Origin of the sequence: Lentzea sp. NBC_00516 (assembly GCF_036346835.1) — a bacterium.
In the GTDB taxonomy this organism is placed as follows: Bacteria; Actinomycetota; Actinomycetes; order Mycobacteriales; family Pseudonocardiaceae; genus Lentzea; species Lentzea sokolovensis.
This window is the reverse complement of sequence record NZ_CP107840.1, coordinates 7,137,465-7,365,252: the sequence shown is the minus strand read 5'-3', so window position 1 is coordinate 7,365,252 and position 227,788 is coordinate 7,137,465. Positions and strand designations below refer to the sequence as shown.

General features: G+C 68.1%; 222 protein-coding genes, 3 tRNA genes, 2 pseudogenes and 1 riboswitch (1 of these 228 running past the window's edge). Of the genes and pseudogenes, 120 read left to right on the top strand and 107 right to left on the bottom strand.

From position 1 onward, the window contains the following. The first annotated feature begins 235 nt into the window (after positions 1-235). Both OG205_RS33660 and glyA read left to right on the top strand, forming a co-directional pair. Positions 236-1,339 (top strand): FAD-binding oxidoreductase, encoded by a 1,104-nt coding sequence (locus OG205_RS33660; RefSeq protein ID WP_319976539.1) that lies wholly within the window; start codon positions 236-238, stop codon positions 1,337-1,339. A gap of 6 nt (positions 1,340-1,345) precedes the next feature. Beyond that, a riboswitch (ZMP/ZTP riboswitch) is annotated at positions 1,346-1,430 on the top strand. A gap of 13 nt (positions 1,431-1,443) precedes the next feature. Further along, positions 1,444-2,661, top strand: coding sequence for a serine hydroxymethyltransferase (gene glyA, locus OG205_RS33655; protein ID WP_330271952.1), 1,218 nt, complete (start codon positions 1,444-1,446; stop codon positions 2,659-2,661). Here glyA and OG205_RS33650 read toward each other — a convergent pair. Continuing rightward, positions 2,644-3,219, bottom strand: a complete 576-nt coding sequence (locus tag OG205_RS33650) for a TetR/AcrR family transcriptional regulator (protein WP_330271951.1) — start codon at positions 3,217-3,219, stop codon at positions 2,644-2,646. The genes glyA and OG205_RS33650 overlap by 18 nt on opposite strands. Positions 3,220-3,302: 83 nt before the next feature. Between OG205_RS33650 and OG205_RS33645 the strand changes: the two genes are divergently transcribed. Then, positions 3,303-4,202, top strand: coding sequence for an SDR family oxidoreductase (locus tag OG205_RS33645; protein WP_330271950.1), 900 nt, complete (start codon positions 3,303-3,305; stop codon positions 4,200-4,202). On the opposite strand, the gene OG205_RS33640 is transcribed toward OG205_RS33645, so the two are convergent. The 9 genes from OG205_RS33640 to OG205_RS33600 all read right to left on the bottom strand — a co-directional run bounded on the left by OG205_RS33640 (position 4,184) and on the right by OG205_RS33600 (position 11,370). Continuing rightward, positions 4,184-4,687, bottom strand: a complete 504-nt coding sequence (locus tag OG205_RS33640; RefSeq protein WP_330271949.1) for a hypothetical protein — start codon at positions 4,685-4,687, stop codon at positions 4,184-4,186. The genes OG205_RS33645 and OG205_RS33640 overlap by 19 nt on opposite strands. Beyond that, entirely contained in the window at positions 4,684-5,112 is a 429-nt protein-coding gene (locus OG205_RS33635) for a heat shock protein transcriptional repressor HspR (RefSeq protein ID WP_406601791.1), read from the bottom strand. Before OG205_RS33635 ends, OG205_RS33640 begins: the two co-directional genes overlap by 4 nt. A gap of 5 nt (positions 5,113-5,117) precedes the next feature. Further along, on the bottom strand, positions 5,118-6,281 hold the full coding sequence (dnaJ, locus tag OG205_RS33630; protein ID WP_330271948.1) for a molecular chaperone DnaJ: 1,164 nt from the start codon (positions 6,279-6,281) through the stop codon (positions 5,118-5,120). Positions 6,282-6,298: 17 nt separating this feature from the next. Next, positions 6,299-6,919, bottom strand: coding sequence for a nucleotide exchange factor GrpE (gene grpE / locus OG205_RS33625; RefSeq protein ID WP_330271947.1), 621 nt, complete (start codon positions 6,917-6,919; stop codon positions 6,299-6,301). Next, positions 6,916-8,790, bottom strand: coding sequence for a molecular chaperone DnaK (dnaK, locus tag OG205_RS33620; protein ID WP_330271946.1), 1,875 nt, complete (start codon positions 8,788-8,790; stop codon positions 6,916-6,918). Before dnaK ends, grpE (OG205_RS33625) begins: the two co-directional genes overlap by 4 nt. A gap of 187 nt (positions 8,791-8,977) precedes the next feature. Next, positions 8,978-9,820, bottom strand: coding sequence for a DUF4097 family beta strand repeat-containing protein (locus OG205_RS33615; protein ID WP_330271945.1), 843 nt, complete (start codon positions 9,818-9,820; stop codon positions 8,978-8,980). Between the two features lie 80 nt (positions 9,821-9,900). Next, positions 9,901-10,455 carry a hypothetical protein gene (locus OG205_RS33610; protein WP_330271944.1) on the bottom strand — a complete coding sequence of 185 codons (555 nt, stop codon included), beginning with the start codon at positions 10,453-10,455 and terminating at the stop codon, positions 9,901-9,903. A gap of 4 nt (positions 10,456-10,459) precedes the next feature. Continuing rightward, positions 10,460-11,032, bottom strand: a complete 573-nt coding sequence (locus OG205_RS33605) for a TetR/AcrR family transcriptional regulator (protein WP_442916846.1) — start codon at positions 11,030-11,032, stop codon at positions 10,460-10,462. 14 nt (positions 11,033-11,046) lie between these two features. Continuing rightward, on the bottom strand, positions 11,047-11,370 hold the full coding sequence (locus tag OG205_RS33600; protein ID WP_330271943.1) for a DMT family transporter: 324 nt from the start codon (positions 11,368-11,370) through the stop codon (positions 11,047-11,049). A 144-nt stretch (positions 11,371-11,514) separates the two neighbouring features. Here OG205_RS33600 and OG205_RS33595 point away from each other — a divergent pair, with 144 nt between their 5' ends. After that, entirely contained in the window at positions 11,515-13,740 is a 2,226-nt protein-coding gene (locus OG205_RS33595) for a (Fe-S)-binding protein (RefSeq protein ID WP_330271942.1), read from the top strand. A 63-nt stretch (positions 13,741-13,803) separates the two neighbouring features. On the opposite strand, the gene OG205_RS33590 is transcribed toward OG205_RS33595, so the two are convergent. The 5 genes from OG205_RS33590 to OG205_RS33570 all read right to left on the bottom strand — a co-directional run bounded on the left by OG205_RS33590 (position 13,804) and on the right by OG205_RS33570 (position 17,600). Further along, positions 13,804-14,583 carry an SdrD B-like domain-containing protein gene (locus OG205_RS33590; protein ID WP_330271941.1) on the bottom strand — a complete coding sequence of 260 codons (780 nt, stop codon included), beginning with the start codon at positions 14,581-14,583 and terminating at the stop codon, positions 13,804-13,806. A gap of 67 nt (positions 14,584-14,650) precedes the next feature. Then, positions 14,651-15,031: a phage holin family protein gene (locus tag OG205_RS33585; protein WP_330271940.1), complete on the bottom strand. Its 381-nt coding sequence runs from the start codon at positions 15,029-15,031 to the stop codon at positions 14,651-14,653. Positions 15,032-15,063: 32 nt separating this feature from the next. Further along, complete coding sequence (locus OG205_RS33580) at positions 15,064-16,332, bottom strand: hypothetical protein (protein ID WP_330271939.1); 1,269 nt, start codon at positions 16,330-16,332, stop codon at positions 15,064-15,066. A 157-nt stretch (positions 16,333-16,489) separates the two neighbouring features. After that, positions 16,490-17,041, bottom strand: coding sequence for a MarR family winged helix-turn-helix transcriptional regulator (locus OG205_RS33575; RefSeq protein WP_330271938.1), 552 nt, complete (start codon positions 17,039-17,041; stop codon positions 16,490-16,492). 175 nt (positions 17,042-17,216) lie between these two features. After that, positions 17,217-17,600, bottom strand: coding sequence for an SdrD B-like domain-containing protein (locus tag OG205_RS33570; protein WP_330271937.1), 384 nt, complete (start codon positions 17,598-17,600; stop codon positions 17,217-17,219). Between the two features lie 189 nt (positions 17,601-17,789). On the opposite strand from OG205_RS33570, the gene OG205_RS33565 reads away from it, so the two are divergent. After that, complete coding sequence (locus tag OG205_RS33565; RefSeq protein ID WP_330271936.1) at positions 17,790-18,770, top strand: cation diffusion facilitator family transporter; 981 nt, start codon at positions 17,790-17,792, stop codon at positions 18,768-18,770. Here OG205_RS33565 and dcd read toward each other — a convergent pair. Then, positions 18,767-19,348 (bottom strand): dCTP deaminase, encoded by a 582-nt coding sequence (gene dcd, locus OG205_RS33560; RefSeq protein WP_330271935.1) that lies wholly within the window; start codon positions 19,346-19,348, stop codon positions 18,767-18,769. The genes OG205_RS33565 and dcd overlap by 4 nt on opposite strands. 94 nt (positions 19,349-19,442) lie before the next feature. Here dcd and OG205_RS33555 point away from each other — a divergent pair. Both OG205_RS33555 and OG205_RS33550 read left to right on the top strand, forming a co-directional pair. Then, positions 19,443-19,516 (top strand) — tRNA-Gly (locus OG205_RS33555). Positions 19,517-19,588: 72 nt separating this feature from the next. Beyond that, positions 19,589-20,020 carry a PH domain-containing protein gene (locus OG205_RS33550; protein WP_330271934.1) on the top strand — a complete coding sequence of 144 codons (432 nt, stop codon included), beginning with the start codon at positions 19,589-19,591 and terminating at the stop codon, positions 20,018-20,020. Here OG205_RS33550 and OG205_RS33545 read toward each other — a convergent pair. Further along, the gene (locus OG205_RS33545; protein WP_319976518.1) at positions 20,017-20,433 is read right to left on the bottom strand and encodes a hypothetical protein; all 417 of its coding nucleotides are present in this window, start codon (positions 20,431-20,433) and stop codon (positions 20,017-20,019) included. The two genes, OG205_RS33550 and OG205_RS33545, sit on opposite strands and share 4 nt — an antisense overlap. Positions 20,434-20,550: 117 nt before the next feature. Between OG205_RS33545 and OG205_RS33540 the strand changes: the two genes are divergently transcribed. Next, positions 20,551-20,913 (top strand): hypothetical protein, encoded by a 363-nt coding sequence (locus OG205_RS33540; protein WP_330271933.1) that lies wholly within the window; start codon positions 20,551-20,553, stop codon positions 20,911-20,913. On the opposite strand, the gene OG205_RS33535 is transcribed toward OG205_RS33540, so the two are convergent. After that, positions 20,873-22,381: a sodium:solute symporter family protein gene (locus OG205_RS33535; protein WP_330271932.1), complete on the bottom strand. Its 1,509-nt coding sequence runs from the start codon at positions 22,379-22,381 to the stop codon at positions 20,873-20,875. The genes OG205_RS33540 and OG205_RS33535 overlap by 41 nt on opposite strands. A 242-nt stretch (positions 22,382-22,623) precedes the next feature. Here OG205_RS33535 and OG205_RS33530 point away from each other — a divergent pair, with 242 nt between their 5' ends. Then, positions 22,624-23,262: a response regulator transcription factor gene (locus OG205_RS33530; protein WP_330271931.1), complete on the top strand. Its 639-nt coding sequence runs from the start codon at positions 22,624-22,626 to the stop codon at positions 23,260-23,262. Here OG205_RS33530 and OG205_RS33525 read toward each other — a convergent pair. Further along, positions 23,224-23,799, bottom strand: coding sequence for a TetR/AcrR family transcriptional regulator (locus OG205_RS33525; protein WP_330271930.1), 576 nt, complete (start codon positions 23,797-23,799; stop codon positions 23,224-23,226). The genes OG205_RS33530 and OG205_RS33525 overlap by 39 nt on opposite strands. Before the next feature lie 81 nt (positions 23,800-23,880). Here OG205_RS33525 and OG205_RS33520 point away from each other — a divergent pair, with 81 nt between their 5' ends. Together OG205_RS33520 and OG205_RS33515 are read left to right on the top strand one after the other, a co-directional pair. Beyond that, a complete protein-coding gene (locus OG205_RS33520; RefSeq protein WP_330271929.1) occupies positions 23,881-24,915 on the top strand; it encodes an FAD-dependent oxidoreductase in 1,035 nt (344 codons plus the stop codon). A 151-nt stretch (positions 24,916-25,066) separates the two neighbouring features. Beyond that, the gene (locus OG205_RS33515; protein WP_330271928.1) at positions 25,067-26,902 is read left to right on the top strand and encodes an acyl-CoA dehydrogenase; all 1,836 of its coding nucleotides are present in this window, start codon (positions 25,067-25,069) and stop codon (positions 26,900-26,902) included. A gap of 71 nt (positions 26,903-26,973) precedes the next feature. Here OG205_RS33515 and OG205_RS33510 read toward each other — a convergent pair. Beyond that, positions 26,974-28,002 (bottom strand): annotated as a pseudogene (locus OG205_RS33510) (Cmx/CmrA family chloramphenicol efflux MFS transporter); the annotation flags it as partial. Positions 28,003-28,175: 173 nt separating this feature from the next. Between OG205_RS33510 and OG205_RS33505 the strand changes: the two are divergent. Continuing rightward, entirely contained in the window at positions 28,176-28,622 is a 447-nt protein-coding gene (locus OG205_RS33505; protein ID WP_330271926.1) for a hypothetical protein, read from the top strand. Here OG205_RS33505 and OG205_RS33500 read toward each other — a convergent pair. The 4 genes from OG205_RS33500 to OG205_RS33485 all read right to left on the bottom strand — a co-directional run bounded on the left by OG205_RS33500 (position 28,612) and on the right by OG205_RS33485 (position 33,667). After that, positions 28,612-29,403, bottom strand: a complete 792-nt coding sequence (locus OG205_RS33500) for a DUF1206 domain-containing protein (protein ID WP_330271925.1) — start codon at positions 29,401-29,403, stop codon at positions 28,612-28,614. The genes OG205_RS33505 and OG205_RS33500 overlap by 11 nt on opposite strands. Before the next feature lie 46 nt (positions 29,404-29,449). Continuing rightward, the gene (locus tag OG205_RS33495) at positions 29,450-31,234 is read right to left on the bottom strand and encodes a VanW family protein (protein ID WP_442916845.1); all 1,785 of its coding nucleotides are present in this window, start codon (positions 31,232-31,234) and stop codon (positions 29,450-29,452) included. Positions 31,235-31,516: 282 nt separating this feature from the next. Continuing rightward, complete coding sequence (locus OG205_RS33490) at positions 31,517-31,810, bottom strand: GroES family chaperonin (RefSeq protein WP_084401587.1); 294 nt, start codon at positions 31,808-31,810, stop codon at positions 31,517-31,519. A 36-nt stretch (positions 31,811-31,846) separates the two neighbouring features. Further along, complete coding sequence (locus OG205_RS33485; protein ID WP_330271923.1) at positions 31,847-33,667, bottom strand: NHL domain-containing thioredoxin family protein; 1,821 nt, start codon at positions 33,665-33,667, stop codon at positions 31,847-31,849. Positions 33,668-33,757: 90 nt separating this feature from the next. Here OG205_RS33485 and OG205_RS33480 point away from each other — a divergent pair, with 90 nt between their 5' ends. From OG205_RS33480 to OG205_RS33470, 3 genes are read left to right on the top strand one after another with little or no spacing between them, the layout of a single operon-like run. Beyond that, positions 33,758-34,249, top strand: a complete 492-nt coding sequence (locus tag OG205_RS33480) for a helix-turn-helix domain-containing protein (protein WP_330271922.1) — start codon at positions 33,758-33,760, stop codon at positions 34,247-34,249. Positions 34,250-34,252: 3 nt separating this feature from the next. Beyond that, the gene (locus tag OG205_RS33475) at positions 34,253-34,573 is read left to right on the top strand and encodes a hypothetical protein (RefSeq protein WP_330271921.1); all 321 of its coding nucleotides are present in this window, start codon (positions 34,253-34,255) and stop codon (positions 34,571-34,573) included. After that, a complete protein-coding gene (locus OG205_RS33470; protein WP_330271920.1) occupies positions 34,534-34,824 on the top strand; it encodes a hypothetical protein in 291 nt (96 codons plus the stop codon). Before OG205_RS33475 ends, OG205_RS33470 begins: the two co-directional genes overlap by 40 nt. A gap of 32 nt (positions 34,825-34,856) precedes the next feature. Here the strand turns inward: OG205_RS33470 and OG205_RS33465 are convergent, their stop codons facing one another. From OG205_RS33465 to OG205_RS33450, 4 genes are read right to left on the bottom strand one after another with little or no spacing between them, the layout of a single operon-like run. Next, positions 34,857-35,279, bottom strand: a complete 423-nt coding sequence (locus OG205_RS33465) for a DUF4259 domain-containing protein (protein WP_330271919.1) — start codon at positions 35,277-35,279, stop codon at positions 34,857-34,859. A 9-nt stretch (positions 35,280-35,288) separates the two neighbouring features. Further along, positions 35,289-36,188 (bottom strand): pentapeptide repeat-containing protein, encoded by a 900-nt coding sequence (locus tag OG205_RS33460; RefSeq protein WP_330271918.1) that lies wholly within the window; start codon positions 36,186-36,188, stop codon positions 35,289-35,291. A 22-nt stretch (positions 36,189-36,210) separates the two neighbouring features. Beyond that, positions 36,211-36,774 carry a hypothetical protein gene (locus OG205_RS33455; RefSeq protein ID WP_330271917.1) on the bottom strand — a complete coding sequence of 188 codons (564 nt, stop codon included), beginning with the start codon at positions 36,772-36,774 and terminating at the stop codon, positions 36,211-36,213. Positions 36,775-36,795: 21 nt separating this feature from the next. Further along, a complete protein-coding gene (locus OG205_RS33450; RefSeq protein ID WP_330271916.1) occupies positions 36,796-37,311 on the bottom strand; it encodes a hypothetical protein in 516 nt (171 codons plus the stop codon). A gap of 140 nt (positions 37,312-37,451) precedes the next feature. On the opposite strand from OG205_RS33450, the gene OG205_RS33445 reads away from it, so the two are divergent. Next, on the top strand, positions 37,452-38,471 hold the full coding sequence (locus OG205_RS33445) for an NAD(P)-binding domain-containing protein (protein WP_330271915.1): 1,020 nt from the start codon (positions 37,452-37,454) through the stop codon (positions 38,469-38,471). Here OG205_RS33445 and OG205_RS33440 read toward each other — a convergent pair. Further along, positions 38,468-39,136, bottom strand: coding sequence for a dienelactone hydrolase family protein (locus OG205_RS33440; protein ID WP_330271914.1), 669 nt, complete (start codon positions 39,134-39,136; stop codon positions 38,468-38,470). The genes OG205_RS33445 and OG205_RS33440 overlap by 4 nt on opposite strands. Positions 39,137-39,163: 27 nt before the next feature. Next, complete coding sequence (locus tag OG205_RS33435) at positions 39,164-40,081, bottom strand: SDR family oxidoreductase (protein ID WP_330271913.1); 918 nt, start codon at positions 40,079-40,081, stop codon at positions 39,164-39,166. 97 nt (positions 40,082-40,178) lie between these two features. On the opposite strand from OG205_RS33435, the gene OG205_RS33430 reads away from it, so the two are divergent. Both OG205_RS33430 and OG205_RS33425 read left to right on the top strand, forming a co-directional pair. Then, on the top strand, positions 40,179-40,838 hold the full coding sequence (locus OG205_RS33430; RefSeq protein WP_330271912.1) for a TetR/AcrR family transcriptional regulator: 660 nt from the start codon (positions 40,179-40,181) through the stop codon (positions 40,836-40,838). 21 nt (positions 40,839-40,859) lie between these two features. After that, positions 40,860-41,633, top strand: a complete 774-nt coding sequence (locus tag OG205_RS33425; protein WP_330271911.1) for an HAD family hydrolase — start codon at positions 40,860-40,862, stop codon at positions 41,631-41,633. On the opposite strand, the gene OG205_RS33420 is transcribed toward OG205_RS33425, so the two are convergent. The 5 genes from OG205_RS33420 to OG205_RS33400 all read right to left on the bottom strand — a co-directional run bounded on the left by OG205_RS33420 (position 41,630) and on the right by OG205_RS33400 (position 45,989). After that, positions 41,630-41,974, bottom strand: coding sequence for an NTP pyrophosphohydrolase (locus tag OG205_RS33420; RefSeq protein WP_330271910.1), 345 nt, complete (start codon positions 41,972-41,974; stop codon positions 41,630-41,632). The two genes, OG205_RS33425 and OG205_RS33420, sit on opposite strands and share 4 nt — an antisense overlap. A gap of 14 nt (positions 41,975-41,988) precedes the next feature. Beyond that, on the bottom strand, positions 41,989-43,359 hold the full coding sequence (locus tag OG205_RS33415) for a S28 family serine protease (RefSeq protein WP_330271909.1): 1,371 nt from the start codon (positions 43,357-43,359) through the stop codon (positions 41,989-41,991). A 52-nt stretch (positions 43,360-43,411) separates the two neighbouring features. Continuing rightward, positions 43,412-44,263: an NAD(P)-dependent oxidoreductase gene (locus OG205_RS33410; RefSeq protein ID WP_330271908.1), complete on the bottom strand. Its 852-nt coding sequence runs from the start codon at positions 44,261-44,263 to the stop codon at positions 43,412-43,414. Positions 44,264-44,489: 226 nt separating this feature from the next. Continuing rightward, positions 44,490-44,636 carry a hypothetical protein gene (locus OG205_RS33405; RefSeq protein WP_169746017.1) on the bottom strand — a complete coding sequence of 49 codons (147 nt, stop codon included), beginning with the start codon at positions 44,634-44,636 and terminating at the stop codon, positions 44,490-44,492. Between the two features lie 159 nt (positions 44,637-44,795). Beyond that, the gene (locus tag OG205_RS33400; protein ID WP_030480083.1) at positions 44,796-45,989 is read right to left on the bottom strand and encodes an ATP-binding protein; all 1,194 of its coding nucleotides are present in this window, start codon (positions 45,987-45,989) and stop codon (positions 44,796-44,798) included. A gap of 154 nt (positions 45,990-46,143) precedes the next feature. Between OG205_RS33400 and OG205_RS33395 the strand changes: the two genes are divergently transcribed. Together OG205_RS33395 and OG205_RS33390 are read left to right on the top strand one after the other, a co-directional pair. Next, positions 46,144-46,758 carry an SIMPL domain-containing protein gene (locus OG205_RS33395; RefSeq protein WP_330271907.1) on the top strand — a complete coding sequence of 205 codons (615 nt, stop codon included), beginning with the start codon at positions 46,144-46,146 and terminating at the stop codon, positions 46,756-46,758. 103 nt (positions 46,759-46,861) lie between these two features. After that, positions 46,862-47,542 (top strand): S1 family peptidase, encoded by a 681-nt coding sequence (locus OG205_RS33390; RefSeq protein WP_330271906.1) that lies wholly within the window; start codon positions 46,862-46,864, stop codon positions 47,540-47,542. Here OG205_RS33390 and OG205_RS33385 read toward each other — a convergent pair. The 3 genes from OG205_RS33385 to OG205_RS33375 all read right to left on the bottom strand — a co-directional run bounded on the left by OG205_RS33385 (position 47,529) and on the right by OG205_RS33375 (position 50,031). After that, positions 47,529-47,789, bottom strand: a complete 261-nt coding sequence (locus OG205_RS33385; protein ID WP_330271905.1) for a hypothetical protein — start codon at positions 47,787-47,789, stop codon at positions 47,529-47,531. The genes OG205_RS33390 and OG205_RS33385 overlap by 14 nt on opposite strands. Positions 47,790-47,860: 71 nt before the next feature. After that, entirely contained in the window at positions 47,861-48,829 is a 969-nt protein-coding gene (locus OG205_RS33380; protein ID WP_330271904.1) for a serine hydrolase domain-containing protein, read from the bottom strand. Further along, positions 48,826-50,031: an acetyl-CoA C-acetyltransferase gene (locus tag OG205_RS33375; RefSeq protein WP_330271903.1), complete on the bottom strand. Its 1,206-nt coding sequence runs from the start codon at positions 50,029-50,031 to the stop codon at positions 48,826-48,828. Before OG205_RS33375 ends, OG205_RS33380 begins: the two co-directional genes overlap by 4 nt. 53 nt (positions 50,032-50,084) lie before the next feature. On the opposite strand from OG205_RS33375, the gene OG205_RS33370 reads away from it, so the two are divergent. Next, positions 50,085-51,320, top strand: a complete 1,236-nt coding sequence (locus OG205_RS33370; RefSeq protein ID WP_330271902.1) for a 3-oxoacyl-ACP reductase — start codon at positions 50,085-50,087, stop codon at positions 51,318-51,320. Then, positions 51,320-52,081 (top strand): MaoC family dehydratase, encoded by a 762-nt coding sequence (locus OG205_RS33365; RefSeq protein ID WP_442916611.1) that lies wholly within the window; start codon positions 51,320-51,322, stop codon positions 52,079-52,081. Before OG205_RS33370 ends, OG205_RS33365 begins: the two co-directional genes overlap by 1 nt. On the opposite strand, the gene OG205_RS33360 is transcribed toward OG205_RS33365, so the two are convergent. Beyond that, positions 52,070-52,708, bottom strand: coding sequence for a TetR/AcrR family transcriptional regulator (locus tag OG205_RS33360; RefSeq protein WP_330271900.1), 639 nt, complete (start codon positions 52,706-52,708; stop codon positions 52,070-52,072). The two genes, OG205_RS33365 and OG205_RS33360, sit on opposite strands and share 12 nt — an antisense overlap. A 98-nt stretch (positions 52,709-52,806) precedes the next feature. On the opposite strand from OG205_RS33360, the gene OG205_RS33355 reads away from it, so the two are divergent. From OG205_RS33355 to OG205_RS33340, 4 genes are all read left to right on the top strand, one after another. Then, positions 52,807-53,436 carry an SCP2 sterol-binding domain-containing protein gene (locus OG205_RS33355; protein ID WP_330271899.1) on the top strand — a complete coding sequence of 210 codons (630 nt, stop codon included), beginning with the start codon at positions 52,807-52,809 and terminating at the stop codon, positions 53,434-53,436. Between the two features lie 10 nt (positions 53,437-53,446). Beyond that, the gene (locus OG205_RS33350; RefSeq protein ID WP_330271898.1) at positions 53,447-54,661 is read left to right on the top strand and encodes an acyl-CoA dehydrogenase family protein; all 1,215 of its coding nucleotides are present in this window, start codon (positions 53,447-53,449) and stop codon (positions 54,659-54,661) included. A gap of 98 nt (positions 54,662-54,759) precedes the next feature. After that, a complete protein-coding gene (locus OG205_RS33345; protein WP_330271897.1) occupies positions 54,760-55,656 on the top strand; it encodes a hypothetical protein in 897 nt (298 codons plus the stop codon). A 71-nt stretch (positions 55,657-55,727) separates the two neighbouring features. Next, positions 55,728-56,456 carry a thermonuclease family protein gene (locus OG205_RS33340; RefSeq protein WP_330271896.1) on the top strand — a complete coding sequence of 243 codons (729 nt, stop codon included), beginning with the start codon at positions 55,728-55,730 and terminating at the stop codon, positions 56,454-56,456. A 162-nt stretch (positions 56,457-56,618) separates the two neighbouring features. Here OG205_RS33340 and OG205_RS33335 read toward each other — a convergent pair whose 3' ends face one another. The 3 genes from OG205_RS33335 to OG205_RS33325 form a co-directional block, all read right to left on the bottom strand. After that, a complete protein-coding gene (locus OG205_RS33335) occupies positions 56,619-56,945 on the bottom strand; it encodes a hypothetical protein (RefSeq protein WP_330271895.1) in 327 nt (108 codons plus the stop codon). 69 nt (positions 56,946-57,014) lie between these two features. Further along, positions 57,015-57,935, bottom strand: coding sequence for a helix-turn-helix domain-containing protein (locus OG205_RS33330; RefSeq protein ID WP_330271894.1), 921 nt, complete (start codon positions 57,933-57,935; stop codon positions 57,015-57,017). A gap of 43 nt (positions 57,936-57,978) precedes the next feature. Then, entirely contained in the window at positions 57,979-59,478 is a 1,500-nt protein-coding gene (locus OG205_RS33325) for a carboxylesterase/lipase family protein (protein WP_330271893.1), read from the bottom strand. A gap of 116 nt (positions 59,479-59,594) precedes the next feature. Between OG205_RS33325 and OG205_RS33320 the strand changes: the two genes are divergently transcribed. Next, positions 59,595-60,683 (top strand): hypothetical protein, encoded by a 1,089-nt coding sequence (locus OG205_RS33320; protein ID WP_330271892.1) that lies wholly within the window; start codon positions 59,595-59,597, stop codon positions 60,681-60,683. On the opposite strand, the gene OG205_RS33315 is transcribed toward OG205_RS33320, so the two are convergent. The 3 genes from OG205_RS33315 to pdhA are packed head-to-tail and all read right to left on the bottom strand — an operon-like array spanning position 60,677 to position 64,295. Continuing rightward, positions 60,677-62,062: a dihydrolipoamide acetyltransferase family protein gene (locus OG205_RS33315; protein ID WP_330271891.1), complete on the bottom strand. Its 1,386-nt coding sequence runs from the start codon at positions 62,060-62,062 to the stop codon at positions 60,677-60,679. The two genes, OG205_RS33320 and OG205_RS33315, sit on opposite strands and share 7 nt — an antisense overlap. A 14-nt stretch (positions 62,063-62,076) precedes the next feature. Further along, complete coding sequence (locus OG205_RS33310) at positions 62,077-63,099, bottom strand: alpha-ketoacid dehydrogenase subunit beta (RefSeq protein WP_330271890.1); 1,023 nt, start codon at positions 63,097-63,099, stop codon at positions 62,077-62,079. Then, the gene (pdhA, locus tag OG205_RS33305; RefSeq protein WP_319976474.1) at positions 63,099-64,295 is read right to left on the bottom strand and encodes a pyruvate dehydrogenase (acetyl-transferring) E1 component subunit alpha; all 1,197 of its coding nucleotides are present in this window, start codon (positions 64,293-64,295) and stop codon (positions 63,099-63,101) included. Before pdhA ends, OG205_RS33310 begins: the two co-directional genes overlap by 1 nt. 355 nt (positions 64,296-64,650) lie before the next feature. Between pdhA and OG205_RS33300 the strand changes: the two genes are divergently transcribed. Further along, positions 64,651-66,069, top strand: a complete 1,419-nt coding sequence (locus OG205_RS33300) for a M20/M25/M40 family metallo-hydrolase (RefSeq protein WP_330271889.1) — start codon at positions 64,651-64,653, stop codon at positions 66,067-66,069. Here OG205_RS33300 and OG205_RS33295 read toward each other — a convergent pair. Then, entirely contained in the window at positions 66,020-68,080 is a 2,061-nt protein-coding gene (locus tag OG205_RS33295; RefSeq protein ID WP_330271888.1) for a hypothetical protein, read from the bottom strand. The two genes, OG205_RS33300 and OG205_RS33295, sit on opposite strands and share 50 nt — an antisense overlap. 147 nt (positions 68,081-68,227) lie before the next feature. Between OG205_RS33295 and OG205_RS33290 the strand changes: the two genes are divergently transcribed. The 7 genes from OG205_RS33290 (at position 68,228) to OG205_RS33260 (ending at position 78,784) form a co-directional block, all read left to right on the top strand. Beyond that, complete coding sequence (locus OG205_RS33290; RefSeq protein ID WP_330271887.1) at positions 68,228-70,882, top strand: MGH1-like glycoside hydrolase domain-containing protein; 2,655 nt, start codon at positions 68,228-68,230, stop codon at positions 70,880-70,882. A 241-nt stretch (positions 70,883-71,123) separates the two neighbouring features. Beyond that, positions 71,124-71,942 carry a basic amino acid ABC transporter substrate-binding protein gene (locus OG205_RS33285; protein WP_330271886.1) on the top strand — a complete coding sequence of 273 codons (819 nt, stop codon included), beginning with the start codon at positions 71,124-71,126 and terminating at the stop codon, positions 71,940-71,942. A gap of 72 nt (positions 71,943-72,014) precedes the next feature. Then, complete coding sequence (locus tag OG205_RS33280; protein ID WP_330271885.1) at positions 72,015-72,812, top strand: amino acid ABC transporter permease; 798 nt, start codon at positions 72,015-72,017, stop codon at positions 72,810-72,812. Then, a complete protein-coding gene (locus tag OG205_RS33275) occupies positions 72,809-73,576 on the top strand; it encodes an amino acid ABC transporter ATP-binding protein (protein WP_330271884.1) in 768 nt (255 codons plus the stop codon). Before OG205_RS33280 ends, OG205_RS33275 begins: the two co-directional genes overlap by 4 nt. Before the next feature lie 9 nt (positions 73,577-73,585). Continuing rightward, positions 73,586-75,694 (top strand): hypothetical protein, encoded by a 2,109-nt coding sequence (locus OG205_RS33270; RefSeq protein WP_330271883.1) that lies wholly within the window; start codon positions 73,586-73,588, stop codon positions 75,692-75,694. Between the two features lie 61 nt (positions 75,695-75,755). Further along, a complete protein-coding gene (locus OG205_RS33265) occupies positions 75,756-77,873 on the top strand; it encodes an NEW3 domain-containing protein (protein ID WP_330271882.1) in 2,118 nt (705 codons plus the stop codon). An 11-nt stretch (positions 77,874-77,884) separates the two neighbouring features. Then, positions 77,885-78,784, top strand: coding sequence for an ROK family protein (locus tag OG205_RS33260; protein WP_330271881.1), 900 nt, complete (start codon positions 77,885-77,887; stop codon positions 78,782-78,784). Here the strand turns inward: OG205_RS33260 and OG205_RS33255 are convergent. After that, entirely contained in the window at positions 78,772-79,551 is a 780-nt protein-coding gene (locus OG205_RS33255) for a LamB/YcsF family protein (protein WP_330271880.1), read from the bottom strand. The genes OG205_RS33260 and OG205_RS33255 overlap by 13 nt on opposite strands. 97 nt (positions 79,552-79,648) lie before the next feature. Here OG205_RS33255 and OG205_RS33250 point away from each other — a divergent pair, with 97 nt between their 5' ends. The 5 genes from OG205_RS33250 (at position 79,649) to OG205_RS33230 (ending at position 84,511) form a co-directional block, all read left to right on the top strand. Then, a complete protein-coding gene (locus tag OG205_RS33250) occupies positions 79,649-80,335 on the top strand; it encodes a GntR family transcriptional regulator (protein WP_330271879.1) in 687 nt (228 codons plus the stop codon). A 105-nt stretch (positions 80,336-80,440) separates the two neighbouring features. Then, positions 80,441-80,707: a DUF3311 domain-containing protein gene (locus OG205_RS33245; RefSeq protein WP_330271878.1), complete on the top strand. Its 267-nt coding sequence runs from the start codon at positions 80,441-80,443 to the stop codon at positions 80,705-80,707. Next, the gene (gene mctP / locus OG205_RS33240; RefSeq protein ID WP_330271877.1) at positions 80,707-82,353 is read left to right on the top strand and encodes a monocarboxylate uptake permease MctP; all 1,647 of its coding nucleotides are present in this window, start codon (positions 80,707-80,709) and stop codon (positions 82,351-82,353) included. Before OG205_RS33245 ends, mctP begins: the two co-directional genes overlap by 1 nt. A gap of 71 nt (positions 82,354-82,424) precedes the next feature. After that, positions 82,425-83,672 (top strand): hypothetical protein, encoded by a 1,248-nt coding sequence (locus OG205_RS33235; protein WP_330271876.1) that lies wholly within the window; start codon positions 82,425-82,427, stop codon positions 83,670-83,672. Then, complete coding sequence (locus tag OG205_RS33230) at positions 83,669-84,511, top strand: septum formation family protein (protein ID WP_330271875.1); 843 nt, start codon at positions 83,669-83,671, stop codon at positions 84,509-84,511. The genes OG205_RS33235 and OG205_RS33230 overlap by 4 nt, the downstream gene beginning before the upstream one ends. A gap of 282 nt (positions 84,512-84,793) precedes the next feature. Here OG205_RS33230 and OG205_RS33225 read toward each other — a convergent pair whose 3' ends face one another. The 3 genes from OG205_RS33225 to OG205_RS33215 all read right to left on the bottom strand — a co-directional run bounded on the left by OG205_RS33225 (position 84,794) and on the right by OG205_RS33215 (position 87,888). Next, a complete protein-coding gene (locus OG205_RS33225) occupies positions 84,794-85,003 on the bottom strand; it encodes a hypothetical protein (protein ID WP_330271874.1) in 210 nt (69 codons plus the stop codon). Between the two features lie 75 nt (positions 85,004-85,078). After that, complete coding sequence (locus OG205_RS33220; protein ID WP_330271873.1) at positions 85,079-86,890, bottom strand: phosphoenolpyruvate carboxykinase (GTP); 1,812 nt, start codon at positions 86,888-86,890, stop codon at positions 85,079-85,081. Between the two features lie 311 nt (positions 86,891-87,201). Continuing rightward, positions 87,202-87,888, bottom strand: a complete 687-nt coding sequence (locus OG205_RS33215) for a DUF6802 family protein (protein ID WP_330271872.1) — start codon at positions 87,886-87,888, stop codon at positions 87,202-87,204. 126 nt (positions 87,889-88,014) lie between these two features. Between OG205_RS33215 and OG205_RS33210 the strand changes: the two genes are divergently transcribed. Further along, positions 88,015-88,617 carry a hypothetical protein gene (locus OG205_RS33210; RefSeq protein ID WP_330271871.1) on the top strand — a complete coding sequence of 201 codons (603 nt, stop codon included), beginning with the start codon at positions 88,015-88,017 and terminating at the stop codon, positions 88,615-88,617. On the opposite strand, the gene OG205_RS33205 is transcribed toward OG205_RS33210, so the two are convergent. From OG205_RS33205 to OG205_RS33195, 3 genes are read right to left on the bottom strand one after another with little or no spacing between them, the layout of a single operon-like run. Next, complete coding sequence (locus OG205_RS33205) at positions 88,614-90,434, bottom strand: dynamin family protein (protein WP_330271870.1); 1,821 nt, start codon at positions 90,432-90,434, stop codon at positions 88,614-88,616. The genes OG205_RS33210 and OG205_RS33205 overlap by 4 nt on opposite strands. Next, the gene (gene grpE / locus OG205_RS33200) at positions 90,431-90,796 is read right to left on the bottom strand and encodes a nucleotide exchange factor GrpE (protein ID WP_330271869.1); all 366 of its coding nucleotides are present in this window, start codon (positions 90,794-90,796) and stop codon (positions 90,431-90,433) included. Before grpE (OG205_RS33200) ends, OG205_RS33205 begins: the two co-directional genes overlap by 4 nt. Further along, positions 90,793-92,295, bottom strand: a complete 1,503-nt coding sequence (locus tag OG205_RS33195; RefSeq protein ID WP_330271868.1) for a dynamin family protein — start codon at positions 92,293-92,295, stop codon at positions 90,793-90,795. The genes grpE (OG205_RS33200) and OG205_RS33195 overlap by 4 nt, the downstream gene beginning before the upstream one ends. 54 nt (positions 92,296-92,349) lie before the next feature. Between OG205_RS33195 and OG205_RS33190 the strand changes: the two genes are divergently transcribed. Then, positions 92,350-92,799 carry a hypothetical protein gene (locus OG205_RS33190; RefSeq protein WP_330271867.1) on the top strand — a complete coding sequence of 150 codons (450 nt, stop codon included), beginning with the start codon at positions 92,350-92,352 and terminating at the stop codon, positions 92,797-92,799. On the opposite strand, the gene OG205_RS33185 is transcribed toward OG205_RS33190, so the two are convergent. Together OG205_RS33185 and OG205_RS33180 are read right to left on the bottom strand one after the other, a co-directional pair. After that, positions 92,784-93,152: a GntR family transcriptional regulator gene (locus OG205_RS33185; protein ID WP_330271866.1), complete on the bottom strand. Its 369-nt coding sequence runs from the start codon at positions 93,150-93,152 to the stop codon at positions 92,784-92,786. The genes OG205_RS33190 and OG205_RS33185 overlap by 16 nt on opposite strands. Continuing rightward, positions 93,149-93,814 (bottom strand): hypothetical protein, encoded by a 666-nt coding sequence (locus OG205_RS33180; RefSeq protein ID WP_330271865.1) that lies wholly within the window; start codon positions 93,812-93,814, stop codon positions 93,149-93,151. Before OG205_RS33180 ends, OG205_RS33185 begins: the two co-directional genes overlap by 4 nt. Positions 93,815-93,933: 119 nt before the next feature. Between OG205_RS33180 and OG205_RS33175 the strand changes: the two genes are divergently transcribed. Both OG205_RS33175 and OG205_RS33170 read left to right on the top strand, forming a co-directional pair. Continuing rightward, positions 93,934-95,109, top strand: a complete 1,176-nt coding sequence (locus tag OG205_RS33175; RefSeq protein WP_330271864.1) for a sensor histidine kinase — start codon at positions 93,934-93,936, stop codon at positions 95,107-95,109. A 9-nt stretch (positions 95,110-95,118) separates the two neighbouring features. Further along, entirely contained in the window at positions 95,119-95,775 is a 657-nt protein-coding gene (locus tag OG205_RS33170) for a response regulator transcription factor (protein WP_330271863.1), read from the top strand. Here OG205_RS33170 and OG205_RS33165 read toward each other — a convergent pair. From OG205_RS33165 to OG205_RS33155, 3 genes are read right to left on the bottom strand one after another with little or no spacing between them, the layout of a single operon-like run. Beyond that, a complete protein-coding gene (locus OG205_RS33165) occupies positions 95,772-96,692 on the bottom strand; it encodes an SDR family oxidoreductase (protein WP_330271862.1) in 921 nt (306 codons plus the stop codon). The genes OG205_RS33170 and OG205_RS33165 overlap by 4 nt on opposite strands. After that, entirely contained in the window at positions 96,676-97,149 is a 474-nt protein-coding gene (locus OG205_RS33160; RefSeq protein WP_330271861.1) for a pyridoxamine 5'-phosphate oxidase family protein, read from the bottom strand. The genes OG205_RS33165 and OG205_RS33160 overlap by 17 nt, the downstream gene beginning before the upstream one ends. Further along, positions 97,149-97,676, bottom strand: a complete 528-nt coding sequence (locus OG205_RS33155) for a TetR/AcrR family transcriptional regulator (RefSeq protein WP_330271860.1) — start codon at positions 97,674-97,676, stop codon at positions 97,149-97,151. Before OG205_RS33155 ends, OG205_RS33160 begins: the two co-directional genes overlap by 1 nt. 48 nt (positions 97,677-97,724) lie before the next feature. On the opposite strand from OG205_RS33155, the gene OG205_RS33150 reads away from it, so the two are divergent. Beyond that, positions 97,725-98,507 carry an HAD family hydrolase gene (locus OG205_RS33150; RefSeq protein ID WP_330271859.1) on the top strand — a complete coding sequence of 261 codons (783 nt, stop codon included), beginning with the start codon at positions 97,725-97,727 and terminating at the stop codon, positions 98,505-98,507. Here OG205_RS33150 and OG205_RS33145 read toward each other — a convergent pair. Next, entirely contained in the window at positions 98,504-99,370 is an 867-nt protein-coding gene (locus OG205_RS33145) for a LysR family transcriptional regulator (protein ID WP_330271858.1), read from the bottom strand. The genes OG205_RS33150 and OG205_RS33145 overlap by 4 nt on opposite strands. Before the next feature lie 74 nt (positions 99,371-99,444). Here OG205_RS33145 and OG205_RS33140 point away from each other — a divergent pair, with 74 nt between their 5' ends. Next, positions 99,445-99,801, top strand: a complete 357-nt coding sequence (locus tag OG205_RS33140) for a darcynin family protein (RefSeq protein WP_330271857.1) — start codon at positions 99,445-99,447, stop codon at positions 99,799-99,801. Positions 99,802-99,832: 31 nt separating this feature from the next. Here the strand turns inward: OG205_RS33140 and OG205_RS33135 are convergent, their stop codons facing one another. Then, entirely contained in the window at positions 99,833-100,267 is a 435-nt protein-coding gene (locus OG205_RS33135; RefSeq protein ID WP_330271856.1) for a PPOX class F420-dependent oxidoreductase, read from the bottom strand. 130 nt (positions 100,268-100,397) lie between these two features. Here OG205_RS33135 and OG205_RS33130 point away from each other — a divergent pair, with 130 nt between their 5' ends. The 3 genes from OG205_RS33130 to OG205_RS33120 all read left to right on the top strand — a co-directional run bounded on the left by OG205_RS33130 (position 100,398) and on the right by OG205_RS33120 (position 103,066). After that, positions 100,398-101,309 carry an ABC transporter ATP-binding protein gene (locus OG205_RS33130; RefSeq protein WP_330271855.1) on the top strand — a complete coding sequence of 304 codons (912 nt, stop codon included), beginning with the start codon at positions 100,398-100,400 and terminating at the stop codon, positions 101,307-101,309. Between the two features lie 5 nt (positions 101,310-101,314). Then, entirely contained in the window at positions 101,315-102,070 is a 756-nt protein-coding gene (locus OG205_RS33125) for a hypothetical protein (protein WP_330271854.1), read from the top strand. A gap of 93 nt (positions 102,071-102,163) precedes the next feature. Beyond that, a complete protein-coding gene (locus OG205_RS33120) occupies positions 102,164-103,066 on the top strand; it encodes an ABC transporter ATP-binding protein (RefSeq protein WP_330271853.1) in 903 nt (300 codons plus the stop codon). Here OG205_RS33120 and OG205_RS33115 read toward each other — a convergent pair. Beyond that, positions 103,032-104,210 (bottom strand): S8 family serine peptidase, encoded by a 1,179-nt coding sequence (locus tag OG205_RS33115; RefSeq protein WP_330271852.1) that lies wholly within the window; start codon positions 104,208-104,210, stop codon positions 103,032-103,034. The two genes, OG205_RS33120 and OG205_RS33115, sit on opposite strands and share 35 nt — an antisense overlap. Positions 104,211-104,446: 236 nt before the next feature. On the opposite strand from OG205_RS33115, the gene OG205_RS33110 reads away from it, so the two are divergent. The 5 genes from OG205_RS33110 to OG205_RS33090 all read left to right on the top strand — a co-directional run bounded on the left by OG205_RS33110 (position 104,447) and on the right by OG205_RS33090 (position 110,015). Next, positions 104,447-104,851, top strand: a complete 405-nt coding sequence (locus OG205_RS33110) for a hypothetical protein (protein WP_330271851.1) — start codon at positions 104,447-104,449, stop codon at positions 104,849-104,851. 68 nt (positions 104,852-104,919) lie between these two features. After that, positions 104,920-105,564: a tRNA (guanosine(46)-N7)-methyltransferase TrmB gene (gene trmB, locus OG205_RS33105; protein WP_330278282.1), complete on the top strand. Its 645-nt coding sequence runs from the start codon at positions 104,920-104,922 to the stop codon at positions 105,562-105,564. A gap of 132 nt (positions 105,565-105,696) precedes the next feature. After that, positions 105,697-106,803, top strand: coding sequence for a nitric oxide synthase oxygenase (locus OG205_RS33100; protein WP_330271850.1), 1,107 nt, complete (start codon positions 105,697-105,699; stop codon positions 106,801-106,803). Positions 106,804-107,103: 300 nt separating this feature from the next. Further along, a complete protein-coding gene (locus OG205_RS33095; RefSeq protein WP_330271849.1) occupies positions 107,104-108,267 on the top strand; it encodes a sensor histidine kinase in 1,164 nt (387 codons plus the stop codon). Between the two features lie 440 nt (positions 108,268-108,707). Continuing rightward, positions 108,708-110,015: an amidohydrolase family protein gene (locus tag OG205_RS33090; RefSeq protein ID WP_330271848.1), complete on the top strand. Its 1,308-nt coding sequence runs from the start codon at positions 108,708-108,710 to the stop codon at positions 110,013-110,015. Between the two features lie 493 nt (positions 110,016-110,508). Here the strand turns inward: OG205_RS33090 and OG205_RS33085 are convergent, their stop codons facing one another. Then, positions 110,509-111,189 carry an SDR family oxidoreductase gene (locus tag OG205_RS33085; RefSeq protein ID WP_330271847.1) on the bottom strand — a complete coding sequence of 227 codons (681 nt, stop codon included), beginning with the start codon at positions 111,187-111,189 and terminating at the stop codon, positions 110,509-110,511. A gap of 12 nt (positions 111,190-111,201) precedes the next feature. Here OG205_RS33085 and OG205_RS33080 point away from each other — a divergent pair, with 12 nt between their 5' ends. After that, entirely contained in the window at positions 111,202-112,377 is a 1,176-nt protein-coding gene (locus OG205_RS33080) for an MFS transporter (RefSeq protein ID WP_330271846.1), read from the top strand. Here OG205_RS33080 and OG205_RS33075 read toward each other — a convergent pair. The 5 genes from OG205_RS33075 to OG205_RS33055 form a co-directional block, all read right to left on the bottom strand. Next, a complete protein-coding gene (locus OG205_RS33075; RefSeq protein WP_330271845.1) occupies positions 112,350-112,799 on the bottom strand; it encodes a DUF3455 domain-containing protein in 450 nt (149 codons plus the stop codon). The two genes, OG205_RS33080 and OG205_RS33075, sit on opposite strands and share 28 nt — an antisense overlap. A gap of 139 nt (positions 112,800-112,938) precedes the next feature. Then, positions 112,939-113,478 (bottom strand): DUF3455 domain-containing protein, encoded by a 540-nt coding sequence (locus OG205_RS33070; protein WP_330271844.1) that lies wholly within the window; start codon positions 113,476-113,478, stop codon positions 112,939-112,941. A gap of 120 nt (positions 113,479-113,598) precedes the next feature. Continuing rightward, a complete protein-coding gene (locus tag OG205_RS33065) occupies positions 113,599-115,659 on the bottom strand; it encodes a PhoX family protein (protein ID WP_330278281.1) in 2,061 nt (686 codons plus the stop codon). Positions 115,660-115,818: 159 nt separating this feature from the next. After that, complete coding sequence (locus OG205_RS33060; RefSeq protein ID WP_330271843.1) at positions 115,819-117,834, bottom strand: PhoX family protein; 2,016 nt, start codon at positions 117,832-117,834, stop codon at positions 115,819-115,821. Between the two features lie 57 nt (positions 117,835-117,891). Continuing rightward, positions 117,892-119,058 carry an MFS transporter gene (locus OG205_RS33055; RefSeq protein ID WP_330271842.1) on the bottom strand — a complete coding sequence of 389 codons (1,167 nt, stop codon included), beginning with the start codon at positions 119,056-119,058 and terminating at the stop codon, positions 117,892-117,894. A gap of 67 nt (positions 119,059-119,125) precedes the next feature. On the opposite strand from OG205_RS33055, the gene OG205_RS33050 reads away from it, so the two are divergent. Beyond that, positions 119,126-119,755, top strand: coding sequence for an HAD family hydrolase (locus OG205_RS33050; protein ID WP_330271841.1), 630 nt, complete (start codon positions 119,126-119,128; stop codon positions 119,753-119,755). Here the strand turns inward: OG205_RS33050 and OG205_RS33045 are convergent. Beyond that, positions 119,704-120,285: a hypothetical protein gene (locus OG205_RS33045; protein ID WP_330271840.1), complete on the bottom strand. Its 582-nt coding sequence runs from the start codon at positions 120,283-120,285 to the stop codon at positions 119,704-119,706. The genes OG205_RS33050 and OG205_RS33045 overlap by 52 nt on opposite strands. Before the next feature lie 100 nt (positions 120,286-120,385). Here OG205_RS33045 and OG205_RS33040 point away from each other — a divergent pair, with 100 nt between their 5' ends. Genes OG205_RS33040 through OG205_RS33030 form a run of 3 tightly spaced genes read left to right on the top strand, consistent with a single transcriptional unit; the run spans position 120,386 to position 122,718 of the window. Continuing rightward, on the top strand, positions 120,386-121,279 hold the full coding sequence (locus OG205_RS33040) for a DNA-processing protein DprA (protein WP_330271839.1): 894 nt from the start codon (positions 120,386-120,388) through the stop codon (positions 121,277-121,279). A gap of 1 nt (position 121,280) precedes the next feature. Beyond that, the gene (locus tag OG205_RS33035; protein ID WP_330271838.1) at positions 121,281-121,970 is read left to right on the top strand and encodes a ComF family protein; all 690 of its coding nucleotides are present in this window, start codon (positions 121,281-121,283) and stop codon (positions 121,968-121,970) included. 13 nt (positions 121,971-121,983) lie between these two features. Beyond that, complete coding sequence (locus OG205_RS33030; protein ID WP_330271837.1) at positions 121,984-122,718, top strand: SDR family NAD(P)-dependent oxidoreductase; 735 nt, start codon at positions 121,984-121,986, stop codon at positions 122,716-122,718. Between the two features lie 43 nt (positions 122,719-122,761). On the opposite strand, the gene OG205_RS33025 is transcribed toward OG205_RS33030, so the two are convergent. Continuing rightward, complete coding sequence (locus OG205_RS33025) at positions 122,762-123,847, bottom strand: inositol-3-phosphate synthase (protein WP_330271836.1); 1,086 nt, start codon at positions 123,845-123,847, stop codon at positions 122,762-122,764. 31 nt (positions 123,848-123,878) lie between these two features. Further along, positions 123,879-124,415, bottom strand: coding sequence for a PadR family transcriptional regulator (locus OG205_RS33020; RefSeq protein ID WP_030480153.1), 537 nt, complete (start codon positions 124,413-124,415; stop codon positions 123,879-123,881). Positions 124,416-124,579: 164 nt separating this feature from the next. Here OG205_RS33020 and OG205_RS33015 point away from each other — a divergent pair, with 164 nt between their 5' ends. The 3 genes from OG205_RS33015 to OG205_RS33005 all read left to right on the top strand — a co-directional run bounded on the left by OG205_RS33015 (position 124,580) and on the right by OG205_RS33005 (position 129,570). Continuing rightward, the gene (locus tag OG205_RS33015; RefSeq protein ID WP_330271835.1) at positions 124,580-124,978 is read left to right on the top strand and encodes a DUF5318 domain-containing protein; all 399 of its coding nucleotides are present in this window, start codon (positions 124,580-124,582) and stop codon (positions 124,976-124,978) included. 527 nt (positions 124,979-125,505) lie between these two features. Next, positions 125,506-127,848, top strand: coding sequence for a transglycosylase domain-containing protein (locus OG205_RS33010; RefSeq protein WP_330271834.1), 2,343 nt, complete (start codon positions 125,506-125,508; stop codon positions 127,846-127,848). A gap of 108 nt (positions 127,849-127,956) precedes the next feature. Continuing rightward, positions 127,957-129,570, top strand: coding sequence for a glycosyltransferase family 87 protein (locus tag OG205_RS33005; RefSeq protein WP_330271833.1), 1,614 nt, complete (start codon positions 127,957-127,959; stop codon positions 129,568-129,570). On the opposite strand, the gene OG205_RS33000 is transcribed toward OG205_RS33005, so the two are convergent. From OG205_RS33000 to OG205_RS32990, 3 genes are read right to left on the bottom strand one after another with little or no spacing between them, the layout of a single operon-like run. Beyond that, positions 129,482-130,489 (bottom strand): GDSL-type esterase/lipase family protein, encoded by a 1,008-nt coding sequence (locus OG205_RS33000; protein WP_330271832.1) that lies wholly within the window; start codon positions 130,487-130,489, stop codon positions 129,482-129,484. The two genes, OG205_RS33005 and OG205_RS33000, sit on opposite strands and share 89 nt — an antisense overlap. Positions 130,490-130,508: 19 nt before the next feature. Continuing rightward, positions 130,509-131,885 carry a glycosyltransferase family 87 protein gene (locus tag OG205_RS32995; RefSeq protein WP_330271831.1) on the bottom strand — a complete coding sequence of 459 codons (1,377 nt, stop codon included), beginning with the start codon at positions 131,883-131,885 and terminating at the stop codon, positions 130,509-130,511. 23 nt (positions 131,886-131,908) lie between these two features. Then, positions 131,909-132,679: a deoxyribonuclease IV gene (locus tag OG205_RS32990; protein ID WP_319976412.1), complete on the bottom strand. Its 771-nt coding sequence runs from the start codon at positions 132,677-132,679 to the stop codon at positions 131,909-131,911. 131 nt (positions 132,680-132,810) lie between these two features. Between OG205_RS32990 and OG205_RS32985 the strand changes: the two genes are divergently transcribed. The 8 genes from OG205_RS32985 (at position 132,811) to OG205_RS32950 (ending at position 139,966) form a co-directional block, all read left to right on the top strand. Continuing rightward, positions 132,811-133,740: a hypothetical protein gene (locus OG205_RS32985; protein WP_330271830.1), complete on the top strand. Its 930-nt coding sequence runs from the start codon at positions 132,811-132,813 to the stop codon at positions 133,738-133,740. Between the two features lie 101 nt (positions 133,741-133,841). After that, positions 133,842-134,216, top strand: coding sequence for a 30S ribosomal protein S6 (gene rpsF / locus OG205_RS32980; RefSeq protein ID WP_330271829.1), 375 nt, complete (start codon positions 133,842-133,844; stop codon positions 134,214-134,216). Between the two features lie 29 nt (positions 134,217-134,245). Beyond that, entirely contained in the window at positions 134,246-134,755 is a 510-nt protein-coding gene (locus tag OG205_RS32975; RefSeq protein WP_319976409.1) for a single-stranded DNA-binding protein, read from the top strand. Between the two features lie 58 nt (positions 134,756-134,813). Then, on the top strand, positions 134,814-135,053 hold the full coding sequence (gene rpsR / locus OG205_RS32970) for a 30S ribosomal protein S18 (protein ID WP_030480165.1): 240 nt from the start codon (positions 134,814-134,816) through the stop codon (positions 135,051-135,053). Between the two features lie 17 nt (positions 135,054-135,070). Then, on the top strand, positions 135,071-135,523 hold the full coding sequence (gene rplI / locus OG205_RS32965; RefSeq protein WP_330271828.1) for a 50S ribosomal protein L9: 453 nt from the start codon (positions 135,071-135,073) through the stop codon (positions 135,521-135,523). Between the two features lie 533 nt (positions 135,524-136,056). After that, positions 136,057-138,084, top strand: a complete 2,028-nt coding sequence (gene dnaB, locus OG205_RS32960; protein ID WP_330278280.1) for a replicative DNA helicase — start codon at positions 136,057-136,059, stop codon at positions 138,082-138,084. Between the two features lie 46 nt (positions 138,085-138,130). Then, positions 138,131-139,006 (top strand): hypothetical protein, encoded by an 876-nt coding sequence (locus OG205_RS32955; protein WP_330271827.1) that lies wholly within the window; start codon positions 138,131-138,133, stop codon positions 139,004-139,006. A gap of 72 nt (positions 139,007-139,078) precedes the next feature. Continuing rightward, positions 139,079-139,966, top strand: a complete 888-nt coding sequence (locus OG205_RS32950) for a hypothetical protein (RefSeq protein WP_330271826.1) — start codon at positions 139,079-139,081, stop codon at positions 139,964-139,966. Positions 139,967-140,100: 134 nt separating this feature from the next. On the opposite strand, the gene OG205_RS32945 is transcribed toward OG205_RS32950, so the two are convergent. From OG205_RS32945 to OG205_RS32935, 3 genes are all read right to left on the bottom strand, one after another. Further along, positions 140,101-143,112, bottom strand: coding sequence for a beta strand repeat-containing protein (locus OG205_RS32945; RefSeq protein ID WP_330271825.1), 3,012 nt, complete (start codon positions 143,110-143,112; stop codon positions 140,101-140,103). A gap of 195 nt (positions 143,113-143,307) precedes the next feature. After that, positions 143,308-144,081 carry a hypothetical protein gene (locus OG205_RS32940; protein ID WP_330271824.1) on the bottom strand — a complete coding sequence of 258 codons (774 nt, stop codon included), beginning with the start codon at positions 144,079-144,081 and terminating at the stop codon, positions 143,308-143,310. A 162-nt stretch (positions 144,082-144,243) separates the two neighbouring features. Continuing rightward, positions 144,244-146,421 (bottom strand): hypothetical protein, encoded by a 2,178-nt coding sequence (locus OG205_RS32935; protein WP_330271823.1) that lies wholly within the window; start codon positions 146,419-146,421, stop codon positions 144,244-144,246. A 79-nt stretch (positions 146,422-146,500) separates the two neighbouring features. Here OG205_RS32935 and OG205_RS32930 point away from each other — a divergent pair, with 79 nt between their 5' ends. Beyond that, positions 146,501-147,652, top strand: coding sequence for an AI-2E family transporter (locus OG205_RS32930; RefSeq protein ID WP_330271822.1), 1,152 nt, complete (start codon positions 146,501-146,503; stop codon positions 147,650-147,652). Positions 147,653-147,896: 244 nt separating this feature from the next. On the opposite strand, the gene OG205_RS32925 is transcribed toward OG205_RS32930, so the two are convergent. After that, positions 147,897-149,099: a GGDEF domain-containing protein gene (locus tag OG205_RS32925; RefSeq protein ID WP_330271821.1), complete on the bottom strand. Its 1,203-nt coding sequence runs from the start codon at positions 149,097-149,099 to the stop codon at positions 147,897-147,899. A gap of 116 nt (positions 149,100-149,215) precedes the next feature. Between OG205_RS32925 and macS the strand changes: the two genes are divergently transcribed. The 12 genes from macS (at position 149,216) to OG205_RS32865 (ending at position 159,449) form a co-directional block, all read left to right on the top strand. Continuing rightward, positions 149,216-150,376 (top strand): MacS family sensor histidine kinase, encoded by a 1,161-nt coding sequence (gene macS / locus OG205_RS32920; RefSeq protein WP_330271820.1) that lies wholly within the window; start codon positions 149,216-149,218, stop codon positions 150,374-150,376. Then, the gene (locus OG205_RS32915; RefSeq protein WP_191297707.1) at positions 150,373-151,035 is read left to right on the top strand and encodes a response regulator; all 663 of its coding nucleotides are present in this window, start codon (positions 150,373-150,375) and stop codon (positions 151,033-151,035) included. Before macS ends, OG205_RS32915 begins: the two co-directional genes overlap by 4 nt. Further along, positions 151,032-151,568: a DUF1707 SHOCT-like domain-containing protein gene (locus tag OG205_RS32910; protein WP_442916610.1), complete on the top strand. Its 537-nt coding sequence runs from the start codon at positions 151,032-151,034 to the stop codon at positions 151,566-151,568. The genes OG205_RS32915 and OG205_RS32910 overlap by 4 nt, the downstream gene beginning before the upstream one ends. 36 nt (positions 151,569-151,604) lie before the next feature. After that, positions 151,605-153,059: an SDR family oxidoreductase gene (locus OG205_RS32905; RefSeq protein ID WP_330271818.1), complete on the top strand. Its 1,455-nt coding sequence runs from the start codon at positions 151,605-151,607 to the stop codon at positions 153,057-153,059. 36 nt (positions 153,060-153,095) lie between these two features. Then, positions 153,096-154,127 (top strand): L-threonine 3-dehydrogenase, encoded by a 1,032-nt coding sequence (tdh, locus tag OG205_RS32900; RefSeq protein ID WP_330271817.1) that lies wholly within the window; start codon positions 153,096-153,098, stop codon positions 154,125-154,127. Next, positions 154,127-155,305 carry a glycine C-acetyltransferase gene (locus tag OG205_RS32895; protein ID WP_330271816.1) on the top strand — a complete coding sequence of 393 codons (1,179 nt, stop codon included), beginning with the start codon at positions 154,127-154,129 and terminating at the stop codon, positions 155,303-155,305. The genes tdh and OG205_RS32895 overlap by 1 nt, the downstream gene beginning before the upstream one ends. Before the next feature lie 97 nt (positions 155,306-155,402). After that, on the top strand, positions 155,403-156,230 hold the full coding sequence (locus OG205_RS32890) for a helix-turn-helix domain-containing protein (protein WP_330271815.1): 828 nt from the start codon (positions 155,403-155,405) through the stop codon (positions 156,228-156,230). A gap of 4 nt (positions 156,231-156,234) precedes the next feature. Next, entirely contained in the window at positions 156,235-156,411 is a 177-nt protein-coding gene (locus OG205_RS32885; protein WP_330271814.1) for a DUF397 domain-containing protein, read from the top strand. 29 nt (positions 156,412-156,440) lie between these two features. Then, positions 156,441-156,914: an RNA polymerase sigma factor gene (locus OG205_RS32880; protein WP_330271813.1), complete on the top strand. Its 474-nt coding sequence runs from the start codon at positions 156,441-156,443 to the stop codon at positions 156,912-156,914. Continuing rightward, the gene (locus tag OG205_RS32875) at positions 156,899-157,912 is read left to right on the top strand and encodes a hypothetical protein (RefSeq protein ID WP_330271812.1); all 1,014 of its coding nucleotides are present in this window, start codon (positions 156,899-156,901) and stop codon (positions 157,910-157,912) included. Before OG205_RS32880 ends, OG205_RS32875 begins: the two co-directional genes overlap by 16 nt. Then, positions 157,909-158,748: a LysR family transcriptional regulator gene (locus OG205_RS32870; RefSeq protein ID WP_330271811.1), complete on the top strand. Its 840-nt coding sequence runs from the start codon at positions 157,909-157,911 to the stop codon at positions 158,746-158,748. Before OG205_RS32875 ends, OG205_RS32870 begins: the two co-directional genes overlap by 4 nt. A gap of 38 nt (positions 158,749-158,786) precedes the next feature. Then, entirely contained in the window at positions 158,787-159,449 is a 663-nt protein-coding gene (locus OG205_RS32865; protein WP_330271810.1) for a hypothetical protein, read from the top strand. Here OG205_RS32865 and OG205_RS32860 read toward each other — a convergent pair. After that, positions 159,446-159,844 carry a MarR family winged helix-turn-helix transcriptional regulator gene (locus OG205_RS32860; RefSeq protein WP_330278279.1) on the bottom strand — a complete coding sequence of 133 codons (399 nt, stop codon included), beginning with the start codon at positions 159,842-159,844 and terminating at the stop codon, positions 159,446-159,448. The two genes, OG205_RS32865 and OG205_RS32860, sit on opposite strands and share 4 nt — an antisense overlap. A gap of 100 nt (positions 159,845-159,944) precedes the next feature. Between OG205_RS32860 and OG205_RS32855 the strand changes: the two genes are divergently transcribed. Then, positions 159,945-160,370 (top strand): Rid family hydrolase, encoded by a 426-nt coding sequence (locus OG205_RS32855; protein ID WP_330271809.1) that lies wholly within the window; start codon positions 159,945-159,947, stop codon positions 160,368-160,370. Here the strand turns inward: OG205_RS32855 and ptsP are convergent. After that, positions 160,367-161,998, bottom strand: coding sequence for a phosphoenolpyruvate--protein phosphotransferase (ptsP, locus tag OG205_RS32850; protein ID WP_330271808.1), 1,632 nt, complete (start codon positions 161,996-161,998; stop codon positions 160,367-160,369). The genes OG205_RS32855 and ptsP overlap by 4 nt on opposite strands. A gap of 158 nt (positions 161,999-162,156) precedes the next feature. Between ptsP and OG205_RS32845 the strand changes: the two genes are divergently transcribed. After that, complete coding sequence (locus OG205_RS32845) at positions 162,157-163,197, top strand: right-handed parallel beta-helix repeat-containing protein (RefSeq protein WP_330271807.1); 1,041 nt, start codon at positions 162,157-162,159, stop codon at positions 163,195-163,197. Here OG205_RS32845 and OG205_RS32840 read toward each other — a convergent pair. Genes OG205_RS32840 through OG205_RS32820 form a run of 5 tightly spaced genes read right to left on the bottom strand, consistent with a single transcriptional unit; the run spans position 163,194 to position 168,273 of the window. Next, complete coding sequence (locus tag OG205_RS32840; RefSeq protein ID WP_330271806.1) at positions 163,194-164,057, bottom strand: ribokinase; 864 nt, start codon at positions 164,055-164,057, stop codon at positions 163,194-163,196. The two genes, OG205_RS32845 and OG205_RS32840, sit on opposite strands and share 4 nt — an antisense overlap. Beyond that, positions 164,054-164,971, bottom strand: coding sequence for a substrate-binding domain-containing protein (locus OG205_RS32835; protein ID WP_330271805.1), 918 nt, complete (start codon positions 164,969-164,971; stop codon positions 164,054-164,056). The genes OG205_RS32840 and OG205_RS32835 overlap by 4 nt, the downstream gene beginning before the upstream one ends. Positions 164,972-164,999: 28 nt before the next feature. Next, positions 165,000-165,905 carry an ABC transporter permease gene (locus OG205_RS32830; protein WP_330271804.1) on the bottom strand — a complete coding sequence of 302 codons (906 nt, stop codon included), beginning with the start codon at positions 165,903-165,905 and terminating at the stop codon, positions 165,000-165,002. After that, complete coding sequence (locus tag OG205_RS32825; RefSeq protein WP_330271803.1) at positions 165,902-167,311, bottom strand: sugar ABC transporter ATP-binding protein; 1,410 nt, start codon at positions 167,309-167,311, stop codon at positions 165,902-165,904. Before OG205_RS32825 ends, OG205_RS32830 begins: the two co-directional genes overlap by 4 nt. Continuing rightward, complete coding sequence (locus OG205_RS32820) at positions 167,308-168,273, bottom strand: LacI family DNA-binding transcriptional regulator (RefSeq protein ID WP_330278278.1); 966 nt, start codon at positions 168,271-168,273, stop codon at positions 167,308-167,310. The genes OG205_RS32825 and OG205_RS32820 overlap by 4 nt, the downstream gene beginning before the upstream one ends. A 112-nt stretch (positions 168,274-168,385) precedes the next feature. On the opposite strand from OG205_RS32820, the gene OG205_RS32815 reads away from it, so the two are divergent. Both OG205_RS32815 and OG205_RS32810 read left to right on the top strand, forming a co-directional pair. Beyond that, positions 168,386-170,452: a DUF2339 domain-containing protein gene (locus tag OG205_RS32815; RefSeq protein ID WP_330271802.1), complete on the top strand. Its 2,067-nt coding sequence runs from the start codon at positions 168,386-168,388 to the stop codon at positions 170,450-170,452. Positions 170,453-170,727: 275 nt separating this feature from the next. After that, positions 170,728-171,651 (top strand): YVTN family beta-propeller repeat protein, encoded by a 924-nt coding sequence (locus tag OG205_RS32810; RefSeq protein WP_330271801.1) that lies wholly within the window; start codon positions 170,728-170,730, stop codon positions 171,649-171,651. Here OG205_RS32810 and OG205_RS32805 read toward each other — a convergent pair. Continuing rightward, entirely contained in the window at positions 171,588-173,660 is a 2,073-nt protein-coding gene (locus OG205_RS32805) for an MMPL family transporter (RefSeq protein WP_330271800.1), read from the bottom strand. The two genes, OG205_RS32810 and OG205_RS32805, sit on opposite strands and share 64 nt — an antisense overlap. Before the next feature lie 157 nt (positions 173,661-173,817). Here OG205_RS32805 and OG205_RS32800 point away from each other — a divergent pair, with 157 nt between their 5' ends. Next, on the top strand, positions 173,818-174,537 hold the full coding sequence (locus tag OG205_RS32800) for a TetR/AcrR family transcriptional regulator (RefSeq protein ID WP_330271799.1): 720 nt from the start codon (positions 173,818-173,820) through the stop codon (positions 174,535-174,537). On the opposite strand, the gene OG205_RS32795 is transcribed toward OG205_RS32800, so the two are convergent. Beyond that, positions 174,530-175,390 carry an NmrA family NAD(P)-binding protein gene (locus OG205_RS32795; protein WP_330271798.1) on the bottom strand — a complete coding sequence of 287 codons (861 nt, stop codon included), beginning with the start codon at positions 175,388-175,390 and terminating at the stop codon, positions 174,530-174,532. The genes OG205_RS32800 and OG205_RS32795 overlap by 8 nt on opposite strands. 88 nt (positions 175,391-175,478) lie before the next feature. Here OG205_RS32795 and OG205_RS32790 point away from each other — a divergent pair, with 88 nt between their 5' ends. Next, entirely contained in the window at positions 175,479-176,093 is a 615-nt protein-coding gene (locus OG205_RS32790; RefSeq protein ID WP_330271797.1) for a TetR/AcrR family transcriptional regulator, read from the top strand. Positions 176,094-176,114: 21 nt separating this feature from the next. Here OG205_RS32790 and leuS read toward each other — a convergent pair whose 3' ends face one another. Beyond that, positions 176,115-178,892, bottom strand: a complete 2,778-nt coding sequence (gene leuS / locus OG205_RS32785; RefSeq protein ID WP_330271796.1) for a leucine--tRNA ligase — start codon at positions 178,890-178,892, stop codon at positions 176,115-176,117. Between the two features lie 250 nt (positions 178,893-179,142). On the opposite strand from leuS, the gene OG205_RS32780 reads away from it, so the two are divergent. Continuing rightward, entirely contained in the window at positions 179,143-179,547 is a 405-nt protein-coding gene (locus tag OG205_RS32780) for an SdpI family protein (protein WP_330271795.1), read from the top strand. A gap of 18 nt (positions 179,548-179,565) precedes the next feature. Here the strand turns inward: OG205_RS32780 and OG205_RS32775 are convergent, their stop codons facing one another. Further along, positions 179,566-180,144, bottom strand: coding sequence for a YqgE/AlgH family protein (locus tag OG205_RS32775; protein ID WP_330271794.1), 579 nt, complete (start codon positions 180,142-180,144; stop codon positions 179,566-179,568). Between the two features lie 237 nt (positions 180,145-180,381). Between OG205_RS32775 and OG205_RS32770 the strand changes: the two genes are divergently transcribed. Beyond that, positions 180,382-181,722, top strand: coding sequence for an MFS transporter (locus tag OG205_RS32770; protein WP_330271793.1), 1,341 nt, complete (start codon positions 180,382-180,384; stop codon positions 181,720-181,722). On the opposite strand, the gene OG205_RS32765 is transcribed toward OG205_RS32770, so the two are convergent. Beyond that, complete coding sequence (locus OG205_RS32765; RefSeq protein WP_330271792.1) at positions 181,651-181,905, bottom strand: LuxR C-terminal-related transcriptional regulator; 255 nt, start codon at positions 181,903-181,905, stop codon at positions 181,651-181,653. The genes OG205_RS32770 and OG205_RS32765 overlap by 72 nt on opposite strands. Before the next feature lie 95 nt (positions 181,906-182,000). Beyond that, complete coding sequence (locus OG205_RS32760; RefSeq protein WP_330271791.1) at positions 182,001-183,437, bottom strand: CCA tRNA nucleotidyltransferase; 1,437 nt, start codon at positions 183,435-183,437, stop codon at positions 182,001-182,003. A gap of 42 nt (positions 183,438-183,479) precedes the next feature. On the opposite strand from OG205_RS32760, the gene OG205_RS32755 reads away from it, so the two are divergent. From OG205_RS32755 to OG205_RS32715, 9 genes are all read left to right on the top strand, one after another. Then, the gene (locus OG205_RS32755; protein ID WP_319976369.1) at positions 183,480-183,995 is read left to right on the top strand and encodes an NUDIX hydrolase; all 516 of its coding nucleotides are present in this window, start codon (positions 183,480-183,482) and stop codon (positions 183,993-183,995) included. Continuing rightward, complete coding sequence (locus OG205_RS32750; protein ID WP_330271790.1) at positions 183,992-186,289, top strand: DUF6049 family protein; 2,298 nt, start codon at positions 183,992-183,994, stop codon at positions 186,287-186,289. The genes OG205_RS32755 and OG205_RS32750 overlap by 4 nt, the downstream gene beginning before the upstream one ends. Then, entirely contained in the window at positions 186,286-187,935 is a 1,650-nt protein-coding gene (gene murJ / locus OG205_RS32745) for a murein biosynthesis integral membrane protein MurJ (protein ID WP_330271789.1), read from the top strand. Before OG205_RS32750 ends, murJ begins: the two co-directional genes overlap by 4 nt. Positions 187,936-187,966: 31 nt before the next feature. After that, positions 187,967-189,490 carry a protein kinase family protein gene (locus OG205_RS32740; RefSeq protein WP_442916609.1) on the top strand — a complete coding sequence of 508 codons (1,524 nt, stop codon included), beginning with the start codon at positions 187,967-187,969 and terminating at the stop codon, positions 189,488-189,490. A gap of 67 nt (positions 189,491-189,557) precedes the next feature. Continuing rightward, the gene (gene sigM, locus OG205_RS32735; RefSeq protein ID WP_089927514.1) at positions 189,558-190,175 is read left to right on the top strand and encodes an RNA polymerase sigma factor SigM; all 618 of its coding nucleotides are present in this window, start codon (positions 189,558-189,560) and stop codon (positions 190,173-190,175) included. Further along, on the top strand, positions 190,172-190,912 hold the full coding sequence (locus OG205_RS32730; RefSeq protein ID WP_330271787.1) for a hypothetical protein: 741 nt from the start codon (positions 190,172-190,174) through the stop codon (positions 190,910-190,912). The genes sigM and OG205_RS32730 overlap by 4 nt, the downstream gene beginning before the upstream one ends. 77 nt (positions 190,913-190,989) lie before the next feature. Continuing rightward, positions 190,990-191,970, top strand: a complete 981-nt coding sequence (gene trxB, locus OG205_RS32725) for a thioredoxin-disulfide reductase (RefSeq protein WP_330271786.1) — start codon at positions 190,990-190,992, stop codon at positions 191,968-191,970. A 33-nt stretch (positions 191,971-192,003) separates the two neighbouring features. Beyond that, entirely contained in the window at positions 192,004-192,333 is a 330-nt protein-coding gene (gene trxA / locus OG205_RS32720) for a thioredoxin (RefSeq protein ID WP_330271785.1), read from the top strand. 221 nt (positions 192,334-192,554) lie between these two features. Continuing rightward, positions 192,555-193,694 (top strand): N-acetylmuramoyl-L-alanine amidase, encoded by a 1,140-nt coding sequence (locus OG205_RS32715; protein WP_330271784.1) that lies wholly within the window; start codon positions 192,555-192,557, stop codon positions 193,692-193,694. A gap of 69 nt (positions 193,695-193,763) precedes the next feature. On the opposite strand, the gene OG205_RS32710 is transcribed toward OG205_RS32715, so the two are convergent. Continuing rightward, positions 193,764-194,396 (bottom strand): GNAT family N-acetyltransferase, encoded by a 633-nt coding sequence (locus OG205_RS32710; protein ID WP_319964732.1) that lies wholly within the window; start codon positions 194,394-194,396, stop codon positions 193,764-193,766. A gap of 134 nt (positions 194,397-194,530) precedes the next feature. Between OG205_RS32710 and OG205_RS32705 the strand changes: the two genes are divergently transcribed. Both OG205_RS32705 and OG205_RS32700 read left to right on the top strand, forming a co-directional pair. Continuing rightward, positions 194,531-195,847, top strand: a complete 1,317-nt coding sequence (locus OG205_RS32705) for an aminotransferase-like domain-containing protein (protein WP_330271783.1) — start codon at positions 194,531-194,533, stop codon at positions 195,845-195,847. 20 nt (positions 195,848-195,867) lie between these two features. Next, the gene (locus tag OG205_RS32700) at positions 195,868-196,812 is read left to right on the top strand and encodes a D-alanine--D-alanine ligase family protein (protein ID WP_319976360.1); all 945 of its coding nucleotides are present in this window, start codon (positions 195,868-195,870) and stop codon (positions 196,810-196,812) included. 182 nt (positions 196,813-196,994) lie between these two features. On the opposite strand, the gene OG205_RS32695 is transcribed toward OG205_RS32700, so the two are convergent. The 3 genes from OG205_RS32695 to rsmG form a co-directional block, all read right to left on the bottom strand. Continuing rightward, on the bottom strand, positions 196,995-197,954 hold the full coding sequence (locus OG205_RS32695) for a ParB/RepB/Spo0J family partition protein (protein ID WP_330271782.1): 960 nt from the start codon (positions 197,952-197,954) through the stop codon (positions 196,995-196,997). Next, positions 197,951-198,826 (bottom strand): ParA family protein, encoded by an 876-nt coding sequence (locus OG205_RS32690; protein ID WP_319976939.1) that lies wholly within the window; start codon positions 198,824-198,826, stop codon positions 197,951-197,953. Before OG205_RS32690 ends, OG205_RS32695 begins: the two co-directional genes overlap by 4 nt. A 95-nt stretch (positions 198,827-198,921) precedes the next feature. After that, positions 198,922-199,569, bottom strand: a complete 648-nt coding sequence (rsmG, locus tag OG205_RS32685; RefSeq protein ID WP_330271781.1) for a 16S rRNA (guanine(527)-N(7))-methyltransferase RsmG — start codon at positions 199,567-199,569, stop codon at positions 198,922-198,924. Between the two features lie 164 nt (positions 199,570-199,733). On the opposite strand from rsmG, the gene OG205_RS32680 reads away from it, so the two are divergent. Continuing rightward, positions 199,734-200,216 carry a protein-tyrosine phosphatase family protein gene (locus tag OG205_RS32680; RefSeq protein WP_330271780.1) on the top strand — a complete coding sequence of 161 codons (483 nt, stop codon included), beginning with the start codon at positions 199,734-199,736 and terminating at the stop codon, positions 200,214-200,216. 1,176 nt (positions 200,217-201,392) lie between these two features. Here OG205_RS32680 and OG205_RS32675 read toward each other — a convergent pair. Genes OG205_RS32675 through rpmH form a run of 5 tightly spaced genes read right to left on the bottom strand, consistent with a single transcriptional unit; the run spans position 201,393 to position 203,792 of the window. After that, the gene (locus OG205_RS32675) at positions 201,393-201,956 is read right to left on the bottom strand and encodes a Jag family protein (protein WP_319976357.1); all 564 of its coding nucleotides are present in this window, start codon (positions 201,954-201,956) and stop codon (positions 201,393-201,395) included. 31 nt (positions 201,957-201,987) lie between these two features. Then, the gene (gene yidC, locus OG205_RS32670) at positions 201,988-203,022 is read right to left on the bottom strand and encodes a membrane protein insertase YidC (RefSeq protein WP_330271779.1); all 1,035 of its coding nucleotides are present in this window, start codon (positions 203,020-203,022) and stop codon (positions 201,988-201,990) included. A gap of 4 nt (positions 203,023-203,026) precedes the next feature. Continuing rightward, on the bottom strand, positions 203,027-203,284 hold the full coding sequence (gene yidD / locus OG205_RS32665; protein WP_030465621.1) for a membrane protein insertion efficiency factor YidD: 258 nt from the start codon (positions 203,282-203,284) through the stop codon (positions 203,027-203,029). Further along, positions 203,281-203,622, bottom strand: a complete 342-nt coding sequence (rnpA, locus tag OG205_RS32660; RefSeq protein ID WP_330271778.1) for a ribonuclease P protein component — start codon at positions 203,620-203,622, stop codon at positions 203,281-203,283. The genes yidD and rnpA overlap by 4 nt, the downstream gene beginning before the upstream one ends. A gap of 26 nt (positions 203,623-203,648) precedes the next feature. Beyond that, positions 203,649-203,792: a 50S ribosomal protein L34 gene (gene rpmH, locus OG205_RS32655; protein WP_030465619.1), complete on the bottom strand. Its 144-nt coding sequence runs from the start codon at positions 203,790-203,792 to the stop codon at positions 203,649-203,651. 348 nt (positions 203,793-204,140) lie between these two features. Here rpmH and dnaA point away from each other — a divergent pair, with 348 nt between their 5' ends. From dnaA to OG205_RS32600, 11 genes and pseudogenes are all read left to right on the top strand, one after another. After that, positions 204,141-205,727, top strand: a complete 1,587-nt coding sequence (dnaA, locus tag OG205_RS32650; RefSeq protein WP_330271777.1) for a chromosomal replication initiator protein DnaA — start codon at positions 204,141-204,143, stop codon at positions 205,725-205,727. 783 nt (positions 205,728-206,510) lie between these two features. Then, positions 206,511-207,635 carry a DNA polymerase III subunit beta gene (gene dnaN / locus OG205_RS32645; protein ID WP_319976353.1) on the top strand — a complete coding sequence of 375 codons (1,125 nt, stop codon included), beginning with the start codon at positions 206,511-206,513 and terminating at the stop codon, positions 207,633-207,635. Between the two features lie 43 nt (positions 207,636-207,678). Continuing rightward, entirely contained in the window at positions 207,679-208,593 is a 915-nt protein-coding gene (gene gnd, locus OG205_RS32640) for a phosphogluconate dehydrogenase (NAD(+)-dependent, decarboxylating) (RefSeq protein ID WP_330271776.1), read from the top strand. 3 nt (positions 208,594-208,596) lie between these two features. After that, on the top strand, positions 208,597-209,703 hold the full coding sequence (recF, locus tag OG205_RS32635; protein ID WP_093595087.1) for a DNA replication/repair protein RecF: 1,107 nt from the start codon (positions 208,597-208,599) through the stop codon (positions 209,701-209,703). A gap of 118 nt (positions 209,704-209,821) precedes the next feature. Further along, entirely contained in the window at positions 209,822-210,355 is a 534-nt protein-coding gene (locus OG205_RS32630; RefSeq protein ID WP_330271775.1) for a DUF721 domain-containing protein, read from the top strand. 227 nt (positions 210,356-210,582) lie between these two features. Beyond that, positions 210,583-212,553, top strand: a complete 1,971-nt coding sequence (gyrB, locus tag OG205_RS32625) for a DNA topoisomerase (ATP-hydrolyzing) subunit B (protein WP_330271774.1) — start codon at positions 210,583-210,585, stop codon at positions 212,551-212,553. Positions 212,554-212,602: 49 nt separating this feature from the next. Then, positions 212,603-215,146: a DNA gyrase subunit A gene (gene gyrA / locus OG205_RS32620; protein ID WP_330271773.1), complete on the top strand. Its 2,544-nt coding sequence runs from the start codon at positions 212,603-212,605 to the stop codon at positions 215,144-215,146. Between the two features lie 442 nt (positions 215,147-215,588). Next, entirely contained in the window at positions 215,589-216,203 is a 615-nt protein-coding gene (locus tag OG205_RS46830) for a DUF3566 domain-containing protein (protein WP_442916844.1), read from the top strand. Between the two features lie 74 nt (positions 216,204-216,277). Next, positions 216,278-216,351 (top strand) — tRNA-Ile (locus OG205_RS32610). A 135-nt stretch (positions 216,352-216,486) separates the two neighbouring features. Further along, positions 216,487-216,606 (top strand): annotated as a pseudogene (locus tag OG205_RS32605) (DLW-39 family protein); the annotation flags it as partial. A 40-nt stretch (positions 216,607-216,646) separates the two neighbouring features. Continuing rightward, positions 216,647-216,719, top strand: a tRNA-Ala gene (locus tag OG205_RS32600). Positions 216,720-216,939: 220 nt separating this feature from the next. Here OG205_RS32600 and OG205_RS32595 read toward each other — a convergent pair. Beyond that, positions 216,940-217,332, bottom strand: a complete 393-nt coding sequence (locus OG205_RS32595) for a DoxX family protein (protein ID WP_330271771.1) — start codon at positions 217,330-217,332, stop codon at positions 216,940-216,942. A 110-nt stretch (positions 217,333-217,442) separates the two neighbouring features. Here OG205_RS32595 and OG205_RS32590 point away from each other — a divergent pair, with 110 nt between their 5' ends. Then, positions 217,443-217,976 (top strand): DUF2020 domain-containing protein, encoded by a 534-nt coding sequence (locus OG205_RS32590; protein WP_330271770.1) that lies wholly within the window; start codon positions 217,443-217,445, stop codon positions 217,974-217,976. A 6-nt stretch (positions 217,977-217,982) separates the two neighbouring features. On the opposite strand, the gene OG205_RS32585 is transcribed toward OG205_RS32590, so the two are convergent. Further along, positions 217,983-218,552, bottom strand: coding sequence for a hypothetical protein (locus OG205_RS32585; RefSeq protein ID WP_330271769.1), 570 nt, complete (start codon positions 218,550-218,552; stop codon positions 217,983-217,985). Between the two features lie 95 nt (positions 218,553-218,647). Here OG205_RS32585 and OG205_RS32580 point away from each other — a divergent pair, with 95 nt between their 5' ends. Further along, positions 218,648-219,196 (top strand): peptidylprolyl isomerase, encoded by a 549-nt coding sequence (locus OG205_RS32580; RefSeq protein ID WP_330271768.1) that lies wholly within the window; start codon positions 218,648-218,650, stop codon positions 219,194-219,196. Then, positions 219,193-220,110 (top strand): rhomboid family intramembrane serine protease, encoded by a 918-nt coding sequence (locus OG205_RS32575; protein ID WP_330271767.1) that lies wholly within the window; start codon positions 219,193-219,195, stop codon positions 220,108-220,110. The genes OG205_RS32580 and OG205_RS32575 overlap by 4 nt, the downstream gene beginning before the upstream one ends. A gap of 7 nt (positions 220,111-220,117) precedes the next feature. Here OG205_RS32575 and OG205_RS32570 read toward each other — a convergent pair whose 3' ends face one another. Together OG205_RS32570 and crgA are read right to left on the bottom strand one after the other, a co-directional pair. Continuing rightward, positions 220,118-220,513: a PH domain-containing protein gene (locus OG205_RS32570; RefSeq protein ID WP_330271766.1), complete on the bottom strand. Its 396-nt coding sequence runs from the start codon at positions 220,511-220,513 to the stop codon at positions 220,118-220,120. 233 nt (positions 220,514-220,746) lie between these two features. After that, entirely contained in the window at positions 220,747-221,013 is a 267-nt protein-coding gene (gene crgA / locus OG205_RS32565) for a cell division protein CrgA (RefSeq protein ID WP_030465604.1), read from the bottom strand. 452 nt (positions 221,014-221,465) lie between these two features. Between crgA and OG205_RS32560 the strand changes: the two genes are divergently transcribed. Both OG205_RS32560 and OG205_RS32555 read left to right on the top strand, forming a co-directional pair. Then, positions 221,466-222,410, top strand: a complete 945-nt coding sequence (locus OG205_RS32560; protein WP_330271765.1) for a class E sortase — start codon at positions 221,466-221,468, stop codon at positions 222,408-222,410. Continuing rightward, on the top strand, positions 222,410-222,565 hold the full coding sequence (locus OG205_RS32555; RefSeq protein WP_330271764.1) for a hypothetical protein: 156 nt from the start codon (positions 222,410-222,412) through the stop codon (positions 222,563-222,565). The genes OG205_RS32560 and OG205_RS32555 overlap by 1 nt, the downstream gene beginning before the upstream one ends. Here the strand turns inward: OG205_RS32555 and OG205_RS32550 are convergent. After that, positions 222,552-223,007, bottom strand: a complete 456-nt coding sequence (locus tag OG205_RS32550; RefSeq protein WP_330271763.1) for a hypothetical protein — start codon at positions 223,005-223,007, stop codon at positions 222,552-222,554. The genes OG205_RS32555 and OG205_RS32550 overlap by 14 nt on opposite strands. Positions 223,008-223,112: 105 nt before the next feature. Continuing rightward, on the bottom strand, positions 223,113-224,456 hold the full coding sequence (locus tag OG205_RS32545) for an FAD-dependent oxidoreductase (protein WP_330271762.1): 1,344 nt from the start codon (positions 224,454-224,456) through the stop codon (positions 223,113-223,115). A 77-nt stretch (positions 224,457-224,533) separates the two neighbouring features. Between OG205_RS32545 and OG205_RS32540 the strand changes: the two genes are divergently transcribed. Then, the gene (locus OG205_RS32540; protein WP_330271761.1) at positions 224,534-225,175 is read left to right on the top strand and encodes an aminodeoxychorismate/anthranilate synthase component II; all 642 of its coding nucleotides are present in this window, start codon (positions 224,534-224,536) and stop codon (positions 225,173-225,175) included. Positions 225,176-225,225: 50 nt separating this feature from the next. On the opposite strand, the gene pknB is transcribed toward OG205_RS32540, so the two are convergent. Further along, positions 225,226-227,229: a Stk1 family PASTA domain-containing Ser/Thr kinase gene (pknB, locus tag OG205_RS32535; RefSeq protein ID WP_330271760.1), complete on the bottom strand. Its 2,004-nt coding sequence runs from the start codon at positions 227,227-227,229 to the stop codon at positions 225,226-225,228. 55 nt (positions 227,230-227,284) lie between these two features. After that, positions 227,285-227,788 carry the 3' portion of a serine/threonine-protein kinase gene (locus tag OG205_RS32530; RefSeq protein ID WP_330271759.1) on the bottom strand. 999 nt of this gene lie beyond the right edge of the window, so only the last 504 of its 1,503 coding nucleotides appear in the window; its start codon lies off the right edge, out of view; its stop codon occupies positions 227,285-227,287.

Genomic DNA, 227,788 nt, shown 5'->3' with positions numbered 1-227,788 from the left:
ACCTAGAGTGACCATGCTTCGCTCAAAGGTGGCATCAAGGAGTCAAACAGCCCGATCAGGGGTTACTGTCCACCCTGTCGGGGGACGGATGCTTGACGAGGACGAACAGCGCCTTGCCGGCGCCACTGAACGCCAATGAGAACGTGGAGACTGCGCGCGGACCATGACTGCGAACGCTGTGCTGAGCCCCATCCCTACCCCGCCCCACCGAGAACCCCCGCCTGGTGTCACCGCGATGGTGCGGATGATCCGGGAGAGCTTCGCGGTGGTGGAGCCGCACTCCGAAGAAGTGGCGAAGTTCTTCTACGGAATGCTCTTCTCGCTCTCGCCTGCCACACGCGAGATGTTCCCCGCGAACATGGAGGTGCAACGCAGCCGTCTGCTGCGCGCCCTCGTGCACGTGGTGCAGATGGTCGACCGCCCGGACGACCTCATTCCCTTCCTGCGTCAGCTGGGTCGTGACCACCGGAAGTTCGGTGTCATCAACGTCCACTACGAGGCGGTCGGGACGGCACTGCTGTCCGCGGTGAAGAAGTTCTCCGGCGCCGCCTGGACGCCCAAGGTCGAGATGGCGTGGGCCGAGGCCTACACCCTCATGGCCAGGGCGATGCAGGAGGCGGCCGACGCCGACAACGGGCCCGCGTACTGGCACGCGACGGTGCTGGAGCACCAGCGCGTGTCGTGGGACCTGGCCGTCGTCCGGCTGCAACCGGACCACCCCGTCAGCTACAAGGCCGGTCAGTACGTCAGCGTGGAGACGCCGCAGCGCAAGCGCCTGTGGCGGTACTACTCGCCGGCGAACGCACCGCGCGAGGACGGCGTCATCGAGTTCCACATCCGGTCCGTCGACGGCGGCTGGGTGTCCCGCTCGGTGGTCGGCCACACGCAGGCCGGCGACACCTGGCGGATCGGACCGCCGATGGGACGTCTGTCCGTCGACCGCACGGCCGGCTCGGACATCCTGATGGTGGCCGGTGGCACGGGCGTCGCGCCGATGCACGCGATCATCGACGAGATGGCGCAGTTCGGCGAGAACCCGCGCGTGCACCTGTTCTACGGCGGCCGCACCCGCGAGGACCTCTACGACCTGGACAACCTGCAACGCATCGCGACCACGAACCCGTGGCTCACGGTCGTGCCGGTGCTGGAGTCGGACCCCGGCGTCCGGGGTGTCGAGCAGGGCAGCCTCGCCGACGTGGTCACTCGCTACGGCGCGTGGGAAGAGCGCGACGTCCTGGTCTGCGGCAGCCCAGCCATGATCAGGTCGACGGTCTCCCGCATGCTCGTCGCCGGAACTCCTCTCGACCGGATCAAGTACGACCCGTTCACGCTGGACTAAACTCGGCACGTCGTAAGCGACTGGCGTGCCGAGGGTGGAACTGACCACCGGGAAGCGACGGCCGAGCGCACCGAACGCCTGGGTGCCCGGCACGGAGTGATGTCGTGCTGCGCGAAGTCGATCCCGAGATCGCCACTCTCATCCAGGCAGAGGAACGCCGTCAGGCGAGCAAGCTGCGCATGATCGCGTCCGAGAACGACGTGTCGGCCGCTGTGCTCGAGGCAACCGGCTCGGTGCTGACCAACAAGTACTCCGAGGGCTACCCCGGCAAGCGGTACTACGAGGGCCAGCAGGTCATCGACCAGGTCGAACAGCTCGCCATCGACCGGGCGAAAGCGCTGTTCGGCGTGGAGCACGCGAACGTCCAGCCGCTGTCCGGTGCTCCGGCGAACCTCGCCGTCTACCTGGCGTTCCTGCAGCCCGGTGACACCGTGATGGGCATGTCCCTGCCGATGGGCGGCCATCTCACGCACGGCTGGAGCGTGTCCGCGACCGGCAAGTGGTTCAACGCGGTCCAGTACGAGGTCCGCAAGGACACCGGTGTCGTGGACATGGACGAGGTCCGCGCGCTGGCCCAGGCCGAACGCCCGAAGGTGATCTTCTGCGGCGGCACGGCAATCCCGCGCACGATCGACTTCCCGGCGTTCGCGGAGATCGCCCGCGAGGTCGGCGCGATCCTGGTGGCCGACATCGCGCACATCGCCGGACTCGTCGCGGGCGGCGCGCACCCGTCGCCGGTCGGGCACGCGCCGGTGATCACGACGACCACGCACAAGACGTTGCGCGGCCCGCGTGGCGCCATGATCCTGTGCGACGCCGAGCACGCGAAGGCGATCGACCGGGCCGTGTTCCCGGGCCTGCAGGGCGGTCCGCACGACCACACGACGGCCGCGATCGCCGTGGCGCTGCACGAGGCGTCGCAGCCGGAGTTCCGCGAGTACGCGCACATGATCGTGAAGAACGCGCAGGCGCTCGCGGAGGCGTTGCTGGAACGCGGCTTCGACCTGGTCTCGGGCGGCACCGACAACCACCTGGTGCTGATCGACCTGACGTCCAAGCTGATCGGCGGCAAGCCGGCCGCGCGGGCCCTGGACCGGGCGGGCATCGAGCTGAACTACAACGCGGTCCCGTTCGACACCCGCAAGCCGTTCGACCCGTCCGGCATCCGGCTCGGCACCCCCGGCGTCACGACGCGCGGACTCAAGCCGGAGCAGATGCAGTTGATCGCGAACTGGATGGACCGCGCGATCGCCGCCCACGACAACGACCAGGCGCTGGACCGCATCGCCGCCGAGGTCGGGGAACTACTCGGCAGCCTCTAGAGAGGCGACGGCCTCACGCACCTCGCCGAGCGTCCGGCGGGCGACTTCCACGAAGTCCCCGCCGGTCTCCAGCCAGCGTTCGTAGCCGCGGTTGAACGCCAGCACGCCCAGCTCGGCGGCCACGGCGGCGTCGAGTTCCGGCACTCCGCGCTGCTTCAGCGCGTCCGTCATCGCGATGGCGAACCCGACCATCTTCAACGCGGACCGCTCGCGCAGCTCGTCGTTGCTCGCGATCACCTCCAGCCGCTGCGGCCCGTGCGCCCGGCGTTCGTCCGTGAACGTCACCGCCGTCGCCACCAGCGCCGCCTCGATCACCTCCAGCGGCCTCGCGTCAGCGGGCGCAGCGGCGATCGCGCCGGTCATCAGGTCCGCCAGCACGTCCTGGCCGCCGAACAGCACCTCGCGCTTGTCCCGGAAGTGCCGGAAGAACGTGCTCTTCGTGAGGCCCGCGCGCTCGGCGATCTGCGCAACGGCGGTGTTCTCGTACCCCTGCTCGCTGAACAGGTCGAGTGCGGCGCGCACCAACCGCTCCCGCGCGTCCGGCTCCCATCGACCCATGCCCCCATCCTAAGTGATGCGACTTAGTCCCATCACTCTGCTACGGTTGATGAGACCAAGTCCCATCACTTGAAGGAAGTGTCATGAAGGTCTTCGTCACGGGTGCCAGCGGCCACGTCGGCTCGGCACTGGTCCCAGAACTGCTGAACGCGGGCCACGAGGTCGTCGGCCTGGCCCGTTCGGACGCGTCCGCCGCCAAGCTCGAGGCCCAGGGCGCCGGCGTGCGGCGCGGCGATCTGGACGACCTCGACGGACTGCGCAAGGGCGCGGCCGAGGCGGACGCCGTGATCCACCTGGCGTTCAAGCACGAGGAGATGTACGCGGGCGACTACCAGGGCGCCTCCGACGCCGATCTCGCCGTCGTCCAGGCGTTCCTGGACGAGCTCGCCGGCACCGGCAAGGCGCTGATCGGCACCGCCGGCACGCTGGCGTACTCGGGCCTGGGCCGCACCGCCACCGAGGAGGAGCGGATCTCGAGCGAGGGCCCGCGCGGCGCCGCCCGCAACCTGATCATCGACGCCCAGGACGTCCGCGGCTCGGTCGTCGTGCTGCCCCCGACCGTCCACAGTGCACTGGACACGGCCGGCTTCATCCCGATCCTGGTCAGGACCGCCCGCGCCACGGGGATTTCCGGCTACCCCGGCGACGGCACGAACCGCTGGTCGGCCGGACACACGCTGGACGCGGCGAGGCTCTACCGGCTGGCCGCGGAGAAGGCCCCCGCGGGCTCGGTGCTGCACGCCGTCGCCGAGGAGGCCGTGACGATGCGGGAGATCGCCGAGGCCATCGGCAGGAAGCTGAACGTGCCCGTCGAGGCCATCCCCGCGGAACGCGCCCAGGAGCACTTCGGTCCGCTCGCGTTCATGGTCTCGCGGGACGCGCCGACGTCGAGTGCGCGCACGAAGGCGTTGCTGGGCTGGGAACCGAAGGAACCCGGCCTCCTGGAAGACCTGGAGGCCGGGTTCTACTTCGAGCGGAGCTGAGCTTCGAGCTTCAGGTGGGCTTCGGACAGGACACCGTCGGGGTCCGGTCCGGCCAGCGCGGATTCCTCAAGCACGGCAAGGGTTTCCGGCTGGTGCAACCAGATGGTCAACGGGCCAACGTCTGGACCTTCGCGCACGAGTCCCGCCAGTGCGATCGGCGTCGCGAGGAAGTAGTCCTGCACGGCCGAACGCTCCCGCGGATCGCCCTTCGCGTGAGTCTCGGCCGCAAGGCGCAGCCAGAAGAAGTCCGCTTCGAGCTCTCCGAGTGCGATCAGTTCCAGCACGCGCGGAAGCAGGTATCGCACGAAGGTCTCGTCGCCGATCGTGCCCGACTTCAGCCAGAACTTCTCGACCTGGCTGGAAGTCAGCTCGCGCAACGGCACGGTGGTGAACGGCGCGACACCGGCCGCGTCCACGCAGTGGTCGCAGAAGTCGACCACCCTGGGACGCGGCGTCGCGAAGACCTCGTAGACGCGCTCGATCACTTGCGCGGCTTGGGTTTCCACACGACCAGCGCGGTCTCCTGCCGGATCGGCACGAGGTCACGCCGGTAGGAGGCGTGTACGGCGGCGGCCGTGGAATCGGCCACCGCCAACGCCTGTGCGAGTTCCTGCTGGAGTTCGGCGACCCGCGACCGCAGAGCGTCGACCTGGTTCTCCAGGTCGATGATCCGCTTGATGCCCGCGAGGTTCACGCCCTCGTCCTGCGAGAGGCGCTGGACTTCGCGCAGCAACACGATGTCGCGCATGGAGTAGCGGCGGCCGCCGCCGTTCGTGCGGCCCGGCGAGACCAAACCCAGCCGGTCGTAGGACCGCAGGGTCTGGGCGTGCAGGCCCGACAGCTGGGCCGCCACCGAGATCACGAAGAACGGCGTGTCCTCATCGGTCCCTGGGGGGAACGGAAAACCCACCGAACTCACCGCCCTTCAAGGAGTGCGTTCAGATCGCCTCGAGGATCGTGGTCCTGCGTCACGTCGGCATACGCCTCAAGCGCCTTGCGGGCCTCGGACGACAGGTTGTTCGGCACCGCGACCTCCAGGGTGATCAGAAGATCCCCCGCGGTCCCGTCCCGCTTCGTGATCCCCTTGCCCCGTGCCCGAAGCACCCGCCCGGAGGCGGTGCCGGCAGGCACCTTCAAGGAGACCTTGCCGTCCAGCGTGGGCACGGTCAACGTCGATCCCAGAGCGAGCTCGGAGAACGTCATCGGCGCCGTCAGCGTCAGGTCGTTGCCCTGACGGCCGAACACGCTGTGCGGGTTGACGTGCACGCGCACGAACAGATCGCCGTTCGGACCGCCGTTGCGGCCGGGTTCGCCCTGTCCCGCAAGGCGGATCCGCTGGCCGTCGTCGACACCCGACGGGATCCGCACGGTCAGCGTGCGGGTGCGGGTGCTGACGCCGTCGCCACCGCACTCGGGGCACGGGTCGTCGATGATCCGGCCCGTGCCACGGCAGTCGCGGCACGGCTCGCTGAACGCGAACGCGCCCTGCGACCGCGTGACGAGCCCGGAGCCCGTGCAGGTCGCGCAGGTGTGCGGCGTGGTGCCCGGCTTGGCGCCGGAACCACCGCACGTCGTGCAGGCGGCGGGGGACGACAGGCGCAACGGCACCGTCGCCCCCTTGACCGCCTCGGTGAAGTCGATGCGGACGTCGGTCTCGACGTCCTCACCACGACGCGGACGCGTGGCCGACCCGGGAGTCGCGCCGCTACGCCGGTTGAACAGGCCGCCGAGCAGGTCGCCCAGGCCGCCGCCACCGGTGTTCTGCGCGGCACGGCCGAACAGGTCGTTCACGTCGAACCCGCCGGAGCCGAAGCCACCGGAGCCCGGGAAGCCGCCGCCGCCCGCGAACAGGCGGCGGGCCTCGTCGTACTGCTTGCGCTTGGCCGGGTCCGACAGCACGCCGTAGGCCTCGGAGACCGACTTGAAGCGGGCCTCGGCCTTGGCGTCACCGGGGTTCGCGTCGGGGTGCAGCTCGCGGGCGAGCTTGCGGTACGACTTCTTGATCTCGTCCGCTGTCGCCTCGGAGGAGACGCCCAGCTCGCGGTAGAAGTCCTTCTCGATCCAGTCCCTCTGACTCACCGGACGGCTCCTCCTCCCTAGGCTTCTTCGGACGACGCGGCGGGCTCGTGGTCGGTCACCGCGACGAGCGCGGGCCGGACGAGCTTGTCGCCGAAGGTGTAGCCACGACGCAGGACGGCGGTGACCGTCGGGCCGTCGACGTCCGGGGACGTGCTGTGCTGCACGGCCTCGTGCACCGACGGGTCGAACGCCTCACCGTCGTGCGCGAACGGCTCCAGGCCGGTCTTGGCGAGCGTGGACACGAGCTTGTCCGCGACCGCCTTGAACGCACCGGTCAGGTCGCCGTGCGCGGCGGCCCGTTCGATGTCGTCCAGCACCGAGAGCAGTTCGGAGGCGACGGACGCCTTCGCGTTGGTGATCACCGCTTCGCGGTCGCGTTCCACCCGCTTGCGGTAGTTCGCGTACTCGGCGGTGAGCCGCTGGAGGTCGGCGGTGCGCTCGTCGAGCTGGGTCTTCAGCTCGGCGGCCACCTCGTCCACGACCTCGGCGACCAGAGGTTCGGCCGGAGCAGTGCCCTCTTCCTCGGCGACGTGGGCCGGCGGCCGGACCTCACCCGTTTCGGGGTCGATCCGGTGCCGGTCGTTCACGACGACCTGAGGCTGCTCCTCGTCAGGGGCGGCATGCCTCGGTTCGGTCACTTCTTCTCGTCCTCGTCCACGATCTCGGCGTCGACGACGTCGTCGTCCTTCTTGGCACCGGCACCGGCGCCCGCACCGGCGGCACCCGGCGCGTCAGCACCAGGGGCCTCGGCACCGGGAGCACCCGGAGCGTTGGCGTAGATGGCCTGGCCGATGGCCTGGGACTCGGTCGCGAGCTTCTCGACCGCCGTCTTGATGGCGTTGATGTCGGTGCCCTTGAGCGCCTCGGTCGCCTCGGCGATCGCGGCGTTGACCTTGTCCTTGATCTCGGCAGGGAGCTTGTCGTCGTTCTCCTTGACGACCTTCTCCGTCTGGTAGACCAGCGTCTCGGCCTGGTTGCGGACCTCGGCCTCCTCGCGGCGGCGCTTGTCCTCCTCCGCGTGGGCCTCGGCGTCCTTGACCATGCGGTCGATGTCGTCCTTCGGCAGCGCGGAGCCACCGGTGATCGTCATCGACTGCTCCTTGCCGGTGCCCAGGTCCTTCGCCGACACGTGGACGATGCCGTTCGCGTCGATGTCGAAGGTGACCTCGATCTGCGGCACGCCACGGGGGGCGGGCGGCAGGCCGGTCAGCTCGAACATGCCGAGCTTCTTGTTGTGCGCCGCGATCTCGCGCTCGCCCTGGAAGACCTGGATCTGCACGGACGGCTGGCTGTCGTCGGCCGTCGTGAAGGTCTCGGAACGCTTCGTCGGGATCGTGGTGTTGCGCTCGATCAGCTTGGTCATGATGCCGCCCTTGGTCTCGATGCCAAGAGACAGCGGGGTGACGTCGAGCAGCAGGACGTCCTTGACCTCACCCTTGAGGACACCGGCCTGCAGGGCGGCGCCGACGGCGACGACCTCGTCCGGGTTCACGCCCTTGTTGGGCTCACGGCCGCCGGTCAGCTCCTTCACGAGCTCCGCGACGGCGGGCATGCGGGTGGAGCCACCGACGAGCACGACGTGGTCGATGTCGCCGACGGAGACGCCGGCGTCCTTGATCACGTTGTTGAACGGCGCGCGGGTGCGCTCGAGCAGGTCGTTCGTGATGCGCTGGAACTCGGCGCGAGACAGCGTCTCGTCGAGGAACAGCGGGTTCTTGTCGCCGTCGACCGTGATGTACGGCAGGTTGATCGAGGCGTTGTTGGAGCTCGACAGCTCGATCTTGGCCTTCTCCGCAGCCTCACGGATGCGCTGGAGGGCCATCTTGTCCTTGGTCAGGTCGATGCCGTTGGCCTGCTTGAAGCGCTCGACCAGCCAGTCGACGACGCGCTGGTCCCAGTCGTCGCCACCGAGGTGGTTGTCACCGGAGGTCGCACGGACCTCGACCACGCCGTCGCCGAGCTCGAGCAGCGAGACGTCGAACGTGCCGCCACCGAGGTCGAAGACCAGGATGGTCTGCTCCTTCTCGCCCTTGTCGAGGCCGTAGGCCAGAGCGGCCGACGTCGGCTCGTTGACGATGCGGAGCACGTTGAGACCCGCGATCTGGCCGGCCTCCTTGGTGGCCTGGCGCTGCGCGTCCTCGAAGTAGGCGGGGACGGTGATGACCGCGTCGGTGATCTCTTCGCCCAGGTACGCCTCGGCGTCGCGCTTGAGCTTCATCAGCACGCGCGCGCTGATCTCCTGCGAGGTGTACTTCTTGCCGTCGATCTCGTCGGTCTGCCAGGTCGTGCCGACGTGGCGCTTGACCGAGCGGATCGTGCGGTCGACGTTGGTGACGGCCTGGTTCTTCGCGGGCTGGCCCACGAGGACCTCGCCGTTCTTGGCGAAAGCGACGATGGACGGGGTCGTCCTGGAGCCCTCCGAGTTGGCGATGACCGTCGGCTCACCGCCTTCGAGGACTGCGACGACCGAGTTGGTCGTCCCGAGGTCGATGCCGACTGCACGCGCCATTGGAGTTCCTTCCGCTAGTACTTGTTGAGTGCTACTGGCTCAAGTTTGCCATCCGCTCAACGTTGAGCCTACCCGACTCAAGGTTTCTGACTGTCCCAACGGCTGACAAAGTCTGGTTGTTCCCTCACAACGCGACGAGGGCCACCCCTTGTGGAGTGGCCCTCATCACGTTCCCCCTGGCCGGCCCTCAGGCCGCGAGCACCTGAACGTCCCCCGAGCCCGCGTTGAGGTTGAGTTCGAGCGGCGCAACCGGATCGGTCGGAACGTGGATCGCGCGCTCACCGCTGCCCGAAGAACCGACGACCTTGAACGGGCCACCCGGCACCCGGACGGTGATGTCGCCGGACCCGGTGGTGGCCCGCACGGACTTCGCCGCCGACAACGTCAGCCTGATCCCCCCGGAGTCGGCGTTCGCGATCACCTCGTTCTCCATCGAGGTGCCGTCGATCTCCCCGGAACCGGTGCCGAGCAGCGCCTTGCCCTTGACCGCGTCCAGCAGGATCCGGCCTGATCCGATGTCCGCCGTGACGGCTCCACCGATCCTGGCACCCTCGAAATTTCCGGATCCGGTCTTCACCTTGACGTCCCCCACGATGTCGCGGGCGATGACCTTGCCGGAGCCGGTCCTGAAGTCGACGGAGGCCAGCCCCTCGACGGTCGCGTCACCCGAGCCGATGTCACCGACCACCGTGATGTCCGCTGAAGGGACCAGGACCTCGTAGTTGATCTCGCAGTCGTTGCCGCAACCGTCCAGCACCAGCGTGCTGCCCTCGATGCGGTGCGCGACACCCGAGGGCTTGTTGTCCTTCACGTGCTCGACCTTGCGGTGGATCTTCGTCTCGTTCAGCCCCTGCTGGTAGCGGATCGTCACGTCCCCGGAGTCCTGGTCGCTGCGCACCTTCACCGAGGTGAACTTCTCGCCGACGACGTGGTCGTCGGAGAACTCGTACTTCATGATGCGGATGCCACAGCCGGTCGACACCGCGAGCACCGCCCCCACCACCAACGCCACCAGCGCAGTCCTCATCATGAGCACAAAACTAGAGGTGATGGGGCTGCGCTACACGGCAGTCAGCCCCCGAAGGCGGGGTGGGGTTCTCCCTACCTAGCTCAGACCAGGTCTTCGAGCACCGCTCGCAACGCCGGAGCCGTGCGCGCCGGGTCGTTCAGGAACCTCGTCGACGCCAGCACGTGCGCGGGCGCGATCCGTTCCCAGAGCAGGCCCTCGACCGGCACCTCGGCGATGTGCAACTCCACGCTCTGCGCCCACCGGCCGATGCGCGACTCGATGCCGCGCAGCACGTCGCCGATCGGCAACGCCGCCGGGCTCTGCACCCGGTGCAGCTGCTCGATGCCCGGCTTCAGCGCGAGCACCACGGCCCGGCTGGCCGGCCGGGTCAGCAACGCCTCGGCGTCCTCGGGCGTCTCGGGCTCGGCGCCACGCCTGCAGGCGTCCAGCGCGTCGGCCCACCAGCCCGGCCACTCGGCGGTCACGGCGGCGCGATCGGTGCCCGGCGGCACCCGCACCGGCAACGACGGGTCCAGGCCCGGCACGTGCGGCTCGACGTCGACCGACAACGCCAGCGAGTCGCGCACGTACAGCGCGGCGAGCAGCCCCAGGCTCACCCCGTGGCTGATGCCGGACACCTCTCGCGCGAACCTCATGACCTCATTCTTCCCGCGGCGCGGCCGTGAATTCGTCGCGACCGCGGATCAAGAAGGACACGATTGGCTCCAGCTCGTCCTCGTTCGGCGCAACGTCGGCGATCAGGCCCTGCATCAGCAGCCCGTCGATGGCGGCGAGGAACGCCCGGAACGCGACGGGGTCCTCCGGCCGCACGACCTCCACGGCCAGGTCGAGCCACCTGCGCGCGGCGGGCTTCAGCTCGGGACGCCTGCCCGCCAGCAGGTACAGCTCGTACTCGGCGAGCGTGCGGCCGCGGTTCTCGTTCACGGCCTTCGCGAGGCTGCTCGCGATCTCACGGGCGGTGCCGCCGCTCGCGACGATCTTCAGCATGTCGTCGCACAGCGACTCGGCCGACCACACCAGCGTGGCGATCAACAGGTCGTCGAGCGTCGCGAAGTAGTAGGTGGGTGCCGTCGTCGGCACACCGGCTTCACGGGCGACGCTGCGATGCGTCACGCCGGCGACGCCCTCGCGTTCGATCACGCGCAGGGTGGCCTCGACGATGGCGCGGCGCTTCTTCTCGCCGCGCGCCTTTCGGCCGTCGACCTTCTGGATGTCTGCTAGCGCGGTCAGTGCGTCCTCCCGAGTTCGAGCGTCACCACGCCTCCGATGATCAGGACCAGGCCGATGACCATCGTGGGGTTGAGGGTTTCGCCGAGGAACTTCCAGCCGATGATCGCGACTGCTGCAACGCCGATAGCGGACCATACGGCGTAAGCGACGCCCACAGGCATACCCAACTTCAACGCGCGCGAAAGTGCGGTGAAGGCGATGGCGTACCCGACGACGACAACGACCGAAGGCCACAGTCTGCTGAATCCGTCGGACAGCTTCAACGACACGGTGGCGGCGATCTCCGCCGCGATCGCCCCGGCGAGATACACGTACAACACGGCGACCTCCGGCTGCTCAGGACAACTACCTGAACAAGTGTTCCACAAGTTTTTGATCAATTTCCGGATACTTGACCGGTACGTGAGGAGACACCGGCCACGTCCAAGTGGTTACTGATCAGTAACGTGGCCTAGAATCCCGCCATGACCCTCCAGCTGGTTCTCGGACTCGTCGCCGTGGCGGTGAGCGTCGTCGCCTGGGGCGTGTTCGTCGCCGCCGTGCTGAAGCAGATCAAGATCATCAGGCTCGGCCAGCCCGACGGCACCCGCTTCGGACCGTTCGTGCCGCGCATGAAGACGATGATCGTCGAGTTCGTCGCGCACACCAGAATGGCGAAGTTCCGTTCGGTCGCCCCGTGGCACTGGATGGTGATGTGGGGCTTCCTCATCGGGTCCGCGGTGCTGTTCGAGGCGTACGGCGAGGTGTTCGACCCGCACTTCCACTGGCCGATCATCGGCACGTGGTCGGTCTGGCTGCTGCTGGTCGAGCTGCTGGGCCTCGGCACCGTCGTCGGTGGTGTCGCCCTGGCGGTCATCCGCCAGCGCAACCACCCGCGCCGTGCCGACCGGCTCTCCCGCTTCCAGGGTTCGGACTTCAAGTCGGCGTACTTCGTCGAGGCCGTCGTGATCATCGAGGGCGTCGGCATCCTGCTGGTCAAGGCGTTCAAGCAGTCGAGCGGCCTGGAGGTCGCTCCGCTGTGGACGTCGTTCGTGACTCAGCCGCTCGCGCAGATCCTGCCGTCCGCGCCCATCTGGGTGTCGGTGATGGCGCTGGTCAAGCTGCTCAGCGGCATGATCTGGCTGATCGTGGTCGGCCGCAACCTCACGATGGGCGTTGCCTGGCACCGGTTCTCGGCGTTCTTCAACATCTACTTCAAGCGCGAGGACGACGGTGGCGTCGCCCTGGGCGCGCTGAAGCCGATGATGTCCGGCGGCAAGGTCCTGGACCTCGAGGAAGCCGACCCGGACAAGGACGTGTTCGGCGTCGGCAAGGTCGAGGACTTCACCTGGAAGGGCGTTCTCGACTTCTCCACCTGCACCGAGTGCGGCCGCTGCCAGTCGCAGTGCCCCGCCTGGAACACCGGCAAGCCGTTGTCCCCCAAGCTGGTCATCACGCAGCTGCGCGATCACATGTACGCGAAGGCGCCGTACCTGCTGGCCGGCGGCTCGCGGGACATGGCGGGCGACGAGGTCGGCCTCACCGAGGACAAGTACGAGGACTACAAGAAGCGCCTCGAGTCGATCGACGTGCTGGCGATGGCCGAGGCCGACCGCCCGCTGATCGGCGGCCCCGACGAGCTCGGCGTGATCGACCCCGAGGTCCTGTGGTCCTGCACGACCTGTGGCGCGTGCGTCGAGCAGTGCCCGGTGGACATCGAGCACGTCGACCACATCGTCGACATGCGCCGCTACCAGGTGCTGATCGAGTCGAACTTCCCGTCCGAGCTCGGCGGCATGTTCAAGAACCTGGAGAACAAGGGCAACCCGTGGGGCCAGAACTCCAAGGACCGCCTGGCGTGGACCGAGGGCCTCGAGTTCGAGGTGCCGGTGTTCGAGGGCGAACTGGGCGACGCGGAGTACCTGTTCTGGGTCGGCTGCGCCGGTGCGTACGAGGACCGTGCGAAGAAGACGACGCGCGCCGTCGCCGAACTGCTGCACACCGCTGGCGTGAAGTACACGGTGCTCGGCCCGGAGGAGACCTGCACCGGTGACCCGGCTCGCCGCGCCGGCAACGAGTTCCTGTTCCAGATGCTCGCGCAGCAGAACGTCGAGGTGCTCAACTCGGTGTTCGAGGACCGGCCCGCCGGTCAGCGCAAGATCGTCGTGACGTGTGCGCACTGCTTCAACACGCTGGCCAACGAGTACCCGCAGGTCGGCGGCACGTACGAGGTCGTGCACCACACGCAGCTGCTGAACAAGCTGGTGCGCGAACGTCGTCTGGTGCCGGTCGCGCCGGTCACCGAGGACGTCACGTACCACGACCCGTGCTACCTGGGCCGGCACAACAAGATCTACGAGGCGCCGCGTGAGCTGATCGGGGCGTCCGGCGCGACGCTGCGCGAGATGCCGCGGCACGAGGAACGCTCCATGTGCTGCGGTGCCGGTGGCGCCCGCATGTGGATGGAGGAGCGGATCGGCAAGCGCATCAACGTCGACCGCGTGGACGAGGCGTTGTCCACGGCGCCGTCGAAGATCGCGACCGGCTGCCCGTTCTGCCGCGTGATGTTGACCGACGGTGTGACCGCACGTCAGGCCGACGGCCAGGCCGGTGCGCACGTCGAGGTCGTGGACGTGGCGCAGATGCTGCTGGAGTCCGTGAAGCGCGGGCAGCCGACGCCGGAGTCGGCAGCCGAGGACGCGAACGTCTGAGTCAGGCAACAGAAACGGCCCCGGTCCACTGTGGACCGGGGCCGTTTCTGTTGTCAGGACTTGTCAGAACGCCCAGACCTTGATCTTCTCGACGTTGTTCTCCTGGTCGACGTCCGGCGGGCCGAAGGCGTCGGCGGTCGCGACGATCTCGCCGCGCTTGATCGGCGCGTCCACCCGTGCCTTCACCGTGTAGGTGACGGACTCGCCGATGTAGGTGTCGTTCTGGTAGTAGCTCGACAGGCCCACGCGCTGTCCTTCGATGTTCCACACGGGTGCGTTGGCGGACAACGGGGTCAGACCCGCCGGCAGCACGACGTTGCCGTACAGCGGCGTGGGCATGTTGCCCTTGTTCCGGTAGGTGATCTCGACGTCGACCTCGTCACCGACCTTCATGAAGCGGGGCGCGTCCACGCGGTCGACCGCCGCGTCGTGCCGTCCCTTCACAAATCCCGCGTCGTACGGACCGGCCTCGCCGCCCGACGTGAGGGTGAACTCTTCGGTCTTGAGCGTGTTCTGGCCGAAGTCCGAGTCGCCGCCGTTCTTGGTGAACGTCGTGTCCCAGCTCCGGCTGAACATGGTCACCACGTAGGTGCCCGCCGGGATGTTCTCGAACCGGTAGTCGCCGTTCGCGTCGGTGGTCGCCGCCTCGTACAGCCCCGGAATCAGGAACGTGTACCCGGTCTTCGGCGCCTCGCCCGGCTGCCGGATGCCGTCACCGTTGTCGTCGAACCACGCCGACCCGGTGATGACACCACCGGGCTCGTCGGCCATCGCCGGTTGAACGACGAAGGCCGACGCGGCCAGTGCGAGTCCGAGTGCGGAAAGTCTTGTCACAGCACGCATTTCAAATCCCCCAGGATGTGAAGTGAACTTCCACATCAAGGGACGTGCCCCGCACCTCGAGGTTGCGTCAGTCCTTGTCGGTGACCTTGTCGTAGACCACGTTCAGCACCCAGCCGGTCAGGGCGACGATGATCGCGCCCCAGAACGCGGGCCAGAAGCCGTCGACGCGGAACGGCAGGTCGAACTGCTCGGCCAGCCACCCGGTGAGCATGAACAGCAGCGCGTTCACCACGAGCCCGATCAGGCCGAGCGTCACCAGGTAGAACAGGCAGCCGAAGAACTTCACGAGCGGCTTCACGATCGCGTTGATCAAGCCGAAGATCACCGCGACGCCGATCAGCGTGAGGATTCTCGAACCGGTCGAGCCCTCGCCCAGGTCGATGCCCGGGAGGGCGGTCGACACCCAGACCGCCACGGCAGTCAGCAGCACTTGCACCAAGATGCCCATGCCGCAGACTAACCGTGACGGGTCCTAAGTGGTCAGGAGCGGCGGCGGCGCGCCATGAAGAACGCTCCCAGACCTGCCGCGAGCAGCAACGAGCCGAGCCCGAGGAAGCCGAGCGGCGAGGCGCCGGTCGACGCGAGGCCGGACTTGTTGCCCGCCTTGGCCACCGCCGGCGTGGTCGTGGTGGTCGGCGCGGCCGTGGTCTCCGTCGTGGTCGGCGTGGCGGTGCTCTTCTCAGCGACCTTGATCGGCGTGCTGACCACGTTGTTCTTGCGGTCGACGTCCGGCAGACGACCGAAGCTGAAGCGCGTCATGGCGTGCACCTCGGTGTACGTGACGTCGTTCAGCTCGATCTTGAGAGCCACCTCGATCTGCTTGCCGGGAAGGATCTTGTCGTTGACGGTGAAGTCCTCGTCGGTGCCCGGCCGCAGCGTGACGTTGTCGCTGTGGGACAAGAGCTTCGCGGAGAAGCTGCCCAGGACGAAGGTCGGCGCGACCGGCGCGTTGCCCTTGTTGGAGAGCGTCAGTTTCAGGTCGATCTGGTCGCCGAGGGTGTAGGTGTCCTTGACCGGCGTGATCGCGGAGGCGAGCGCCATGTCGGCCTTGGCCTCCACGTAACGCAGGTCGACCCGATGCGTGCGGTTGTCGAGCATCTGCTGGATCTTGCGCGAGCCGGTCAGCCAGTCGATGTCGTCGGCCGTCTTCGGCTCGGCCAGCGTCAAACCGTTCGCGGTGAGATCCGGTGCGGTGACCGTGAACTCGCCGTTCGGCAGGTCGAGTGAGTACGTGCCGTCCTCGCCCGCCTGGGTCTCGAGCTCGACCGCGCGGCCGCCGGACGCCTTGCCGCTGGCCTTGATTCCGCCCTGGTGACTCTTCTCGCCGGCCTGCTTCACGCCGTCGCCGTTGGTGTCGACGAAACTGGTGCCGGTGACGACGTGGCCGAGGAGGTTGAAGTCGGCGTCCGTCCTGCTCTCGGTCACGCTGTCGTAGCTGACCCTGTTGAAGCTGTACTCGAGTTCCCAGATGGCCACCGAGTACGTCGGCCCCTTGGGCAGCACCGCCCGGTAGCGGCCGTCCGCGCCGGTGCCGAAGTCGCCGACGGTCTCGTTGGTGTCCGTGTTGGTGACCCGCACGCCGACGCCGTTCGCACGGATGCTGTCGCCCGCGTCGAAGGTGCGGTTGGCGTTGCGGTCGAGGTAGACGAGCCCCTCCACCGTGATCGTCTCGTCCTGCGCGAAGGCGGGAGCGCCTGTCGCGGCCAGGACGAGGGCGGCCGTCAGCGTGACGGCGAAGACGTTCTTCACTGATCCCCCAGCGTTCGTTTGCTCCACTTAGGACATCGGAACGCCGGGGGTCAGCGTTGCATGACACCGGTCACTCGGACAGCGGGTAGCCACCCATCTCGCACCCCTCCCTCTCGCACCAGTTAGCACGATATCGGATAGTACGAGTTCGTAGCAATTACTCCTTGCCGTCGAGTGCGAGCCGCGTGCGACGGTGCGCGGGCCCCAGTTCGCCGGACAGCACCTCCATCACCTGGCGCAGCAGGTCGCGCAGGTGCTCCAGGTCGGCACCCGGAAGCGCGGTGAAGAGGTCGCGCTCCCGTTCGGCCTGGCCGGCGACGACCCGCAGGAAGATCTCGCGGCCGGCGTCGGTCAGCGTCGCGGGCAACGACCGGCGGTCGCTCGGGTCGAGCTCGCGGACGACGAGGCCGGCCTTCTCCAGCCGGTCGAGCCTGCTCGTGATCGTGGTGGCCGGACTCAGCGTGCCGTTCGCGAGCTGCTTGGGCGTGAGCCGATGTGGCGGCCCGATCCAGAAGAGCCGCGCGAGGATCTCGTAGTCGGCGCGGTTGAGCCCGTGCGGCGCGGCGATCTCCGTGGCGAGGAAGTCGAGGTACTTGCTGATCTGGTGCACCCGGTCGACCACGCCTTCGACCACCGGATCGATCGCCGGAACCACGGCCCTCCACGACTCGACCTCGGCATCGGTGTCGTCCGCACCACGCTCGCCCATCCTGCGATGGTAGTTGCGCCCGCATGCAGAACGGCCCGCGTCTCTCCCGGACGCGGGCCGTTCCGTCTTACCCCCTGGTGATCAGCGTCCCCCCGGAGCAGATCCCAGCCTTAAGACACCTCAGGACATCTGGATGTTGCCCTGCCCCCCGAATGTCACTCGAATGCAGTAACGATCAGGCGGCGCGGACGCCGAAGTTGACCGTGTACCCGTTGTCGTCCTCGACGGTGAGCCTCACCAACGACGGCGTGGTGCCCAGGAGTTCGGGGTCGGCGTAGCTGACCTCCCACTCACCGGCAGGGACGCGCTTGACGTGCCAGTGCCCGTAGGCGTCGGTCGGGAACGGGACCCTCTGGCCGGCCGGATCCTTGACCATGACGTCGACGTCCGCGATACCGGGCTCGTCGTCCTGCTGCACACCGTCGGCGTTGAGGTCGTGGAAAACGGCGCCACCGATGTAGCTCGTCGCGCCATCCGCGGCCTGCGCGGACGCGACACCGGCGAACGCGACCAGCGATGCCGTGACGGCGATGAACGCAGCACGAATCTTGGTACCCATTTACTTCCCCCAGGAACATTTCACGCAGCACGAAGCCGCGCATTCTTCAGCGGATTTCCCGGACGCTCCCCAGCATCCGTTCGCTATAGAAGTCGTTCGAGAGGCACCGCCGGTTGTCCCCGTGACACAACCGTGATCCCCGTCTGTCGCAGCAGGTGCGCGCCCGCCAGCCGTCCTAAGCTGATCGTCATGAGCGAGAAGCCGCAGGCCTCCGGCGAAAGCACCCTCACCGTCGTACTGGCCCTGCTGGTCAATCTGGCGATTGCAATCATGAAGGCCGTTGCGGGCGTTTTGACCGGTTCGGCCGCAATTCTCTCGGAAGCCGCCCACTCGGTGGCCGACACGTTCACCGAAGCACTCCTGTTGACCGCCCTGCGCCGCTCGGACCGACCAGCCGACCGCCGCCACCCGTTCGGCTACGGCAAGGAGCGCTACTTCTGGTCGCTGCTGGCCGCGGTCTCGATCTTCGCCTCCGGCGCGATGTTCGCGTTCTACGAAGGCTTCCGCACGGTCTTCGGCGAGCCGGAGGAACAGACCCGGCCCCTGGTCGGCTACATCGTGCTGGGCCTGGCGTTCGCGCTCGAGTCCGTCTCGTGGACGCAGGCGTTCCGGCAGGTCCGCTCCGAGTCCGCCGCACACGGCCGCGGCTTCTGGGACTTCCTGCGCGTGTCGGACGACCCGACCGTCAAGACCGTCTTCCTGGAGGACTCGGCCGCCCTCGTCGGTCTGCTGCTCGCGTTCGCGGGCCTCGGCCTGCACCAGCTGACCGGCTCGTCGGTGTGGGACGGCCTCGCGTCACTGGCGATCGGCGTGCTGCTGGCGTCGGTGGCCTACGTCCTGGCCCGCACCAACCGCGGCCTGCTGATCGGACGCCAGGCGGACCCGGTGATGGTGAAGGCGATCTGGCGCAGGCTGGGCGAAGTGCCCGAGGTGGACGCCGTCGTCGACCTGCTGACGATGCTCATCGGCACCGACCGCGTCCTGCTGTGCGCACGACTGGACTTCGACGACGCCCTGACCGCCCACCAGCTGGAAGACGCCTGCGTGCGCATCTCCGCGGAACTGCGCGCGGAGTTCCCGGACCTCGACGAGATCTTCCTGGAGCCGGTCCCGCGCACCGACCCCGAACTGCGCCGCCGCGTGCTGGAACGCTACGGGGACCTGAGCTAGCGGCGCGTGTCCGTGCGGCTGAAGTTCAGGTAGGCGCGGCTGGGCGTCGGCCCGCGCTGCCCCTGGTACCGGCTGCCGGCCTGCGCAGAGCCGTACGGGTGCTCCGCCGGGCTCGACAGCTTGAACAGGCAGAGCTGCCCGATCTTCATGCCGGGGTGCAGCGTGATGGGCAGGTTCGCGACGTTCGACAGCTCCAGCGTGATGTGCCCGGAGAAGCCGGGGTCGATGAACCCCGCCGTGGAGTGCGTCAGCAGCCCGAGCCGGCCGAGGCTGGACTTGCCCTCGAGCCGCCCCGCCAGATCGTCCGGCAGCGTCACCATCTCGTAGGTCGACCCGAGCACGAACTCGCCGGGGTGCAACACGAACTGCTCACCCTCGGGCGTCTCGACCAGGCTCGTCAGCTCGTCCTGCTGCTGCGAGGGGTCGATGTGCGTGTACCTGGTGTTGTTGAAGACCCGGAAGAACCGGTCCAGCCGCACGTCGATGCTCGACGGCTGAAGCATCTCGACGTCGAACGGGTCGAGAGCGAGACGGCCGGACTCGACCTCTTTGCGCAGATCCTGGTCACTCAGCAGCACCGGGACAGGCTAACCGAGTTGGCGTGGTTGGCGAGCCAGCACGGTGGGACGTCACGTTGCCGGTCTGTGTATGATCGGCGGCGAGCTTGATCCCGCGGGTGTAGTTCATTGGTAGAACGACAGCTTCCCAAGCTGTAGAGGCGGGTTCGATTCCCGTCACCCGCTCCACCGAAAGCCCTCCACGTGAGGGCTTTCTTCGTTTCCAGGTCAGCCAGGTCCGCACCGGGCTAGCTTCGGTCCATGGGGCCCACTACTTTCCGCAGGCAGTCGATTCGCGTCAGCGTCGTGATCATCTCGGTGGTCGTGTACTTCGTGCTGTATTTCCGGATATACGAGTCCGGGACCGGGCTGGCCAAGAACGTTCTCGTCGGGTTGCTCGTCGGCCTGCTGACGGCGACGGTGATCCAGACCTGGCGGCTGGCGGTGGTCGTGAGGTCGGACGGGCTCCTTGTGCGCAACTCGTGGCGCGACCAGTTCCTGCGGTGGGACGACATCCAGGGCATCGACCACGAGCGGGGCCGCATGCAGCGCGTGTCGATCTTGATGACCGACGGGCGGGTTGTGCCGTGCGACGCGATGCGCGGATGGGCCACCCGTGACGAGCCGCACGCGAAGGCGCTTGTGCAGGCGGTCACCGAACGCCTTGCGGCGCGGGAACAACAGGCCGGTTAGTCGACCGGCAGGCCCCACGGGCGGCGGTCCAGTTCCGCCCAGCCGCCGCCACGTGCGAGAGCCGCTCGCACGCCGGCCACGTGGTCGGCGAACGAGGCCAGGTCGCCGTGCAGCAGTTCAGCGCGTTCCACGTCCAACGGGTGCGTGTCGTCGTGCCACAGGTCGACGGCGAACGAGGCGACGAAGGACATCGACTGCAGCAGCTGCAGAAGCGCTGTGGAAGGCCGCATCGACTCGGCGAGGTAGGAGAGGCGGATCTCCTCGCAGACCGCGAGCAGCGAGCGGACCTGGCGGATGGCGTCGGCCGGTGTGCCGTCCCACGACGGGTCCGGCCACACGCGGTCGCTCAGCTCCAGCCAGAGCCGCCAGCCCGTGGCGAGTTCCGCGTCGTCTGCGGGAGACCACTTACCCATGCATCCACTGTGCATGGGTAAAGAGGAAGAGTCTCGTGACGATGACGCACGCCACGGCAACCAACGGGTCACACGTACGTCCTGTAGCGCATGACGCGTTCCTGGCAAGGACAGAGCGTGAAGAGCCTCGCTGTCGGGCTCGGTCTGGGTGTGGTCCTCACTGTGCTCGCCCTGCCCGCGCTCCAGTACGAGATCGCTGAGCACGCCAACCTGCTCACGCGGGTGCTCGCCTACGGCTTCCTGCTGGTGCCGGTCGCGGTCGTCACGGTGCTGAGGAGTCAGTACCCGGTGACGCAGACGACCGGGCTGGTCGCGGGTGCGACGGTGGTGCTGGCGTCCACGGCGCAGACCTACACCGGCACGCCCATGCCCTACGTGTGGCTCGCGGCGGCGACCCTGTTCGGGTGCGCCGCCGCGAGGATCATGCGGAACGAACGGCTTACGCCTTCACCTTCTCCGGTTCAGGCTCGTCCGAGTTGAGCGAGTCGAGCAGGATGTCGCGCTCGGTGGAGGGCTCCTTCTTCAGGAAGCCGATCGACAGGTAGAGCACGAGCGAGAGCATCAGCGGCCACGACACGAGCACGCCCTTGGTGACCCAGGCGGCCTTGTTCATCTGCTCGATGTACAGGAACGCCCACATGCCCAGGCCGCCGACCACCGAGGCGATCGCCGCCGTCGAACCGACCTTGCGGAACCACGGCAGCAGGCCGAGCATCAGCGGGATCGCGATCGGGCCCATCGTGGCGGCGACCAGGTCGACCACCACCTTGAGCACGAAGCCCTGGCCTCCCGAGGCGATCGCGATGATCATGCTGACGCCGATGAAGGTGAACGTCGTTATCCGGGCCAGCAGCAACTGGTTGTCCGCCGAGAACGTCTTCACCTTCTTCCACAGGTGGGGCAGCATGTCGCGGTTGATGACAGCGGCGATGACGTTCGCGTCCGACGACACCATGGCCATGGTGTGCGAGAAGAAGCCGGCCAGAACCAGGCCGATCATGCCCGCGGGCAGCATCTGCTTGCCCATCTCGATGTACGCGTTCTCCGCCTGCGCTCCTTCGAGGCCCGGCACGATCAGCGGCGCCGCCCACATCGGGAAGAACAGCACGAGCGGCCACACGAGCCACAGCGCGGACGAGAGCAGCGCCGAGCGCTTGGCCGCGAAGCCGGACGGCGCGGCCATGTAGCGCTGCGCCAGGTTCCACATGCCGCCGTTGTACTCCAGCGTCTTGATCAGGAAGAGCGCCATGAGGAACGTCGACGTGTACGGGCCCGCCAGCGGGTCGCTGTGGCTGTCCGGGAGCTTGTCCCAGATCGTGACGGGGAAGTCCCAGCCGAGGGTGCCGGCGACGGCGAACAGCATCGCGAAGCCCGCGGCCGCCTGGATGATGAACTGGCCGAAGTCGGTCAGCGCGTCGGCCCAGAGACCGCCGAGCACGGAGTAGATCATCGTGACGACGCCGATGATGATGATGCCCCAGGTGATCGGGACACCCGCGAAGCCGCGCAGCAGGATCGAGACGGCCGCCCACTTGGCGGCGATGTCGACGACCTTGAGCAACGCACCCGCGTAGGCCATGACCTGCTGGGTGGGCACGTTGTAGCGCTTGGCCAGGTATTCGAGCGGTGACTTGACGTCGTGCTTCGAGCGCAACCGGTTCCACCGGGGCGCGAACAGGAACGCACCGATGCCGACGCCGATGCCGATCGTCAGCGACCACCACACGTAGACGGTGAGTCCGAGCCGGTACGCCTCAGAGGCGAACGCGACGAACATGACCGCGCTGTAGCCGGACATGTGGTGCGAGATTCCGGACAACCACCACGGCATCTTGCCGCCTGCCGTGAAGAAGTCGGCGATGTTGTGGACCCGCCCGCGCGACCAGAGTCCGATCCCGACCATCACGAAGAAATAGCCGACAACCACGACCCAATCGAGGGTGCCCATGTGACCTCCAAGCGTGCACACACGTGTGCCCGCGAGAGCACCAGGCCTCATGGCGGCGGAACCTGGCACATCCGCACGGGATATGTGACGTAGGTCTTACGAGACTGTTGCGGGGGTACGGAAGACCTTCGGCCGTCTTGAATCACATTCGTGACCCTTGTTCATCTACATGAACCGACTATTCCGCGTCACACGTCCGAGGGAACTACGTCACTCCTCTGGAAGCACGAACGGAGGTGCTGATGCTCCCGCCCAGCCGGCCTGCCCCCGGCGTCGCGCTGATCGATCCGGTGCCGCTCTATCGCGAAGGCCTGTCCGCCCTGATCAGGCGGACCCCCGGCCTGCGCTGGCTCGGTTCGACCGGCGATCTGCACGCTGCCGTTCGCCTGCGCGAACGACTGCGTCCCGACGTGCTTCTCATCGACTCCGTGCTCGACCCGGTCGGCCACGTGGCCAGGCTGCTGGTCGAACGCGACCCAACCCTGTTGATCATCGGACTGGTCCGCGACGCGCACTCGCACGCGAACTACGTGACGACGGCGTTAGAGGCAGGTGTCCGCGGAGTCGTGCCGCGATCGGCCCAGCCGGAACAGATCGTCCGGGTGATCGCCGAGACCTTCCGTTCGCGCGGGTACGTGCACCCCGACCTGCGGCCGAAGGAACGGCCGACGCTGACCAAGCGCGAGTACGAGGTGCTCACGCTCATCGCGGACGGCCTGGAGAACCAGCAGGTCGCGAACGAGCTGATCTTGTCCGTGGAGACCGTGCGGACCCACGTGAAGGGCATCCTGCGCAAGCTCAGTGCGCGCGACCGGACGCACGCGGTGTCACTCGCCTACCGGTCAGGCCTGCTGATCGGCCGCCCAGCCGTGCTCGAGTAACCCGAACACCTCGTCGGCCGCCCGTTCGCGGTCGGGCCGATCGAAGATCACGTCCCGCGCCTCCAGGGCGAACCGGGCCAGTGCCGCGCACCTGACGTCGTCCGCCGGCGCACCTATCTCCTCCGCGATGGCCTCGGCCAGCGCGTCCTGGTGCCGCGTCCACATCCGGTGCCCGTACTCGCGCAACGCGGACGTCTCCAGCACCAGCCGCTGGAAGACCTCGAACTGCGGGTGGTCGGCGTGCCCTTTCGCCGCCTGCACGAAGTGGTCGCGCAACGCCATCGGGATCGACCGGCCCTCGCGGTTGCGCACAGCCGCGACCAGCGCCGACTCCTGCTGCGCGTCCTCGTCGAAGAGCAGCGCCTCTTTGCTGGGGAAGTGCTTGAACAACGTCGTCACCGACACGTCCGCGGTGTCGGCGATCTCCTTCACGCCCACGGCGTCGAACCCGCGCTCGATGAACAGCCTCGTCGCCGCGTCGGAGATCGACTGACGGGTCTGCTGCTTCTTCCGCTCGCGGCGGCCGAGCTCGCTCACCCACCGATCGTACCGCATGGGTTGAGTCGATTCAAAAGTGTAGTGGTTGCACTTTCGCAGTCGATACGCTTTCATGGAGTCATGACCTCACCACGCATCGCCATCGCAGGGGCCGGCATCGGCGGCCTCACCTGTGCACGCGTTCTCCAGCTGCACGGCTTCGAGAACGTCACAGTCTTCGAGCGGGAGAGCTCGCCGGAGGCCCGCCAGCAGGGCGGCACCATCGACCTGCACGCCGACAGCGGCCAGGAGGCCGTGCGCGCCGCCGGACTGTTCGAGCAGTGGCGCGCGCTCGCCCGTTTCGAAGGCCAGGAGCAGCGCAAGGTCGACCACGCCACGGCCGCGTTGATCGAGCACGAACCGGCGGAGGGCGACTTCCGGCCGGAGATCGACCGCGGCCAGTTGCGCCGGCTCCTGCTCGACTCGCTCGCGCCCGGAACCGTCACCTGGGGTCGAGGCATCGACTCGGCGAAACCGGGCGAGGTCACCTTCCTGGATGGCTCCACCACCACGTTCGACCTGGTCATCGGGGCGGACGGTGCCTGGTCGCGGGTCCGCCAGGCCTTGTCGCCGGCCGTGCCGCTGTACACCGGCGTGATGTTCGTCGAGACACGGCATGACAACGACGAACGGCTGCTCGACCTCACCGGTCAGGGCACGATGGTCGCCGACGGCGAAGGCCTGATGATCTGGTCGCAGCGCAACAGCGGCGATCACATCCGCGCGTACGCGTGCATGCGCGCGCGTGAAGATTGGAAGCCCTCCAACGCCGACCTGATGGAGCTCTACGCGGGCTGGCACCCGTCGCTGCTGGCGTTCCTCGAAGGCGAGCTGACCTACCGCCCGCTGTACTCACTCCCCGTGCCCCACACCTGGGAGCACACGCCCGGCGTGACGCTGCTCGGCGACGCCGCCCACCTGCAGCCACCACTGGGCGTCGGGGCGAACCTCGCCATGCAGGACGCGGCCGAACTGGCGCTCGCGATCGCCGCGGACGGTGTCCGAGACGGGGTGCGGGCCTACGAATCTGTCATGTTGCCCCGCTCGGTGAGCTTCGCCGAACGGACGAACCCTGCGCTGCTCGGAATGGTCCCCGAACGCCCGGTACGCGTCTGACCGGCCCTCATGCCCGATTCAGGTCACTCAGAGGACTGTCTACTTCGCCACCAGTGGGTGGTCGGCCTTGCCGGGGTTACTGTCGGGTAATACTCTGTTGTTACCGGTCAGTAGGCGACCCCGCCGCGACCCTGAGGAGTGAGCTGACGAGATGGGCCACTACAAGAGCAACGTCCGGGATCTCGAGTTCAACCTGTTCGAGGTCTTCAACGTGCAGGACCACCTCGGCACGGGGCCGTTCGAGCAGTCCGACGAGGACACGGCGCGCAGCGTGCTGGCCGAGGTGAAGAACCTCGCGGAGGGTGTCCTGGGGGACTCCTTCGTCGACGCCGACCGCAACCCGCCGGTGTTCGACCCGGCGACGCACTCGGCAACCCTGCCGGAGTCGCTGAAGAAGTCGTACCAGGCGGTGTGGGACGGCGAGTGGTACCGGCTGTTCCTGCCGAACGAGCTGGGCGGCTTCGGCACCCCGCCGTCGGTCACGTGGGCCGCGTCCGAGCTGCTGCTCGGGGCGAACCCGGCCGTCTACATGTACCTGGCGGGTCCGAGCTTCGCGACGGTCGTCTACAACAACGGCACCGAGCGCGACAAGCAGTGGGCTCAGCTGATGATCGACCGCGGCTGGGGCGCCACGATGGTGCTGACCGAGCCGGACGCCGGTTCCGACGTCGGCGCCGGCCGCACCAAGGCCTTCAAGCAGGAGGACGGCTCCTGGCACATCGAGGGCGTGAAGCGCTTCATCACGTCCGCCGACCAGGACCTGACCGAGAACATCATGCACATGGTGCTCGCGCGTCCCGAGGGCGAAGGCATCGAGGCGAGGCCCGGCACCAAGGGCCTGTCGCTCTTCCTCGTGCCGAAGTTCCACTTCGACGCGGAGTCCGGTGAGCTGGGCGAGCGCAACGGCGCCTTCGTCACCAACGTCGAGCACAAGATGGGCCTCAAGGCGTCCACCACGTGCGAGCTGACGTTCGGCCAGCACGGCGTGCCCGCCAAGGGCTGGCTGCTGGGCGAGGTGCACGACGGCATCGCGCAGATGTTCGACGTCATCGAGTACGCCCGCATGATGGTCGGCACCAAGGCCATCGCGACGCTGTCGACCGGTTACCTGAACGCGCTGTCCTACGCCAAGGAGCGCGTGCAGAGCGCCGACCTGACGCGCATGACGGACAAGACCGCTCCGCGCGTCACCATCACCAACCACCCGGACGTCCGCCGCAGCCTGATGCTGCAGAAGGCGTACGCCGAGGGCCTGCGCGCCGTGTACCTGTACACCGCGACGCAGCAGGACAAGGTGATGCTCGGCGGCGACGACGCGAAGCTGGCGGCGAAGGTCAACGACCTGCTGCTGCCGATCGTCAAGGGCGTCGGTTCCGAGCGCGCGTACGAGCAGCTGGCGCAGTCGCTGCAGACCCTGGGCGGTTCGGGCTTCCTGCAGGAGTACCCGATCGAGCAGTACATCCGCGACGCGAAGATCGACTCGCTGTACGAGGGCACCACGGCCATCCAGTCGCTGGACTTCTTCTTCCGGAAGATCATCCGTGACCAGGGCCAGGCGCTCGCGTTCATCAACGGCGAGATCCAGTCGTTCCTCGACAACGAGGGCGGCAACGGTCGCCTGAAGGAGGAGCGGGCGCTGCTCAAGCAGGGTCTCGAAGACCTGCAGGGCATGCTCGGCGCGCTGGTCGGGTTCTTGACCACCTCGCAGGAGGACGTCCGCAACCTCTACAAGGTCGGCCAGAACTCGGTCCGCCTGCTGATGACCGCGGGCGACGTCCTCGTCGGCTGGCTGCTGCTGCGCCAGGCGGAGGTCGCGCTGGAGAAGCTCGGTGGCACGCCGTCCGCCAAGGACAAGGCGTTCTACGAGGGCAAGATCGCGGTGGCGTCGTTCTTCGCGAAGACCGTGCTGCCGGAGCTCACCTCGCGCCGCAAGATCGCCGAGCAGACCGACAACGCGCTGATGGACATCGACGAGAGCGTTTTCTAAGCGCCTCAAGGACGACGGGTCCGCGCATCCCCTGCCCGGGGTGCGCGGACCCGTTTTTCATTGCCTCACAACAGAATCGGGCCGATGGCGGCGCCGACGTTGAACGCCGCGGTCGCGTAGGAACCGGCCATCGTGGGCGCCCCCGTCGCGTGGTGCAACACGCGAGCGATCAACGTGCTGCCGACCGCGAACGACAGCACGCCGAGCACGAAGACCAGTGCCAGCAACACGATCGGCTCCCTGCCGAGCACGTCGAGACTCACCCAGCCGGCGAGCGTCAACGGCCCGCCGAACGCCACGACAGGCCGTGGCGAGGTGTCGGCGAACCTGCCGCCGATCGTGACGCCGAGGAACGAGCCGGTGCCGAACAGCACCAGTGCGACCGGCACCCACCACTCGCTCAGCCCGGCGACGTCCGTCACCACCGGGGCGAGGAATGTGAAGTGGCCGAACGTCACCGCGTTCACGAGGACCGCGAGCGCGATGACCAACGCCAGTCGTGGCTTCAGGAGTTCGGCGAGTTCCGGGCGCAACGCAGGCGGCGCGACACGCTCCCGATGTGCCGGAATTCCTTGCAGGACACCGATAGCGGCTGGCACGCAGAGCACGGCGACCGCGAGGAACGTGGCGCGCCAACCGAACGCGGTGCCGAGCAACGCCCCTCCCGGCACACCGGCGATGGTGGCCACCGTTGTGCCGGACAGCAGCACGGCGAGCGCCCGTCCCCGTCGTTGCGGCGGTACGAGCGCGGCGGCCGTTGTCAGTGCCACGGCGAGAAAACCGGCGTTCGCGAGTGCGGCGAGCACCCTGGACACCAGCAACACCGCGAAACTCGTCGTGACGGCACCGGCCACGTGCGCGACCAGGAACACGACGACGAACCCGAACAGGCTCAGGCGCGGCGGCCAGGAGCGGGCGAGCACCGCCATCAACGGCGCGCCGACGGCCATGCCCGCGGCGAACGCGGAGGTGAGCAGGCCGGCGGTGCCGACGGAGACGTCGAAGTCGACGGCGATGGCGGGCAAGAGCCCGGAGAGCATGAACTCTGAGGTGCCCATGGCGAACACGGCCAGGGCAAGCAGGTACAGCGAGAAAGGCACGGAGGAGCTCCGAGGAATGAAGGGGTTTTCCGGGGCTGACGGCTAAACCGCAGACCCGGCCCTGGATGCCTCAGGACTCGACATGACCGGCACGCTAGCGCGATCACCTCACCGGACGCAGCTTGATTTCGTTGTCAGTTGACAGTCCCTCGTTCGGAATCAAAGATTGGCCGGTGTTCCTGTACCTGCTGATGGTGTGCGCGATCGCCGGCCTCGTGGCGCTCGCGACGATCGTCCTGCGACGCCTGAAGAACAGGCAGGTGCGCCAGGACGAGCTGTGGTTCGGGTACCGGCGGCACATGAACGAGCTGCGCGACGCGTCGCCAGGAGCAGAACTGGCGAGCGTCGCGCAGGTGTACCAACGAGCGGGGAGCGGCACCAAGGCCGTGATCGCGTGGCAGCGGACCGGCGTCGAGCAGGACTCCTGGTTCGAGGGAATGAACCCGGATCCCGGTGATCTCCTGCTGCTGCGGGGAAGTCCCGGCTGGGGACCGGACAACACCAGCCCCAACGTCTTCTACGTGGCGGCGGGACAGGTCCTGGCGTCGATGACCGTGGAGGCGCAGGCGGCCGCGGCCCGGCATGAGCACGGGCACACGGCCTCCGACGTCACTCCTTGAGGGCGCGAGCCGCCGCGAAGCAGTACACGCCGAACGCGGCGATGCCGATCGCCACGGCGGACAGCAGGAACGTGCCGTAAGGCTGTGCCGCCAACGTCTTCAGCGCCTTGTCCATGCCGCCGGACTGCTGGGGGTCCGCGTTGATGGCGGCGAGTCCGACGAGGACACCGATCACGCCGTACGCGGCGCCCTTGCCGATCCAGCCGATCCTGCCGACCGGCTCGATCCACTTCGGGGCCTTGCCCATGTCGAGGTCCTTCTCGAAGGACTTCTTGACACCCTTGTAGATGATCACGCCGGCGATCGAGAGGATGCCGATCGCCACGGCACCGACGAGGAACTGACCGCCGGGCCAGGAGAGCACCTGAGCCGTGAGTTCCTGCTGCTGCTGGTTCTGGTCGCCGCCGCTACCGGAGCCCGTCGCGTACTTGAAGGCACCCAGGGCGATACCGGTCGCCGTGACGGCGCGGGCCGCGGAGCCGATGCGCTTGGAGATGCGCTTCCGCTTCTTGCCGATGTAGGTGTACCCGACGAAGGCGAGAAGCAGCTGCCACAACGCGAAGCACACGAGTCCGATGCCGAGCGTCCACAGCAACCACGCGCCGCCCTGAGCGATGTCGCTCACCGCGCCTTTCGAGTCGGCCTGTTCGGAGTCACCGAACGCGACCTGGATCGCAAGCCACGCCACCAGGACGTGCACGACCCCGTACAGCACCATCCCCGCGCGTCCGAGCGTCTGGACGACGGGGTGTCTTCTCGCCTCTTGCGCAACAGTGGCCACGAAGGGGTGAATACCCCCGCGTGGCCACCGTGAACCTGAATGTTGCTCAGCCGCCGGGCGGCGGCTCACAGATGATCTTGAACTGCGGGTCGTAGCGGACCGTGCGCGATTCGTTGCGGGACTGGCCGTTGCGGCGGTCCGTGATCGTGCGGGTGTCCGTCACCGAGAAGCCGGGGGCACCGTTGCTCGGCGCGCAGCCGGCCTTGCTGACCTTCTTCTCCTGCGGCTGGGTGGGGTTGAAGTCGCCGCTGGTGGAGCCGGTGACGTCGTAGTTCTTGGTGCCCCAGAGCACGATCTTGATCGAGGAACCCGTCCAGATCGTCTGGATGGCGACGCCCGTGTCGTCCGGGTTCGTGAACGCGATGTCGATCAGGCTGTTGCCCGCGTTGTCCATGAACACGGTGGCCTCGCGGCCCTTCGGGTACCGCGTGATCCAGTAGCTGTGCTCCTTGTGGCCCGCGTCCTTCATGCCCGCGTAGTAGTACGCGTTGTAGAGCGTGGTCGCGAACTGCGAGATGCCGCCGCCGACCGCCATGCCGGGGATGCCGTTCTCGATGATGCCCGCCTCGACGTAGCCCTGCGCGGTACCGCGGGGGCCGGTGTACTTGTTGAGGCTGAACGTCTCCTTGGGCTTCACGATCGCGCCGTTGACCTTCTCGGCCACGACCCGGATGTTGACGCCCGAGGCGGCAGCGAAGCCACCGGTCTGGAACTCGCCGATGACCTCCTTGATGCCCATCTTGTTCGCCTGCTCGGTGGTGACCTTCGCGGGCGTGTGCTTGTACTCGAACTTGACCTCGCGCGCGTCCGTCTTCTTCAGCGTGTCGAAGTAGGGCTGGAGGTTCTTGTCCCAGTCGAGGTCGAGGCCGTCCACCGACGGCTTGACCGTCGGCTTGCCGCCCTCGAAGACGATCTCGGCGTCCTTGCCCTGCTTGACCGTGTCCTTGAGCTGCGGCGCGGTCACCTCGGCGAGCTTGTCCTTGTTGGGCGTGACGTTCAGCGCGCCGCCGTCACCGGGAGCGAAGGCCAGCGTGGCCCCGATCTGCTCCGGGGTGAGCGTCGCGTCCTTGCCCTCGCCCTTGATGACGACAGGGCCGGAGACCGCGGTGTTGACGAAGTCGTTGAGCGCCTTCTCGACGCCCTCCTTGGTCGTCTTGACCGGGGTGAAGTCCATCGGGACCTCGACCGGGTTCCCGGACGCCCAGTTCGAGACGACCGCGCCGGCCGCGTCCTCGGCCTTGAGCTTCTGGCCGTCGTGCGGGTCGACGGCGACGGGCTTGGCGCCCTCGAACTTGATGGTGCCCTCGATCGGGTCGTGGTCGAGCTTGGGGCGCAGGGCCTCGAGCGCGCCGGAGACCTTCGCGTCGTCCGCCTTCGTCGCGACACCGACCTCGCGGCTGGTGAAGAACGAGGTGACGCGCGTGACCGGGCTGAGCGGCTGGCTGCCCGCACGGTCGATCGTGCCGTTCCAGTCGAGCTCCAGACCCGCGGTCTTGGGGTCGAGCTCGGCGGTGACGTCGCCGGCCTTGAGCGCGACGGGCTTGTCGAGGCGCGGGCCGATCTCGTCGCGCAGCTTCTTCTCGGCGTCGGCGTGGCTCAGACCGCCGACGTCGACGCCCGCCACCGTCACGCCGCGCGGCACGTTGCCGCTGGAGACGAGAATGTCGAGGCCGTAGAGCAGGCCGAAGGCGCCGACCACGGCCGCGGCCACGATGACCGCCCGCTTCCGGTTGAACTTCGGCTGGGCCTCGTCCTCACCGGGCTCGATCATCACCGGCCCGTAGACACCGGAGTCCTCCGGCCGCGGTTCCGGCGGCAGCACCGGCCTCATGTACTCGGTGGCGTCCTCGCTGGCCGGGAACCCGACACCGGGCACGGCAGCGGTGACGGTCGGCTCGCTCGGATCCGGCTCCTCGGACGGCCACGCCTCGGTCGAGGCGTCCACCCGGACCGGAGTGATCTTGGTCGTCTGCTCGGAGGAGGTGCCGCCGGGACCCACCGGAGGCATCGCTCTCGTCTTGTCAGCGTCGTACGGCACAGCTCTCCCCGTCGCCCTGTCTGTCCTGAGGTGGCAAATGTGTGCAGCTATCAGGCGTCGATCACAACCGGCGGCTCATAGATACAGACCAGTACCGTGCTCGGTGAGCTCCGTCGCAACCGCGTGCAGATCGCGTTCCCTCATCACGAGATACGTGGTGCCGTGCACCTCGACCTCAAGCTGATCTTCCGGATTGAACATCACCCGGTCGCCGACCTTCACGTGGCGCACGCTGGTACCGACTCCGAACACATCACCCCACGCCAACCGCTTCGCCATCTGGGCCGTAGCGGGGATCACGATGCCTCCGCTGGAACGCCGCTCGCCGTCCTCCGGCGAGATGCGGACCATGACGCGGTCGTACAGCATCTGGATCTCGAGCTTGACATCAGGCACCCGCAGAGTCTACGTGGCTTGCGGACCCTCCTCGTCCATGCCGCCCATGAGCAACGGCAACCTGGTAGGTGCATCGGCAACCACTCGAACCGGCACCCCCCAGTCCTGCCTGGTCAGGCGACAGACCGGGTGTTCGTCGGCAGGATCGTCACTGCAACTGGCGGCCTGCGCTACGACGTGCAAAACGCCGTTCGTGACCTGATCGTTGATCCGCAACGCGCGTACCAGTTCCGTGCCGACGCCCGCGCCTTCCAGGATCAGCTCCGGCGGTGAGCTGGTGATCTCCAGACGGGTGGACGGTCCATACCTTTCGTCCAGTTTCGTCCCAGTCGGTGGGGTGAAGACGACCGCGAGCTCGAACGTGCCCGGCCCGATGTCGGTCGACGGCCGCTTCACCTCGTGGGCCGCGCCGTCGATCTTCGTCGCGGCCGCCGCGAACCGTTCGAGCCGATGCGCCGCACTCGCGACGACCACGAGCTCGTCGTCGATGATCAGCGCGTCGGACGGCTCGGCGATGTCCGTGGCGATCGTGGTGAGGGTGTTCGTCTCGGGGTCGAAGCGCCTGATGGCGTTGTTGTAGGTGTCGCTGATGGCGACCGAGTGGTCTTTCAGGACCGTGACGCCCAGCGGGTGCTGCAGGAGCGCCTCGTCCGCGTCGCCGTCCTTGTGGCCGAACGCGAACAGCCCCTTGCCGATGACCGTGTGCACCTCGCCGTTCTCGAGATAACGCAGCGCGCTCGTCTCGGAGTCGACCATCCACAACCGGTCACCGTCCGCCGCGAGCCCGGACGTCTGCGCGAAGAACGCTTGGTTCGCCGCGCCGTCGTTGATGCCCTCGACCGTCGTGCCGGCCAGCCTTTCGACGGTGTTCCGGGCGGGGTCGAAGAAGCTCAGCGTGTGGTTGCCGGCCATGGCGATGGCGACGCCGCCGTTCCACCAGGCAACGTCCCACGGGCTGGTCAGCTCGATCTTGTCGGCGGGCCCGTCCGTCTCGCCGTCACGCCACTGCTCGCCGGTGCCCGCGAGGGTCGTGACCTCGCCGGTTTCCAGGTTGAGGCCTCGGAGGAGGTGGTTGACCGTGTCCGCGATGACGACGTCGTAGCCGTGGGTGTTGGGGACCTCGGTGAGGCCCGCGGGTTCGGAGAAGGTGGGCGTCGTGCCGTCCTGGTGGCCGCGTTCGCCGGTGCCGATGCGGCGGATGACGGTCTCGCCGTCCGCCTCGAGCTCCACGATGCTGTGGTGGGCGGAGTCGCTGACGAGGATCGTGTTGCGCGGCGTGACGATGGCCTTCGCCGGGAACCGCAGCGTCGTGTTCTCCGGCTCCGGCGCCTGGTACGGACCTTCGCCGCGATGCAGCGTGCCCTTCTCGTCGTGCTCGACGATCAGCTCTTTGATGATGGTCCTGAGAGCTTCGACATGCCCTTCACCAGCGGCAACGTGCACCACGTAGCCCTCAGGGTCGACCAGCGTGAGCGTCGGCCACGCCTTGACCGCGTACTGCTGCCAGGTCGTGAGCTCCGGGTCGTCCAGGACCGGGTGGTGCACCTCGTACCGCTCGACGGCGGCCTTGAGCGCCTCGGGGTCGGCCTCGTGGACGAACTTCGGGGAGTGCACGCCGATGGTGACGAGGACGTCCTCGAACTCCTTCTCGAGGGGCCGCAGCTCGTCCAGGACGTGCAGGCAGTTGATGCAGCAGAAGGTCCAGAAGTCGAGCAGCACGATCTTGCCGCGCAGGTCCTTGAGGCTGATCTGCTCGCCGCCGGTGTTCAGCCAGCCCCGTCCTACCAGTTCAGGGGCACGGACACGGGCACGGCGCTTCACAGTCGTCACGGCGGTATCCAACACTGTGGACGGTGGGGGTGTTCCGACGTCCACATCGTGGGCGCTTTCGTTTTGTTCGTTTTGAGCTAGCATCGAGGCATGACGGCAGGCGCAGGCGAACGAACAGTGCTGCCTCCGGCACGACCGGAGAGCTTGTCCCCGTGGGTGGCCGCGCTGGCACGGTCAGGCAGCGAGACCGCCGCGCTCGTCGCACCGGACGGCACGCACCTCAAGCTTCCCGCGGAGATCTTCGAGGTGCTGCGTGAGGTCGTGTTCGCGATGTCGCAGGGTCTGGCGATCACAGTGGCCCCGCAACACACCGTGCTCACCACGAGCGAAGCCGCGCACCTGCTGGGAGTGTCCAGGCCGACCCTGGTACGTCTGCTCGAAGCAGGCGAGATTCCTTACGAGCAGCCGAACAGGCATCGCAGGGTCCGGCTGGCCGACCTCCTCGCCTACCAGGACCGCTCCCGCAGGGGACGTGCCGCAGGACTGGACGAGATGGTCCGTGACGGCGAGGACAGCGGCCTGTACGACCTCCCGTTGGACACGCCGTTCGAGCGGATTCCGACGAACGACGACCCCAGGTGATCAGTGCTTCCCGTCTTCATCGACACGTGCGTCCTTCTCAAGCCGTACCTGTGCGACACGCTGCTGACGATCAGCGAAAGCGGCGTCTACCGTCCGTTGTGGTCGAGGGACGTGCTGGCCGAGCTTGATCGCAACCTGCGCAAGCGGGGCGCGTCGGAGCAGCAGGTGGCTCACCGGCTCGACCAGATGCAACGACACTTCCCGGACGCCGAGGTGACCGGCTACCAGCACCTGGTCGAGTCGATGGACAACGACCCAAGGACCGACATGTTCTCGCGGCAGCCGTGTGGGGCGGCGCCGAACTGCTGGTCACCGAGAACCTGAAGGACTTTCCCGACGCCGCCGTCAAAAGCTTCGGCATCGAGGTGCTGCATCAGGACGAGTTCCTGCTCGACCAGCTTGATCTCGCACCTGAACTGGTGATCGCAGCACTTCGGCGACAGGTGTCCCGGTATCGGCGGGCGCCACGTTCCGTTGACGACCTGCTCGACATCCTCGCTAACGAAGGACATCGCTGCACCGGATTCACCGAGGCCTTCCGCAGCGCACAGTCGTTCGGCACCTGGAGAAGTTGAGCTCCTGACAGAACGCCCTGCCCCAGCGTCCATCAGATGAGAAGGACGGCTTTGAGGTCGGCGGCGCTCTGCCGCCACTGCGGGCCGTGCTCGGTGTCGTCCCACAGCTCCGGGAGCTCCGAATCCGCTGCCAGGATGCGGTCCAAGGCCTGAACGGCGAGGGGTCGCAGGTCAGGTGAGAAGACCGGCAACGGCTCGTCGGGGCCGTACGCCGTGGTGATCGGCGTTCCTCCAGGACACTGCGCGGCGATCAGCGCGGCCGAGGACAGAGCCTCGCACGCTTCATCGCTGTCGAGGTACTCGTCGGCCTCGATCGTGCGGGTCAGCGTGGTGCGGATGATGTTCTCGCGCTCGGTCTGCGGTGCCTTGTCGAGCGAGCCGGAGAAGTCCGCGGCGGTGTCGTTGTCGAAGTGTCCGATGTCCCAGGTGCCCATGGCGGCGATCTTGGCAGCCACCCCTGACAATTACGGGAGCTTCAGGCCCGGCTTCTCGCCGTCGTCGAACACCGGCACCGCCGTGATCACCGCTTCCGACAGGTCCACCTCACCGCCGCCGAACCGGGCCCCGCGGAACGACACCTCGCCGCTGTTGAACTCCGCACCCTCGAACCGCACGCGGCCGCCGGTGAACTGCGCGCCGTGGAACGTGACGCGCGCACCGCCGAAGGTCGCGCCGCCGAACCACACCTCGCCGCCGCTCACCTTCATGCCGTCGAACGACACCCAGCCGCCGGGGAAGCGCGCCAGGCTGAGCACCAGGTTGCCGCCGGTCATGTGGATTCCGGCGAAGTCCGCGGCGCGCAGGACTGCCCTGGTGAGGTGGAAGTCGTGGCCCTGCCAGCTCGTCGGGGCGTCGTCGCGGAGGTGGGCGGCGATGACGCTGGTGATCGAGAGGCGGACCTCGGTCTCCTCGTCGTGGTCCCATTCCGAGTCCAGCGACGGCTCGTACGGGATGCGCAGGTAGGCGCACAGGACGTCGATGCACGTCTGGCGTTGCGCGGTCCACTCGTCGGCCAGCGATGCCATCGCGTAGAGGCCGGCCAGGCGGACCGCGGGCTTGTCGTGGCCGATCTGGTTGCAGGCGGTGGCGAAGCGTTCGTTGAGGACCTTGGCGTGTTCGCGTTTCTCGGCGTACTCACCTACGCGTTGCTTGCGGTAGGCCACTACCAGCGCGACCACGCCGCCTACACCGGCAACGACCGACAGCGCGATCTTGATGATGTCGACTCGGGTGTTCACCGCGGTCGGCATGCTCAGCGCCAGCCACAGGAGGCTGGCGGCGACCGCGAAGACCGCCAGGCCGATCAGCACCACCGTGCCGATGTGCGTCCGGATCGACCAGAGTTCGCGATCAGCCTTCGCCACGGCGCGAGCCTAGTGGCGAGGGTCAGACGCTGGTGTCGTGTCCGATGTTTCCCTCGTAGACCACGTCGCCGAACGTGGCGGTGAAGTAGTCGTCGACGTAGCCCCGCCCGTCGTTCTCCCACTCGAACTTCACGCCGATGTCGATCTGCGGCAGCTCTCCGCCTGGCGGAACTTCGGCGCTGCTGCGGCAGGTCGCGGACTCCCTGGTGATGTCGCAGGTCCACCCGTCGCCGTCGCCGTTGATGACGATGGTGCGGGCGTCGCCGTTGTACTCGCTCGGCGTGATCTTGAACTGGATCATCGGCTTCGTCAGCGTCTCACCACCGGCGTTGCGGAACTTCACCACCACGTCGATCGGAAACTTCCGGTACCGGATTTGGCGTGGATACGTGGCCGCGTACCCCATCCCGTCGAGGCCCAGGTCGAACCAGTCCTGGGGCCCGGGTGCCGGTTTCTCCGTGGTGGTCGTCGGTTCCTCCACAGGAGCCGTTGTCGTGATGACCTCGGATGGCGGGTTCGGTGGTGGTGGTGGTGGCGAACAGGCCGCGACGAACAACAGCAGCAATACCCCCAGAAATCTTTCCATGCGTTCGACGGTAAACGAGGATCAGGTGCCCGCGTCGTAACGGAAGATCACGTTGGGCGCCACGTCTCCCCAGTGGACGACGACGCTGGTCTGGCCGGCCTTGGTGTGCCGCATCGTCAGTGTGAGCGGGGACCAGGTGCCACCCGGCGCGGTGGTGCCGGTGGCCGTGCAGCCGATGTCGCGGCCGCCCTCGCACGTCCATCCTTCGCCGCCGACGGTCAGGTCGCCCTCGCCGTCCATGTCCTCGACGACGAACCTGATCCGGGCGTCCGACTGCGGTGTGCTGCCGGTGTTGCGGGCTGTCAGGGTGAAGTCGATGGGCTGCACGCGGTAGACGAACCCCATCTGTTCCGGGGAGTTCTGCCATTCGCGGACGCCGTTGACGTCCGTCGTGATCTCGAACGGTTCCTGCCTGGGCGGCGTCGGCGGCATCGTGGACTCGCTCGTGGGCTCGGGGGACGGAGTGGGCTGAGGCGCGGCCTGGGAGGCGCAGGCGGCCAGCAGCAACATCAGGGCCGGCACCGCGATGAGCCTCATCGGACCAGCGTATCCGCGCGGCGGGTGTCCGGCAGGCGGGAAGGTTGGCCAGAACTCGCCGGTAGCGGTCATCATGGAGGCAGACCGCCCGTCTGAACCTTTTCGCCGTGCTTGGCGTAGAGGACGCCGGGAGGTGCGTGATGGTGGAGTACCTGGTGATCGGTGCAGGTCCGGCGGGCTTGCAGATGGGGCATTTTCTACACCGTGCAGGTCGCGACTACCTGATCGTCGAGGCGGGACCGGAGCCGGCGAGCTTCTTCCGGACGTTCCCGCGGCATCGTGTGCTCTCGACCGACGACAACTCGCTGTTCGAGGGCGTGCCGTTCGCGCGCTACAGCAAGCGGTCCTTCCCCAACGCGGACGACCTGGTGCGGTATCTGGAGGACTTCGCACGGCCGTTGAACGTCCGCTACAACACGCCGGTCAGCGACGCCGGGCAGTACAACGCGCGGCACGTCATCGTCGCCACCGGCAAGAAGCCTTACCTGCCAAGTGTTCCCGGCGTCGAGCACGCGGAGACGTACGCGACGGCCAGCACCGATCCGACCGAGTACGCGGGGAAGCGGGTGCTGATCATCGGACGTGGGCACAGCGCGTTCGAGACGGCGGACAACATCGCGTCCACCGCGCGGGTCACGCACACCGTCGGGCGGACGGTGCAGCGGGTCGTCAAGGAGGGCGACGAGTTCGTCGCGACGATCGACGGCACCGGTGAGCTGCGGTACGACAGGGTGATCGTGTGCACCGGGTTCCGCAGGGACACAACGCTCGACGCACCCGAGGCGCACGTGCTCACCGGCGACTCGATCAAGGCGATCCGGCACGCGGCCAGGGCGTTGCACCGGACGTTGGAGGCCGAGCACCACGGGGTGCCGTGGCCGCATCGCCGGTTGCGCAACCGGCCGGACGCGCTCGCCGCCACCATCGCGACGCGGGCCAGCGAGATTCCGGACGGGCTGGCGGATGTCGTTGTGACGCAAGGGCAGCACGCGTTGCTCTACGACGAGATGCCGACGGCCGAACGCAACGGGTTCGTCGTCACGAGCACGCAGGTGAGGCACTACCGGCGCAACGAGCTGATCGCGGTCGAACGCCGGTTGCACCGCAAGCCGCTGGAGAGGTTCTTCTCGCAGCAGCTCGCGGTGCCGTGCATCGCTTAGACGGGGAGCGTGCGCGTGAGGAATCGCGCGGCCACGTCCCAGGCGCGGTCGGCGGCGTCCTTGTCGTACCAGGGGCCGAGGTGGTTGAGGAACGCGTGGCCCGCGGCCTCCAGGTGGATCTCGGCGCCCTCGTGCGAGGGCACCGCGTCCGCGACCTTCTGGTAGCCGGTGATGAACGCGTCCTCGGTGCCGAAGATGAACTGGATCGGGCACGACACCTGGTCCAGCGTCCCGATCTGGTCCGGAACGCCCGAGCCGTAGAACGACACGGCGGTGTCCGGCTCGGCGGCGACGGCCGCGGCGTAGGCCAGGGTGCCGCCGAGGCAGAAGCCGAGCACGCCGACGCCGCCGGTGACCTCGGGCAGGCCGCGCAGGTACTCGACCGACGCCACGACGTCCTGCACGGCGAGCGGGAAGTCGAGGTTGCCGACGACCTCCATCGACTTCGCGATGCCGGCCTCGTCGTGCTCGCCCACCCAGCCCGGCTGGAAGCGGTGGAACAGCTCGGGCACGGCCACGACGTAGCCGAGCGCGGCGAGCTTCTCGGCGACGCCGCGCAGGTACCCGTCCAGGCCGAAGATCTCCTGGATCAGCACGATGCCGGGGCCGGAACCGGACTCCGGCACCCAAATCGGCAGCGGCATGTCGTCAACTCGATGGGTCATACATCGATCTTGCCCGAATTTCTCCGGTCACCGGCCCGCGACCTCCACCGACGTGCCGGTGAGGCGTTCGGCCTCGGTCCACAGACGCGCTGCCAGTGCCTTGTCCCTGGCAGCCCGCGGCACAGAGGCGGGCCTGGTCGGGCCGACGAGCGCCCAGCGCGGCCCGTAGTAGCCGCCGGCGACCACTGAGGGATCGGCCGCCGCGTGCAGGAGCGGCTCGGTGCCCTGCTCGACGCCCTGCGAGGGCAGGACCCGGTACCCCACCGACTCGAGGAGACCTGGCCTGCCACCGTTCAGGCGCGGGCCCGAGGTCATCAGGTTGGTGCGGGTGTAGCCGGGGTGTGCGCCGACCGAGAGCAGCGGCCAGTCGTTCTCGGTCGCGAGGTCCGCCAGGCGCACCGTCAGCAGCAGGTCGGCCAGCTTGGAGTGCGCGTAGGCCAGCGTGGGGCTGTACCGGCGGCGGGACTGCAGGTCGTCGAAGTCGATCCGCCCGCGGTACGCGGCACCGCTGCTCATCGTCACGACTCTCGGCACGGGCGCCGCCAGCAGCAACGGCAGCAGGCGGACGGTCAGGGCGAACGGGCCGAGGAAGTTGCTGGCGAGCTGGAGCTCGAAGCCGTCGACGGTCTCGGTCCGCGCGGGCACGTTCATCACGCCGGCGTTGTTGACCAGGACGTCCAACGGCTCACCCTCGGCGATCAGCTCCTCGGCGAACGTCCGCACCGATGCCTGGTCGGCCAGGTCGAGCCGCCGGACCTCCAGCCCGGCTCCTGGATGCGCGGCGAGGATCTCCGCCTCGGCTTGGCGGCCTTTGGTCTCGCTGCGCACCGCGAGGACGACGTGGGCCCCGGCTCCCGCCAGCCGTTTGGCCGCCTCCTTACCGGTGCCGCTGTTCGCGCCGGTGACGACGACGCGCTTTCCGTGCTGGTCAGGAACCTGGTACATCGTGACCCCTCATTAAGTACTGACGGTCTCTTATTTCACCAACATAACGGACCGTCGGTATCTTAGTAAAGTACCGCTGGTCTGTAATATGCGTGACATGAGCTTCCAGCGGGCGCGCACGGACGAGCAGCGCGGCGAACGGCGGCGGCAGATCCTCGCCGCCGCGGCCGCGATGCTCACCGAGATGCCGGTCGCCGAACTGACCCTCACCGCGCTCAGCCGCCGGGTCTGTCTGGCCAAGGCCAACGTCCTGCGCTACTTCGAGTCGCGGGAGGCCGTACTGCTGGCACTGCTGGAAGCGGAGATCGCGGACTGGATCGCGGAACTGGAGTCCGCGGCGTTCCCCGGCGGCACCGTCCGGGAACGCGGAGACCGGCTGGCAGATCTGCTGGCCACCTCGCTGGTGCGCCGCCCCGCGCTGTGCGACCTGGTCAGTGCCCAGTCCACCGTGCTGGAGCACAACATCTCCGCCGAGACCGCGCTCCAGCACAAGCGCGCCGTCCACAGGTACCTCGAGACGCTCGTCCGGTTCGCCGGAACGCACCTCCCCGAACTGGGCGACGAGGACGCCGCCGCCCTGATGCAGACGGTCATGCTGGTCGCGGTCGCCGCCTGGCCGGCCAGCCGCCCACCGCAGGCGGTCCTCGACGCCTACGCCGCCGATCCGGCCCTGGGCGTGATGTGCGTCGACTTCGCCGACGTCGTGCGCCGTGCCGTCGAGATGACGGCTTCCGGACTTCTCGCCCGCGGTCAGTAGTTCCTGCCCGATAATCGGCCGATGATCAGGTTGATCGCGACCGACCTCGACGGCACGCTGCTGCAACCCGGCGGGGTGCTGAGCGACCGCACCCGCGCCACGCTCCACGCCGTCGACGCGGACGTCGTGGTCGTCACGGCGCGGCCGCCTCGGTTCGTGCAGGACCTGGAGCTGACCGGCACGGCGATCTGCTCCAACGGCGCGATGATCTACGACCTGACGAACCGCGAGGTCACGCACGCGCAGACGGTGCCGCTGGACGTCGTGCGAAAGGTGTCGGAGGCATTGGCCGAGGTGATCCCGAACGTCGGCATCGCGGTCGAGACCGGGCTGGAAGTGTTGTCGGAGCCCGGTTTCCAGTGGTTCGGACCGAAGAATCCACACAGGACACTGGAGTTGCTCGCCCACGTCTTCGAGGAGGCGCACCAGGTCGTGCAGATGCTCGCCTGGGCGCCGGACGCCGAGGTCGACCACATGATGGAGATCGCCAGAGAGGCCGTCGGGCAGCACGTCACGGTCACGCACTCGGGCGGGCTCGGGTTGCTGGAGATCAGCCCGCCGGGCGTCTCGAAGGCCGCGACGCTCGAATCCCTGTGCAACACAAGGGGAATCGGCAAACACGAGGTCATCGCGTTCGGCGACATGCCCAACGACCTGTCGGTGCTGGGCTGGGCCGGCACGGCGTACGCGATGGGCAACGCGCACCCGCTGGTGAAGCAGGCCTGCACCAACCACGCGCCGCCGAACACCGAGGACGGCGTCGCACAGGTCCTCGAACAGCTCTTCCGGATCTAACGACGCGGCACCGAGGTGGGTCCCGCCACCCCGGCGCCCAGCGCCATCACCCGCTGCCGCAACGCGCGGTCAGCGGTCACCACCGTCACGACTCGTCCGGCACCTTCGTCCCGCACGACCTCGACGATCGTGTCGTCGCCCTCGCCCGGAGCGGAGACCACCCGGACGTCGTCGACGGAAGAAACGTTGCGCGCCTTGCCTTCCACGACCAGGACGACCTCCTCGTCGCGGCCGCGCAGGGCGTCGCGGAGACGTTCGGCCGCGCCCGCTCTGTCGCGCCACCACCCGTCCGGGACCGATCCCACGACGTTGGCTGCATCGACCACGAGCAACGGCTTCACGTCCTCAGAGTGCCTCAGCCCCGGCGTGCCCGCAGTGCGTCCAGCGAGTCCGGACCCTCGTCCACGGCAAGTGCCGCAACGGGAGCGGCGGAGACTCCGGCCCAGCGCAGCACGGCCGCCGTCGCGGCAGCGCGTTCCTTCTCCGGCAGCTTGGCGATGTTCGAGCCGTGGTTGCCACCAGGCACCGTGAACGACAGCGAGTCGCGCGTGCCCCGCCCGAGACGGAACGGTTCCGCGCTCCACGGGTCGTTCTGGCCGTTGACGAACAGCAGCCGCGAGCCCTGATAGCGCACCCACGAGTCCACGTCGCGCATCGCCGACCGGTCGAAACGCGGGAACCGGATGTCCGGCGACACCATCGAGCGCGGCACCGAGGAACCGGGGTGGCGCAACAGGTCGCGCACCGCCGACTCGTCGGCTTCCGGCCAGCCGAGCTGGGTGCCCGCCTGGTAGTAGTACGCCGTGTAGGGCGCGACGCCGGCGTCGTTGTAGAAGTCCCATCCGACGGTCTTGTCGATGAACGTCCAGAGGTCGTCCACCGAGGCGCCCGCGCCGGGAACCAGCGCGCACTGCTCCTGGGTGCCGTACTGCCAGAACGTGAACGGCGTGTCCAGCACCAGGATCTCCAGCGCCTTGTGCGCGCTGCCGAACTGCTTGTACGTGTAGCCCTTGGCTTCCAGCCGCGACACGATCTCGTCGCGGTGCTGCAGGACCTGCCGCTGCACGCCCTCAAGACGACGGTTGCACGTCGGGTCGTTGCCGACCTCGCGGATGAACTCGCCGTAGACGTCACGGTCGTTCACCACGTCGTTCGGCGCCACGTACGCGATGGTCGCGTCGACGTCGCGCGGGAAGAACCGGCGGTGGTAGATCGACGTCATGCCGCCCTTGCTGGCACCGGTGGAGAGCCAGCGAGCGCCGTAGATCTTCTTGAACGCGGCGACGATCCGGTGGTGGTCGCCTGCCGCCTGCCAGATGTTCAGGTCGTCCCAGTCGGCCGGCGCGGGCCGCGAGGGTGTGAAGAACCGCTGCTCGACGCTGATCTGGTTGCCGTCGACGAGCCGAGCGGGCTCGGACGGGCTGATCGTGCCGGACAGGTTGTAGCCGGAGGTGTGCAGCACCATCGGCTTCGACTCTGCCTTGTGCAGCAACGAGAAGCGCTGCTCGAACCTCGTGCCGCGTGGCCTGCGGTGGTCCGCGGGCTGCTGGATGCCGAGTACGAACGTCCGCGCGGCGCCGGACGTCCCCTCGCTGATGATCCGCACGCCGGGGATGGCGGCGATGCGGTCCTTGATGTCAGGGGCGGCGGACACGACCGCCGCGGTGGCCACGACCTGCGCGGATGCCAGGCCGAACGCCAGCAGGGAGCGTGCGAGTCTGTTCACCAGGCCAAGCTATTGAGCCCGCACACCCCGCCGGACCGGCCGATCGTCGGGCTTATTCGTAGCTGGCGAAATAAGACGCGGCCATGTCCTTGTCACCGTGACCGCCGTCGACGGCGCGGCTCAGCCGTTCGGCGGCCGCCTGAGCGACGTCGAGGCGCACGTTCGCCCGTTCCGCCGCCTCTTCGACGAGCCGCGCGTCCTTCAGCGCGTTCTCCACGGTGAACGCGGGCTCGAAGGAACGGGCGATGATCGCGCCGCCCTTCATCTGCAGGTACGGGGTGTCGATCGCGCCACCGGACACGGCCTCCAGGAACAGCTTCGGGTCGAGCCCGGACGCCTCGGCCAGCGACACGGCCTCGCCGACCGCCGCGGTCAGCGCGAGCACCCAGCTGTTCGCGACGAGCTTCAGCTTCGACGACGCACCGGCGTCGCCGACCCACATCGTGCGGGCGCCGATCACGTCGAACACCGGCTGCACGCGCTCACGCAGTTCCTCGGCACCGGACGCGAGCACGACGAGCTTGCCTTCGGCGGCGGGCTTCGTGCTGCCGAGCACGGGCGCGTCCACGAACTCCAGCCCCAGCGAACGAGCGAGTGCGATGTGGTCCTCGGTGGAGGCAATGCCGACCGTGGACGCCTGGATCCACACGGCGTCGTGCGGCAGGGACTCGGCAGCGGCCTGGATGGCCGCGGTGACCGCGGGGCCGTCGTTGAGCATCGTCAGCACGATCTCCGCGCCCTCGACGGCGGCTGCGGGGGTGTCGGCGACGGTGGCGCCCTGCGCGGCGAGCGGTTCGGCCTTGGCTCGCGTGCGGTTCCAGACCCGGACCTCATGTCCGGCCGCGGCGAGGTTGGCTGCGATGGGGGCACCCATGAGGCCGGTGCCGAGCACGGCGATCTTCATGTCCCCCAGCAAACAAGAAACCCCGCGGTGCTGCCAGGTCGGGGGTCCGACAGCACCGCGGGGTCAACAGTGACATCGGCGGACCGACGTGCGCTGTTACAACGCCATCATACTGTGGCGTGGATCACGTTTAACAGAATGAAACCCCTGGAGCGCGGGAGGTGCTCCAGGGGTTCCCGTTGGGGAGGCACTCGCGACGGGGCGCCGTGCGAGTGCCGGGTCTTGGTCAGCGGAGGGTGGTGACCTGAGCCTGGGCGATGGCCATCAGCTCGTGACGCATGGACGGGGTGGTCGCCATGTCGATCGCGCGAGCCACGGCCTTCCGGTTGCGCGCCTCGGCACGGCGGGCGCGGAGCTTCGCTGCGAAGTTCATCTCGGTCTGCACTTCCCTCTGTGAGGTCTGTTTGGCTGGTAACCCAAGTATGCACCTACGCGCGCATGAAAGCACGCGATTGTCCGGTGAGTTGGGGCACATGCCGATGAATCATCGGCTTACAACGTGAACAGCCGGACAACGCCGGGGTGCTCCGAGTCACTCCTCGCGACCGAGCAGGAACCTGCCGAAGTGCGGCACGGTGAAGGCGATCTGACCCCGTTCCGCGCTGTAGACCAGGCCTTTCTTGATGAGCGAGTCCCGCGCGGGCGAGAGCGACGAGGGCTTGCGCTTCAGGTGGTCGGCCACCTGGGCGGTGTTGACGCCCGCATCCTTTCCGTCGGTCAACTCGGCCATCGACCGGAGATACTCGCGTTCAGCGGGCGTCGCACGCTCGTATCGGGAGCCGAAGAAGCCCACGGCCAGCTCCGCGTCAGCCTCCGGAGCAGCCACGGAGACGTCCATCGCGGTGATCGGATCGGCCGGGGCGGCGTCCCAGGCGGCCTTGCCGTAGGCCTGGATGAAGTACGGGTAGCCGCCGGACGCGTCGAACAACGCGTCGAGCGCCTCGTCCGTGATGCCCGCGTCCTCCCGTTCGACCGGGGCCAGCACGGCGCGGTCGGCGTCCTCGCGACTGAGCCGGTCGATGCGGACGTAGCGGAAGAGGCGTTCCGAGTACGACTTGCTCGCGGACAGCACCGCCGGCAGGTGCGGCAGGCCCGCGCCCACGACCACCAGCGGCGCGCCGATCTGCGAAAGCTCGTGACACGCCGCGCACAACGCGCTGATGTCGTCCGGCTTGAGGTCCTGCATCTCGTCGATGAGCAGCGCGACGCCCGTGCCGACGTCCTGCGCGAGCTCGGCGACGTCGGTGAACAGCTCGACCAGGTCGATCTCGATGTCACCGGAGTCAGCCCGGCCGGACGCCGCCGGGACGTCGATGCCGGGCTGCCATCGGTCGCGCAGCTTGGCGCCGTCCGGCGCCGCCCTCAGCGCGAACGCCTTGAGAATCCCGAGGATCGCCTCGACCCGGTCCGGCGCGCGGTGCCGGACGGCGAGATCGCGGATCGCCCGGTGCAGCGCGGCCGACAACGGCCTGCGGAGGTCCGCGTCGGGCCTGGCCTCGACCTTGCCCGCACCCCAGCCGCGTTTGACGGCCATCGACCGCAGCTCGCCGAGCAGCACGGTCTTGCCGACGCCCCGCAGACCGGTCAGCACGAGACTGCGTTCGGGACGACCGCGGGCCACTCGTTCGAGCACCACCTCGAACGCGCCGACCTCTTTGTCCCGGCCGGCGAGCTCAGGAGGCCGCTGGCCTGCACCGGGGGCGAACGGATTGCGCACCGGGTCCATGGCTCGCACCGTATCCGCGTTTCTAGCGACGGCTCTAGAGACGCGCAGACGAACCTCGAAGTGGGGCCGGATGCCGCTGTATACGTTTATCTAGTGATAGAGCAATAGAGCTCAATAGTTGCGGATGAACCCCGGTGCCGGTTGGCTGCGTGACGTGGCTGAAGTCGTGACAAAGGGGACCGGCGAGGTCGAGCGGACCGCCGACCGCGCCCAGGTGGACGTGACGTTCGAGGCTCTCGGCGCCGAACGCTCCGAGGCGGTGAGCACGCTCAACCAGCGCATTTCCGGTATCGAGCCGCTGCTCACGGAGTTCGAGGTGCGGTCGCGGCAGCTGTCCGCGCACGACAACTGGGACAACAACCAGCGCGTCGGCAGCCGCGCGTCGCAGCAGTACGTGATCTGGGTGAAGGACCTGGACCGCCTCGACGGGCTGCTGGCCGAACTCGTGCAGGCGGAGCCGTCCTGGATCAACGGCCCGTCGTGGACGCTCGTCGACGACACCGAGGCCATCCGCGAGGCGCAACGAGAAGCCGTGGCGGACGCACTGCGTCGTGCCGAGGGCTACGCGTCGGCGCTGGGGCGGCGGCTCGGGCCGTTGCTGCGCATCGGTGACACGGAGGGCGGCGCGCACTACCAGCCGCGGATGATGAGCGGCGCCGCGTCGTTCGAGATGGCGGGGCCCGCCGGGATGGTCGACCAGCTGAACCTGAAGGCACAGCAGATCACCGTCTCGGCTTCGTGCACCGCCGCCTGGTCGTTGCTCGACTGACAAGCCGACAGGGCTGCTTCTGGGCATCGTCCTGAGGTCTGACGCGCGGATCGTGCTGCGGCGTGATCCGCGCTGACGACGTCAGTCCATAGCGTTCTGCTCCATGCGGAACTTGTTGATCGGCATGGTCGTCGGGGCGGCCGCCATGGCTTCCATCGCGCCGGCGCACGCGATCATCGGCGGGGAGACGGCGACCGGGAAGCACACGTGGATCGCCGATCTGGGGCACGACGACAACGGGCACGGCTGCGGTGGCGGCCTGATCGCCTCGCAGTGGGTCGTGACGGCCGAACACTGTCTGGGCACGGTCGCGGTCGGCACGCCGATCCGGATCGGTTCCCACGACCGACTGGAGGGCGGCACCGTCGTCGCCGTCGAGAGCGTGCACAAGGGCGACTACGGCGACATCGGCCTGGTCAAACTGAAGAACCCGGTGGCAGAGGCACCGCTGACCGTCGGACCGATGCCGGTGTCCGGGCCGATCCGGCTGCTGGGCTGGGGCATGGACGCGCAGTCGTCGCCGACGTCGCCGCGTGAGCTGAAGCAGCTCGACACCGAGGTGCTCGGCCAGTGCGGCGGGGACGACGAGATCTGCGTGAAGCAGTCCGGCGACGCCGCCGCGTGCCACGGTGACTCGGGAACGCCCGCGGTCGTCGACGGCAAGGTCGTCGCAGTGACGAGCCGTGGTCCTATCGGGCCGTGCGGCGGCGAAGGCTGGACCGTCTACACCGCCGTAGCGCCGCATCAGGCGTGGATCGACAGCACGATCACTAGTGCCCGTTGAGTGATTCCATCGTGTTGTGCACCGCAACGGCGTCGCGGTCGCCCGGACGGGCCTTGAGCCAGTTCTTGAGCCACTCGACGCGGCGTTTGGCGGCCGCTGCCAGCGTCAACGTGATGTAGGCGCGGCGCTCCCACTCGCGCGCCGATCGCATCGCGTCGGCGGCCGGCCTCCACTCGTCGCGAAGGGTGCCGACGAGTGCGCGCGCCAGCACCGGATCTTTCTCGGGATCGACCTGCAGGTCCGGCATTCCCCCACCCCCAGTGTCGCTGCGACGCGACACTGTGAGTGTGCATGAAGGACCGTCCGGTTCGGCAAGCCTTACTCGGCCGCGTACCGCCAGAAGTCGCGCATGATCGCGGTCGGGGTGGGACTCGTCATGGCCGTGCGGGTGAGCAGGATCGTGACCGCGTCCTGGGCAGGGACGACGTGCGCGGCCGTGCCGGAACCGCCGACCCAGCCGTAGCGGCCTGGCGAGTTCCACGGGTCGATCTCGGCGATGTCGACGCTGCCGCCGATGCCCCAGCCCTGGCCCTCCAGGAAGATGCGCGCGGCCTCGCGTTCCTGCTCGGACGTCGTGTCGGTCGCCAGTTGCGGCAGCAGGTCGCTGGTGAGCAGGAAGCGGTTGAAGGCCAGCAGGTCGTCCACAGTGGACTTGAGGCCGCCGCCGCCGGACGGGAAGACGTCGCTGACGAAGCCGGTGTTCGTCATGCCGAGCGGCTCGTAGAAACGGTCGGCCAGGTAGCCCGGGAGTGAACCCGTGACGCGGTCGGCCAGCACGCCGAGCACGTCGTATCCGGTGTTGTAGAGCCACCCTTCGCCGGGCTGGTGCAGCAACGGGACCTGGGCGAGACGCTTCAGCCACTCGTCCGGGGCCGGCAGGTCCGCGACGCCGTGCAGGTGTGCCTCTTCGAAGAGTTTGGCGGTGGCGGGCAACGAGAAGTCCGCCGTGAAGCCCCAGCCGGAGCGGGACGTCAGCAGGTGCCGGACGGTGATCGGCCCCGTCGCCGGGACGACGTCGGCGATCTCGCTGGCCGGCGTGCGGACGACCAGCGGGTTCGCCAGTTCCGGCAGCCAGTTCGCGATCGGGTCGTCGAGCCCGATCCTGCCGTCCCGCACCAGGAGCGCCGCCGCCGTGGCGACGATCGGCTTGCTGATCGAGGCGATCGGGAAGACCGCCTCGCGGGACTCGCCGACCGCAGCGAACTCGACGCTGCCGCCTCGGGCGATGACGGCGACCGAGACCGGAACGGTGTCGCGGTGGGACTCGAGCAGCGTCTGCAGCGTCACCGTTCCAAGATAGCCGTGATGCCCTGGCCGCCGGCGGCGCAAATGGACACGAACCCGCGACCGCTTCCCCTCTGGTGCAACAACTTCGCCAAGGTCGCGACAATTCGGCCACCGGTGGCGGCGAACGGGTGGCCTGCCGCGAGCGACGAGCCGTTGACGTTCAGTTTGGACCTGTCGATCTCGCCGAGTTCCTTCTCCCAGGCCTTCAGCGTGGCGAGCACCTGCGACGCGAACGCCTCGTGCACCTCGTAGAAGTCGAAGTCCTGCAGCGTGAGGCCCGCCTTGTCGAGCATGCGCGGTGCGGCGTGCACGGGTGCCATGAGCAGGCCCTCGTCGCCGTGCACGTAGTCGACGGCGGCGGTCTCGGCGAACGTCAGGTAGGCGAGGACCGGAAGCTTGCGTTCAGCGGCCCACTCCTCGGTGGCGAGCAGGACCGCGGAGGCACCGTCGGAGAGCGGGGTCGAGTTGCCGGCGGTCATCGTGTCGCCGAAGACCGGCTTGAGCTTGGCGAGCTTCTCGGCGCTGCTGTCCGGGCGGAGGTTCTGGTCGCGGGTCAGGCCCAGGTACGGGGTGACGAGGTCGTCGAAGAAGCCCTCGTCGTAGGCGCGGGCGAGGTTCTGGTGGCTGCGTGCGGTGAGTTCGTCCTGGTCCTCGCGCGTGATGCCGTACTCGGCGGCGGTGATGGCCGCGTGCTCGCCCATGGACATGCCGGTGCGCGGTTCGCCGTTGCGGGGCAGGTGCGGGACGACGTGGCCGGGGCGCAGCTTCGTCAGCAGGCTGACCTTGCGGGTGCGGTTGAACTCCAGCAGGAGCTTGCGGAAGTTCTCGTTCACGCCGATCGGCGCGTCGCTGGTGGTGTCGACGCCGCCCGCGATGCCCGCCTCGATCTGGCCGAGCGCGATCTTGTTCGCGACCGCGATGATCGCCTGCAGACCGGTGCCGCACGCCTGCTGGAGGTCGTAGGCGGGGGTCTCGGGACTGAGTTTGCTGCCGAGGACCGACTCGCGGACGAGGTTGAAGTCGCGCGAGTGCTTCAGCACGGCGCCCGCGACCACCTCACCGAGGCGTACGCCCTGCAGGCCGAAGCGGCTCACCAGGCCGTCCAGCACCGTCGTGAACATGTCCTGGTTCGACGCGGTGGCGTACGGGCCGTTCGAGCGGGCGAACGGGATGCGGTTGCCGCCGATGATCGCTACTCGCATGCCGCCATACTACCTACTAGCGGGTAGACTTACTAGCGAGTAGGTTGTGTGACGTGGACAGGTACCAGAAGTTCGCGACGTCGGGGCTGGGTCGCCAGCTCGTGCGCAGGCTCGGCCTGCCGAACCCGTATCCGCTCCGCCGTGACGCCGCTCTGGCGACACCCGTTCTGGTGGGTGGCGCTTCCCGGCTGTCTTTTCTGAAGCAGCTGGAAACAGGGGCGGCTCCCTACGGCGCGCTGGTGTTCGACGCATCCGAGATCTCGGCCGTCGCGGACCTGCGGCAGTTGCACGACTTCTTCCACTCGGCGATCACGCAGCTCGGGCCGTGCGGGCGGGTGATCGTGATCGGGCGGTCGCCGGACTCCGTGGCGCAACGCGCGCTCGAAGGGTTCGTGCGGTCGGTCGGCAAGGAGCTGCGCCGCGGCGGCACGGCCAACCTGGTCCACGTGGCGGACGGCGCCGAGGACGGGGTCGAGTCGACGCTGCGGTTCCTGCTGTCCGGGCGGTCCGCGTACGTGTCCGGGCAGGTCGTCCACGTGTCCGGGAACTCGCCGGCAGGCACGCTGGACGGCAAGGTCGCGCTGGTCACGGGTGCCTCCCGGGGCATCGGCGAGGCGATCGCCACGGCTCTGGGACGCGATGGCGCGCACGTGGTCTGCCTCGACGTGCCTGCGGCCGGCGACGAGCTGTCGAAGGTCGCGAACGCCGTCGGCGGGTCGGCGTTGCAGCTCGACATCACCGGCGATCCCGCGCGGCTGACCTCGTACCTGCTGGAACGGCACGGCGGCGTCGACGTCGTCGTGCACAACGCGGGCATCACCCGCGACAAGACGTTGGCGCGCATGGACTCCTCGCTGTGGGACTCGGTGCTGGAGGTCAACCTCGCCTGCCAGGAACGGATCAACGAGGCGCTGCTGGACGGCGACGTGCTGCGCGACGGCGGGCGGATCGTCGGGGTGTCGTCGATCGCCGGCATCGCGGGCAACGTCGGCCAGACCAACTACGCCACGTCGAAGGCCGGTGTGATCGGGATGGTCCAGACGCTCGCACCCGTGCTGGCCGCTCGCGGGGCCACGATCAACGCGGTGGCGCCCGGTTTCATCGAGACGAAGATGACCGCGGCGGTGCCGTTCGCGACGCGCGAGGTCGGGCGGCGGATGAACAGCCTGTCGCAGGGCGGGTTGCCGGCGGACGTCGCGGAGACCGTGGCGTGGTTCGCGTCGCCGGGTTCCGGTGGCGTGAACGGGAACGTCGTGCGGGTGTGCGGTCAGATGCTGCTGGGGGCCTGATGTTGCTGCGTGCCGCTCTGACGTCGTTCCGGCGCGGGGAAACCCTTGCCGCGGAACCGGTTTCAGCTTCTTTGGACGTGTCGCTGAAGCATCTGGCGGCGTACAACGCGGTGTGCGGGTTCGGGTTGCGTGACGCGTTGCCGCTGACGTACCCGCACGTGCTGGGCTTTCCGTCGCAGATGAAGCTGATGTCAGGCTCCGGGTTCCCGTTCCCGTTGCCCGGCCTCGTGCACATCGCGAACCGGATCACGCAGTCGCGTCCGCTGAAGCTGTGCGAACCGCTGGAGATCACGGTGTCCGCGCGCGATCTGCGGCCGCACCCGCAGGGCACCCAGGTCGACGTGGTGACGTCGGTTTCCGGTGTCTGGGAAGGGGTTTCGACCTACCTGCGGCGCACCGGCGGCTCGTCGGGACAGAGCGAGGAGCTGCAGCGTCCGGCCGGGTCGGCGGTGTGGCGGGTGCCCGCGGACATCGGGCGGCGTTACGGCGCGGCGTCCGGCGACCGCAACCCGATCCACCTGCATCCGTTGAGCGCCAGGCTGTTCGGCTTCAAGCGGGCCATCGCGCACGGGATGTGGACGAAGGCGCGGTGCCTGGCCGCGCTGGAGGGGCGGCTTCCCGAGGCCGTGACGGTGGACGTCCGGTTCAAGAAGCCGCTGCTCATCCCCGGTCGTGTCGAGTTCTCGGCGGCCGAGGGCGCGAACGGCTGGGAGTTCGCCGTGTGGGGCAAGGGGCCCCACCTGGTCGGTTCAGCGGCGTGACGGTGGATGCCAGACGTTGCCGTCGACGAGGTCGCCGAAGCCCATCCAGACGAGGTTCATGAGGCGGGCCGCGACGACGCCGGCGGGTTCCTCCGGGTGGTCGAGCCACCAGTCCGCGAGCGACTCGCCGGCCCCGACCAGCGCGGCGGCCAGCGACTCGGCCTCCAGCTTGGTCGCCGGTGCCTTCGTGGACTGGGTGAGCAGTGCCGCGACCAGTGAGACCGCGCGGCCGCGCATGTCCGTGAGCTCGATCGCGAACGGACCGCCCTGGGTGGACGCCTGCCGGTGCAGCACCTGCCAGCTCGCCCGGTTCTCGCCGACGAACCCGAAGAACGCCCGCAGGCCGCTCCACAACTGCACGTCGGGTTCCTGGTCGGGCTCGACGCCCGTCGCGATGGCCTCCATCATGCGGGTGGCCTCGCGCCGGATGCAGGTCGCGAACAGCTCCTCCTTCGAGCCGAGGTAGGCGTAGAGCATCGGCTTGGAGATGCCCGCGACCTCGGAGATCTCGTCCATCGACGCCGAGTGGAAGCCGAGTCGTGAGAACACGTCGACGGCGGCATCCATGATCTGCCGCTCACGCACGGCGCGTGGCAAGCGCTTGGCTCGACCTTCTGTGCGCATCATTACCCCTCGGTTCGGAGCGGCAAGATTATCCGATCGGGTTGCCGCTCTATCTACTGGTGAGTAGTCTTACTCGCGAGTAGGTACCAGGAGGTGTGTCCATGACGCTCGACCTCACCACCGAGGCGATCGCGAAGCTCAGCCCGGCCGAGCTGATCAGCACGTTGCAGCAGATCACGCCGGACGACCCGGCGCTGGCCGATGTGAACATCGACGTCATCGCCCGTGGCATCGACCCGAAGAAGCTCGGCAAGGACGACTTCGCCGCACTGCTGAACGCCCTGGGCGCGCTCGCCGACGGCGGCGCCGACCTCGACCTGTCGAAGATGGACCCGTCCAACTTCGCCCGCATCATCTCGCGCGCCTCGAAGGACCAGATCGAGGCCGTCGTCGCGGATCCCGCCCTGCGCGTGCGCGTGCTGGACGAGGTGTTCCGCCGCATGGAGGTCCACTTCCGCGCGGACCGGGCAGGCGCGACCAAGGCCGTCGTGCACTTCCACGTGCTGGAAGACGTCTACGAGGCCATCATCGAGAACGCGGAATGCACCATCAACAAGGGCGTGACGCGCGAGGCCCGTGCCATCGTGACGCTGACGCCCGCCGACTTCCTGAAGCTGGCGACCGGCAACGCGTCCGCGCCAGTGCTCTTCATGACGGGCAAGCTGAAGGTCAAGGGCGACCTGGGGTTCGCGGCCGGGTTCATGAGCCTGTTCAACATCCCGAAGGCTTAGGAGACTTTCTGTGGGTGGCTTCTCGCTCGAGCTGAACGAAGACCAGACGGACCTGCGCGACTGGGTGCACGGCTTCGCTCGCGACGTGATCAGGCCGGCGGCCTCCGAGTGGGACGAGCGCGAGGAGACACCGTGGCCGGTGATCCAGGAGGCGGCGAAGATCGGCCTCTACGGCTTCGAGTCCCTCGCGACCTGGTTCGCCGACCCGATCGGCCTGTCGCTGCCGATCGCGACCGAGGAACTCTTCTGGGGCGACGCCGGCATCGCCCTGGCCCTGATGGGCACCGGCCTCGCCGTGGCGGGCATCTTCGCGGGCGGTGAGCCCGAGCAGCTGGCCGAGTGGGTGCCGGAGTGCTTCGGCGACGAGTCGGACCCGAAGCTGGCCGCCTTCTGCGCCTCCGAACCCCAGGCGGGCTCCGACGTCGCCGGCTACCGGACCCGCGCGCGTTACGACGAGGCCACCGACGAGTGGGTGCTCAACGGCCAGAAGGCATGGGCCACCAACGGCGGCATCGCGAACGTGCACGTGGTCACCGCCGTCATCGATCCCGCGCTGGGTTCTCGTGGCCAGGCCGGTTTCATCATCCCGCCCGGCACACCCGGCCTGTCGTCCCCCGGCAAGATCAAGAAGCACGGCATGCGCGCCTCGCACACGGCCGACGTGTTCCTCGACGACGTGCGCGTTCCAGGCCGCTGCGTCCTGGGCGGCAGGGAACGACTGGAGGCGCGGCTCGCCCGTGCCCGCGAAGGCCTGAAGTCAGGCGGCCAGGCGGCGATGGCCACGTTCGAGACAACGCGTCCGACCGTGGGCGCGATGGCGGTCGGTGTCGCACGTGCCGCCTACGAGTACTCGCTGGACTACGCGAAGGACCGCGAGGCGTTCGGGCGCAAGATCATCGAGAACCAGTCGATCGCGTTCGACCTCGCGAACATGCGAATGGAGATCGACGCGTCACGACTGCTGGTGTGGCGGGCGGCGTGGATGGGGCGCAACAACGTGCCTTTCACCGCCGGCGAGGGATCGATGTCGAAGCTCAAGGCGTCCGAGGTGTCGGTGTGGGCGACCGAGCGGGCGATCCACATCCTCGGCGGGGCCGGGTACACGCGGGAGCACCCGGTGGAGCGGATGCATCGCGACGCCAAGATCTTCACCATCTTCGAAGGTACGAGCGAGATCCAGCGACTTGTGGTGTCCCGCATGATCTCGGGCATGCAGATCAAGTAGCAGATGGCGGGCGGCTTCCGAGTTGCCCGCCATCCCGGTAACACCCCGCCTACATCACTCGATCTTTGCTTCCGACGGCACGACGGAAGCGGTGGTGGATGAACGGGCGGATCGCCGAGTGGATGCGGGACGGCGGAGCGGTCGCGGTAACGTTGGCCGGCATCGCTCTTTACGTGGCGTTACGACTGCCGTCGGCGATCTTCTACGCGCGGCTGGGCACAACCCCCGAGGCAGCCGGAATCACCTACTTGACGCTGCTGACCGGATCGACGCTCGGCGCCGGTCTGACGATCGCGGTGTCCGGACTCATGGTTCTGCTCTTGGCGGCAGCCGCGGTGTACGTGGCGACCGCCGTCAAGGCAGTCGTCTTGGTCGGACACATCGTTGCGATGAGGCGTGTGGCTTCGAACAGGCTGCACGACGAGTATCTCGAGAGGGTCGTAGCGGCCATAGAGAGCCTGTGGAGTACCTACGGCAGCTACATCGAGCAGCGGTCCGGGGCCACACTCGACTTTCTCAAACAAGACTTGACCAGGCGTTTCGAACTCGGCCGCCTGGGCGTACGAACCCACAGCCAGCAGCAGGAACTGGATGAACGCCGCGCACGCTGGACGACACTCTTCTCCCTTCGGGATGCCATGGAAGCGCCCGGACACCTCAGCACCGAGTGGCTTGTCCTCAACGGCAAGAGAACGGCCATCATCGTCGCGTTTTTCGCCATCTTCGCCGGCCTTCCGCTGTTCGCATTCGCCCAGGCGAGGGAAGTCATGCAGGCCAGACAGGACCTCGGCAGCAAATTCGGCCTGTTCGCGTACAGCGCGCAGCCGGTGCGGATCGACATCGCCTCCAAGGAGGCACCGCCCACCTTCAGCCCTTACGTGGGGAAGGACCTGTTCCTGATCGGGCAGAACGCGCAACAGGTAGTCCTGTACTTCCCAGCGGAGCGCAGGACGCTCATGTTCCCGGCGAACGCGGTGCAGATCTCGACTCGCTGAGAGTGATTGAGGAGTAACACCACGTCCCACTGCGCCGATCAGCCCAGTAGGTCGGCGTTAGGGGGATCGTGGTGCTCCCGAATGTGTTCCTGATGGCCGCCGCGGTCCTGGCCGGGGCCGCGAGCAGTGCCTACGTCGTGACGGTCGTGGACCGTCCGCAACCGGTCGTCGTCAGCCATGTGGTGCGTGTCGTCGACGCGGAGACGGTCGAGGTGCGCGAAGGCGATCGCACGACGGCCGTGAAGCTCGTGAACGTTGCCGCGCCCGCTGCGGACGAGTGTCTGCACGCGGAGGCGCGGAATTTGCTCACCCAGCTGCTGCCCGAGGGCACACAGGTGACCGTGACGCGGGAAGGGCCGTTCGCTGCTCTGTCCACACAGGACGGGAAGCTGGTCAACGCGGCGTTGATCGGCGAGGGGCTCGCGGTGCCTACCGTCAACGGCATCCGGTTTCTCGGCCAGGCCAAGGAAGCGAACAACTCGGCCGTGGAGAAGCGGAAAGGGCTGCATTCGCCGGACGTGCCGTGCACGTTGCCCGGGCAGGTCAGGGCGATCACCGAGGCCGCGGCCGTGGTCGAGGCGCAGCCGCTCAAGGGCAGCAGGGCCGAGTTGACGGTGGCCGCGGACACGGCGAAGACCGCCATCGGGCTGGTGGATCAGCTGGCCAAGCCTGGCGGGCTGACGTGGGACGCGGTGGCGCCGGTGGACCAGACGGTGTTGCTGGCGAAGGTCACCAAGGTGGTGCCGACGTTGTACCGCAAGGAAGCCGAGCTGCGGAACGTCGTCAAGGGGTTGAAGTGATGGCCCGCCGTTCCCCTGAGCCGGCGGGCCACTCGCGCAAGCATCGGGGTTCGCGGTTATGGCTCGGTAAAAAGGCTGGTGGTCCTGGTGTTCTGAGGCATGAGGTTGTTGCCGCCGGTGTGGTTGATCGTGGCGGCGACGATCGCGTTCTGCGGACTCGCGTTAAAGGGGCAGCGTCAGGATCGCGCCCACGCGCTTGAGTTCGCGGCGGTGCACTGCCAGCAGCACCACGTCGGACGGGCGGCGGAAGTGCAGCACGACGAAGTTCGGGTGCGGTGGGTCCTGGTCGGCGATCTGCTCGACGCGGCCCTCGTCGTCGCTGAAGACGATCCGCTCGGCCCAGATCAGCTTGGTGGGGCCGAAGAACAGCTCGCCTTCGTGCCACTCGCCGTCCAGGAAGACGTCGCCGTCGCCGCGTGAGTTGTCTTCTCCGCTGGGCCCGAAGGTCTCCGCGAAGACTCCCCCGAGAATCTCGAAAAGCACAGACATGAACGAACCCCCTTCGTTGCTACGGGAACGAGCTGGGCGCCCAGCTGGTTCCCGCGCTGTCTCGGAGGTCTAGCCGAACGGCTGGCCGGCCTCGCGCAGCCAGGCGCGCTCACGCGAGTGGTCCGGCATGGCGGGCCAGCCGTTGATCCTCGCGATCAGGACCCAGTACCGCTCGGCACGCGGGTCCGCGAAGTCGGAGAGTTCGCGCAGCCGCTCGACGAGGCGTTCGTCGTTCGGCAGGTTCAGCGCTTCCGCCCAGTTGGAGTTCACGCGGTCCACGACCGTGCGCGCTTCAGCGGACTCCGGCGCGATACCGGCGTCGATGGCCTCGCGCGCCTGGGCGATCGCGAAGTTGAACGCCTCCATCTGCCCCTCGGCCGGCGGACCCATGTCCGCACCCGCCCTGCGCTGTTCCTCGTGCTGCTGGGACATCCGCTTGACCGACGCGCGGAAGTCCGGGTCCTGCACGAGCTTCGCGAGCTCGACCCACGCTTCCAACTGCTCGGTCGACGGGTCGTCCGGCAGTTCGACCCGCACGGAACGCATGTGCTGCTCGAACTGCGGGTCCAGCTCGTAGGGCCCGAACACCTCCTCGAAGAAGTCGTCGAGGATCCGCTGGCGCTCCTCGTCCGACATGCGTGCCAACTCGTTCATCAGTTCCATCTCCCCTCCCTTGGCGACGGCGCGCAGGACGGCACGGCGTAGCCGCAAAGTCCTCATTTGCGCGTCGATCGCATCCGCATGGGTGCGCGCCACGTCGGTCATCGAGACCTCGCGGGCGAGAATCCGCCCGACGGTCGGCAGATCCACACCCAGGTCGCGAAGGGTGCGGACGAGCTTGAGCTTGGCGACCGCCTCACCGTCGTACGTCCGGTAGCCGCCGACCGTTCTGGAGGTGGGCGGGATGAGGCCCTGGTCGGAGTAGAACCGGATCGTCCTGACGGTGAGGCCGGTCATCCTGGCCAGCTCGCCGATCTGGTAGCGCGTCACGGGGACAACTGTGCAGTCTCCAGTGACTGGAGAGTCAAACGGATCAACCGATCGAGTTCCAGAACGAGCAGTTGTGCCTGGTCAGGCCGTTGACCTGACCGATGTGGCCGAGCGAGTACTCCTGGACGTTGCCGGAACGGTAGGTCGCCCAGCCCGGGTTGCCGGTGCGGGCGAACGTCGTCCAGTCGCGGATCAGCGTCGAGGCGAGCCGCTGCTGGGCGGGGTCGAGGTCGAACATCGGGATGTCGAACAGGTAGGCGAGCTCGGCGGAGTGCAGGGCTCCGCCAGGGAAGGTCTCCGAGAAGAGGTCCTTGAAGTAGCCGAGCGGCGCGGTGCGGTCGGCGAACTCGTAGCCGTACGTCGGCGTGTAGCGGGAGAGCAGCCGGTCGTCGGCGAGCTGGTTGCAGGCCCACACGCCGTCGGTGAGAACGGTGCCGTACGCAAGACGCGCGGACTCGCCGACCGGGTACTCGGCGGCGATCTTGGCGGCCTTCTCCGCGCCGTACGCCTGCTGAAGCAAACCGTTGTAGTCGAACGGTTCCGGCACGGTCGCGGACGTCAGCCTGCCCTCGTCCCTGGTGTTGCCCCAGATCAACGGGACGCGGTTGAACCGGCCGGACCGCAGCGCGTCAACGGGGTTCACCGGCAGCACCCGGTTGCCGGTCACAACAGGGGTCGCGCCGCGGTCGATGGCGGTGAAAGCACTGGCGGGCAACGCACGCAGGCACGCGACGTCCGAGCAACCGAGCTGCGCGGACAACGCCACCGCGTCGGTCTGCGCCGCGGACTTCGAGATCCAGGGAGCACTGGCCGGCTTGCCGTGGATCACGCCGTTGGCACCCCACGTCGTGGAGCAGCCGCCGCTCTGCGCGATGGCCTTCTGGAACAGGCCGCGCGACAGCGGTGACGTGACGTGCGCGCACACGTCGAACGCGCCGCCCGACTCACCGAAAACCGTGACGTTGCGCGGATCCCCGCCGAACGCGGCGGCGTTGCGCTGCACCCACTTCAGCGCGGCCTGCTGGTCCTCGATGCCGTACGCGCCCGAGTCGGGCAGGCTCGGGTGCCCGAAGAAACCGAAGAAACCCAGGCGGTAGTTGATGGTCACGACCACCACGTCGCCCTGCACGGCCAGCCTGCTCGTGCCGAACCCCGCGCCGGACAGGTAGCTGTTGCCGCCGCCGTGGATCCACACCATGACCGGCTTGCGCCCGTGCCGCGAAGGCGTGGTGACGTTGAGGTAGAGGCAGTCCTCGTCGGTGCTCGGCGAACCGGCACCGGCCGACTGGGCACAGGCAGGGCCGGGTTGACCGGCGTCGCGCGGAGTCGTCCACGGCGTCACCGGCTGCGGTGAACGCCATCGCAGCTCACCGACGGGCGGTGCCGCGTAGGGAATTCCCTGGTACTGCTGGTGATCAGCGAGAACGGTGCCACGCACCGGTCCGGAGTCGGTCCGCACCAGGCCACTCTCACCGGCCTGCGCCACCCCGGTCAGGCCCAGCAGCAGACCCGCGCTGATCAGCAAAGACAGTCGCTTGCGCATTTTTCGTGTGCCCCCTCAGAAGAAGCTTTGACACACCTGCGTCGATCGAAGGGTCCGCCGATCGACATCCGTGGACCTTCCACATACCGAGCCGCCCATGAGGCACGATCACCTGCGTGGGGGCGATCATCTGGCAGTACGCGGCGGCGGGGGCGCTGGCCGTGGTGTGGCTGTTGTTGCTGGTCCGGCGCCTGGGCCTGCCCTCTCGCCGACAGCGGACCAGGCGCGACGCCCAGTCACCCGTCTGGTTGTCGATCGTCGGCTGGCTGCTGATCGCCGTGCTCGTGGCGGCGACGGCGGGCGGCGGACTGCTGTGGCTGCTGGGCTGGCCGACGATGCCGAAGCAGGCGGCGTTCAGCACGACCGAGATGCTCGACCTGTTGAAGATCGGGCTCGCGGTGGTCGCGGGGTTCGGCGGCGTGGTCGCGCTCGCGGTGAACTACCGCAAGCAACGCGTCACGAACGAACGTTTCAAGGTCGCCGCGGAACTGCTCAGCGGTGAGCAGGCCGGTCTGCGGATCGCGGGTGTCTCCGCCATGGCCGGTCTCGCCGACGACTGGGATGCCCAGCGGCAGATGTGCGTCGACGCGTTGATCGACCAACTGAGGCTGCAAGAGGGTGATCAGGGCGCCGAGGTGGCGAACAAGATCTTCCGTGCGCTGCGGGAACGACTCGGCACGCCGCGCGAGGCGGGTCCGTGGTCAGCGTTGAACTTCGACTTCACCGGCGTCCGGTTCGTCGACGCCGACTTCAGCGAGCGCACCTTCGCGGGTGCGGTGATCTTCGATGGCGCCGAGTTCACCGGTGATCACACCTCGTTCGAGCGGACCGCGTTCCACCGCACGACGCTGAGCTGTCACGGCACGACGTTCACGAACACCGAGGTGAACTTCCAGGACGCGTACTTCCGTTACACCGCAATGGAGTTCGTCGGCTGCACGTTCGACCGCGCGACCTTCAACATGCGGGGCATGGAGGCATCACGCCGCGCGATCGACTTCTACCGCAGCGACTTCATCAGCAGCAGCATCACCGGACGGGACACGACAGTTCGCCTGATCCGGGTCGAACTCTGCACACTCGCGGACAGCACCATCGACGTGCAGTCGTTCGAGCCCAGCTTCAAGGCCCTGCGGTTCAGCCGCAACACCGTCGTGGGTGGGGAGCCGGCAGGGCTCCCCACCACGTCGAACGGACCTCAGTAGGTCATCGCGATGCCCGGCTCGGCCAGCAGAGCGCCGACGTCGGCCAGGAACTGCGAACCCTGCTGACCGTCGACCACGCGGTGGTCGAACGACAGCGCGAGCTGGCAGATCTTGCGGATCTTGATCTCGCCGTCGACCACCCACGGCATGTCGCGGATCGCGCCGAGGGCGAGGATCGCGGACTCTCCGGGGTTGAGGATCGGCGTGCCGGTGTCGACGCCGAAGACGCCGACGTTGGTGATCGTGATGGTGCCGTTCATCATGTCGGCCGGCGACGTCTTGCCGTCACGGGCGACCGTGGCGAGCTCGTCGAGCGCCACCGCGAGTTCCTTCAACGACATGCGGTCGGCGTCGCGGACCTTCGGCACCACCAGGCCGCGCGGCGTTGCGGCCGCGATGCCCAGGTGGACGTAGTCCTTGTAGACGATCTCGTTCGCCGCCGCGTCCCACGTCGCGTTGACGTCCGGCGTGCGACGGGCCGCGAGGATGATCGCCTTGGCGCAGAACGCCAGCGGCGTCAGCTTCACGCCGCGGAACTCCGGCGCGTTCTTCAGGCGCGCGCGCAGTTCCATCATCGGCGTCACGTCGACCGTCAGGAACTCGGTGACGTGCGGCGCGGTGAACGCGCTGTCCACCATCGCCTGCGCGGTCGCCTTGCGGACGCCCTTGATCGGCACCCGGCGTTCGCGCGAGCCGTTGTCCACATAGGACGCTGCCGGAGCGGCGGCGGCGACCGGGGCTGCCACCGCGGTCTCGACGTCCTCCCGCGTGATCACGCCGTTCGGGCCGGAGCCCGTGAGCGCGTGCAGGTCGACGCCGAGGTCCTTGGCCAGCTTGCGCACCGGCGGCTTGGCCAGCGGCACGTACCCACCCGGCGCCTGCACGGGAGCGGCGACCACGACCGGAGCCGGGGGCGCCACAACAGGAGCAGGAGCGGGAGCGGGCGGAGCCACGACTGCCGCGGCCGGAGCAGCGGCGGGCGCGTCCTTGCGGGCCCGGCGCTTCGCGGTACCGGACTTCGGGCCGTAGCCGACGAGCGTCGCGATGCGCCCGCCCGGCATCTCCTCGCCGATCTTGCCGGACGAGGTGCCGTTCGCTTCCGCCACAACAGGAGCGGGAGCGGCCGCGCCACCGGGGTCGGTGTCGATCGTGATGATCGGGACGCCGACCTCGACGGTCTGACCGGGCTCCGCGAGGAGCTCGGTCACGACGCCCGCCCACGGGCAGGGCAGCTCGACGGCGGCCTTGGCCGTCTCGATCTCGACGATGATCTGGTTGACCGTGACGGTGTCACCCGGCTTCACGTGCCAGGTGAGGATGTCGGCCTCGGTCAGCCCCTCTGCCGTGTCGGGCAAGGGGAACTGCTTGAACTGCGGCATTTCCGGTTGTCCCCTTACCAGGCGAGAGAGCGGTCGACGGCGTGCAGCACCCGGTCGAGGTCGGGGAGGAACTCCTCCTCGAGCTTCGAGGGCGGGTACGGGGTGTCGAAACCGGTCACCCGCAGCACCGGTGCCTGCAAGGAGTAGAAGCACTCCTGCTGGACCTTGGCTGCAATCTCGCTGCTGATCGAGGACTCGGACGGCGCCTCGGACACGACGATCAGACGGCCGGTGCGGCGCACCGAGTCGTAGACCGGCGCGAGGTCCAGCGGCGACAGCGTGCGCAGGTCGATGACCTCCAGCGACGTGCCGTCCTCGGCGGCCGCGTTGGCGGCGTCGAGCGAGGTGCGGACCATCGGGCCGTACGCGACCAGCGTCGCGTCGGTGCCCTGACGCAGGACGCGCGACTCGAACAGCTTGCCGGGCTGGGCCGTGGTGTCGACCTCGCCCTTCTCGTAGTAACGACGCTTGGGCTCGAAGAACAGCACCGGGTCGTCGCTGTCGATCGCCTGCTGGATCATCCAGTACGCGTCGGCCGGGTTCGAGCACGAGACGACCTTGAGGCCGGCGGTGTGCGCGAAGTACGACTCGGGCGACTCCGAGTGGTGCTCGACCGCACCGATGCCGCCGCCGAACGGCACGCGGATCACGATGGGCAGCTTGATCTTGCCCTGGGTGCGGTAGTGCAGCTTCGCGACCTGCGACACGATCTGGTCGAAGCCCGGGAAGATGAAGCCGTCGAACTGGATCTCGCACACCGGGCGGTAGCCGCGGATCGCGAGGCCGACGGCGGTGCCGATGATGCCGGACTCCGCGAGCGGCGTGTCGAGAACGCGCTGCTCACCGAAGTCCTTCTGCAGGCCGTCGGTGATTCGGAAGACGCCGCCGAGCTTGCCGATGTCCTCGCCCATCATGATGACCTTGGGGTTGGCCTCCATGGCCGCCCGCAGGCCCATGTTCAGGGCTTTGGAGATCGTGAGCGTCTGCGGGCCGGCCGGCGCTGCGGCTGTGGAACGGTCCATGGTCGGAGCAGCCATCAGTGCTCACCTCCAGCAAAACCCGAGACGTAGTCGAGGAATTCGTCGCGCTGCGCGTCGAGGACGGGGCTGCCCTCCGCGTACACGTTGCTGAAGATCCGTTCAGCGGGCGGATCGGGCATGTTCGTGCAGAACTCCCGCAGTTCCTCGCCCAGCTTGTCGGCGTCGGCCTCGACGCTGTCGAAGAAGTCGTGGTCGGCCCACTGCTGGCGGACCAGGTAGACCTTCACGCGCTCGATCGGGTCCTTGAGCTTCCACATCTCCAGCTCGTCCGACAGGCGGTAGCGCGTCGGGTCGTCGGAGGTGGTGTGCGCGTCCATCCGGTAGGTGAACGCCTCGATCAGGATCGGGCCGTTGCCGTGGCGGCACTCGTCCAACGCCCACTTCGTCACGGCGAGCGTCGCGAGGACGTCGTTGCCGTCGACGCGGATGCCGGGGAAGCCGTAGCCGCGGGCGCGCTGGTACAGCGGCAGGCGCGACTGGCGCTCGGTGGGCTCGGAGATGGCCCACTGGTTGTTCTGGCAGAAGAAGACGAGCGGCGCGTCGTAGACCGCGGCCCACACGAAGCCCTCGTGCACGTCACCCTGGCTGGTCGCGCCGTCGCCGAAGAAGCACATGGTGGCTTCGCCTTCGTCGTCGCCGACCTTGCCGTCGAACTTCTGGCCCATCGCGTACCCGGCCGCGTTGAGGACCTGGTTGCCGATGACGATCGTGTACGGGTGGAAGCGCTTCTCGACGGGGTCCCAGGTGCCCTGGTCCGTGCCGCGGAAGATGCCGAGCAGCTCGGTCGGGTTGATCCCGCGCGTCCACGCGATGCCGTGCTCGCGGTAGCTCGGGAACGCCATGTCCGTCTGACGCATCGCGCGGCCGGCGCCGATCTGGGCCGCCTCCTGGCCGAGCAGCGGCACCCAGATGCCGAGCTGGCCCTTGCGCTGCAACGCGTTCGCCTCGCGGTCGACCCGGCGGATCAGGACCATGTCGCGGTACAGACCGCGCAGTTCCTCCGCCGAGATGTCGATGTCGAAGTCGGGGTGCTGGACCCGCTCACCCTCCGGGGTGAGGAGCTGCACCAGGTCGGCGCCGCCCTCGTCGGTCGCTCGCAAGCCTGCGATCACCTGCTCCGCTGTCGGTTTTGCGGCAGTGGCGGCCGGCGCTGCATCCGGCTCAGGGTGCGTCCATTGCTCAGGGGACGACATGCGCCTTCTCCTCTGTCTACTCCGACCGCCTGATCGCTCGTGACGACCTCGTGCGGCGACGTCGGCGGTCGCCGCCAACCCTGTGGGGCCGGAGGCAGCCGTCGACGGTGACGGTGGCTTACGACCACATCCTGACACGGCCTCACCCGAGTTGGTGAGACCCGTCCCACTTCGTAACACACGAGTCAACGTTCTGATCAGCGACAACAGTCGGAGGTTCGACCTTTTGTCCTCCGACTAGGCCGTCCGATTAACGGACACTGCTGTCCCGGTTACCGATCGTTAACTTAGCTGCGGGCCTCCAGGGAAGAGCCTAAGCACGCGAGCAGAGGCGGAGTCGTGACAGGATCGAGAGGTGGACCGCTCAGTTGTGACCAGCACCGTCAGGACGCTCTGGGACGACGACATCGTCCCGAGCCTGTCTCGGCTCGTCGCCGTGCCGGCGATCTCGCCCGCGTTCGATCCCGCCTGGGAAGAGCACGGCGAACTGGCCGCCGCGATCGAGCACGTGCGCCTCTGGATCGCCTCCCGGAACCTACCTGGAGCGACCCTCGAAGTCGTCCAACTGGCGGGACGCACGCCACTTCTCGTGGTCGACGTGCCCGCGTCCGGTAACTCTGGCGACGACACGGTGTTGCTCTACGGCCACCTCGACAAGCAGCCGCCGGTGGGCGGCTGGGGTGAAGGGCTCGGCCCGTGGACCCCGGTTCTGCGTGACGGACGTCTCTACGGCCGTGGCGCGGCCGATGACGGCTATTCCGGATATGCCGCGATTGCCGCGATCGAGGCCGTGCGCGCGGCAGGTGGCTCACACGCCCGTTGCGTCGTGCTGCTGGAGACCGGCGAGGAGTCGGGTTCGCCCGATCTGCCCGCTTACCTGGAGCACCTCACCTCGCAGCTGGGCCGAGTTTCACTGGTCGTGTGCCTGGACTCCGGCGGCTCCGACTACGACCGCATGTGGCTGACCACGTCGTTGCGCGGATTGGTGCAGGTCACGGCCACCGTCCGGGTGCTGGACGGCGGACTGCACTCCGGCATGGCGTCGGGCATCGTGCCGTCGTCGTTCCGCATCGCCCGTGTGTTGCTCGACCGGCTGGAGAACGCCGAGACCGGCGAGGTCCTCGTGCCGGAGATGCACGTCGAGATCCCGGCCGGGCGACTGGCCGAGGTCCGCGAGGCCGTCGAGGCCGCGCCGGGTGCGCTGTGGGGTGCGGTGCCGCGCGTCGGTGACCTGCGGCCGATGTCCGACGACGAGGTCGAGCTGGCGCTGAACTCCGGCTGGCGGCCGACCCTGTCCGTGACCGGCGCCGAGGGTCTGCCGTTGCCTGATGACGCCGGCAACGTGCTGCGCCCCTTCACCTCCCTGGTGCTGTCGTTCCGCCTGCCGCCCACGGCCGACGCCGCCGTCGCGCTGGAGGCGGTCAAGCAGCGGTTGACCACCGATGTGCCCTACGGCGCGACCGTGGAGCTCTCGCGCGTCGAGTACGCCGACGGCTGGAACGCTCCGGAGCTCGCGCCGTGGCTGTCCGCGGTGCTGGACGACGCCGGCAAGGACGTGTTCGGCGCGCCTTGGCGGACGGTGTCGCTCGGTGGGTCGATCCCGTTCATGGGGCTGCTGCACGAGGCCTACCCGGACGCGCAGTTCGTGGTGACCGGGGTAATCGGACCGGACTCGAACTGCCACGTGCCGGACGAGTGGCTGCACCTGGCGCACGCGGCTCGGGTCACCGAGGCCGTGGCCCTGGTGCTCGACGCGCAGTCGAAGCAGAGCTGAACTCCTCGAGCAGGGCCAGGCCTGTGGCCGGGTTGCTCCCCGCGTAGCGGCGCGCTCTCGCGAGTGCGTCGACCTGCGCGGGGACGACCTCGGTCAGGTCGTCGGCGAAGTAGTCGCGGACGACGGCGAGGAACGCGATCCGTGCCGCCGCCCTGTCCGCGAGATCTCCGATCGCGGTGTGCTCCAAGGTGTAGGAGGCCTGTACCCGTTCGTGCAGGACGTGCAGGTCCGGGTCCGGATCGGCGAGCACTCGCAGCAGTTTCGTCACGCCGTCGCGGTCGTCCAGCGCCGTCAGCGCGTCGCTCGTCGTCTTGCACACCCGGTCCAGTTCGTCGGCGACCAGCTTCTCGGCCACGGCCGCCAGCGACGTGCCCCGCACCTGCCGGACGATCGCGCGGGCCGAGCGGGTGAGCTGGCGGGCGAGTCCCCCGGAGAACGCGAAGGCGAGCGCCACGAACACCTCGGGCAGCCCGTCGACCGACCTGCTGATCAGGCCGCGGGCGAGCTGGAAGTCCAGGTAGTCGACCCTGACGACCTCGTCGAACGAGCTGTCGAAGACGCTGCGCAGCCCCATGCCCGCGAGCTCGAAGTCATGCTGGGCCTCGGTGGACACCGACATCAGGTAGTAGCAGCCGGGCACGTCGAACACGGCCTTGATCTCGTTGAGGAACCTGCGGGCGGGCTCGCCCGCACCGATGCGGTCGATCTCGTCGATGGCGATCACCACGCGCACCGGGTCCAGCGTGCGGGCCACGGCGCCGACGAACCCGCGGAAGTCGTCCACCACCTCGGGATACGTCGGCGGACGGCCGGTCAGGCTGGTCGCGCGCTTGTAGGCGAGCTCCGCACCGCGGAAGCCGAACTTCCCGCTGGTCTCACCGGTGAGGGTCTGGACGTACGCGATGTCGCGGAGACCGCGCTGCGCCGATCTCGCCAGCAGGCGCCGTTCGTCGGGCCGGACCCACCAGCGGCGCCGGAGGACCTGAGGAGCGGTCTCGCGGAGGTGGGCGAGCACCGCGTGGCAGGCCTGCGCGTAGAGGTGCAGCACGAACTCGCGCGGGACGTAGTCGACTGGTGCCGCGACCAGCACGGTCAGGTCAGCGGTCTGGCCCTGCCTGCGGTAGGCACCTCGGCAGAAGGCCCTCAGCAGGTTGGTCTTGCCGGAACCGCGCGGGCCGGCGAGCGCGAAGCTGCCGCCGTCGAGGGTGTCGACCAGTTCGGCCAACTCCCTGCCCGCCGGCACCGGCTGGTGACTGATCAGCGACCCGCCTCGGTGCAGGTTCCGCGCGTCGCCGAACGCGAGCTCGGTGCCGGGCACGATCCGAGTGCCGCCCAGCTCGGCGCGCAGTGCGGGCAGCACGCCGTCGTTCAGCATCGCCGACCGCCATTCTCCGAGCGCCTGCTCCGCCGCGGCGGTCCTGGCGGCGAGCATCGCCGGTGGCAACAGTGCGTTGAGGGCATCGGTCAGGTGGTCCACGCCCAAGAAGGCCAAGACCCCGAGCGGCACGGTGGCGAACAACGCGAACCAGGGGCCCACGGTCAGCGCGACGAGGTTAGCGCCGACCACGGCGAGGGTGATGCAGCCCAGCCCCAGGAATCCCCAGAACCACGCGACCGTCCTCCCGATCACGGTCAGGTACGACACCCCGAGCACCACCACGGCGATTCCGGCGGCGATCGCCGTGTTGCGGACAACGGGCAGCGCGGGGTTGCCGTTGACCCCGTGCTTGAACAACAGCGCCGCGAGCAGGCACTCGGTCACCGGAATCACGATGAGCAGCAGACACCGCCACAGGAACGGGTGCTTCACCGTGGCACGAGCCAGAGCGCGCGTGGATCCGACCCTGAGCTCGACGTAGCGGTCGTGGTGAGCACGCGCCGAAGCGACGATCCACGGCTTGGCCTCCCGCAGCACGGCCCGCAGCGCCTCGGGATCACCAGGCGGTTCCCCGTGCTCGCCCGGCCGCAGCGCCGCCTCAACGGCCTGCTCGAAGACCTCGTCCTCGGTCACCCCCGCATCGTGCGCTCGTTCGGACACGATCGAAATGGACCGAACAGGTCACATCCGGTGCCCGCTCCACCCGGCTTTTAGTGAGGAAAGACTCAGACAACACGTGGGCCCGACCGGCCGTCCTACCTGGTGTCCCACACTGGGGCGATGGGCGAACAGGCGGAACGGGCGCGTCTCGCGGAGTCGGACACACCGACTTCGCCGTGGCGGCTGTGGGGGCCGTACCTCTCGGGTCGCCAGTGGGGCACGGTCCGCGAGGACTACTCGCCCGCGGGTGACGCGTGGGCGTCGTTCCCGTTCGACCACGCCCGTGCGCGCGCCTACCGGTGGGGCGAGGACGGCATCGCCGGCATTTGCGACGTGCACGGGTTCATGAACTTCGCGATCGCCCTGTGGAACGGCAAGGACCCGATCCTCAAGGAGCGGTACTTCGGCCTCACCAACGACGAGGGCAACCACGGTGAGGACGTCAAGGAGCACTGGTGGGTGACCGACGGGACGCCCACCCACTCCTGGATGCAGGTGGTCTACCGGTATCCGCAGCGGGAGTTCCCCTACGGCCAGTTGCGGGAGATGGCGCGCAACGCAGGCCGGGAGAACCGCGAGCCTGAACTGAGCGACACCGGGGTGCTCGACGAGAACCGGTTCTTCGACGTCCAGGTCACCTACGCGAAGGCCGACACGGACGACATCTGCGTCGAGATCAGCGCGACGAACCACGGGCCTGAGGACGCGCCGCTGCACCTGTTGCCGCAGCTGTGGTTCCGCAACACGTGGGCGTGGGGGCGGGACCAACGGCCGTGTCAGCTCGTTGCGAGCACCACGACCGGACGCAAGGTCACGGCTGACCACGGCAACCTCGGCCGGTACACGCTGCACCTGGACGACTCGCCGTCGATGCTCATGACGGACAACGAGAGCAACGAGATGTCGCTCTTCGGGGCCGAGCGCAACCCGTCGCCGTGGGCCAAGGACGGCATCTGCAACTACGTGGTGCACGGGAGCACGTCCACGTGTCAGGTCGTGGGGCCGGACGACGCCGGTGCGGCGGGCACGAAGTTCGCGGCCTGGTACTCGTTCGACCCGGTGGAGCCGGGCGAGACGGTGACGATCCGCGTCCGGCTCGTCGGCGGCGACGGGCATGTGGACCCGTTCGGGCCGAGCTTCGAAGAGACCATGAGCGCCCGCAAGCTCGAGGCCGACGAGTTCCACGACGCCATCGCGCCGGACACGAGCCTCGAGGAGAAGCACGTGCTGCGGCGCGCGCTCGCGGGTCTCATGTGGACGAAGCAGCACTACCGGTTCCGCACGCGCGACTGGCTGGACGGCGACCCGACCAAGCCCGAGGCGCCGTCGAGCCGAAGAACGCCCGAGGCGCGCAACGTGCACTGGCGGCATCTCGACGTCGCCGACGTGATCTCGATGCCGGACGAGTGGGAGTACCCGTGGTTCGCGGCGTGGGACCTCGCGTTCCACACGATCCCGTTCACGCTGGTCGACCCCGCGTTCGCGAAGGAGCAGCTGCTGCTGTTCTGCCGTGAGTGGATGATGCACCCGAACGGCCAGATTCCCGCCTACGAGTGGGAGTTCGGCGACGTCAACCCACCGGTGCACGCGTGGGCCGCGTTGCAGGTCTACCGCGCGGACGGCAGCAGGGACCGCGGCTTCCTCGCCAAGATCTTCCACAAGCTGCTGCTCAACTTCTCCTGGTGGGTCAACCGCAAGGACGCCGACGGCAGCTACCTGTTCGAGGGCGGGTTCCTCGGCATGGACAACATCGGGCCGGTCAACCGGTCGGCGCCGATGCTGGGCGAGTGGCGGCTGGAGCAGTCCGACGCCACGTCGTGGATGGCCGCGTACAGCCTGCACCTCATGCAGATCGCGCTGGAGCTGGCGCGCGACGACGAGTCCTATGAGGACGTCGCGACGAAGTTCGTCGAGCACTTCCTGTCGATCGCGGAGGCGTTCACGCACTTCGGGTCGCACGGCGGCGGAATCTGGCACGACGAGGACGGCTTCTGCTACGACCGCGTCTCGCGGCGCCACCCGGACGGTCACGTCGAGTCCGAGCCGGTGCGCGTGCGGTCGATGGTCGGCCTGATCCCGTTGCTCGCGTCAGCCGTTCTCGAACCGTGGGTGCTCAGTGACCTGCACGGGTTCACCAGGCGGCTGGAGCACCTGCTCAAGCGCCGGCCGGAGCTGCGGCAGTTCATCACGTTCCACTACGAGCGCGGCGCGTTCGTGTCGTTGCTGGACGAGAGCAAGCTCAAGCGCGTGCTGCACCGGATGCTCGACGAGCAGGAGTTCCTGTCGCCGCACGGCATCCGAAGCCTGAGCGCCGCCCACCGCGAGGGCCTCGAGGTCAACGTCGCGGGCCAGGACCACCGCATGGGCTACGAGCCCGGCGAGTCGCACACGCCGATGTTCGGCGGCAACTCGAACTGGCGCGGCCCGGTCTGGCTGCCGACCAACGCGCTGCTGGTGGAGGCGCTCCGGACCGTCTGCGCGTTCCACGACGGCATGTTCCAGGTCGAGATGCCGACGCACTCCGGCCGCTGGGTGACCGCGGGCCAGGCCGCGGACGAGCTCTCCGACCGGCTCGTCGGGCTGTTCCTGCCCGACCACGACGGGCGCAGACCGTCGGACGGCAAGCGGATCGAGGCGTCCGAGTCACCCCTGTGGCGCAGGCACGTCACCTTCAGCGAGTACTTCGACGGGGACACGGGTGAGGGTCTCGGGGCCACGCACCAGACCGGCTGGACCGCGCTGGTGGCGGGTCTGCTGACCGAAAGAACACGCTGACCAGCACCGTCGTGATCAAATCCTGATCAAGGACACGCTCGCGGATGGTTATCATTCGTGCGCAATACGTGAAGACGTTGTGTGATCTGGGCCAAATCGCGCAAGATTCTGTGCCCAGAAGACCGATTTGACGCAAAAACATTGCAAGGCAGTGGCCTGTAACACCCACGTGCTGTCCACCGCGTCACCCGAGTGGCAGGATCCCGTTCACTCGTCCGCGACAGTTACGAGGAGTGACGCAGTGGCTCGTCGATCCAGGCACGTGCTCGCCCTGCTGCCCGCAGCGGCCCTAGCGCTGACCGCGCTCGCCGGTTGCGCGACGAGCACCAACAGCGGTGGCGGCACCACCGACGGTGGCATCAAGCTTGTCAAGGAAGGCAAGCTCGTCACCTGCACCCATCTGTCCTACAAGCCGTTCCAGTACACCGACGGCGACAAGACGGTCGGCTTCGACGTCGACCTCGTCGACCTGGTCGCCAAGGAACTGGGTGTCACGCAGGAGATCTTCGACACGCAGTTCGAGACGATCACCTCTGGCGCGAGCTTCAACGCGAACCAGTGCGACGTCGCCGCCGCGGGTATGACCATCAAGGAAGAGCGGAAGCAGTCGATCGACTTCTCCGACCCGTACTTCGACGCCACGCAGGCGCTGCTGGTCAAGAAGGACTCGCCGATCAAGACCCTGGCGGACCTCAAGGGCAAGAAGATCGGCGTCCAGCTGGACACCACCGGTGAGATCTACGCGAACGACAACAAGGCCGCCAACGGCTACGAGGTCATCCAGTTCGAGGACCTCCCGCTGATGGAGACGGCCGTGCGCACCGGCGCCGTCGACGCCGCGATCAACGACAACGGCGTGCTCTTCGACTACGCCAAGGAGTTCCCGGACACCTCGGTCTCCGCGGAGTTCAACACGAACGAGCAGTACGGCATCGGCCTGAAGAAGGGCAACACCGCGTTGCTCACCAAGGTCAACGAGGTCCTGAAGAAGGCCAAGGACAGCGGCGAGTACGACAAGATCTACGAGAAGTGGTTCGGCAAGAAGCCGGAGAAGAAGTAGCTCTCGAACGAACGGGGCGGCAGCTGATGCCGCCCCGTTCGCGTCCGAACCACATCCGCTAGGAGTCAGACCATGGCGCTGTCCAAGCGCAAGCGGGCCGAATACTTCCGGTACTCGCAATACACGCTGCTCGTAGTCATCGCCCTGGTGATCGCGTTCCTCGCCGACTGGGAACAGATCCGCACGGCGTTCTTCAACTTCAAGACGATGCGGGAGATGTTCCCGAACGTCATCGTCATCGCGTTGAAGAACACCATCATCTACACGGTGCTCGGATTCGCGTTCGGCCTCGCGCTGGGCCTGGTCCTCGCGCTGATGAAGCTCTCGTCGATCGCGCCGTACCGCTGGATCGCGACCATCTACATCGAGTTCTTCCGCGGCATTCCCGCGCTGCTGGTGTTCATCGGTCTGGCGTTCGGCGTGCCGCTCGCGTTCCAGATCCAGTTCGACATCTACTCCACGACCATGCTGGCGCTCGGCATCGTCGGTGCCGCCTACATGGCCGAGACGATCCGCGCCGGCATCCAGGCCGTGCCGAAGGGTCAGGTCGAGGCGGCGCGTTCGCTGGGCATGTCGCAGGGCCGCGCGATGATCACCATCGTGATCCCGCAGGCCTTCCGGATCATCCTGCCGCCGCTGACCAACGAGCTGATCCTGCTGACCAAGGACTCCTCGCTGATCTACATCATCGGACTGGCCCGCGACCAGTACGAACTGACGAAGTTCGGGCGGGAGACGCTGAGCCGCAGCCCGTCGCTCACCCCGATCCTCGTCGTCGGTCTCTGCTACCTGATCATCACGTTGCCGCTCGGGTACCTCTCGCGGTACCTGGAGCGCCGCTCCGGCGGAAAGAAGGTGTCCGTCCTGTGAGCGAGATTTCCGTTGAGATCACCGGGCTGAAGAAGTCGTTCGGCTCGTTGGACGTGCTCAAGGGCATCGATGTCACGGTCAACCGCGGTGACGTGGTCTGCATCGTCGGCCCGTCCGGTTCGGGCAAGTCGACGTTGCTCCGCTGCGTGAACCTGCTCGAGGAGCCGAACGACGGCAAGATCGTCGTCAACGGCGTCGAGCTGACCGACCAGGACGTCGACATCGACCTGGCGCGCACGAAGATCGGCATGGTCTTCCAGTCGTTCAACCTGTTCTCGCACCTGAACGTTCTGGCCAACCTCACCGTTGCTCAGCGCAAGGTGCTCAAGCGCGGCGAGAAGGAGGCGCAGGAAGTCGCCCTGCGCAACCTGGAGCGGGTCGGCCTGTCGGAGAAGGCCAACGCGATGCCCGCGCAGCTCTCCGGTGGCCAGCAGCAACGCGTGGCGATCGCCCGCGCGTTGTCGATGGACCCCGAGGTGATGCTGTTCGACGAGCCGACCTCGGCGCTCGACCCCGAGCTCGTCGGTGACGTGCTGGGCGTGATGCGCCAGCTCGCCGACGAGGGCATGACGATGCTGGTCGTGACGCACGAGATGCAGTTCGCCCGCGAGGTCGCAGACAAGGTGATCTTCATGGACGGCGGCTACATCGTCGAGGAGGGCCCCGCGGCCGAGGTGATCGGCAACCCGCAGGAGGCGCGCACCCAGGAGTTCCTGGCGCGGGTGCTCGACCCGACGCACCACGGCCCGCGCGACCCGGCCTAGCCTGGTCTGGTGGCGAGGGGGAAAGTCGCCGCGGCGGACGTGCTGCGGGGGCTGTTGGGGGAGAACGAGAATTCCGGTGGTGGCGGGTGGAGGTTGCCTCGGCGCAGGCCGAGCACCCCACCCGTCATCCGCGTGGTGGACCGGATGGTCACCGACGTGCTCGACCTGCGCGCGGTCGAGGTGCCCTACGTGCTGGAGTTCGAGCGCTGCCAGTTCGAGGCGGCGCCGGACCTGCGGCAGGCGAACCTGGCCGGCATCTCGTTCACCGACTGCGACCTGCCCGGTCTTGAGGCGCGCAACCTCCACAGCGGCAACGACGTCTCGTTGCTCGGCTGCCGCGTCACCGGGCTCACCGACCTCACCGATGCCGAGATCGCGGGCTCGGTCCTGTTGCGGGACACCAGGTTCAGCCTTCCCGGCGGGCTGTGCCTGCACGGCGACCGGCTGACGATCGCCGGCGCGCTGCTCGGGTTCGGCATCCACACCGAGGGCGAGATCCGGCTGGCGGGCTCGCGCATCGGCGGCAACGTCAACCTCGGCAGCTCCGTGCTGGAGAACGCCGACGGCTTCACGTTGAACGGCAACGGCATGCAGGTCGGCGGCAACTTCCTCGGCGCGTTCACCTCGCACGGCGTGGTTTTCTTGTCCAACGCCCGGATCAGCTCGACGATGTCGTTCAGCGGTGCGATGCTCTCGCGCGGTTCCGACTTCGCCGACAGCAGCGACCCGCACGACGACCCGTCGGCGACGCTGATCCTCGACCGCGTCGACGTCTCCGGCGACCTGGAGCTCGACCGCGGCTTCACCAGCCAGGGCACCATCCGCGCGGTGAACGCGAAGATCGGCGGCACGTTGTCGCTGGCAGATGCCGTCATCGACGCCGTCTCGCCACCCGCCGTCGGCACCGACCCGACCGGTTCGGGCCGCGCGCTGCACGTCGACGGCGCGGAGATCGGCGGCGACGTCGTCGGCCGTGGCGTGAAGATCAAGGGCCAGCTGCGGATGGTCGACACGCACGTGCGCGGCAGCATCACGATCGAACGGGCCACTGTGGACAATCCGGCCGCGGATGCCGTGCTGGCCAACCGTTCCCAGATCGGCAGCAACTTCGTGGTGCGCGAGTCGGAGGTCTCCGGCGGCCTGGAGCTGCGCGGCATCACCGTCGGCGCGAACCTCGACCTGCGCGGCAGCCGGTTGATCAAGCCGGGCAAGTACCGGCACCAGCCGCGCGAGAAGCCGTCGCTCGACATCGGTGGCGCCACGATCGGCCGCGACCTCATCTGCGCGCGCGGCGACAAGGAGTTCGTCGCGCATGGCGGCGTGCGCTGCCGTCGCGCGGTGATCGGCCGCATGGCGAACTTCAACGGTGGGGTGCTCGGCTACAAGCTCGACAGCCACGCGCTGAACGCCATGGGCATGCAGGTGCAGGAGCTGATGCTCAACGTCGTGTCACCGCCCAAGGGCCTGGTGACGCTGCGGCAGGCGCGTTGCACGTCGCTGGACGACAACGAGAACTTCTGGAACGCCACCGGCTTCATCGACCTCGACGACTTCCGCTACGACTCTCTCGCGTACCCGATCGACCTGCGCGACGACGAGCAGGTCGAGCAACGGCTGCGCTGGCTGCGGCAGGCGATGCGGCGCAGCTACCACCCGCGCCCGTACGACCAGTTCGCCGAGATGCTGACCGCGGCCGGCAACGAGGAGCACGCCTCGACCGTGCTGATCGAGAAGCAACGCCTGCGGTACAAGGCCGTCGCCGAGGGCATGCGGTTCTTCGGCCCGTTGGTGCTGTTGTGGAGCTTCCTGCAACGGTCGATGGTCGGCTACGGCTACCGCCCGGCGCGCGCCCTGGGGTGGCTGATCGCGGCGTGGGTCGTCGGCAGCATCTGGTTCCACGTCAAGGGACCGCTGATCGAGATCAACGACGACGACCACCTGCCGTGGAACGCGTGGCTCTACACGATCGACCTGGTGGTGCCGATCGTCGACTTCGGCAACAAGAACCGCTGGCAGACGCCGGGAGCGTCGCAGTGGATCGCGTCCGGGCTGATCGTGACGGGCTGGGTGCTGGCGACGACCGTGGCGGCCGGTCTGACCCGCATGCTCAAGCGCTAGTGCCGCACTAAGCCACCATCGGGGTATTTCGCCTCGTGGTGAACGGTGGTGCGATCTTGTGGTGATCACCGCCGAGTCCACCGAGCTGTTCGTCGGGCCTCGGACCGCGCTGCTGCAGGTGGTGCGGCTGACCTCGCCCGCGGTGACGGGGCCGGTGCACGCGCACGTGTCCGGGCCCGGCCTGCACTCGCCGCGGCACGGCGGATCTTTGGTGCTGGGGCCGTTCGGCTACGAGCTCGGCGTCGACGTCTCGGCTCATCAGCCGGGCGACGTCGTGCCCGCTCAGGCCGTGATGCGCTCTGCGGCTGGCGAGGAGTCATGCGCGTTCTCGCTGGTCGCGGGCTCGCCGGGGTGGACAGTGCACCTCGTCGGGCACGTCGCGGGCGACGCGCCGTTCGCTGCTCTTCGCGCCCATCTGGACCTGGCGCTGACCGATCCCGCCTACCGGTTCGCCGTGACGTCGGTGGAGTTGCTGCAGCCGTACTGGGACACGTTTCCGCAGCACCGTTCGTTGCTGCTGAGGCTGATCTCGGAGGGGCGGGTCGAGGTCGTCGGGTCCGAGTCCAATGTGGTCGGTGTGGCGCCGGTGCTCTCGTCGCTGCCTTCCGGACTGCCGCTGACGGCCTCTTCGCTGGGTGAGGCCGAGCGGTCGGTCTACTCGGCGTTCCTGGAACTGCGGTCCGGCGTTTCCGCTCCGCACGTGATGCTGCCGGTCGGTGGCGCTCGTGATGCGCCGAATCCGTGGGTCACCGCTGTTCATCACGACTGGAGCGCGCGCTACACGTGGCCGCGGATCGTCTGCTCGTTGCCGCGTGACTACTACGTGCGTGGGTCTGTGCCCGTGCCACCTGCGTTGGCGGACGACTCTCCTGCTGCCGTGTTCGCTCGGCTGACCGGCTTGGCCTTTCCGCACGCCGCGCTGGAGCGTGCCGCCCTCGCACACCCTCGCGAGGCCTTCGACCTGCGGTCCGAGGTCGTGTCGCGTTCTCTGGCCGCGTTGACGTCCACTGTGGACTCTTCGGTGACCGTCTGGAACCCGTTGCCTTCTCCCTGCACCGACATCGTGTCCGTGCATCTGCCGTCTGCTCTGAACGTGCACGTGGAGCTCGATGGTGTGGTGCTGCCGACGTTGGTCGACGGTGTGACCGTGACGTTCTTGGCGCGCGATGTGCCCGCACGCGGGTGTTGCACGTACGAGTTGGTCGAGGACGATGTCGACCACGGCTGGAAGCGTGGCTACGGCACCGAGATCGCCTCCACTCACTACGTGCTGTCGTACGACCCGATCGCTTCTCTCGTCGCCGTGGACGGATCTGCTCAGGAGACGCCCCGTCTGGTCGGTCCTGTCAGCGTCTGGCACAGCGAGGTCGGCGAGAAGATGGTCGGGTCCACGACCTTCACGCTGTGGAACGACGTAGCTCACCTGGGTCCTTCCTCGTTGTTCGGCGTGCTGGGGTCGCCCAGGACGCCGCCGTCGGTTGGGCCGCTGGGGCCTGTCTCACCTGCCGTGACGCCGGTGTTCGCGCGCTACTGGCTGCACGAGCCCGCGCCGTTGGGCGGCCTGCCCGCGAACGTCCAGCTCGAAGTGCTCGGCCCGACGCGGCTGCGGGTGGTGGCCGTGTCGGACGGCCCGGCGTTCTCGGGCCTCGTCCGTCTCACGCTGCCCGACGGCTGGTCGGCGTCGTGGGACTCGCTGCCGGTGTCTCTTCCGGAGGGTGGCCACGTCTCGGCCGAAGTGGACCTGGTGCCGCCGCGCACGCCCGGCTGCCACCCGGTGCGCGCCACGCTGGAAGGGCTGCCGTTCGAGGTCTACGACGTTGTTCTGCTGACGGTTCCCGAATGGGACGACGACCCCGTCGAGGTCCTGTGGGTGGCCTCGTCGCCGTCCGTTGTATCGGTCGGACCAGGGGAAACGTCGTTGCTTCAGGTGGTCGTGGCCTCCGGCGCGCACGGCGACCTGCCGGTGCAGGCCCGCCTGCTGTCGCCGCGTGACTCGTGGGACTTCGCCGGCCCGTTCTGCGTGGGCGGCCTGCTCCCCGCTCAAGGCCGTCTGCCGCTCGACTTCACCTTCGCGGCGCCGCCCTGGGCCGCTCCGGGCACCTGGTCCGCTGTGGTCCGCGTGACCGCCGGCGAGTTGGTCAGGACCACTGCGCCCATCCGCCTCGAAGTGGCTGGTTAAGCTGCGTCACCGTGACTGATCTGGTGCTGGCACTGGACTTCGGCGGCACCAAGATCGCCGCCGCCCTGGTGGACCCCCACGGCTCGGTGGTGCGCTCCTCGCGCGTGCCGACGCCGTCCGAGAACCCTTGGGACGCCGTCGTTTCGGTGATCTCGTCGGTCGTTCAGGACGCGGCTGTCGCCGGCGTCGGCATCGCCTCGGCGGGCCCGTTGGACGCCGTCGCCGGCACCGTCTCGCCGATCAACGTGCCGTCGTGGCAGGAGTTCCCGCTGCGGTCGTCGGTGGCGTCGCTGTTCCCCGGCGTCCCGGTGGAACTCGCGGGCGACGGCGTGTGCATGGCGCTGGGCGAGCACTGGCGGGGTGCCGGCCAGGGGAGCACGTTCATGATCGGCCTGGTCGTGTCCACCGGTGTCGGCGGCGGGCTGGTGCTGGGCGGACGGCCGTTCGGCGGCCGCACCGGCAACGCGGGGCACATCGGCCACATCGTCGTGGAGCCCGACGGCGATCCCTGCACGTGCGGCGGCCGCGGCTGCGTGGAGACCGTCGCGGGTGGCCCGCGCATGGTGGAGTGGGCGCGCCGCAAGGGCTGGCAGGCGCCGGAGCACGCCGACGCCGCTCTGCTGGCCGCCGCCGCGATGTCCGGCGAGGAGATCCCGCTGGAGGCGTTCGAACGCGCCGGTCAGGCCGTGGGCATGGCCATCGCCGGGGCGGCCGCGGTGTGCGATCTGGAGCTGGCGGTCATCGGGGGCGGGGTGGCGCAGGCAGGGGAGCTGCTGTTCGAGCCGGTGCGGCGGACGTTGAAGACGCACGCCGGGTTGTCGTACCTGGCCGGGCTCGAGGTGCGGCAGGCGGAGCTGGGCGGCGAGGCCGGACTGGTGGGTGCGGCGGCGCTGGTCCGTCAGACCGCCTGACGGGTGTGCCGCAGCGGCGACTCCACCCGGCCCACCGCGACGCCGGCCGCCTCCAGAGCTGCACGAACCGTGCGAGCGATCTCCACCGCGCCTGGCGTGTCCCCGTGCACGCAGAGGGAATCGGCCTGGATCCGGACCGGACGGCCGGAGACGCTGCGGACCCACCCCTCCGTTGCCAGTTGCACGCAACGGGCCGCGATCTCGGCCGGATCGCGCAGGACGGCTCCGGGTTCGCCGCGGGGCACCAACGTTCCGGACGCCGTGTAGGCGCGATCGGCGAACGCCTCGTGCCACACCCGTAATCCGGCCACCGAGGCCCGCTTCAGCCACACCGCGCCCGGCGGGCCGAGCACGGCGAGCGTCGGATCGAAGAGGCGGACCGCGTCGACCACCGCGTCGGCCTGGGCCTCGTGCCGGACGAGCGTGTTGTAGAGCGCGCCGTGTGGTTTCACGTACGAGACGCGGGTTCCGGCGGCACGAGCGAACGTTGCCAGAGCTCCCAGTTGGGCCAGGACCTCGTTGGTCAGGGTGTCCGGAGCTACGTCGATGAACCGGCGGCCGAAGCCCGCCAGGTCGCGGTAGCCGACGTGGGCACCGACCGCGACGCCCGCGGAAGCGGCCAGCGCGCAGGTCTCACGCATCGTGTCGGCGTCGCCCGCGTGGTACCCGCAGGCGATGTTCGCGCTGGTCACGACGTTCAGCAGTGCCTTGTCGTCGCCGAGGGTCCACTGGCCGAAGCCCTCGCCGAGATCCGCGTTCAGGTCCATGGACGTCCTCCCAGGCGCGCTCGTTTTGTTGGATCGTGGGATTGTTGAACGATTCTACGATAGTGCAATAGAACGATCCTGCAAATAGACTGCCGAGGTGACCGAGACGTGGGTGTCGACGCTGGCTCAGGGCAAGGCCGACCTGGAGCGCGCGAGCACCGCGCAGAAGGTCGCCGACATGCTGCGCGAACGGGTGCTCGACGGTGAGCTGGAACCGGGCCTGCGCCTGAGCGAGGAAGCGATCGGCGGCGCGCTGGGCGTCAGCCGCAACACGCTCCGCGAGGCGTTCCGGCTGCTCACGCGCGACCGGATCCTGGTGCACGAGCACAGCCGCGGAGTCTTCGTCCGCCGCCCGACCGGCGACGACGTGCGCGACCTCTACGCCGCGCGCCGCGTGATCGAGTGCGGCGCCGTCCTCCGGTGGAACGACGTCAGCGAGGCCCAGCGCGAGGCGGTGCGGGTACCGGTCCGCCAGGCCGTGGCGCGCGCGGAGAAGAACGACTGGACCAAGGCCGGGCAGGCGAACATCCAGTTCCACCGCCGCATCGTCGGGCTCGCGGGCAGCATCCGGCTGAGCGACGAGTCCGACCGGCTCTTCGCGGAGCTCATGCTGGCCTTCCGGGTGGCTCAGGAGATCAACGACTTCTACCAGACGTACGTCCCGTGGAACCTCCGGATCGTCAACCTGTTGAACAGCGGCGACATCACCCAGGCCGTGGACCAGCTCAACGAGTACTTCGACGCCGCCGAAGAGGACCTCGTCGCCCGCCTGGCGGCCTATTAGTCCAAAGAGAACGTTAAGTCGAAGGCAACGATTGCGATCACGAGGCTGACGGCACTCTTCATCAGGCCTAACATCCGCGCAACACCGCGTACACGGAGGGCCACCATGCCGTCGGATCACAAGACCGGCTTGCGCTGGAGCAACTGGAACCTGCTGCTGATACTTCCGCTGTTCATGCTCATCACGCCGTGGTTCAACCAGGACGAACCCAGGATCTTCGGGCTGCCGTTCTTCTACTGGTACCAGTTCCTGTTCGTCCCGCTCGGCGTTGTGTGCGTCGGCCTGGTCTACGTGAAGACCAAGGACAAGGCCGTGGTCACCGGCAAGCCGGACAAGCTCGGCGTGGACGACCTGGACGAGGGAGCGAACTGATGCAGTGGACCGAGCTGATCGTTTTCAGTGCTCTCTTCCTGCTCGTCACGGTCATGGGCTTCCTGGCCGCGAAGTGGCAGAAGGGCGACACTCTCGAACACCTCGACGAGTGGGGTCTCGGCGGCAGGAAGTTCGGCAGCTGGATCACGTGGTTCCTGGTCGGCGGTGACCTCTACACCGCCTACACCTTCGTCGCGGTGCCGGCGCTGATGTTCGGTGCGGGCGCGCTCGGCTTCTACGCCCTGCCGTACACGATCATCCTGTACCCGCTGGTCTTCCTGCCGCTGGTGCGGATGTGGTCGGTCAGCCGCGTGCACGGGTACGTCACGCCCGCCGACTTCGTGAAGGGCCGCTACGGCTCGCACTGGCTGGCGCTGATCATCGCGATCACCGGCATCGTCGCGACCATGCCGTACATCGCGCTGCAGCTCGTCGGCCTCGAGGCCGTGCTGCGCAGCATGGGCCTCAACGGCTCCGGCATCCTCGGCCACCTGCCGCTGTTCATCGCGTTCCTGATCCTCGCGCTCTACACCTACCAGTCGGGTCTGCGGGCGCCGGCGCTGATCGCGTTCGTCAAGGACATCCTGATCTACCTGGTGATCCTGGTGGCGATCATCTACCTGCCCTCGAAGTTCGGCGGCTGGGGCGAGATCTTCAACGACGCGCAGGACAAGTTCAACAAGACACCCCCGCCGCCCGCAGCACCGGCCGACGGCATGCTTCTGACCGGCGCCAACCAGCTGCAGTACGCGACGCTGGCACTGGGCAGCGCGCTCGCGCTGTTCCTCTACCCGCACTCGCTGACCGGCATCCTCGCGAGCCGCGGCCGCAACGTGATCAAGCGCAACATGGTCGCACTGCCGGCGTACTCGCTGCTGCTGGGTCTGCTGGCGCTGCTGGGCTTCGTCGCGATCAGCGCGGGTACCAAGCCGATCGTCAACCAGGCGACCGGACGTCCCGACACCAACACGATCGTGCCCGAGCTCTTCGCCGCGAACTTCCCGTCGTGGTTCACGGGCATCGCGTTCGCGGCCATCGGCATCGGCGCGCTGGTGCCGGCGGCGATCATGTCGATCGCGGCGGCGAACCTGTGGACGCGCAACATCTACAAGGAGTACGTGAAGAAGAGCGCCACCCCGGCGGAGGAGGCCAAGCAGGCCAAGCTCGCCAGCCTCGTGGTGAAGTTCGGCGCCGTCGCGTTCATCGTGTTCGTCGACCCGCAGTTCTCCATCGACCTGCAGCTCATGGGCGGCGTGATGATCCTGCAGACGCTGCCGGCGGTCGCGATCGCGCTCTACACGCGCTGGTTCCACGTCTACGCCCTGGTCGCCGGCTGGATCGCGGGCATGGGCTACGGCATGTGGCTGCTCTACAACATCGGCAACCCGTTCATCAAGAAGGAACACTTCGCTGGCTCGGCGTTGCCGCTGGGCAACATCTCGATCTTCGGGTGGCACCCGTTCGGTGGCTCGACGACGCAGATCTATGTGGGCATCGTCGCGCTGTTCGTCAACCTCTTGGTCGCGGTGGTCGTCACGCTGATCGCCAAGAAGGCCAAGTGGTTCAACGGCACGGACCAGACCGATCCGTCGGACTACCACGTCGACGAGGACAGCCCGCGAGTGAAGCCCATCGCGGCCCACTGAGACGCAGTCGTCAACACTATGGGCCACCCGTCGGTTACGGCGGGTGGCCCTTTGCGTTGAGGATCTAGCACGTGAAAACCATCGCCGGACTGGTCGGACTGACCGCGATCGCCCTCACCCTGAGTCCTGCCGTCGCCCACGCGCAGGACGCGAACTGCTACGACACCACCGTTCCACTGACCGTCGAGGAGCAACGGCTCGACGACACGCTCGTCGCGGGCGGCCCTGCCGTCGGTCCCGCGCTCGTGCAGCTGGCCGGATTCGACGGCCGTGTCACGGACTTCACCGCCAAGCTCTGCCGCCAGATCGCGCCGAAGCAGGCGCAGCAGTTCGTGCAACGCGAGGGCAACGCGCTGTGGAAGGCCGCTGTCGCCCGCGCACAGAGCACAACACCCGTGACACACGACGCTTACGACGACCGTCCGCTCTACTGGGCACGGCTGCAGCTCAGCTCCGCGCTGCGCCAGTGGACGCCGCGGTTCGCCATGGCCCCCAACGACCGCGCGAAGCTCGTCCAGCAGTTCGACTGGGCGTCCCGGGGTCTGAGCGACTCGGCGTTCCCCAGCAAGCCGGGCGTGCGCAGGATCGCGGTGACCGGCTTCGACCCGTTCCAGCTCAGCGGTGTGAACGTGCGGCGCGCCAACCCGGCCGGCGCGGCGGCGTTGCAGCTCGACGGCCGCGAGATCTCCACGCCCAGCGGCAAGGTCGTGCTGCAGGCCTCGGTGCTTCCGGTGCTGTGGGGCGGTTTCGACGAGGGCGTCGTCGAGCAGTTCTACGGATCGGCTCTCCAGCAGAAGCCCGACGCGTTCGTGACGATCAGCCAGGGCAGGCCGGGCCGTTTCGACGTCGAGCGGTGGGCGGCGCGCTGGCGTGGTGGCTTCGCGGACAACAACAACATCGGTTCGTTCGGCAGCGTCCCGAACGCGGCGGGCTGGCCGCAGCCGGCGAACGAGTTCATCGAGACCTCGCTGCCGTTCCAGAAGATGATCGACGCGGGCACCGGCCCGTTCACCGTGAACTTCAACCGGGCCTTCTGCGAGTGGGTCGTCGTCGGCTCGCAGCAGTCGTGCCGCACGGACGAACCGACGCCGGGCAGGGTCGCGGCGTCCGGTGGCGGCGGTGACTACCTCTCCAACGAGAGCATGTACCGGGCCAACCGGCTGCGAATCGGTTACGGCGCAACGAATGTCCTCGGCGGACACCTGCACACGCCGGTGCTCGGGCAGCCGGCCGATCCGGCCGCGTTGACCGATTCCGCCTTTGAAAAACAGCGTCGGGACATCGCCGATCAGGTGAAGGCCCTAGTCTCTGTGGTGTGACTCGTGTGCGGCTGGCGGTGGCAATTGTCCTGAGCGCGTTGACGCTGTCCGCGTGCGCGATTCAGGTGGGTGGGCAAGCGGTCCCGGGACCGTTGCCGTCCACGGCCTCCGCCTCCGCGCCCACCCTGCCCAAGGCGGGGCAGTGCATGAACGCCTACGAGCTGAAGGTGCTGCAGTGCACCGAGTCGCACGAGGCCGAGGTCATGAGCGTCGGTGAGCTCACCGGCCTGCCCGCGACCTACCCGGACACGCAGGCGCTGCGCAAGGCCGCGCTTCCGCCGTGCCGCCAGACGCTCAGCGAGTACCTGGGCGGCGGCGACTCGGACTCGACGCGCCTGCGGGTCTGGGCGTTCTGGCCGAACGAGCAGGGCTGGAAGGACGGCCAGCGCTGGCGGCTGTGCACCGTCGTGGAGATCAGCCCCGACGAGAAGCCGCTGGCGCGCAAGGGTTCCGTGAAGGACGCGCTGAAGAACAACGGCTTCAGCACCTTCCAGACCTGCACCCAGGGTTCGCCGTCGAAGGACCAGGAGGTCAAGGTCGTCGCCTGCAACACCCCGCACCTGGCAGAGGCAGTGCCCGCCGGTGTCGTGTCGCTCGGCAAGTCGACCGACCCCGCTCCGTCCAAGGAGCAGATGAACACGCTCGCGAACGACAAGTGCACCAAGGCCGTGCACGACTACCTGGGCTCGACCAAGCGCACCGACGTGTTCCCCGCGTGGCGCAACCCCGGTTCCCAGGCCTGGTCAGAGGGCTGGACCAACGCCGTCTGCTACGCGGAGGCCACCAAGGTCTTCAACAGCACCCTCCTCGGCATTCGGGACAACCCGCTCCCGAACTGACCCGGCGACCACGACCATCAGCACGGCGGCCAGGGACAGCACCAGCATCGCGATTCCTGCGATCCCCACGGCACACCTCCCTACCGTCCGGTGACGATCTTTGTGATCGCCATCACATACCTAAGACGTTCCCGGAAGGGGCCAGGTTCATTCCTGGAGCAAGACTTTTTCAGGACGCGCGGAGAAGTCCCCAGGCTTGTCCACAACTATCCACAACATGTGCACAAGTCCGTCCACATCTGTGGACAACTTCGTCTCAAGTGGACGATGAGCTGCGCGGACTCAGAGAAAATTGCTGCACAGGACCACACCGGCGACCACGCCGATGGCTAAACCGAGGCCGAACACGAGCACGTAGCGCCACCGCGACGGACGGGCCGGCGGGGCAGGCGGCACCGGGTAGTAGCGCACGATGCCCGTCGTCGGGCCGACCTCCACATCGCGCTTCGAGCCGTCGAAGTTCAGGCCGCCGAGGAAGTCGTCTCGCGTCACACGATCAGTAGTACCTCAAAAAGATGACCCAGCGGTCGCCGTTGACCGCTGGGTCATCAAAACACCTCGGGCTGACTAGCCCAGGCGCTGCTTCAGGTTCGCCAGCTCGTCGCGGAGCGTGGTCGGGACCTTCTCGCCGATCTTCGCGAACCACTCCTCGACCAGCGGGATCTCGGCACGCCACTCGTCGGCGTCGAACGCGAGCGAGGCCTCGATGTCCTCACGCGACGCGTCCAGGCCTTCGAGGTCCAGGTCGGCCGCGGTCGGCACGTAGCCGATCGGGGTCTCCTGCGCGGCGGCCTTGCCTTCGAGGCGCTCGATGGCCCACTTCAGCACGCGAGAGTTCTCGCCGAATCCGGGCCACAGGAAGCGCTTGTCCTCACCGCGGCGGAACCAGTTGACGTAGAAGATCTTCGGCAGCTTGTCGGCGTCGGCGCGCTTGCCGAGATCGACCCAGTGCTGGAAGTAGTCGCCGGCGTTGTAGCCGATGAACGGCAGCATCGCCATCGGGTCGCGGCGGACGACGCCGGTCTTGCCGACCGCGGCGGCCGTGGTCTCGGACGAGAGCGTGGCGCCCATGAAGGTGCCGTGCTGCCAGTCGCGCGACTCGGTGACCAGCGGGATCGTCGTGGCGCGGCGGCCACCGAAGAAGATCGCCGAGATCGGGACGCCGTTCGGGTCCTCCCACTCCGGCGCCTTGATGTCGCACTGCTCGATCGGCGTGCAGTAGCGCGAGTTCGGGTGCGACGACAGCTCTTCGCTGTCGGGCGTCCAGTCCTGGTGCTTCCACGAGGTGAGGTGGGCGGGGGGCTCGCCCATGCCCTCCCACCAGATGTCGCCGTCGTCGGTCAGCGCGACGTTCGTGAACAGCGAGTTGCCCTTGGCGATGGTGCGCATCGCGTTCGGGTTGGTGTGGTAGTCGGTGCCGGGCGCGACGCCGAAGAAGCCGTTCTCCGGGTTCACCGCGTACAGGCGGCCGTCCTCACCGAAACGCATCCAGGCGATGTCGTCGCCGAGCGTCTCGACCTTCCAGCCGGGGATGGACGGCTCCAGCATGGCGAGGTTCGTCTTGCCGCAGGCCGACGGGAACGCGGCGGCGATGTAGTACGCCTTGTTCTCCGGCGAGGTGAGCTTGAGGATCAGCATGTGCTCGGCGAGCCAGCCCTCGTCGCGCGCCATGGCCGAGGCGATGCGCAGCGAGTAGCACTTCTTGCCGAGCAGGGCGTTGCCGCCGTAGCCGGAGCCGAAGCTCCAGATCTCGCGGGTCTCCGGGAAGTGCGAGATGTACTTGGTGTCGTTGCACGGCCACTGCGAGTCTTCCTGGCCGGGCTCCAGCGGAGCGCCGAGCGAGTGCAGTGCGGGGACGAACGGAGCGTCCTCACCGAACAGCTTCAGCGCCTTGGTGCCCATGCGGGTCATGATGTGCATGGAGACGACGACGTACTCCGAGTCGGTGATCTCGACACCGAGCATCGGCTTCTCCGCGTCCAGCGGGCCCATGCAGAACGGGATGACGTACATCGTGCGGCCACGCATGCAGCCCCGGTAGAGCTCGGTCATGATGGCCTTCATCTCCGAAGGTTCCATCCAGTTGTTCGTCGGGCCCGAGTCCTCCTCGCGCACGGAGCAGATGTAGGTCCGCTCTTCCACGCGCGCGACGTCCGTGGGGTCCGAGGCCGCCCAGAACGAGTTGGGCTTCTTCTTGAGCGGCACGAACGTGCCGGCGTCGACGAGCTTCTTCGTGAGACGGTCCCATTCGCCCTGAGACCCGTCAGCCCAAACAACCTCGTCGGGGCAGGTCAGCTCAGCGACTTCCTGAACCCATGCGAGCAGACGCGCGTGGTTGGTAGGTGCGTGTTCGAGACCGGGAATGGTCACTGCCGTCATCTCGTCTCGTCTCCTGACTGAACGCCTCGGCAACCCGAGCACGTGGTGGTCCGGTGCAGGACTTCGTCGTCCTCGGGAATAGCTCACGACGCCCGGTGGAGCCGGGCGTACGTGGAAGGGGATGGACCGAGGTTAGCCCGGTGAATGGCAGGTAAAGCACCCCCAGCCTGTCGCTTCCCTCACAAAACCGATTCTGGAATCGATTCAGCACTCGGACGGCGTTAAGGCCGGCTTGAGGTGGGAAAAACACAAGAGGCCCCGGTGCGGTTCTCACCACACCGGGGCCTGTGACCTGCGCTTCAGTTCTGGGGTCAGTTCGGACTGATCCACTGCCCCGTTGTGGAATCGATTCGGACGACGCCGTCGAACCGTTCTTCCTCCAGCCAGTCGTCCGAGTCGTCCAGAATCCCGCTCTTCGAGTCCGTCACGTACCGGCCGTCGGCCTCGATGTGCCCGTGCTCGACCTCGACCCAGTCGTCACCGCGGTGCTCGGACATCGTGACCTCGCCGGATCGGGTGATCTCGGTCGCCACGTCGGCCTTGCCGTCGCCGTTCGCGTCGGTGAACAGCCACGTGTCACCGTCGTCGTCCCGCACGATCGCGGTGTCGGCCTTGCCGTCCCCGTCGGTGTCCTCGGTGGCCTGACCGACGTTTCGTTCGCCTTCGTCGGTGTCCACGACAATCGCCTGCTTGGGCGACGAATTCGTCTTTTCCTGAGGAGAGTCGTTCGGGCCTACCGCAACCCACTCACCGGAATTCTCCTCGAACCGAGCCCGGCTCAGGAGATTGCCGTCCTTGTCGAACGTGCTCATCAGATCGGCGTCACCGTCGCCGTTCGTGTCGGTGAACGCGAGATGACCACCGTCATCCGTCTCGACGACGGCGGAGTCGTTCACACCGTCCTGGTCGAGGTCGAAGGTGACGTCGGCGGTGTACTCCTCATCCTCGACGGTGACCTTCAGCTCGGCGTCGGCCGCACCGTTCTCGTCGATGTACACCGGGACACACCTCCTACTTGCTCATGTACCGGTATGACCCACGTTATGCCGGTTTGGTTCCACGGCCAAGCTCAACACCGCCGCCCGTTCCGGCGTCTGGGTGGTGTCGGCGAACGAGGGGGAACCATGACGACGGAGCGGGTACCAGCGGCGAGCGCGCGAAGACGGACGAGCGCGGCACTGACGGCCACGCTGGCGGCGTGTGTCGTGTTGTGGGTGTTCAGTGTGGTCGTCACAGATCCTGACGCGGAGGCCGCGACGGCCGGCGCCTTCCTCGACTTCATCGTCGTGATGATCGTGCTGCTGATGCCGTTCCTCGATCAGGGAGGCCGCATCCGGCTGGAGGACGAGCGCTACCTGACGGCGCTGACCATCAGCGGATGGCGCACGGTCGACCTGCACCGGCTGATGAGAATCCGCGAGTACCAGCTGGCCGGCGACGTGGACCGCCTGGTCCTCGAGGACGTCGACGGCGTCCGCCTCCAGCTGAACCAGGAGAAGATCGTCGATGCGACGCGGAAGGCGCTGACGGACCACCCGAACAGCGCGGTACGCATGACATTCGAAGCCGAGTACCGGCTGGATCTGGACCTGCCCGTCCGGCCGCTGAGGCTCGGGTGGTTCTCGATGCGCACGTTCACCTCGCCGTTCCTGCTCCTCCCGCTCTGGTTCGGCCTGGTGGCAGGCGCGCTCCTCGCCGCAGAGGTCCTCGCCAAGCTCGGGGTCTAGGCGCGATCGCGGACCGAGCGGATCCGGCCCAGCAACTCCTCCGCCTTCGAGCGGCCCTGCTCCACCTCCGCGAGCTGCCGCGTCACGGACTGCAGTTCGCGGCCGCGTTCGCCGGCCTCCATCCGCAACGCGCGGTCGACCTCGCGCAGCTCCGCCTCGATGGCCTCGATGCGCTTGGCCAGCGCCTCGTCCAGGGCCAGGGAGAGGGCCTGCTCGGCCTCGATCAGCTGTTCGGCGGCCAGTTGGTCCACTGTGGAGCGCGCGTCGGCGATGGCGTCGGAGAGCCACTGCTTGACGTGCTGCTTTTCCGCTGTGTGGGTGCGGGTGCGGGCCATCCACCAGCCCGCGCCGAGGCCCAGGGCGATGGTGACCGGCAGGACGATCGGGTTGAGCACGGCGATGCCCAGGCCGGCGAGCGGCATGACGGCCAGTTTGCCCGCGCCGAGGCCGCCGGAGACGCCCATGAACACCAGCAGCTTGTCCTCGGCTGTCGGCGGGCGCTTCTCCTTGGGGCGCAACACGACCGGTGGCCGCTCGCCGCGGGCGAACTGGCCGCGGATCAGGGTCAGTTCCTCGGTGCTGAACAGGGTTGCCAGCACTGCGTCGGTGACCTGGGAGAGGCGTACCGAGAGCGCCGTGGAGATGCGGCCGGACACGACCTGCAACGCCGTGTCGACCTGTTGCGGCAGGGACGCGAGGGCGGTGCGGTCGGCGGCGTCGATGGCCTGGCGGTACCAGGTCTGCAGGTCGCGCATCTGGCGTGAGATCTCGTGGGAGTTCTCGATCCGGGCGCGCTGAACCTCGCCACGCAGCCGGACCTGCCAGCCTCGGGTGGAGGAACGGCGTTCGGTCTGCAGTTCTTCGCGGCGGGCTCTCAGGACGACGGCCTCGTCCTCGCCCACTGACAGAGCGCGCTTCTCGTGTTCGAGGCGGATTTCCAGCTCCGCCAGCACGGTCGACAGGGCGCGCAGGGCGTTGGCCTCGGCCAGCATTCCGGCGCGGCCCGTGACCAGTTCCTGCAGGGCGGTCTGCAGGGCGGAGATGCCGGAGCGTTCGCGGAGCATGGCGGCCGCGTCGGGGTTCGGGGCCTGGGCGGCCATGCCGAACATGCGCGACGACACCGGGTAGAAGGTGGCGTCGGCGAAGCGGGGGGCGTGCTCGGCGAGCAGGGCCTGGTCGGCGTCGAGGACCTGGCGCCAGCCTCGGTACTGGTCGGTCTTGGTCAGGGCGAAGACGACGGTCTCGACGCGGTCGCCGACGCGCTTGAGGAAGTCGAGCTCACCGCGCGTGAACGGTGACGAGGCATCCACGACGAAGACCAGGGCGGTGGCCGAGGTGACGGCCTCCAGGGCCAGTTCGCCGTGCACCGACTCCAGGCCGCCGACGCCGGGAGTGTCCACAACGGACATCCGTTCCAGCAACGGGATCGGGGCGTCCACCTCGACGTAGCGCGGGGGCAGCTCGCCCTCTGGCAGGTCGTGGGCGGCGGAGACCCAGTTGATCAGCGCGGGCAGCGGGAAGCTGACCGGGGCGAGGAGACCGGGGTAGCAGGCGCGGGCCGCCCAGGACGGGCCGTGCTGGAACACGAGGTAGGTCGAGGTGGCCACGTCGGCGTCGACCGGCGAGAGACCAGGAGCCGACAGCAGGGCGTTGACCAGCGACGACTTGCCGCGGTTCGTTTCGCCGACGATCACGACCGACGACACCTCGGGTACCGCGCGACGAGCCACCCAGTCGGCCATGGACGGGTCGAGCTCGCGCACGACGGAGACGAGACGTTCGCGGGTCTGCCGGACGGTCTGCGAGAGGTTGCTCATCGGGCCGTGTAGACCGTCACGACGGGAGCCCGCAGAACACGGCCGCGGTCGCAGAAGCCGGGCACCTCGGTCTCGGCGACCAGGCCCTGCAACGACAGGTCGTCCGTCGGCATGGTGCCCCCGGCCTCGTGCCGCGACGGGTCGAACAGCTCACCGTCCGCCCGCAGCGCCACGACCCCTATGGACGAGAGGCCTTCCTCGATGCGTTGGACCACGCCCGCACTGGCGCGGTCCAGCGCGTACAGGCACAGCTGGACCAGCGCTCGGCGCTCGGCCAGCGCCTGGTCGAGCAGCTCGTCGGCAATGGTCTCCACACCGTTGTCCGACGCCAGATCGGCGGGTTCGGTTCCGTTCGTGCTCATCGGTGCCCCCCAGCACGTAGTTGCTGCCAGATGAGGAAATACGCCCGGTGGACGACGTGCGCCACTCGAGCCTGCGCCGGAGTCGCGCCGAACGAGGCGAACGAACGCCACCACCCGGCCCGTTCCAGCGCGAACGCGGTCAGCTCCGAGCCGGGTCGACCGGCCATGCCCAGCTGGGCCGCGATGTCCGGGGTGCTGCCGACGCGCAGCACCTCTTCGGTCAGGTCGGGGGCCAGCGCGACCGCGCCGGACGAGACCAGCGTCAACGCCTCCAGCAGCCGCAGCTGATGCGCCTCGGGGCGGGCCAGCAGAACCTCGATCGCGTCGTGGACGCGCTGCCGTTCGCCGGCATCGCCCGCGGCCAGCGACGTGACGGAGGCCAGCGCGGCGGCGGCCTTGATGCCGTCGGCGCGTGCCCGGAAGACCGCGTCCAACCGGCCTCGGACGGCCGCGAACCCCGATACGTCGAACAGCACGCGCCTGAGTGCTCCGGCGGTGAGCGCAGGTTCGGCGTCCAGCGCCAGGAGCGCCTGCCCGATGCCGTAGAGGTCGAGCTTCTCCAGCAACCGGGACCGCACGCCGGCCGCGACGTCGCAATCCCACGACGTGAAGAGGTCGCCGGACATCAGCATCATCGTGCGGGTGTCCGGGTCCAGGGCCGCCAGCGCCCGCAACGCCTCCGCGTCCGCCGACGTGAACTCCCCGGTCTCCGCGGACTCGGCGAGCAGGCTGATCACCGGCAGCACGTCCGCGACCCGCGGCTTGAGCAGGTCGGCCTGCTTCGACGCGAGGATCTGCGCGGCCCGCCAGACGTCACCCTCCGAGCCCTCGACGGTTTCCGGCGCGACCGCGTCGACCTTGTTCAACGCGGCGATGGCGTTGACCGGCCCGGCCTCGCGGGACGCGGTCGCGGCGGTGAAGGCGGCCAGCGTCGAATGATCATCCGCGCGCACGCCCTGCGTCACGACGTAGAGAACGGCCTCGGCACCTGCGACCGCGTTGCGCGACACGGGATCCAGCAGTTCTTCGGTGCGTGCGACCGAGGCCGCGTCCAGCGAACCGAGCCCTGGCGTGTCGATGACGGTGAAGTCGCGCAGCACGGCGTTCGTCAGATACGCCTCGATGTGCGAGATGCCTTCCACGCCAAGAGAAGCGGGGATCATGCCGTTCGCGTCGAAGGGCAACACCTGCCGTCTGCCGTCGCGCAGCACGACTTCGATGCGGTCGACCGTGCCGTACTGATAGCGCGTGACGAGCCGGGTGCACTCGCCGATGTCGGTGGGCGCGACCCGGCGTCCGATCAGGGCGTTCACCAGAGTCGACTTGCCGGACTTGATCCGGCCGGCGACCGCGACCTGCAACGGCGCGTGCAGACGGCGCAGCACTTCCTGGAATCCGGCGGCGGTCCGCGGGGAGACCTGTGGTTGCAGGGCAACGCACAGGTTGGCCACCGCCGCGCACAGCGGTCCGGCCAGTTGTTGTCCCTGCAACGCCGTCACGGGCACTGATCGTGCCACGGTTTGTGTGCGTGCGTGCGCGGGTAGCCACAGCGCATGGGTGACAGCTACGTGACGTTCCTAGTGCTGGGGATCGTCCTGGTCGTGGTCGACGGCCAGCTGATCTACCACAGCGGCAAGGGATATCTGAGGCGCGCCGCGTACGACGACGAGCAGGCCAGCGGCATGATGAAGCTGACGGCCGTGCTGTTCCACCTCGTCGTGCTCGGCCTGCTGGCGATCGTGTCGATCATCGAGGTCGACACCGGCAGCGCGGTGAAGAACGTGGTCCTGAAGCTGGGCGTCGTGCTGTTGCTGCTGGCAGCCGCTCACGGCGCGACGATGGCGATCCTGGCCAGGATTCGGGATCGCCAGATGCAACAGCAGCTCGCGGACCAGATGGCAGAGGAACACCGCATCTACGAAGAGCGGCAAGAGGAACGTCAGGCACACGTCGGCGAACCGCGGCCCGCGCCCAAGATCGAGTCGCCTTACTCACCCACGTAGTGGGCTCGCACGGCGTTCAGTGCCTCCCCCTCACTGGCGCCGAGTGACCGAGCGATGGCGACGAACTCCGCCGCAGCGGCGGAGAGCGGGTCCGGTGCATGCGAAGGCAGGGCAGCCACCACGGTGCCCTGCCTTCGTCCTGTCGTGAGCACGCCTTCGGTCTCCAGCTCCCGGTAGGCCCGCGCGACGGTGCCGGCGGCGAGCCCGAGGTCGGCGGCGAGCTGGCGGATCGTCGGTAACCGCGACCCGACCGGCAGCACGCCGCCGCTGATCAACCGGACGAGCTGGTCCCGGACCTGACGCCAGGGCGCGACGCCGTTCTCGACGTCGACCGCGATTCTCGGAGCACTCACCTGGTGATTTTCACGTGCTTCGGGGTGGTGTTGGACATCGCGATCCACGCGAGGATGCCGACCATGCCCATCCAGTGCGCTGCCAGCACGCCGGCCAGCGCCGCGCCCAGCCCGGCGGACACGTGCACGCTGCGGGTGCGCAACGCCAGGTCGACGACCTCCTCACCGCTCGCGGGCCTGGCCACGGCCGCCCAGACGATCACCGCGACGGCCACCGCGGACAGCGAGAGCCACAGGATCTGGCTCCACTGCCGGTTGACGCCGAGTTGGGCGGCGGCCAGCACCACGATCACCACGTACGACCCCAGCACCCATTTCGACGCGAAGTCGAAAAGACCACGCGGAGTGAGCGTCGCCACCCGCAGCGCGTCCCGGCGTTGCCGCAGTGCCAGCAACTCGGCCAGCAGCGTGCCCCCGAGGACGATCACCACGAGCTGCCCCAGTTGCTGGCCCCAGTTCGGCGCGAGCGCGAGCCCGGCGAAGATCACCGGGTAGAGCAGGCGGCGGCGCTTGAGGTAACGAATGCCCTCGTCAAGCTGGTCGGGCGTGGGGTCCGGCACCTCCCACCGCTTCAGCAGCCGCTTGGCGGTGCTCTGCGTTGGCCACAGCGCCACGAGCAGCACCAGACCCCAGACCGCGGCGATCACGATGTCGATCCACATCACGCCACCCCCTCCTGCTTTGTATCAACCCCTCGACACAATAACTCACACTCAGGTCGTACGCAGCGTCAACCCGTGGCGCGACGCGCGGAAGTTCGGCCCGCACCTAACCTTGTCCAGTGCGGCGGTTCAGTCTGTGGATGAAGGCTCATCCGGCGTTCGGGGACTCCCTGATCGCCGGGATTCTGCTGCTCTTCGACATGGGCTTCGCGGTCACAGCGGTCGACCAGGGGGTGTCGTTCTCCGCCTACCTCGCGGTGACGTTGCTGATGCTCGGGCCGCTGCCGTTCCGGCGCTACCACCCGCTGGGCACCAGCTATCTGATCCTCGCGGGCGGGTTCCTGCAGCTCTTCACGCACGGGGGCATCAACGGCCTCCCGGTCCGCATGTCCGACTTCGCGCTGGCCATAGCGCTGTACACGCTCGTCGCGAACACGAACCGCAAGACGGCGTTGATCTACCTGGGCTGGCTGCTCGCCGGCACGCTGCTCTGGGCGGTCTTCCAGGTCGGCGAGATCCAGGCCGTGTTCCTCGTGTTCCTGGTCTTCGTGATCTTCGGCTTCAGCTGGGCGATGGGCGAGTTCATCGGCGCCCGCCGCGCCTACCAGCGTGAGATGGAGCAACGATTGGCACTTCTCGAGACCGAACGCGACCAGCAGGCCAAGATCGCCGTGGGCGAGGAGCGTTCCCGGATCGCCCGCGAACTGCACGACATCGTCGCCCACTCGGTGAGCGTGATGATCGTCCACGCCGACGGCGCCGCCTACACGATCAGGTCCCAGCCGGAGGTGGCCGAGAACGCGGTCCGCACGATCGCCGACACCGGCCGCCAGGCGTTGACCGAGATGCGCCGCCTGCTGGGCATTCTCCGCAGCGACGACGCCGAGACGCAGTGGGCTCCCCAGCCGGACGCGCGAGGCGTGGTCGAGCTGGCCGAGAACACCCGTGCCGCCGGGGTGCCGGTGCGCCTGGAGATCACCGGCGACGTCGACGACCTCCCCGTGGGCGTGGGGCTGGGCGTCTACCGGATCGTGCAGGAAGCTCTGACGAACACCATCAAGCACGCGGGAGCCGGCACCACCGCCATGGTGCGCCTGGCCCGCATGCCGGAGGAACTGCGGCTGGAAGTGACCGACAACGGCTTCGGCACACCCCACGACGTGGTGAAGGTTTCCGGCGGAAACGGCCTGATCGGCATGAGGGAAAGGGCGGCGGTGCTCGGCGGCGAGTTCGAGGCCGGCCCCAACCCCGGCGGAGGCTGGCGCGTCCGCGCAACATTCCCGCTAGCCGCATAGGGTGATCGAGTGATTCGGGTGCTGTTGGTAGACGACCAGGAACTCATGCGGATGGGCTTTCGCATGGTGCTGGGCGCTCAGGAAGACATCGACGTGGTCGGCGAGGCGGCCGACGGCCTCGACGCCGTCCAGATGGCCGACAAGCTCCGGCCCGACGTCGTCCTGATGGACGTCCGCATGCCCGTGATGGACGGCGTGGAGGCGACCAAGCGCATCGCCGAGGCCGACACCGCGAAGGTGCTGGTCATGACCACCTTCGACATGGACGAGTACGCCCTGTCGGCCCTGCGCAACGGCGCCAGCGGCTTCCTGCTGAAGGACACCCCGCCGTCCGACCTGGTGTCGGCGCTGCGCGCGGTGGCCTCCGGCGACGCGGTGGTCTCGCCGTCGGTGACCAAGCGGCTGCTGGGCCGGTTCCTCGGCGACGGCGGCGGTGAGCTTCGGGACGCCTCGATGCTCGACGTGCTGACCGAACGCGAGCGCGAGGTGCTCGTGCTGATCGCGAAGGGCCTGTCGAACACCGAGCTCGCCCGCAAGCTGTTCCTGTCAGAGGCGACGGTGAAGACGCACGTCGGCCGGATCCTCGCGAAGCTGGAGCTGCGAGACCGGGTGCAGGCCGTGGTGCTGGCCTACGAGACCGGTCTCGTCCGCCCCGGTGACGCCTAGCGGTACTTCTCCGGGTCGGCTTCCACCGTCTGACCCGCCATCCGCGGCTTCACGACGTCGTCCCACCAGTGGCCCCAGTCGGGCTGCGACCCGTCGAGGTCGGTGAACCCGTACTCGCGCTTGAGCTTCCACGACGACAGGCACTGCCCGGAGAACCTGGCGCGGTCCTCGTCGGCCGCGAGGTGCGCGATGCCGCGGCCGAGGTAGTGCGGCGTCTCGGACAACGCGTAGTCCGGCACCTTCTCGATGGCGTCGCGCCAGTTCTCCTCGGTGACGCCGAACGTCTCCAGCATCTGCTCGGAGCGCAGGAACCCCGGCGTGGCCGCCAGCGCGGTCACGTTCGGGACGTCCTTGAGGTCCTTCGCCAGCACCTCGCCGAACCGGCGCACCGAGTTCTTCACCGCGTCGTAGGTGAGGTTCACGAAGTACGCCTCGCCGTCCTCGCCGTCGGTCACCTCGACCACGAGGCCGTCGTCGGACCTGATGAGGATCGGCATCAACTTGTGCAGCGCCACGAGGTGCGTCTCGACGCCGTTGCGCCACATGTGCAGCTGCTGGTCGAGGTCGTGCTCCCAGAACTTGCCCCACTCGACGAGGTTCTCGCCGCCCCAGGCGTTGTTCACGAAGATGTCGAGCTTGTCGATCCTCGCGGCGAGAGCGTCCACATCGGACGGATTCGTGAGGTCGCACCGGACCGCGATGCCCTTGCCACCGGCGGCATCCACGAGCTCGGCGGTGTCCTCGATCGTCTCCGACCTGCCGACCTCGGACTGCTGCGTGCGGGTGGTCCGGCCGGCAACGAACACCGTCGCCCCTGCCGCCCCGAGCTCCACGGCGATCGCCCGTCCCGCGCCACGCGTGGCGCCGGTGACGACCGCTACCTTCCCGCTCAGATCGGGATTACTTCTTGCCGACACGGCGAGTTCCCCTTCCCTCGTGCCAGGACAGGACGACCATCTCGTCGCCCTCGGTGGTGATCTGCACGACCTCGGTGACGTTGAACCTGAACAGGTCGAGCTCGCTGGGATTCCATCCTGTGCGATCGAACAGGTCCTTGAGGTAGTCCGCCTTGTCCGTCCAGAACTCGGCGGTACCGCTGATCTTGGCGTCCCCAGCCTCCGCCACCGACGCGGTCGTGCTCATGCAGTGCAACGCGAACCTCGGATCACGCCTCAAGTCCTTCGACTTCAACGAATCGAACATCATGCCCGCCCACAGCTCACCGCGCGTGAAGTCCGGTTCCACGCCGCTGATCCGCGGCGAGCCGTCCTTGCGCAGGGTGGCGAGCAACGCGTGCCGGTCCGCGGCGAACCGGTCCTGCACGAACGCGGCCATGTCGGGCTGTTCGGCCGCGAACTCCGCCCAGGTAGCCATCAGCGCATCCCTTCCAGCACCAGATCGATGTCCTCCGCCGTGCGCACCAGCAGGTCGCCCCGCGGTCGCACGGACCAGTCCATCGAGATCCCGTAGACCAGCGCGGCGAGGACTCGGGCCGCGTTGGACGGCAGCCCCTCGGCCGCGCAGAGAACTTCCAGCTCTTCTTCCAGCACCTCGTAGTGCCGCCCCAACAGCGCGCGCAGTTCCGGGTCGATCAGGTCGACCCCGAGCTGCGCCAGGTTGTTCGTCGCGACCACCGGGTCGGCGAGCCGGTCGAACCAGGTCAGCAGCGCGTCGCGGACCGTGTCTGCCTCGCGCATCCGCCGGACGACCTCCTCGGTGCCCGCCTTGGTGAGGGCCTGCAGCAGCCCGCTCTTGGAGCCGAACCGCTTCGCCACCGCCCCGACCGACACCCCGGCCTCCGCCGCGACGTCCGCGACGGTGAACTCCGGTCCGCGCCGGTCGATGACGGCCGCGACGGCGTTCAGGATCCGTTCGTCGGTGATCGTGCGAGGTCGTGCCACCGGGTTAGTGAACCACAATTCACTAACCTTCGCATAGGGTGGCGTCACGTGAGCTGGAGACCGCGCCTGGTCGCGCTGGACATCGACGGAACCCTGACCCCTGTCGCCTCGAACGACATCTCGCCCGCCGTAAAAGCGGCAGTGGTGCGCGCGACGGACCACGGCGCTCTAGTCGTGCTCTGCACCGGCCGCAGCCTCATCGGCATCTCCGAGGTCGCCGCGCAACTGCCCGTGGCGTTCTGCGTGTGCTCCAACGGAGCCGTGTGGTGGGACCCGGCTCGCCGTGAGGTCACCAAGCGCGTGACGTTCGATCCCGGCCCGACGATCAAGACGCTGCAGGCGTTGTTGCCAGGGTCGGTGTTCGCGGTCGAGCAGACCGGCGTCGGCAGCCTGTCGCTGGGCGAGTTCCTGCCGGGCGACCTGTGGGGCGTGACGAGGCAGGTGACGTTCGACGAGATGACGGAGCCGACCTCCCGCCTGGTCATGCGCTGGCTGGACCGCACGCCGGCCGAGCTGTCGTTCGCCGTCCGGGAGCTGGAGCTGCCGGGCATCGAGTGGTCCGTCGACCACACCGAGGCGTGGCTGACCGCCGTACCTCTCAACGTGACCAAGGGCTCGGCGCTGGAGGAGATCAGTGCGTCGCACGGCATCCGCGCCGAGGACGCGCTCGCGATCGGCGACGGGACCAACGACGTCGAGATGCTGCGGTGGGCCGGTCTCGGGGTGGCGATGGGGCAGGCGCCGGCGAACGTGCACGCGGCGGCGGACGAGGTGGGACCGACCGTGCTGGAGGACGGCGCGGCACAGGTGCTGAACCGCTACTTCTCCTAGACCCAGGCCTGGATCGTCTCGCGCAGCCAGCGCTGGGCCGGGTCGGCGTCGAGCCGGGCGTGCCAGCGCATCCGCACCTCGATCTCCGGGAGGTCCGCGCTGATCGGGAACCAGCGCAGGCCTCCCGGGTACTGCTCGGCGAGGCGCCGCGGCAGCAGCCCGACGTGGTCGCTCGACGCCACCAACTGGGCCGCCGCCGAGAAGAACGGGACGACGGCGGCGACATGTCGTCGCAGGCCTTTGGCTTGCAGCGCCGTGTCGAGCGGACCTCGGGTACGGCCTCGCCTCGACACGGAGACGTGCGGGTGGCGGCAGAGCTGGGCGAGCGTCGGACGGGCCTTCAGCGGGTGGCCGGTGCGGACGACGCCCACCAGCTTCTCCCGGAACAGCACGACGGACCGGATGTCGGACTCCCTGTCGTCGCCCGCGCCGATCTCGAGGTCGACCGGCCCGTTGCGCAACGCCTCGGCGGTCTCGTCACCTTCTGGCACGAACCGCAGCACCACGCCAGGAGCCTGCGCCGCGACGGCGTTGACCAGCGGGGCCACCACCCCGTCGGAGACGCGGATCGTGAACGTCCGGCGCAGCTCGGCCAGGTCCAGCTCCCGCGCGTCGATCAGCGCGGAGGCCTCGTCCAGCAGCGAGCGGACCCTCGGCGCGATCCGCAGCGCGAACGGCGTCGGCGCCAGCCCGCGGCCCGCGCGGACCAGGACCGGATCACCCATCGCCCGGCGCAGCCGCGCCAGCGCCCTGCTGGTCGCGGGGATGGACAGGTGCAGCCGCTCCGCCGCCGCGGTGACGCTGCAGTCTTGGAGCAGGGCGTCGAACACGCGCAACAGGTTCAGGTCGAGCTGATCGGGCACCTTTGCATCATATGCAACTCTGGCTTGCCAAAGTTGCGTGGCGAGCAAGAGTGCGCGATCTCTAGCTTCGGGTCATGACGTTCGAAGCAGACATCACCGCGTTCATGCTCGTGAAGACCACCCCGAAGTGGCTCACCCTGACCGTCCCGCAGCGCATGGAGGCGTTCAGGACCGAGATCCTCCCCGTGATCGAGGAGAAGGCGGAGGGCGTGCGCTTCCGCTTCTACGACACCGAGTTCTACTCGACGCGCGTCACCGACGTGTGGGTGTGGGAGGCGCGTGACCACGAGGCGTGGCAGCTGCTCGTGGAGGCGCTGCGCGAGACCCCGTTCTGGGACACCTACTTCGAGGTGGTCGACCTGCTGGTCGGGGTGGAGAACGGGTACGCGCGCAACTACGGCGTGGAACCGTTCACCACCACCGAGGTCTAGGAACCGCTAGTGGCGTGACCCTGCCACGCCACTAGTCGGAGACGTTCTGCACGGCGACGACCTTGCCGACCTTGACCCGCACGACCATCTCGCCGGGCACGCCGTTGCGCTCGGCGTACTCGTCGGCGCGGTCGGCGCCCATGTAGCGCGCGGCCGTGCGGCCCGCCCAGTACTTGAGCTGTTCGGGGTCCTCGTCGATCACGGCCTGGCCGGTGATCGTCACGAAGTTGAACGGCGGCGTCTCGTCGTCGAAGCACAGGGCGACGCGGCCGTCGCGCAGGATCGACTTGCCCTTGACCGTGTCGCGTGCGGTGAGGAAGACGACGTCGGGGCCGTCGATGTCCACCCAGACCGGGGCGATGTGCGGTGAGCCGTCCTTGCGGGTGACCGCGAGCTTGCCGGTGCGGGCGGGTGTGGCCAGGACGAACTCGCGCCACCAGCCGTCCGGGGCTTCCGTGTATCCCATGTGGCTCATTCAACTACGACGGAGGTAGCGGCACCCGGCGACGGAAGTTGACGCACGCGCAGACCGCAGGCCGATGTGGGAGGACCCCTCGGGGGGACAGAGTGATCCCATCACCGAGAGGGGAAAGCCAATGATCGAGGCAGTCGGCCTCACCAAGAGATACGGCAGGACGGTCGCGGTCGACGACCTGTCGTTCACCGTCCAACCTGGACGAGTGACCGGGTTCCTCGGTCCCAACGGCGCGGGCAAGTCCACGACCATGCGGATGATCCTGGGGCTCGACCGTCCGACAGCAGGCCGCGTGCTGATCGACGGAAAGCCCTACGCGGAGCTCGTCCGTCCACTGCAGACGGTCGGTGCGCTGCTCGACGCCAAGTGGGTTCACCCCAACCGGTCCGCTCGTGCCCACCTGCGCTGGCTCGCGAAGTCCAACGGGCTGCCGAACAAGCGGGTGGACGCGGTCCTGGAGGCCGTCGGTCTCACCCAGGTCGCGGGCAAGAACGCCGGCGGGTTCTCGCTCGGCATGGCGCAGCGGCTGGGGATCGCCGCGGCACTGCTCGGCGACCCGAAGGTGCTGCTGTTCGACGAGCCGGTCAACGGCCTCGACCCGGAGGGCATCCTCTGGATCCGCACGTTCATGCAGAACCTCGCCGCCGAGGGCCGCACGGTCCTGGTGTCGAGCCACCTGCTGTCGGAGATGGCCGTGACGGCCAGCGAGCTCATCGTGATCGGCCGGGGGAAGCTGATCACCCAGAGCAGCACGCAGGAGTTCATCGACGGCGCGACGGGTAACACAGTCCTCGTGCGCAGTCCTCAGCTCTTCAAGCTCGGCCCGCTGCTCGTCGACAAGGGCTTCACCGTTCGTGACGGTGCGGACGGCGCGTTGTCCGTATCGGGTGCATCGAGTGACCAGATCGGGGACATCGCCGCTGCTAACGGTGTTGTTCTGCACGAGCTCAGTCCTCAGCGCGGTTCGCTCGAAGAGGCGTTCATGCAGCTGACCGGCGATGCTGTCGAGTACCACGCAGAGATCGGGAAGTGAGTCTGATGACCCTGTTGGCTGTTGAGAGAATCAAGCTCTTCTCGACCCGCTCGCCGTACTGGTGCAGCGCGCTCGCCCTGGTCCTCGGTGTCGGCCTCACCGCGATCATCGCGGCCTCGACCGACAACGGCCAGCTGTCCCTCGGCGTCACGCAGTTCGGCAGCAGCCAGCTCGCGTTGTCCGTCGTGCTGGTGATGGCGGCTCTCGCGGTCACCACCGAGTACCGCTTCAGCACGATCCGCGCCACGTTCCTCGCGGTGCCGAACCGGACGTCCGCGCTGGTCGCGAAGACCGTCGTGGTCGCTTTCATCGCCGCGGTCCTCGGCGAGATCATCGCCTTCGGCTCGGTCGGCATGGCGAAGCTGCTGTCGCCGGCCTCCGACCTCGCGATCAACTCCGGCGACGAGTGGCGGCACGTCGCGGGCGTCGGCCTGCTCTACGGAATCGGCGCGATCATCGCGATCGCGGTCGGCATCCTGGTCCGCCAGACCGCCGGCGCCGTGGCGATCCTGCTCGTCTGGAACATGCTGCTCGAAGGCCTGATCGGGATCATCCCCAAGGCCGGCGTGAAGATCCAGGCGTGGCTGCCGTTCATGAACGCCAACCACTTCCTGCAGCTCGGCGGCGCGAACGCGGCCGAACAGGCGGGGGCGGGCGTCGACTTCAAGCTGAGCCAGTGGGGTTCGCTCGGCTACTTCGCCGGTATCGCCATCGCGATGCTGGTGGTCGCACTGATCGTCGCGAAGCGGCGGGACGCGTGACCTGTTCCGAATAAAGGGGGAGAGGGACCTGGGTCATCCGTCGGGGGATGACCCAGGTCCCTGTCAGTTCTTTCGAGCGAACCGGGAGAGGTCATGATCGAAGCAGTCAGTCTTCGCAAGCACTACGGCAAGACCAAGGCGGTCGACGACCTGTCGTTCGTCGTCAGGCCGGGCCGCGTGACCGGGTTCCTCGGCCCGAACGGCGCCGGCAAGTCCACGACCATGCGGATGATCCTCGGCCTCGACACCCCCACCGGTGGCGACGTCAAGATCGACGGGAAGCACTACGTCGAGCTCAAGCAGCCGTTGCGCAAGGTCGGCGCGCTGCTCGACGCGAAGTGGGTGCACCCCAACCGTTCGGCGCGCTCGCACCTGAAGTGGCTCGCGGTCTCGAACAAGATCCCGGTCAGCCGGGTGAAGGAAGTGCTGGAGATCGTCGGCCTCACCGAGGTCGCGCACAAGAACGCCGGCGGGTTCTCGCTCGGCATGTCACAGCGGCTCGGCATCGCGGGCGCGCTGCTCGGCGACCCCGAGGTGCTGCTGTTCGACGAGCCTGTCAACGGCCTCGACCCCGAGGGCATCCTCTGGATCCGGCAGTTCATGCACCGGCTCGCGGGCGAGGGCCGCACGGTGTTCGTGTCGAGCCACCTGCTCTCCGAAATGGCGCAGACCGCCCAGGACCTGATCGTGATCGGCAAGGGCCAGCTGATCTCGCAGACCACCACCGAGCAGTTCATCGCCGACGCCACCCAGGACACCGTCCGGGTGCGGTCGCCGCACGCCGCGAAGCTGCGGGAGATCCTCGCGGCGCACGCGACGGTCACCGAGGACTCGGTCAGCGGAAGCCTGGTGGTGCAAGGGATCGCGGCTCAGCAGATCGGTGAACTCGCGGCGGAGAACCAGATCGTGCTGCACGAGCTCAGCCCTCAGCGCGGTTCGCTGGAGGAGGCCTTCATGCAGCTCACCAAGGAATCGGTGGAGTATCACGCTCACTGACGACGGGCTTGGGACGCCGCGACCTGATGGCCGGTAGTGCGATCAGCAGACCGGTCATCACCGCGGTGCCGCCCGCGACGGCGGCGACGAACGGCAGCCGGGCCTTCACGTCGACCGGCTGTTGCGCGGGACGTTGTGCCGCGAGCGTCGGAGTCGGTTGCGTCGTCGAGGGTGCCGGCGGCGGCAGCAGCGGATTGCGTTCCACCGCGGGGAGTTGCGCGGTGAGCGCGCCCATGGGGTTGACCATTCCGAACCCGGTCGTCGCGTCCCGGCCCGGTTCCGCCAGGTCGGTCGCGGTCTTGATCAACGCGTTGACGACGTCCTTCGCCGGCATCTGCGGATGCCTGGCCCGCACCAGCGCGGCGACCCCGGTCACGATCGCCGACGCCGCGCTCGTGCCGTCCATCTCGGCATAACCGCTGGCGTAGACGCTTTCCGGCGCGATCGTCACGATGCCCTCCGCCGGAGCCGCGAGCACCGTGTCCGCGCCGACGTTGGACGACGCCCACGGCTTGCCCGCCTTGTTCGTGCCCGCGACCGCGATCACGCCGTTGATGTTGGCGGGCGCGGAGACCTCCTTGCCCTCGTTGCCGGTGGCGGCGACGAGGACGACGTCCTTCTCGATCGCGTAGTTCACGGCCTTGACCAGCGTCGGCGTCATCGAACTGGAGAAGCCCAGCGACATGTTGACGACCTTGGCGCCGTGGTCGGCGGCCCACCGGATGCTGTCGGCGACGACGTCGAGCCCGAACTGCTCCTTCTCGTCGGCACTCGCGATCGGCAGGATCTTGGCGCCGGGCGCGATGCCGAGCGCGCCACCGCCCCTGCCGGTCGCGGCGATGATCCCGGCCATCCCGGTGCCGTGGCCGTCCGTGTCGGTCGTGCCGTCGGTGCCCTTGGACCGGCCGAAGCCCGCTCCGGGCAACACCTGCCCGGCGAGGTCGGGGTGCTTCGCGTCGACACCGGAGTCGATCACCGCGACGATCACGCCGTCCCCGCGCGCCTGGGCCTGCGCCGTGTACACGTCGAGCGCGTCGAGGTGCCACTCCTGCTCCTCGATCGACTGCGCGGCGAGCAGCAACGGCAGCGCGACGGCGAGCGCGGAGAGCAGATGCACGTCAGCTACATCGTGTTTCCAGGTCATGGCGCAACGTGCCTGGCGTCACACGTTTCGTAAGGGTGCTGTTAACAAACCGCGAAAACCGGCAATCTGGACATCGCTGGCGTTTGGGTTCACGTTCAATTGGGTTATCCCGGAGCCGGAGGTGGCCTGTGGCGGTTCACGTCGAAGCAATGCTCAGCCTCGAGTGGTCTGACGCGCTCGAAGTCCCGAACTCACCTGACCTGGCCGAAGCACCTGCGCAGGTGCGCCGATCCTGGGTGAACCAGGCGGATGAGAAGCAAGTTCTCGCGGCGTACCGCGCCGTGAACGCGGTCGACAACGCACCCGCGCCGTGGTGGCTGCGCGCGCTGGATCGCGGAAAGCTGTCCTCACGTGCCGAAGGTCACGCCCTCGAGGACGCGGTGACCGAACTGCTGTCGGCCCGGCCCGGATGGGTCTTCGTGCCGTGGGTCGACCACGGCGAGATCGGGTACTGGGAGTTCGTCCCGTCCGAATCCGGTGTCTACGGTCCGGCCACGCCGACGACCGTGCAGTTCACCTCCACCCACCGAGGCTGGATCCACCTCGTTCCCGCCCACCACGGCCCCGGCCGCCCCCACCCCATCGACTTCACGCTCGACGACCTGCGTACGCAGATCGAGGACATCGAACTGATTGCATAGAATGCCCGGTCGTGACCAGGCCTGAGTTCCCCCGTTCCATCGTCAGCTTCGTCCAGCGCGGCGAGCGCATGACCGTGGGACAGGAGCGCGCCTGGGACACGTACTGGGAGAAGATGGGCAACGACGTGAAGTCGTTGCCCGAGGGGCCGCTGGACTTCGACTCCTGGTTCGGCCGCTCCGCGCCCGTGCTGCTGGAGATCGGGTCCGGCATGGGCGAGACCACCTCGCAGCTCGTGGCCGCCGCGCCCGAGCTCAACTACGTGGCCGCCGAGGTCTACAAGCCAGGTCTGGCCCAGTTGCTGCTGCGCGCCGAGCACCTCGGCGGGCTCGACAACCTGCGCGTGCTGCGCGGTGACGCCGTCGACCTGCTGACCGACCACATCGCGCCCGCGTCGTTGCACGGCGTGCGGATCTTCTTCCCGGACCCGTGGCCCAAGAAGAAGCACCACAAGCGCCGGCTCGTGCAGCCGGAGTTCGTGGCGCTGGTGGCGTCCCGGCTGGAGCCCGGTGGCGTGCTGCACCTCGCGACGGACTGGGAGCAGTACGCGGACCAGATGCTGGCGGTCTGCTCCGGCGAGCGGCTGCTGACCAACGTCCACGACGACTGGGCGCCCCGGCCGGACTGGCGGCCCGTCACGAAGTTCGAGCAGCGGGCCGTGAACGAGGATCGGGTCTCGCACGACCTGATGTTCCGGCGGAACGACCTCACCTGATCGAGGTCTCAAGCCGATCGAGTGAACACCCTGGGTCTAGCCTTCACTCGTTGGAGTGGCGGGTGTTGATCACCCGAAATGCCCCGAGTGGCAGTGACGCGTGAGGCTCTTCCGGCCTTAGCGTCTCGCTCCGTGACCCCCGACGTCCTCCCCGTCGCGGAGGAGTTCGTCCGCATGTTCCACGCGGCGCACTCCGACGCAGGCTCCCTGACCGCCCGCATCGCCCAGGTGCGCGCCGAGATCACCGAGACCGGAACCTACCGCCACACCACCAACGAACTCGCGTACGGCGCGCGGATCGCGTTGCGGGATTCCGGTTGGTGCACCTCAGGTGTGCCGTGGCGCCGGCTGAAAGTCCGCGATCTGCGCGGCTATCGCAACGCCGCCGCGGTGGCCGGCGAATGCGTCGAACATCTTCGGCTGGCGACCAACGGCGGTGAAATTCGGCCGCTGGTAACGGTTTTCGCGCCGGACGCGCCCGGTTCGCCCGGGCCGGTGATCTGGAACGAGCAGCTGATCCGGTACGCCGGGTACGCCGACGGGATGGGGGACCGCCGGTACACCCAGTTCACCGAGACCATGCAGGGCATGGGCTGGCGGCCACCGATGCGGCGGTCGCGCTTCGACCTGCTGCCGTTGGCCGTGGAGACGCAACACGAGGGACCGCGGCTGTTCACGCTGCCGTCCGAGATCGTGCACGAAGTTCCTTTGGAGCACCCGACTCTGCCGTGGTTCGGTGAGATGGGCCTGCGCTGGCACGCGGTTCCGGTCATCTCGAACATGCGGCTGTCGATCGGTGGCGTGCACTACCCGGCCGCGCCGTTCAACTCGTGGTTCGTCGGCGCCGAGATCGGCACGCGGTCACTGGCTGAGGAAGGTGCTTACGGTGTGGCGCGTGAGGTCGCCGAGGCGTTGGGTTTGGACACAACGTCCGAACGCACGCTGTGGCGGGACTTCGCCACCGTTCACCTGAACGCGGCAGTGCTGCACTCGTTCGACAAGGCTGCCGTCACCATCACGGACCACCACGCGGAAGCGTTGCACCGTCTCGCTTGGCTGCGCTCTCGCCAACGTCCGTCGGCCGCACGTCCCGCGTTCCGGTTGGACACCGCAGCCGCGGCGCGCGCACGGAACGGTTCTCCGGCGCGCTTCACGGCCGCGTTGGACGAGACCCGGCCTCAGCCGACGAGCAGGCTGGCGGAACTGCTCCGCCAGCAACACTCCCTGACCAGCGTCTGACTTCCCCATCACACGCTGGCTGCCGGGAAGACCTAGTGCTTCGAGTCGATCATCACGCCCGAGAGGGCCATCAGCGCAAGGACCAACAGGCCGACCACAGCGGCGGCCCAAGTGAACACAACTGACAACATGGCGTCCTCCAATTCCCCGACTTTCGCTCCTCCAGAGTCCGTGACCGCCGCGTAATCTGACATCCGCCGTGAGGGTATTTCCGCAGGTCGCCCAGTCAGCCTTATGGCTGACCCCTGGGTAGACCCCGGTCGGACGCGGGGTCGCACTTTCGGCCCTACTGTTGCTCGGGTGGAGAGCACGGACTTGAACTGGCGGCTGCTCGCCAAGCGTCAGTGGCCGCTGGCGCTCTCACTCGCCGCGATCGCCGTCGCCGAACTGGGCGCGATCTCGACCGATCTCGGCTGGTGGCAGGTACCGGGGATCGCGGTGATCTGCGTGATCGCGGTGCTCGCACCGCGCAGACCTTTCGACGCTGCCCTCGCTCTGGCGTTCGCCGTCGCGTGCGTGGCCGCTTACCTGCGGCTGCTCGGCGTGGCGATCGAGCCGCACATCTTCTGGAGCGGCGCGAGCATCTCGATGACCGGCGCCGCGATGGCCACCATCGCGACTCTCGTGCGGGACGAATCTCGCGGGAAAGCGCTGCTGGGAACCGTGGTGGTGCTCGCCGGCATGGCGTTCGCGGAGGTCATGGGATGGCCGATCGTGGCACCACGCGAGTACGGCGAGTGGCGCCCGGACCCGTGGAACTTCGGGATCGCGGCGGGCGTGCTGCTCGTCCTCTCGCTGGGCACGGGCCTGTACTTCCGGGCCAGGGACAGCGAACGCGCGTCCCAGCTCGCGGCTTCCGTCGCGGCGGCCCAGAACTCAGAACGGATGGCGCTCGCCCGCGAACTGCACGACGTGGTGGCGCACTACGTGACAGCGATCGTCGTGCACGCGCAGGCTGGTCAGCTCAACCGCGAGGCCGCCGAACAGGTGCTGCCGACCATCGAGGCATCTGGCTACGAAGCGCTGACCGCGATGCGGCGGCTGGTCGGAACGTTGCGGGACGGCGAGTCCTCCGGACCGGCCGCGTCCTCGTCGCTGGTGGACGACGTGCGCTCGCTGGCCGCGGAATCCGGTCTGACGGTGCGACTCTCGTTCGACCTCAAGGACGCGGTGCCGCAGGAGCTGGCACGCTCGGTGCTGCGGTTGGTGCAGGAATCGCTGACGAACACCCAGAAACACGCTTCCGCTGTGTCCTCAGTGGACGTCGCACTGTCCTCAAGCGACGGTGTGCTGCACCTGGCGATCCTGGACGACGGTGTTGCCTCCGGCGTGCCCGTGGGCGGCTCGGGAGGCTACGGGCTCGTCGGCATGCGTGAGCGCACGGAACTGCTGGGTGGCACGTTCTCCGCAGGCCGACGCGAACCAACCGGGTGGACGGTCCGCGCCGATCTGCCGATCAGCTAGTGCCGCGCTGGCTCACATGTCGTCGCGGATGACTTCGAACTCCTGAGTCATCTCGACATCGCTTTGCTGGTCGTCGTTCTGAGGGTCGAAGTCGGCCACTGATGCCTCCGCATGATCACGCCCGTACCGTGGAGTGTGATCATGCCAACTCAGCGCCGGGTCGGCGGCTTGGGGGTGGAGGGCTTCTGCGCGCGGCGGAACTGTCCACTGGACGTGCACGGCTTCTTCGACATGATCTTGAGACGCCCCTGTCCTACCCGTGGTTGCTCTGGATGCACAAAGGGCCCGTCGCATCACGCGCAACGGGCCCCTCGGTTGGGGAAAAGTTTTAGGCCGGGGCGGACCCTGGGGGTCGGCCCGCGCCCGACAGGACGAGGATTCCCATCCCGTCCGGATGTATGCATGCTTGTGACTGGCGTCACAATGGCAGGATTCTCCGCATGTCACTGCGTCTGCACGCCCCGGTGGTCCTGCCCTGCGACCCGTCCTGCGCCGTGTTGCGCGACGCCGTCGTGGACGTCGTCGACGGCCGGATCACCTACGTGGGTGCCATCGCCGATGCCCCCGCCTTCGACGGCGAGGTCCGCACGCTCTCGGGAATCCTGCTGCCCGGCCTGGTCAACACCCACGCGCACAGCCCGATGACGGTGCTCCGCGGCCTGGGTTCCGACCTGCCGCTGCTGCGGTGGCTGCAGGAGCAGATGTGGCCGAACGAGGCGCAGATGACCCCCGCCGACATCGGCACGGGCATGCTGCTCGGCGCCGTCGAGATGCTGCGGCACGGTGTCACCACCTCCACCGAGATGTACTTCCACGGCCGCGAACTGACGGCCGCCGTCCTGGCCGCCGGGTCACGGGTGGTGTTCGGCGGGGCGATCCTGGACGTGCCGGGCATGGACTGGAAGTCGCAGACCGACGAGCTCTCGTCGTGGATCGACTCGGACGGGCTGCGGTTCGGGCCTGGTGAGCGGGTCGAGCTGGCCTACGGGCCGCACTCCGCCTACACGCTGTCGGCTCCGCAACTCACGGCGATCGCCGTTGAGGCGCGGGCCCGCGGGGCACTGTTCATGGTGCACGTGGCCGAGTCGCCGTTCGAGGACGAGGCCGCCCGCGCCGAGTTCGGGTCGGTGCCGGCGTTGATGAAGGCTTCGGACGTGCTGGGCGGGCGCGTGCTGTCCGCGCACTCCGTGCACCTGTCCGATGAGGACATCGCGCTGTACGCGGCGCACGGCGTCGGCGTCGCGCACTGCCCCGGTTCCAACACGAAGCTCGCTTCGGGGATCGCGCGGGTGCCGGAACTGCTGGCCGCGGGCGTGGCGGTCGGGCTGGGCACCGACGGGCCCGCGTCCAACGACGACCTGGACCTGTTCGAAGAGGCCCGGCTGGCTGGGCTTCTGGCGCGCGTCTCGAAGATGGACGCGACCGTGCTCGGGGCGGCGCAGGCGTTGCTGATGGCCACTCGGGGCGGTGCCGACGCGCTGGGACGCGACGACATCGGCGCGCTGGAGGCCGGTCGGTGGGGCGATGTCGTGCACATCGCCGCTGATGACCCCGCCTTTGCGACCGGGCTGGACGCGCCGGACGCGCAGGTGCTGGCGAACCTCGTGTGGGGGTCCGGGTCGCGCCGGGTCACCGACGTGTGGGTCGCCGGTGACCACGTCGTCGCCGGTGGCGAGTCGACGCGGGTGGACCGGCACGAGGCCCAGGCCGGAGTCGCCGCGGTGGCGCGGCGACTGCGGAGCGCCTGACACCCATTCCGCAATTTCTGAAAATTGACACATAATATCCCTTAACGGCTTCTCGACATTGCCTTTTCAAGATATTTCTGATACACTTAGCCCATAAGCAAGAAGGCGCGAACATGCTCTCTATGTTCGCGCCTTCTTGCTACTCAAAAGCCAAGGAGGTGAATAGAATTAGTAAGGAAAAAACCAGCTCTTCCCAATTATCCCAGAGCTCGGACCTGCGAAAATGGTCCCTGGCGGGCCTCGCAAGCGGCATCGCTCACGGAATAGGACGTTGGGTCTGCAGAGCAGCAGAGTACATGTTCGAATACTTTTTTGGCGGCTGATCGCGCCGCCGAAACTGCGAGCGAAGAAGTACTACCAACCTAACGCAGGCTGAGATCGACAAGACAGGGCGCCGCCGCGAGGAGACTTACTCCTCGCGGCCCTTCTTTGCCCATGACCGCTCACCGAGCGTCAACCTCTAGCCACAGGCTGTTGACAAGCCTGTGGACAACTAGCGGCGCGGCCTAGACCGGACGTTGATCTCGGTGATGTGGGCGTCGGGCGTCGCCAGCACGGCTGACGCCACCGCCCGCCCCACCGAGGCCGGTTCGATGTACTGCGAGGGGTCGTAGTCGCCGCCCTCCTGGCGGCGCACGTCCTCCTGCATCGGTGTGGCGGTCCGGCCGGGATACACCGAGGTCACGCGCAACGCCGGTTCGTCGCCACGAAGTGCGTCGGCGTAGGCGCGCAGGGCGAACTTCGAGGCCGCGTAGACGCCCCAGCCCGGGTTGGCGTTCAGGCCGGCGCCCGAGTTGATCAGGACGACGTGGCCGCCGGCGGTGCGCAGCTGCGGCAGGAGCAGGTTGGTCAGTTCGGCGACCGCGAAGACGTTGATGTCGAAGGTCTTCCGCCAGTCGTCCTGGGACGCGTCGGCCAACGGGCCGAGCAGGGCGATGCCGGCGCTGTGGACCAGCACGTCCAGGCGCGAGACGCTGCCCAGGTCCGACGAGGCAACGTTCGTCAGGTCGAACGGCCAGGCCTGGGATCCGGGGAGTTCCGCGGCGAGCACCGAGAGCGATGTTTCGTCTCGTCCGCCTAGCAGCAGGTCGTGAGTTGGGGCCAGACTTCTGGCGATGGCCGAGCCGATTCCGCTGGATGCCCCGGTGACGAGGGCGACCGGACGATCAGTCATGGGGGGACCATAGTGCCCAGGAAGTTGATCCTGCCTTACCTCTGCGTGCTCTACTTCATCAACTACCTCGACCGGGTCAACATCGGGTTCGCCGGGCCCAACGGGATGTCGGAGGAGCTCAAGCTCTCGGCGACCGTGTTCGGGTTCGCGTCCGGGGTGTTCTTCATCGGGTACCTGCTGCTCGAAGTGCCCAGCAACCTCGCGTTGCACAAGTTCGGCGCGCGCAAGTGGATCGCCCGGATCATGATCACCTGGGGGATCGTCGCCACCGCGATGGCGTTCGTGCCCAACGGGACCGTGCTGATCGTGCTGCGGTTCCTGCTGGGCGTGGCGGAGGCCGGGTTCTTCCCGGGGATCATCCTGTACCTGACCTACTGGTATCCGCAGAAGGACCGGGCGCGGATCGTCGCGCTGTTCATGGTGGCGATACCGATCTCGACGGCGCTCGGGGCCACGTTCAGCGGGTTGCTGATCCAGTGGACGGACTGGCGCACGATGTTCCTGATCGAGGGACTGCCGGCGATCGGGCTGGCGTTCGTGACGTGGTTCTGGCTGCCGGACAGGCCCGAGGAGGCCGTCGAGCAGCCGAAGGAAGAGCACTGGCCGTTGAAGAAGGCCCTCACCCATCCCCGGATTCTGGCGTTGAGCTTCGTGTACTTCGGGATCGTGTACGGGCTGTACACGCTGGGGTTCTTCCTCCCGACGATCATCAAGGGACTGGCGCCGGGGGCAGGCGTCGTCGAGCGTGGGCTGATCAACGCGATTCCGTACGTCCTCGGCGCGGTCGCCATGATCCTGTGGGCCAGGCACGGCGACCGCACCGGAGAACGGAAGTGGCACGTCGCCGCGCCGATGTTGCTGGGTGGAGCAGCGATCCCTGTCTCGCTCTACCTGGAAAACCCGATCGCGGCGATGGTGGCGGTCTCGGTCTGCGCGATCGGTGTCTGCGCCGCGCTGCCCACGTTCTGGGCGCTTCCCACGAGCTTCCTGGGCGGCGCGGCGGCCGCGGGTGGAATCGCGTTGATCAACTCACTGGGCAACCTGAGCGGTTTCGTGGCGCCCTACGTGACCGGTTGGCTGCGTGACATCACCGGAACCCAGAAGACCGGACTCTGGGTCGTCGGCATCACGATGATCACGGCAGCGGTGGTCGCGCTCGTTCAGAGGGCGGGCACGGAGAAGGTGTAGAGGGCTTCGTAGCGGACGGAGGTCTGGGCGCCTTCGGTGCAGCTTCCGGCGGGTGCGACGCCGCCCTTGGTGTTGAGGCGCTGCACGTAGCTGACGCCGGCGAACGTTCCTTCGCCCCTGGTGGACTTGGCCTTCAGCAGCAGTTCCGGAACGGCCCCCGGAACCTCGTTGCGGGCTCCGTCGACCGGGGCTGCCTCGACCGCGCTGCCGTCGACGGTGGAGACCCAGATCGGACCGCGCGAGTGCAGTCCGACCGCCCTGCCGAGCCGGTCCGCCAGCGTCGCGGCGGGTTCCAGGCCCTTCCAGGCGCCGACCGTGCAGGTGTAGGTCTGCACGCCCTTGGCGTAGAACTTCTCGACGATCTTGTTGCCGGACGGGACCTGAACTGCGGGTGCGACCCTCGCGTCAGATCCGCCGCTCATGGCATCCGGGGTCGGCGCCGCGGTGGAGCCGACACCTCCTGCGAGGATGCCCAGAAGAGTTGATGAGACAAGGACTAAGCCAGCACGTTTCATCACGCCTGGTCGTACGGCCCCATTACCGGACCGGTTCAGTACCGTCTCAGTTGGCGGGCGCGAAGAAGGTGTAGATGGCCTTGTACAGAACGGAGATCTGCGCGCCGGCCTTGCACCCACCGGTCGGCGCGACGCCGCCCTCGGTCGCGAGGCGCTGGACGTAGGAGACCTTGCCGAACAGGCCCTCGCCGCGAACGGTCTTGGTCTTGAGCAGAAGCTCGGGCACAGCGGCCTTGACGTCGTTCTTGGCGCCGTCGACCGGGGTCGCCTCGACCGCACTGCCGTCCACGGCGGAGATCCAGACGGGGCCGCGGGAGTGGATGATGATCGGCTTGTCGTTCTTGTCCACGAGCGTCGCGGCAGGCTCTAGCCCCTTCCACGCGTTGCCCGTGCAGGAGTACGTCTGAACGCCCGTGGCCCGGTATTCGCCGACCAGCTCCTGGCCTGCCGGGACCTGGACGGCCGCGGCGACGGGCGTGTCCTTCGCCTGAGCGACGGGAGTGGGGGTAGCGGTGCCGGCGGTGGGGGTGCCACACGCAGCAAGACCCAGAAGAGCAGCAGCACCAACGAGAAGACGAACATTCACGACTCACTCCGAAGTGGACGACCAAAGTGGACTTTCCTTGGCTGTCCGCGGTGCAGCCACCCATCACACGGACGGGCGGCCGCACCGGTTCACAAGATCAAAGTGAGCCGGACCACACGATCAGTCGCAGATCTTCCTGCGGTCCTTGCGCCACACCACCGCGACGGACGGACGCGGCTGCGAGGTGCCGCCGTCCGGCCAGTGCGAGAGCGGGTTGTTCGCCGACGCGCCGTCGATCTCGCCGGGGTGCTGCACGGACACCAGCACGAAGTCCTCGGTGACGACGGGACCGCAGGTCTCCGCACCCTTGGGCACCGTGAGGAACTGCTTCACGAAGCCGCGGCGCTTGCCGGCGACGGGCAGCGCGAACAGGCCGTCGTTGGAGCCCAGGGCGTTGCCGTCCGTGGAGATCCACAGGTTGCCGTGCGTGTCGAACGCGACGTTGTCCGGGCACGAGATCGGGCTGACCTGCGACTTGTCGAAGCCGCCGAAGTACGTGCCGGGGTCCTTCGGGTCGCCGCAGAGCAGCAGCAGCTTCCACGAGAACGCCAGCGCCGTGTTGTCGCTGCGGCGCTCCTCGATCTCCAGGACGTGGCCGTGCTTGTTGCCGTTGCGCGGGTTGATCTCGGTCGGGCCTTCCTTGCCCGCCTTGCCGCGGTCGGTGTTGTTGGTCAGCGCGGCGTAGATCCGGCGGTTGTGCGTCGAGGGCTCGACGTCCTCCGGTCGGTCCATCTTCGTGGCGCCCATCTTGTCCGCGGCCAGGCGCGTGAAGACGTAGACCTCCTCGGCGGTGAAGCCCGGCACGAACGACTTGTCGTTGTGCGCCAAGGCGATCCACTCGCCGGAGCCGTCGAACTCGCCGTCCTTGGGCAGCGTGCCGAGGCCGTCGATCTCGGTGGCCGGGCTGTCACCGGTGAAGCGGGCGACGTAGAGCGTTCCCTTGTCCAGCAACTGCTTGTTGTGCTCGCGGGCGCGCTTCGAGTCGCCCTTCTGCATCTTCTCGTCCGTGACGAACTTGTACATGTAGTCGAAGCGCTCATCGTCGCCCATGTACGCGACCACACGGCCGTCCTTGGCGACGATGACGTTCGCGCCCTCGTGCTTGAAGCGGCCGAGCGCGGTGTGCTTGACCGGCGTCGACGTCTTGTCGAGCGGGTCGATCTCGACGATCCAGCCGAACCTGTTGGCCTCGTTGGGTTCCTGGGCCAGGTCGAAGCGCTTGTCGAAGCGCTCCCACTGGCGCAGCGACGCGCCGCCGCTGATGCCGTAGCGGGCGAACTTGGCCTTCGTGTCCGGGTCGGTGACCAGGCTCGCGTTGGCGAAGTACTGGTTGAAGTTCTCCTCGCCGGACAGGATCGTGCCCCACGGCGTGACGCCGCCGGAACAGTTGTTCTGCGTGCCCAGGACCTTCTTGCCCGTGGGGTCGGCGGAGGTCTTGAGGAACTTCGAACCGGCGGCCGGGCCCTTCACCTCGAACGGCGTGGTGAGCGTGATCCTGCGGTTGTACTTCTTCTTGTCGTCCGGGCAGACGAAGAGCTTGCCCGTGCGAGGGTCACGGTCGACCATCACGACCGACAGGCCGTGCGCGGCCCACGCGATCTTGGCGTGCTTCTCGGTGATGGTGGTCGGCGTCCAGTCCTTGAACATGAACGACTCGGTCGTGTACTCGTGGTTGCTCACCATGAGCCAGCTGTCGTGGTAGCCGGGCACCGGCACGAGACCGCAGAAGTCGTTGTTGAAACCGAACTGCTTGGCCTGCGCCTCGGGCGTCTGGTTGTCGAAGTCGAACTTCGGCGCGTCGTCCAGCACCCCGTCGCCCCAGCGGATGACGACGTCCTGCTGGAAACCCTGGGGGATGCTGATCTGGTCGAGGGTGTTGGGCGCCACCGGCTCGAAGTTCAGACCGTCGTTGCCGCCGCGGCCGAGGTCCAGATCGACGTCGACGTGCACCGGGGCCGCCGTGGCCGCACCGGAGAACGCGAGTGCGCCGGCGCCGGCGGCCGCGACGACCGCACCGGCCTTCAGCATGCCGCGCCGGCTCACGACCTCCTTGACGACGTCGCCGAAGTACGCGTTGGCGGACGAGTTGGGCGCCTCGTGCGCGCAAGCGTTGCCGCAGCGGAACTCGCAGGTGACGGCCTGCCGTCCGAGCGGGTGGTTCGCCGAGAGCAGGGGCAGCATGCGGCGGCCCCGATCGGTGGGTGAGGACACGCAGGCCTCCGAGATCGGTCAGTGTGGGAACTGGCCGAACCTAAGAGCCCAACGAGATCGCCTGCCGTCCAGAAGATGAACGACAGGCGAACTCGTACTACTCCCGAACGATCACAGCACGCAGGGTGATCAACCGATCTCACCCAGCTGACGACGGCCCTTGCGCCACACCGCGACGACCGACGGACGCGGCCTGGCAGTGCCCCGGTCCGGCCAGTTCGACGCGGGCTTGTCGGCACTCGCGCCGTCCACCTCGCCGGGGTGCTGCACGCACACCGTGATCACCCGCTCGCCGATCACCGGACCGCAGGTCTCACCACCGCGCGGCACCGTGAGGAACAGCTTGAGGTGTCCTCGTTCCGGCCCTTCCAGCGGCACGCCGTAGAGGCCGTCGTTGAGCCCGTCGAGCTTGCCGTCGGCGTCCGTGGAGATCCACAGGTTGCCGTGCCGGTCGAACGCCACGTTGTCCGGACTGGAGATCGGGCTGACCTGCGACTTGTCGTAGCCGCCGAAGTACGTGTTCGGGTCCTCCGGGAAACCGCAGACCAGGAACAGTCCCCAGTTGAACGTCAGCGCGAGCGCGTCGCCGCGGCGTTCGACGATCTCCAGGACCTGCCCGTGGCGGTTGTTGACGCGCGGGTTCGGTTCGGTCGCGCCTTCCTTGCCCGCGGTGACGCCGCGTTCGACGTTGTTGCTCAAAGCGCAGTAGACCGTGCCGGTGCGCGGGTGGCACTCGATGTCCTCCGGGCGGTCCATCTTCGTCGCGCCGACCTTGTCCGCCGCGATGCGCGTGAAGACGTACACCTCTTCGGCGGTCATTCCGGGCACGAAGGACTTCTTGCCCGCTGCCAGCGGAATCCACTCGCCGGAGCCGTCGAACTTGCCGTCGCTGGGCAGCTTTCCGGTGCCGTCGATCTCGGACACCGGGCTGTCGCCGGTGAACCGGCCCACGTACAGCGTGCCGTCGTCGAGCAGCGTCATGTTGTGGCGCCGCGCGGCCTTGCTGTTGCCGCGCTTCATCTTGCCGTTCGAGATGAACTTGTAGATGTACTCGAACCGCTCGTCGTCACCGGAGTACGCGACGATTCGGCCGTCGTCGGCGACGCGGATGTTCGCGGTCTCGTGCTTGAACCGGCCGAGGTGCGTGTGCTTGATCGGCGTGGAGTCGGGGTCGTGCGGGTCGAGCTCGATGACCCAGCCGAACCTGTTGACCTCGTTGGGTTCCTGGGCGAGGTCCCAGCGCTTGTCGAAGCGCTCCCACTTGCGCGTGGTCGCCGTGCCGGTGACGCCGTAGCGGGTCAGCCTCGGGTCGTTGCGGCCGGCGGCGTTCGCGAAGTACTGGTTGAAGTTCTCCTCGCCGGACAGGATCGTGCCCCACGGCGTGACGCCGCCGGAGCAGTTGTTGATCGTGCCGAAGACCTTCTTGCCCGTCGGGTCGACAGACGTCTTGAGCAGGTCGCTGCCCGCGACCGGACCGCGCACCTCGAACGCCGTGTTCAGGGTGATGCGGCGGTTGTACTTGCTGAAGCGCGGCCGGTAGTGGCCGGAGAACAGCGAGCGCTTGATCATGAACACCGAGAGGCCGTGCGCGGCCCACGCGATCTTCGCCTGTTCCTCGGTGGGGTTGTTCGCGTCGTAGCCGCGGAACATGAACGGCTCGCTGGTGTACTCGTGGTTGGTGACCATGATCCCGGTCAGTTCCAGCGGGTCCAGCGGCAGGATCGCGGCGAAGTCGCAGTTGAAGCCGAACTGCTTCTCCTGCTTCGCCGCGGTCTGGTTGTCGAAGTCGAACTCGGGGACACCGGGGAAGAGCGGGTCGCCCCAGCGGATCACGATCCCCTGCTCGTACCCCTCTGGGACGACGACCTCGTCCTTGGTGTTGACCGCGACGGGCTTGAAGTCGAGTCCCCTGGGTGGGCGGCCCTGGGACTCGGGTGCGGCGGCCGCGGTGGCCGGAATCGAGACGGTGGTGGCGGCTGCGATGACGGCACCGGCTTTGAGAGCGGTCCGCCGGCTGACCAGGTCGCCGAAGTAGGGGTTGTCCGAGGTGTTCGGGACCTCGTGGAAGCAGGCGTCGCCACAGCGGTACTCACATGTCACCGCTGCTCTGCCGACGCGATGGTTGACGAGCGGCAGGGGGATCATGGTGGTGGCCTCCTACGATCGGTGCGGGAACCGCGACCGACCGTAGTTCACCTTTTGTTAACCCACTAGCTGCTCGCTCGCGATCACGACTTCCGTAGGTACCTCGTGCGTATCAGTACGGTTGAACGCCAGCAGCACCGCCGCGACCGCACACAGCACCGCCGCCACGACGAACGGCTGGGCGAGGTGGCTCACGAACGTCGCCGCCAGCGCCCCTCCGAGCCAGCGCAGGAAGTTGTACCCGGCACTCGCCACGGGCCGCGGCGCGTCGCTGACGCTCATCGCGGTACCGGTGAACAGGGTGTTCAGCAGGCCGCTGACCAGGCCGCTCACGACCACGGCGACCACCAGCAAAGGCTTGCTGGGCACCGCCATCAGCAGCATGAGCACGGCGAACGCGAGGACCGACCCGATGATCGCCCGCTTCTCGCCCACGCGGTCCGCGAGCCGTGGCGCGAGGAAGACGCTGGAGACCGCGACGCACACGCCCCAGCCGAAGAAGATCAGTCCGATCTCGACGGCGCCCCAGCGCAGGACGAACGGCGACCAGGCGAGAACCGTGAAGAACGCGGCCGTGTAGAGCGCCGCTCCGACCGAGGTGCGGAGCAGAACCGGGTTCCTGAGGGCCTTGAGCGGGTCGAGCAGGCCGATCCGCGGACGTTCCAGGTGCGAGTCCCTGGCCAGGAACACTGCACAAAGGATCAGCGCGACGGCCATGAGGACCGCGGTGCCGAGGAACGGCCCGCGCCACGAGAAGCTGCCGAGCAACGCGCCGAGCAGCGGCCCGACGCTCAGACCGAGGCCGAGCGCGGCTTCGTAGAGCAGGATCGCGGCCTTCTGCCCGCCACTGGCCGCGCCGACGATGACGCTGAGCGCGGTGGCGATGAAGAACGCGTTGCCGAGCCCCCACACGGCCCGCAACCCCACGAGCTGGCCGATGCTCCCCGCCGCCGAGCACGCCAGCGTGGCGACGACGATCAGCGCGAGCCCGCCGACGAGCGTGCGCTTGGCCCCGAACCGCGCCGTCGCGGCGCCCGTGAAGAGCATCGCCACGACCTGAACGCCGAGGTAGGAGGAGAAGAGGAGGGTGACCTGCGAGGGTGTTGCGTGCAGACCCTCCGCGATGGACAACAGGATCGGGTCCACGAGCCCGATCCCCATGAAGGCGATGACCGCGGCGAACGCCGTGATCCACACCTGCTTGGGCTGAGCTTTGAAATTCACTTCGCTATCCTAACCGATTTTACTTAGCATGGCGAAGTATCGTGGACCACAGAGTACGGTTCTGGACGTGGATGCGGTGATCTTCGACCTCGACGGCGTGCTGATCGACTCCGAGCAGGTGTGGGACGAGGTGCGCCAGGCGTTCGCCGCTGCCCACGGAGGCACGTGGACGCCGACCGCCACCCGTGACATGCAGGGGATGTCGACGCCCGAGTGGGGCGCGTACCTGGTCTCGGACGTGGGCGTTCAGCTGACCGCTGCGGAGACGTCCGCCGGGGTGGTCGCCGAGATGGAGAAGGCCTACGCCGCGCACCTGCCGGTGATTCCGGGCGCCGTGGACGCCGTGCGCGCCGTGGTGGCGCGCTTCCCGGTCGCGATCGCGTCCTCGGCTCCGGCCGTGCTGATCAAGGTGTTCCTGGAGGTCACCGGACTGCCGGTGCCCGTCGCGGTGTCGTCGGAGTCGTGCGCCGCCGGAAAACCGTCACCCGACGTCTACCTCGCGGCCGCCGCGCAGCTCGGGGTCTCTCCGGCTTCCTGCTACGCCGTCGAGGATTCGACGAACGGGCTGAAGGCGGCGCTGGCGGCGGGCATGACCGTGCTGGCCGTGCCGAACCCGCACTTCCCACCTGCCGCGGACGTGCTGGCTCAGGTGCGGGTGCTGTCCTCGATCGTCGACCTGCCGGACGCGCTGGCGTAACTGATCGCGGCCAAGCCGACCGCGATGCACGTGCAGGCGATGACACCCTTCGGCCAGTAGATGTGGCTGTCGAGGAACAGGTAGCTGCCGACCAGCAGGAAGACGGTTCCCGGCAGGGCTTTGAGCCTGTGCTTGAGCAGCGCGCACACCACGATCGCGACACTGGCCGCCAGGAAGCACCAGGCACCGAAGGTTCCGAGCTGGTTGCCGATCTTGAACAGCGGCTCGTCCGCGGCCGAGCGACCACCGTTCGCCAAGGTCATCGCCCCGCCGCCGATGCCGGCCAACGCGTCGAGCGCGCCGTAGAAGACGACGAAACCGAACGCGAGGACCCGGCCCGGGTAGCGGACGTACTTCGGGCTCTCGTCGAGCAGAACCCATTGCGCCGCGCCGAGGAGCGGGAAGATCACCGCCAGGATGATGTGCATGTTCTGCCACCACTGCGCGGTCGACGCGTCGAGGTGGTGCGGGTGGGTCAGGCCGATGCCGGCGAGGATCAGGCCGGGGAGGGCGACGAGCAGGGTGCGCACCGGCCGAACCTAGCGGTGATCACTGCGTCTCCAGCTAGACTCGCCCACTTTCAGGCGATTCGGCCGAGCGCGTCGAACCTGTGTTCGATAGGATGTGGCAGTGGTGAACCGGCGTGAACAGGCGGCGTTCCTGCTCGCACTTCGCGACAGCGAGCGCGGCTGGGCCGACGTCACGAGCGCCGTGGAAGACGCGGGTTCCGCCCTGGCCGTGCTGGAGTCGCTGCTCACCCCCGACCAGCCGACGCTGGACCACATCGCCCCCGATCTGGCCGGCCGCCTGGAACTGGTCGAGAAGGAGATCGAGTCCTGGCAGGACGAGGGAATCCACCTCGTCACCGTGCTGGACGAGCAGTACCCGGTCCAGCTGCTCATGGTGCACCAGCGACCGCCTTTCCTGACCTGCAAAGGTTTCCTCGACCCCGCCGACCAGTTCGGCGTCGCCGTCGTCGGCAGCAGGCACGCGAGCGCGCGAGGCCTACACCTCACGCGCGAGATCGCGACAACACTGACCAAACACGACATCACGGTCTTCAGCGGTCTCGCGGCAGGCATCGACACGGCCGCGCATCGGGCCGTCGTGGACGCCGGAGGCCGGACTGTGTCGGTGGTCGGCACCGGCCTGCGCCACTGCTACCCGGCCGAGAACGCAGGCCTCCTGCAGGAGATCGGCAGGACGGGAGCCGTGCTGTCGCAGTTCTGGCCGGACGCCGGTCCCGCCAAGCACCACTTCCCGATGCGCAACGCCGTGATGAGCGGCTGCAGCGTCGCGACCGTCGTCGTCGAGGCGGGTGAACACAGCGGTACCCGGATTCAGGCACGGCTCGCGCTCGAACACGGCAGGCACGTCTTCCTACTGCCCGAGGTCGTGTCCGGCACTTCTTGGGGCCGTGAGATGTCCGAGCGACCGAACACGACTGTCCTGGAAGGTCCCGACCATCTGCTGCGCGTGCTGGACGATTTGCGCGCCGGAGTCCCGGACCTGATCGACCTCTGACGTGAGCCCGCTCAGCCGCATCCTCGAGCGGTACCTGAACATCCTGATCGCACCGACCGGTCGCGGACCGAATTCGTGCACCACGTGCTTTCGTCCCACAGACGGATATCCGCGTTGCCTGCAGTGCAACGGTCACTTCCGCGAGTTCGGCGCGGAGCTGGCCGACGACGTCGTGATCATCTCGATGGCAGGCAAAGGCGGGCAGCTGGCCCACGTGCTGGCGAAGTACAAGTACGGCGAGCGCCCCCAGATGCGCAAGCAGTTCACCGACGAACTGGCCTACGTGCTCGCGACGTTTCTGGCGAAGCACCATCAATGCCTTGGAGAGTTCGACATCGCGACGGTCGTGCCGAGCACGCGGCAGCGCACAGCCACCCATCCGTTGATCGACATTCTCAGCAGGCGTCTCAACATCACGAGGTACCGATTCGCCGAGACGCTCAGCACGTCGAGCACCAACAACCGGCAGCTTCGGCCAGACGAGTACACCGTCCTCACGGATGTCGGTGGCAAGCACGTGTTGCTCGTCGATGATCAGTGGACGTCGGGCGCAAGCCTGCAGTCGTCGGCGATCGCCCTCAAGCGGGCGGGGGCGGCAAGGGTCGTCGGCGTGGTCATCGGACGGCGGCTCGACGCCCGACCGTCCGGCACGTTCGACTGGAACGTCTGCGTGATTTGCCAGCAGAGCTGACTAGCGTGGCGGCATGACGCAACGAGTTGCTGTGGTCACCGGCACCGCGCAGGGCATGGGCCTGCGGATCGCGGACGTGCTGCGCGAGGACGGGTTCGCCGTCGTCGGCTTCGACCTGCAGGAGAGCAAGGACGGGATCGTCGGCAACGTCGCCAGCGCCGCGGACGTCCAGCGCCTGACCGATCACGTGACCAGCACCTACGGGCGCGTGGACGTGTTGGTCAACAACGCGGGGATCGCGGGCATCGTGCCATTCGAGGACACGAGCCTCGAGCAGTGGGAACGGATCATGGCGGTCAACCTGACCGGGCCGTTCCTGCTCACGCAGGCGCTGGGGCGGGTCATGCTCGACCAGGGCAGCGGAAGCGTCGTCAACATCGCGTCTGTCGCCGGGCTGCAGGGCGTGGCGGACCGGGCGGCGTACAACACGACCAAGCACGGGCTGATCGGGTTGACGCGGACGCTCGCCGTCGAGTGGGGCGGGCGGGGGATCAGGGTCAACGCCGTGTGTCCCGGCTGGGTCAAGACCGAGATGGACGTCGAGTCGCAGGCCGGCGGGTACTACGTCGACGACGACATCACCGACCACGTGCCGATGAACAGGTTCGCCGCGCCGGACGACATCGCGCAGGCGGTGCGGTTCCTGGCCGGCGACAACTCCAGGTACATCAACGGTGTCGCGTTGCCCGTCGACGGTGGGTGGACCGCGGACGGCAGCTGGCAGAAGCTGCGGCTCTCGAAGCGCTGAACGAGAAGGGCCGCCCTCGCGAGGAGAGCGGCCCTTCACCGCATCAGATCTCGCCGCGAATGAACTTCTCGACGGCCTCGTGCGCCTCGGAGTCCGAGTACTGCACGGGCGGGGACTTCATGAAGTACGACGACGCCGAGAGGATCGGGCCGCCGATGCCCCGGTCCAGGGCGATCTTCGCCGCGCGCACGGCGTCGATGATGATGCCCGCGGAGTTCGGAGAGTCCCAGACCTCCAGCTTGTACTCGAGGTTCAGCGGCACGTCGCCGAACGCGCGACCCTCGAGGCGCACGTAGGCCCACTTGCGGTCGTCGAGCCACGCCACGTAGTCGGACGGGCCGATGTGGACGTTGCGCTTGCCCATCTCGCGGTCCACCTGGGACGTGACGGCCTGGGTCTTGGAGACCTTCTTGGACTCCAGGCGCTCCAGTTCCTTCATGTTCAGGAAGTCCATGTTGCCGCCCACGTTCAGCTGCATGGTGCGGTCGAGCTGGACGCCGCGGTCCTCGAAGAGCTTCGCCAGCACGCGGTGCGTGATGGTGGCGCCGACCTGGGACTTGATGTCGTCACCGACGATCGGGACGCCGGCGGCGCGGAACTTCTCCGCCCACTCCGGGTCCGACGCGATGAAGACGGGCAGGGCGTTGACGAACGCCACACCAGCGTCGATCGCGGCCTGGGCGTAGAAGCGGTCCGCGTCCTCGGAACCCACCGGCAGGTACGAGACCAGCACGTCGACCTCGGCCTCGCGCAGCGCCGCGACCACGTCGACCGGCTCGGCGTCGGACTCCTCGATCGTCTCCCGGTAGAACTTCCCGAGACCGTCGAAGGTGTGACCCCGCTGGACGACGACGCCGAGCGGCGGCACGTCCGCGATCTTGATCGTGTTGTTCTCGCTGGCCCCGATGGCCTCCGAGAGGTCGACACCGACCTTCTTCGCGTCGACGTCGAACGCTGCGACGAACTCGACATCGCGCACGTGGTAGTCACCGAACTGCACGTGCATCAGACCGGGCACGCGGGTGTTCGGGTCGGCGTCGCGGTAGAAGTGGACGCCCTGCACCAGCGACGCCGCGCAGTTGCCCACCCCGACGATGGCCACTCGAACGGTGCGGCGGTTTTCGCCCATTGCCGAGTCCTCCTTGATCAACAGTGAATCGCTACTCGTCCTGCTCGGACTTCTCGTGCGCGATGAGCTCGTTGAGCCACCGCACCTCGCGCTCCGTGCTTTCCAGGCCTTGGCTGTGCAGCTCACGGGTGTAGCGGTCGATCTGCTCTCCCGTGCGCGTGAGCCGCTCGCGGAGCCCCTCCCTGCGTTCTTCGACACACCGCCGGCGGCCTTCCAGGATGCGCATCCTGACGTCGGCCGGCGTGCGCGAGAAGAACGCCAGGTGGACCCCGAACGAGTCGTCGTCCCAGGTCTGCGGCCCCGCGTTGGCCAGGAGGTCGGCGAACCGCTCCTTGCCCTCGGGAGTCAGCTTGTAGACCTTGCGTGCCCGACGTCCCCAAGAAAGAGCCGACTCCTCCGGCCCCTCCTCCACGATCAGGCCCGCACGTTGGAGTCGCCGCAGTGTTGGGTACAGCGATCCGTACGAGAACGCTCGAAACGCTCCGAGCAGGTCATGCAAGCGCTTGCGCAGCTCGTAGCCGTGCATGGGCGCCTCGTGCAGCAGGCCGAGCAGCGCGAACTCGAACACGAGTCACCTCCTCGCACCTGCACCGATAGGTGAGGCGATTATATCGGCTCGATACATCGATGGCTCCTTACAACTGTGGGATGTGGCACACCGTGATACCGCGCCGGACCCCGCTGCCCTGAACGGCCCATCATCGGAAAGCGGTCGGCACGTACTCTGGTCACGTGTTGACCCAACGGCAGGTGGTGGACTACTCGCTGCAGCGGCGTGCGCTGCTGGCGGAGGTCTATGCCGGTCGCACGGGCACCATGGAGGTCTGCGACGCGAACCCGTACCTGCTGCGAGCTGCGAAGTTCCACGGGACGGCGACCGACGTGCCCTGCCCGGTGTGTCGCAAGGAACCGCTCACGCAGGTGTCGTGGGTCTACGGTGACGAGCTCAAGCACGCGGCCGGCTCGGCGCGCACGCCTGAAGAACTGGTGAAGATGGCGAACCTCTTCGACGAGTTCTCCGTGTACCTAGTTGAAGTTTGTCGCACGTGCAGTTGGAACCACCTGGTGCAGTCATACGTCCTGGGGAAGCGTGGGCTGGAAAAGCCACGCAGGAGGACTGCGGCGGAATGACCCACAGGTGACACTGCTCCGAATGAAGTACGACCACCGAACCGTGTGCTGATGCACGCCGGTCTGGGAGGCCTTTTCACGTGAACGACCAGCATGATGACCGGCAGCGCGGAGGCGAGCCGCAGTGGCCGACCGGGGACGACCCGGACGGCGGCGGCACGAGGCGCGATGTCCCGAATCAGCCACGACCGGGCACTCCACCCGGCGGTTTCGCGCGCCCTCCCCAGGGTGGCACGCCACCTGGTGGTTTCCCACAGCAACAGCCGCCACGCCGCCCGAACGGACCAGGCGGTCCGCAGGGCGGTCCTGGTGTGCCTCCTGGCGCTCAGGGGCGCCCGCCGGGACCTGGGATGAACGGTCCCGGCGGTCCTGGTGGCCCTCAGGGCGGCCCCGGTGGTCCGGGCGGCCGTCCTCCGACGCCTCCCGGCGGGATGCCGATCGCGCCGCCCCCCGGTGGCCGTCGCCCCGGTGGACCTGGCGGACCCGGCGGCCCTCAGGGCGGCCCTGGCGGTCCCGGTCGCCCCGGCATGCCCCCGCGCAAACCCGGCGAGGAACGCACCACGCAGATGCCGCCGGTCAACCGGCCGACGCAGCGCGAGCCCGAGCTCATCACGCACCGCGAGCCGGACGACGAGTTCCTCATGGCCGGTGTCGCCGACGATGACGACGAGTACTACGACGACGAGCCGGAGCTCACCGAAGAGGAGGAGCGTCGTCTGCGCAAGAAGAAGATCTGGAAGCGCGTCCGAATTGGTGCGTTCGTCGCGATCGGTCTGATGATCCTCGGCCCGGTGATCGCCATCGCGGTCACGTACCCGCTCGTCGACTGGCCTCGGCCGAGCGACATCGCGGCCAAGCAGGACAAGACGGTCACGCTGCTCTACTCGGACGACACCGAGATGGGCAAGATCACCTCACCCGGTGAGAACCGCACACTGCTCACGTACGAGGAGCTCCCGGACACCGTCAAGCAGGCCGTCATGGCCGCGGAGGACGCGAACTTCTACGACAACCCCGGCTTCGACGCGAAGGCCATCGTCCGGGCCGTCTGGATCCAGGCGACCGGCGGCAGCTCCGGTGGTTCCGGTCTGACTCAGCAGTACATCAAGAAGGCCACCAACAACGAGGCCCCGACGCTGACTCGCAAGTTCACGGAGCTCGTCAAGGCCTACAAGATGAGCAACGAGTCGGACCACAACACGATCCTCACCGCGTACATGAACACGGTGTACTTCGGTCGTGGCGCGAACGGCATGAAGGCCGCCGCGCAGGTCTACTACAACAAGCAGATGAAGGAACTCACTCCTTCAGAGGCCGCTTTCATCGCGGGCATGATCCAGATCCCTTCGTGGTCGGAGGACGAGGAGCACGCGAAGGGTCGCTGGGAGTTCGTGATGAAGCAGATGCGCGAGAAGGGGTGGATCAGCCAGGCCGACTACGACGCCCGCCAGTATCCGACGCCCCTTCCGTTCGAGCAGACGCAGCCCGCGAGCCTCGACGGACCGCTCGCCCGCGTGAGCCAGCAGATCCAGAACGAGATCGACAGCGAGCTCGTCGGCCTCACGATGGAGAAGGCGCAGAAGGTCGGCGTCACCGTCCACACGACGATCGACCCGAAGATGCAGCAGGCCGCGGTCGACGCCGTGAACTCCGTGATGGACGGCCAGGACGCCGACCTGCGGACGTCGCTCAGCGCGATCGAACCGCAGTCCGGCGCCGTCAAGGCCTACTACCCCGGCAAGGACGGCCTCAAGGGCATCGACTACGCCAAGGGCACGATCCAGGAGGCCGGCTCGTCGTTCAAGCCGTTCGACCTGGTGGCCGCCCTGAAGATGGGCAAGGGCATCGGCGACACCTACGACGCCACGCCGCGCAAGATCGCCGGCGTCGAGATCCGCAACGCCGGCAACAGCCAGTGCGGCAAGCAGTGCCCGATCAAGCAGGCCATGAAGGAGTCCCTCAACACCGTGTTCTACGACATGGTGGCGGGACCCGAGGGCACGGGCACGAAGGCCGTGGCGGACGCGGCACACGCGGCCGGCATCCCGAAGGTCGTCCGAGTCGGCGGCCAGGAGAAGCAGACCCTGGTCGGTGAGGGCGGCAACCCGCCCACCGCCGGTATCTCCATCGGTGCCGACAGCGCCCAGGTGCGGCCGTTCGACATGGCCTCGGCGTTCGCGACGTTCGCGGCTCGCGGCATCTACCGGGCCCCGTTCTTCGTCACGAAGATCGTCGGCCCCACCGGTGACGTCCTCTACCAGCACGTCGACCAGCCGGTGCCGGCGTTCGACCCGGTCGAGACGAAGAGCCGCGACATCGCGGACAACGTCACCGAGACGTTGAAGGACATCCCGTCAGGGCCGATCGCGTGTGCCAGCGGCCGCCCGTGCGCCGGCAAGACCGGTACGCACGAGCTCCCCGGCAGCGTCGACCAGAACTCGAAGGCCTGGATGGTCGGCTACACGCCGCAGCTGTCCACCTCCGTGTGGGTCGGCAAGGACCAGGGCAACGTGGCCATCAAGAACAAGCAGGGCAACCCCATCTTCGGTAGTGGCCTGCCTGGTCTGATGTGGAAGAAGTTCATGGACGCGGCACTCGCGGGCGCGCAGAAGGAGCCGTTCGCGAAGCCGGTCCCGATGGGCAACTTCAACCCACCGCGCAAGTCCGACCCGCCGTCGCCGCCGCCGAGCAACCAGCAGCCGAGCAATCAGCAGCCCAGCAACACGCAACCGAGCAACACGCAGCCGTCGCAGACCAAGCCGACCAGGCCGTCGGGCTGTGGCCAGATCATCTGCCCGCCGTCCGGCCCGCCGGACCCCAGTGGCGAACCGGAGGACCCCAACGGGGGCCGCAATCCGGGTGGCGGATAAAGATCGAGCATGAGAAAGGGCCTGACGCGTACTCCGCGGCAGGCCCTTTCTGCTTCGGTCCAGGGATGTTGACCACGGCGAAACGGTCTTGGCCGTAACATCCGCGACGTGCCCAGCAGCCCTGCCGAGCTTCCCGCCGAGGCCCCCGAGAAGGACCTCTCCGAGGAAACCGATTCGCTCACTCACGAAGAGCGCGTCGCCCCCACGTGGACCGAGCCGCTCGCCCGCGGCCTGAGCAGACCGTTCGGCGGTCCTCTCGGCGAGCACGCGCAGATCGGCCGGAACTACTTCTGGACGGCGCTGCGGGTGATCCTGATGCTCGCCGTCGTCACGTTGCTGCTGGGGTGGGTGCAGAAGTCGCCCTGCGTCCAGCAGTACACGGACGACAAGGGCGTCGTGCAGCTCGACTGGCGGGGCAGCAAGCAGTTCACCGCGCTCTGCTACTCCGACACGGTGCCGCTCTACACCGCGGAACGGCTCGACCAGCGCGGTGCCTTCCCGTACATCACGTCGTGGAAGGACGACGAGGGCAAGCCGACCGAGCACGTCCGGTACATGGAGTACCCGGTGGTCACGGGTGTGTTCATGTGGCTCAACGCGCGGGTGGCGCAGGGCCTCGTGGCACTCGTCCCCGGGCTGCCGATGACGGTGATCGTGTTCTTCGACGTCACCGCGTTCTGGCTGGCCGTGGCGTGGCTGGTGACCGTGTTCTCGGTGGCCAGGATCGCCAGGCGCAGGACCTGGGACGCGGCGATCGTGGCGGTGTCGCCGTTGGTCATCGTCCACGCGTTCACGAACTTCGACACGATCGCGACGGCGTTCGCGACGGCCGGCCTGCTGGCGTGGGCGCGCAAGAAACCCGTGCTCGCCGGCGTGCTGCTGGGGCTCGGTGGTGCGGCGAAGCTCTATCCGTTGTTCCTGCTCGGGCCGTTGCTGTTGTTGTGCTGGCGGTCCAACAGGATCAAGGCAGGCCTCACCACCACTGCGTCCGCCATCGGCGCGTGGGCGCTCGTCAACGCGCCGATCGCCTTGAACCCGGCCTCGCAGACGGGGTGGAGAGAGTTCTTCCGCCTCAACACCGAACGCAACGCGGACCCGGACACGCTCTACAACGTGCTCGTCCAGTGGACGGGGTGGCAGGGCTTCGACCCGGGACTGACGCAGGGCCAACCGCCGACGGTCCTGAACACGGTCAGCTCCGTGCTGTTCCTCGTTTGTTGCGCAGGCATCGCCTACGTGACCCTCTCGGCGCCGACGAGGCCCCGGCTCGCGCAGCTCGGGTTCCTGGTCGTGGCGGCGTTCCTGCTGACGAACAAGGTGTGGAGCCCGCAGTACTCGCTGTGGCTGGTGCCGCTGGCCGTGCTGGCGTTGCCTCGCTGGAAACTGCTGCTGGCGTGGATGGCGGTCGACGCGCTGGTGTGGGTGCCGCGCATGTACTTCTACCTCGGCACGGACAACAAGGGACTGCCGATCGACTGGTTCCTCGGCGCCGTGCTGCTGCGGGACGCGGCTGTCATCACGTTGTGCGTGATCATCCTGAAGGAGATCTACCACCCGGAGCGCGACCTCGTGCGGATGGCGGGTGACGACCCGTTGGCGGGCGTCCTGGCCGACGCGCCGGACCGGCAGATCGTCAGACCCGCACGAGGCGAGCCATCGCACCGAATGCGGCCCCGTTCGGATGCAGGTGATCACCGGAGTCGAACTCCGGACGCAGTCTGAGCGGATCGGCGGGGTCGCGCACGGCCTCGTCGAAGTCGATCGCGGCGGGGAAGGTGGCGCGGATCCACGCGTTCACCTTCTGCCGCTGCTGCTCCTTCTCCTCGGTCCACGTGTACCAGCCGTGCCACGGCGTGATGGTGCCGACGTGGAACTCCACGCCCTGGTTCTGACACCGCAGCTGAACGGTGCGGATGCCGGCGATGACGTTCTCGGCGCTGACGCCGCTCTGGATGTCGTTGATGCCGCCCAGCAGCACGACCTTGCGCACTTCCTTGCTGTACAGGACGTCCCGGTACACACGGGTGACCATCGGCGCGTTGCCCAGCACCACTCCGTTGCCGTTGATGCCCGCGTTCAGCACCGCGTAGTCGCTCTCGACCAACGACGGCCAGGTGTTCTCGTAGAAGCCTTCGGTGATCGAGTCGCCGAACATCACCACCGCACCCGGCGCGGTGAAGCCCGCGACCTCGACCGCCGAGACGAGACAGATCTGCTCGCGCGTCGACGTGATCGTGCGATGGGCGCGCGCCTGACACGGCGTGCCGGCGGGGGCGTAGGTGCTGATGTCGAGCGTCTTGGTGACCTTGAGCTGCACGGCGTCGCTGTAGACGTCGTCGCGGGCCCTGATCGTGACGGAACGGGACCTGCCGAACGTGAGCTGCCGCGTCTCGCCGTCAGCGGTGACGGTGACCTGCTCGACGCGGACCGGTTTGATGCCCATCAGGTTCGACAGCCGCACCCTGACCGACGTGCCGCCCGCCGCGAGATCGACGGTCGTGCGCACGCTCTGGTCCGGCACCGAGCTCGACAGCGTCGGCACGGCCTGCCACACGGGCAGCCAGCGGATCACCTCCGAGCGCACGGGCACGCCGGAAGCGCCGCAGGCCAGCAGCAACGCCAGCGCGATGATCACCCTCACGGGTGAAGTCTGCGGCTGATCAGGTCTTCGCTGCTACGGCCCCGCGGAGGAACTTCAGGTCTTCGTGATCGTCCTCGGTCACGTCCCTGGCCTTGAGGAAGACCACGAACAGCGCCACGAGCAACGCGGCCCTGCCCCACACGCCGATCATCACGGCCTGCGCGGAGAAGCTGTCGTAGATCCCGGCGGGCTGACCGAACTCGATCGCCCAGAACCAGCGGAAGATGCCGATGCCCATCGCGAGGTCGACCACGAAGTAGGCGAACGCCCAGGCCAGCCGCACGCGCAGAAGCACGAGGAACGGCACCAGCCACAGCGTGTACTGCGGCGAGTGGACCTTGTGCAGCAGCATGAAGCCGCACAGCATCGCGCCGGACACCGCGATCCACGGGTAGGTGCCCTCGCGCCGGAACCGCGTCCAGCCGTAGCCGGCGGCGATCGCGAACGAGATCAGGATCGTGATCGGCGAGATGACGCCGACCAGCGACTGCATCGCGTCGTCGCCGATGAACGGCCGCAGGCCCCAGTACCAGATCGAGTTCGTGGTGATGTCGACCCGGCGCAGCTGCTGGAACTCGAACGACGCCGCCCAGCCGTCGTAGCCGGCGATCGCGAACGGCAGGTTGACCAGCACGACCGTGATGATCGAGGCGAGCCCGACCTTGACCGCGCCGGCGATGTCGGCCTTCTTGCCGTCCGGCATCTCCTGACCGCGCCAGCCGCCGGTGGCGACGAAGAGCATCAGCGGCAGCACGAACGCCGCCGGGTAGACCTTGAAGGCGAACCCGAGACCGAGCAGCACGGACGCGACCGTGGCTCTCTCGACCAGTGGCCGGTTCCAGCGGTGCACCACGAAGACCGCGGCGACCGAGCACAGGACGACCGGCAGGTCCCAGTTGTGGAAGGCGTAGAGGATCAGCGGTGGACCGATCGCCCACAGCAACGCGCGCCAGCGGGCGAGTTTGCCCAGCAACCAGCCCGTGAGCAGGCCGAACGGCGCCATCAGCAGCGACGAGTAGAGCAGGTACTCCGCGTCGTTGTGCGCGAAGATCGCACCCGCCCAGATGATCAGGCCGGAGAGCACCGGGTACTCGACCGAGCCCCCGATGAGGGTGCCCTTGTCGTTGATGTTGCCGTCGACGTACGGGAAGACGTGCCGGTCGATGTCGCGCCCGATCCAGAGGTGCTGGATGTCGGAGTAGCAGACGTCTTCCTTGTTGCGCTCGTCGTAGTCGGGCTGCGTGCGGCCCCACTGGTCGAACGCGGGACCGGTGCAGCGGTCCTTGTTGATGAAGCCCAGCAGCAGCGTGAGCCCGCACAGCAGCACGAGCACGACAGCGGCGGGCCTGCCGAAGCGGGTCGCGAAACGCCCGGCGTCGCCTCGCTCGGGCGTCACGCTCACCACCTCGTGCACGCTGTTCACCGGCCGGCGCGGTCGCGCAGGAAGGCGATGTCGTCGGCCTGGCCCTCGTCCGGTGTCTCCACCACTACGGGGCATCCGGCACTGGCGACCACGGCCGCCAGCTGGTCGGCGTCGATGGTGCCAGTCTTGATGTTGTCGTGCCGATCGCGCGAGGAACCGAACTCGTCGCGCGAGCTGTTGAGGTGCACCAGGTCGATCCGGCCGGTGATGGCCTTCACCCGATCGACGATGCCGACCAGGTCCTCACCGGCGGCGAACGCGTGGCAGGTGTCGAGGCAGAAGCCCGCGCCGAACTCGCCGACCGCGTCCCAGAGCAGCTTGAGGGAGTCGAACGTGCGGGCCATGGCGCCGTCGCCGCCCGCGGTGTTCTCGATCAGGACCGGGACCGCGAAGCCGCCGTCGGCGACCTGGCGTTCGAAGAACTTGCGCCAGTTCGCGAAGCCCTCTGCCGGGTCCTCGCCCTTCGTGACGTGCCCGCCGTGCACGATCAGGCCCTTCGCGCCCACGGTCGCGGCGGCCTCCGCGTGCTGGATCACGTTCTTCCTGGACGGAATTCGGATCTTGTTGTTCAGCGACGCGATGTTGATCATGTACGGGGCGTGGATGAAGACTTCGAGGTCGGAAGCCAGCAGGGCGTCCGTCTGCGGATGAGGTTTGGGTTTCTTCCAGCCCTGGGGATCCGACAGGAAGAACTGGACGACCTCGGCCCCGCGTTCGGCCGCGGCGCCGACCGGGTCGTCGTCGCGTACATGGGCCCCGATGCGCATACGCAGGAGGGTAGTCGGCGTCCATAACGCCATCGCAGCCGCCGCCGATAGGAGTAATTGGAAAAACTGGGGATGGTCTACGTCACCACCAGGACCTACGGTCGTTACTAGAGAGTAGGAAAGGGGTTCGCATGAGGCTGTTGAGCGTCGCCGCCACGGCGCTGCTGGCCCTCGTGTCCGCTTCGGTGGGCGGGGTCGCACACGCGGCGGAACCCATCGTGGTCGGCAGTTGCGCCACCACCGTGCAGGGCGCGCCCGGCACCCCCGTCTCCCTCAGTCCGGCCGCGGTCACGCAGCCGATCACGGACCTGGTGCGCGCCGTCCCGTTGCTCGGGCCGCCGCTCGCGGAACCGTTCAAGCAGGCGTTCGCGCAGGCCAAGCCCATGCCCATCGGCGCGGTGCAGGTCGGCACGACGACCATCAGCGGTGCCACGATCGCGAACGCCGTGATGGCGGAGGTCCAGAAGATCCCGCTGCTCGGCCCTATCCTCGGCACGCTCGACAAGACCGTGCGCTCGACGCTGACGCAGGGCTGCCAGGTGACGGTCGTCGCCGTCAACCAGGTCGTGGCGCCCGTCCAGGACGGGTCCAAGGCGATCGCGGACGCCTCGCAGCAGGCCGTCGGCGCGATCCCCGGAGCACCGAAACCTCCTGGTCAGCAGCCTTCGCCGCAGCCTGGAACCCCACCGGGTCAACCCGGCACCCAGCCTGGAGTTCCCGGCGTGGGCGCGGGTGCGCCGAGCAACCGCGACTTCTCGCTATATCCCATCGGTTCCAACTTCGGTCGCGTGCCGCTGTTCAGCTACGGCTCGCTGCCGTTCGCGATGCCCGGCCTGTACTCGCCGTCGCCCGGCGTCCGGTACGGCTCGCAGGTGCCCCGCGCGTCCAACGGCACCGGTGTCCAAGGCGACTCGGTGCAGGCGGCCGGCCGCGCGACGGCGTTGCCCCGGCTGAGCGGACCCGGCGGCGTCGGCGCTCCGGTGCTGGCCGCGGTGCTGCTGCTGGCACTGGTCACAGGCGCGCTGGTGCGGACCTGGGTGCTCCGCCGCACCCCTGCGTAGTCGCCGGACGCGCTCTGTTAACCTTTGTCAGTTGCTGACGCGACGACCCTCCTGCCACGGAAAGCCCGTGGCCGCGAGTCCACAGGAGGTGAGTGGTCCTCATGCGTCATTACGAAGTGATGGTCATCCTCGACCCCAGTCTCGACGAGCGCACGATTGCGCCGTCTCTCGACACGTTCCTCAACGTCATCAAGACGTCGGGCGGCAACGTCGAGAAGGTTGAAGTTTGGGGCAAGCGCCGGTTGAGCTTCGAGATCAACAAGAGCAGCGAGGGCATCTACGCGGTGCTCGACCTGACCTCGACGCCTGAAGCGGTGAAGGAACTGGACCGCCAGCTCGGTCTGCAGGAGACGGTGCTCCGGACGAAGGTCCTGCGCCGCGAGCCCGCCAAGGCTGCCAAGTTGGCCGCCAAGGCCGCGGCCAAGTCGGACGCCAAGGCTGTCAAGTCGGCGGCCAGGGCCGCCGCCAGGGCCTGACGAACCTCGATTAGGGGAGCTCCCAAGACATGGCTGGTGAGACGACGATCACGGTAGTCGGGAACCTGACTGCCGATCCCGAACTGCGCTTTACCCAGTCCGGTGCGGCGGTGGCCAGCTTCACGGTCGCCTCCACGCCCCGCACGTTCGACAAGAATTCGGGCGAGTGGAAGGACGGCGAAGCGCTGTTCCTGCGGTGCAACGTGTGGCGGCAGGTCGCCGAGAACGTGGCCGAGTCGCTCACCCGCGGTTCGCGAGTGCTCGTCTCCGGACGGTTGCGCCAGCGTTCCTTCGAGACGAAGGAAGGCGAGAAGCGCACTGTCGTGGAGCTTGAGGTCGACGAGATCGGCCCCTCGCTGCGCTACGCGACCGCGAAGGTCAACAAGGTCAGCCGTGGAGACGGCGGCGGTGGCGGCGGCTTCGGCGGCGGCGGCGGTCAGCAGTCTCGTGGCGGTGGCGGTGGCGCGCCGGCAGACGACCCGTGGGGTTCCGCCCCGCCGGCCGGCTCCAGCGGCTTCGCCGATGAGCCCCCCTTCTAGACCGACTGCACCGGTCATCCAGTACTTCATTCATCGCGTATTCAGGAGTTAGAGACACATGGCCAAGCCGCCTGTGCGCAAGCCCAAGAAGAAGGTCTGCGCCTTCTGCAAGGACAAGAGCGCGTCCCTGATCGACTACAAGGACACGACGCTCCTCCGCAAGTTCATCTCCGACCGCGGCAAGATCCGTGCCCGCCGCGTCACGGGCAACTGCTCGCAGCACCAGCGCGACGTCGCTGTTGCCGTGAAGAACGCCCGTGAGATGGCCCTGCTGCCCTACACCTCGACCGCTCGCTAAGAGAAGGAGACACTGCGATGAAGCTCATCCTCACCGCTGACGTTTCCGGCCTTGGCGCTCCCGGCGACATCGTCGAGGTCAAGGACGGCTACGGCCGCAACTACCTGCTCCCGCGTGGCTTCGCGATTGTCGCGACCCGTGGCGCGCAGAAGCAGATCCAGGTCATCACCCGCGCGCAGGACACCCGCCGCGTGCGCGACCTGGACCACGCCAAGGAGATCAAGACCGCGCTCGAGGGTCTCTCCGTGACGCTCAAGGCCAAGTCCGCCGCCGGCAGCTCCAAGCTGTTCGGCTCGGTCACCGCGTCGGACGTGGCGGCTGCCGTCAAGTCCGCCGGAGGTCCGGTCCTGGACAAGCGCGCCATCGAGCTGCCGGGTCACATCAAGACGACCGGCAAGCACTCGGTCACGGTTCGCCTCCACCCCGAGGTCACCGTCGCTCTGCCGGTCACGGTTACCGGCGGCGAGTAGCTCGTTCGGACCTGGGCGGCACCCGTTGGTGGGGTTCGCCCACGGTTCGGTTTGCTGAAGCGCTGCCTACCCGGAATGCTCCGGGTGGGTGGCGCTTTCGCTCGTTCGGACCAGTGCCGCACTGTCCACGTCCTGTGGATAAACCGCGCGTTCAGCGTGGTCGCGACACGCCGACGAGGGTGTTTTTCGCGACACGCCGAGGGTGTGGCGCACAACTTTTTCCACAACTTGTGCACAGCCACTGAGCTGCAGTTACTTCTGTCACTCCACTGGTTGTCAACAGGTTGTCCCCAGTGCCTCGACCCCTGTGAGCATCCATCCACAGGTTGTCCCCCAGTTGTCCACAGGACGATCCACACGCTGGTTTGCTTGCTCCGGACGGGTCCCTCTAGCGTCGCGACCAGGGCAAGGCCATCGCGCAGCGTGGCCGCCCGAAATTGTCGGTGCCTCGCGGTACAACTAGGGGACTCACGCACCGGCTCTCGACTCTTCGCAGGGGTGATTCAGCAGTGGCGCTCGTGGACGACCGGGGCATGGCGGAGCCCGCATTCGAGCGTCAGCCGCCGCAGGACCTCGCTGCGGAGCAGTCCGTTCTGGGCGGCATGCTGCTGTCGAAGGACGCGATCGCGGACGTCATCGAGGCGCTCGCGCCGAACGACTTCTACCGCCCCGCACACCAGGCGATCTACGACTGCATCCTCGACCTGTACGGCCGCGGCGAACCGGCCGACCCGATCACCATCTCGGCCGAGCTCGAACGCCGCGGCGAACTGCTGCGCGTGGGCGGCGCGCCGTACCTGCACACGTTGATCGCGACGGTCCCCACGGCCGCGAACGCCGGCTACTACGCCGAGATCGTCGCCGAGAAGGCGGTGCTGCGCCGTCTCGTCGAGGCGGGCACCCGCATCGTGCAGCTCGGGTACAACGGTGCCGAGGGCGCGGACGTCGACACGGTGGTCGACCGCGCGCAGGCCGCGATCTACGAGGTCACCGACCGCCGCACCACCGAGGACTACGTCGCCCTCGAAGACCTGCTGCAGCCGACGATGGACGAGATCGACGCGATCGCGTCCCGCGGCGGCATGTCGCAGGGCATCCCCACCGGCTTCGCCGACCTCGACGCGCTGACCAACGGCCTGCACGGCGGCCAGATGATCATCGTCGCCGCCCGTCCCGGTGTCGGCAAGGCGCTGGCGCTGAACACGCCGCTGCCCACTCCCTCCGGCTGGACGACGATGGGCGAGGTCTCCGTCGGCTCGTTCCTGATCGGCGCCGACGGCCGCCCGACCCGAGTGGTCGCCGCGACCGAGGTGATGACGGGCCGCCCGTGCTTCGAGGTCGAGTTCTCCGACGGCACGATGATCGTGGCCGACGGCGAGCACCAGTGGCTGACGGAGTCGTGCAGCGAGACCGGCGGCTTCTGGGCGATCCGCACCACCGCGCAGCTGTTCGAGCGCGTCGGCGTGTGCCGCATGTTCGTGCGCCTGTCCGCGGCCTGGGACCTGCCGACGGCGGCGCTGCCTCTCACGCCGCGCTCGCTCGGCCTGTTCCTCTCGGGCCTGGGCGACCTGGAACTGACCGACGACGAACTGCGCGTCGCCAAGGACCTCGACCTGGCCGACGACCCGCACATCCCCGCCGCGTACCTGCGCGCGTCCCGCAAGCAGCGCGAGGAACTGCTGGCCGCCCTGCAGATCGACGGCCGCTTCGCCCGCCTGCGCCACGACCTGGCCGAACTGATCGCGGGCCTCGGCAGGCACGACCAGGTGGAGATCGTCGCCGTGCGCCCGGTCGCCTCCGTGCCGGTGCGCTGCGTCGAGGTCGACAACCACGACCACCTGTACCTCGCGGGCGAGACGATGATCCCGACCCACAACTCGACGCTGGGCCTCGACTTCGCCAGGTCGTGCTCGGTGAAGCACGGCATGACCAGCGCCATCTTCAGCCTGGAAATGAGCCGCACCGAGATCGTCATGCGCATGCTCTCCGCCGAGGCGCGCATCCGCCTGAGCGACATGCGAGGCGGCACGATGAGCGACGACGACTGGACCCGCCTGGCCCGCCGCATGAGCGAGATCAGCGAGGCCCCGCTCTTCGTGGACGACAGCCCCAACCTGACGATGATGGAGATCCGGGCCAAGGCCCGCCGCCTCAAGCAGCGGCACGACCTCAAGCTGGTGGTCGTCGACTACCTCCAGCTGATGTCGTCGGGCAAGAAGACCGAGTCGCGCCAGCAGGAAGTCTCGGAGTTCTCGCGAAACCTGAAGCTCATCGCCAAGGAGCTCCACGTACCGGTCATCGCGATCTCCCAGCTGAACCGCGGCCCGGAACAACGAACCGACAAGCGCCCGATGCTCTCCGACCTCCGTGAGTCAGGCTCCCTGGAGCAGGACGCCGACATGGTCATCCTGGTCAACCGCCCCGACGCCTGGGAACGCGACGACCCGCGCGCCGGCGAGGCCGACCTGATCATCGCCAAGCACCGCGCGGGCCCGACCGCGACCATCGTCGTGGCGCACCAGCTGCACTACAGCCGCTTCACGGACCTGGCCCAGACCTGATCCGACGTCGCGGACGCCTGCTCGGCCACCCGACTACCGTGCGGGCGTGATCACCCCGGCCAGGTACAGCGACGGCGCCATCCACGTCCCGGGCGACGTCGCCTTCCCCGTAGCAGTCAGGCCAAGGGAGCAGGCGGTCGCGCCAGACCTCGCGAGCGCGGTCTACACGACGGACAACGAACTGGTGTGCGTGGACCGCGCCGGCGTGGTGCGGTGGCGGCACGCGTTCGGCGTGTTCCAGGAGAAGGTGCGCAACGTCCGGGCGGGATGCGCTTTCTCGCTCGACGGCAAGGTCGTGTGGCTCTTCCGACCGGACGCGATGGGGCACTGGAACGACGGCAACGACACCTGGCACGTCCTGGACGCGGCCACCGGGGTGGTGCTCGCCAGCGCCGACCTGGGCACCGTCGGCCACGGCGGCGACCAGCAGGTTCATCCCAACGGCACTGACGTGCTGATCAACGTGGGCGAAGGGCAGGACGGGTCGCTCCTGTTCCGCGGCAGGCTCGACGACAACACGTTCGAGGTGGTCCCGTACCCGTGGGAGGACCGCGTGCTGGTGGCGTTCGCGGCGGACGGCCACCACTTCATGACCGTCCACCACGAACAGAGCGATGTCGCGTTCCACACCTACCCGGACGGCGAAGTGGTCATCCGGATGTCCGTGACGGACCTCGGGTACGACGAGGGCGCGTGGCTGGAGTGGGCGGGTGGCTACCTCGACGCCGATACCGCGTTCGTGGTCGCGGGCGGTGAGGATGACGGCGAGGAGTGGTTCCGCCACCACCTGATCGACGTGCGCACGGGCGCGTACCTCGGCACCTTCGACGCACACACCGAGGACGCGTACGGCGTGATTCAGGCCGGTGGCGGTGCGTGGCTGACGTTCGACGACGGTGTGTTCCGCCACCACGTTCGTTGATGCCACTCGTCAAGCCGCGCATTTCGTCACGCCGGGAGGGGTCCCTGGGTGGCAGGCCTACCGTGCGACGTCATGAGTTCCTCTGCTGTCCAGAGCCCGCTGGCACAGGCGCTGCGCAGGGCCGGTATCGGTGGCCTGCCGCTGGAGATCTGGGTGGCGATCGCCAACGGGTGGTCTGCCGAAGGTCCGCGGATCAGCGCCACCGATGCGAAGGAGTTCGCTCGCGCGCACCCGGAGGTGGTGCGGTCCTACGAGACAGCCGACGGCACCCGGTACGACCGGCAGACGGGCATCGGACCCAGGACCGTGGGCGAAAGCATGGCCATCTCCGCCGAGTGGGCCACGGCGACGTCATCAGCCGGGCGTGAAACGAACATCGCGCTGGAACTGGTGGCACTGCTGAAGAAGCCGTCGCCGGATCGCGGCGTGGCGGATTTTCTTCGGCGCAACCTGCCCGAACAGTGCGCAGAAGAAACTGGCAAGGCCGTCGAGGCCCTCCGCGCGCACGCAGGATCTCCGGAGATCGACAGCCTGCTCGGCAGAGCGCTGATCAAACGCGCCCGACTCGTGTCCCCGAGCGACCAGGTCGACCTGTTGCGCGAGGCGATGTCCCTGTTCCAGTCACACGACGACCTCGCCGCGGTGGCCGAGATCCGCGCGAAACTCGCCGCCGCCCTGGAAGAATCCGGCGATCCTCATGCCGCCGTCGTCGAACTGGAACGGGTGCAGACCGAATATCGTTCGCTCGCACCGGAGAACGAGTTCTACGGGCGCGCCATCGGTGTCGCGCTGTTGAACCTCGGCAGGCTCTACGGGGTGACCGGGCGCCGACGTGAGGCCAAACAGGTCACCAAAGCCGCGATCGCCGAGTTCCGGTGGGGCGCAGCGGGCGACCGTCACACCCTGGCCAACCTGTGCCGCGCCAAGGAGCAGCTGAGCCGGCTTCGCTGGCGCCGCTGAGGCGTGATCAGCCCTGAACAGCACAAATACCCCCCACACACGGCACTGAGCCCCAGCGACAACGTCTGTCGCTGGGGCTCAGTTTCTTACCGGAGGAGGGTGTTACAACTGCGGGGTGTTACCAGGGGTGTTACTTACAGCGAGCCGGTCACCGTCTGGAACAGGTTGGCCGGGTCGATCGAGGCGAGCGCCGGGGCGTTGAACGGCAGCTGCGGCAGCGCGCGCTCGTCAGCCTTCGGCGCCAGGCCCTGGGTCGGGTTCAGGTTCAGACCCGAGAGGGAGGCCGGGCCGTCGACGGGCAGCGTGGGCAGCGAGCGCTCGGTGGGGAGCGCGGGCAGCTGCACCGGGACGGGCAGGGCCGGGGCGGTGACCGGGAGGGACGGCAGCGAGCGCTCGGTGGCGCCGGCCGGGATCAGACCCTTCGCGGCGTCGAGCACCTGGCCGAGGGGCAGGCCCTGGACGTTGGGCGTGAGGCCCGCGGTGCCACCGTTGACCGGCAGAGCGGAGCGCTCCTGCGCCACGCCCGGCAGGGACCCGACGGGCAGCTGGCCGGCCAGAGCCGCCAGGTCAGCCGGGTTCGGGAGCTGGTTCACGGGCAGCTTGCTGTCGAGGCCGTGGAACGCCGGAACCTCGTTGGCCTTCAGCAGGCTGTCGACGCCCTTGGGGAGCTCCAGGCCCTTGAGCTGCGCGGCACGCAGGGTGCCGGCGTCCTCGCCGGTGAGCTGCGTGTCGTCGCTCGTGCCCAGCGTGGTCGCCTGGCCGACGACCTCGACGGGGATGCGCGCGACCTTGGCCGCCGCCTCGACCGGAACGGTCATCTCGCGGGCGGTCAGCGGTCCGCTGCCCTCCGTGAGCATCTCGCCACCGGCCTGGGTGTGCGACGTCTTGTCGGTGACGGTCGTCGCGTTGCCCGCAGCCGCGACCGCGTCCGCGTACACGCCGGCGAAGGCGTTGGCGGGGACGTGGATCAGGTTGCCGGACACCGAGGCGTCGTCGGCCTTCGAGTAGCTGTCGGCACCGGACACGACGTTGGTGTCGGACACCACGTCGGAGTTGGTGATGCCGGCGGCGGCGACGGTGTTGCCCGGAACGGCCGGGAGCACTGCCGGCTGCGCGCCGATCAGGTTGCCCGAGACCGCGCCCTGGTCGCCGTTGCTGTTGACGTCGCCACCGGCGACGGACGACAGGGCGTTGGTGGAGAAGGCGTCGACGTTGCTGCCGCCGCCGACCGACCAGCCGAGCACCTGGGTGCCGGTGGCGACCGGAGCCGAGACGACGTTGCCCGCGATGGAGCCCTTCTCACCCGTGGTGAGAGCGTCGCCGCCGGCCTTCATGTCGGTGTCGTTGTCGCCGGTGGTCTTGTTGTTGCCGACCAGCGTGGCACCGTCGGCGAAGACCTGGGCCGGCGTCGAGGTCGGGACCTGGACGATGTTGCCGGAGGCCGAGCTCTTCTTGCCGTAGGCCTTCGGGCCCTGGCCCGCGATGACCGTGGTGTCGTTCGCCGTGTCGGACGTGGTGTTGCCCACCAGGCCGGCGGTGACGGCGAAGACCTGCGGGGCGACGGCGGTGGGGGCGGTCACGATGTTGCTCGAGACCGTGCCGTTGTCGTCCTGCGTGTTCGGCTGGCCGCTGGAGCGGACCAGCTTGGTCTCGTCGGCGGAGCCGGCGGCCTGGCCACCGACCGCGGCCGCGAGGCCGTAGACCTCGGCCGGAGCGGCGAGCGGGGTCTGCGCGATGTTGCCGGAGATGACCGAGTCGTTGCCGGTCGTGCCCTGGTAACCGTTGGTGGTCGACTTGACGTCGTTCTCGCAGGTGCCCGCGGACTGACCCGCGAGGGTGGCACCGTTGCCGCACACGTCCACGGCCGAGGCCGGGGGAACGTCGGCGATGTTGCCGGACAGGACCGACTTGTCGGCCTGGGTGTAGGTCTCGCCACCGGCGTTCGAGGTCGCGGCGTTGGCGTGGTCGGTGAGCGCGTTGCCCACGACCGACGCGCCGTTGCCACCGACGGCGGCGGGGAGCGAGATCGGCGCGCCGGCGACGTTGCCCGACGCGGTCGAACCGGTACCGGTGGTGTGCTTGGTGCCACCGGCGTTCGACCAGTTGGACGTGTCGCTCACGGCGGTCGAGTTGCCACCGACGGCGGCGGCGTTGTCGTCGACCGTGATCGGGCCGGCGAGCGCGGGCTCGACGATGTTGCCGGCCAGCGTGGCCGGGTCGCCGTTGGTGTCGACGTTGCCACCGGTGACGGCGGTGCCCGTCTGCGTCGAGTCGGTGGAGGCGTTGCCCGCACCGGCGGCCGAGTTGCCGTTGACCTCGGCCAGCGGGGCCAGCGGGATCGGCACGGCGTTGCCCGAGATCGAGCTGCTCTTGCCGCTCGTCAGGACATCGCCCTCGGAGGAGGCGAACGTGTCGGCGGTCGAGTTGGCGTCGGCGATGCCGGCCGCACCCACACCGTTGCCGGTGATCTGGACCGGGGTCGCACCCTGCTCGGAGACGACGTTGCCGGAGATGGCGCCCTTGTCACCGTTGGTGGTGATGTCGCCGCCGGTCGTGGAGACCTGCTGGGCGTCGGTGTTGGTGGTGGCGTTGCCACCGGCCGCGATCGCGTTGCCGGTCAGCTGGACCGGGAGCACGTGGTTGACGGCGACGACGTTGCCGGCGAGAGCCTGGCCCGCGCCATCGGTGACGATCGTGCCGTCGCGGTGCGTGGTCTGGGAGCAGTCGCCGGTCGCCTCGGTGTTGGCGAGAACCGCGATCGCGTTACCGCAGATGTTGATCGGCACATCGACGTGCGCCTGGATCGTGTTGCCGCGCACCAGGTTCTGGAGCGGGGTGCCCTGCAGACGCTCGCCTGCCTGACGGACCAGCGGGTTCGCGACGGGCGCTGCCGTGCGGGTGGGCACCGCGCTGGTGACGCGGTCCGTGCTGATCGTGCGGTCCACCTTGGGGACCGTGATCTCCTTGACCGGGGTGGCCAGCTTGTTCTGGTCCGCCTTGAGCGGAACAGCGGCCGCGACGTCGACGGCCGGAGGCGCTGCGTCCGGGTCGACGTTCTCCTGGGCAGAAGCGATGCCCGTACCGAGCATCAGCAAACCACCAGTGACAAACGCGGTCTGAAGTCCGCGCTTTGCCCAGGTCTGCATTAGATCTCCTTCATCGGTTTCCCGTCGAGAAAGCGACGGGGGCTCAAGGGGGTGGGGCCGAAACGCGCAGGGGAGGGCGCGTCATCACCGGGGGAATCGCACGCGGTGATCGACCTGTGTGAGCGCAAGAAAAAAGCGCGACGGTCGACTTCCGGACAGCCAGGGGAGGAGGCTGCCGCGGACCGCGCGCTGGAATCAGTCGGGGTTGATACCGGGCTGCTTGCCCGGCGTCACGGTGACCTCGTCAGTGGACGGCGCGAGAGCGCTCGTCGACGAGATGCCGTGAGAGTTGCCGGACGCAGCGAAGGCAGCGAACGCGCTGCCCTTGGCAGAGCCAGAACCGTCGTTGCACGAAGAGCACTGCACCGGCGCGGGGGCCGGGACGGGCAGCTTCGGGAACGGGTTGCTGGGCAGGGACGGACGCTGCTCGGAGGGCACAACGAAGTCGTTGTGCTCCAACAGGTCCGTCCACTTGGCACCGGACGTGCCGGTGAACTGCGAGACCACCGGTGCCGGCGACTGTCCGGCATCGGCGGTGGGGGCCGGGATCTCCGGGAACGTCACGTCCATGGCCCGCTCGCTGGCGGGGGTGCTGGACTGACCGATCCTGGTGACCTGCGGCAGGATTCGCGCGGCGATCTGTTCGACCGCCTGGGAGACCTGCACGTCCGGCAGGGCGGCGCGAGCCTTCTCCTGCTCGGCGCGCAAGGTCTCGTCGAGCTTGTGCACTGCCTTGGCGGCGGGAACGACGACCGGCAGCTTCTCGTCCGTCTTGGCGACGAGCTTGCTGACGACGTCGACCTGCTGCGCATCCGTGGAAGCCACAGCGGCAGTAGGCACCGTCTCCGCGTTCGCGGCAGACGTGGTGAGCGCCCAGGCAACGGCCGTTCCCGCGATCGCTCCACCGACGGCGAGCAGCGCTCGGGTGGCGAACCGGCGGATGCCGTTCGCTCCCGTCTTCGCTCGCATGTCAGCGGACAACGCAGGAAACCTCGCTACTCGGTGGCACTCAAGGGATTCGCCGACGATCAACGTGATCAAGTCGACGTCGGCGACTCTGCCAGTCCATCCACCCCGAATGCACGCTCTGAGCGCCCGGTTAACTACATCGTGTGAACGCCGTCCTGGGACTCACACCCGCTTCAGCACGCGTGCCGCACCCGCCGCCGCGGTCGACGCGAGCACCCAGCCCACGGCCACGAGCAGCGAAGATATCCACTGCGACGCACCCGTGAACTGCCACTTGCCGTCGTGGCCGAAGTCGATGATCGGGATCAGCAGGTCGAGCGCGAGCAGTGACGCGTTCCAGACCGGGTCCTCGTCCTGGTTGAGCTTGGCCATCGGGTGCCAGTTGAACCACAGCGCGCCGAACAGCCAGAACACGCCGAGCCAGCAGATCGCGAGCCACGGCCGGTAGCCGTAGCCGACCGTGAACCGCTGCACGACGCCCCAGACCCGCCCGGCACGGCCGAGTTCGGAGTAGCGGCGGCGTTGTTTCTCCAGCTGGACCTTCTGCGCGAGCTCCTCCTCACCGCCCTGCTGGTAGACAGCGGCGAGCTGTTCGTACGGTCCTGGCGCGAAGTCGGGCTGCACCTTGAGCAGCCACTTGAGCCGCGTCTGCACCGGCACGTCGGGGTCGGCGGTGATGCCGGCGAACTCGAAGTCGTCCACGGCGACGCCGCCCTCGGCGTCCCACAGGCCAGGTCCGTCGGTCACCGACACCGCTTTGAGCCGGCTCAGCACGACCTTGCCCTTGGGCTGCTGGCCCTCGGGGATGTGCAGGCGGAACTGGTGGACGGTGAGGCCGTAGGCGTTCAGCGCGATGTCCGCGGTGGTCGAGCCGAGGTGCGAGTTGCTGAACGTCGCCATCTTACCGACCTCGCCCAGCCGGATGCGCACGCCGCCGACCGCGGTGAACCCGCGGCTGCACAGGAGGTCCTTGCCGATCGTGATGGCACGGGCGTCCAGCGACGGCTTCTGCGTGCCGTTCGCGCGCAGCCTCGGGAGGGTCAGTTCGGCGCCGGACATGTCGAGCGTCGAGCCGATGTTCGCGTTCTGCAGGCGGACCGAGCCCTTGGCCTTGAGCTCGCGCAGGAAGAGCGTGCCGCCGATCTGGAGGCGGTCGGCGAACAGGACGTCGATGCCGGGCCCGTGCAACGACACCCCGGACATGCTGGCGCTGCCGTTGATGGTCGCGTTGGCGAGCCGGACCTGGCCGTAGGTCTGCAACGCGAGCGAACGGGCGCCCGCGCCGTTGACCGCACTGCGCGCCTCGACGTCGCCGCGGACCTGCAGGCCGTCCGCGTGCAGGGCGACCGGGATGCGGTTCGTGACGTCGCCGGCGAGTTCCTCGGCGATCTCGCGCGGCCCGATCACCGCGCCGGACAGCCGGAGGTAACCGCCGATGCTCGCGTTGGGCAGCCGGACCGTGCCCTCACTGGTGAAGCCGTCGTCGAGTTCGACGTTGCCCTCGACCCGGATGCGGTCGGCCACGAGCGTCGCGGCCTCGTCGGCCGATCCGTGCGGCAGGACCAGCACCTGGTTGTCGACGCGGTGGGCGGAGTGCAGGCGGGCGCCGGTGAACTCGACGTTCCCGCCGACGCGCGCGCCGTCGAACAGCACCCGGCCGTCCGCGTTGAAGCGGCCGCCCTCGGCGTTGCAGAAGACGTTGCCCGAGACGACGATCCCGGACGCGTCGAGCGCGTCCTTGCCGGTGTTGATCAGACGGGCGCCGCCGAGGTGAACGCTGCCGCCGATCGACGCACCCCTCAGGCGGACCTCGCCGTTGGCCCGCATCGCGATGGCCTGGACGGAGCCGCTGACCCGCAGCCGTGCGCCCAGGAGTGCGTGATCGGTGTTGCTGCGCAGAACCGCTCCGGCCAGCCGGAGCGTGCCGTCGACCGCTGCGTCGGTGAGGTCGACGGTGCCGGTGCAGGTGAAGCCGGCTTCGAGGACCAGGTCGCTGAAGACGCGGAGGTTGCGGCCCTGCAGGCCGGGGACGCGGGTGCCGCGCAGCCGGAGCCCGATGAGGCGGGCCATGCGGAGGTCGAGCGACTCCTCGAAGGTGCAGTGGGTGAGGTCGATGACCCGTGTGACGCGCGTGCCCTCGAGTTCGAACCTGCCGGTGATCCGCGCGTTTCGAAGCCGCAAAGCGGGCAATCCCTTGCGCGGCACCCGGTACAAGCCGGTCAACAGACCGGTGAGCACCTCGCCGCGAACGCTCTGTCCGGTCAGGTCTGTCTCGGTACCCCCCGCGTAGGCCCCTGCGACTTGGCGCTCGACTTCGGTCAAGTCTTCCGGCTTGATCACTTCGTCCTCCCCTGACAAGTCGGATCATCCCTGGTGGAGATCCGGCTTGGCGAGGGTTCGACCAGTTACCGTGAGGCCCATGAACGCGCCGGAGTCGGAGATCAGCAACCGCGTTCCCCTGCTGCTACGGGTGAGCGCGGCCCTGAGCTGGCGGTTCGTCGTCGTGATCGCCGCGTTGTACGTGGTCGCCTACGCACTGAGCTTCCTGGCGTCGATAGTGATTCCCGTCGCCATCGCGCTGCTGCTGGCCGCACTGCTGTCGCCCGGCGTGGCGAAACTCGTCGAGTGGCGGGTGCCGCGCGGCGTGGCGACGACCGTGATGATGATCATCGGCATCGGCGTGCTCGGCGGCGTGCTGACGTTCGTGATCAGCGAGTTCTCCCGCGGCCTTCCCGAACTGCAGACGCAGGTGGCGGCCTCCCTCGACACGATCCAGACGTGGCTGAAGGACGGGCCGGCGCACCTGTCCGACCAGCAGCTGCAGAACTACGTCAACGAGATCGTGAAGACGATCAAGGAGAACCAAGCCGAGATCACGTCCGGCGCCCTGACCACCGCGGCCACCCTGGGCGAGTTGCTCACCGGGCTGCTGCTCGCGCTGTTCACTCTCATCTTCTTCTTGCACGACGGTGACGGCATCTGGCGCTTCGTGACGCGTGCGGTGCCTCGCGACGTGCGTCAGCGCGTCGACGTGGCCGGGCGCCGCGGGTTCGGCTCTCTCGTTTCTTATGTGCGCGCTACGGCCGTGGTCGCGATCGTCGACGCCGTTGGTGTTGGTGTCGGCTTGGCGATCATCGGTGTGCCGCTCGTGGTGCCGCTGTCCGCGTTGGTGTTCCTCGGTGCGTTCATCCCCATCATCGGTGCGGTGTTCACGGGTGCCGTGGCGGTGTTGATCGCGTTGGTGACCAACGGGCCTATCGCGGCTCTTGTCGTGTTGGCCGTGCTCATCGGCGTGATGCAGCTGGAGTCGCACGTGCTGCAGCCGTTGTTGCTGGGGCGTGCGGTCAAGTTGCACCCGTTGGCCGTGGTGCTGGCGATCGCCGGTGGGTTGGTGACCGGGGGCATCGCCGGGGCGTTGCTGGCCGTGCCGTTGCTGGCGGTGCTGAACTCCGGGATCCGGTCGCTCATCTCCGATTCGGACGCCGTGCAGAAGCCGGAGAAGGTGGACGTGCTGAATCCTCAGGACACGGCGCCGAAGGACGACAAGAGCGAACGGGTCAAGGAGCTCTAACGCCAGCCCACCGCTGTACGCCGCCGGGTTACACCGGTGTACATGAACGTGGCTCGGTGACGCAGGCACACGTCTGAGCTGCCAACGAGGTCGGGTAACACCAGCCCCACACCGTGCGGGTCATGCGTGACTACAGCGATGACGACACTTCTCCCTGCGACGACTGCGCCCACAAAGACCCTGATGAGGCTGCCGACTGCAACATGTGCCAGGGCTCGGGGCGAATCCCAAGACAACGACGGCCCTAAGCCATCGACACGAGGTTGCGGCCGTAGGCCTTGGCCGCCAGCAACGCCGCGTCGGCCGCCACCAGCAGGTCCGGCAGCTCGTACCCGAACCGAGTCGTCGTCGACACCCCGATGGACACAGTCAGGCCGTGCAGCTCGTGCGGCTTGCCATCGGTGGCCATCGTGGGCACGCGTAACGCAGCCACGGCCTTGCGCACCCGTTCGGCGACGTACTCGGCCTCATCCGGGGTGGCCTCGGGCAGCAGCACGACGAACTCCTCACCGCCGAACCGGCCGACCAGGTCACCTCGGCGGACGGTGCCTCGCAGCAGCAACGAGATCGCGGCCAGGGCGGCGTCGCCTGCCAGGTGGCCCACCTCGTCGTTCACGCGCTTGAAGTGGTCGAGGTCCATGAGCATGACGGCCATGGGGCGGGTGCGGCCGGAGCCCTTGGTCAGTTCGTAGCGGGCTCGGCTGTCCCAGTGGACTGCGTTGGCGAGGCCGGTTTTGGCGTCGCGCTGGGCTGAACGGCGCCACTGCGGGAGTTGGGCGGCTCGCTCCAGAAGTGCCAGAGGTGGGCCGGCGATCAGGGCGTGGATGGCGTTCGACTCCGCCACGCAACCCATGAGGCCGCCGATCGACACGGCGACTATGCCCAGGATGGCGTCGATGGGTTCGCCGACTGCCTCCTCGAAGGTGGCGGAGGGGCTGCGCAGCTTCAGGCCGAACGAGATCAGGCCCGCGCGCAGGATCAGCAGCAGGGCCGCGCCCATGGCGAGGATCAGGAGGTTGGCGTGCGGGTCTGCCCAGCCGAGCACGTAGCGGGTGGTGAAGACGGCCAGTGCGGTGGCGCTCAGGGTGAACAGCCAGCGGTGGGTCTCCGGGCGCTGCGCCAGCAGGCAGTGCAGGGCCGGGCCGAAGAGGAGCAGGACGAGCAGGTTCGGCGGGAGGGCGAGGATGCCTGCTGTGAGGTAGCAGAGGTGGGCTGCCCACGGGTTGCGCTCGGTCTCGCCCAGGCGGTGGCTGTAGATCGAACTGCCGATGATCACCGCGCCTGCTGTGCCCGCGATCGCGGCGAACCTGGCGATTTCGGAGGGTGACGGTGTTTCGGAGGAAACGATCGTGTAGACGACGGTCGCGAACGCCGCCATGTCGATCAGCAACCAATAGCAGAGCGCAGGCCGCCGCAAAGTCCACACCGGCCAGTCCCGCACCTGCATCGCCCTCCCCCGAACCCGGAGAGCGTCGCACATTCCTCCGTTCGGCAGAAGACGGCCACCTGGGGGTTAGCCAGCACACGTTCACGCGGCAGGATGGTGTCCGAAAGGAGCACAGCGTGCGCAAAGAGCCTGCCGAACGTGTGACGAAGGTGATCGACGACCCGGCCACGCCCCTGTGGCGCGGGACGATTGCGCTACGCATAGTCACATTCCTCTTCGCGGCGGCGAACGTCATCGCGAACCAATCCGGTTACATCCGGCCGTGGCTCGCGTGGACCACGCTCGGGGTGATGGCGTTGTGGTCCGTCTTCACGAGCCGCGCCTACAGCACGACGTGGGGCAGGCGGTGGCCGCTCGTCCTGATAGATCTCGCCCTGACCTGCGGACTCATGTCGCTGTCGCCGCTGATCATGTCCGACCACCAGCTGCTGACGCTGAACGTCCCGTTGATCACGACGATCTGGGCGTGCGTGCCGGCGGTTGCACTGGGCGCGCTCGGCGGGGCCTACGCGGGCTTCGCGGGCGGGCTGGCCGTCGGTCTCTCCACCTATCTGTCCAAGGGTGTGCCGAGCCTGGACCTGCTGCGCGACGTCGTGTTGCTGGCCGGTGCGGGCATGGTCGTCGGCATGGCGTCGGCGACCGCGCGGCGTTCGGCGGTATTGCTCGCCCAGGCCTTGAGAGCCGAAGCGGCCACGGCGGAACGGGAACGCCTTGCCCGTTCGATTCACGACAGCGTGCTGCAGGTCCTCGCCCGCGTGCGCAAACGCGGCCTGGAGGTCGGCGGCGAGGCGGCCGAGCTGGCCAAGATGGCGGGCGAGCAGGAGGTGGCGCTCAGGAATTTAGTGGCCGCTGCTCCCGTCGACTCCACTGTGGATGGAGAGATCGACCTGCGTCCCGGACTGCAGGTGCTCGCCACGCCCAGGATCCAGGTGTCGACGCCCGCGACCCAGGTGATGTTCGAGGCACCGGCGGCGGGCGAGCTCACGTCGCTGGTGCGCGAGGCGCTGTCCAACGTGGACAAGCACGCCGGCGAGGACGCGCGGGCCTGGGTGCTGCTGGAAGACCTCGGGGAGGAAATCGTGCTCAGCGTCAGGGACGATGGTCCCGGCATCCCGGAAGGCCGGATCGCGTCGGCCGCCGCGGAAGGCAGGATGGGGATCGAGAAGTCGATCAAAGGCCGGGTGGAGTCGCTCGGCGGAACGCTGGAGCTCCAGACCGGGCCGGGGGAGGGCACGGAATGGGAGGTTCGGGTGTTCAGGAAGGGGGCGGCAGGATGACGGTCTCGGTGATGGTCGTGGACGACCACCCGATGTGGCGCGAGGGCGTGGCGCGGGATCTCCAGGAACGCGGCTTCGAGATCGTGGCGACCGCGGGCGACGCGCCCTCGGCCGTGCGCATCGCGAAAGCCGTGCGACCCAACGTGGTCCTGATGGACCTCAACCTCGGCGAACTCTCCGGGGTCGACGCCACCGCGATGATCACCAGCGAACTGCCGGACACGCGCGTGCTGGTGCTGTCCGCGTCCGGCGAGCACGACGACGTGCTGCAGGCCGTGAAGGCGGGCGCGTCCGGATATCTCGTGAAGTCCGCGTCCTCGGAGGAACTGGTCGAGGCCGTGTCCCGCACCGCCGCCGGCGACGCCGTGTTCACCGCGGGCCTCGCCGGCCTGGTTCTGGGCGAGTACCGGCGCATGGCCGCCGCGCCGGACGACTCGGAGGAAAAACCGCAGCTCACCGATCGGGAGACCGAGGTGCTGCGGCTGGTTGCCAAGGGCCTGACCGCACGACAGATCGCGAACCGCCTGGTGATCTCCCACCGCACGGTCGAAAACCACGTCCAATCGACTTTGCGGAAGCTTCAACTGCACAACCGGGTGGAGTTGGCGCGTTATGCCATCGAGCACGGTCTTGACGCCGAACCGGAGGCAGAGAAATGACAGACCCCAGAGAGTTACGCGTGTCCGATGCGGAACGTGAGCACGTCGTCACCCTGCTGAACAAGGCGGTGGGCCGAGGCATGATCACGCTGGACGAGTTCACCGTCCGCACGGACACCGCTCTCGCCGCGAAGACCCGCGCCGATCTGAACGTCGTGCTGCTCGACCTGCCCGGCATGGTCAACAACGAGGTGGCCCGCGAGCGGACCGAACTGAAGAACACGATGAGCACCACGACCCGCAAGGGCCACTGGGTCGTGCCGAACGAGCTCGTCATCCGCAACACCCTCGGCACCACGAACCTCGACTTCACCGCCGCCGACGTGCCGCCGGTCGTCAACGTCGACCTGGACGTGTCGCTGGGCACCGTGAAGCTCCTGCTGCCGGCCGGGTCGTCGGTCAACGCCGACGACGTCGAGATCACCGCCGGCGAGCTGAAGGACAAGGTCCACAACTCCGTGGGCAACCCGCACTTCCAGCTCAAGGGCGCGGTGCGCGGCGGAACCGTGGTGATCAAGAAGAGCAGGCGCTGATCTGCGAACGGTCGCGCGAACACGCAGGATCGAGGCATGCGATGCCTCGTGACCGGCGCGACCGGATATCTCGGCGGACGACTGGTGCCCAGGCTGCTGGCCGAAGGGCACCAGGTGCGCTGCCTGGTGCGATCGCCGGAGAAGCTGCGCGACGTCCCGTGGGCCGCTGACGTCGAGATCGTCAAGGGTGACGTGCTCGGCGATCTCGACGAGGCCATGCGGGACGTCGAGGTCGTCCACTACCTCGTGCATTCGCTGCAGTCGAAGGACTTCGCCGACGCCGACCGCAAGGCCGCGGAGAACACGGCGCGGGCTGCCGAACGGGCCGGCGTGCGGCGGATCGTCTACCTGGGCGGACTGCACCCGGCCAACGTCGAACTGTCGCCGCACCTGGCCTCGCGCAAGGAGGTCGGGGAGGTCTTCCTGCGCTCGAAGACGCCGGCCGTGGTGCTGCAGGCGGCGGTGATCATCGGGTCGGGGTCGGCGAGCTTCGAGATGCTGCGCTACCTCACCGAACGGCTGCCGGTCATGGTCACGCCGCGCTGGGTGCACAACCGGATCCAGCCGATCGCCGTGCGGGACGTGCTGCGCTACCTGGTCGACGCCACGACGCTCGAGAACACCAACCGGACGTTCGACATCGGCGGGCCGGACGTGCTGACCTACCTGGAGATGATGCTCCGGTACGCCGATGTCGCCGGGCTGCCCAAGCGCCGCGTGCTGCCCGTGCCGCTGCTGACGCCTGGTCTGTCGTCGCACTGGGTCAACGTCGTCACGCCGGTGCCGCGGTCGATCGCCAAGCCGTTGATCGAGTCGCTGGTGCACGAGGTCGTGTGCCGCGAGAACGACATCCGCGAGGTGCTGCCCGGCGAGAACACCGGCTTCGACAAGGCAGTCGAACTCGCGCTGGACAAGATCCGTGACGCCAACGTGGAGACCCGCTGGTCAGGGGCGTCGCTGCCGGGTGCGCCGAGTGAGCCGCTGCCGACCGACCCCGACTGGTCCGGCGGCTCGATCTACACCGACGAACGCGAGCGCAGGACGAACGCCACGCCCGAACGGCTGTGGGAGGTCGTCGAAGGCATCGGTGGCGAACGCGGCTGGTACTCGTTCCCGCTGGCCTGGGCCGTGCGGGGCTGGATGGACAGGGCCGCGGGCGGGGTCGGACTCAGACGAGGCAGGCGCGACGCGAACCGGTTGAACGTCGGCGAGGCGCTCGACTGGTGGCGCGTCGAGGAGATCGAACGCGGGCATCTGCTGCGGCTGCGGGCCGAGATGAAGGTGCCCGGCAAGGCGTGGCTGGAGCTTCGAGTGGCGGGCAACGAGGGACACGGGTCCACTTACCGCCAACGCGCCGTGTTCGTGCCCAAAGGGCTCGCCGGACACCTCTACTGGGCGGCTGTCTGGCCGTTTCACGGCATCGTGTTCGGCGGCATGGTGCGCAACATCGCCAATGAAGCTGAGCTGCACAAGAACTTCAGAAAGTCCTGATGGACTGCACAAGCAGCAAAGGGTGAAACTTCCCGCATGAAGGCTCTCGTCAAGGTCGCCGCTGGGCCTGGACTCGAACTGACCGACGTCCCCGACCCGACTCCGGGTCCGACGGACGTGCTGGTCAGGGTGTTGCGCACCGGCATCTGCGGCACCGATCTGCACATCGACTCGTGGGACGACTGGGCGGCGCAGAACATCAAGGCGCCACTGGTCCTCGGGCACGAGTTCGTCGGCGAGGTCGTCGAGATCGGCAACAGCGTCACCGGCGTCAAGGTCGGCGACCTGGTCAGCGGCGAGGGCCACCTCGTCTGCGGGACCTGCCGCAACTGCAAGGCCGGCCGCCGCCACCTCTGCGCGAACACGCGCGGTTTGGGCGTGCACTCCAACGGCGCGTTCGCGCAGTACGTCGTGCTGCCCGAGCAGAACGCGTGGGTGCACCGCACGAAGGTCGACCTGGACGTGGCCGCGATCTTCGACCCGTTCGGCAACGCCGTGCACACCGCGCTGAGCTTCCCCGTCATCGGCGAGGACGTGATCATCACGGGCGCCGGTCCGATCGGCATCATGGCCGCCGCCGTCGCCAAGCACGCGGGCGCGCGCAACGTCGTGATCACCGACATCTCCGAGCACCGCCTCGACCTGGCCCGCAAGGTCGGCGTCGACCTCGCGGTGAACGTCGCCGAGAAGTCGATCGCGGACGCCCAGGCCGAACTCGGCATGGCCGAGGGCTTCGACATCGGCATGGAGATGTCCGGCAAGCCGTCGGCGATGCGGGACATGATCGCGAACATGGCGCACGGCGGCCGCATCGCGATGCTCGGACTGCCCGCGGACGAGTTCTCCGTCGACTGGAGCAGCGTCGTGCTGAAGATGCTGCACATCAAGGGGATCTACGGCCGCGAGATGTTCGAGACCTGGTACTCGATGACCGTGCTGCTGCAGCGCGGCCTCGACCTCGCGCCGGTAATCACGCACCGGTACGACCACACGCAGCACGCGGAGGCCTTCGCCACCGCGCGCGAAGGCAAGTGCGGCAAGGTCATCCTCGACTGGACGGGAGCCTGATGTACGGCGAGCTGAAGAACGACCTCCTCAAGACGATCGAGGAGATCAGGGAGGCCGGGCTCTACAAGTCGGAACGCGTGATCGGCACCCCGCAGAACGCCGCCGTCCGGGTCGGCAAGGGTGACGAGGTCCTGAACTTCTGCGCCAACAACTACCTCGGTCTCGCCGACCACCCGACGCTCGTCGAGGCAGCCAAGAAGGGCCTGGACGACTGGGGCTTCGGCATGGCCTCGGTCCGGTTCATCTGCGGCACCCAGGAGCCGCACAAGGAACTGGAGCGCAAGCTCAGCGAGTTCCTCGGCACGGAGGACACGATCCTCTACAGCTCGTGCTTCGACGCGAACGGCGGCCTGTTCGAGACGCTGCTCGGCGCCGAGGACGCGATCATCTCCGACGAGCTGAACCACGCGTCGATCATCGACGGCGTGCGGCTGTCGAAGGCCAAGCGCTTCCGCTACAAGAACCGCGACATGGACGACCTGGAGCGCCAACTCAAGGACTCGGCCGATGCCCGCTACCGCCTGATCGCGACCGACGGCGTCTTCTCGATGGACGGCTACCTCGCGCCGCTCGACGAGATCTGCGACCTGGCCGAGCGCTACAACGCCCTGGTCATGGTCGACGACTCGCACGCCGTCGGCTTCACCGGACCGACCGGCCGCGGCACCCCGGAGTTGTTCGGCGTGCAGGACCGCGTCGACATCGTCACCGGCACGTTGGGCAAGGCACTGGGCGGCGCGTCCGGCGGCTACACGTCCGGCCGCAAGGAGATCGTCGAACTGCTGCGCCAGCGCTCGCGCCCGTACCTGTTCTCGAACTCCCTCGCGCCGTCGATCACCGCCGCCGCGATCGCCACCCTGGACATGCTTTCCAGTTCCACGGAGCTGCTCACCCAGCTGAGGTCGAACACCGAACTCTTCCGCCGGCGGATGACCGAGGCGGGCTTCGACCTGCTGCCCGGTGAGCACCCGATCATCCCGGTGATGATCGGTGACGCTGCCGAGGCGGCCAAGCTGGCCGATCTGCTGCTTGACCAGGGCGTGTACGTGATCGGGTTCTCGTACCCGGTCGTGCCGCACGGCAAGGCGCGCATCCGCACGCAGATGTCGGCTTCACACACGACCGAGGACGTTAACCGCGCCGTCGACGCGTTTATCGCCGCACGCGAAAAGATGTAAAGGTAGGACTTGTACCGGCTCCAAAAACTACTTCCTTCGGGGATATTCGGAAGGAAACAATGGAGCCGGTACGAGACTTCCTTCTAGTTTCGTCGACATGCCACGACGAACGTCAACCGTGGTGGGCCGGGAGTTCGGTGAGGGCGTCCGCAACGCCATCGAGCGAACCGGGCTGACCCACCGCAAGCTCGCCGAAGAACTCGGCTGGGACGAAGCCAAGCTGTCAGACCTGGTGCGCGGAAAGGGCGGCGTCACCGAAGCCGAGCTCATGCAGTTGCTCGGCTACTGCCACGTCGGCCCACCAGAGATCCAGCGCCTCGTCGTCCTGTACCGCGAGACGCGCCAACGAGGCTTCCTCAAGCTCCCCGACGGGCCGCCGGACCAGTTGCCCGAGCTGCTCAAACAGGAGGTTCTCGCCAACAAGATCACCGTCTGGACGCTGAACCTCGTTCCAGGACACCTGCAAACCACCGACTACATGCGCGCGCTCATCGTCGGAGGGGTGCGCAAGGAGTCAGTCGACTACGAAAAGCTGATCGCGGCGAAGCTCGAACGCCACAAGCTTTTCCACTGGAGTCGCACGTTCGTGTTCTACATCCACGAACAGGCTCTTCGCCTACAGGTGGGCGGTCCGGACGTGATGAAGGATCAGTACATCCACCTTTTGGCGATGGCACAACGTTCCTACATCGACATACGAGTCGTACCGAACTCAGTCGGCGCGTATGCGGGTGCTTCCGGCTCGTTCCTCAAGCTCGGCTACGAGAAGTTCGAGCCGGCGGTCTTCCTCGAAGGCGAAACCTCAGGTCTCTTCCTCGAAGACACGAAGTCACTCGCTGTTTACTCCTCGGTGCTGAAGTTGCTCGACGATCAAGCTCTGGATCCGGAAGAATCGAAGGGGCTGATCTCAAGCTTCCTGATCTGAGGAGATGTTCCGCATGTCGATCTGGCGCAAGAGCTCTTACAGCTCGAACTCAAGCAACTGCGTTGAGATCGGACATGGGGTCGGCATCCGGGACAGCAAGGCACCGGCGACGCACCTCCCCGTGTCAGGCGAGGCGTGGTCCACGTTCCTCCGCGATGTGACCCGAGTCACAGAGCAGTAAGAATCGGCACGGTCAGCGCACTTCCTCACGTGGAGGAATTCTCGATCGTCTACCGCGAGTGCTACCCGCGAGTGCTCGCCTATGCGGCGAGCCACGCGGGCAGCCGCCTCGCCGAGGACATCACCAGCGAGACCTTCACCATCGCCTGGCGCAGGCAAGCCCAGTTGCCGTCGAACGCGCTGCCGTGGCTGCTCGGCATAGCCCGCAACCTGGTGCGCGCGACCCTTCGTGAGACGACGACCTACGAGCTCACCGACTTCCCGGCTGACGACGACTTCGCGGTGATCGAGCTGCGTGCGGCTCTCGCGAGTCTGTCCGAAAACGACCAGGAGGTGCTGACGCTCATCGCGTGGCACGGGTTGGCGGCGGCTGAGGCCGCGCAGGTGCTCGGGTGCACGACGGCGACGTTCTTCGTGCGGCTGCATCGGGCTCGGCGGCGTTTGCAGGCTGCGCTCTGGACTCCGAAATTCGACAGTGCGAGGGCGTCGTGGAAGACATCCTGAAAGACCTGGCCCAGGCCAAGCCTCCGACGCCAGAGGTCGACCCCGAGCGGATGGAAAGCGACCTCGCGCGGATCGTCTTCTTGCCACGCGAGAGGCCTGCCCGGAAGTTGTTCGTGCGGCGGTTCGCTCCGTTGGCGATCATCGGTGCGGTGATCGTGCTTGCGGTCGTGTTGTTGCCTGCGCCTCCACAGCCCGTGCAGCCCGCCGCGCCTCCGAAGTGGTGGCACGCGCTGACTCGACAGTCATCGATCATGATCGTTGGCGATCCGGCGGACCCGTACGCCGTACACCTCGACTCCAAGACCGACCGGTGGCTGGCCGCGAACCAGCAGGTCACGGTCATCCAGAAGGAGGGCGACGTGACGCCCTTCTCGCTGGACCGCGGCCTCGAGTGGGAGGCCGCGGGCAAGCCGGAGACGGTGCCCCAGGTCGGCGGGACCCACTCGGTGCGCATCGGCCCGATGAAGCCGGCAGTGCAGAAGACCGCTGTCTCCGGTTTCCAGATGTCCCTCCACAGCCAGACGCGTTTCGACTCGCTCGAGTCGCTGCCCGCCGACCCCCAGGAGTTGAAGAAGGCGCTGGAGACCATCGTCGGGAAGGACACCTACCGGATCGGGTCGGTCGCGATGGAACTGATCAGCTCGAACGTGCGCGCCGACCAGCGGCGGGCGGCGTTCGAACTGATCAAGACGCTCGACGGGGCGCGGTTCCTCGGTGACGTGACCGTGCACGTCGAGCGCGCGGGAATCGGTGTGGCGATCCCCGCGCCGCCGACGTTCCAGTTCTCCGACGTCGAGACGCAGCTCGTGATCAGCAAGGAGACCGGCCTGCCGATCAGCAAGCGGGACGTGATCACCACGTCCCAGTTCGGCCTGCCCGCGCAAATGCCCATCTCGGAGGAGGAGTACCTCCTGCTGGAGGAGGTGGCCTTCGAGCCGATCGTGCCGCTGGACGTCCCCGTGAACGGCGAAGTGGAATCCCCCATCATTGAGCGGTGATCGACCCACGACGGCTTCGCGTGCTGCGCGCACTCGCTGACCACGGCACCGTGACGGCCGCAGCCGCCGCACTGCACCTCACGCCGTCAGCGGTGTCGCAGCAGCTCGCGGCACTGGAGTCCGAGGCAGGGCATCCGTTGCTGCTGCGCAAGGGACGCCGGGTGTCGCTGACCCCGGCCGGTTCGTTGCTCGTCGCGCACGCCCACGTCGTCGCCGCGGAACTGGAACGCGCACAGGCCACTTTGGACGCTCTCGCCTCCGGTTCGGCGGGGCGGGTGGCGGTGGCGGCGTTCGCGTCGGCGATCACGCAGGTGGTGGCGCCCGCGCTGGCGGCGTTGAAGGAACGGTCGATCGAACTGTCCGTGCGCGACGCCGAGGGGCATGAGAGCGTGCGGCTTCTGCTCGACGGCGAGATCGACGTGGCGATCACCGAGGAACACCGCGCGACGGACCGCTTCACGCGGTTTCCGCTCTACACCGAGCCTTTCGACGTCGTGCTGCCACCGGGTCACCTGCTGACCGGACCGGTGGATCTGGCAGCGCTGGCCGACGAGGACTGGGTGGTGACGCTGCCCGGCAACCCGTTGCGGGACGTCGTGGAGATGGCGTGCGCACAGGCCGGGTTCACGCCGCGCATCCGGCACACGTCTGACGACTTCCGCGCGATCCAGGCACTCGTCGATGCCGGAGCCGGGGTGGCGCTGGCGCCGCGGAACGCCGTGCGCGGGGTGCCCGTGGCCGGGGTGGCGCCGTTGCGGCGGGTGGTGGCGGCGGTGCGGCGAGGTTCGGAGGACCACCCGTTGATCAGCGCCGTCCTGGAGCAGCTCCAGCGCTGACGGGACCTGTCCCGGGCTCGCCTGCCTACGGTCCCCGCATGACGCTGCGAGTCGTGGTGCTGCTGCTCCTGCTCGCCGGCTGCGGTGCTCCGGTGCCGCAGTTCCCGCGCGAGGACATCCCGACCACCACGACCACGGAAGAGATCATCAGCGCCGCCCCCACCACCACGACGACGCCCCCGGTGCCGAACAAGGAGGTGGACTTCACCACGCGGTTCACGATGAGGCGGGCTGCCTGCGAAACCGGATCCCCGTTCAACCCGACCAGCGAGCCCTACAAGGGCTCCGGACCGCATCCGTTCGACGTGTACGAGATTCCCGATGCCGGCGGAAACGTGCAGCATTCGTCCGTCGTGGGGCTCGGCTCCGTGCGGCCCACACCGAACAACGTCAACCACGTCCGGCTCATCGCCTGCGTGAACGCAGTCCTCGGTGCCCGGTCCGGCACCGTGACGTGCAAGTTCGACAAGGGTGTCGCGACCAGCCGCACCTGGCCGTTCCACGAGGCGACCTACCGGATCACGGTCCGGGAAGCACGCTCAGGACGAACGATCACGAACCTGCCTGCGGCCGGCGACGACACCCCGGAGGGCAGCTGTCCCGGTTTCGCGAGGGACAGTGCCGGCACGGTGGTGGCGCGCAGCCTCACCGAGGATGCGCTCGGTGCGGCCGTGTCGTCGCTGTTCAAAGGCCCCGCCTAGGGCGGTGGGATCGTCACGCGCAGCTTGGCCGCGATACGCGTCAGCGCCTGGCGGTCGGCGGCGGTGAGCGGGTCGAGCACGAACTCGCGGACCGCCCGCAGGTGCGTGGGCGCGGCGGCCTCGACCACCTCGAAGCCCTCGTCGGTGAGCGAGGCGAGGGTGTACCGGCCGTCGTCGGGATCGGGGAAGCGCACGACCCAGCCGCGTTGCTCGAAGCGCTTGACCACGTTGGACAGCCGCGACAGCGACCCGTTCGCCAGATGTGCGAGCTCGCTCATCCGGATCCGGCGGTCCGGTGCCTCCGAGACGTGGCTGAGCACCAGGTAGTCGAAGAGGCTCAGCCCCGACTCCTGCTGCAACGGCGCTTCCAGCCGGCCCGGAAGCAGCAGCACCATCGAGATCAGCCCGGTCCAGGCTTCCTTCTCGTCCGCGTTCAGCCACTCCACGCCGTGCAGCGTACTTCACGCTTGAAGTCATGTACGGTTGACTTCAAGGATGAAGTCATTGGAGGCAATCGTGGACAAGCCGGAGTTCTTCGCCACCCCCGGATACGGCGAGACGCAGCTCAGGAACATGCGCTACAGCCAGGCCGTCCGCATCGGCGACCGGGTCGAGACGTCCGGGCAGGGCGGCTGGAGCGACGAGTTCGAGTTCCCCGAGTCGCTCGAGGAGGAGATCGTGCGCGCGTTCGAGAACGTCGAGCGCACACTCGCGACGGCGGGCTCGTCCTGGGCCGACGTCGTGCACGTGAACTCGTACCACGTGCTCGGCGACGACTCGTTCGACGACCACAACCGCGTGATGGTCGAGCAGTTCCGTGCGCGCATGGGCGAGCGCGCGCCCATCTGGACCGAGAGCGGGGTCACCGCCCTCGGTCACCCGAAGATGCGCATCGAGATCCGCGTGACCGCGATCAGCTAGTGCGGGGCGCGGGCCGCCAGCTTCGCCGAAGCCGGGTCGCCCGCCGCCAGCGCGCCACGGGCGGCGAGCTGGCAGATGTCCACACTGGTCGTCGCGAGCTTCGCGCCGACGCTTGTGAGAGCCGTGTGGTTCATGGACAACGACGTGATGCCGAGGCCGATCAGCACGCACGCGAGCAGCGGGTCGGCCGCCGCCTCGCCGCAGACGCCGACGGGCTTGCCGGTGGCGGTCGCCGCGTCGCCGACCTGGGCGATCAGGCGCAGCAACGCGGGCTGCCACGGGTCGTTCAGCGCGGCGACTCCACCGAGCTGGCGGTCGGCGGCGAAGACGTACTGGGCCAGGTCGTTGGTGCCGATGGAGATGAAGTCGACGACCTGGAGGATCTCCTTCGCCGACAGGGCCGCGGACGGGACCTCGACCATCACGCCGGCGCGCTGGATGCCCGCCTTGCGCGCGCGGTCCACGAACCAGGCGGCTTCGGCGGCGGTGGCGACCATCGGGGCCATGACCGAGACGTCGGCGCCGGAGGACTTGGCCGCGGCGGCGATGGCTTCGAGCTGGCGGTCCAGGATCTCGGGGCGGTCGAAGGCGACGCGAAGGCCGCGGACACCGAGGGCCGGGTTGGGCTCGGGGTCCGGGTTCAGAAACGCCAGCGGCTTGTCCGCGCCCGCGTCGAGGGTGCGCACCACAACGGGTTTGCCCGCAAACGGCGCCAGCACAGCCTCGTAAGCAGCAGTCTGCTCAGCAACGGTCGGTTCCTCTGCGGCGTCCAGGAAGCAGAACTCCGTGCGGAAGAGGCCGACGCCCTCCGCACCCGCCTGTGCAGCGGCTTGGGCATCGGCGGGGGAGCCGACGTTGCCCAGGACCTTCACGCGGTGGCCGTCCTTGAGGACACCGACGCCGTTCCACTCGGCCTTCTTGCCGGTGCCGGCCGCGCGCACCTTGCCGTCCGACTCGCGGACCTGGCCGGTGTCACCGTCGACGTCGAGAGAGGTGCCTTCGAACGCCAGGATGCCGCGGCACGCGACGACAGCAGGGATGCCCAGCGAGCGGGCGAGGATCGCGGTGTGGGAGGTCGGGCCGCCCTCCTCCGTGACCAGGGCGAGGACCTTCGACGGGTCGAGACCGGCGGTGTCCGCGGGCGCCAGGTCACGCGCCACCAGCACGGACGGCGAGGCCAGGTCCGGAACGCCGGGCGCGGGCAGCCCGAGGAGTTCGGCCACCAGGCGGTCGCGGACGTCCTGGACGTCGCGGGCCCGTTCGGCCATGTAACCACCGGAGGCCTGCAGTGCCGAGATGAACTTCTCGGCAGCCTGGTGCACCGCACGGGCGGCGGTCAGCGACTGGTCGACGACGAGCTTTTCGGCGGCCTTGATGAGCGACGGGTCGCCCGCCATCGCCGCCGTGGTCTCCAGAACGGCACGGGCGTCGCCCTCGACCGTCTTCGCGCGCTCCATCAGGCGCTGCACCACGACCTCGGCCGCAGGACGGATGAGGGAGGCTTCCATCTTCGTATCCGCTGTTCGCAGGCCCGCAGGGGGTTCGGGGAGAGCCTCCGCGACCCTCACCACGGGGCCGGTTGCCCGTCCGCTGCTCACACCGACACCGCTCAGCCGCGCGCTCGACATGGTCTAGACCATACCCTCCGACGTGAAACCCTGGACAGCTCAGTCTGGCCAATCGAGCGACAGAACGCGCAGCGGTGGCCCGTTCGTCATCATGGCTTAACACGAAGAGCCGACAGCGGTGTGACAATAGGCCGTTCGGAGCAGTACGGTCCCCGGCTGTGCGCCTTCCGCTCGTCTTCGCCGCAGTCTTCCTCGTCGCCGGATGCACGTCGGCGCAACCGGGCCTCGGCCCGGAGATCAACGTTCCCGCTCAGCTGAGCACCATCCAGGACGCCGTCGACGTGGCGCAGGAGGGCGCGACCATCGTCGTGTCGCCGGGCGTCTACGAGGAGTCGGTGCGGGTCAGGACCAAGGGCCTCACGATCAGGGGTGCCCGGCGCGGCAGCGTGATCATCGACGGCGAGGTCCAGCGCGAGAACGGGATCGAGGTCGCCGCTCCGGACGTGTCCGTGCAGAACCTGACGGTCCGCAACCACACGGCCAATGGTGTGCTGATCTCCGAGCAGCGCGGCTTCCGCGTCTCGTACGTGACGGCCAGCAACAACGCGCGGCACGGCATCCACGCGTCCGACTCCCAAAACGGCGTGATCGAGCAGAGCTACGCGAGCGGCAGCGCGGACGCCGGGTTCTCCGTCAGCCGGTGCAAGCCGTGCGACGTCGTCGTGCGCGGCAACGTCGCCGAGCGCAACGCCGTCGGCTACGAGGGCACGAACGCGTCCGGGCGGATGTTCGTGCTCGGCAACAGGTTCAGCGGCAACCGCGTCGGCATGACCTCGGCCGCCGAGCGTCAGGAGGACGTCGCACTCGTCGGCAACCTCGTCTCCGACAACGACGAGGCCCTCTCGCCCGCGCAGGCCGACGGCGCGTTCGGGCTCGGCATGAGGATCCTGTCCAGCACGAAGAACCTGGTGTCCCGCAACCTGATCACCGCCAACCCCGGTGTCGGGCTGGCGCCGAGCTCCAGTCAGGACGAGCTGGAGAGCAACCTGATCATCGGCAACGGCCAGGACGTGCGCTACGACGACGTGCCGCAGAAGAAGTCCAAGGCGCCGCGGGGGATCCCGTTCAACCAGGTCGCCGCGCCGCCGCTGCAGCCGGAGATGCCCGCGGAGCCGTTGCCGGACAGGGCACCGGACGTCGAGAAGTACCTGGTGCCGAGCGAGGACCTGTTCGACGACCGTGCGGCGGTGCGGACCTAGTAGACCTCGGCGGCCGTCGGGTAGGACGGCTGCGCGCCCGCCTTCGTGACGGACAGCGCGGCCACCTTCACCGCGTACTCGGCGGCTTGGACGATGTCGTCGCCCTCGGCCAGTCGAGCGGACAGCGCTCCGGCGAACGCGTCACCGGCGCCGGTCGTGTCGACCACCTCGTCGACCTTGATCGACGGCACCTCGACAACTCCCGTCCGGGCCACCACAGCGGCACCACGCGAGCCGAGCGTGACGATCGCCGACGTCGGGCCGAGCTTGAGCAGGTCACGCCAGTCCGAAGCCAGTTGCGCGGCCTCGTGCTCGTTCACGATCAGCACGGTGAGCTGCTTCAACGTCGCTGCGGGCAGTTCGGCCACCGGCGACAGGTTGAGCACCGTCCGGACGCCTGCTCGGGACGCGACGCCGATCGCGTGGATCACCGTCTCCAGCGGCACTTCCAGCGAGCACGTCAGCACCTGAGCGCCGTCGAACGAAATATCGTCCACATCGGACAGTGACACGTCGGCGTTGGCGCCGGGAGAAACGACGATGGAGTTCTCACCGTCCGGCGTCACCGTGATGTAGGCGATCCCGGTGGGGCGCGCGGAGGTCTTCACCAGAGCGGTGTCGACGCCGGACGACTCCAGCGACTCCCGCAGCAGCGAGCCGTACCCGTCGCCACCGACGGCGCCGATCAACGCGACCGAAGCACCGACGCGAGCGGCGGCAACGGCGGTGTTCGCGCCCTTGCCGCCGGGCAGCACGACGGTGTCGCCGCCGAGCACGGTCTCACCGCCGGTGGGCCGCCTGCCGACCTCGACCACGAGGTCGGCGTTGGCGGACCCGAGAACAAGCAGAGCGTTCGTCACTTGATGAACTCTGCCACGTTCTTCGCGGTGATGACCTTGACCTCGACGTCCACGACCTGCTGAACCGGCTCGCCCTTGGCGGCGTGCACGGCCTGCTCGACGGCCTTGGAACCGAGGAGCTTCGGCTGCTGCGCGACGGTCGCGGCGAGCGTGCCGTCCTGGATCGCCTTCAGGCCGTCCGGCGTGCCGTCGAAGCCGACGACCTGGACGTCCTTGCCGGCACGGGCGCCGAGAGCCTTGATCGCGCCGAGCGCCATCTCGTCGTTCTCGGCGAAGATGCCCTTGAGGCCGGGGTTGCCCTGCAACAGGTTCGTGGTCTCGTTGAGGCCCTTGGCGCGGTCGAAGTCCGCGACGGCCGAGGCGACGACCTTGATGTTGCCGCTGTTCAGGCCCTGCTCGAAGCCCTGACCGCGGTCACGCGACGCCGACGCGCCCGGGATGCCCTTGAGGTGCGCGACGTCGCCGGAGGTGGCGCGGCCGAGTTCGATGGCCGCGAGGCTGCCGCCCGACACGTTGTTCGAGGCGACCTCGGCGGCGACCTTGCCCTCGACGGCGCGGTCGACCGAGATCAGCGGGATGTTCGCCATCTCGGCGGCCTTGGCCGCGGGCGCGGACTGCTTGGAGTCGACCGGGTTCAGCAGGATCGCCTTGACGCCCTGCGTCACCAGCGTCTGCACCTGGTTGACCTGGTTCGTCGCGTCGTTCTGCGCGTCGACCACGGTCAGCTTGGCGCCGAGCTTGTCCGCCATCTCCTGCGCGCCCTGCTGCAGTTCCACGAAGAACGGGTTGTTCAAAGTGGACACGGCGAGGCCGATGGTGATGTCGCTTCCTCCGGACGCCCCAGTTCCGCTGCACCCGGTCGCGACAAGAGCTGCGGCACCGAGCGTCAACGCGATCCGTCGGGTCACCTTCATTGGTGTCTTCCTTACCTGTTGCGGGTTTTCAGCGACGGCGAAGTGAGTCGAGCAGCGCGGCGAGAGCGATCACCGCGCCGATGACGACCTGCTGCCAGAACGGCGGCACTTGCAGCAGGTTGAGGCCGTTGCGCAGGACGGCGAGCACAAGTGCGCCGACCAACGTCCCGGTGGCGCGGCCAACGCCACCGGACAACGACGCACCACCGATGACGACAGCGGCGATGGCGTCGAGCTCGTAGCCGGCCGCTGCCTGCGGACCGGCGGACCCGAGCCGTCCCGCGAGCACGAGGCCCGCGGCGGCGGCGAACAGGCCGGAGAGTGCGTAGATCCAGAGCTTCTGCCTGCGCACGTCGATGCCGCTGAGCTTCGCGGCCTCCTCGTTGCCGCCGATCGCGTACATGCGACGGCCGAGGTTGGTGCGCGTGAGGATCAGGCCGGTGATGCCGAAGAACGCCAGCATCAGCAGCAGTGGCAACGGAACCATCGGCGCGAGGTTCGAGCCGAGGAACGTGACCAGCGCGTCGGTCTCGTGCGGCTGGCCTTCGGAGAACACCAGCGTGAGACCGCGGGCGACGCTGAGCATGGCGAGCGTCGCGATGAACGGCGGCAGCTTGCCGTAGCTGATCAGCGCGCCGTTGACGAGGCCGCAGAGCGCGCCGACGACCAGCCCGATCGGGCCCGCGGTGAGCGCGCCGACCATCGCGGCCAGCGCGGCGATGCTGCCGACCGAGAGGTCGATACCGCCCGCCACCACCACGAACGTCATGCCGAAGGCCATGATCGCGATGACCGCGGCCTGCACGCCGACGTTGAGCAGGTTCTGCGCGTTGAGGAACGCGGGCTGCATGATCGCGATGACCAGGGCGAGGATGACGAGCCCCGCGAGGGCTCCGTTCTCGCTTGCGTACTTGCGAATGCTGATCGTGGTCATGCCGAAATCTCCTGCACGGCGAGTGCCATCACCTGGTCTTGAGTCGCGCCCTTGGGCAGCTCACCGGCCACCCGGCCGTGGGCCATCACGACGACGCGGTCGCTCATCCCGATCACCTCGGGCAGGTCGCTGGACACGAGCAGCACGGCCCGGCCCTGCGCGGTCATGCGGTTGATCAGTTCGTAGATCTCGACCTTGGCGCCGACGTCGACGCCTCTGGTCGGTTCGTCGAGGATCAGCACCTTCGGGTCGGCCAGCAGCCACTTGCCGATGACGACCTTCTGCTGGTTGCCGCCGGAGAGTTCCTTCACCGGCTGCTCGACGCGGCCCTTGATCCGGAGCTTGCCCGCGATGTCGTGCAGGCGTTTCTCGTCGCGGTTGTCGAGCGTCACGAGTTCGAGGTTCTGGCCGACAGTCGCGGTGAGGACGAGGCCTTGGCCCTTGCGGTCTTCCGGGACCAGGCCGAGGCCTGCCCTGATGGCGGCCTGGACGTCGTGGCGGGGCAACGGTTTCCCGTCGACCGCGACCGTGCCGTGGTCGTAGCCGTCGACGCCGAACGCGGCCCGCGCGACTTCCGTTCGTCCCGCTCCGACCAGGCCCGCGATGCCGACGACCTCGCCCGCGTGGACCTCGATGCTGATGTTCTCGAAGACGCCGCGCCTGGTCAGGCCCTGGATGCTCAGCAGAGGCTGGCCCGGACGTTGTTGTGCGCGTGGGTACTGCTCGTCGATCGGGCGGCCGACCATCAGCTCGATCATGTGCCGGGTGGTGGCCTTCGGACCCAGGACGCCGACCGATCGGCCGTCGCGCAGGATCGTGATGCGGTCGGCGACGCGCTGGATCTCGTCCAGGTGGTGGGTGATGAAGACGAGCCCGACGCCGTTGTCGCGCAGCTGGGCCATGATCTGCAGCAGGCGGTCGGTCTCGGTCTCGGTGAGGACCGCGGTCGGCTCGTCCAGGATCAGCACGCCGGCGTTCTTGTCGAGCGCGCGGGCGATCTCGATCATCTGCTGCTGGGCGATGCCGAGGTCTTTGACCTTGGCGTTGGGGTCGACGTTCAGCCCGACCCGTTCCAGCAGCCTCGGGGCCCTGCGGCGCATCTCGGCGCGGTCGACGAAGCCGTACTTGCGGGGGAGGCGGTTGAGGAACAGGTTCTCGGCGACGCTGAGTTCGGGGACCAGCGCCAGTTCCTGGTGGATGACGGCGAGGCTGGCGTGGCCCTCGATCGTGCCGGCGTCCTGGCCGTGGATGCCCGCGAGGACCTTGACCAGCGTGGACTTGCCCGCGCCGTTCTCGCCGAGCAGGACGTGGACCTCGCCCGCGTTGATGTCGAGGTCGACGCCGTCCAACGCCTTGGTGGCGCCGAAGTGCTTGGTGATGCCGCGTGCGGTGATCAGGGTGTTCACAGCTCGGCCTCCCCGAGCGAACCGCGCAGCACGAGCCTCGCGGTGAGACGGACGTCGTCGGGCTGCTGGCCGTTGATCAGGGCCAGCAGGCTGCGGGCGGCGGCGCGACCCATCTCGACGGTCGGCTGCGCGATGACCGTGATGGGCGGGTCGAGCAGCGGGAACCACGGCTGGTCGTCGAACACCGCCAGCGCGATGTCGTGCGGGATCTGCAGGCCACGGGCCCTGACCTCGCCCAGCGCGCCGAGGCCCATCAGGTTGTCCATCGCGACGAGCGCGGTGGCACCGTCGTCGATCAGCCTGGCCGCGGCCTGACTGCCGCTCTCCTGCCGGAAGTCACCGTGGACGACCTGCGCGAGGCCGCCGAGCGACCCCGTGAGCACGTCTGTTCGTTCTCTTCCAGTGGAGGTGTTCGGCGGACCAGCGATCACTCCGATGCGGGTGTGGCCGGCGCCGACGAGCCGCCGGGCGAGCGCGGTCAACGCCTCGCTGCCGTCAGCGCGGACGACGGGGCATGTGGCGCCCCTGACCGTCCGGTCGAGCAGAACCAGCGGTACGCCGCCTGCGCTCACTTCGCGAACCAGACTCGGGTCGTCGGTCGCGGGGCACAGCAGCAGGCCGTCCACCCGGCGGTCGAGCAGGGTGCGCACGTAGGTCGCTTCCTGCTCGGCGCTCTCGTCGGCGTTCCCGATCACGACGCAGTAGCCGTGTGACCGGGCTTCGTCCTCGACCGCTCGCGCGATCTCGGCGAAGAACGGGTTCAGCAGATCGCTGATGACCAGACCGAGGGTCTGGGTGCTGGTGGTCCTGAGGGATCGCGCCAAGGCGTTGGGCCGGTAGCCGAGCTTCTCGATCGCGGCGAGCACGCGCTCACGGGTCTCGGGCGTCGGCGCTGCGTGGCCGTTGAGCACGCGCGACACGGTGGCCGTGGAGACGCCGGCGTGCAGCGCGACGTCCTTCATGGTCGTCACGAGGCCGTAGTTAATCGATTACACATGTATGTAGTCAAGCTGAGATCAGTGGATGAGTAGGTGTACGGATGTCACTGGGCGTGCTCTGCCTCACTCTGATCACATGGACGGACAGGATCGCCTCGGAGACGAGCAGCGCCTTGCGCTGGAGCTCGCGGCCATCGGGCAGCGGCTGACGACGATCAGCTCGGAGATGCGTGAGCGCTCCGCCTCCACCGCGACCGCGGTGATGGAGGCACCGGAGGTGGCGCGGCCCGGTGAGGTGCCGCAGCCGCCGGCCACGACCGTCCCGACGCCGCCCGCCGGAGTGCCGCAGCAGCAGCCGCCTGTGAGTGCGCCGCAGCAGCCCGCCGGCGTGCCGCAGCAAGGCCCCGGACCTGCACCGCAGCAGTCGCCCGTCGGCATGCCGCAGCAGCCGAACCCGTGGTCGCAGCACGCAGCCGCCTCGGCCCAGATGCCTCCCGGCCAGCAGTTCCCCGGGCAGCAGCCGCCGCCTCCCGGCCAGCAGTTCCCGCGGCCTCCCCAGGCGCAGTGGCCCCACCCGCAGCAGCAGCCGTGGCCACAGCAGCCGCAGCCGCCGCGCGAGACCCTGTTCGAGAAGCTCGGCAAGGACGGCGCCGGCGCGAAGCTGCTGGCCTGGGTCGGTGGCGCGATCACCGTGCTCGGCTTCGTGTTGCTGCTGGTCCTCGCCGTGCAGCGCGGCTGGCTCGGCCCGATGCCGCGCGTCATCGGCGGCGCGGTGTTCAGCGGCGCGATGGTCGGCATCGGCATGTGGCTGCACCGCAACCCCGCCGGTCGTACCGGTGCGATGGCGCTGGCCTTCACCGGTTTCGCCGGTCTCTACCTGGACGTGATCGCCGCGACCAGCCTCTACGGCTACCTGCCGGAAGGCGTGGGTCTGGTCGTCGGGCTCGCCGTCGCGGCCGCTGGTGTCGTACTCGCGCTGAAGTGGGACTCGCAAGCGCTCGCGGTCACCGTTGTCGCAGTTTGTGCCCTGTGCTCGCCGATCATCACCGAGGGCTTCACGGTCCTGCTCGTCGGCTTCCTGCTGGTGCTGAAGATGGCCAGCACGCCGGTCCAGATCAAGCGCAACTGGCCGGGCCTCGCGGTCGCCGGTGGCTTCCCCGCGATCCTCGCCTCGCTGCTCACCACCGCGAACGCCATCCCGCGCTCCTACGAGTGGACCGTGGTCGGCGTCGCGGCGGCCACGACCGTCGTCGGCATCGCGGTCGCGTTCCTGACGATCCGCAAGCGTCCCGACGACATCGTCGCGGTCGCGTTGATCGCCGGTTCGGCGTTGCCGGCCCTGTTCGCGACGACGTTGCTGAAGGCCCCTGCCAACTCGATCCTCGCCGGGGTGGTCGCCGCCGTGCTGCTGGCGATCTGGATGGTCCCCGACCTGCCGCGCGGGTTCACGACGGCGGCCGGTGCGACGGGCATGCTCGCGTTGTTCCAGACCACGGTGATCGCGCTCGACGGCAACGTCCGCACGGCGATCGTGCTGGCCGAGGCCGTGCTGCTGGCGGTTCTCGCGGCGCGCCTGAACAAGAAGAGCGCGCTGGTCGGCTCGGTGGCGTTCGGCGTGCTCGGGTTCTTCATGGCGATCGGGCAGGCCGTGCCGATCACCTGGCTGGTGGAGGAGCCGCGGTTCTTCAACAACGTCGAGCCCGGCGACTACGCGGCGGGTCTGGTGACCGCGGTCGTGCTCGGCGTCTTCGCTGCCGTGCTGCCGTGGGCCGCGCTGAAGATGCAGGTGCTGCGCGAGCCGGCCAGGCACCCGTTCCCGTGGATCGTTTCGGGGCTCGTGCTGCTCTACGGCGCGGCGGGTGCGGTGCTGTGCGCGGCGCTGCTGGTCTCGCCGGACGAGACCGGGTTCCTCTTCGGACACTCGGTGGTCACGGTGTCGTGGACGATCGCCGCGTTGTTCCTGCTGATCAGGGGGATCAACAACAAGGCGCTGCGGATCTCCGGCCTGATCCTGGTCGGTGCCGCGGTCGTGAAGCTGGTGCTGTTCGACCTCTCCGCGCTCGACGGAATCGCCCGCGTGCTGGCGTTCCTCGGTGCCGGTCTGGTCCTGCTCACCGCGGGCGCCCGTTACGCCAAACTGGTGACATCGGCGAAGAATCCCGAGTCGTATGAATCCAAACCGGTGGCTCCGCCCTCTTACTGAGTGTGCGACCGTCGCCCGCGCCGCCGTCGCGGGCGACGGTCGTACTACGTCCAGGCAAAGATTTCCCTCGACAGAGTGACGGAAGTAGATCGAAAGCACCCGGAAGTGGTCCCATCGGGCGTATGGCAAAGCCACGCCTCGTGGCCGCGGTTATAGCGCTCTCAGCGGCCTTCGCGGCGACGGGTGTTCACCAAGGGCACGAGTACACAACCACTTCCTCCGCATCGGTCGCACCGCTTGCGTACGTCGTGGGCAAGACGGGTCTGGTCCAAGTCGTGGACACGCGCAATGGCGCCGTTCTCGTGCAGGCCGACACCGGGGGTCGCGCGACGGGTGTCGCCGTTTCTCCCGATGGACGCCGCCTCTACGTGATCAACGGGTGGACCGGCGCGATCACCGTGGTCGACCCGGCCACCGGCGAGATCGTCGATCGGCTCTTCACCCAGGTCCAGCTCTCGCACGCGGCGATGCGCCCGGACGGCCAGCGGCTCTACGTCTCGGCCAGCGGCGGCATCGCGGTGGTGAATCCCGAGAACTTCCAGATGGTCGCGGTGATCAAGGCGGGCGGGCAGCCGCAGGGCCTCGCCGTCCACCCGGACAACAAGATCCTCTACGTCGCCAACTCCCAGGACGGCACGGTCGGCCTGATCGACACGGCGACGGCGTTCCAGACCTCGACGGTGCAGGTCGGCGGGCTGCCGCAGCACCTCACGATCTCACCGGACGGCAAGCGCCTCTACGTGAGCGGCATGCGCCTCGGCGAGAAGACGCCCGGCACGCTGTCGGTGATCGACACGGCCACGAACCAGGTCGTCGGCACGCTGGAAGCCGGCAGGGGAGCGGGCAGCATCGCCGTCACCCCGGACGGCGCCACGGTCTACCTGACGCTGCCGAAGGAACGGTCGGTCCTGGTCGTCGACGCGGCGACGATGACGGTGCGCGAACGTTTGCCCATCGACTCGCCGAGCGTCGCCATCGCGCCGGGGGACACGAGGGTCTTCCTCGCCACCGGCGCGACGACGACGGTCCTGGACAGCACGAACGCGGTGCTCACCACGTACCGGATGAAGACCGGCGAACTGCAGGAGGCGAGGCCGCGCCAGTTCGACGCGGCCATGATCGCCTTCCCACCCGGTCAGCCGACGGCGACCGGCTTGCGGACGTCGTCGTCGAACCGGTCGTCGGTCGGCTCGTCGTGAAGCGCGAGGCGTTCCTGGATCCGCTTGAGCGGACCGGGTGACCACCACGCGGCGTTGCCGAGGAGCTTGAGCACGGCGGGCACGAGCAGCATCCGGACGATCGTGGCGTCGAGCGCCAGCGCCAGGATCATGCCGACACCGACGAACCGCATCATCGCGACCTGCGAGAACGCGAACGCACCCGTCACCACGATCAGCAGCAGCGCCGCCGAGGTGATCACCCGGCCGGTCTTCGCGAGGCCGGTGGTCACCGCCTCTTCCGTCGTCGCCCCCTGGCCGCGGGCCTCGACCATCCTGCTGAGCAGGAAGACCTCGTAGTCCGTCGACAGACCGAACACGATGGCCGCCATCAGCACGACGATGCCGGATTCCAGCGGCCCCGGCGTGACGCCGAGCAGGCCGGCGCCGTGGCCGTCCTGGAAGATCCACACGAGCACGCCGAACGTCGCCGACAGCGACAGCGCGCTCATCAGCACGGCCTTGATCGGCAGCACGACCGAGCCGAACGCCAGGAACATCAGGATCAGCGTCGCGCCGACCAGCAGCGTGACCATCAACGGCAGCCCGTCCGCGATGGCGTCGAGCGAGTCACTGACGGTGGCGGTGTTGCCGCCGACCAGCACCTCGGCTCCGGCAGGAGGTGTGAGTGCCCGGACGTCCTTCAGCGCCTGCTTCGACTCGTCGCTCAGCGCGTCGTTGTCCAGGCCTGCGGCCGCGGCCGTGACGCCGTTGCCCGCACCCGTCGGCTGGACGTCGCCGATGCCGGGCACGTCCTTGACCTTGCCCAGGTACGCCTGGACCGCGGCCTCGTCGCCACCCTTGACGACGATCTTGAAGCCGGTGTTGGAGAGCGCCGAGAAGTTCTGGTTGATGTTCTCGGTGGCCACGCGCACGGCGTTGCCCTCCGGCAGGACCTTCTCGGTGACCTGGCCGAACTGGACGCCGAGGAACGGCGAGCCGAGCGCGAGCAGCACACCGACGATCGGCACGGCGATGAGCACGGGCCGCTTCATGACCTTGCCGCTGAGCTTGCGCCAGCCGCGTTCGCTCGGCTCCTTCTTGCGCCACGGCATGGCGAGCTTGTCGACCCGGTGGCCGAGCACGCCGAGCAACGCGGGCAGCAGCGTGACCGAGACCAGCGCCGCGATCGCGACCGACGACACACCGCCGTACGCGAGGGACTTCAGGAAGCCGTGCGGGAAGAGCAGCAGTCCGGCCAACGCGATGACCAGCAGCGTCGCGCTGAATACGACGGTGCGGCCGGCGCTGGCGACCGTGCGTCCGACGGCTTGTTCGGTAGTGCGGCCCTGCGCGAGTTCCTCGCGGAACCGGCCGACCATGAACAGGCCGTAGTCGATCGCCATGCCCAGGCCGAGCAACGACGCGACGTTGACCGCGAACGAGTTGACGTCGGTGAAGAGGGCCACGGCGTGCAGCACGCCGAGGGAGCCCATGATCGCGAGACCACCGACGACGACCGGCAGGGACGCCGCCACCAGACCACCGAAGATGATCACGAGCAGCAGCAGGACCAGCGGCAGCGAGAACATCTCCGCGCGCGTCAGGTCCTCCTGGGACATGTCGTTGATGGCCTTCTGGGTGGGCACGAGCCCACCGACCTGTTCGCTGAAGCCGTCGACCTTGAGCTGCGACTGGATGTCCTGGAACTGCTTGATCTGCTCGTTCGAGTCACCACTGCTGAGCGTGATGGCGACGAGCGCCTGCTGCTGGTTGTCGGACGGCACCGGCCCGACGGCCTTGAGCACGTCGTCCTTCGGGAAGCCGCTGATGTGATCAGCGATCTTCTTGAGCTCGAGCGGGTTCGCGAAATCGCCGCGATAAATGACGATCACGTCACCGTTCTGCCGCCCGAACGCCTCCTCGGCTACCTTGTCGGCCCGCGCCGCCTCACTGGAGGGAGCCTCGTAGCCGCCCTGGCTGAGCTTGTCGAACACGCCGATGCCCCACACGCCACCGATCACGGCGAGCAGTACGGTCGCGATCAACACCACCCACCGGCGGCGATATGCGATAGATCCCCACTTCGCGAACATCGACGACGGCCTCCTGGGTTACCGTGCTGTTAATCCCGTGAACTCTTGTAAACACCGTTCACTGAAACCGTACGGGTCCATGGACGGGGTCTACAACCCGATGGAGTGACATATGACCGAGGCCACTCGCCGAGAACGGCTTCGCGCCGAAACCGAGCGTGAGATTCGGCAGGCGGCCCGCGCCCTTTTGGTGGAGAGCGGCCGCGACGCGGTTACCCTGCGTGCCATCGCGCGCAAACTGGGGATCACCGCACCAGCGCTGTATCGCTACTACGACTCCCACGACGCGCTATTGCGGCAACTCTGCGACGACATCTGCGCGGACATGGCGGCAGCGCTCTACGCCGACCTCGCCGCGGACACGTCAGGCCAGGTGGGATGCCAGGTCAGGGCGGTCTGCCACGCCTTCCGCCGCTGGGCGCTGGCCCACCCGCAGGAGTTCGCGCTGGTCTTCGCCTCGCCCCGCGACCCGCTCGGCGCCGACCAGTTCGGCTCGGTGTTCCTGCAGTTGGCCGGCCGGCTGATCGCGTCCAATCTGGTGGCGAACCACGCGGACGACGACGTGCCCGAGGTCCTGCACGAGGACCTGGCGAGGTTCCAACAGGTGCTGATGGACGCGGTGTCGGTGCACGGCGTCGTCGTCGAGGACTCCGTCCTCAACCTGGGCAAGATCTACCACGTCGTCCAGTCGTGGGTGCGGCTGTACGGGCACGTGGCGCTGGAGGTGTTCGGGCGGTTCCCGTTCGCGGTGAGCAACCCGGAGCCGATGTTCGACAGCATGCTCGACCAGATGCTGACGGACATCGGCTTCCAGGACACCCAGGTCAGCTGACCGAGTCGCGCACGTAGTCCCTGAGCGTGCGCGGCGGGTGGCCGAGCAGCTTCGTCATGGTCTCGACGTCGGCGGGGTCGGTCGGGATCGCCGCCCCACCGAGCAGTTCGAAGCTCCTGATCCAGTCTTCGAGCTTGCGACCTTCGAGCCTCTTCGCAAACGCCTCGCGCCACTGCGGGTCGTCGCCGGTGTAGACGACCTCGCGGCCGAGCGCCTCGGCCCAGATCCGCGCCGACTGCTCGCCGTTCAGCGACTCCGGGCCGACGAGCTGGTACGAGCCGGCGGAGAAGCTCACGTCGGTCAGCGCGGTGGTGAGGACCTCGGCCGCGTCGCGCAGGTCGATCCGGTTGACGCCGCCGGAGTGCAGCGGCGTCGGGAAGACGCCGGCCTCGATGTCCTCGCGGAAGATCTCGTCGTTCTGGGCGAAGTTGGTGAGGCTGAACATCGCGGGCCGCGTGTCGGTGCTCGCGAGGAACGCCGCCAGCTCGAGTTTCGGCACGTAGGCCGGGATCGCACCGCCCGCCGCCTCGCGCGCGTCGGCGTCCTCGATGTGGAACCCGCCGAAGACGAGCCGCGCCCCGGCGCGTTCGGCCTCCTGACCGAAGATCGTGGCGATCTCGATCTCGTTGGTCTCGTGCGGCGACACGTAGAACGCCGAGTCGACGCCGCGCACCGCTCGCTGGACGGCCTCGCGATCGGCCAGGTCTCCCTCGACCAACTCGACCGTGTCGGGCAGGTTCGCCCGTTCCTTGTTCCGCACCAACGCGCGCACGTCCGCGCCTCGGCGCACGGCCTCAGCGAGCACCAGGCCACCCACGGTGCCGGTCGCCCCGATGATCAGCGTCTTGGTCATGCTTCCTCCATTGACTTCAAGTCAGTGACTCTTAATCAACGAGTACTCCTTCACTGACTCCGAGTCAACGAGCTGTTAGCGTGGAGTCATGACCCGCGCCGCCACCGCCGCAGCCACCAGGGAGAAAGTCCTGGCAACGGCCCGAGAGCTGTTCATCACGTCGAAGTACGACGAGGTGAAGGCAGCCGACATCGCCCAAGCGGCCGGGGTCGCGCACGGGTTGGTGTTCCACCACTTCGGCAGCAAGCAGGGCCTCTACAGCGAGGTGCTGTGCTCGATCGGCCGCGAGGTGCTGGACCTGCACGTCAGCGACCCGGCCGTGCCGTTGGGGAAGCGGATCCGCCAGTCGCACGCGGCGCACCTGACGTACCTGGCGGCGCACCGCGACCTGGCGCTGAACCTGGTGCTGCGGCCGTGGGGCGCGGAGGAGCCGTTCGACGCCGTGCGGGACGACGGCAACCGTCGGCTGTGCGAGAACCTGGGACTGGACTTCGAGCGACCGGCGGTCCGGGCCGTGCTGCGGATGTACACGACAGCGGCCGACCAGCTGGCTCGCGACTACTTGCTGAGTGAGCACCCGTTCGACGTGGACCTGGTCGTGGAGATGCTCATGACCGTGCTCGCTGGGGCGTTGCGGGCGGCTCGAGTGGCCGACCCGTCGCTGGAGGTGGGGCAGGTGCTGGAGGAGCTGGCGCGGCCGTAGCCACGCCAGCTCGTCTCGTTGCTACAGAACGATGTTCACCAGGCGGCCGGGAACGACGATCACCTTGCGCGGTTCGCCACCGGCGACCAGCTCGGCGATCTTCTCCTCGGACAGCGCCGCGGCCTTGATCTCGTCCTGCGACGCGGACGCCGACACGACGACCCGCGAGCGGACCTTGCCGTTGACCTGGATCGGGTATTCGACCGTGTCCTCGACCAGGTACTGCTCGTCGGCCTTCGGGAACGGGCCGTGCGCCAGCGAGCCGTCGTTGCCCAGCTTCGACCACAGCTCCTCGGCCACGTGCGGGGCCTGCGGAGCCAGCATCAGCACCAGGGCCTCGGCCAGCACGCGGGGCGTGCCGGACGAGTAGTGCTTGGTGACGTAGTTGTTCAGCTCGATCAGCTTCGCGCCCGCCGTGTTGTAGCGCAGGTTCGCGTAGTCGTCGTGGACGCCGGCGATCGTCTTGTGCAGCAGGCGCAGCGCTTCGACGGACGCTTCTTCGTCCGTGACGCGCAGCGAGCCGTCGGTCTCGTCGACCAGGTTGCGCCACAGACGCTGCATGAACCGTTGCGCGCCAACGACGTCCTTGGTCGCCCACGGACGTGACACGTCCATCGGACCCATGGACATCTCGTAGAACCGGAAGGTGTCGGCACCGTACGTCTCGCACATCTGGTCCGGCGTGACGACGTTCTTCAGGCTCTTGCCCATCTTTCCGTACTCACGGCGGACTTCCTCGCCGTTGTACGTGTACTTGCCGTCCTGCTCGACGACCTCGTCGGCCGGCACGTAGACGCCGCGCGGGTCGACGTACGCGTACGCCTGGATGTAGCCCTGGTTGAACAGGCGGCGGTACGGCTCGTCGCCGGACAGGTGGCCCAGGTCGAACAGGACCTTCTGCCAGAAGCGCGAGTACAGCAGGTGCAGCACCGCGTGCTCGACGCCGCCGATGTACAGGTCGACGCCGCCGGGGTCGGTCGGGCCGTGCTCGTCCGTGCGCGGGCCCAGCCAGTACTTCTCGTTCTCCGGGTTGACGAACCGCTCGGTCTCGACCGGGTCGACGTAGCGCAGCTGGTACCAGCACGAACCCGCCCAGTTCGGCATGGTGTTCGTGTCGCGGCGGTACGACTTCAGGCCGTCGCCCAGGTCCAGCTCGATCGTCGTCCACTCGGTGGCACGCGACAGCGGCGGCGACGGCTCGGTGTTCACGTCCTCCGGGTCGAAGGTGCGCGGCGAGTAGTCGTCGACCTCGGGCAGTTCGATCGGCAGCATCGACTCGGGCAGCGCGATGGCGGTGCCGGCCTCGTCGTAGACGACCGGGAACGGCTCGCCCCAGTAGCGCTGGCGGCTGAACAGCCAGTCGCGCAGCTTGAACTGCACCGTGCCGTGACCGTGGCCGTTCTCCTCCAGCCAGCCGATCATCGTCTTCTTGGCGTCGTCGATCGCCATGCCGTCCAGGAACCCGCTGTTGATGGCGGGTCCGTCGCCGGTGTAGGCGTCGCCCTCGAAGTTCTCCGACGGCTGGACCGTGCGGATGATCGGCAGGTCGAACTTCTTCGCGAAGTCCCAGTCGCGCTGGTCCTGGCCGGGCACGGCCATGATCGCGCCCGTGCCGTAGCCCATCAGCACGTAGTCGGCGATGTAGACCGGAATCTCCTTGCCGTTCACCGGGTTTGTCGCGTGTGCCCCGATGAAGACGCCGGTCTTCTCCTTGTTCTCCTGACGGTCCAGTTCGGACTTCAGGGACGCTGCGCGCCGGTACGCGGCGATGTCTGCCACGCGATCGGGCGCCGCAATCTGGTCCACCAGCTCGTGTTCCGGTGCCAGGACCATGTAGGTCGCGCCGAACAGCGTGTCCGGCCGGGTCGTGAAGACCTCAATGCACTCGTCTCCCACCGCGAATCGGACTCGGGAGCCATGCGAGCGCCCGATCCAGTTGCGCTGCATGGCCTTGACCTTGTCCGGCCAGTCCAGCCGGTCCAAGTCGTCGATCAGCCGGTCCGAGTACGCGGTGATGCGCATCATCCACTGGCGCAGGCTTTTCCTGAACACCGGGAAGTTGCCACGCTCACTGCGACCGTCCGCGGTGACCTCTTCGTTCGCCAAGACAGTACCCAGTCCGGGACACCAGTTGACGGGCGCCTCCGACATGTAGGCCAGCCGGAATTCGCCCAAGATCCTTTGCTGGTCGGCAAAAGACAGCTCAGACCACTTGTGGCCACCCTCGACGTCCCGCTCGCCAGACTCGAACTGCGAGATCAACTCGGCGATCGGACGAGCCTTGCGCGCGTCGGCGTCGTACCAGGAGTTGAAGATCTGCAGGAAGATCCACTGAGTCCACTTGTAGTACTCGGGGTCGATCGTCGAGATGCGGCGACGCTCGTCGTGGCCCAGCCCCAGCCTGCGGATCTGGCGCAGGTACGTGTTGATGTTGTCTTCGGTGGTCTTGCGCGGGTGCTGGCCGGTCTGCACCGCGTACTGCTCCGCGGGCAGGCCGAACGCGTCGAAACCCATGGTGTGCAGCACGTTGCGGCCGTTCATGCGGTGGTACCGCGCGAAGACGTCCGTGCCGATGAAGCCCAGCGGGTGGCCGACGTGCAGGCCGGCGCCGCTCGGGTACGGGAACATGTCCTGCACGAACAGCTTGTCCGCGGGCACGTCACCCTTGAGCGCTCCAACGGGGTTGGGCGCGTGGTAGGTGCCGTTGTTCTCCCAGTACCGCTGCCACCGCTCCTCGATCTGGTTCGCCAGCTCGGCGGTGTAGCGGTAGGCGGGAATCTCCGCCGCGTCCGTGCTCATTTCAAGGTCCCTCTCACGTCGTTCCTGCCCCTGACATGACGAAACCCCCCAGCCCAGACAGGGCATGGAGGGCGGCCGCGCCGACCGTCTTGCGATCAGGTCGTCGCGGCTAGATAAGGAGCAGGCGGGCCGTGCTCATGTCGTCAACGGTATCAGCGGACCGCAAGCGCGATGAACCGGGCGGTGGCCTGCGGCACACCTGACCGGGGTGACTGCCGGGCGGACCGGGGATTCGTCTTACCCTCATGGGGTGAACATCGTGCTGTCGGTCGTCCTGGGTGTGCTCGGCGTCGCTCTCGGCGCGGTCGGTCTGCTGGGTCTGCAGGGCAAGCTGCGCCGCAACCGCTTCGTCGGCGTGCGCACCGCCGCCGCCGTGCGCGACGAGGAGACGTTCGCGCTGGCCAACCGCGTCGCAGGCGTGCCGAACGTCGCCGCGGGCGTCGTCGCGATCGTGTCGGGCGCGATGGCGTTCGTCATGGCCGACCTGGCCGTCACCGCCGGGATCATCGGACTGGTCGGGGCGCTCACGATCGCCTTCGCCGGTGGGCTCGTCGGTAGCCGCGCGGCTGAGGCGCTGCCGGAGCCGGTCAAGCCGAAGGGCTGCGGTGGCTGCGCGTGCGGTGGCGGCGGCTGCTCTCCGCTCGCGGGTCTGTAGTCCGACGTTTCACGTGAATCAGTTGTCGCGGACGTCCTTCGGGTAGGTCGACAGCAGCGCCAGCGGCATGCCCTGGCGGCGCAGCACCCGTCCCCACAGGTCGACCTTCGCGCCGGCCAGCACGTCGTCGGCGAGTCCGGTCACGACGATCCAGTCGCCACGATCGATCTCGCCCTGGAGCTGGCCCTCACCCCATCCGCTGTAGCCGGCGAACACGCGCAGGCCGCGCACAAGTGGCATCAGGTCGTCCGGTTCGGCGTCCAGGTCCACTAGGGCGACTGGACCCTGCACGCCGACGAGTCCCTCCACGCTGGACGGGTCGGTACCCACCTTCAACGCTGCCAGGCACAGCGCCGTCTTCTGCTCGACCGGGCCGCCTACGTAGATGCACTGCGGCTTCGTGACGTGGGAGCCCCACGGTGGCAGCACGTCGTGGACCGCCACCTCGGAGGGGCGGTTCAGCACGACGCCGAGGGTCCCCTCTGGACGTTGGTCGATGATGTAGACGACGGTGCGCGAGAAGTTCGGGTCGTTGAGGCTCGGAGCGGCAACCAACAGGGAGCCTGGCTCGACTTCGACTTCGTCATCGGGACGCACGTCACCATGAAATCACCCGTGATCGCCGGAACAACTCAGGGCCGCACCCCGTTAGACTGAGGTGTCGGATGTCTTTGTGTCCCCCGGGCTCAACAGACAACCGCCTTCGCGGAATACCGTTCGGCTGGAGCCGCGTAGTGCGCCGCGCCGTGAGGCGACCTGGCATCCGATCCAAGAGAGCCGGACCGCGAGGTCCGGCTTTCGTGGTTTTCACCACTGCGCGCATACAGTGCAACGGTGACAACGCTTGCGGTGGAGAAGCACCACTGGGGATCACGCCGGTTCCTCGGCATCCCCGCCTACCGCAGGCTCCTCGCCACACGTCTCGCCTCGCAGTGGGGCGACGGGCTCTTCCAGGCCGGTCTGGCCGGCGCTGTGCTCTTCAACCCCGAACGGCAGGCCGATCCGGCGGCGATCGCGGCCGGGTTCGCGGTGTTGCTGTTGCCGTACTCGCTGATCGGGCCCTTCACGGGTGCGTTGCTCGACCGGTGGGACCGCAAGAAGGTCATGGTCGTCGCGAACATCGCGCGGGCCACGTTCGTGCTGTTCACGGCCTTGGCGGTCGGTGCCGGCCTGAGTGGGTTGCCCCTCTACGTGTCCGCGCTCATCGTCATGGGGATCGGCAGATTCGTCGGGTCCGGACTGTCCGCGGCACTGCCGCACGTCGTCGACGAAGATCACCTGGTCGAGGCGAACGCGCTGACCACGACGGCCGGTGCGGTCATGGCCGTGATCGGCGCTGCCTGCGCGATCGGGTTCCGCACGCTGCTCGGCGCCGGGGACGGCGGTTCGGCGTGGACCACCAGCATCGCCATGGTCGGGTTGCTGCTCAGCGCGTTCATCGCCAGCCGGTTCAAGCCGGGAGTGCTCGGGCCGGACGAGGTCGACGAGCCGCACAACGCGCTCACGGCCGTCGCTCGCGGGCTGGTGGACGGCGCGAAGGCCACCTGGCGCACGCCGAGCGTGACGGCGGGGCTGGCCGCGTTGCTCGCGCACCGGGCGGCGTTCGGTATGAGCCTGATGATCACGCTGCTGCTGATGCGCTACAGCCTGGAGGACGTCGGCATCCTCAAGGCCGGCATCGGCGGGCTCGGTGAGGTCGCGGTCGCCGGCGGCGCTGGTGTGCTGCTCGCCGGGATCCTGACCGACCGGATCGTCGACAGGTTCGGCGTCAGGCGCACGATCTGCGGCGCGTTGCTGCTCACGGCCGCAGCCCAGGTCGGGCTCGGGCTGCCGATGACGCTGCCGTCCATCCTGATGGCCAGCTTCGTGATCATCTTCGCTGGTCAGATCGTCAAGCTCTGCGTGGACACCGCGGTGCAGCACGACGTCGGCGACGAGGTGCGCGGGCGCGTGTTCGCCCTCTACGACACCCTCTTCAACATCGCGCAGGTCACCGCGGTGACCATCACGGCGACGGTGATCCCCCTGGACGGGCGCTCGCCCGGCCTGATCCTCGTCGCCGCGAGCCTCTACCTGGTCGGCATGGCCGCCTACCTGGTCCTGTCAGCGCGGAAACGGCAGGTGCAACATGCCGGCCTCGTGGGCGAAGACGACAGCCGCCACACGATCGGGTAGATCCAGGCGCCGCAGGATCTCGGCCACCTCGTCGGCCACCCGCTGCTGCCCGATGCCGAGCACCCGCGCGATCTCGTGCTCGGCGTGACCTCGCGCCAGACACCTCAGCACGGCTCGTTGGTCGTCGGTCAGAACGTCCAGGTCCCGTATGGCAGGACCTGCGGAAAGTCCCCAAGCGAACATCTGCACCACCCCCATGCGCCCCCTAGCGCACTTCTCATGGTGCATCCCCGCGCTGACACTTCGCTAACGCGGGGATTCCATTCGCTCACTATGCGTCACGGAGCGGGCGGTGTGATGCCCTGTTCGCGCGCCCACTCGAGCAACGCGGCCTCGGCCTCGTCGCGGTCCAGCGGGCCCCGGTCGAGCCTGAGCTCCTTGAGGAACTTCCACGCGGCACCGACCTCACGGCCCGGCGACAGCCCGAGCAGCTTCATGATCTCGTTGCCGTCGAGGTCCGGGCGTACGCGCGCGAGGTCTTCCTCGGCCGCGATACGCGCGATGCGTTCCTCGAGAGAGTCGTAGGTCCGCTTCAGCAGGTTCGCCTTGCGCTTGTTGCGGGTCGTGCAGTCGGCACGGACGAGCTTGTGCAGCCGTGTCAGAAGGTCGCCTGCGTCCGTCACGTACCGGCGCACGGCCGAGTCGGTCCACTCGCCGCTGCCGTACCCGTGGAAGCGGAGGTGCAGGTAGACGAGCTTCGCGACGTCCTCGGTGATCTCCTTCGAGTACCGCAACGCCCGCAAGCGCTTGCGGACCATCTTCGCGCCCACGACCTCGTGGTGGTGGAACGAGACGCCGCCTCCGGACTCGAACTTCCGGGTCGCCGGCTTGCCGATGTCGTGCAGCAGCGCGGCGATCCTCAGCACCAGATCGGGTGATTGATCAACTTCTTCAAGATCAATTGCCTGTTCCAGCACAACCAGCGAGTGGTCGAAGACGTCCTTGTGTTGATGATGTTCGTCGATCTCCAGCTTCATGGCCGTGAGCTCGGGCAACACGATGTCGGCCAGCCCGGTCTCCACCATGAGCTCGATGCCGCGGCGCGGATGCGCGCCGCACAGGAGCTTCGAAAGCTCCACCTGCACTCGCTCCGGCGTGATGCGGGCGAGTTGGCCTGCCATCGACCGCATCGCCTCGATCACCCGAGGCGCCGCGGTGAAGCCGAGCTGGGAGACGAACCGGGCCGCGCGCAGCATGCGCAGCGGGTCGTCGCCGAACGACTCCTGCGGGGTCGCCGGCGTGTCCAGCACTCCGTCGCGGGCAGCCTGGAGGCCGCCGGTCGGGTCCACGAACTCGCTCGCCGCGATGTCGAACGCCATCGCGTTGACCGTGAAGTCGCGCCGGACCAGGTCGCCGTCGATGTTGTCACCGAAGGTCACCTCGGGGTTGCGGGTCACGCCGTCGTAGACGTCCGCGCGGAAGGTCGTGATCTCGATGATCTCGCCCTGCTTCGACGCGCCGACCGTCCCGAAGGCGATTCCGGTGTCCCACTGCGCCTCGGCCCAGCCGCTCAGCAGCTTCTGGATCTCCGCAGGTCGCGCGTCCGTGGTGAAGTCGAAGTCGTTCGTCGGGCGTCCCAGCACGGCGTCGCGCACACTTCCACCCACGAGGTAGAGGCGCTTGCCCTCGGCTGCGAACCGAGCGGCGAGCTCAGCGACGACTGGTGCGATTGCGGGAGCTTCCACCACCGCATTCTGCTGGAGCGATCGAGACACGAGAAACCAGCGTACTCACGGTTCGTAAGTACGATCGCCCGTATGCCCTCGTCAGCCGCACGTTCCGGGAGCCCCAAACCGGGGCGCCGGAAGAGGCGCAGGGGCAGGAGGCTCAAGACCGTCGACGAGACGTCGGCGGGTGGCCTGGTGCTCGACGCCGAGCAGCGGGCCGCGGTGATCGGCAGACTTGACCGGCGAGGCCGGTTGCTGTGGTCTTTGCCCAAGGGTCACATCGAGGCCGGCGAGACCGCCGAACAGACCGCGGTGCGCGAGGTCGCCGAGGAGACCGGTATTCATAGCAGGGTGCTGCGCCCGTTGGGGTCGATCGACTACTGGTTCGTCGCGGACGACCGCCGGGTGCACAAGACGGTTCACCACTTCCTCCTCGAAGCGACGGGGGGAGAGCTTTCCGACGAAGACGTGGAGGTCACCGAGGTGGCGTGGGTGCCCCTCGGCGAGCTGGACGAGCGACTCGCATACGCCGATGAGCGCCGTCTGGTCCGCCGAGCCGCCGATTTGCTCGCCGACCGCTGCCGCAACGGGGCGGAGTCGGCGTGAGCCTGAGGAAGCTGGTCTGCACAGCAGCTGTCGCCGCGTTCGTGGTGATCACAGCGCCGCCCGCCGGCGCGCAGCAGGCGCAGCCTGACGAGATCGACGCGTTGCCCTTCATGCCCGCCCCCGCCACCCAGGTGTGGGCGACCAGATCGCTCTCCGCCCAGCCGGGTCAGGCGCAACAGCAGTTCCTGCGGCTCGACATCGACCAGCTCACCCCCCGGTTCGTCACGAGCGACTCCCCGGCGACCGTCAAGATCACCGGCAAGATCGTGAACGTCGGCGACCGCAAGGTGTCCGACATCGTGTTGCGCCTGGAGCGCGGTGAGCCGCTCGGCACCGAGGACGACCTGCGCAAGGCGTTGCGGGAGCCCGCGGCGGCCGAGGCCGTGCAGCCGAAGTTCACCCCTGTCGCCGGCGAGCTCGAGTCCGGCCAGCAGAAGGACTTCACGCTGGAGGTGCCGCTGCGCGGTACCGAGCCGACCTCGCTGGAGATCGAGCAGCCGGGCATCTACCCGATCCTCGCCAACGTCAACGGCAGGCCCGACTACGGCGGCCAGGCACGTCTCGCGGCGCTGTCGACGCTGCTGCCCGTGCTCGGGGTGCCCGGTGGAGAGACCAAGGGCAAGCCGGGCACGCCCGCGAAGCTGACGGTGCTGTGGCCGATCGCGGACCGCCCGCGGCTGGTCAGGCTCGGCGGCGAGGACGACTCCGAGCTGATCGACGACGAGCTCGCGACGTCGCTGTCGGTCAACGGCCGGCTCTACGGCCTGTTGCAGGCCTACGAGCAGGCGATCGGGTCGATGAGCACGGCCATGTGCCTGGCCATCGACCCCGACCTGCTGCGGACCGTGCAGGCCATGAGCAACGGCTACCAGGTGCGCGGCGGCTCGGAGGGCAAGGGCCGGGCCGAGGCGGAGCTGTGGCTCGACCGGCTCAAGCTCGCCGTCACCGGCCGTTGCGTCGTCGCGCTGCCGTACGCCGACGCCGACCTCGTGGCGTTGAACAGGGCGAAGCTCGGCACCATGCGCACGCTCGCGGTGACGGACGGCCCCAAGCTCATCCAGGACGTCCTGTCCGTGCAGCCGCTGCCCGACCTGGTGTGGCCGGAGGACGGCGTCCTCGATCAGTCGACGTTCGACGAGCTGGTCACCCCGCAGCCGGACAAGAGCTACCCCGGCGTGAAGTCGCTGCTGCTCGACCCGACCGGACTCGCCGACGCGCAGGGCACCGCGCCCGTCGGTGTCGGCGGCAAGAACCCGGTGACCGCGGTCAAGATCGACTCGATGGTCTCGGACGCGCTGCAGGGCAGTGAGTCCCGGCCCCGCACGCTGTCCGGCGTGACGGCGCCGTTCGAGAGCCAGCCGGTGTCCGTGCAGAACGCGCTGGCGGTGCTGGTGTTCCGCGCCGGCTGGCAGGGCGACGGCCGCAACGTGCTGGTCGCGCCTCCGCGCCGCTGGCACGCGCCGCTCTCGGAGATGACCGAGTTCCTCACCACCTCCCGGAAGCTGCTGGCCGACGGCTACGCGACCCAGACCGGGCTCGAGGAGCTCACCAGGGCCACGCCGTCGGCGACGAACGCCAAGATCGCCTACCCGCCGGAGGCCGGTGCGCGGGAGATCTCGGAGATCATCTCCAGCTCCGTGACGAGCCAGAGCGTCGAGCTCAACGGCCTGGTCGCGGCGATGCAGCAGGAGGACAGCGAGCACGCCTCGCCCGCCGACCTGGCCGACCCGCTGTGGCTCGGGCTGCTGCGGGCCATGTCCGGCGCGTGGCGGGGCAACGAGCAGGGCGCCAGGTCCGCGGCCGAGGTCAGCCAGGGCGAGCTGAACGCGCTGACCGGCATGGTCGGCGTGACGCAGCCGAACAGCCCGATCCTGCTCGGCTCCGGCGACAGCCCGATCCCGATCACGATCACGAACAAGCTCGACGTCCGCGTGACGGTCAGGATCAACCTCGCCGACACCCCCGGCATCCGCAAGCTCGACCTCGCCGACCAGGTGCTTCCCGCCCGCGGCGAACGAGTCGTGCGGGTGCCCGTCGAGGTGCTGCGCTCCGGCCGGTTCCCGGTCAGCGTGCGACTGACCACTCCCGAGGGCGTCCCGCTCGGCGACACTGTCAAGCTGGAGGTGTCGTCGTCCGCCTACGGCACCATCACGGTGATCATCACCGTGATCGCGGGCATCGCGCTCGTCCTGCTTTCCGGGCGCCGGATCTACAAGAGGGTCCGCGCTCGCAACGGCGAGAACGGCGACGCCCCGTCCATCGAGAACGTCACACCGGAGAAGTCGAGCGCGTGAGCGAGACAGCCACGACCACCCAGCCAGAGCAGCAGAAGCAAGCACCGTCGGTCGCCAAGGCGAGCGGCTCGATGGCGATCGCGACGATCGTCAGCCGAGGCACCGGCCTGCTGTCGAAGGTGCTGCTCATCGCGGTGATCGGCGCCGAGGTCCTCGGCGACTCGTACCAGGCGGCCTCCACGCTGCCGACGATGATCAACGAGCTGCTTCTCGGCGGCATCCTCACCAGCGTGGCGATCCCGCTGCTGGTCAGGGCCGAGAAGGAGGACGGCGACGGCGGCGAGTCGTACGCCCAGTGGCTGATCACCATGGGCACGCTGATCCTCGGCATCGGCACGGTCGTCGCGATGGCCTGCGCGCCGTTGCTGACCGACCTCTACATCTCCGACTCCGAGACCGCGAACCCGGCGCTGGTCACCGCGTTCGCGTACCTGGTGCTGCCGGGCATCGTCTTCTACGGACTGACGGCGCTGCTCAGCGCCGTGCTCAACGCACGGCACGTGTTCGGCATCCCCACGTGGGCGCCGGTCCTGAACAACCTCGTCGTGATCGTCGTGCTGGTCGTCTACGCGCTGCTGCCCGGCGAGCTCACGCTCAACCCGGTCCACATGACCGACGTGCACCTTCTGGTGCTCGGCCTCGGCACCGCGCTCGGTGTGGCCGTGCAGGCGTCCGTGCTGTTCCCGGCGCTGAAGAAGACCGGCTTCAAGTTCAAGTGGCGCTTCGGCTGGGACTCGCGCCTGTCGGAGTTCGGCGCTCTGGCGTTCTGGGTGCTGCTCTACGTCGGGCTCGGCCTCGCCAGCATGACGGTGCTGACGAACGTGGCGACGAGCGCCCAGGGCACGCTGACCGCGTTCAACTACCAGTGGCTGATCGCCCAGGTGCCGTACGGCGTTCTCGGCGTCTCGCTGCTGACCGCACTGATGCCGAAGATGAGCAGGGCGGCCGCGCACAACGACAACGAGTCGATCGTGCGCGACCTGCTGTTCGGCAACCGCATGTCGGCGATCCTGCTGATGCCGTTCAGCGCGCTGATGACGGTGTCCGGTCTGGCGATCGGCCTCGCGGCGTTCGCCTGGGGCAACTCCGGCGTCGACGGCGGCACGAGGATCGGTCTCGCGCTCGCGCTCTCCGCGTTCGGCCTCGTGCCCTACGCGGTGACGCTGCTGCAGTTGCGCGTCTTCTACGCGATGAAGGACGCCCGCACGCCGACGCTCATCCAGGCGTTGATCGTGGCGGTGCGCATCGGGCTGCTCTACCTCTTCCTCGCCGTGTCCACTCCGGGTGACGCCTCGCAGCTCGCCGTCGGCGTGTCGCTCGCCATGTCACTGAGCTTCGTCTTCGGCGCGATCGTCGGTCAGGTGTGGCTGCGGATCCGCCTCGGGCGGCTGCGCACCGGCTTCACGATCTGGACCGTCTGCCTCACCGTGGTGGCGTCCTCGCTGGCCTTCGCGGTCGCCAAGGGCGTGAACTGGCTGGTCCTGGGCGCGCTCGGGCTCGAGGACCCGGTGATCGCCGCGTGGGTCGAGGTCGTTCTGGTGACGGCGATCGGCCTGCCGCTCGCGTTCGGCCTTTTGGCCGCGTTCCGGGTACCCGAGATGAAGCCGGCGATCGACAAGATCAACCGTTTGGTGCGGCGAAGGTGACTCCAGTCCGTGAGCGCCGTCCCGTACCCTCGTGTCCGTGAGTAGCGGAGTTCACGCCGCCCTGAATCCCGGCGGCGTCATCGGCAATGGCCGCTACCGGCTGCTCGCGAAATCCGGCGCCGACGCGAGGTCCAACGCGGAGCTGTGGCGTGCGCGGGACGGTCAGCTCAACCGGGACGTCGCGCTGACGGTGCTGCTGGGCGATCTGGCGGACAACGAGGCAGCCGCCCGTGCCCGCCGTACGGTCGAGCGCGCGATGCACGCGGCGTCGTTCACGCACCCCGGTGTCTCGCGGGTGATCGACGTGCTGACGCCCGGCACCGGCATCCGCGGCGACGAGGGCATCCTAGGCATCGTCATCGCCGAGTGGACCCAGGGCACCGACCTGATGGACCTCATCGCGGAGGGTCCGCTGCCGGCGGGCGCCGCGACCCGTCTGCTCGAACCGCTGGGTGCCGCCATCGAGGGCGCGCACCACGCCGGTCTCGTGCTGGGCGCCGACCACCCGCAACGCATCCGGGTCACCTCGGACGGCCGCCTGCGCCTCGCGTTCCCCGGTCCTCGGCCGGACGCGATCGCGCGCGACGACGTCAAGGGCCTCGGCGCGATCCTGTACCTGCTGCTCACCGGCCGGTGGGCGCTGCCGGGCGGCCCTCAGGGCGTGCCGGTCGCACCGACCGGGCCGGACGGGTCCGTGGTCGCACCGAACGCGTTGCACCCGTACCTGCCGCACGACCTGTCGTCCGTCGCGGTGCGGTCGCTGGAGGACACGTCGGTCGGCGGCATCCGCACGTCCGCGGCGATCCTCCAGGTCCTCGACCAGATCGCGGCCGAGGAAGCCCAGACCTCGCTGATCCCCGCCGTGTCGGCGTCACGCGATGACGACGACCAGGTCGTGTGGACGACCCAGCGGCCCAGGCAGGACAAGCAGCAGAAGAAGAAGCTGTGGATCAGCGTCGGCGTGCTCGCCCTGGCCACGCTGACCGTGATCGTGTGGCTGAGCGTGCAGATCGTCGGGTTCTTCAGCGACGAGCCGTCCAAGGGCGGCGGCCCGACCGTGGTGATCAACCAGCCGGGGTCGAACGGCCAGACCGCGCCTCCGCCCGCGCCGGCCGGACCGGTGCAGCCGGGCCAGATCGGCGTCTACGACGTGACGAACCAGCCCGACAACGCGAACCAGGCGAGCCGGGCGGTCGACAACAACGCGGGCACGTTCTGGCGGACCGACAACTACTTCCAGCCGTTCCCGACGCTGAAGCCCGGCATCGGGCTGATGGCGTCGTTCGCGGAGCCGGTGAAGCTGGCCTCGGTCACGATCACCTCGCCCAGCAAGGGCACGAAGGTCGAGATCCGGGTGGCGTCCGCGCTGGACTCGCCGATCGAGGAGACCAAGGTCATCGGCGTCGCCGACCTGTCCGACGGGCAGACGCAGATCCAGCTCAACGACCACGAACCGACCGGTCACGTCCTGATCTGGATCACGCAGCTGACGAACTCCGGCGGCGGCAAGAACCAGTCGGAGATCCGCGAGGTCGTCTACACGAGGGCCCAGTAGAAGTACGCGGGCACGCTGAGTAGACCTGTCCGGGTGATCTGTGATCACCCTCGCTAAAGTGCGTCCCGTGACCGCCGCAGCCAGCTCGGACGCCGATCTCATCTCGGCCCACGCCGCAGGTGACCCGTACGCGTTCTCGGAGCTGGTCAAACGGCACCGCGACCGGATGTGGGCGGTGGCGTTGCGCACGCTGCGTGATCCGGAAGAGGCCGCGGACGCGCTCCAGGAGGCGTTCATCTCGGCCTTCCGGGCGGCGTCGTCGTTCCGCGCCGAGTCACAGGTCACCACCTGGCTTCACCGGATCGTGGTGAACGCGTGCCTCGACCGGATGAGACGACGACAAACAAGACCGACAGTGCCGTTGCCCGAGGCAGGTCCCGGCGAGCCCGTCGCGCCCCGTGACGCGATGAGCGACCGCGAGACCAGCCTCATGGTGCAGCAGGCGTTGATGGAGCTGCCGGAAGAGCAGCGGGCGCCCATCGTGCTGGTCGACGTCGAGGGGTATTCCGTCGCCGAGACGGCGAAGCTCCTGGGCATCGCGGAGGGCACGGTCAAGAGCCGGTGTGCGCGAGGTCGCGCCAAGCTGGCCAAAGTTCTCGGGCACCTCAGGAACCGAATCGCAGATGCGAACGTCCCAGCTGACGGTGTGAATGTGCAAGAGCAACGTCAGTGGGAGGGCCGATGACCGGCATGGAGCGCGTGCCGATGGGTCCGCCGTGGTCTGTTGACCTCATCGCGGACCTGCACGCGGGCGTGCTGCCCCCTGAGGTCGCCGCACAGCTGCGTCCGAGGGTCGAGGCGGACGCGGAGGCCAGGGAGATCCTGCAGGCGCTGGACGCCACGCTGATGGACCTGCAGTCGCTGCCGCCCATCGCGATGCCCGACCACGTGGCCGCACGGATCGACGCCGCACTGGCCGCGGAGGCCCGCCCCGGCATCGCGCCGGTCGTGTCCCTCAACGACGCCCGCAAGCGCCGCAACCGCAGGATGGGACTCGGCGGTGGCGTGCTGGTGGCCGCCGCCGCGGCGTTCGGCATCGTGCTGGCCGTGTCGCCGGGCTCGCAGACCCCCGCGAACGACAGCGCGCAGCCGCCGCAGGCGACGTCCAAGCCGACCTCGGCCGACCTGCAGTCGCTGACGAAGGCCCAGCTGGGCTCCGCGGTCGGCGAAGTGCTCAAGGCGCAGAACTACGGCCCGCTGGAGACGCCCGACCGGTTGGCCGGCTGCCTGCAGGGCGGCGGCATCACCAGTTCGGGCAACCCCCTCGGCATCAGCCCGGTCAACCTGGAGGGCAAGGACGCCGTGATGGCGATCCTGCCTGCCGGAATCGGGAAGTACCGGCTGGTCGTGCTGGACCCGGCGACCTGTGGACCGGACAAGCCGGAGGGCGTTCTCGCGGACACGACCGTGGGCCAGAGGTAGTCGCTCAAGTCACGGAATTAGCTGCACCTACGATCCGTTGAGCCAGTCAGACGACGAGATCGAGGAGTTGCAGAGCCGTGAGCGTGCGCAACGTGATCATCATTGGATCGGGACCGGCGGGGTACACCGCGGCGGTCTACGCGGCACGCGCGCAGCTGGAGCCCCTGGTCTTCGAAGGTTCGCAGTACGGCGGCGCCCTCATGACGACGACCGAGGTCGAGAACTACCCCGGCTTCCGCGACGGCATCATGGGCCCCGAGCTCATGGAGCAGATGCGCGAGCAGGCGATCCGCTTCGGCGCCGAGCTGCGCGCGGAGGACGTCGAGTCGGTCGAGCTGACCGGTGAGATCAAGAGGGTCGTCGCGAACGGCGTCGAGTACGAGGCCAAGGCCGTCATCCTCGCGATGGGTGCCGCTGCCCGTTACCTGAACATCCCCGGCGAGCAGGAGCTGCTCGGCCGCGGCGTGTCGGCGTGTGCGACGTGTGACGGCTTCTTCTTCCGCGACCACGACATCGCGGTGGTCGGCGGCGGCGACACGGCAATGGAGGAAGCGACGTTCCTCACGCGCTTCGCCAAGTCCGTGACGGTCATCCACCGCCGCGAGGAGTTCCGCGCCTCGAAGGTCATGCTGGAGCGCGCCCGCGCCAACGAGAAGATCAAGTGGCAGCTGAACACGCAGGTCACCGACGTTCTGGGTGACGGCACCGTGTCCGCGATCAAGATCAAGGACACCCAGACCGGCGCCGAGTCGGAGATGCCCGTCACCGGCTTCTTCCTCGCGATCGGCCACGACCCGCGTTCGGCGCTGGTCAAGGGCCAGGTCGACCTCGACGAGGAGGGTTACGTCCTGACCAAGGACAAGTCCTCCTACACGAACCTGGACGGAGTGTTCGCCGCCGGCGACCTCGTGGACCACGAATACCGCCAGGCGATCACCGCCGCCGGCTCCGGTTGCAGCGCTGCGATCGACGCGGAACGGTGGCTCGCCGAGCACGGCAACGAGCACGCCGAGATCGCCGCCGAGGCCGTCGGTGGCGGCTACGGCAAGAGCAACTGAAGTTCCTTCTGCGAGATCTTTTAGGAGAGCAACATGGCAGGCGCCACCGTCACGGTGACCGACAAGTCGTTCGCGGACGACGTTCTGACCAGCGAGAAGCCCGTGCTGGTCGACTTCTGGGCGACCTGGTGCGGCCCGTGCAAGATGGTTGCGCCGGTGCTGGAGGAGATCGCGGCCGAGCACGGCGAGAAGATCACCGTGGCCAAGGTCGACATCGACGCCAACCCGTCGATCGCCCGCGACTACCAGATCATGTCCGTCCCGACGCTGATCCTGTTCCAGGGCGGCCGTCCGGTGAAGCAGATCGTCGGCGCGAAGCCCAAGGCTGCGCTGCTGAAGGACCTGGAAGACGTCCTGGCCTGACGCAAGAATTTGCAGTGAGCTGAGAAGTTCTTTGCAACGCGCAACGTGACCCGCCCGTCTATCGATAAGACGAGCGGGTCACGTTCGTTTTCGGTGCCGAGGCGGTGATCTCGGTACAACTGTGAGTAGCCCTGCATCGATCACTTAGCGCAGCAGGGCACAATGAGGACTTCCCAACTGACGCGCCGACCAGGTTCGGCGCCATAGTCGAGCGAGGGTGCATGCAGCTGCTCCGCCGCGGGGACGTCGGAAGTGATGTTGCCGAGATCCGGTCGACCCTGACCAGGCTCGGACTGCTTCCGCCGGCCGACCCACAGGCGCCGCCGGTGTTCGACCAGCAGGTCGAGCACGCCGTGCGCGCGTTCCAGCAGCAGCGGGGGCTGATCATCGATGGCATTGTCGGCCCGGCGACCTATCGCTCGCTGCGTGACGCGACGTTCCGGCTGGGGGACCGGCCACTCGCGTTCCTGATGTCGCAGCCGACGACCGGTGACGACGTGCTGGCTCTGCAGGAACGCATGCTGGAGCTCGGTTACGACGCCGGCCGCGCGAACGGTGTGTTCGGCCAGCAGACCGAGCAGGCCCTGAAGAACTTCCAGCGCGACTACGGACTGATCGTGGACGGCATGTGCGGTCCCGACACCGTGCGCGCGTTGCGTCAGCTCCAGCCGAAGGTCCGCGGCGGCCGTCCGCAGCTGCTGCGCGAGCAGGAGAAGCTTCGCGGCGCCGGCTCGCGCCTGTCCGGCAAGCGCATCGTCATCGACCCCGGCCACGGCGGCCAGGACCGCGGCGTGGTCGTGGACGGGCTGTCCGAGTCCGAGCTGATGCTGGATCTGGCACGCCGTCTCGAAGGCAAGATGGCCGCCACCGGCATGGAGGCGTTTCTCACCCGCGGTCCGGACAACTGCCCGGACGAGGCGGAGCGCGCCAGGTTCGCGAACGAGGCGGGCGCCGACCTGATCCTGTCGCTGCACAGCGACGGCAACTCGTCGCCGAACGCGCAGGGCGTGTCGACGTTCCACTACGGCACGGGCAACGGCACGTCGTCCACGGTTGGTGAGGCGCTGGCAGGCTTCATCCAGCGCGAGGTCACCGCCCGCACGTCGATGTCGAACTGCGGTTCGCACCCGAAGACGTGGGACCTGCTGCGGCTCACCCGTTGCACGGCCGTCCGCGTCGAGGTGGGCTACCTGACGAACACCGAGGACCGCGCCCGGCTGGCGACGCCTGGATTCCGCGACATCGTGGCCGAGGGCATCCTCGTGGCCGTGAAGCGTCTCTACCTGCTCGGCAAGGACGACCAGCCGACGGGCACGTTCACGTTCAACGACCTGCTGCGCTACGAGATGGCCAAGGGCTGATCTCCGGTTCTGCCGACTGACTGACGAAAAAGGCCCCCTCGCTGCCGGCGAGGGGGCCTTTTCGCTGTCCTAGACGGGGCGGAAGCTCGGTTCCGCGGTGGAGACGGTGACGCTGTTGAGAAGCCGTTCGAGAGCAGCCTCGACGTCTTCCTTCCACGTGATGGCGCTGCGCAGTTCCAGGCGCAACCGCGGCCAGCGCGGGTGCGGGCGCACGGTCTTGAAGCCGACGCTCGTGAGGAAGTCCGCAGGAGTGACGCAACTCGACTCTTCGTCGTCCGGGCGCATGTCGCCGAACGCCTCGATGGCCTTCACGCCACGACGCGTCAGATCCTTCGCCACGGCCTGCACGAGCACGCGCGCGAGTCCTCCCCCTCGGAACTCCGGGAGAACGTCCAGCGACGTCATGAGGACCGCGTCCGGGCTCACCGGAGAGGTGGGGAAGGCGGCGCTGCGCGGAACCGCGGCCGGTGGTGCGTAGAAGACCGAACCAGCGGGGATGCCGTCGCAGTAGATCATGCGACCGCACGAACCCCACTCGAGCAGGACGCTGGAGACCCAGGCCTCCTTCTCGAATTCGGTGTCGCCGTACTCCTCAGCCTGTTCTCGCAGGTGAGGGGCCAACTCCCAGAAAACGCACGTCCTGCTGTGCTTGGAGAGATGCTCCAGGTTGTCCAGCGTGACGCCTACGACGCGACGGGACACCCCGACCTCCACCCGTTAACACACAAAGCGAACCCATACGAGGGTAGGCGAATGTGACGGAACCCGGAAGGCGCGTGCCCTGAACGGGACGACGGTTACACTCGCTCGGGACATTTCCTATACAGGAGTCCCACATGACTGCGCCCGGACAGCCCGCCAAGCAGGGCCCCAGAAGCCTTGACCCCCACCTCCGCCGCTACGCAGCGCGCACGGCAGGGATGACGGCATCGGAGATCCGGGCACTATTCGCAGTCGCGTCCCGTCCCGAGGTCGTATCGCTGGCCGGCGGCATGCCGCACCTGGCCGCTCTGCCCCTGGAGTCGCTGTCCGCGGAGATCGGTCAGCTGGTGGCCACCGACGGGCTGGTGGCGCTGCAGTACGGCTCGGCGCACGGTGTTCCGTTGCTGCGTGAGCAGATCTGCGACGTCATGGCGCTGGAAGGCATCAACGGCCACCCGGACGACGTGGTGGTGACCGTGGGCTCGCAGATGGGCCTCGACATGGTCACCCGCATCTTCTGCGACCCCGGTGACGTGGTGATCGCGGAGGGGCCCTCCTACGTGGGCGCTCTCGGCTCGTTCACGGCGTACCAGGCTCAGGTCGTGCACGTCGCCATGGACGCCGACGGACTCGTGCCGTCGTTGCTGCGTGAGGCCCTGGAGGCCTGTAAGCGCGCGGGGCAGCGGGTCAAGTTCCTCTACACGATCCCGAACTTCCACAACCCGGCCGGCGTGACGCTGGCGGTGTCGCGGCGGGCCGAGATCCTGGAGATCTGCCGGACCTACGGCGTGCTGGTCGTGGAGGACAACCCGTACGGCCTCCTCGGGTTCGACGGCCAGACCTACCCGGCGCTGCGGTCGATGGACCCGGACAACGTCGTGTACCTCGGGTCGTTCTCGAAGACGTTCGCGGCCGGTCTGCGGGTCGGCTGGGTGCTGGCGCCGCACGCGGTGCGCGAGAAGCTGGTGCTGGCGGCCGAGTCGGCCACGCTGTGCCCGCCGACCCTGAACCAGATGATCGTGTCCCGGTACCTGTCGACGCAGGACTGGAAGGGTCAGATCAAGACCTACCGCGAGGCGTACCGGGAACGCCGGGACGCCGCGATCTCGGCTCTCGAGCAGCACATGCCGCAAGGTTCCACGTGGAACATTCCGGATGGCGGCTTCTACGTCTGGGTGACGGTGCCAGAGGGCATCGACACGAAGGCGATGCTGCCCCGCGCCGTGACGGCCCGCGTGGCCTACGCGTCCGGTACCGGTTTCTACGCGGACGGCTTCGGCTCCCGGCAGCTGCGGATCTCGTACTGCTACCCGACGCCCGAGCGCATCCGGGAGGGCGTCCGCCGCCTGGCGAACGTCATCGAGGACGAGATGCAGCTGGCCGCGACCTTCGGGGCGACACCGGGCCGTCAGCTGTCCGGTCCGCAGACCCCCTCGCCTGACACCGCCTGATCTTTCTTTGGAGTTGTGCTGTGGCTGACCGCATGGTCGCTGTGCTGTCCGGTGGGCTCTCCCACGAACGCGAGGTCTCGATCCGCTCCGGTCGCCGTCTGTCGGCTGCCCTGCGGTCGGCGGGCGTGACGGTGGAGGAGTGGGACGCGGACGCGTCTCTGTTGACGCGTCTGCGGGACCACCGCCCGGACGCCGTCGTCGTCGCCCTGCACGGCGGTGAAGGCGAGAACGGTTCGGTGCAGGCGATCCTTGAGATGTTCGGCGTCCCGTACGTCGGCACCGACTCGCGGGCTTGCCGACGGGCGTGGGACAAGCCGACCGCGAAGGCCGAGCTCGCCCGCGCCGGCCTGACGACGCCGGAGTGGATCGTGCTGCCGCACGCCACGTTCCGGGAGCTGGGTGCCAAGCCGGTGCTCGACGCGATGGTCTCGACGCTGGGACTGCCGTTGATGCTGAAGCCGGACCAGGGTGGGTCGGCGCTGGGCGCTCAGGTCGTCAGGGACGCCGCCGAACTGCCGCCGGCGATGGTCGGGTGCCTGGCGTACGGCGACACGGTCCTGGCCGAGCAGTTCATCTCCGGCGTGGAGGTGGCGGTCGCGGTCGTCGACGGCCCGGACGGCCCGTACGCGCTGCCGGCCGTCGAGATCGTTCCGGAGACCGGGGTCTACGACTACACCGCTCGGTACACCGCGGGCCTGACGGACTTCCACGCGCCGGCTCGGCTGGACGCTGCCGCGGCGAAGTCGGTCGGGGAGCTCGCGGTCGCGGCGCACCGGCTGCTCGGACTGCGAGACGTGTCGCGGACCGACGCCATCGTGGCCGAGGACGGGACCGTCTACTTCCTCGAAGTGAACGTGTCGCCGGGGCTGACCGAGACGTCGCTGCTACCGATGGCGGTCGAGGCGGCGGGGGAGTCGTTGGGTGAGATCTACGCCGGGTTGATCGAGCGGGCTGTCGCTCGCTGAGTTCTTCCGGTCAGAAGTGCGGTGCCGAGCTTCTCGGTGCCGCACTTTTTGTTTGTCGGCGGCGAGCTCGGCGGCTCGAAAGTCCGCGTTGACTGATCGACAAATAGGTGACGCCTCGTATCCAAGTGGATGCGAGGCGTCATCGTCACCGTGACATAAGGCCCTGGTGTGATCCTATGGGCCTACTCCGATGTCCGAATTGTCGTTTCTGGGCTCATCATGCCGATGATCCTTTGAAGATCATCAACTGACCCGAATTCGACCACGATCCGGCCCTTTCGCTGCCCGAGTTCGACCTTCACGCGGGTGTCGAAGTTGTCCGAGAGTCGCTCGGCGAGCTCCTGCAGACCGGGCGCGTGCAGCTGCTTGCGCGGAGCCTGCTTCGGTTTCGCCGGCTTCTCGTTCTTGGCGATCGTGACCGCTTCTTCGGTCGCGCGGACCGACATGCCCTCGGCGATGATCCGTGCCGCGAGGTCTTCCTGTGCTCCCGCGTCGTCCAGACCGAGGAGTGCCCGCGCGTGGCCGGCACTCAGCACGCCCGCCGCGACCCGTCGCTGGACGGCGAGGGGGAGCTTCAGCAGCCGGATGGTGTTCGTGACGACGGGGCGGCTGCGGCCGATGCGGTCGGCGAGTTCCTCGTGCGTGACGCCGAACTCCTCCAGCAGCTGCTGGTAGGCCGATGCTTCTTCGAGCGGGTTGAGCTGGACGCGGTGGATGTTCTCCAGCAACGCGTCGCGCAGCATGACGTCGTCGGCGGTCTGCCGCACGATGGCTGGGATCGTCTTGAGCCCGGCCTGCTGCGTGGCACGCCACCGGCGCTCGCCCATGACGAGTTCGAACGTGTCCGCGGTGAGCTCGCGGACCACGATCGGCTGCATGAGCCCGAACTCCTTGATGGAGAACGAGAGCTCGTCGATCGCATCCTGGTCGAACACCTGGCGCGGCTGCTTGGCGTTCGTGCGGATCGCGGTGACCGCGATCTCGCGGTACACCGCTCCCGCGACCTCGCCGATGGGCTGCTGGGTCTTGGTGCCGTTGCCGGCCATGGCGGGCCGGAGGGTGCTCGGTGCACCGGCAGGCGGACCCTGCGGGATGAGTGCGGCCAGGCCGCGCCCGAGTCCGCCCTTGCGCTGCTCGGTCATGCGCCCTCCTTCTGGGCCCCGCGGATCGCGATCTCCTTGGCAGCGTCGAGGTAGCTCATCGACCCGCGCGAGCCCGGGTCGTACGTCAACACCGTCTGCCCGAATCCTGGCGCCTCGGAGACCTTCACGCTGCGCGGAATCACCGTCTTGAGGGCGACGTCGCCGAAGTGGCCCCGCACCTCGCTGGTCACCTGGTCCGCGAGCTTCGTGCGGCCGTCGTACATCGTGAGGAGGATCGTGGAGATCGAGAGGTCCGGGTTGAGGTGCTGCTGGACGAGCTCGATGTTGCGGATCAGCTGACTGAGCCCTTCCAGCGCGTAGTACTCGCACTGAATGGGGATCAGCACCTCCTGCGCCGCGACCATCGCGTTGACGGTCAGCAGGCCGAGGCTCGGCGGGCAGTCGATGAAGACGTAGTCCGGCTGCAGCTGGTCGAGCGCCTCGGAGGAGAGCGCCTCCTTGAGCCGCGACTCGCGCGCCACCATCGAGACGAGCTCGATCTCGGCGCCGGCGAGGTCGATCGTCGCGGGCACGCAGAACAGGTTCGGTGACGTCGGGCTGACCTGAGCCGCCTCGGCGATGGAGATCTCGCCGAGCAGCACCTCGTAGACGGACGGCGTGCCGCTGCGGTGCTCAACGGAGAGCGCCGTGCTGGCGTTGCCCTGAGGGTCGAGGTCGATCACGAGCGTCTTGAGCCCGTGGATGGCGAGCGCGGCAGCGAGGTTCACCGTGCTCGTCGTCTTGCCGACGCCACCCTTCTGGTTGGCGACGGTCATCACCCGGCGATGGGTCGGGCGGGGGAGAAGTGACTCGTCGGGGTGCAGCACGCTTGCCGCACGAGCCGCCTCTTCTGCAATCGGGGTCCACACCACGGCGCTGTCATCTCCGTTGTTGGTCGGCTTGGCTTTGGGTTTGGAGGACTTCGTTTCACGTGGAACATCGGCGGACTGGAACTCCGGATACACGCTCACCGATCCCTCCGCGTCTGGCGCTCCACGATGAGCACCGTCGTCGGCACCTCAAGTACGTCCGCTCCCACGACGACGACCTTGGCGTTGGCGCCCCCAGCCTTGAGCACCGCCGCGCCGTCGCGTTCCAACTCTTCCTGCGCACGCTCGCCCTTGAGCGCGACCATCCGCCCGCCTCCCCGGAGGAGCGGGAGGCACCAGTTCGTCAGCTTCTCCAGCGGAGCCACCGCCCTCGCAGTGGCCGCGTCGCAGTTGAGCAGCTGCTTGCGGATCGGTCCCTCCTCCGCGCGCCCGCGAAGGATCGTCACGTTGTCGAGCTGGAGCCTTTCCTTCACTTCCTCAAGCCACGCGATGCGGCGAGCCATCGGCTCAAGAAGCGTGATCCTCAGGTCGGGCCGCACAATGGCGAGCGGCACCCCCGGCAGCCCGGCGCCTGAGCCCACGTCAACGACACGTTCGTTGGGTTCGAACAGCTCCTCGATCACTGCCGAGTTGAGCACGTGCCGATCCCAAATCTTCTCGACTTCACGAGGACCGATAAGTCCGCGCTCCACGCCGTGCTCCTTCAGGAGCCTGACGAACTCGGCGGCACGCTCAACGTGCTCACCGAATACGAGCTTCGCGTTGTCGGGCAACTCCCCGGCCATGTTCTCCGTCCGTGAACGTTTCACGTGAAACCACGCGGCGGCGACGTTCCGGCGGCCGGTGGAAAAGCTGGCGAATGCCAGGGCACCATCATGACGGATCGACCGTGCGCTCTGCCAAATCCTGAGCGCCGTTTCACGTGAAACTTGGGGGAAAGTTGCGCTCGATGCTCTACACCGTCGCCCGACCCGGTCCTGGCGTTGTTTCCACGATGGCTCATCCGGCCGGTGGCGTGTACCTGGAGGACAAGATTCGCGAGCTGCGCCGGCTTGGCGTGGACGTGCTCGTGTCGGCTCAGACGGATGACGAACGGGTCGAGTGTGATCTGGTGGACGAGGAGCGCGTGGTCGTCGCCGCGGGTCTGCGGTACGTCTGCTTTCCGATCGAGGATCGCTCGGTGCCGGATGTGGCGTCGGCTGTTGCTCTCGTTCAGTCGCTTCATGCGCTGTATTTGGGTGGGGCGCATGTGGTGTTCCACTGCTGGGCTGGGATCGGGCGGTCGTCGTTGTTGGCTGGGTTGTTGTTGGGGATGGATGGGGTGGAGCCGGGGGAGGCGTGGGGGTTGATTGCGGCGGCTCGCGGGTTTCCGGTGCCGGATACAGCGGCGCAGCGGGAGTGGCTTGCTGCTTGGTGGGCGGGGCGGGGGTAGCTGTTTCACGTGGAACGTTGGCTGGGGCTGGGCGGGCGACTTGCGTTGGTGGGTGCCGTGCGGGGCTGCTTGCGTTGGTGGGTGCCGACAGGGCTGGTTGCGTTGGTGGGTGCCAGTCGCGGCGGCTTGCGTTGGCGGGGGTGGCCAGAGGGCGGCCTGGGTTGGCTGGGCCTGGGTTCAGCCGGGAGTGGTCGTCTACTGGGCGTGCGCCTGCCTGGTGGGTGACCATCTTGCGGGCGGGCGCTTGCCGGGCGGATGGTCGCCCTGCGGGCGGGCGGGTACCGGGCGGATGGCCACCTTGCGAGCAGGCGGGGGACCGGGCGGATGGTCACCTTGCGGCGGGCGGGGTATCGCGCAGGTCGGCTTGCGTTGGCTTGTCGCGTTCCGGCTGGGCGGCCGCCGGCTGGGCGGGTGGTCACCTTGCGGGTGGGCGGGGTGCCGCGGGCGGGGTGCCGTGCGGGGCGGGTTGCGTTGGCTTGTCGCGTTCCAGCGGGGCGGTCACCTGCCGGGCGGACGGTCACCTTGCGAGGGTGGCCGGGCGGGCAGTACCGAGCCGGTGCCGGTCATCGCCGCTTCGCGACGATAGCGATTGGGGCTTGACCTTGAGCCTCTGGCGGGATGCTTGACGGCCGGAAAAGGCCGGGCTGAAAAGCGCCCGGCCGTGCCCATGAGGGGAGCATCCCGCCCACTCAAGGTAAAGCCCCAATCGCCGAGTGCGTGGGTCACCACCGCTTCACCGGCAGGTCCTGGTTCACACGCCTCGGCTTCGCCCTTGCCGTCGGCGACAAGGCGGCTTGGCTTCGCCATTGCCCGTTGTGTACGGAGGGACGCCTCGGCTTCGCCATTGCGGTTGGCGGCAGGGGTGCTCGGCTTCGCCGTCGCCCTAGCCGTGCGAGGGAAGGGGGGAGGGGAGGGGAGTCACCTTGAGGCGTCGCACGTGTCGACAAGTCGCCATCGGGTGCGACGCCGCGCCACTCTTCTGCTGCACACCTCAGTGGGCTTGCGTGTCAGCGGGACTGTCTGTTGTTCGTGTGGCGACTGTCGGGCGGGGTGTCCGCTCCAGCTTGGAGCTGAGCTTCTCCTGCCCCGGCGCTCCGTACCGGCGCTGGTCTGGCTGGGACAGCAAACGGCCCCTGGTTCCGGTGGGAACCAGGGGCCGTTGGTGAAGCTGAGGCGTCAGGGCTTGGTGAAGATGATGACCCGTCGCTGCGGCTCCTCACCTTCGCTCTCGCTGTGCACGCCCGCGACTGCGGCAACGGCGTCGTGGACGACCTTGCGCTCGAACGGGGTCATGGGGTGCAGGCGGGCGCGCTCGCCTGAGGCGGCCACCTTTTCTGCGGTGGTGCGGCCCATCTCGGCCAGTTCTGCGCGGCGGCCCGCTCGCCACTGGGCGATGTCGAGCATCAGGCGGGAGCGGACTCCCGTTTCCTGTTGCACGGCGAGGCGGGTGAGTTCCTGGAGCGACTCGAGGACGTTGCCTCGGGGGCCCACCAGCTTGGCGAGGTCCTCGCCTCCGTCGATGCTGACGATGGCCCGGCCGCTTTCCACGTCCAGGTCGATGTCGCCGTCGTAGTCGAGCAGGTCGAGGAGGCGCTCGAGGTAGTCGCCCGCGATGTCGCCTTCCTGGACGAGCAGGTCCTCGGTCTTGCTCTGCGACTGCGGCTCGGCCGCAGCCTCGGACTCGGCCGAGGCGTCTGACGACGCCTCCACGTCGTCGGTCGCCTGCAAGGTCTCCGACACGATGTCTCCTCTCCGGGGCGAACGCCCGAAATCAGCGGCGCTTCTTGCTGCCCGGCTTCTTGCTGGTGGATCGGCCTGGGGTCAGGCCGGGGATCTCGGTGTTGGAGTTGCCGTTGCTCTCGGTCTCCGACGACGCCGACGAGGAAGGGCCGCTCGGGCCCGCGGTCGGCATGCGCTTGGCGCCGTTGGCCGGCTTGGCTCCCGGTGCGGGCTTCTTCGGGTTCACCGGCTTCGCGCCCGGCTTCGGGGCGAGGGCCTGGCGGGTCTCGACGACCGTCGCCTTCTTCTCCTCTTCCTCGGAGTCGATGCGCTTGTACACGAAGTGCTGCTGGCCGAGGGTCCACGCGTTGTTGGACAGCCAGTACAGCAGGATCGCGACCGGGAAGAAGAAGCCGCCGGCGAGGACGCCCAGGGGGAAGATCCAGAGCGTCAGCTTGTTCATGATGGCGGTCTGCGGGTTGTCCAGCGCCGACGCGTTCTGGCGGGCCACCGAGTGGCGGGCCGTGAAGTGGGTCGCGATGGACGCCACGATCATCAGCGGCACCGACAGCAGGATGACGTTCAGGCGCTCCGTGCCGTACGTCGCGAGCTGGTCGGACGGCATCGTGATGAACGTCGAGAGGTTCGTGCCGAAGAGCTTGGCGTTGACGAACGAGTCGACGCCCTGCTTGTCGAAGAAGTAGACCTCGCCCCAGCCGGGCTTGAACGAGCGCAGCACGTGGAACAGACCGATGAACACCGGGATCTGCACCAGCATGGGCAGGCAGCCGCCGAGCGGGTTGACGCCGTGCTCGGACTGGAGCTTCTGCATCTCCTGCGCCTGGCGCTGGCGGTCGTTCGGGAACTTCTTCTTGATCTTCTGCATCTCCGGCGCGAACTCCTGCATCTTTCGCATGGAGCGCACCTGGCCGACGAACGGCTTGAAGAGGATGGCGCGGAGGGTGAAGACCAGGAAGATGACGGCCAGGGCCCAGGCGAAGCCGCTCGACTCACCGAAGACTTTGCCGAACACCCAGTGCCAACACCACAAGATGAAGGACACCGGGTAGTAGATGAAGTTGAGCACGGAGCTACTCCTCGGTGGATACGTCGGGGACCTGCCGCCTCGGCGGAACGGGGTCCAGGCCTCCAGGGTGCCAGGGTCCGCAGCGCAGCAACCGGCGGATGGTCAGCCAGGTTCCGCGCAGCGCACCGTGGACGGTCAACGCCTCCACCGCGTACGCGCTGCAGCTCGGGTAGAAGCGACAGGTCGGCGGCAGCAGCGGTGAGATGAACCGCCGGTAGAAGTGCACCGGCAGCAGCGCGACCTTCGCGGGCAACGTGGTCATCGCAGCACCTTGCGCAGGGCAGAAGAGAGATCAGCGGCGAGCTCGGAACTCGACGCTTCGGCTGCTGGAGCCAACGCGCGCACCACGACGAGAGTTCCCGGAGGCAGTTCAGCCAGTGCCGGGCGCACGACGTGACGCAGACGTCTGTAGACACGGTGGCGGACCACCGAGTTGCCCACTGCCTTGCTCACGACGAAGCCCACCTTGGACGAATCCAAGGTGGGCACGTCGGGCTTCAAGACGTGGACGACCAACCGGGGCCGTCCAGCGCGGCGGCCTCGACGGACCACCAGGCCGAAGTCCTGGCTGCGGGTGAGCCGGGCGGCCGGTGGTAGCACGACGACGCTGCGCTTACCAGCCGCGGTCAGGCGGACAGAGTGGCACGGCCCTTGCTGCGGCGCGCGGCCAGAATGGCGCGGCCGGCGCGGGTCCGCATGCGCAGCCGGAAGCCGTGCGTCTTCGCGCGGCGGCGGTTGTTGGGCTGGAAGGTGCGCTTACCCTTGCTCACGGTCGGTCTCCCGGTGCTTCACTGCTGACAAAGCCTGTGTGGTTGTCCCCGACGACAGTGGACGTAGGCGCGCGAAAGGCGCCCGTCGCAAGCGGGAGACTCGTACGAGGGTACGCATGCCCGGGTGCGGCAACCAAATCGGGGTGGCCTGGGCCACGTCTTGTGAGGCGTGCTGAGCCTTGTTACCGTTCGTCCTTCGCGCGTGCCGGGGTTGGCGTGGGAGCCGCCGCCTGACCGGCATCACAACGCACCTTTTAGTGCACAGTTGTGGATAACTCTGTGGATACCTCTATCCTCCGTGTCCACATGTGGAGTCTTGGGCTCCGGTGGAGGGGAGGGGAGCGCGGAGTGTCGAACCAGCAGGTCGATCTTGGTCTCGTGTGGGCCGAGGTAGTGCAGGAACTGGCGACGAGCCACCTGTCCCCTCAGCAGCGCGCGTGGATGAGGGTCACCCGTCCGATCGGTTTGCTGGATGGAACGGCACTGCTCGCGGCCCCCAGCGACTTCGCGAAAGAGGCGATCGAACGCGCACTGCGCGACCCGATCACCGCGGCGCTCTCCCGCAGGCTGGGCCGCACGGTCTCCCTCGCGGTGAAGGTCGACTCGCCGGAACCGGTCAGTCCCGTGAGCCCGCCCACCACGCCGATCCCGGTCCACGCGATCCAGCAGGTGGCGCCGATGCCGGGAATCCAGGGCATTCCCCACGGCGACACGCCCGGCCTCGCGGACGAGACGACCTCTGTCGACGGCGCCGAGGAAGAGGTCGACGAAGCCGGCGACGCACTCGCCGCCGTCACCGAGATCTGGCCCACCTTCAACACCGCCAGCGCGGCGGGCGGTGCAACGCCGAACGGGAACCTCCCGTACACCCGGCCCGCGAACCCGTCGCCGTCGCAGACGCGGCTGAACGAGAAGTACAACTTCGACACGTTCGTCATCGGCGCCTCGAACCGGTTCGCGCACGCCGCGGCCGTCGCGGTGGCCGAGGCTCCTGCCCGTGCGTACAACCCGCTCTTCATCTGGGGTGAGAGCGGCCTCGGCAAGACGCACCTGCTGCACGCCGTCGGGCACTACGCCCAGCGCCTGTTCCCCGGCATGCGCGTGCGGTACGTGTCGACCGAGGAGTTCACCAACGACTTCATCAACTCGCTGCGTGACGACCGCAAGGTCGCCTTCCAGCGCCGCTACCGGGACATCGACGTTCTTCTCGTCGACGACATCCAGTTCCTGGAGGGCAAGGAAGGTACGCAGGAGGAGTTCTTCCACACGTTCAACACGCTCCACAACACGAACAAGCAGATCGTGGTGTCGAGCGACCGGCCGCCCAAGCGGCTGGAGACGCTGGAAGACCGCCTGCGCACGCGGTTCGAGTGGGGCCTGATCACGGACATCCAGCCGCCAGAGCTGGAGACCCGGATCGCGATCCTCCGCAAGAAGGCGGCCCAGGACCGGCTCGCGGCCCCGGCCGACGTGCTGGAGTTCATCGCCTCCCGCATAGAACGCAACATCCGCGAGCTCGAAGGCGCGCTCATCCGCGTCACGGCGTTCGCGTCGCTCAACCGCCAGCCGGTCGACATCCAGCTCGCCGAGATCGTGCTGCGCGACCTGATCCCGGACTCGCACGCGCCGGAGATCACCGCACCGATGATCATGGCGGTCACCGCCGAGTTCTTCGGGGTGTCGATCGACGACCTGTGCGGCCCCGGCAAGACGAAGGCGCTCGCGCAGGCGCGGCAGATCTCCATGTACCTGTGCCGCGAACTGACGGACCTGTCGCTGCCGAAGATCGGTCAGACGTTCGGCGGCCGCGACCACACGACGGTCATGCACGCGGACAAGAAGATCCGCAAGGAGATGGCAGAGCGCCGGCGGATCTACGACCAGGTGCAGGAACTGACGTCCCGGATCAAGCAGCGCGCTCGCCACACTCCCTGATCCACCCGGGTAGCAACGAAGGGGTCCTCCACCGCGGAGGGCCCCTTTTTCGTTCGCCCGCGGCGGTGCGGGCGAACGGACCCCGGCGCCCGGGGACACGACGAGCGGACGCGATGGCGAGCACCCAGGTACGCGGCTGCCGCTCGACGGCCAGCACCCGGGGACGGCTTCGGCGAAGCGATGGGACTGCATCAGTGCGTGCGGCTCCAACCACCACCACGCGCCGCACACGTACCCGGGTAGACGCGGGTCGATCGGCCGCCCGCCGAGGCTTTCTGTTCGCCCCCGGCACTCGAAGGGGTGGGGACAACTGGAAAAGTCTGTGGCCCCGGCCACGATCTGGCCACAGAAGCCTGTTGAACACCCGGGTACAACTGGCCCGCACCCGGGGACGCACCCGGGGACAACTGTGGACGATCTGTGGATCGAGAGCTGTGCACAACTGGTTGTCCCCGGGTGCGCCGATCTGTCCCCGGGTGCCATCCCCCCTTAGTCCACATGGTGGGTGACACCTTGACCTGCAGGTTTAACGGCTGTCCCCACAATCCACAACCCTTACTGTTACTGCTGTTTGATCTCTTCTAGAGAGAACTCAAAAGCAAAACAGCGGTGGATGGTTCCCGGGGATCGGTGCCGAACCCCGAAGTGACGGGGAGGGCCAGGACGCTCTAACGTTGTTGCTCCGCACCTCGGTCAGCTCGGTCAGCCGAGGTCGAGGCTCCCTAACCCCCACTGGCACGTTGTCGTGGTTGGGCTTGTCGACTGTCGAGGAAAGGACGCCTCATGAAGATCCGCGTCGAACGCGACGGCCTGGCCGACGCAGTCGCCTGGGTCGCTCGCAGCCTTCCGTCCCGTCCACCGGTTCCCGTGCTGGGCGGCGTGCTGCTCGACGCGGAGTCGGACGACTCGCTGACGGTCTCCGGGTTCGACTACGAGGTCTCGGCACAGGTCGGCGTTCCCGCGACGATCGCCGACGGTGGCCGCGCTCTGGTCTCCGGGCGTCTTCTGGCCGACATCACCAAGGCGCTGCCGAACCACCCCGTCGAGATCGCGGTCGACGGCTCCCGGATGATGATCAGCTGTGGCAGCGCCAGGTTCAGCCTCCCGACGATGCCGGTCGAGGACTACCCGGCCCTGCCGTCGATGCCTCAGTTGATCGGTGAGCTTCCCGGCGAGATCTTCGGCGAGGCCGTGAGCCAGGTCGCCGTCGCCGCCGGCAAGGACGACACGCTGCCGATGCTGACCGGCGTCCGCGTCGAGATCGGCGAGGGCAAGCTGACCCTCGTCGCCACCGACCGGTTCCGCCTGGCGATGCGCGAGTTCCCCTGGGAGCCGGACGAGGCGCTCGGTGAGGTCGCGATTCTCGTTCCCGCCCGCACGCTCGGCGACGCGGCCAAGACGCTCGGTTCGAACGGCGGCAAGGTCGAGATGTCGCTCGCGGCCAACGACGGGCTGCTCGGTCTCTCGGGTTCCGGCAAGCGGACGACCACCCGCCTGCTCGACGCGGACTTCCCCAAGTACCGCCAGTTGCTGCCCTCCGAGCACTCGGCCGCGGCGATCATCGACATCGACGCGCTGCAGCAGGCGATCAAGCGCGTGTCGCTCGTCGCCGAGCGCGGCACGCAGGTGCGCCTCGAGTTCGTGGACGGCGGCCTGCGCCTGTCCGCCGGTGGTGACGACGAAGGTTCGGCCGAGGAAGAACTTCCGGTCGAGTACACCGGCGACGCCGTCACCATCGCGTTCAACCCGGGCTACCTGCTCGACGGCCTCGGAGCCGTCCGCACGCAGAAGGTCCACTTGTCCTTCACCACACCCAGCCGACCGGCATTGCTGAAGCCGGTGGACGAGGATGGGAACGTGGCGCCGGGCTACCTGTACCTGCTCATGCCCGTTCGCCTTCCCGGCTGAGAAAACCCTTACCGGGTACCGCAAGAACGTAGGGGAGAACACCGTGCAGCTCGGACTCGTCGGCCTCGGCAAGATGGGTTTCAACATGCGCGAGCGGGTGCGCCGTGCCGGTCACGAGGTGATCGGCTACGACCGCAACCCGGAGGTCACCGACTCGGAGTCGTTGGCGGACATGGTGTCCAAGCTCGAAGCGCCGCGCGTCGTGTGGGTCATGGTGCCCGCCGGCGAGATCACCCGTAACACGGTGCAGGAGCTGTCCGAGCTGCTGGCGCCCGGCGACCTCGTGGTCGACGGCGGCAACTCCAAGTTCACCGACGACCGGATCCACGCGGACCTGCTGGCGGAGAAGGAGATCGGCTACCTCGACTGCGGCGTGTCCGGCGGTGTGTGGGGCCTCGACAACGGCTACGCGCTGATGGTCGGCGGCGACGCCAAGCACGTCGAGCAGGCGCAGCCGATCTTCGACGCGTTGCGTCCGGAAGGTCCGCGCGAAGAAGGTTTCGCGCACGCGGGCAAGGTCGGCGCCGGCCACTACTCGAAGATGGTGCACAACGGCATCGAGTACGGCCTGATGCAGGCGTACGCCGAAGGCTTCGAACTGCTCGACAAGACCGACGTCGTCGACAACGTGCCCGCGGTCATCACGGCGTGGCAGCGCGGGACCGTTGTGCGGTCGTGGCTTCTCGACCTGCTCGTGCGCGCGTTGGAGTCCGACCCCGAGCTCGACGACCTGCGCGGTTACGTCGAGGACTCGGGCGAGGGCCGGTGGACCGTCGAGGAGGGCATCAACAACGCGGTGCCGCTCCCGGTGATCTCCGCCGCGCTCTTCGCGCGGTTCCAGTCACGCCAGGAGGACTCGCCGGCGATGCGTGCCGTCGCCGCGCTGCGCAACCAGTTCGGCGGTCACTCGGTGCACCTCGCCGGTCCGTCGTCCGGCGCGGGCAGCACCCAGGCCTAGCGAGTGCACGTCAGACACCTCCAGGTCAGCGACTTCCGTTCCTGGGAGCTCGCCGACCTGGAGCTCGAGCCCGGCGCGTCGGTGCTCGTCGGGCGCAACGGCCAGGGCAAGACGAACCTGGTCGAGGCGATCGGGTACGTGGCGACGCTGGGTTCGCACCGCGTGTCCAGCGACGCACCGCTGATCCGGCACGGCGCCCAGCGCGCCGTGGTGCGCACGGCCGTGGTCAACGAAGACCGCGAGCTGCTCGTCGAACTGGAGATCACGGCCGGCAAGTCGAACCGGGCGCGGATCAACCGGGGACCGGTGCCGCGCCCGCGTGACGTGCTCGGGATTCTGCGGACCGTGTTGTTCGCACCGGAGGACCTCTCTCTTGTGAGGGGCGATCCAAGCGACCGGCGGCGGTTCCTCGACGAGATGCTGGTGTTGCGCGCGCCCCGGTACGCCGGAGTTCGCAGCGACTACGACCGCGTCCTCAAGCAGCGCAGCGCGTTGTTGAAGACGGTGAAGCACTCTCGATCGGCGGACCTCTCGACGCTCGACGTCTGGGACGGGCATCTCGCCAAGCACGGCGCGGAGCTGCTGGCCGCGCGGTTGAAGCTGGTCCGCGACATGAAGGACCACGTGACCTCGGCGTACGCGGAGGTCGCTCCGGAGTCACGCCCGGCGCTCATCTCGTACCGGTCGAGCGTCGGCGAGATCCCGGAGGACAGGGAGAGCATCGAGGATCTGCTGCTGGCCGAGCTCGACCGGGTGCGGCGGCAGGAGATCGAACGAGGCGTCTGTCTCGTCGGACCACACCGGGACGACCTCGACCTGACGCTCGGTGAACTCCCCGCGAAGGGCTACGCCAGTCACGGAGAGTCATGGTCATTCGCGCTCGCCCTGCGGCTCGGCGGGTACGAACTGATGCGTGTCGACGGCATCGAACCGGTGCTCGTGCTGGACGATGTCTTCGCGGAACTCGACCGCGGCCGGCGTCGGCAACTGGCCAAGGTGGCGGCCGCCGCCGAGCAGGTGCTCATCACCGCGGCGGTGGCTGAGGACGTTCCGGACGAGCTGACCGGGGCCCGGTTCGAGGTCCACGGCGGGGAGGTGCGACGTGTCTGACTCGGAGACTGACTCAGGGGGTTCAAAGCCCCCACATGTAGCTCGATCGGGTGTGTCCGCCCACACATCTGGGGACAAGTCTGTGGATGGTGTGGATAACTCCGTCACAAATCCGGACTTGTCCACAGGTTCATTCACACCTGAGGGTGAGTCGCTGAAGGGATCCGACCTCGCGAGGGCCGCCCTGGAGGCGGCGAAGGCGAGCGCGAAGGCCCGCGGACGGGTGCCGGGGAGCAAGTCGAAGGGCCGTCCGGCCGACCGTCGCCGGCGTCGCTGGTCGGGTGCGGGGCCGGATGACCGCGACCCTCAGCCGCTCGGGCGGATCGCGTCCAGGATCGCGGCGGACCGCGGCTGGGTCACGCAACTCCAGGGTGGCCAGGTCTTCGGTCGTTGGGCAAAATTGGTGGGCGAGGAAGTCGCCGAGCACGCGAAACCGATCGCGCTCAGTGACGGGGAACTGACGGTCCAGGCGTCGTCGACGGCGTGGGCCACTCAGCTGCGCCTTCTGCAGCGCGAGCTGATCAAACGGATCGCCGCGGGTGTCGGCAACGGCGTCGTCAAACGACTCAAGATCAAGGGACCGGACGCGCCCAGCTGGCGACACGGCCCCAGGCACGCGCCTGGGCGCGGCCCGCGTGACACCTACGGGTGAGGTCCTGTCAAGGGCTCAGCGGCGATTCTGCGGCTCAATGAGCGTTCACCTGCGGATTTGAACCCCCGTTTCAGCGGTCCTGACCCGTCTGATGGCGCTTGAGGCGCTCTGTGACCGAATCAAAGGTGTCCTTGGCCCCGTTCTGTCGGGGTGCACCGGTAGAATCACAGAAGCGTCACCCATCACCGTGCGGGTTCTGCCCGCATCAGCGAGGAGACTCCAGGCCCGTGTCAGCTAAGAAGAATGAGTACGGCGCGTCCTCGATCACCGTCCTCGAAGGCCTCGAGGCAGTGCGCAAGAGGCCGGGCATGTACATCGGCTCGACCGGCGAGCGCGGTCTGCACCACCTGGTCCAGGAGGTCGTGGACAACTCCGTCGACGAGGCGATGGCCGGTTACGCGACGAAGGTCGACGTCACCCTGCTGGCCAACGGCGGCGTCCGGGTGATCGACGACGGTCGTGGCATCCCGATCGACATGCACCCGGTCGAGAACGTGCCGACCGTCGAGGTCGTCATGACCAAGCTGCACGCGGGCGGCAAGTTCGACAGCGACTCCTACGCGGTGTCCGGCGGTCTGCACGGCGTCGGCATCTCCGTGGTGAACGCGCTGTCCACCGCCGTCGACCTCGAGATCAGGCGCCAGGGTCACGTCTGGACCCAGCGCTACGAGTCCTCCAAGCCCGCGCACGAGCTGCGCCAGGGCGAGGCGACCGACGAGACCGGCACCACGACCACGTTCTGGGCCGACCCGGAGATCTTCGAGACCACGACCTACAACGTCGAGACGATCGCGCGCCGCCTGCAGGAAATGGCGTTCCTCAACAAGGGGATCACCATCGTCCTGCGCGACGAGCGGGTCTCGGAGGAGGACGAGGAAGCCGACGCCGAGGGCCACCGGGCCGCGGTGAAGGAACGCGTCTACCACTACCCGGGTGGTCTGGAGGACTTCGTCCGCCACATCAACCACACGCGCGAAGCGGTGCACCAGAAGGTCATCGCGTTCGAGGCGAAGGGCGAGGACCTCGAGGTCGAGGTCGCGATGCAGTGGAACACCGGCTACACGGCCTCGGTCTACACGTTCGCGAACACGATCAACACGCACGAGGGCGGCACGCACGAAGAGGGCTTCCGCGCCGCGTTGACGCGCGTCGTCAACGAGTACGCGCGCGAGAAGAAGCTGCTCAAGGAGAAGGACACCAACCTCACCGGTGACGACATCCGCGAGGGTCTCGCCGCGATCATCTCGGTGAAGTTGAAGGAGCCCCAGTTCGAGGGCCAGACGAAGACCAAGCTGGGCAACAGCGAGGCCAAGTCGTTCGTGCAGAAGTCGACGAACGAGCACCTGGCCGACTGGTTCGAGCGGCACCCCAACGAGGCGAAGACGATCGTCACCAAGGCGGTCTCGTCGGCTCAGGCCCGCATGGCCGCGCGCAAGGCCCGTGAGCTGGTCCGCCGCAAGGGCGCGCTCGACATCGGCGGCCTGCCGGGCAAGCTGAAGGACTGCCGCTCCACCAACCCGGAGGAGTGCGAGCTCTACGTCGTAGAGGGTGACTCCGCCGGCGGCTCGGCCAAGGAAGGCCGGGACTCCATGTACCAGGCCATCCTGCCGATCCGCGGCAAGATCATCAACGTGGAGAAGGCGCGCATCGACCGCGTGCTGAAGAACAACGAGGTCCAGAGCATCATCACGGCTCTGGGCACGAGCATCCACGACGAGTTCGACCTGTCGAAGCTGCGCTATCACAAGATCATCATGATGGCGGACGCCGACGTCGACGGTCAGCACATCCGCACGCTGCTGCTGACGCTGCTGTTCCGCTTCATGCAGCCGCTCATCGAGCACGGCCACGTCTACCTCGCGCAGCCGCCGCTTTACAAGATCAAGTGGCAGCGCATCGAGCCGGAGTACGCCTACTCCGACCGCGAGCGCGACGGCCTGATCAGGGAAGGTCTCGCGGCGGGCAAGAAACTCGGCAAGGACGACAACATCCAGCGCTACAAGGGTCTCGGCGAAATGAACGCCGAGGAACTGTGGGAGACCACGATGGACCCCGCGAACCGGGTGCTCCTCCAGGTCACCATGGACGACGCCGCCACCGCCGACGAACTGTTCAGCGTGCTCATGGGTGAGGACGTCGAGGCGCGCCGCTCGTTCATCACGCGCAACGCCAAGGACGTGAAGTTCCTGGACGTCTGAGTCCGGTCCCTTCTAGACATCCACGGCTGGCGAAGAGGAAAGAAGAACCGTGACTGAGACGACCCTTCCGCCGGAGCACGACCGCACCGAGCCGGTCGACATCCAGCAGGAGATGCAGAACTCCTACATCGCGTACGCGATGAGCGTCATCGTCGGCCGAGCACTGCCGGACGTGCGCGACGGACTCAAGCCCGTCCACATCCGGGTGCTCTACTCGATGTTCGACTCGGGTTTCCGGCCGGACCGCGGCTACAACAAGTGCGCCCGCGTCGTCGGCGACGTGATGGGCAACTACCACCCGCACGGCGACTCGTCGATCTACGACGCGCTGGTGCGGCTCGCCCAGCCGTGGGCCTTGCGGTATCCGCTGATCGACGGCCAGGGCAACTTCGGCTCGCCGGGCAACGACCCGGCCGCCGCCATGCGCTACACCGAGTGCCGCCTCACCCCGCTGGCCATGCAGATGCTCGCGGACATCGAGGAAGAGACCGTCGACTTCCGCGACAACTACGACGGCCGCATCCAGGAGCCGACGGTCCTGCCGTCCCGCATCCCCAACCTGCTGATCAACGGCAGCTCGGGCATCGCGGTCGGCATGGCGACGAACATCCCGCCGCACAACCTCCGCGAGGTCGCGTCGGGCGTGGTGTGGGCGCTGGACAACTGGGAGGCCTCCGACGAGGAGACCCTCGAAGCCGTGATCGAGCGGATCAAGGGCCCGGACTTCCCGACGTACGGCCAGATCCTCGGCAACTCGGGCATCCAGGACGCGTACCGCACCGGCCGCGGCTCGGTGAAGATGCGCGCGGTCATCGAGGTCGACGAGGACGCCAAGGGCCGCACGATCCTGGTCGTCACCGAGCTGCCGTACCAGGTGAACCCGGACAACCTCGTCGAGAACATCGCCGCGCTCGTGCGCGACGCGAAGCTCACCGGTATCTCGAACATCGCGGACGAGTCGAACAGCCGCCGCGGCATGCGCATCGTGGTCACGCTCAAGCGCGACGCGGTGGCGAAGGTCGTGCTGAACAACCTCTACAAGCACACCCAGCTGCAGTACTCGTTCGGCGTGAACATGCTGGCGCTGGTCGACGGCGTGCCGCGCACCCTGCGGCTCGACCAGATGATCCGCCACTACGTGAAGCACCAGATCGATGTCATCATCAGGCGGACCAGGTTCCGCCTGCGCAAGGCCGAGGAGCGCGCGCACGTGTTGCGCGGCCTGGTCAAGGCGCTCGACCACCTCGACGAGGTCATCGCGTTGATCCGCCGGTCGCAGACGCCGGACATCGCGCGCACGGGCCTGATGGACCTGCTCGCCGTCGACGAGATCCAGGCGAACGCGATCCTGGAGATGCAGCTGCGCCGCCTGGCCGCCCTGGAGCGCCAGAAGATCATCGACCAGTTGGCCGAGATCGAGATCGAGATCGCGGACCTCAAGGACATCCTCGCGAAGCCGGAGCGCCAGCGCACCATCGTGCGCGAAGAGCTCATGGCCATCGTGGACAAGCACGGCGACGACCGCCGCACGCAGATCATCCCGTTCGACGGCGACGTGTCCATGGAGGACCTGATCGCGGTCGAGGACGTGGTCGTCACGATCACGCGCACCGGCTACGCGAAGCGCACCAAGACCGACCTCTACCGGGCGCAGAAGCGCGGCGGCAAGGGCGTTCAGGGCGCGCAGCTCAAGCAGGACGACATCGTCGCGCACTTCTTCGTGTGCTCGACGCACGACTGGATCCTGTTCTTCACGAACAAGGGCCGTGTGTACCGCACGAAGGCGTACGAACTGCCTGAGGCGAACCGCAACGCCCGTGGCCAGCACGTCGCGAACCTCCTCGCGTTCCAGCCGGAGGAGGAGATCGCGCAGGTCATCCAGATCCCGAACTACCTCGTGTCGCCGTACCTGGTGCTCGCCACTCGCAAGGGTCTGGTGAAGAAGTCGAAGCTCTCCGACTTCGATTCCAACCGATCGGGTGGACTTATCGGCATCAACCTGCGCGAGGACGACGAGCTGGTCGGAGCGGTGCTCTGCTCGGCCGACGACGACCTGCTCATGGTCTCCGCCGACGGCCAGTCGATCCGCTTCCACGCGACCGACGACGTGCTGCGCCCCATGGGTCGCGCCACGTCAGGTGTGCAGGGCATGCGGTTCAACGCCGATGACGAGCTGCTTTCCGTCGGCGTCGTCCAAGAGGGCCTGTTCGTTTTGGTCGCGACGGACGGTGGGTACTCGAAGCGAACGCCGATCGAGGACTACCCGGTCCAGGGCCGTGGCGGCAAGGGTGTGCTGACCATTCAGCACGACCGCCGACGTGGCAGGCTGGTGGGCGCGCTCATCGTCGACGTTGACGACGAGCTCTACGCCATCACCTCGACGGGCGGGGTCATCCGGACCCGAGCCGAGCAGGTGCGCAAGGCTGGACGGCAGACGAAGGGCGTGCGGCTGATGAACCTCGGCGAGAGCACCACTTTGATCGCCGTCGCACGCAACGCGGATGAGCCCAGCGACGTCACTATCAGTGAAGCGTCTGCTGCGGAGGATTCTGCCGCCGACCTGGCAGCCACCCCCACCGACTCGGCTGAGTAGTCGGAATCGCTAGCGAGAGGTCAAGGACAAGCTCGTGACTCCACCCGAGAACCGCGAAGGTCGGGACGCGGACAAGACCGCGGTGATCACCAAACCGACTCCCCAGAAAACTGCGGAGAAGGCGGACTCGACCGCTTCGGCGGCCTCCGGTTCCTCGGGTGGAAACGCGCAGGACAAGACCAAGCCGGTGTCGGCGGAGAAGGCGGCCGAGGCCGCCACTCCCGCCGCACCCGCCAAGGAGAAGGCTCAGGAGAAGCCGGCCGCACCGGCCGCGACTCCTGCTCCGGCTCCCGCCGCGACTCCGGCCCCGGCACCTGCTCCCGCACCGTCTGCTCCGGTAGAGGAGAAGACGGTCTCGCTCGGCACCACGGCACCCGCGGCTCCGGCCGCGCCCGTCGCCGACGAGCCGGTCGTCGTCTCGGCACCGCCACCCTGGCAGCGAGTGACGAACGACACGGAGGCCTCGCAGCACGACGCGACGGAGACGTACGTGGCGCCGTCCGCACCGCCCACTCCGTCGGCCGCCGAACCGTCGCCGGCCTTCCCGGTCACGGACCCGGACACCGTCAAGGTGCAGAAGCCCGTGGTCACGGGCTCGGCCGTGCCGGTGGGCCTGGGCAGCAGCCGCACGTCGGTGAACATGGGCAACAGCGCCCGCCCCGCGGCGTCCACCCCGTCGGCCCGCCGCCCCGGCCGCGGCCCGCGCCGCGCCTCGCTCCAGGTGAAGCGCGTCGACCCGTGGTCGGTGCTCAAGCTCGCCCTGGTGCTCGGCGTCGCGTTGTTCTTCGTCTGGCTCGTGGCAGTCGGCGTGCTCTACGGCGTGCTGCACGGCATGGGCGTCTGGGACAAGATCAACAGCACCGCGAACGACCTGCTCCAGGCCAACGAGCCGGGCGAACCGCTGATCAGTGCCGGTCGCGTGTTCGGCGTCTCGGCGATCATCGGCGCGGTCAACATCGTGCTGTTCACGGCCCTCGCAACCGTGGGCGCGTTCGTCTACAACGTGTCCGCGGATCTGGCCGGTGGCTTGGAGTTGACGCTCTCCGAGCGTGAGTGACCCCCGATTTGGGAGCGGCGAGGACGATCCTGTAAGGTTCTCCTCGTCGCCCCGAGGGGTGACAGTTTGATCGAGGGCCTATAGCTCAGGCGGTTAGAGCGCTTCACTGATAATGAAGAGGTCGGAGGTTCAAGTCCTCCTAGGCCCACTCGATTCGAAACTTCTCTCGAATCACTATCTCGATTCTGTCCGGACGTTGAGTTCCGGAGCCCCGGCCGAAGACCCAAGAAGCCTGTAGGCTGGTCCGGTAGTCGGGGCATAACTGTCTTTGGAGGGGTTCAGAGTGGCTAAGAAGATCATCGCACTCGTCGTGGTCGCCGGTGCGGTCCTGTTCTTCGTTAAGCGCAGCCGTTCGGCGAAGGCCGACGCGGACCTGTGGCGCGAGGCCACCGCTCCCACCGACTGATCTTTGCTCTGACGGGCGGTTCGCCGCCCCCAGGCTTGGGGACGTAGCTCAATTGGCAGAGCACCGCCTTTGCAAGGCGGGGGTTAGGGGTTCGATTCCCCTCGTCTCCACGTATGGATGGCTCGTGCTCGCAAAGAGCGCGAGCCTTTTACGTTCCGAGTGCTTTCTGGGGGCCGAGCCCCCAGGCCCCACGCCGGAGACAAGCCCCGGACCCCGGACCCCGGCCGCCGCGCCTCCGGCGTCGACAGGCCCAATCTCAGTAGTTCGCTTAGTGCTGATGCCCCGCTCGCGACGCTGCGAACGGGGCATCAGTGCATTCCGCGCATCACATCACGCCGCGGTGAGTGACTTCTTCGGCGACTTGCGCAGCGTGTCGATGCTCCAGGCACCGGCACCTGTGAACGCCAGCAACAGGAACGCCCACGAGTAGACGGCCGCGAGTTCGCCGCCGTTCTCGATCGGCAGCAGTCCCTTCGGCTGGTGCACCACGAAGTAGGCGTAGGCCATGGCGCCGGAGCTGAGCAGCGCCGCCCAGCGGGTCCACAGGCCGACGAGGATCAGGCCGCCACCGATCAGTTCGATGAGAGCCATCGGGCCGGCGGGCCAGGACAGCAGCTCGACTCCCTTGGACAGCTTCTGCACCCCGTGGAACACGAAGAACAGTCCGATGACGATGCGGAAGAGTGCGACAGCGTGCTCTCGTCGTTGCTCCAGGAACTCCATGAGCGGTGTCCTTCCAAAGGCGCGGGGCAAGGGGCAGGGCACAAAAGGTATGGACCAATTTAGAGTGTCCCGCTTGAGGCGCTTTAGGTATCTGGTTGACTGTTGCCCCTATGAAACGAGCACTGTTGCTGCCCCTGCTCGGCCTGCTCGCCGCCTGTGGCCCAGATGTCGTCCCCAGCAAGCCGGTGCCCGCGCCCCAGAACCAGCAGGCCCCCGCCACGACCAGCGCGGCTGCGACGGTGCCGCCCGCGCCCAAGCCCGCGAATGAAGGCACCTGCCCGTACCTGGCGACCAGTTTCGTCGCGCAGGCCAACGGACAGCTTGTACCCAGAGTGAAACTGTCAACGGACGAGCCTCACCCAGCGTGTTTTTTTTACGCGAACGCAACTGAGATTCAGTTGACCGTGCGCGTGTACGTGGGTGACGAAAAGGTCGCCAAGCTCATCGTGAACGACGCGGCGCCGGACGGTTCACAGCCCGCGAACTCGCCCACCGGCTGGACCGGAGGGTACGTGAACAACGACAGCGGCGTCGTCTACGCCGTAGCGAAGAGCGACGCCGCTGTGGTCGTCACAAGCAATCAGAAGCAGTCCATCAAGGCCCGCCGCATCGCCGAAGAAGCGATCAAGGGCCTCAAGCTCTGATTCGAACTACCTGATCGGCTCCTTCTGCGAAGGCACCTGCCCGTTGAGGACGGGCTCCGCGTGCGGGGCCTGCTCCTCGTCGTCCTGCAGATGCACTTCCTGCGGCCGGCGCGTCATCGCGACGTAGCCAGCCGCCGCGGCCGCGATCAGGAGACCGAGCACCCACGGCCAGCGGCGACGCTTCGGCGCGTCCGCACCGAGCTGGGCCGCGGCCTTGCGGATCTCCTTCGCACGCACCTTCGCGTCCTTGCGCGCGCCCTTCGCCGCCTTCTTCACTTCCTTGCGCACGACCTCGGCTTTGCCCATGAGGTCGGAGCGCGTCTTCGCGCTCTTCTTCGCGAGGCGCTTGCGAGAGCGACGCGTCTGCTTCTCCCAGTCCTCGGCCTTGCCCATGAGCGTGTCAGCCCGCTCGACGAGTGCGCCGCGAACCTGGTCGGCCGTGATGCCACGCTCAGCGAGCTTGGCTTCAGCGGTGTGACCAGCGCGAACGACACCCTGACGCGCGGCCTTCAGACCGGTGCCGACAGCCTTGCCAACGTTCTCGCCGGCACGGGTCATGACGTCCACCTCGTCCATCCTCTGCTCCACACGTTGTCGTCCGGTGATTGTCACAGGGGTACCCATCGTGCCCCTTTCTGAACATCTCCGCCCGTGGATGGCACGATGGGGTGGTGGCTGACAGCAACGAATCCTTCGTCGGGACCAAGGTGACGGCGACCCTGCACACCACGCAGGGCGACATCCGCATCAACCTGTTCCCCGACCACGCCCCCAAGACGGTGGCGAACTTCGTGACTCTCGCCGAGGGCACGAAGACCTACACCGAGGCGAACGCGAGTGGTACGAACTCGGGCCCGTTCTACGACGGCACCCTGTTCCACCGCGTCATCGCGGGCTTCATGCTCCAGACCGGTGACCCGACCGGCACCGGACGCGGTGGCCCCGGCTACCGCTTCGGCGACGAGTTCCACCCCGAACTCCAGTTCAACAAGCCCTACCTGCTCGCGATGGCGAACGCCGGACCCAACACCAACGGCTCGCAGTTCTTCGTGACCGTGGCGCCGACGACGTGGCTGAACTTCAAGCACACGATCTTCGGTGAGGTCGCGGACCAGGAGTCGCGCGACGTCGTCGACGCGATCGGCGGCACCACGACCGGTGCGGGCGACCGTCCGGTCAACGACATCAAGATCGAGCGGATCACGATCGAACGCGCGTGAGCAACGCCCCCGTGCCACCGGACGGGCCGATCGGAGCGCAGCCGGAGACCCCGGTCTGCGTGCGTCATTCCGATCGGCCCACCCGGCTGCGCTGCACCAGGTGCGACCGTCCGGCGTGCCCGGACTGTCTGCGCGACGCCTCGGTCGGCATGCAGTGCGTCGACTGCGTGAACGAAGGCGCCCGCACGGTCCGCCAAGCCCGCACGTCCGCGGGCGCGGTGGTCTCGACCGGCCGGCCGATCATCACGCAGGTGATGATCGCGCTCAACGTGCTGGCGTACGTCGTCACGGTCTTCCAGTCCGGCAGCCCGATGAACAACCAGCGCGCAGGGCTGTTCACGGCGACGTCGATGATCCCGGAACTCACCGCCAACGGTGAGTGGTGGCGCATCCTCACGTCGGGCTTCATGCACTTCGGCCTGATCCACCTCGCTCTCAACATGGCCGCGCTCTTCGTGGTGGGCCCTGTCGTAGAGCAGGAGCTGGGCAAGCTGCGGTACAGCGCCGTGTACTTCCTGTCGCTGCTCGGCGGCAGTGCGGCGGCGTTCTACTTCGGCACCGTCTGCCAGCAGCTCGCCGGCGCGTCCGGCGCGGTGTTCGGCCTGATGGGCGCCTTGCTGATCGTGTTCAAGCGGCAGAAGCGGGACATCTCGACGATCGTCGTGATCGTCGGCATCAACCTGGTGTCGAACCTCTTCACCAACGCCTCGCTGCTCGGGCACCTCGGCGGGTTCGTCATCGGCGGCCTGCTGACGCTCGCGATGGTCAAAGCACCGCAGAAGAACCGCAACCTGTACCAGATCGGTGCGGTCGCGGTGGCGCTGCTGTTGCTCGGCGGCATGTTCGCGTTGCGCGCCGCCGAACTCGACACGGCGGCCGAACTCGTCCTGGAGTACGCCAGGACGTGCCGCTAGAACCGATTCACGGCCGCAGTGCGTGGAGCACTCCGGCGACTTCTTCGGGATCGGCGCCGAGGTCCACTCTCGTGAGCACCACGAGACGGTCGTCGGCGTCGAGTTCCAAAGTCTGCTGTTCCCTGCCGAGCCGGCGGGTGGTCTGCAGCTTGACCTTCACCTCGTGCCACGGCAGCCGCGTCGTGCTCGCGAACCCGCGCACGGCCAAGCCGTCGACGTCCGCGGTGAGCCTCGGCCGCGCGATCGTCGCGAACGCCGCGAGGTAGGTGACCAGCAGCGTTGCCAGTCCGATGAGGAGACGGCCCGCGTTGTCGTCGACGGTCAGTGCCGCGACGGCAAGGGCGATGGCGACCACCCACGCGACGGCGACCAGCGGGGCGGGAGTGGACCAGGTACGAGTCACACTGTCGAGTGTCCCGCATGAAATGTGGACAACTGAACGGGTCCGCATGAGGGAAAACCGTCGCTTGTGCATTTTGGTGCAAAGTTGTCCACAGGACTTGTCCCCAATGGGGATGACTTACAGCTGTGTGCTTCGGTGACGCTCGGATGAACCAGGTGAACGCGACGCGAACAAAGGTCGGCCCGGACGTGTGACGTCCGGGCCGACCTGTACGAACAGTGAGCTGCGGGCGCCTAGCGCCAGCGCATCGTCATCAGCAGGCCGATGATCATCAGCGCGAAGCCGATCGCGAAGTTCCACGCGCCCAGCTCGAGCATGAACGGGATCTTCTCGGCGGCGATGTAGTTGACGACCAGCCACGCGAGGCCCAGCAGCATGAAGCCGAGCATGACAACGACGTAGACCGGGTGAGACGGCCCCGCTGCCTTGACCTTGACCGGCGTGCGGCGGTCAGTGGGTGCGGTGTAGACCGCCTTCTTCCGGACCTTCGACTTGGGCATGCTGTCCTCGCCTGACGTGGATATCCGTGAGTGACGCGAGTTTACGTGCACTACTCAGGAGACACGTTAACGTAGCGGCGGTGGTCAGCGAACCATCCTTGTAGACGCAGTTGTTTTCAGTTCACAGTGCGCGCGGAGGTTCTCAGGTGAACTCGGGACCGCAGCAGCCGCCACCACGGCGTCCTGCACCCCGTCGTGATGACCTTCAGCACCCGCGGGCCACTCCAGCTCCCCGACCGCTGCCTCCGCCGGAAGCAACCCAGTTCACCAGCGCCTTCTCCGGAAGCCTGCCTCCGAACGGCCAGGCGCAGCACCGTCAGAGCCCGCCCCCGTGGACCCCGCCGCCGGGCACTCCCGTGCGCGGAATCCCGGTGCCGGGCCGTCCCGGTCCGCCTCCCGGAACGCCGCCCGTGCCGCCTGGAACGCCACCGCGGGGAATGCCTCCGCGCCCGATGCCGCCGCGTCCCCGCCCGGTCGATCCGCCCACCGAGGTGATCCCGCGCGTCGAGGACGATTACGACGACTACGGCGATGACGAGTACTACGACGACGAGCCCGCGGCCAAGGACGCGTTGCCGCCGGACAGCATGGCGCGCAAAACAGTGCGCGGCGTCGGCGAAGCCCTCATCACGATGGGCCTGATCGTCCTGCTGTTCGTCGTCTACGAGGTCTACGTGACCGACCTGCTCTCCGCGGAGAAGCAGCAGGACGCGACCGCCGCACTCGACTCCGAATGGGACTCGAACGTCGTCACGCCCCCGCCCGCCGACCCGAACCGCCAGTCGAAGCTCAACCTCATCGAGGGCAAGGCCTTCGCGAAGATGTACATCCCGGTCTTCGGCAACGACTGGAAGTTCTCCGTGGTCGAGGGCACCACCGACAAGCACCTCGAAATCGGCCCCGGCCACTACAAGGACACCGCCCAGCCAGGCGAGGCCGGCAACTTCTCCATCGCCGGCCACCGCGTCGGCAAGGGCGCGCCGTTCAACGACCTGGACCTGCTCGAATCCTGCAACGCGGTCGTCGTCCAGACCCAGACCCAGTGGTTCGTCTACCGCGTACTGCCGATGAGCAGCGAGGTAGCCGGCTGGGCCACGAACCCGAAGGCGAAGGAAGCCGCCTGCACCGGCGTGGCACCGCTCTCCACGACGCTGGGCGACGCCTACTCCAAGACAGTCGGCCAGGAGATCGTCGTCCCCACGCAGGGCGAGGTCATCGCCCCGATCCCGCACCAGGTGGGCGCCGCGGTCCCGGCCGACAAACAGGCCCGCCTGCTCACGCTCACGACCTGCCACCCGCGCTTCTCCGACAAGCAGCGCCTGATCGTGCACGCCATCGAGACCAAGAGCTACCCGGTGGCCGACGGCTTCGTGCCGCCCGAGATGACGGAGGGCTGATGTACGGCTGGATCTGGCGGCACCTGCCGGGCCCGCTGTTCCTGCGGGTCATCGAGGCCGTCGTGCTGGTCGTCGGCATCATCGGGCTGCTGATGTTCGTGGTGTTCCCATGGGCGGAACCGAAGCTGCCGTTCAACAACGTCACCACCCAGTGAGCTGCTTCTCGGCGATTCGCAGGTACTCGCGGACATAGCCGCGGAACGGCTCCGGGTCGTACTCGTAGGTGTTCAACGCCGCGTAGACCCCGTCGTTCTCGTCGTTCACCTTGATGGTGATCCGCCAGGTGGCGTTCTTCCACTCGGCGCGGGGTGCACCGGCGAGGATCTTCACGGCGGTTTCGCGGCCGAGGAACCAGTCGGCCTCCTCCTCGGTCATCAGCACGATGTCGAGTTCGGCGAGCACCTGTCTGACCAGCGCGGTGGCGTCGCTCTGCTCCAGACGGGTCGGTGACTCGCCGGCGAGTTCCTGCAGTGCGGGGGAGTCGAGACCGGCGATCAACAGGTCGCACGCGAGCCACACGACCTGTTCCGGGTCGATCGTGTTGTCGGCTTGGTTCACGTTGAGGCGCAGCAGGCGGTCGCGCAGGTCAGGGCTCACTCGCCCAGTGTCCGGCCCGGCGCGACCGAAATAAGTGAAACCGCCACCGCGCCCACACGCGATGGCGGCTTCATCGGGGAACGGCGGTCAGCCGTTCAAGCCTTCTCAGCCGTTTGAGACCGAGGTCATCTCCTCGCGCGACACGACCTTCACGCGCTCGCGGCCGTGCGCCGCGCCCAGGGCGATCTCGTGTGCGTCGAGCCTGCTCCAGCCCTCGTTGGTCACGAACGGCACGCCGCGCTGCGCCAGGAACTCGACCACCGATGCCGGTGCGGGCGAGGTGGCGAGAGGCAAACCGGGTGCGTCTTCGAAGAGGCTGGTGATGGTCTCCAGAGCGTCGCCCTTGGTGTGGCCGATGAGGCCGATCGGGCCGCGCTTGATCCAGCCGGTCGTGTAGACGCCGGGGATCGGCACCTCGTCCAGGTCCAGCACGCGTCCGGACTGGTGGGGGATCGTGCCCGAGACGTGGTCGAACGGGATGTCGGCGAGGTGCGTCGAGAGGTAGCCGACCGCGCGGTACACGGCTTGGACGTCCCAGTCGGTGTGGACGCCGGTGCCTCGGACGTTGCCGTCGCCGGTCAGTTCCTGGGTTTCGGTGCGCAGGCCCGTGACGCAGGACGAGCCCAGCACTTCGACCGGTGCTTCGAGGAAGTGCAGGTGCAGGCGGCGGGGGCGGGTGCCCACGTCGCGGATCGCCCACTCCTGGAGGGTCTTCACGATCATCTCGACCTGCTTGTTGGTCCTGATCGCGTGCATCGAGGCCTCGTCGAACTCGATTCCCTCGGCGTGGACGATCACCTCGACGTTCGGTGAGTGGTCCAGTTCGCGCAGTTCCAGCGGGGTGAACTTGGCCTGCGCGGGGCCTCGGCGGCCGAAGACGTGCACGTCGGTGACGGGGGAGGCGGCAAGACCCTCGTGGACGTTCGCGGGGATTTCCGTCACAAGCAGTTCGTCGGCGGTCTTGGCGAGGATGCGGGCGACGTCCAGGGCTACGTTGCCGACGCCGAGCACTGCTACCGAGGTGGCCGTCAGCGGCCAGGTGCGCGGGACGTCCGGGTGGCCGTCGTACCAGGACACGAAGTCCGCGGCGCCGTAGCTGCCCGGCAGGTCGATGCCCGGGATGTCCATCGCGCGGTCGGCGGAGGCGCCGGTAGAGAAGATGACGGCGTCGTAGAACTGGCGCAGGTCGTCGAGCTTGATGTCGACGCCGTACTCGACGTTGCCGAAGAAGCGGACCGACGGCCGGTCCAGCACCTTCTGCAGTGCGCCCACGATGCCCTTGATGCGGGGGTGGTCGGGCGCGACGCCGTAGCGGACGAGGCCGTAGGGCGCCGGGAGCTTTTCGAACAGGTCGATCTGCGCGTCGACGTCGGACTTGGTCAGGATGTCGGCGGCGTACACGCCGGCCGGGCCGGCGCCGACTACCGCGACGCGCAAGGAGCGACTCATGACACCTATTTTAGGGTAGCCTAACCTCAACGCGGACGAGAGCTAACTCACTCGACGCGACCGACTAGGCTCTCTTCATGCGCGTGCTCGTGGTCGACAACTACGACAGCTTCGTCTACAACCTCGTCCAGTACCTGGCTCAGCTGGGTGCCGAGTGCGTCGTGCGGCGCAACGACGAGGTGGACCTCGACGAGATCGACGAGGTCGACGGTGTGCTCGTCAGTCCTGGGCCCGGTACGCCGGAGCGCGCGGGTGCCAGCATCGACGTCATCAAGAAGTGCGCCGACATCGGCAAGCCAGTCTTCGGTGTGTGCCTCGGCCATCAGGCGATCGGCGTGGTGTGGGGTGGCACGGTCGACCGCGCGCCAGAGTTGTTGCACGGCAAGACGAGCATCGTTTTCCACGAGGGCAAGGGTGTTCTCGGCGGGGTGCCGCAGCCGTTCATCGCGACCCGCTACCACTCGCTGACGGTGCTGCCGGAGACGATCTCCGCGGAGTTCGAGGTCACCGCCAAGACCGAGACCGGCATCGTGATGGCCATGCGCCACAAGGAACTCCCGGTCGAGGGTGTGCAGTTCCACCCCGAGTCGGTGCTGACCGACGGCGGCCACCGGATGCTCGCCAACTGGCTCAAGGTCTGCGGCTTCGAGGTTCCGGAAGCCACGGTCGCGCAGCTCGAGAACGGCATGCGCACGCTCGCCGCAGCCGCCCGCCTGTAAAGCAAAGGGGCGGCTCCCCAGAGGGAAGCCGCCCCGAAAGTGCTCGAGCGCTACGACGTGATGATCCCGAACTTGCCGACGGTGATCGTCACCGTCGCCCCCTTGGTGATCGCGGAACCCCTGGCCGGGTTCTGCGACTGGACCTTCCTGTTCTGATCCGGGGTACCGACCTGCTGTTCCTGGACGTTGAGGTTTCCGTTCCAGCCCAGCGACTTCAGCTTGTTCGAGGCCTCGTTCTCGGTCAGGCCGTTCAGGTCGGGCATCTCGATCTGGTTGCCCTTCGAGACCTTCAGCGTCACCGCCGTGTCCTTGGCGGCCTTGCTGTTCGGCGCCGGGTTCTGCGAGAGGACCTGGCCCTCGGGCTTGGCGCTGTCGACCGGCTCGATGACGACCTTGAAGCCCGAACCCTCCAGCGTCTGGCGCGCGTCGGCCTGGTCGTCACCGACGACGTTCGGCACGTTCTGCTTCTCCGGCGCCCTGCCGAGCTGGATGGTGATCGTGCCACCCTTCTTCAGCTTCACGCCGACGTCGGGGTTCTGCGAAGCGACCTTGCCGACCTTGGCCGTGTCGTCGACCTCGGTGGTCTGGTCGCTCTGCTGCAGCTTGAAGCCGTTGGGGTCCTTGTCCAGGATCGCCTGGGCCTCCTGCGGGGTCTTGCCCTTCAGGTCGGGGGCGACGCCCTCACCGGGAGGCGCGCCGACGGAGATGGTGACCTGCCCGCCCTTCGCCACCTGGGTGCCCTCCGGCGGGTTCGTGCCGATCACCTTGTTGATCTGGTCGGCCGTGCACTTCGCCGCGGCGCCGCTCGGACCGGGCTCGCAGGCCACTGTCTCCTGGGACGGCACGAGGCCGGCCTTCGTGATCTTCTCCGAGGCTTCCACGGGGCTCAGGCCCACGATCGACGGGACGGGGACCTTCTCCGCCGCCTCGTTGCCGGTGTTCATGACGTTCGCGGTGATCCACGCGGCGAGGCCGAGCACGGCCACGCACAGAATCACCACCAACGTGACCATGATGGCCTTCTTGCGCTTCGCGCGACGCTCTTCTTCCTCGTCGGCGATCGGGTCGTAGTCGTCGTCCGGCTCCGACTTCAACGCCGCCGGGCGGTGCCTTCCGCCGGACACGACCTGCGTGCGCGGTGAACGCGCAGCAGCCTGCTCGTTCATCACGGCGGTGCGGTCCTCGGCCGTCATGACGGCCGGCGCGGACGGGCGCTGACCCGACAGCACGCGCACCAGGTCGGCGCGCATCTCCGCAGCCGACTGGTAGCGGTTCGCCGGGCCCTTCGACATCGCCTTCAGCACGATCGCGTCGAGCTGCGGCGAGACCTTGGGGTTGAGCTGCGACGGCGCCTTCGGGTCCTCCCGCACGTGCTGGTACGCGACCGCGACGGGAGAGTCACCGGTGAACGGGGGCTCGCCGGTCAGCAGTTCGAACAGCACGCAACCGGCCGCGTAGACGTCGGAACGGCCGTCGACGGACTCGCCGCGCGCCTGCTCCGGCGACAGGTACTGGGCAGTGCCGATCACCGCGGCGGTCTGGGTGACCGCGGCCTGACCGTCGTGCAGCGCACGGGCGATGCCGAAGTCCATCACCTTCACGGCGCCGGACTTCGTGATCATCACGTTGGCCGGCTTCACGTCGCGGTGGACGATGCCGTGCCGGTGGCTGAAGTCGAGCGCGGCCGAGACGTCGGCCATGACCTCCATGGCGCGCTTGCCCGACAGCGGGCCCTGCGTCTTCACGATGTCGCGCAGCGTCCGACCGTCGACGAACTCCATCACGATGTACGGCAGCGGGCCGTACTCGGTCTGCGTCTCGCCGGTGTCGTACACCGCGACGATCGCAGGGTGGTTCAGGGCGGCCGAGTTCTGGGCCTCGCGCTTGAACCTTTCCTGGAACTGGGCGTCACGGGCGAGGTCAGCTCGCAGCACCTTGATCGCCACGTCTCTGCCGAGGCGGACGTCCCGCCCCTTGTGGACCTCGGACATGCCGCCGTACCCGAGAGTCTCACCCAGTTCGTAGCGGTTTGAGAGCAGTCGCGGAGTGCTCATCGGTGCTTCGTCCCGCTCCTCGTCGACGGTATTCCGAACTCGGTTCTTGTGTTGCTCATGGCGCGCACGTCACCTTCACCTGCGAGCCGACCTGCACATCGCCTGTGGGCGCGATGGCGGTGACCCGGCACTTCTTCAAGTCGCCCGGTGGCGTGCCCTGCGCGCTCTGCACCTTGGGTTCCATGCCTTGGTCGATCAGCGCGATGCTGACCTCGTCGCCGGAACGGCCGATGTAGTCGTCCTCGTCGATCCGCTTCGGTGAACTGCCCGGAATCCGGTCCGCGGAGTCGGGCTGACCGTTCGCCGGGGCGTTCGAGTTCGCCGTGCTGGACGTCGTCGGCCGGCCACCTTGCCCGGTGCTGTCGTTCGGCTTGACGGTGTACTTCCACAGGAGGAACACGCCAAGGATCAGCAGCACTGCCACCAGAAGAGCGACCATAACCCAGACGGCGGTCCGGTTTCTCCCCGGTGGCGTCGGCATGGGAGTGAACGTTCCGGTTTGGTGCACCGGCTGCATTCCGGTCTGATGCACCTGTTGCATGCCCGTCTGGTGCGCCGG

Excerpts from the sequence above, each read along its gene's own strand:
- OG205_RS33360 (WP_330271900.1), bottom strand. The coding sequence starts at position 52,708 with ATGATGCGCACAGAAGGTCGAGCCAAGCGCTTGCCACGCGCCGTGCGT.
- OG205_RS33435 (WP_330271913.1), bottom strand. The coding sequence starts at position 40,081 with ATGTACCAGGTTCCTGACCAGCACGGAAAGCGCGTCGTCGTCACCGGC.
- rpsR (WP_030480165.1), top strand. The coding sequence starts at position 134,814 with ATGGCCAAGCCGCCTGTGCGCAAGCCCAAGAAGAAGGTCTGCGCCTTC.
- OG205_RS33130 (WP_330271855.1), top strand. The coding sequence starts at position 100,398 with ATGATCGAGGCAGTCGGCCTCACCAAGAGATACGGCAGGACGGTCGCG.
- OG205_RS32705 (WP_330271783.1), top strand. The coding sequence starts at position 194,531 with ATGACTGCGCCCGGACAGCCCGCCAAGCAGGGCCCCAGAAGCCTTGAC.
- OG205_RS32945 (WP_330271825.1), bottom strand. The coding sequence starts at position 143,112 with ATGCAGACCTGGGCAAAGCGCGGACTTCAGACCGCGTTTGTCACTGGT.
- OG205_RS33405 (WP_169746017.1), bottom strand. The coding sequence starts at position 44,636 with ATGAACTTCGCAGCGAAGCTCCGCGCCCGCCGTGCCGAGGCGCGCAAC.
- OG205_RS32695 (WP_330271782.1), bottom strand. The coding sequence starts at position 197,954 with ATGACCGAGCAGCGCAAGGGCGGACTCGGGCGCGGCCTGGCCGCACTC.
- OG205_RS33570 (WP_330271937.1), bottom strand. The coding sequence starts at position 17,600 with ATGGGTACCAAGATTCGTGCTGCGTTCATCGCCGTCACGGCATCGCTG.
- OG205_RS33410 (WP_330271908.1), bottom strand. The coding sequence starts at position 44,263 with ATGAAGATCGCCGTGCTCGGCACCGGCCTCATGGGTGCCCCCATCGCA.
- OG205_RS32930 (WP_330271822.1), top strand. The coding sequence starts at position 146,501 with ATGAACGCGCCGGAGTCGGAGATCAGCAACCGCGTTCCCCTGCTGCTA.
- OG205_RS32540 (WP_330271761.1), top strand. The coding sequence starts at position 224,534 with ATGCGCGTGCTCGTGGTCGACAACTACGACAGCTTCGTCTACAACCTC.
- OG205_RS33010 (WP_330271834.1), top strand. The coding sequence starts at position 125,506 with ATGCCCCCGCGCAAACCCGGCGAGGAACGCACCACGCAGATGCCGCCG.
- OG205_RS32715 (WP_330271784.1), top strand. The coding sequence starts at position 192,555 with ATGCAGCTGCTCCGCCGCGGGGACGTCGGAAGTGATGTTGCCGAGATC.
- OG205_RS33065 (WP_330278281.1), bottom strand. The coding sequence starts at position 115,659 with ATGCTGCCCCTGCTCTCGGCGAACCACCCGCTCGGACGGCAGGCCGTC.
- OG205_RS33390 (WP_330271906.1), top strand. The coding sequence starts at position 46,862 with ATGCGGAACTTGTTGATCGGCATGGTCGTCGGGGCGGCCGCCATGGCT.
- yidD (WP_030465621.1), bottom strand. The coding sequence starts at position 203,284 with ATGACCACGTTGCCCGCGAAGGTCGCGCTGCTGCCGGTGCACTTCTAC.
- OG205_RS33205 (WP_330271870.1), bottom strand. The coding sequence starts at position 90,434 with ATGAGCAACCTCTCGCAGACCGTCCGGCAGACCCGCGAACGTCTCGTC.
- OG205_RS33545 (WP_319976518.1), bottom strand. The coding sequence starts at position 20,433 with ATGGGTAAGTGGTCTCCCGCAGACGACGCGGAACTCGCCACGGGCTGG.
- dnaB (WP_330278280.1), top strand. The coding sequence starts at position 136,057 with ATGGCGGAGCCCGCATTCGAGCGTCAGCCGCCGCAGGACCTCGCTGCG.
- dnaK (WP_330271946.1), bottom strand. The coding sequence starts at position 8,790 with ATGGCGCGTGCAGTCGGCATCGACCTCGGGACGACCAACTCGGTCGTC.
- OG205_RS33660 (WP_319976539.1), top strand. The coding sequence starts at position 236 with ATGGTGCGGATGATCCGGGAGAGCTTCGCGGTGGTGGAGCCGCACTCC.
- OG205_RS32800 (WP_330271799.1), top strand. The coding sequence starts at position 173,818 with ATGACCGAGGCCACTCGCCGAGAACGGCTTCGCGCCGAAACCGAGCGT.
- OG205_RS32925 (WP_330271821.1), bottom strand. The coding sequence starts at position 149,099 with ATGCAGGTGCGGGACTGGCCGGTGTGGACTTTGCGGCGGCCTGCGCTC.
- OG205_RS33140 (WP_330271857.1), top strand. The coding sequence starts at position 99,445 with ATGACGTTCGAAGCAGACATCACCGCGTTCATGCTCGTGAAGACCACC.
- pdhA (WP_319976474.1), bottom strand. The coding sequence starts at position 64,295 with ATGTCGTCCCCTGAGCAATGGACGCACCCTGAGCCGGATGCAGCGCCG.
- tdh (WP_330271817.1), top strand. The coding sequence starts at position 153,096 with ATGAAGGCTCTCGTCAAGGTCGCCGCTGGGCCTGGACTCGAACTGACC.
- OG205_RS33310 (WP_330271890.1), bottom strand. The coding sequence starts at position 63,099 with ATGGCTGCTCCGACCATGGACCGTTCCACAGCCGCAGCGCCGGCCGGC.
- OG205_RS32890 (WP_330271815.1), top strand. The coding sequence starts at position 155,403 with ATGCCACGACGAACGTCAACCGTGGTGGGCCGGGAGTTCGGTGAGGGC.
- rpsF (WP_330271829.1), top strand. The coding sequence starts at position 133,842 with ATGCGTCATTACGAAGTGATGGTCATCCTCGACCCCAGTCTCGACGAG.
- OG205_RS33645 (WP_330271950.1), top strand. The coding sequence starts at position 3,303 with ATGAAGGTCTTCGTCACGGGTGCCAGCGGCCACGTCGGCTCGGCACTG.
- OG205_RS32815 (WP_330271802.1), top strand. The coding sequence starts at position 168,386 with ATGGACGGACAGGATCGCCTCGGAGACGAGCAGCGCCTTGCGCTGGAG.
- OG205_RS33115 (WP_330271852.1), bottom strand. The coding sequence starts at position 104,210 with ATGACCTGGAAACACGATGTAGCTGACGTGCATCTGCTCTCCGCGCTC.
- OG205_RS33385 (WP_330271905.1), bottom strand. The coding sequence starts at position 47,789 with ATGCCGGACCTGCAGGTCGATCCCGAGAAAGATCCGGTGCTGGCGCGC.
- mctP (WP_330271877.1), top strand. The coding sequence starts at position 80,707 with ATGCAGTGGACCGAGCTGATCGTTTTCAGTGCTCTCTTCCTGCTCGTC.
- OG205_RS33495 (WP_442916845.1), bottom strand. The coding sequence starts at position 31,234 with ATGAGGCCGGTGCTGCCGCCGGAACCGCGGCCGGAGGACTCCGGTGTC.
- OG205_RS33245 (WP_330271878.1), top strand. The coding sequence starts at position 80,441 with ATGCCGTCGGATCACAAGACCGGCTTGCGCTGGAGCAACTGGAACCTG.
- OG205_RS33515 (WP_330271928.1), top strand. The coding sequence starts at position 25,067 with ATGGGCCACTACAAGAGCAACGTCCGGGATCTCGAGTTCAACCTGTTC.
- OG205_RS33120 (WP_330271853.1), top strand. The coding sequence starts at position 102,164 with ATGATCGAAGCAGTCAGTCTTCGCAAGCACTACGGCAAGACCAAGGCG.
- OG205_RS33530 (WP_330271931.1), top strand. The coding sequence starts at position 22,624 with ATGCTCCCGCCCAGCCGGCCTGCCCCCGGCGTCGCGCTGATCGATCCG.
- OG205_RS33125 (WP_330271854.1), top strand. The coding sequence starts at position 101,315 with ATGACCCTGTTGGCTGTTGAGAGAATCAAGCTCTTCTCGACCCGCTCG.
- OG205_RS33595 (WP_330271942.1), top strand. The coding sequence starts at position 11,515 with ATGACCCTCCAGCTGGTTCTCGGACTCGTCGCCGTGGCGGTGAGCGTC.
- OG205_RS33315 (WP_330271891.1), bottom strand. The coding sequence starts at position 62,062 with ATGCCGCAGTTCAAGCAGTTCCCCTTGCCCGACACGGCAGAGGGGCTG.
- OG205_RS33085 (WP_330271847.1), bottom strand. The coding sequence starts at position 111,189 with ATGACTGATCGTCCGGTCGCCCTCGTCACCGGGGCATCCAGCGGAATC.
- OG205_RS33180 (WP_330271865.1), bottom strand. The coding sequence starts at position 93,814 with ATGTGGATCGACATCGTGATCGCCGCGGTCTGGGGTCTGGTGCTGCTC.
- OG205_RS33075 (WP_330271845.1), bottom strand. The coding sequence starts at position 112,799 with ATGAGCGGCGGATCTGACGCGAGGGTCGCACCCGCAGTTCAGGTCCCG.
- OG205_RS33440 (WP_330271914.1), bottom strand. The coding sequence starts at position 39,136 with ATGACCCATCGAGTTGACGACATGCCGCTGCCGATTTGGGTGCCGGAG.
- OG205_RS33430 (WP_330271912.1), top strand. The coding sequence starts at position 40,179 with ATGAGCTTCCAGCGGGCGCGCACGGACGAGCAGCGCGGCGAACGGCGG.
- OG205_RS33025 (WP_330271836.1), bottom strand. The coding sequence starts at position 123,847 with ATGGGCGAAAACCGCCGCACCGTTCGAGTGGCCATCGTCGGGGTGGGC.
- OG205_RS33490 (WP_084401587.1), bottom strand. The coding sequence starts at position 31,810 with ATGCTGTACGACCGCGTCATGGTCCGCATCTCGCCGGAGGACGGCGAG.
- OG205_RS33375 (WP_330271903.1), bottom strand. The coding sequence starts at position 50,031 with ATGCGAGTAGCGATCATCGGCGGCAACCGCATCCCGTTCGCCCGCTCG.
- dnaN (WP_319976353.1), top strand. The coding sequence starts at position 206,511 with ATGAAGATCCGCGTCGAACGCGACGGCCTGGCCGACGCAGTCGCCTGG.
- OG205_RS32795 (WP_330271798.1), bottom strand. The coding sequence starts at position 175,390 with ATGACCAAGACGCTGATCATCGGGGCGACCGGCACCGTGGGTGGCCTG.
- crgA (WP_030465604.1), bottom strand. The coding sequence starts at position 221,013 with ATGCCCAAGTCGAAGGTCCGGAAGAAGGCGGTCTACACCGCACCCACT.
- OG205_RS33255 (WP_330271880.1), bottom strand. The coding sequence starts at position 79,551 with ATGGACCTGAACGCGGATCTCGGCGAGGGCTTCGGCCAGTGGACCCTC.
- OG205_RS33550 (WP_330271934.1), top strand. The coding sequence starts at position 19,589 with ATGGGGCCCACTACTTTCCGCAGGCAGTCGATTCGCGTCAGCGTCGTG.
- OG205_RS32835 (WP_330271805.1), bottom strand. The coding sequence starts at position 164,971 with ATGAAGGTGACCCGACGGATCGCGTTGACGCTCGGTGCCGCAGCTCTT.
- OG205_RS32755 (WP_319976369.1), top strand. The coding sequence starts at position 183,480 with ATGCCCTCGTCAGCCGCACGTTCCGGGAGCCCCAAACCGGGGCGCCGG.
- OG205_RS32910 (WP_442916610.1), top strand. The coding sequence starts at position 151,032 with ATGACAGACCCCAGAGAGTTACGCGTGTCCGATGCGGAACGTGAGCAC.
- OG205_RS33365 (WP_442916611.1), top strand. The coding sequence starts at position 51,320 with ATGTTGCTGCGTGCCGCTCTGACGTCGTTCCGGCGCGGGGAAACCCTT.
- rsmG (WP_330271781.1), bottom strand. The coding sequence starts at position 199,569 with ATGGCCGGGGAGTTGCCCGACAACGCGAAGCTCGTATTCGGTGAGCAC.
- OG205_RS33565 (WP_330271936.1), top strand. The coding sequence starts at position 17,790 with ATGAGCGAGAAGCCGCAGGCCTCCGGCGAAAGCACCCTCACCGTCGTA.
- OG205_RS32915 (WP_191297707.1), top strand. The coding sequence starts at position 150,373 with ATGACGGTCTCGGTGATGGTCGTGGACGACCACCCGATGTGGCGCGAG.
- OG205_RS32820 (WP_330278278.1), bottom strand. The coding sequence starts at position 168,273 with ATGAAGGACGTCGCGCTGCACGCCGGCGTCTCCACGGCCACCGTGTCG.
- rplI (WP_330271828.1), top strand. The coding sequence starts at position 135,071 with ATGAAGCTCATCCTCACCGCTGACGTTTCCGGCCTTGGCGCTCCCGGC.
- OG205_RS33445 (WP_330271915.1), top strand. The coding sequence starts at position 37,452 with ATGGTGGAGTACCTGGTGATCGGTGCAGGTCCGGCGGGCTTGCAGATG.
- OG205_RS32860 (WP_330278279.1), bottom strand. The coding sequence starts at position 159,844 with ATGGTGCTGCTGCTTCCGGGCCGGCTGGAAGCGCCGTTGCAGCAGGAG.
- OG205_RS32855 (WP_330271809.1), top strand. The coding sequence starts at position 159,945 with ATGAAGTCATTGGAGGCAATCGTGGACAAGCCGGAGTTCTTCGCCACC.
- OG205_RS32975 (WP_319976409.1), top strand. The coding sequence starts at position 134,246 with ATGGCTGGTGAGACGACGATCACGGTAGTCGGGAACCTGACTGCCGAT.
- OG205_RS33210 (WP_330271871.1), top strand. The coding sequence starts at position 88,015 with ATGACGACGGAGCGGGTACCAGCGGCGAGCGCGCGAAGACGGACGAGC.
- OG205_RS32885 (WP_330271814.1), top strand. The coding sequence starts at position 156,235 with ATGTTCCGCATGTCGATCTGGCGCAAGAGCTCTTACAGCTCGAACTCA.
- OG205_RS33590 (WP_330271941.1), bottom strand. The coding sequence starts at position 14,583 with ATGCGTGCTGTGACAAGACTTTCCGCACTCGGACTCGCACTGGCCGCG.
- OG205_RS33325 (WP_330271893.1), bottom strand. The coding sequence starts at position 59,478 with ATGCGCAAGCGACTGTCTTTGCTGATCAGCGCGGGTCTGCTGCTGGGC.
- OG205_RS33090 (WP_330271848.1), top strand. The coding sequence starts at position 108,708 with ATGTCACTGCGTCTGCACGCCCCGGTGGTCCTGCCCTGCGACCCGTCC.
- OG205_RS33290 (WP_330271887.1), top strand. The coding sequence starts at position 68,228 with ATGGGCGAACAGGCGGAACGGGCGCGTCTCGCGGAGTCGGACACACCG.
- OG205_RS33450 (WP_330271916.1), bottom strand. The coding sequence starts at position 37,311 with ATGAGGCTCATCGCGGTGCCGGCCCTGATGTTGCTGCTGGCCGCCTGC.
- OG205_RS33520 (WP_330271929.1), top strand. The coding sequence starts at position 23,881 with ATGACCTCACCACGCATCGCCATCGCAGGGGCCGGCATCGGCGGCCTC.
- grpE (WP_330271869.1), bottom strand. The coding sequence starts at position 90,796 with ATGAGCACGAACGGAACCGAACCCGCCGATCTGGCGTCGGACAACGGT.
- OG205_RS32950 (WP_330271826.1), top strand. The coding sequence starts at position 139,079 with ATGAGTTCCTCTGCTGTCCAGAGCCCGCTGGCACAGGCGCTGCGCAGG.
- OG205_RS32590 (WP_330271770.1), top strand. The coding sequence starts at position 217,443 with ATGAAACGAGCACTGTTGCTGCCCCTGCTCGGCCTGCTCGCCGCCTGT.
- OG205_RS32545 (WP_330271762.1), bottom strand. The coding sequence starts at position 224,456 with ATGAGTCGCTCCTTGCGCGTCGCGGTAGTCGGCGCCGGCCCGGCCGGC.
- OG205_RS33610 (WP_330271944.1), bottom strand. The coding sequence starts at position 10,455 with ATGAGGTTCGCGCGAGAGGTGTCCGGCATCAGCCACGGGGTGAGCCTG.
- OG205_RS33650 (WP_330271951.1), bottom strand. The coding sequence starts at position 3,219 with ATGGGTCGATGGGAGCCGGACGCGCGGGAGCGGTTGGTGCGCGCCGCA.
- OG205_RS32940 (WP_330271824.1), bottom strand. The coding sequence starts at position 144,081 with ATGCGAGCGAAGACGGGAGCGAACGGCATCCGCCGGTTCGCCACCCGA.
- OG205_RS33060 (WP_330271843.1), bottom strand. The coding sequence starts at position 117,834 with ATGATCCCCCTGCCGCTCGTCAACCATCGCGTCGGCAGAGCAGCGGTG.
- OG205_RS33585 (WP_330271940.1), bottom strand. The coding sequence starts at position 15,031 with ATGGGCATCTTGGTGCAAGTGCTGCTGACTGCCGTGGCGGTCTGGGTG.
- OG205_RS32865 (WP_330271810.1), top strand. The coding sequence starts at position 158,787 with ATGACGCTGCGAGTCGTGGTGCTGCTGCTCCTGCTCGCCGGCTGCGGT.
- OG205_RS33280 (WP_330271885.1), top strand. The coding sequence starts at position 72,015 with ATGGCGCTGTCCAAGCGCAAGCGGGCCGAATACTTCCGGTACTCGCAA.
- OG205_RS32555 (WP_330271764.1), top strand. The coding sequence starts at position 222,410 with ATGTACGGCTGGATCTGGCGGCACCTGCCGGGCCCGCTGTTCCTGCGG.
- OG205_RS33335 (WP_330271895.1), bottom strand. The coding sequence starts at position 56,945 with ATGTCTGTGCTTTTCGAGATTCTCGGGGGAGTCTTCGCGGAGACCTTC.
- OG205_RS33455 (WP_330271917.1), bottom strand. The coding sequence starts at position 36,774 with ATGGAAAGATTTCTGGGGGTATTGCTGCTGTTGTTCGTCGCGGCCTGT.
- OG205_RS32560 (WP_330271765.1), top strand. The coding sequence starts at position 221,466 with ATGCCGCCGCGTCCCCGCCCGGTCGATCCGCCCACCGAGGTGATCCCG.
- OG205_RS33615 (WP_330271945.1), bottom strand. The coding sequence starts at position 9,820 with ATGATGAGGACTGCGCTGGTGGCGTTGGTGGTGGGGGCGGTGCTCGCG.
- OG205_RS32595 (WP_330271771.1), bottom strand. The coding sequence starts at position 217,332 with ATGGAGTTCCTGGAGCAACGACGAGAGCACGCTGTCGCACTCTTCCGC.
- OG205_RS33345 (WP_330271897.1), top strand. The coding sequence starts at position 54,760 with ATGAACGGGCGGATCGCCGAGTGGATGCGGGACGGCGGAGCGGTCGCG.
- OG205_RS33425 (WP_330271911.1), top strand. The coding sequence starts at position 40,860 with ATGATCAGGTTGATCGCGACCGACCTCGACGGCACGCTGCTGCAACCC.
- OG205_RS32830 (WP_330271804.1), bottom strand. The coding sequence starts at position 165,905 with ATGACCACGATCAGCATTCGCAAGTACGCAAGCGAGAACGGAGCCCTC.
- OG205_RS32990 (WP_319976412.1), bottom strand. The coding sequence starts at position 132,679 with ATGCGCATCGGGGCCCATGTACGCGACGACGACCCGGTCGGCGCCGCG.
- OG205_RS33480 (WP_330271922.1), top strand. The coding sequence starts at position 33,758 with ATGACGGCAGGCGCAGGCGAACGAACAGTGCTGCCTCCGGCACGACCG.
- OG205_RS32585 (WP_330271769.1), bottom strand. The coding sequence starts at position 218,552 with ATGGACGAGGTGGACGTCATGACCCGTGCCGGCGAGAACGTTGGCAAG.
- OG205_RS33190 (WP_330271867.1), top strand. The coding sequence starts at position 92,350 with ATGGGTGACAGCTACGTGACGTTCCTAGTGCTGGGGATCGTCCTGGTC.
- OG205_RS33135 (WP_330271856.1), bottom strand. The coding sequence starts at position 100,267 with ATGGGATACACGGAAGCCCCGGACGGCTGGTGGCGCGAGTTCGTCCTG.
- OG205_RS33160 (WP_330271861.1), bottom strand. The coding sequence starts at position 97,149 with ATGGCTACCTGGGCGGAGTTCGCGGCCGAACAGCCCGACATGGCCGCG.
- OG205_RS32905 (WP_330271818.1), top strand. The coding sequence starts at position 151,605 with ATGCGATGCCTCGTGACCGGCGCGACCGGATATCTCGGCGGACGACTG.
- leuS (WP_330271796.1), bottom strand. The coding sequence starts at position 178,892 with ATGAGCACGGACGCGGCGGAGATTCCCGCCTACCGCTACACCGCCGAG.
- OG205_RS33355 (WP_330271899.1), top strand. The coding sequence starts at position 52,807 with ATGACGCTCGACCTCACCACCGAGGCGATCGCGAAGCTCAGCCCGGCC.
- OG205_RS32985 (WP_330271830.1), top strand. The coding sequence starts at position 132,811 with ATGAGGCTGTTGAGCGTCGCCGCCACGGCGCTGCTGGCCCTCGTGTCC.
- ptsP (WP_330271808.1), bottom strand. The coding sequence starts at position 161,998 with ATGTCGAGCGCGCGGCTGAGCGGTGTCGGTGTGAGCAGCGGACGGGCA.
- OG205_RS33400 (WP_030480083.1), bottom strand. The coding sequence starts at position 45,989 with ATGGACCCGGTGCGCAATCCGTTCGCCCCCGGTGCAGGCCAGCGGCCT.
- pknB (WP_330271760.1), bottom strand. The coding sequence starts at position 227,229 with ATGAGCACTCCGCGACTGCTCTCAAACCGCTACGAACTGGGTGAGACT.
- OG205_RS32895 (WP_330271816.1), top strand. The coding sequence starts at position 154,127 with ATGTACGGCGAGCTGAAGAACGACCTCCTCAAGACGATCGAGGAGATC.
- OG205_RS33220 (WP_330271873.1), bottom strand. The coding sequence starts at position 86,890 with ATGACGGCAGTGACCATTCCCGGTCTCGAACACGCACCTACCAACCAC.
- OG205_RS33535 (WP_330271932.1), bottom strand. The coding sequence starts at position 22,381 with ATGGGCACCCTCGATTGGGTCGTGGTTGTCGGCTATTTCTTCGTGATG.
- trxA (WP_330271785.1), top strand. The coding sequence starts at position 192,004 with ATGGCAGGCGCCACCGTCACGGTGACCGACAAGTCGTTCGCGGACGAC.
- trmB (WP_330278282.1), top strand. The coding sequence starts at position 104,920 with ATGACCGTGGGACAGGAGCGCGCCTGGGACACGTACTGGGAGAAGATG.
- OG205_RS32765 (WP_330271792.1), bottom strand. The coding sequence starts at position 181,905 with ATGTTCGCTTGGGGACTTTCCGCAGGTCCTGCCATACGGGACCTGGAC.
- OG205_RS32680 (WP_330271780.1), top strand. The coding sequence starts at position 199,734 with ATGCTCTACACCGTCGCCCGACCCGGTCCTGGCGTTGTTTCCACGATG.
- OG205_RS32790 (WP_330271797.1), top strand. The coding sequence starts at position 175,479 with ATGACCCGCGCCGCCACCGCCGCAGCCACCAGGGAGAAAGTCCTGGCA.
- OG205_RS33575 (WP_330271938.1), bottom strand. The coding sequence starts at position 17,041 with ATGGGCGAGCGTGGTGCGGACGACACCGATGCCGAGGTCGAGTCGTGG.
- OG205_RS32730 (WP_330271787.1), top strand. The coding sequence starts at position 190,172 with ATGACCGGCATGGAGCGCGTGCCGATGGGTCCGCCGTGGTCTGTTGAC.
- OG205_RS33030 (WP_330271837.1), top strand. The coding sequence starts at position 121,984 with ATGACGCAACGAGTTGCTGTGGTCACCGGCACCGCGCAGGGCATGGGC.